General features: G+C 71.5%; 156 protein-coding genes, 5 tRNA genes and 1 riboswitch. Of the genes, 112 read left to right on the plus strand and 49 right to left on the minus strand.

The features are described 5' to 3' along the window. The first annotated feature begins 107 nt into the window (after positions 1-107). The 5 genes from ACFVGW_RS29475 (at position 108) to ACFVGW_RS29495 (ending at position 6,580) form a co-directional block, all read left to right on the plus strand. Entirely contained in the window at positions 108-1,133 is a 1,026-nt protein-coding gene (locus ACFVGW_RS29475) for an agmatine/peptidylarginine deiminase (RefSeq protein ID WP_385854091.1), read from the plus strand. 110 nt (positions 1,134-1,243) lie between these two features. Continuing rightward, positions 1,244-1,858, plus strand: coding sequence for a TetR/AcrR family transcriptional regulator (locus tag ACFVGW_RS29480; protein WP_385854170.1), 615 nt, complete (start codon positions 1,244-1,246; stop codon positions 1,856-1,858). A gap of 75 nt (positions 1,859-1,933) precedes the next feature. After that, positions 1,934-3,265, plus strand: a complete 1,332-nt coding sequence (locus ACFVGW_RS29485) for an MFS transporter (RefSeq protein ID WP_383290798.1) — start codon at positions 1,934-1,936, stop codon at positions 3,263-3,265. A gap of 282 nt (positions 3,266-3,547) precedes the next feature. Then, positions 3,548-5,164, plus strand: coding sequence for a citramalate synthase (gene cimA, locus ACFVGW_RS29490; protein ID WP_352191214.1), 1,617 nt, complete (start codon positions 3,548-3,550; stop codon positions 5,162-5,164). 69 nt (positions 5,165-5,233) lie between these two features. Then, positions 5,234-6,580, plus strand: coding sequence for a hypothetical protein (locus ACFVGW_RS29495; RefSeq protein ID WP_383226619.1), 1,347 nt, complete (start codon positions 5,234-5,236; stop codon positions 6,578-6,580). An 18-nt stretch (positions 6,581-6,598) separates the two neighbouring features. On the opposite strand, the gene dnaN is transcribed toward ACFVGW_RS29495, so the two are convergent. Then, entirely contained in the window at positions 6,599-7,711 is a 1,113-nt protein-coding gene (gene dnaN / locus ACFVGW_RS29500; RefSeq protein WP_385854092.1) for a DNA polymerase III subunit beta, read from the minus strand. A 123-nt stretch (positions 7,712-7,834) separates the two neighbouring features. Continuing rightward, the gene (locus ACFVGW_RS29505; RefSeq protein ID WP_385854093.1) at positions 7,835-8,443 is read right to left on the minus strand and encodes a YceI family protein; all 609 of its coding nucleotides are present in this window, start codon (positions 8,441-8,443) and stop codon (positions 7,835-7,837) included. A 221-nt stretch (positions 8,444-8,664) separates the two neighbouring features. Between ACFVGW_RS29505 and ACFVGW_RS29510 the strand changes: the two genes are divergently transcribed. The 3 genes from ACFVGW_RS29510 to ACFVGW_RS29520 all read left to right on the plus strand — a co-directional run bounded on the left by ACFVGW_RS29510 (position 8,665) and on the right by ACFVGW_RS29520 (position 14,627). After that, entirely contained in the window at positions 8,665-12,504 is a 3,840-nt protein-coding gene (locus ACFVGW_RS29510) for an endo-alpha-N-acetylgalactosaminidase family protein (RefSeq protein WP_385854094.1), read from the plus strand. Positions 12,505-12,816: 312 nt separating this feature from the next. Continuing rightward, positions 12,817-14,400 carry an acyl-CoA carboxylase subunit beta gene (locus tag ACFVGW_RS29515; RefSeq protein WP_383309820.1) on the plus strand — a complete coding sequence of 528 codons (1,584 nt, stop codon included), beginning with the start codon at positions 12,817-12,819 and terminating at the stop codon, positions 14,398-14,400. A gap of 14 nt (positions 14,401-14,414) precedes the next feature. Continuing rightward, complete coding sequence (locus ACFVGW_RS29520; protein WP_385854095.1) at positions 14,415-14,627, plus strand: acyl-CoA carboxylase subunit epsilon; 213 nt, start codon at positions 14,415-14,417, stop codon at positions 14,625-14,627. 257 nt (positions 14,628-14,884) lie between these two features. Here ACFVGW_RS29520 and ACFVGW_RS29525 read toward each other — a convergent pair whose 3' ends face one another. The 8 genes from ACFVGW_RS29525 to ACFVGW_RS29560 all read right to left on the minus strand — a co-directional run bounded on the left by ACFVGW_RS29525 (position 14,885) and on the right by ACFVGW_RS29560 (position 25,277). Beyond that, on the minus strand, positions 14,885-15,466 hold the full coding sequence (locus tag ACFVGW_RS29525) for an ATP/GTP-binding protein (RefSeq protein ID WP_050791473.1): 582 nt from the start codon (positions 15,464-15,466) through the stop codon (positions 14,885-14,887). After that, complete coding sequence (locus ACFVGW_RS29530) at positions 15,447-16,007, minus strand: DUF742 domain-containing protein (protein ID WP_383226626.1); 561 nt, start codon at positions 16,005-16,007, stop codon at positions 15,447-15,449. The genes ACFVGW_RS29525 and ACFVGW_RS29530 overlap by 20 nt, the downstream gene beginning before the upstream one ends. 93 nt (positions 16,008-16,100) lie before the next feature. Then, complete coding sequence (locus ACFVGW_RS29535; protein ID WP_005311461.1) at positions 16,101-16,514, minus strand: roadblock/LC7 domain-containing protein; 414 nt, start codon at positions 16,512-16,514, stop codon at positions 16,101-16,103. A gap of 7 nt (positions 16,515-16,521) precedes the next feature. Then, entirely contained in the window at positions 16,522-19,743 is a 3,222-nt protein-coding gene (locus ACFVGW_RS29540) for a nitrate- and nitrite sensing domain-containing protein (RefSeq protein ID WP_385854096.1), read from the minus strand. Positions 19,744-20,082: 339 nt separating this feature from the next. Then, the gene (locus ACFVGW_RS29545) at positions 20,083-20,676 is read right to left on the minus strand and encodes an ATP/GTP-binding protein (RefSeq protein WP_352190351.1); all 594 of its coding nucleotides are present in this window, start codon (positions 20,674-20,676) and stop codon (positions 20,083-20,085) included. Then, positions 20,657-21,064, minus strand: coding sequence for a DUF742 domain-containing protein (locus ACFVGW_RS29550; RefSeq protein WP_260227791.1), 408 nt, complete (start codon positions 21,062-21,064; stop codon positions 20,657-20,659). The genes ACFVGW_RS29545 and ACFVGW_RS29550 overlap by 20 nt, the downstream gene beginning before the upstream one ends. Before the next feature lie 142 nt (positions 21,065-21,206). After that, on the minus strand, positions 21,207-21,620 hold the full coding sequence (locus ACFVGW_RS29555; protein WP_352190359.1) for a roadblock/LC7 domain-containing protein: 414 nt from the start codon (positions 21,618-21,620) through the stop codon (positions 21,207-21,209). A gap of 9 nt (positions 21,621-21,629) precedes the next feature. Then, the gene (locus ACFVGW_RS29560; protein ID WP_385854097.1) at positions 21,630-25,277 is read right to left on the minus strand and encodes a nitrate- and nitrite sensing domain-containing protein; all 3,648 of its coding nucleotides are present in this window, start codon (positions 25,275-25,277) and stop codon (positions 21,630-21,632) included. 551 nt (positions 25,278-25,828) lie between these two features. On the opposite strand from ACFVGW_RS29560, the gene ACFVGW_RS29565 reads away from it, so the two are divergent. From ACFVGW_RS29565 to gltX, 3 genes are all read left to right on the plus strand, one after another. Then, positions 25,829-26,017: a hypothetical protein gene (locus tag ACFVGW_RS29565; RefSeq protein ID WP_385854171.1), complete on the plus strand. Its 189-nt coding sequence runs from the start codon at positions 25,829-25,831 to the stop codon at positions 26,015-26,017. 79 nt (positions 26,018-26,096) lie between these two features. Then, entirely contained in the window at positions 26,097-26,882 is a 786-nt protein-coding gene (locus ACFVGW_RS29570) for a fumarylacetoacetate hydrolase family protein (RefSeq protein ID WP_352190349.1), read from the plus strand. Continuing rightward, on the plus strand, positions 26,875-28,350 hold the full coding sequence (gene gltX, locus ACFVGW_RS29575; protein ID WP_352190348.1) for a glutamate--tRNA ligase: 1,476 nt from the start codon (positions 26,875-26,877) through the stop codon (positions 28,348-28,350). The genes ACFVGW_RS29570 and gltX overlap by 8 nt, the downstream gene beginning before the upstream one ends. A 91-nt stretch (positions 28,351-28,441) precedes the next feature. Here the strand turns inward: gltX and ACFVGW_RS29580 are convergent, their stop codons facing one another. Genes ACFVGW_RS29580 through ACFVGW_RS29590 form a run of 3 tightly spaced genes read right to left on the minus strand, consistent with a single transcriptional unit; the run spans position 28,442 to position 30,170 of the window. After that, the gene (locus tag ACFVGW_RS29580; RefSeq protein WP_385854098.1) at positions 28,442-28,771 is read right to left on the minus strand and encodes a helix-turn-helix transcriptional regulator; all 330 of its coding nucleotides are present in this window, start codon (positions 28,769-28,771) and stop codon (positions 28,442-28,444) included. A gap of 41 nt (positions 28,772-28,812) precedes the next feature. Continuing rightward, the gene (locus ACFVGW_RS29585) at positions 28,813-29,748 is read right to left on the minus strand and encodes a hypothetical protein (RefSeq protein WP_385854099.1); all 936 of its coding nucleotides are present in this window, start codon (positions 29,746-29,748) and stop codon (positions 28,813-28,815) included. 14 nt (positions 29,749-29,762) lie between these two features. Then, positions 29,763-30,170: a hypothetical protein gene (locus ACFVGW_RS29590; protein WP_385854100.1), complete on the minus strand. Its 408-nt coding sequence runs from the start codon at positions 30,168-30,170 to the stop codon at positions 29,763-29,765. Between the two features lie 172 nt (positions 30,171-30,342). On the opposite strand from ACFVGW_RS29590, the gene ACFVGW_RS29595 reads away from it, so the two are divergent. From ACFVGW_RS29595 to ACFVGW_RS29640, 10 genes are all read left to right on the plus strand, one after another. Continuing rightward, positions 30,343-30,813, plus strand: coding sequence for a hypothetical protein (locus ACFVGW_RS29595; protein ID WP_385854101.1), 471 nt, complete (start codon positions 30,343-30,345; stop codon positions 30,811-30,813). Positions 30,814-30,846: 33 nt separating this feature from the next. Then, complete coding sequence (locus ACFVGW_RS29600) at positions 30,847-32,334, plus strand: peptidoglycan-binding protein (protein WP_385854102.1); 1,488 nt, start codon at positions 30,847-30,849, stop codon at positions 32,332-32,334. Continuing rightward, on the plus strand, positions 32,331-33,059 hold the full coding sequence (locus ACFVGW_RS29605; protein ID WP_385854103.1) for an ABC transporter ATP-binding protein: 729 nt from the start codon (positions 32,331-32,333) through the stop codon (positions 33,057-33,059). Before ACFVGW_RS29600 ends, ACFVGW_RS29605 begins: the two co-directional genes overlap by 4 nt. After that, positions 33,056-34,294 carry an ABC transporter permease gene (locus tag ACFVGW_RS29610; protein ID WP_385854104.1) on the plus strand — a complete coding sequence of 413 codons (1,239 nt, stop codon included), beginning with the start codon at positions 33,056-33,058 and terminating at the stop codon, positions 34,292-34,294. The genes ACFVGW_RS29605 and ACFVGW_RS29610 overlap by 4 nt, the downstream gene beginning before the upstream one ends. A gap of 51 nt (positions 34,295-34,345) precedes the next feature. Further along, positions 34,346-35,068: an HAD family hydrolase gene (locus tag ACFVGW_RS29615; protein WP_385854105.1), complete on the plus strand. Its 723-nt coding sequence runs from the start codon at positions 34,346-34,348 to the stop codon at positions 35,066-35,068. A 93-nt stretch (positions 35,069-35,161) separates the two neighbouring features. Then, a tRNA-Gln gene (locus ACFVGW_RS29620) sits at positions 35,162-35,233 on the plus strand. A 42-nt stretch (positions 35,234-35,275) separates the two neighbouring features. Next, a tRNA-Glu gene (locus tag ACFVGW_RS29625) sits at positions 35,276-35,348 on the plus strand. A 61-nt stretch (positions 35,349-35,409) separates the two neighbouring features. Next, positions 35,410-35,482, plus strand: a tRNA-Glu gene (locus tag ACFVGW_RS29630). A gap of 16 nt (positions 35,483-35,498) precedes the next feature. Then, positions 35,499-35,570 (plus strand) — tRNA-Gln (locus ACFVGW_RS29635). A 40-nt stretch (positions 35,571-35,610) separates the two neighbouring features. Next, a tRNA-Glu gene (locus ACFVGW_RS29640) sits at positions 35,611-35,683 on the plus strand. Between the two features lie 128 nt (positions 35,684-35,811). Here ACFVGW_RS29640 and ndgR read toward each other — a convergent pair. Then, positions 35,812-36,528 (minus strand): IclR family transcriptional regulator NdgR, encoded by a 717-nt coding sequence (ndgR, locus tag ACFVGW_RS29645; protein WP_005311436.1) that lies wholly within the window; start codon positions 36,526-36,528, stop codon positions 35,812-35,814. Positions 36,529-36,668: 140 nt separating this feature from the next. On the opposite strand from ndgR, the gene leuC reads away from it, so the two are divergent. The 4 genes from leuC to ACFVGW_RS29665 all read left to right on the plus strand — a co-directional run bounded on the left by leuC (position 36,669) and on the right by ACFVGW_RS29665 (position 39,846). After that, the gene (leuC, locus tag ACFVGW_RS29650; RefSeq protein WP_383226640.1) at positions 36,669-38,093 is read left to right on the plus strand and encodes a 3-isopropylmalate dehydratase large subunit; all 1,425 of its coding nucleotides are present in this window, start codon (positions 36,669-36,671) and stop codon (positions 38,091-38,093) included. A gap of 6 nt (positions 38,094-38,099) precedes the next feature. Next, complete coding sequence (leuD, locus tag ACFVGW_RS29655; protein WP_352190338.1) at positions 38,100-38,693, plus strand: 3-isopropylmalate dehydratase small subunit; 594 nt, start codon at positions 38,100-38,102, stop codon at positions 38,691-38,693. A gap of 104 nt (positions 38,694-38,797) precedes the next feature. Then, positions 38,798-39,025: a hypothetical protein gene (locus tag ACFVGW_RS29660; RefSeq protein ID WP_031013922.1), complete on the plus strand. Its 228-nt coding sequence runs from the start codon at positions 38,798-38,800 to the stop codon at positions 39,023-39,025. Between the two features lie 143 nt (positions 39,026-39,168). Continuing rightward, positions 39,169-39,846, plus strand: coding sequence for an HU family DNA-binding protein (locus ACFVGW_RS29665; protein ID WP_383226643.1), 678 nt, complete (start codon positions 39,169-39,171; stop codon positions 39,844-39,846). A 127-nt stretch (positions 39,847-39,973) separates the two neighbouring features. Here ACFVGW_RS29665 and ACFVGW_RS29670 read toward each other — a convergent pair whose 3' ends face one another. Further along, positions 39,974-40,183 carry a hypothetical protein gene (locus ACFVGW_RS29670; protein WP_352190336.1) on the minus strand — a complete coding sequence of 70 codons (210 nt, stop codon included), beginning with the start codon at positions 40,181-40,183 and terminating at the stop codon, positions 39,974-39,976. A gap of 10 nt (positions 40,184-40,193) precedes the next feature. Then, positions 40,194-40,856, minus strand: a complete 663-nt coding sequence (cofC, locus tag ACFVGW_RS29675) for a 2-phospho-L-lactate guanylyltransferase (protein WP_385854106.1) — start codon at positions 40,854-40,856, stop codon at positions 40,194-40,196. A 162-nt stretch (positions 40,857-41,018) separates the two neighbouring features. On the opposite strand from cofC, the gene ACFVGW_RS29680 reads away from it, so the two are divergent. From ACFVGW_RS29680 to ACFVGW_RS29690, 3 genes are all read left to right on the plus strand, one after another. Continuing rightward, positions 41,019-41,771: a lysophospholipid acyltransferase family protein gene (locus ACFVGW_RS29680; protein WP_352190334.1), complete on the plus strand. Its 753-nt coding sequence runs from the start codon at positions 41,019-41,021 to the stop codon at positions 41,769-41,771. Continuing rightward, positions 41,768-42,769 carry an NAD(P)H-dependent glycerol-3-phosphate dehydrogenase gene (locus ACFVGW_RS29685; RefSeq protein ID WP_352190333.1) on the plus strand — a complete coding sequence of 334 codons (1,002 nt, stop codon included), beginning with the start codon at positions 41,768-41,770 and terminating at the stop codon, positions 42,767-42,769. The genes ACFVGW_RS29680 and ACFVGW_RS29685 overlap by 4 nt, the downstream gene beginning before the upstream one ends. Before the next feature lie 90 nt (positions 42,770-42,859). Next, the gene (locus ACFVGW_RS29690) at positions 42,860-43,999 is read left to right on the plus strand and encodes a D-alanine--D-alanine ligase family protein (protein ID WP_385854107.1); all 1,140 of its coding nucleotides are present in this window, start codon (positions 42,860-42,862) and stop codon (positions 43,997-43,999) included. Positions 44,000-44,008: 9 nt separating this feature from the next. Here ACFVGW_RS29690 and ACFVGW_RS29695 read toward each other — a convergent pair whose 3' ends face one another. Both ACFVGW_RS29695 and ACFVGW_RS29700 read right to left on the minus strand, forming a co-directional pair. After that, positions 44,009-44,503 (minus strand): DUF3515 domain-containing protein, encoded by a 495-nt coding sequence (locus tag ACFVGW_RS29695; protein WP_385854172.1) that lies wholly within the window; start codon positions 44,501-44,503, stop codon positions 44,009-44,011. A gap of 23 nt (positions 44,504-44,526) precedes the next feature. Beyond that, a complete protein-coding gene (locus tag ACFVGW_RS29700) occupies positions 44,527-44,760 on the minus strand; it encodes an Lrp/AsnC ligand binding domain-containing protein (protein ID WP_352190331.1) in 234 nt (77 codons plus the stop codon). 185 nt (positions 44,761-44,945) lie between these two features. Between ACFVGW_RS29700 and ACFVGW_RS29705 the strand changes: the two genes are divergently transcribed. Then, positions 44,946-45,908, plus strand: a complete 963-nt coding sequence (locus tag ACFVGW_RS29705; protein WP_352190330.1) for a thiamine-phosphate kinase — start codon at positions 44,946-44,948, stop codon at positions 45,906-45,908. Further along, positions 45,905-46,696, plus strand: a complete 792-nt coding sequence (gene thiD, locus ACFVGW_RS29710; protein WP_385854108.1) for a bifunctional hydroxymethylpyrimidine kinase/phosphomethylpyrimidine kinase — start codon at positions 45,905-45,907, stop codon at positions 46,694-46,696. The genes ACFVGW_RS29705 and thiD overlap by 4 nt, the downstream gene beginning before the upstream one ends. A gap of 91 nt (positions 46,697-46,787) precedes the next feature. Here thiD and rpmB read toward each other — a convergent pair whose 3' ends face one another. Continuing rightward, positions 46,788-46,973: a 50S ribosomal protein L28 gene (gene rpmB / locus ACFVGW_RS29715; RefSeq protein WP_003957616.1), complete on the minus strand. Its 186-nt coding sequence runs from the start codon at positions 46,971-46,973 to the stop codon at positions 46,788-46,790. Positions 46,974-47,213: 240 nt separating this feature from the next. Between rpmB and ACFVGW_RS29720 the strand changes: the two genes are divergently transcribed. Continuing rightward, a complete protein-coding gene (locus ACFVGW_RS29720; RefSeq protein WP_385854109.1) occupies positions 47,214-48,791 on the plus strand; it encodes a DAK2 domain-containing protein in 1,578 nt (525 codons plus the stop codon). A gap of 164 nt (positions 48,792-48,955) precedes the next feature. On the opposite strand, the gene ACFVGW_RS29725 is transcribed toward ACFVGW_RS29720, so the two are convergent. Together ACFVGW_RS29725 and ACFVGW_RS29730 are read right to left on the minus strand one after the other, a co-directional pair. Continuing rightward, entirely contained in the window at positions 48,956-51,775 is a 2,820-nt protein-coding gene (locus ACFVGW_RS29725) for a tetratricopeptide repeat protein (RefSeq protein WP_385854110.1), read from the minus strand. Continuing rightward, on the minus strand, positions 51,772-53,583 hold the full coding sequence (locus ACFVGW_RS29730) for an HSP90 family protein (protein ID WP_385854111.1): 1,812 nt from the start codon (positions 53,581-53,583) through the stop codon (positions 51,772-51,774). The genes ACFVGW_RS29725 and ACFVGW_RS29730 overlap by 4 nt, the downstream gene beginning before the upstream one ends. A 167-nt stretch (positions 53,584-53,750) precedes the next feature. Between ACFVGW_RS29730 and recG the strand changes: the two genes are divergently transcribed. From recG to mutM, 8 genes are all read left to right on the plus strand, one after another. Continuing rightward, entirely contained in the window at positions 53,751-55,964 is a 2,214-nt protein-coding gene (recG, locus tag ACFVGW_RS29735; protein ID WP_385854112.1) for an ATP-dependent DNA helicase RecG, read from the plus strand. A 70-nt stretch (positions 55,965-56,034) separates the two neighbouring features. Further along, positions 56,035-56,619, plus strand: a complete 585-nt coding sequence (gene rsmD, locus ACFVGW_RS29740) for a 16S rRNA (guanine(966)-N(2))-methyltransferase RsmD (RefSeq protein ID WP_383226662.1) — start codon at positions 56,035-56,037, stop codon at positions 56,617-56,619. Between the two features lie 26 nt (positions 56,620-56,645). Then, entirely contained in the window at positions 56,646-57,137 is a 492-nt protein-coding gene (coaD, locus tag ACFVGW_RS29745) for a pantetheine-phosphate adenylyltransferase (protein ID WP_352190356.1), read from the plus strand. A gap of 110 nt (positions 57,138-57,247) precedes the next feature. After that, complete coding sequence (locus tag ACFVGW_RS29750; protein ID WP_385854113.1) at positions 57,248-58,324, plus strand: ATP synthase F0 subunit B; 1,077 nt, start codon at positions 57,248-57,250, stop codon at positions 58,322-58,324. A gap of 184 nt (positions 58,325-58,508) precedes the next feature. After that, a complete protein-coding gene (locus ACFVGW_RS29755) occupies positions 58,509-59,114 on the plus strand; it encodes a YceD family protein (protein WP_383309841.1) in 606 nt (201 codons plus the stop codon). 2 nt (positions 59,115-59,116) lie between these two features. Next, positions 59,117-59,290, plus strand: a complete 174-nt coding sequence (rpmF, locus tag ACFVGW_RS29760) for a 50S ribosomal protein L32 (RefSeq protein ID WP_030496967.1) — start codon at positions 59,117-59,119, stop codon at positions 59,288-59,290. A gap of 19 nt (positions 59,291-59,309) precedes the next feature. After that, positions 59,310-60,137 carry a ribonuclease III gene (gene rnc, locus ACFVGW_RS29765; RefSeq protein WP_383570290.1) on the plus strand — a complete coding sequence of 276 codons (828 nt, stop codon included), beginning with the start codon at positions 59,310-59,312 and terminating at the stop codon, positions 60,135-60,137. Positions 60,138-60,306: 169 nt separating this feature from the next. Beyond that, a complete protein-coding gene (gene mutM, locus ACFVGW_RS29770; protein ID WP_352190321.1) occupies positions 60,307-61,167 on the plus strand; it encodes a bifunctional DNA-formamidopyrimidine glycosylase/DNA-(apurinic or apyrimidinic site) lyase in 861 nt (286 codons plus the stop codon). On the opposite strand, the gene ACFVGW_RS29775 is transcribed toward mutM, so the two are convergent. Continuing rightward, the gene (locus ACFVGW_RS29775) at positions 61,157-61,540 is read right to left on the minus strand and encodes a helix-turn-helix domain-containing protein (protein ID WP_352190320.1); all 384 of its coding nucleotides are present in this window, start codon (positions 61,538-61,540) and stop codon (positions 61,157-61,159) included. The genes mutM and ACFVGW_RS29775 overlap by 11 nt on opposite strands. Before the next feature lie 151 nt (positions 61,541-61,691). Then, entirely contained in the window at positions 61,692-62,528 is an 837-nt protein-coding gene (locus ACFVGW_RS29780; RefSeq protein WP_385854114.1) for a CAP domain-containing protein, read from the minus strand. A gap of 166 nt (positions 62,529-62,694) precedes the next feature. On the opposite strand from ACFVGW_RS29780, the gene ACFVGW_RS29785 reads away from it, so the two are divergent. The 4 genes from ACFVGW_RS29785 to ACFVGW_RS29800 all read left to right on the plus strand — a co-directional run bounded on the left by ACFVGW_RS29785 (position 62,695) and on the right by ACFVGW_RS29800 (position 68,994). Continuing rightward, entirely contained in the window at positions 62,695-62,976 is a 282-nt protein-coding gene (locus ACFVGW_RS29785; RefSeq protein ID WP_383226673.1) for an acylphosphatase, read from the plus strand. A gap of 393 nt (positions 62,977-63,369) precedes the next feature. After that, positions 63,370-63,585, plus strand: a complete 216-nt coding sequence (locus ACFVGW_RS29790) for a hypothetical protein (RefSeq protein ID WP_352190317.1) — start codon at positions 63,370-63,372, stop codon at positions 63,583-63,585. Positions 63,586-63,781: 196 nt separating this feature from the next. Further along, the gene (smc, locus tag ACFVGW_RS29795) at positions 63,782-67,357 is read left to right on the plus strand and encodes a chromosome segregation protein SMC (protein WP_385854115.1); all 3,576 of its coding nucleotides are present in this window, start codon (positions 63,782-63,784) and stop codon (positions 67,355-67,357) included. Between the two features lie 203 nt (positions 67,358-67,560). Next, positions 67,561-68,994 carry a sugar porter family MFS transporter gene (locus ACFVGW_RS29800; RefSeq protein ID WP_385854116.1) on the plus strand — a complete coding sequence of 478 codons (1,434 nt, stop codon included), beginning with the start codon at positions 67,561-67,563 and terminating at the stop codon, positions 68,992-68,994. A 48-nt stretch (positions 68,995-69,042) separates the two neighbouring features. Here ACFVGW_RS29800 and ACFVGW_RS29805 read toward each other — a convergent pair whose 3' ends face one another. Together ACFVGW_RS29805 and ACFVGW_RS29810 are read right to left on the minus strand one after the other, a co-directional pair. Then, the gene (locus tag ACFVGW_RS29805) at positions 69,043-70,020 is read right to left on the minus strand and encodes an LLM class flavin-dependent oxidoreductase (protein WP_383226681.1); all 978 of its coding nucleotides are present in this window, start codon (positions 70,018-70,020) and stop codon (positions 69,043-69,045) included. A gap of 58 nt (positions 70,021-70,078) precedes the next feature. Next, a complete protein-coding gene (locus ACFVGW_RS29810) occupies positions 70,079-71,563 on the minus strand; it encodes a cytosine permease (protein ID WP_385854117.1) in 1,485 nt (494 codons plus the stop codon). Between the two features lie 85 nt (positions 71,564-71,648). Here ACFVGW_RS29810 and ftsY point away from each other — a divergent pair, with 85 nt between their 5' ends. Continuing rightward, a complete protein-coding gene (ftsY, locus tag ACFVGW_RS29815) occupies positions 71,649-72,875 on the plus strand; it encodes a signal recognition particle-docking protein FtsY (RefSeq protein WP_385854118.1) in 1,227 nt (408 codons plus the stop codon). Between the two features lie 94 nt (positions 72,876-72,969). Here the strand turns inward: ftsY and ACFVGW_RS29820 are convergent, their stop codons facing one another. After that, positions 72,970-73,623 (minus strand): bifunctional DNA primase/polymerase, encoded by a 654-nt coding sequence (locus ACFVGW_RS29820; RefSeq protein WP_385854119.1) that lies wholly within the window; start codon positions 73,621-73,623, stop codon positions 72,970-72,972. 419 nt (positions 73,624-74,042) lie between these two features. On the opposite strand from ACFVGW_RS29820, the gene ACFVGW_RS29825 reads away from it, so the two are divergent. From ACFVGW_RS29825 to ftsH, 6 genes are all read left to right on the plus strand, one after another. After that, positions 74,043-75,518 (plus strand): hypothetical protein, encoded by a 1,476-nt coding sequence (locus tag ACFVGW_RS29825; protein ID WP_383226754.1) that lies wholly within the window; start codon positions 74,043-74,045, stop codon positions 75,516-75,518. A 404-nt stretch (positions 75,519-75,922) separates the two neighbouring features. After that, positions 75,923-77,269, plus strand: coding sequence for an ammonium transporter (locus ACFVGW_RS29830; RefSeq protein ID WP_352190310.1), 1,347 nt, complete (start codon positions 75,923-75,925; stop codon positions 77,267-77,269). Beyond that, positions 77,266-77,604 (plus strand): P-II family nitrogen regulator, encoded by a 339-nt coding sequence (locus ACFVGW_RS29835; protein WP_101390346.1) that lies wholly within the window; start codon positions 77,266-77,268, stop codon positions 77,602-77,604. The genes ACFVGW_RS29830 and ACFVGW_RS29835 overlap by 4 nt, the downstream gene beginning before the upstream one ends. A 26-nt stretch (positions 77,605-77,630) precedes the next feature. Next, positions 77,631-80,081: a [protein-PII] uridylyltransferase gene (locus tag ACFVGW_RS29840; RefSeq protein ID WP_352190309.1), complete on the plus strand. Its 2,451-nt coding sequence runs from the start codon at positions 77,631-77,633 to the stop codon at positions 80,079-80,081. A 437-nt stretch (positions 80,082-80,518) separates the two neighbouring features. After that, positions 80,519-82,072 carry a signal recognition particle protein gene (ffh, locus tag ACFVGW_RS29845; RefSeq protein WP_352190308.1) on the plus strand — a complete coding sequence of 518 codons (1,554 nt, stop codon included), beginning with the start codon at positions 80,519-80,521 and terminating at the stop codon, positions 82,070-82,072. A gap of 139 nt (positions 82,073-82,211) precedes the next feature. Then, a complete protein-coding gene (ftsH, locus tag ACFVGW_RS29850; protein ID WP_385854120.1) occupies positions 82,212-84,143 on the plus strand; it encodes an ATP-dependent zinc metalloprotease FtsH in 1,932 nt (643 codons plus the stop codon). A gap of 376 nt (positions 84,144-84,519) precedes the next feature. On the opposite strand, the gene ACFVGW_RS29855 is transcribed toward ftsH, so the two are convergent. Continuing rightward, positions 84,520-85,269: a class I SAM-dependent methyltransferase gene (locus ACFVGW_RS29855; RefSeq protein ID WP_385854121.1), complete on the minus strand. Its 750-nt coding sequence runs from the start codon at positions 85,267-85,269 to the stop codon at positions 84,520-84,522. 381 nt (positions 85,270-85,650) lie between these two features. Between ACFVGW_RS29855 and ACFVGW_RS29860 the strand changes: the two genes are divergently transcribed. From ACFVGW_RS29860 to ACFVGW_RS29945, 18 genes are all read left to right on the plus strand, one after another. Further along, positions 85,651-86,244 carry a hypothetical protein gene (locus ACFVGW_RS29860; protein WP_352190305.1) on the plus strand — a complete coding sequence of 198 codons (594 nt, stop codon included), beginning with the start codon at positions 85,651-85,653 and terminating at the stop codon, positions 86,242-86,244. 180 nt (positions 86,245-86,424) lie between these two features. After that, a complete protein-coding gene (gene rpsP, locus ACFVGW_RS29865) occupies positions 86,425-86,865 on the plus strand; it encodes a 30S ribosomal protein S16 (RefSeq protein ID WP_260227749.1) in 441 nt (146 codons plus the stop codon). A gap of 2 nt (positions 86,866-86,867) precedes the next feature. Further along, positions 86,868-87,107, plus strand: a complete 240-nt coding sequence (locus ACFVGW_RS29870) for an RNA-binding protein (RefSeq protein ID WP_005311361.1) — start codon at positions 86,868-86,870, stop codon at positions 87,105-87,107. Between the two features lie 85 nt (positions 87,108-87,192). Continuing rightward, positions 87,193-87,801, plus strand: a complete 609-nt coding sequence (rimM, locus tag ACFVGW_RS29875) for a ribosome maturation factor RimM (protein WP_385854122.1) — start codon at positions 87,193-87,195, stop codon at positions 87,799-87,801. Next, positions 87,801-88,622: a tRNA (guanosine(37)-N1)-methyltransferase TrmD gene (gene trmD / locus ACFVGW_RS29880; RefSeq protein ID WP_383290739.1), complete on the plus strand. Its 822-nt coding sequence runs from the start codon at positions 87,801-87,803 to the stop codon at positions 88,620-88,622. Before rimM ends, trmD begins: the two co-directional genes overlap by 1 nt. Positions 88,623-88,752: 130 nt before the next feature. Then, positions 88,753-89,103 (plus strand): 50S ribosomal protein L19, encoded by a 351-nt coding sequence (gene rplS / locus ACFVGW_RS29885; RefSeq protein ID WP_315893860.1) that lies wholly within the window; start codon positions 88,753-88,755, stop codon positions 89,101-89,103. Positions 89,104-89,174: 71 nt separating this feature from the next. Beyond that, a complete protein-coding gene (gene lepB / locus ACFVGW_RS29890) occupies positions 89,175-89,936 on the plus strand; it encodes a signal peptidase I (protein ID WP_385854123.1) in 762 nt (253 codons plus the stop codon). Further along, positions 89,929-90,987 (plus strand): signal peptidase I, encoded by a 1,059-nt coding sequence (gene lepB / locus ACFVGW_RS29895; protein ID WP_385854124.1) that lies wholly within the window; start codon positions 89,929-89,931, stop codon positions 90,985-90,987. Before lepB (ACFVGW_RS29890) ends, lepB (ACFVGW_RS29895) begins: the two co-directional genes overlap by 8 nt. Next, a complete protein-coding gene (gene lepB, locus ACFVGW_RS29900) occupies positions 90,902-91,855 on the plus strand; it encodes a signal peptidase I (RefSeq protein ID WP_385854173.1) in 954 nt (317 codons plus the stop codon). Before lepB (ACFVGW_RS29895) ends, lepB (ACFVGW_RS29900) begins: the two co-directional genes overlap by 86 nt. 63 nt (positions 91,856-91,918) lie before the next feature. Beyond that, on the plus strand, positions 91,919-92,680 hold the full coding sequence (gene lepB / locus ACFVGW_RS29905; protein WP_385854125.1) for a signal peptidase I: 762 nt from the start codon (positions 91,919-91,921) through the stop codon (positions 92,678-92,680). A 20-nt stretch (positions 92,681-92,700) separates the two neighbouring features. Next, positions 92,701-93,231 carry an NUDIX hydrolase gene (locus ACFVGW_RS29910; protein ID WP_383226706.1) on the plus strand — a complete coding sequence of 177 codons (531 nt, stop codon included), beginning with the start codon at positions 92,701-92,703 and terminating at the stop codon, positions 93,229-93,231. Between the two features lie 55 nt (positions 93,232-93,286). Further along, the gene (locus tag ACFVGW_RS29915) at positions 93,287-93,595 is read left to right on the plus strand and encodes a DUF2469 domain-containing protein (protein WP_005311352.1); all 309 of its coding nucleotides are present in this window, start codon (positions 93,287-93,289) and stop codon (positions 93,593-93,595) included. 121 nt (positions 93,596-93,716) lie between these two features. Further along, positions 93,717-94,148, plus strand: a complete 432-nt coding sequence (locus tag ACFVGW_RS29920; RefSeq protein WP_385854126.1) for a YraN family protein — start codon at positions 93,717-93,719, stop codon at positions 94,146-94,148. After that, the gene (locus tag ACFVGW_RS29925) at positions 94,148-95,761 is read left to right on the plus strand and encodes a YifB family Mg chelatase-like AAA ATPase (RefSeq protein ID WP_385854127.1); all 1,614 of its coding nucleotides are present in this window, start codon (positions 94,148-94,150) and stop codon (positions 95,759-95,761) included. Before ACFVGW_RS29920 ends, ACFVGW_RS29925 begins: the two co-directional genes overlap by 1 nt. After that, positions 95,758-96,921, plus strand: a complete 1,164-nt coding sequence (gene dprA, locus ACFVGW_RS29930) for a DNA-processing protein DprA (protein WP_385854128.1) — start codon at positions 95,758-95,760, stop codon at positions 96,919-96,921. The genes ACFVGW_RS29925 and dprA overlap by 4 nt, the downstream gene beginning before the upstream one ends. A gap of 239 nt (positions 96,922-97,160) precedes the next feature. Beyond that, the gene (gene whiG / locus ACFVGW_RS29935) at positions 97,161-97,997 is read left to right on the plus strand and encodes an RNA polymerase sigma factor WhiG (protein ID WP_352191877.1); all 837 of its coding nucleotides are present in this window, start codon (positions 97,161-97,163) and stop codon (positions 97,995-97,997) included. A 53-nt stretch (positions 97,998-98,050) separates the two neighbouring features. Then, a complete protein-coding gene (locus ACFVGW_RS29940; protein ID WP_385854174.1) occupies positions 98,051-98,608 on the plus strand; it encodes a TetR/AcrR family transcriptional regulator in 558 nt (185 codons plus the stop codon). Positions 98,609-98,615: 7 nt separating this feature from the next. Then, a complete protein-coding gene (locus ACFVGW_RS29945) occupies positions 98,616-98,921 on the plus strand; it encodes a hypothetical protein (protein WP_385854129.1) in 306 nt (101 codons plus the stop codon). Here the strand turns inward: ACFVGW_RS29945 and ACFVGW_RS29950 are convergent. Then, a complete protein-coding gene (locus ACFVGW_RS29950; protein ID WP_385854130.1) occupies positions 98,888-99,382 on the minus strand; it encodes a M23 family metallopeptidase in 495 nt (164 codons plus the stop codon). The genes ACFVGW_RS29945 and ACFVGW_RS29950 overlap by 34 nt on opposite strands. A gap of 255 nt (positions 99,383-99,637) precedes the next feature. Between ACFVGW_RS29950 and rpsB the strand changes: the two genes are divergently transcribed. The 12 genes from rpsB to ACFVGW_RS30010 all read left to right on the plus strand — a co-directional run bounded on the left by rpsB (position 99,638) and on the right by ACFVGW_RS30010 (position 112,565). Next, complete coding sequence (rpsB, locus tag ACFVGW_RS29955; RefSeq protein ID WP_385854131.1) at positions 99,638-100,546, plus strand: 30S ribosomal protein S2; 909 nt, start codon at positions 99,638-99,640, stop codon at positions 100,544-100,546. Positions 100,547-100,669: 123 nt separating this feature from the next. Next, on the plus strand, positions 100,670-101,506 hold the full coding sequence (tsf, locus tag ACFVGW_RS29960) for a translation elongation factor Ts (protein ID WP_383226719.1): 837 nt from the start codon (positions 100,670-100,672) through the stop codon (positions 101,504-101,506). Between the two features lie 158 nt (positions 101,507-101,664). Further along, positions 101,665-102,429 (plus strand): UMP kinase, encoded by a 765-nt coding sequence (gene pyrH / locus ACFVGW_RS29965; RefSeq protein WP_385854132.1) that lies wholly within the window; start codon positions 101,665-101,667, stop codon positions 102,427-102,429. Between the two features lie 101 nt (positions 102,430-102,530). Next, positions 102,531-103,088 (plus strand): ribosome recycling factor, encoded by a 558-nt coding sequence (frr, locus tag ACFVGW_RS29970; RefSeq protein ID WP_158990977.1) that lies wholly within the window; start codon positions 102,531-102,533, stop codon positions 103,086-103,088. Then, positions 103,088-104,173: a phosphatidate cytidylyltransferase gene (locus ACFVGW_RS29975; RefSeq protein ID WP_352191872.1), complete on the plus strand. Its 1,086-nt coding sequence runs from the start codon at positions 103,088-103,090 to the stop codon at positions 104,171-104,173. The genes frr and ACFVGW_RS29975 overlap by 1 nt, the downstream gene beginning before the upstream one ends. Before the next feature lie 142 nt (positions 104,174-104,315). Further along, complete coding sequence (locus ACFVGW_RS29980; protein WP_385854133.1) at positions 104,316-105,938, plus strand: MFS transporter; 1,623 nt, start codon at positions 104,316-104,318, stop codon at positions 105,936-105,938. A 69-nt stretch (positions 105,939-106,007) separates the two neighbouring features. Next, on the plus strand, positions 106,008-106,193 hold the full coding sequence (locus ACFVGW_RS29985; RefSeq protein WP_383226724.1) for a CsbD family protein: 186 nt from the start codon (positions 106,008-106,010) through the stop codon (positions 106,191-106,193). A 110-nt stretch (positions 106,194-106,303) separates the two neighbouring features. Then, the gene (gene rlmN, locus ACFVGW_RS29990; RefSeq protein WP_362003367.1) at positions 106,304-107,410 is read left to right on the plus strand and encodes a 23S rRNA (adenine(2503)-C(2))-methyltransferase RlmN; all 1,107 of its coding nucleotides are present in this window, start codon (positions 106,304-106,306) and stop codon (positions 107,408-107,410) included. A 29-nt stretch (positions 107,411-107,439) separates the two neighbouring features. Then, positions 107,440-107,547: riboswitch (TPP riboswitch) on the plus strand. Between the two features lie 87 nt (positions 107,548-107,634). Next, positions 107,635-108,714 (plus strand): thiamine ABC transporter substrate binding subunit, encoded by a 1,080-nt coding sequence (locus tag ACFVGW_RS29995; RefSeq protein ID WP_383297005.1) that lies wholly within the window; start codon positions 107,635-107,637, stop codon positions 108,712-108,714. A 47-nt stretch (positions 108,715-108,761) separates the two neighbouring features. Next, positions 108,762-110,378, plus strand: coding sequence for an ABC transporter permease (locus ACFVGW_RS30000; RefSeq protein ID WP_385854134.1), 1,617 nt, complete (start codon positions 108,762-108,764; stop codon positions 110,376-110,378). Then, on the plus strand, positions 110,378-111,406 hold the full coding sequence (locus ACFVGW_RS30005) for an ABC transporter ATP-binding protein (protein WP_385854135.1): 1,029 nt from the start codon (positions 110,378-110,380) through the stop codon (positions 111,404-111,406). Before ACFVGW_RS30000 ends, ACFVGW_RS30005 begins: the two co-directional genes overlap by 1 nt. A gap of 52 nt (positions 111,407-111,458) precedes the next feature. Then, entirely contained in the window at positions 111,459-112,565 is a 1,107-nt protein-coding gene (locus ACFVGW_RS30010) for a hypothetical protein (protein WP_385854136.1), read from the plus strand. A 37-nt stretch (positions 112,566-112,602) separates the two neighbouring features. On the opposite strand, the gene ACFVGW_RS30015 is transcribed toward ACFVGW_RS30010, so the two are convergent. The 5 genes from ACFVGW_RS30015 to ACFVGW_RS30035 form a co-directional block, all read right to left on the minus strand. Then, a complete protein-coding gene (locus tag ACFVGW_RS30015; protein WP_385854137.1) occupies positions 112,603-113,706 on the minus strand; it encodes an LOG family protein in 1,104 nt (367 codons plus the stop codon). A 174-nt stretch (positions 113,707-113,880) separates the two neighbouring features. Beyond that, a complete protein-coding gene (locus ACFVGW_RS30020; protein WP_385854138.1) occupies positions 113,881-115,026 on the minus strand; it encodes a hypothetical protein in 1,146 nt (381 codons plus the stop codon). Further along, positions 115,008-115,736, minus strand: a complete 729-nt coding sequence (locus ACFVGW_RS30025) for an ABC transporter ATP-binding protein (protein WP_385854139.1) — start codon at positions 115,734-115,736, stop codon at positions 115,008-115,010. The genes ACFVGW_RS30020 and ACFVGW_RS30025 overlap by 19 nt, the downstream gene beginning before the upstream one ends. A 230-nt stretch (positions 115,737-115,966) precedes the next feature. Further along, positions 115,967-117,346 carry an aspartate aminotransferase family protein gene (locus tag ACFVGW_RS30030; RefSeq protein ID WP_352191864.1) on the minus strand — a complete coding sequence of 460 codons (1,380 nt, stop codon included), beginning with the start codon at positions 117,344-117,346 and terminating at the stop codon, positions 115,967-115,969. Beyond that, the gene (locus ACFVGW_RS30035; protein WP_352191863.1) at positions 117,331-117,822 is read right to left on the minus strand and encodes an Lrp/AsnC family transcriptional regulator; all 492 of its coding nucleotides are present in this window, start codon (positions 117,820-117,822) and stop codon (positions 117,331-117,333) included. Before ACFVGW_RS30035 ends, ACFVGW_RS30030 begins: the two co-directional genes overlap by 16 nt. 206 nt (positions 117,823-118,028) lie before the next feature. Here ACFVGW_RS30035 and ACFVGW_RS30040 point away from each other — a divergent pair, with 206 nt between their 5' ends. Continuing rightward, a complete protein-coding gene (locus ACFVGW_RS30040; RefSeq protein ID WP_352191862.1) occupies positions 118,029-119,465 on the plus strand; it encodes a gamma-aminobutyraldehyde dehydrogenase in 1,437 nt (478 codons plus the stop codon). A gap of 50 nt (positions 119,466-119,515) precedes the next feature. Here the strand turns inward: ACFVGW_RS30040 and ACFVGW_RS30045 are convergent, their stop codons facing one another. Continuing rightward, positions 119,516-120,421, minus strand: a complete 906-nt coding sequence (locus ACFVGW_RS30045; RefSeq protein WP_385854140.1) for a DUF1963 domain-containing protein — start codon at positions 120,419-120,421, stop codon at positions 119,516-119,518. 199 nt (positions 120,422-120,620) lie between these two features. Here ACFVGW_RS30045 and ACFVGW_RS30050 point away from each other — a divergent pair, with 199 nt between their 5' ends. The 3 genes from ACFVGW_RS30050 (at position 120,621) to ACFVGW_RS30060 (ending at position 122,965) form a co-directional block, all read left to right on the plus strand. Further along, positions 120,621-121,784 (plus strand): PotD/PotF family extracellular solute-binding protein, encoded by a 1,164-nt coding sequence (locus tag ACFVGW_RS30050; protein WP_385854175.1) that lies wholly within the window; start codon positions 120,621-120,623, stop codon positions 121,782-121,784. Between the two features lie 83 nt (positions 121,785-121,867). Continuing rightward, a complete protein-coding gene (locus ACFVGW_RS30055) occupies positions 121,868-122,389 on the plus strand; it encodes an HXXEE domain-containing protein (RefSeq protein WP_385854176.1) in 522 nt (173 codons plus the stop codon). Between the two features lie 30 nt (positions 122,390-122,419). Further along, complete coding sequence (locus ACFVGW_RS30060) at positions 122,420-122,965, plus strand: hypothetical protein (RefSeq protein ID WP_385854141.1); 546 nt, start codon at positions 122,420-122,422, stop codon at positions 122,963-122,965. Here the strand turns inward: ACFVGW_RS30060 and ACFVGW_RS30065 are convergent. The 6 genes from ACFVGW_RS30065 to ACFVGW_RS30090 form a co-directional block, all read right to left on the minus strand. Next, a complete protein-coding gene (locus ACFVGW_RS30065) occupies positions 122,944-124,128 on the minus strand; it encodes a serine hydrolase domain-containing protein (protein WP_385854142.1) in 1,185 nt (394 codons plus the stop codon). The genes ACFVGW_RS30060 and ACFVGW_RS30065 overlap by 22 nt on opposite strands. 100 nt (positions 124,129-124,228) lie before the next feature. Next, on the minus strand, positions 124,229-124,900 hold the full coding sequence (locus ACFVGW_RS30070) for a response regulator (RefSeq protein WP_385854143.1): 672 nt from the start codon (positions 124,898-124,900) through the stop codon (positions 124,229-124,231). Next, positions 124,897-126,066, minus strand: a complete 1,170-nt coding sequence (locus tag ACFVGW_RS30075) for a sensor histidine kinase (RefSeq protein ID WP_385854144.1) — start codon at positions 126,064-126,066, stop codon at positions 124,897-124,899. The genes ACFVGW_RS30070 and ACFVGW_RS30075 overlap by 4 nt, the downstream gene beginning before the upstream one ends. Continuing rightward, positions 126,066-126,851 (minus strand): SAM-dependent methyltransferase, encoded by a 786-nt coding sequence (locus tag ACFVGW_RS30080; protein WP_385854145.1) that lies wholly within the window; start codon positions 126,849-126,851, stop codon positions 126,066-126,068. The genes ACFVGW_RS30075 and ACFVGW_RS30080 overlap by 1 nt, the downstream gene beginning before the upstream one ends. Next, positions 126,848-127,540 carry a glycerophosphodiester phosphodiesterase gene (locus ACFVGW_RS30085; protein ID WP_383228167.1) on the minus strand — a complete coding sequence of 231 codons (693 nt, stop codon included), beginning with the start codon at positions 127,538-127,540 and terminating at the stop codon, positions 126,848-126,850. Before ACFVGW_RS30085 ends, ACFVGW_RS30080 begins: the two co-directional genes overlap by 4 nt. Before the next feature lie 19 nt (positions 127,541-127,559). Further along, positions 127,560-128,585 carry an adenosine deaminase gene (locus ACFVGW_RS30090; RefSeq protein ID WP_385854146.1) on the minus strand — a complete coding sequence of 342 codons (1,026 nt, stop codon included), beginning with the start codon at positions 128,583-128,585 and terminating at the stop codon, positions 127,560-127,562. A gap of 75 nt (positions 128,586-128,660) precedes the next feature. Here ACFVGW_RS30090 and ACFVGW_RS30095 point away from each other — a divergent pair, with 75 nt between their 5' ends. Further along, positions 128,661-129,311, plus strand: coding sequence for a DUF4190 domain-containing protein (locus ACFVGW_RS30095; protein WP_383294645.1), 651 nt, complete (start codon positions 128,661-128,663; stop codon positions 129,309-129,311). 142 nt (positions 129,312-129,453) lie between these two features. Here the strand turns inward: ACFVGW_RS30095 and ACFVGW_RS30100 are convergent, their stop codons facing one another. Next, complete coding sequence (locus tag ACFVGW_RS30100) at positions 129,454-130,005, minus strand: NADAR family protein (protein WP_385854147.1); 552 nt, start codon at positions 130,003-130,005, stop codon at positions 129,454-129,456. A gap of 175 nt (positions 130,006-130,180) precedes the next feature. Between ACFVGW_RS30100 and ACFVGW_RS30105 the strand changes: the two genes are divergently transcribed. The 6 genes from ACFVGW_RS30105 to ACFVGW_RS30130 are packed head-to-tail and all read left to right on the plus strand — an operon-like array spanning position 130,181 to position 137,366. Continuing rightward, positions 130,181-131,695 (plus strand): gamma-aminobutyraldehyde dehydrogenase, encoded by a 1,515-nt coding sequence (locus tag ACFVGW_RS30105; RefSeq protein ID WP_385854148.1) that lies wholly within the window; start codon positions 130,181-130,183, stop codon positions 131,693-131,695. A gap of 30 nt (positions 131,696-131,725) precedes the next feature. After that, on the plus strand, positions 131,726-132,973 hold the full coding sequence (locus tag ACFVGW_RS30110) for a spermidine/putrescine ABC transporter substrate-binding protein (RefSeq protein WP_385854149.1): 1,248 nt from the start codon (positions 131,726-131,728) through the stop codon (positions 132,971-132,973). Between the two features lie 40 nt (positions 132,974-133,013). Then, the gene (locus ACFVGW_RS30115) at positions 133,014-134,186 is read left to right on the plus strand and encodes an ABC transporter ATP-binding protein (protein WP_385854150.1); all 1,173 of its coding nucleotides are present in this window, start codon (positions 133,014-133,016) and stop codon (positions 134,184-134,186) included. Beyond that, the gene (locus tag ACFVGW_RS30120) at positions 134,183-135,118 is read left to right on the plus strand and encodes an ABC transporter permease (protein WP_383228177.1); all 936 of its coding nucleotides are present in this window, start codon (positions 134,183-134,185) and stop codon (positions 135,116-135,118) included. The genes ACFVGW_RS30115 and ACFVGW_RS30120 overlap by 4 nt, the downstream gene beginning before the upstream one ends. Further along, complete coding sequence (locus ACFVGW_RS30125) at positions 135,118-135,912, plus strand: ABC transporter permease (protein WP_352191554.1); 795 nt, start codon at positions 135,118-135,120, stop codon at positions 135,910-135,912. The genes ACFVGW_RS30120 and ACFVGW_RS30125 overlap by 1 nt, the downstream gene beginning before the upstream one ends. A 35-nt stretch (positions 135,913-135,947) precedes the next feature. Further along, positions 135,948-137,366, plus strand: coding sequence for an NAD(P)/FAD-dependent oxidoreductase (locus ACFVGW_RS30130; RefSeq protein WP_385854151.1), 1,419 nt, complete (start codon positions 135,948-135,950; stop codon positions 137,364-137,366). A gap of 21 nt (positions 137,367-137,387) precedes the next feature. Here the strand turns inward: ACFVGW_RS30130 and ACFVGW_RS30135 are convergent, their stop codons facing one another. Then, complete coding sequence (locus ACFVGW_RS30135; RefSeq protein ID WP_385854152.1) at positions 137,388-139,706, minus strand: MMPL family transporter; 2,319 nt, start codon at positions 139,704-139,706, stop codon at positions 137,388-137,390. A 277-nt stretch (positions 139,707-139,983) separates the two neighbouring features. Here ACFVGW_RS30135 and ACFVGW_RS30140 point away from each other — a divergent pair, with 277 nt between their 5' ends. Both ACFVGW_RS30140 and ACFVGW_RS30145 read left to right on the plus strand, forming a co-directional pair. After that, a complete protein-coding gene (locus tag ACFVGW_RS30140) occupies positions 139,984-140,454 on the plus strand; it encodes a hypothetical protein (RefSeq protein ID WP_352191551.1) in 471 nt (156 codons plus the stop codon). Between the two features lie 68 nt (positions 140,455-140,522). Beyond that, positions 140,523-142,328 (plus strand): chitinase, encoded by a 1,806-nt coding sequence (locus ACFVGW_RS30145; protein ID WP_385854153.1) that lies wholly within the window; start codon positions 140,523-140,525, stop codon positions 142,326-142,328. Between the two features lie 99 nt (positions 142,329-142,427). On the opposite strand, the gene ACFVGW_RS30150 is transcribed toward ACFVGW_RS30145, so the two are convergent. From ACFVGW_RS30150 to gabT, 3 genes are all read right to left on the minus strand, one after another. Next, on the minus strand, positions 142,428-143,084 hold the full coding sequence (locus tag ACFVGW_RS30150) for a hypothetical protein (RefSeq protein ID WP_385854154.1): 657 nt from the start codon (positions 143,082-143,084) through the stop codon (positions 142,428-142,430). Positions 143,085-143,104: 20 nt separating this feature from the next. Then, the gene (locus ACFVGW_RS30155) at positions 143,105-143,608 is read right to left on the minus strand and encodes a phosphatase PAP2 family protein (protein ID WP_385854155.1); all 504 of its coding nucleotides are present in this window, start codon (positions 143,606-143,608) and stop codon (positions 143,105-143,107) included. Positions 143,609-143,972: 364 nt separating this feature from the next. Beyond that, positions 143,973-145,307 carry a 4-aminobutyrate--2-oxoglutarate transaminase gene (gabT, locus tag ACFVGW_RS30160; protein WP_383228186.1) on the minus strand — a complete coding sequence of 445 codons (1,335 nt, stop codon included), beginning with the start codon at positions 145,305-145,307 and terminating at the stop codon, positions 143,973-143,975. A 216-nt stretch (positions 145,308-145,523) separates the two neighbouring features. Between gabT and ACFVGW_RS30165 the strand changes: the two genes are divergently transcribed. From ACFVGW_RS30165 to ACFVGW_RS30220, 12 genes are all read left to right on the plus strand, one after another. Beyond that, a complete protein-coding gene (locus tag ACFVGW_RS30165) occupies positions 145,524-147,851 on the plus strand; it encodes an ATP/GTP-binding protein (protein ID WP_385854156.1) in 2,328 nt (775 codons plus the stop codon). A gap of 140 nt (positions 147,852-147,991) precedes the next feature. After that, positions 147,992-149,551, plus strand: a complete 1,560-nt coding sequence (locus tag ACFVGW_RS30170) for a PucR family transcriptional regulator (RefSeq protein WP_385854157.1) — start codon at positions 147,992-147,994, stop codon at positions 149,549-149,551. A 101-nt stretch (positions 149,552-149,652) separates the two neighbouring features. Next, positions 149,653-150,612 carry an EamA family transporter gene (locus tag ACFVGW_RS30175; protein ID WP_385854158.1) on the plus strand — a complete coding sequence of 320 codons (960 nt, stop codon included), beginning with the start codon at positions 149,653-149,655 and terminating at the stop codon, positions 150,610-150,612. A gap of 159 nt (positions 150,613-150,771) precedes the next feature. After that, the gene (locus ACFVGW_RS30180) at positions 150,772-152,217 is read left to right on the plus strand and encodes an aldehyde dehydrogenase family protein (protein WP_383294670.1); all 1,446 of its coding nucleotides are present in this window, start codon (positions 150,772-150,774) and stop codon (positions 152,215-152,217) included. A 167-nt stretch (positions 152,218-152,384) separates the two neighbouring features. Then, complete coding sequence (locus ACFVGW_RS30185) at positions 152,385-154,310, plus strand: acyl-CoA dehydrogenase family protein (RefSeq protein ID WP_385854159.1); 1,926 nt, start codon at positions 152,385-152,387, stop codon at positions 154,308-154,310. A 100-nt stretch (positions 154,311-154,410) separates the two neighbouring features. Further along, positions 154,411-155,646: a 3-phosphoshikimate 1-carboxyvinyltransferase gene (aroA, locus tag ACFVGW_RS30190; protein WP_385854160.1), complete on the plus strand. Its 1,236-nt coding sequence runs from the start codon at positions 154,411-154,413 to the stop codon at positions 155,644-155,646. 34 nt (positions 155,647-155,680) lie between these two features. After that, complete coding sequence (gene dxr / locus ACFVGW_RS30195) at positions 155,681-156,943, plus strand: 1-deoxy-D-xylulose-5-phosphate reductoisomerase (protein ID WP_385854161.1); 1,263 nt, start codon at positions 155,681-155,683, stop codon at positions 156,941-156,943. Beyond that, on the plus strand, positions 156,940-158,244 hold the full coding sequence (locus ACFVGW_RS30200) for a M50 family metallopeptidase (RefSeq protein WP_385854162.1): 1,305 nt from the start codon (positions 156,940-156,942) through the stop codon (positions 158,242-158,244). The genes dxr and ACFVGW_RS30200 overlap by 4 nt, the downstream gene beginning before the upstream one ends. A gap of 102 nt (positions 158,245-158,346) precedes the next feature. After that, the gene (gene ispG / locus ACFVGW_RS30205; RefSeq protein ID WP_352191538.1) at positions 158,347-159,504 is read left to right on the plus strand and encodes a flavodoxin-dependent (E)-4-hydroxy-3-methylbut-2-enyl-diphosphate synthase; all 1,158 of its coding nucleotides are present in this window, start codon (positions 158,347-158,349) and stop codon (positions 159,502-159,504) included. A gap of 175 nt (positions 159,505-159,679) precedes the next feature. Then, positions 159,680-160,525: a GNAT family N-acetyltransferase gene (locus ACFVGW_RS30210; protein WP_352191537.1), complete on the plus strand. Its 846-nt coding sequence runs from the start codon at positions 159,680-159,682 to the stop codon at positions 160,523-160,525. A 21-nt stretch (positions 160,526-160,546) separates the two neighbouring features. Continuing rightward, positions 160,547-161,092 carry a GNAT family N-acetyltransferase gene (locus tag ACFVGW_RS30215; protein ID WP_385854163.1) on the plus strand — a complete coding sequence of 182 codons (546 nt, stop codon included), beginning with the start codon at positions 160,547-160,549 and terminating at the stop codon, positions 161,090-161,092. Positions 161,093-161,334: 242 nt separating this feature from the next. Continuing rightward, the gene (locus tag ACFVGW_RS30220) at positions 161,335-163,035 is read left to right on the plus strand and encodes a proline--tRNA ligase (protein WP_385854164.1); all 1,701 of its coding nucleotides are present in this window, start codon (positions 161,335-161,337) and stop codon (positions 163,033-163,035) included. 58 nt (positions 163,036-163,093) lie between these two features. On the opposite strand, the gene ACFVGW_RS30225 is transcribed toward ACFVGW_RS30220, so the two are convergent. The 4 genes from ACFVGW_RS30225 to ACFVGW_RS30240 form a co-directional block, all read right to left on the minus strand. After that, on the minus strand, positions 163,094-164,092 hold the full coding sequence (locus tag ACFVGW_RS30225) for a slipin family protein (RefSeq protein WP_383228202.1): 999 nt from the start codon (positions 164,090-164,092) through the stop codon (positions 163,094-163,096). Positions 164,093-164,139: 47 nt separating this feature from the next. Further along, positions 164,140-165,039, minus strand: coding sequence for an aminoglycoside phosphotransferase family protein (locus tag ACFVGW_RS30230; RefSeq protein ID WP_385854165.1), 900 nt, complete (start codon positions 165,037-165,039; stop codon positions 164,140-164,142). 99 nt (positions 165,040-165,138) lie between these two features. After that, positions 165,139-165,555, minus strand: a complete 417-nt coding sequence (locus ACFVGW_RS30235; protein ID WP_385854166.1) for a ferritin-like domain-containing protein — start codon at positions 165,553-165,555, stop codon at positions 165,139-165,141. Further along, positions 165,552-166,160 carry a hypothetical protein gene (locus ACFVGW_RS30240; RefSeq protein ID WP_385854167.1) on the minus strand — a complete coding sequence of 203 codons (609 nt, stop codon included), beginning with the start codon at positions 166,158-166,160 and terminating at the stop codon, positions 165,552-165,554. Before ACFVGW_RS30240 ends, ACFVGW_RS30235 begins: the two co-directional genes overlap by 4 nt. Positions 166,161-166,312: 152 nt before the next feature. Between ACFVGW_RS30240 and rimP the strand changes: the two genes are divergently transcribed. The 7 genes from rimP to truB all read left to right on the plus strand — a co-directional run bounded on the left by rimP (position 166,313) and on the right by truB (position 173,274). Next, on the plus strand, positions 166,313-166,810 hold the full coding sequence (gene rimP, locus ACFVGW_RS30245) for a ribosome maturation factor RimP (protein WP_352191530.1): 498 nt from the start codon (positions 166,313-166,315) through the stop codon (positions 166,808-166,810). Between the two features lie 2 nt (positions 166,811-166,812). Beyond that, on the plus strand, positions 166,813-167,820 hold the full coding sequence (gene nusA, locus ACFVGW_RS30250; protein WP_352191529.1) for a transcription termination factor NusA: 1,008 nt from the start codon (positions 166,813-166,815) through the stop codon (positions 167,818-167,820). Positions 167,821-167,939: 119 nt separating this feature from the next. Beyond that, complete coding sequence (locus tag ACFVGW_RS30255) at positions 167,940-168,218, plus strand: YlxR family protein (RefSeq protein WP_352191528.1); 279 nt, start codon at positions 167,940-167,942, stop codon at positions 168,216-168,218. A gap of 147 nt (positions 168,219-168,365) precedes the next feature. Next, positions 168,366-171,458: a translation initiation factor IF-2 gene (gene infB, locus ACFVGW_RS30260; protein ID WP_385854168.1), complete on the plus strand. Its 3,093-nt coding sequence runs from the start codon at positions 168,366-168,368 to the stop codon at positions 171,456-171,458. Positions 171,459-171,599: 141 nt separating this feature from the next. Then, positions 171,600-171,893 (plus strand): DUF503 domain-containing protein, encoded by a 294-nt coding sequence (locus ACFVGW_RS30265; protein WP_019889861.1) that lies wholly within the window; start codon positions 171,600-171,602, stop codon positions 171,891-171,893. A 29-nt stretch (positions 171,894-171,922) separates the two neighbouring features. Beyond that, on the plus strand, positions 171,923-172,378 hold the full coding sequence (rbfA, locus tag ACFVGW_RS30270; protein ID WP_383228208.1) for a 30S ribosome-binding factor RbfA: 456 nt from the start codon (positions 171,923-171,925) through the stop codon (positions 172,376-172,378). Next, positions 172,378-173,274, plus strand: a complete 897-nt coding sequence (truB, locus tag ACFVGW_RS30275) for a tRNA pseudouridine(55) synthase TruB (protein ID WP_385854169.1) — start codon at positions 172,378-172,380, stop codon at positions 173,272-173,274. The genes rbfA and truB overlap by 1 nt, the downstream gene beginning before the upstream one ends. The last annotated feature ends 155 nt before the right edge of the window (positions 173,275-173,429 follow it).

The raw sequence follows: 173,429 nt of genomic DNA on the forward strand, positions 1-173,429 counted from the left end.
GGTCGACGGCCGGACGGGACTGGTGTCGCTGGACGGCGACCCGCTCCGCTCCGAACCGGCCGAATCCGTCTCCCTCAACCGCCTCTACTTCCTCTAGGACCTGACCCATGACCTCCGAGACCTTCCGCATGCCGCCCGAGTGGGCCCCGCACGAGCGCACCTGGATGGCCTGGCCCGGCCCCAACCCCACGTTCACCAACGACGAGGAGCTGGCCGAGGCCCGCACCGCGTGGGCCTCCGTGGCCCGTGCCGTGCGCCGCTTCGAGCCGGTCACCATGGTGGTCGGCCCCGGCCAGCTGGACTCCGCGCGCGCCCTGCTCGGCGACTCGGTCGACCTGGTGGAGCGCGAGCTCGACGACGCCTGGATGCGCGACATCGGCCCGACCTTCGTCACGAACGGCACCGAGCTGGCCGCCGTCGACTGGGTCTTCAACGGCTGGGGCGCGCAGGACTGGGCCCGCTGGGAGCACGACTCCAAGATCGCCCGCCATGTCGCCGATCTCGTCGACGTACCGGTGCTGACCAGTCCGCTCGTGAACGAGGGCGGCGCGATCCACGTCGACGGTGAGGGAACGGTCCTGCTGACCGACACGGTCCAGCTCGGCTCCGGCCGCAACCCCGAGTGGACCCGCGCGGAGGTCGAGGAGGAGATCCACGCGAAGCTCGGCACCACGAAGGCGATCTGGCTCCCGCACGGCCTCTCCGGCGACTACGGCATGTACGGCACGCAGGGCCACGTCGACATCGTCGCCGCGTTCGCCGGGCCGGGCGTCGTGGTCGTCCACAGCCAGCAGGACCCGGCCCACCCCGACCACGAGCGCTCGCGGATGTACGTCGACATCCTCAGCCGCTCGACGGACGCCCGTGGCCGCCTCCTGGAGGTCGTCGAGATCCCGGCCCCGACCGTCCTGAAGGACGAGGAGGGCGACTGGGTGGACTACTCGTACATCAACCACTACCTCTGCAACGGCGGTGTGGTCCTGTGCGGCTTCGACGACCCCAACGACGAGATCGCGGCGGGCATCTTCCGCCGGCTCTTCCCGGAGCGGATCGTCACGCTGGTCGACGCCCGCTCCATCTTCGCGGGCGGCGGCGGCATCCACTGCATCACGGAGCAGCAGCCGAAGGTCTGAGACCCGTGGGCGACGGCCGCGGGCGGCATGACGGCCCGCGGCCGTGCCCGCCCGTGGCCTTCGGCCGTAACGCCGACGGAGGCGTGAGGTAGAACAGACGAGTGACCCGCATCAGTCCCGCCGGACCCCGGCGACGCAACAACGCCGCGCCTCCGCGTGAGGAGCTTCTCGCCGCCGCCATGGACACCATCGCCGAGCGCGGTCTCGACGGGCTGACCATGGCCGGCCTCGGGCGCCAGGTCGGGATGAGCAGTGGGCACCTGCTCTACTACTTCCGCACCAAGGACGAGCTGCTGCTGCAGACCCTGGAGTGGAGCGAGGGGCGGCTCGGCGCCGAACGCAGCGCGCTGCTCTCGCGGCCCGGGACCGCCCGCGAGCGGCTCGACGGGTACATCGACGTCTACGTCCCCGACGGCCCCCGCGACCCCCACTGGACCCTCTGGCTGGAGGTCTGGAACCGCTCCCAGAACGCCGACGACGACGCGCGCGCCCGGCAGGCCGCCATCGAGGGCGCCTGGCACCGCGACCTGGTCGCCCTGATCGCCGAGGGCGTCTCGCGCGGGGAGTTCCGGCCTGTCGACCCCGACCGCTACGCGGCCCGGATGCGGGCCCTGCTCGACGGCTTCAGCGTCCATGTCGCGGTCGGCATCCCGGGCACGGGTCGCGACCAAGTCATCGCGCACGTAAGGGAGTTCGTCGCCGAAACCCTGATCCTGCGAACGTAACGAACGCAAGTACTCCCGATCGTTGCGGGCTGCACCCTTGTGACCCGGACGGCGGCTCCGGCACGGTTCCGGATCATGGGACGAGAGCACTGGAAGAAGATCTGGGTCGGCTCGGCCGGCAACATGGTCGAGTGGTTCGACTGGTTCGTGTACGCGAGTTTCGCGACGTACTTCGCGGGGGCGTTCTTCCCCGAGGGCAATGACACCGCCAAGCTCATGAACACCGCCGGCATCTTCGCCGTCGGCTTCTTCATGCGCCCGGTCGGCGGCTGGCTCCTCGGCCGGGTGGGCGACCGCAAGGGCCGCAAGGCGGCGCTCACGCTCACCGTGACGCTGATGTCCGCCTCGGCCCTCCTCATCGCGATCGCGCCCACGTACGCCGTCGCCGGCTACGGCGGCGCCGCGGTCCTGCTGATCGCCCGGCTCCTCCAGGGCCTCTCGGTCGGCGGCGAGTACGCGGCCAGCGCGACCTATCTGACGGAGGCATCGGCGCCGGAGCACCGCGGGTTCGCCTCCAGCTTCCAGTACGTCTCGATGACCGCGGGCCAGATCCTCGGCCTCGGTCTGCAGATCGTCCTCCAGCGCACCATGTCCGCCGAGGCGCTGCACAGCTGGGGCTGGCGCATCCCGTTCATCATCGGGGCCCTCGGCGCGGCCGTCGTCTTCTACCTGCGGCGGAACATGCTGGAGACGGAGGTGTACGAGGAGACGGCCGACGAGGGCGTGGCGAGCGGCGAGAAGGGCACGCTGAAGGCGCTGTGGGCGCACAAGCGGGAGGCGTTCCTGGTCGTCGCCCTCACCATGGGCGGGACGGTGGCCTACTACACGTACACCACCTACCTGACGAAGTACCTCTCGAACTCGGCGGGGCTGCCGAAGCAGACCGCGACCCTGGTCTCCTTCTGCGCACTGATCGTCTTCGCCTGTCTGCAGCCCCTCGCGGGACGGCTCTCCGACCGGATCGGACGGCGGCCGCTGCTGATCACCTTCGCGCTGGGGTCGACCTTCCTGACCGTGCCGATCATGACGCTGCTCCAGGACGCCGGCTCCTTCTGGCCCGCGCTCGGCCTCTCGCTGCTCGCGCTGGTCGTCATCACCGGCTACACCTCGATCAACGCGTGCGTGAAGGCGGAGCTCTTCCCGACCGGCATCCGCGCGCTGGGCGTCGCCCTCCCGTACGCCGTCGCCAACGCGCTCTTCGGCGGCACGGCCGAGTACGTGGCGCTGTGGTTCAAGGACGCGGGCGCGGAGTCCGGCTACTACTGGTACGTGGCGGGCTGCGCCGCCGTCTCCCTCGTCGTCTACCTGACGATGCGCGAGACCAGGGACATCGACCTCGGCAGGGTCGGTACCTCCGCGTCCGCGCGGGCCGAACGGACGGCGGCCGACCGGATGCCCACATCCTGAGACTCGCGTCCCGCGTACGACAGGGGTGTGGCAGACTGCGGGCGTGCTTGCTACCACCATGATTATCGGCAGCAGCGCGCCGGTCCGCAGTGGCCACTGAACCGCGACTCCACCCCCGCGGCAGTGGACACCGTGCCCCAGACCCGCGCGCAGACCTCTCGCACCCGCGAGAGGTTTTTTCGTTTTCCGGCCCCACCGCCGCCGGAAACGGACAGCGCGTGAGAATGGGGGCAAGTGGATCCAGACCTTCCGGAGCCACATCCGACAGGAGCCATCAGAGCCATGACCACGGAGACCGACGAGAGCTCGCGCCTCGACGACAGCTTCCATGTCTTCGACACGACGCTGCGCGACGGAGCGCAGCGTGAAGGCATCAACCTCACCGTCGCGGACAAGCTGACCATCGCGCGACACCTCGACGACTTCGGCGTCGGCTTCATCGAGGGCGGCTGGCCCGGGGCCAACCCCCGCGACACGGAGTTCTTCGCCCGGGCGAAGCAGGAGATCACGTTCAAGAACGCCCGGCTCGTCGCGTTCGGCGCGACCCGCAGGGCCGGCGGCAACGCCGCCGAAGACCCGCAGGTCAAGGCGCTCCTGGACTCCGGCGCCCCCGTGATCACCCTGGTCGCCAAGTCGCACGACCGGCACGTCGAGCTGGCCCTGCGCACCACCCTGGACGAGAACCTGGAGATGGTCCGCGACACCGTCTCCTACCTGCGCTCCCAGGGCCGCCGCGTCTTCGTCGACTGCGAGCACTTCTTCGACGGCTACAAGGCCAACCCGCAGTACGCCAAGGACGTCGTCCGCGCCGCCTCCGAGGCCGGCGCCGACGTCGTGATCCTCTGCGACACCAACGGCGGCATGCTCCCCGCCCAGGTCCAGGCCGTCGTCGCCACCGTCATCGCCGACACCGGCGCCCGTCTCGGCATCCACGCCCAGGACGACACCGGCTGCGCCGTGGCCAACACGCTCGCCGCCGTCGACGCGGGCGCCACGCACGTCCAGTGCACCGCCAACGGCTACGGCGAGCGGGTGGGCAACGCCAACCTCTTCCCCGTGGTCGCCGCCCTGGAACTCAAGTACGACAAGCGGGTGCTGCCCGAGGGCGCGCTCGCCGAGATGACCCGGATCTCGCACGCCATCGCGGAGGTCGTCAATCTGACGCCCTCCACCCATCAGCCCTACGTGGGGGTCTCGGCCTTCGCCCACAAGGCCGGGCTGCACGCCTCCGCGATCAAGGTCGATCCCGACCTGTACCAGCACATCGACCCCGAGCGCGTCGGCAACACCATGCGGATGCTCGTCTCCGACATGGCCGGCCGCGCCTCCATCGAGCTGAAGGGCAAGGAGCTCGGCGTCGACCTGGGCGGCGACCGCGCGCTGGTCGCCCGCGTCGTCGAGCGCGTCAAGGAGCGCGAGCTCTCCGGCTACACCTACGAGGCCGCCGACGCCTCCTTCGAGCTGCTGCTCCGCGAGGAGGTGGAGGGCCGCCCGCGCCGCTACTTCCGTACGGAGTCCTGGCGCGCGATCGTCGAGGACCGGCCCGACGGCACCCACGCCAACGAGGCGACCGTGAAGCTCTGGGCCAAGGGGGAGCGGATCGTCGCCACCGCCGAGGGCAACGGCCCCGTGAACGCGCTCGACCGGGCCATGCGGGTGGCGCTGGAGCGGATCTACCCGCAGCTCGCCAAGTTCGAGCTCGTGGACTACAAGGTCCGCATCCTGGAGGGCCGCCACGGCACGGAGTCCACGACCCGCGTCCTGATCACCACCAGCGACGGCAACGCGGAGTGGTCGACGGTCGGCGTGGGGGAGAACGTGATCGCCGCCTCCTGGCAGGCGCTGGAGGACGCGTTCACCTACGGACTGCTGCGCGTGGGGATCGACCCCGCCGAGTGACCCGCGGGACGGCCACAACCTTCGGTCCGCAATGTCTCGGAATCGCTCTTTAGGGGTAGTTTCGATGGTATGAGGACCAGGCCGTTCCACCTCCTGTCGGCCCTCGCGGGGCTGGCGATGCTGCTGCTTCTGGTCCTGGCCCCCTCCGCGGGGGCCGGGATCACCGGGATCCCCGACGCCGGAGCGGCCCTGAAGCAGGGCCCTGTGTACGTCGATCCGGGCGCCGCCGACCAGATCTCGACGGCCCAGGCGGATGCCCTCGCCCAGAAGATCGAGGACGCGGACAAGCCGCTCTTCGTCGCCGTGCTGCCCGCGGGCACCGAGTATCCACCCGAGAACCTGCTGCGCAATCTGCGCACCCAGACCGGGGTGACGGGGCTGTACGCCGTCCGGCTCGGTGACGGGTTCGATGCCGCCGCCGACCGTTCGGTGATGTCCGCGCAGGCCGTGGACAACCTGGTCACCTCCGTGCGCCAGCCCGGGGTGGACGCCGCCACCGAGCTGAACAACTTCGTCGACCAGGCCCTCCCGACCATGAACGGCACCGCCCCCTCCTCCTGGGGCTCGGTCGGCGCCGACGACGGTGTCCCGGTCGGCGGTCTGATCACCCTCGGCGCACTCGTCGCCGCCGGCGGCGCGGGCGCCTACGCGATCGTCCGCCGCAACCGGCTCCGCAAGCAGGCCGAGGAGCGCGAGGCGCTCGACAAGCTCCGCGTCGTCGTCGACGAGGACATCACGGCCTTCGGCGAGGAGCTCGAACGGCTGGACTTCCATCCCGCCGAGCCCGGCGCCGACGACGCGATGCGCGGCGACTACGAGCGCGCGCTCGACGCGTACGACAAGGCGAAGTCCCTGATGGGCTCCGCGACGCACCCGCACGACGTCAAGGCCGTGACCCAGGCGCTGGAGGACGGCCGCTTCTCGCTCGCCGCCCTGGCCGCCCGCCGCGAGTCCCGCCCGCTGCCCGAGCGCCGCCCGCCCTGCTTCTTCGACCCGCGCCACGGCCCCTCGGCCGAGGACCGGACCTGGACGCCGACGGGTGGCACCGCGCGCGAGGTCCCGGTGTGCGCCGCCGATGCCACCCGCCTCGACGAGGGGCAGGACCCCCTGGCCCGTACGGTCGAGACCGAGACCGGCCGCCGCCCGTACTGGGAGGCGGGACCGGCGTACGGCCCGTGGGCGGGCGGTTACTTCGGCGGCGGGCTGCTCCCCGGCCTCCTCGCCGGCACCCTGCTCGGCTCGATGCTCGCCACCCCCGCCTACGCGGGTGAGTACGGCGGAGGCGAGTTCGGGGGCGGAGACGTCTCCGGTGGCGACTTCAACTCCGGCGACTTCGGATCGGGCGACTTCGGCGGCGGTGGTGGCGGCGGATTCGGCGACTTCGGAGGCGGTGGGGACTTCGGCGGCGGCTTCTAGAGCGGCGGCGCGCAGGCGCTACAGCAGGGGCTTCACCGACATCAGCAGATGCTGGTGGATCCCGTCCGCCCGGTCCGTGATCAGGGCACGCTGCCCCGGCCCCAGCAGGTGGAAGCGGACCGAGTCGGTGTCGAAGGAGCCGAGCGCGTCCAGCAGGTACCCCGGGTTGAACGCGACCGTCATCGCCTCCGTCTGCGAGAGGACCGCCGGGAGCCGCTGGGAGGCGACGTCGTCCTCGTAGCCCGCTTGGAGGTGGACGGCGTCCCCGCCGAACGCGAGCTGCACCGGACTGTCGCCCTCCGCGACCACCGCGACCCGCTTCACGGCCTCGACCAGCGGAGCCCGCTCCGTCACGGCGACGGCGTGCTCGCCCAGGGAGAAGAGCTTGTCGTGCCGGGGGAGACGACCGTCGAGCAGCCGGGTCGTCGTCCGCGTCCCCTCGCTCTCGAAACCGACCGATCCCCCGTCGAGGGCGAGGCGGACGGGCCCCGCCGACGCGAGGGAGCGGGCGATCTCGGTCAGCCGGCGGGCCGGTACGACGACGTCCGCGCCGCCCTCGCCCCCCTGCGGCTCCTCGCCCTCCGGCTTCCACTCCAGCGTGCGGACCGCGTAGCGGTAGCGGTCGGTCGCGGCCAGCGTCATCGCCGTACCGTCCAGGGCGAGCCGTATCCCCGTCAGCACCGGCAGCGAGTCGTCCCGGCCGGCGGCCACCGCCACCTGCCCGACCGCCGCCGCGAACGCCCCGGCGTCCACGACGCCCCGGAACGCGGGCAGCTCGGGCGGCGCCGGATAGTCGTCCAGCGGCAGGAGGGAGAGCCCGAAGCGGGCGCCCCCGCCCGTCACCGAGAGCCGCGCCCCCTCGACCACGCACTCTACCGGGCCCCTGGGCAGCACCTTGCAGATGTCGAGCAGCCGCCGCCCGAGGACGAGCGCACGGCCGTCCCGCACGGTGTCGGCCTCGACCTCGATGCGCGCCGAGGCCTCGTGGTCGAGCCCGGAGACCCGCAGCCGGCCGTCGGCCGACTCCAGGAGCAGCCCGCCGAGCACCGGGACGGGGGACCGGGCCGGGAGCACGCGCGCGGCCCACGCCACGGCGTCGGTCAACTCGCTGCTGTCGATACGGAATTCCATGAGCACGACGCTAGCGGGCGCCACTGACAACGCCCCGGCCCCGCCGGAACGCCGAGCGCCCGCCCTCCGTCGTGACGGAGAGGCGGGCGCGCTCGTGGTGCCCTCGCGGGCGGGGTCCGGGGATCAGGCGGCGTTCTTGATCGCGGAGATGTCGAAGTTCAGCTTCACCTTGTCGCTGACCACCACACCGCCGGTCTCCAGCGCCGCGTTCCAGGTCAGGCCCCAGTCGGAGCGGAGGATCTCGGCCGAGCCCTCGAAGCCGACGCGCTCGTTGCCGTACGGGTCGGTGGCCGTGCCGTTGAACTCCAGGTCGATGGAGAGCGGCTTGGTGACGTCCTTGATCGTGAGGTCGCCGGTCATGCGGTACTTGTCGCCGCCCAGCTGCTCCGCCTCGGTCGAGCGGAAGGTCATCAGCGGGAACTGCTCGGCGTCGAAGAAGTCGCCGCTGCGCAGGTGGGTGTCGCGGTCGCCGATGCCGGTGTCGACGGAGGAGATCTTGATGTCGATCGAGGCGGCGGAGGCGCCCGGGTTCGAGCCGTCCAGCTGCAGGGTGCCCTCGTGGTCGCCGAAGGAGCCGCGCACGTTGGTGACCATGGCGTGACGGACGGTGAACCCGATGCTGCTGTGTGCCGGGTCGATCGTGTACTCGCCGGTCAGAGCGGCCAGTGCCGGGTCGACGGGGAGGGTGGCAACGGCGGTGGCGCTGTCGTTCCTGCGGTTGAAGATGCCCATGACGTGCTCCTTGGGGACGGTGCGCGGGGGTGGCGCGGAGGTTTGTACTGCGTTTCGTTGAACCTTCAACGAGAACGACCATAGCCCTATTCCGTTCAACTTTCAACATCCTGGTCCGATGTCCATCCGCTTGGACTAACCGACGGGGGTTCTTGGACTGGCGGGGCCGACGGGGCGCGATCTCGTTGACGGTGTCCGCCGAACGGGCCCAACTAGTCCCCATGCCCCTCCCCAAGTCGCCAAGAATCCGTGTGGCCTGCGCGCTCGCCGCCGCGTCATCCGCCGTGTTCGCCCTGTCGGGACCGGCCCTCGCCGAGTCGAGGGCGCCCGCCGTGGCCGACGCCGCCGAGGCCCGCATCGGCTCCGCCCAGCTCTCCGTCGCCGTCGCCGAGGACTTCCCGCGCGTCGTCTCGTACACGGACCGCGCCACCGGAGCCCGCCTCCTCGGCAGTACGGCACCGGTCACCCGGGTCGTCCTCAACGGCACCGCGTACGACGTCCGCGCCACCGGCGCGCCCGCCCTGACCGCCTCCTCCGCCGCGTACACACTGGCCTTCCCGGCCCTGCCCGGCGTCGAGATCGACGCCACGCTGAGCGTCACCGGCCGGGCGACCACCTTCAAGGTGACCGCCGTCCGCGACACCGCGGCCTTCCGGGTCGGCACGATCGACATACCCGGCCACGACCTGGTCTCCGTCGGCTCCTCGGACGCGGGCGCCGAGACCGCCTTCACCCGGCTCGACCCCGACTCCACCCGTACCGCCGACGTCTTCACCGACATCACGGACGCCACCCCGGCCGAGCCCACCCCCACCGGCGCGAGCTACGCCCTGGTCAACACCGGCTCCCTCGCCGCCGCCGTCGAGTCCAACTCCTCCTACGACAAGCCCTCCGGACCGAGCGCCCGCGACGGCGCCCGGTTCTGGCACCAGGCCCGCAGGAACGGCGACGAGACCCGCGTCGGAGTCTGGTCCGGCCAGTGGACCTACCGCGGCGAGGGCGCCCCCGCCCCCGAGAGCGGGAAGAACCTTCCCTGGGCCAAGGTCGTCGTCACCCCCGACGCCAACGGCGACGGGCGCACGGACTGGCAGGACGGCGCCCTCGCCTTCCCCGCCATCGGGATCAGGACCCCCGGCGGCGAGCAGACCCCGGACCGGGTCATCGCCCACATCCCGTTCAACTTCGCCTCCAACGCCACCCACCCCTTCCTGCGCACCCTCGACGACGTCAAGCGGATCTCCCTCGCCACCGACGGACTCGGCCAGTTCGCCCTGCTCAAGGGGTACGGCTCCGAGGGGCACGACTCCGCCCACCCGGACTACGGGGGCAACTACAACAAGCGCGCCGGCGGCCTCGCGGACCTCAACACCCTCCTCAAGGAGGGCGGGAAGTGGGGTGCGGGCTTCGGCGTCCACGTCAACGCCACCGAGTCGTACCCCGAGGCGAAGAACTTCAGCGAGACCCTCGTCGACAGGACCAAGCCCGGCTGGAACTGGCTCAACCAGAGCTACTACATCGACCAGCGCCGGGACATCAACAGCGGCGACCTCGCCCGCCGCTTCCAGCAGCTGCGCGACGAGACCGACCCGAACCTGTCGACGCTCTACATCGACGTCTACTACACGCACGGCTGGATCGCCGACAAGACGCTCCAGGCCGTCCAGTCCCAGGGCTGGAACGTCGCCACCGAGTGGTCCGAGAAGTTCGAGCGGGCCTCCCTCTGGTCCCACTGGGCCAACGACCTGAACTACGGCGGCGCCACCAACAAGGGCCTCAACTCCCAGATCGTCCGCTTCATCCGCAACGGCGAGAAGGACGTCTGGAACAACCACCCGGTCCTCGGCCAGACCGCCCTGGAGGACTTCGAGGGCTGGACCGGCGAGACCGACTGGAACCACTTCTACGCCAACATCTGGCAGAAGAACCTGCCCGCGAAGTACCTCCAGCAGCAGCGGATCACCCGCTGGAACGGCGACGACCTCACCTTCACCGGCGGCGTCCGCGGCACCGTCGAGAACGGCCGCCGCACCTTCTACGAGAACGGCCGCAAGGTCCTCGACGGCGAGAACTACCTGCTGCCCTGGGACGGCGGCAAGAAGCTCTACCACTACAACAAGACCGGCGGGAAGACGAGTTGGGCGGTGCCCGGCACCCGCTCGTACAGCGTCTACAAGCTCACCGACAACGGACGCGTCAGGACCGCGACGGTCCGGCCGAGCGGCGGAACGATCACCCTCGACGCCGTCGCGGGACAGCCGTACGTCCTCTATCCCGACCGCGCCCCCGAGCCCCGCGATCCGCGCTGGGGCCAGGGCACCCCGGTCCAGGACCCCGGCTTCAACGACGCCGGCCTCGACGCCTGGTCCACGACGGGCACGGTCGCCCGTGGCACCGACGGCCAGGGCCGCAACAGCGCCGAGCTGACCGGCGCCGCCCCCGCCTCCGTTCGCCAGCGGATCGCCGGACTCACCCCCGGCACGCGCTACACCGCCTCCGCCCTGATCGAGGTCGAGCCGGGCAGGAACCGCCCGGCCACCCTCTCCGCCGGCGGGCGGTCGGTCACCGTGGAGCGCTCGCCGATCGAGGACCGGGTCGCCGCGTCCGACTGGAACGGCACCCGTCTCCAGCGTGCCAAGGTCACCTTCACGGCCCCCGCGGGCGGCTCCACCACCCTCGGGATCCAGGCCGCGGGCGGCAGCACGGCCCGGGTCCGCGTCGACGACGTCCGCGTCGTCGCCAACGACCCGGCGACCAGGGCCGGAGCGCTCGCGTACGAGGACTTCGAGGCCGTCGACCAGGGCTGGGGCCCCTTCCTCAAGGGCGACTCCGGAGGCACGACCGACCCCCGCACCCACATCGCCCAGCTCCACGCCCCGTACACCCAGGCCGGCTGGAACGGAAAGCTCGTCGACGACGTCATCGGCGGCGCCGAGTCGCTGAAGTCCCACGACGAGAACAGCGGCCTGGTCTACCGGACCGCGCCCTGGACCGTGCCCATGAAGGACGGGCACGCCTACCGCGTCGCGTACGACCACCAGTCCAGCCACGCGGGCGCCTACGAGTGGATCACCGGCTACGACCGCACGGACGGGACCTCGGTGGAGACCCGTCGTACGCCCATCGGGCAGCAGCGGACCACCGGCCACTTCTCCGAGACCGTGACCGCCGGCTGCGGCGACACCTGGACCGGACTGCGCAAGCGGGCCGACGCCCCGGACGGCGCCGACTTCGTCCTCGACTCCTTCACCGTCACCGACCTGGGTCCCGCGCCCGAGAAGGCCGCCTGCGGCACGCTCGCGCTCGCCGCGCCGGAGACGCTGGAGCCGGGGCGGCCGAACCAGGTCACGGCCACCTTCGCCAACGACGAGTCCGCGGCCGTGGACGGTGCCACCGTGTCGCTGGAGCTTCCCGCGGGCTGGGCGGCCGAACCGGCCGCCCCCGTGGTGCTCGGGACGGTCGCCGCCGGTGCCGAGGCCACCGCCACCTGGCGCGTGACACCTCCGGTGGACGCGAAGTACCAGCCGTACGCGGTCCGTTCGTCGCTCGCCTACACCGTCGGGGGCGAGGCACGGAAGCTGGACGCCGCCGCCACCGTCCGTACGCTGCCCCCGCCGCCCATCACGGACAGCTGGGCGAGCGACCTGGACTGGACCTCGGCCGCGAACGGCTGGGGGCCGGTCGAGCGCGACGGCTCCAACGGCGAGACGGGGACCGGCGACGGCGGTCCGCTGCGCATCGGGGGAGTGACGTACGCGAAGGGCCTGGGCGCCCACGCCCCGTCGAAGGTGCGCTACTACCTGGGCGGGACGTGCACCTCCTTCACCGCCGAGGTCGGCGTGGACGACGTGCAGACCAGCCGGGGCTCGGTCCGGTTCAGCGTCGTCGCCGACGGCACGGAGAAGGTGAAGTCACCGGTCCTGAAGGCGGCCGACACGGCCTGGTCGCTCACCGCCGACGTCACCGGAGCCTCCTACGTGGAACTCGTGGCCGACGACGGCGGGGACGGCAACGGCAACGACCACGCGGACTGGGGAAGCGCGCGCTTCCACTGCGGCGGCTAGCCGGAGGTCCACCGGGCGGAGGTCTCGCCCTCGGGCCCGGCTCCGGCTTCTGCGCCGGAGCCGGGCCCCGCGCGTTCCGGCGCGGATCACGCCCGGTACTGTCGGAGTCACCCACCGTCGCAAGGATCGCTGTAGGCTCACTGGAGGGCTGCTGGAGCCGCTTCTGTGGGATCTCTACAAAGCGGAGGGGTGTCCGGCTGTCGACTCGGCCCGTGCCGGGCACGGTTCTGTCTTACTCCACCAGGATTCGACTCGGGAGACTGTACGGAGTCAACGGCAGGATTTCCTTGGTCGGCTTCGTAGGGTCGGTACATGACCGTTGTGGACCAGATCCCGAGCGAGCCGACCGACGCCCGAGGCCGCGTGGCCGAACTGCACGCCCTGCGCGAGGAAGCGCGGCGCGGGCCGAGCGACCGGGCGACCGAGGCGCAGCACGCCAAGGGCAAGCTGACCGCTCGTGAGCGCATCGAGCTGCTGGTCGACCCCGGTTCCTTCAACGAGGTCGAGCAGCTCCGCCGCCACCGCGCCACCGGCTTCGGCCTGGAGGCCAAGAAGCCCTACACCGACGGTGTCATCACCGGCTGGGGCACGGTCGAGGGCCGCACGGTCTTCGTCTACGCGCACGACTTCCGGATCTTCGGCGGCGCCCTGGGCGAGGCCCACGCCACCAAGATCCACAAGATCATGGACATGGCCATCGCGGCCGGTGCTCCGCTGGTCTCGCTGAACGACGGCGCCGGCGCCCGTATCCAGGAGGGCGTCTCCGCCCTCGCCGGCTACGGCGGCATCTTCCAGCGCAACACCCGGGCGTCCGGCGTCATCCCGCAGATCAGCGTGATGCTCGGCCCGTGCGCCGGCGGCGCGGCCTACAGCCCCGCCCTCACCGACTTCGTCTTCATGGTCCGTGAGACCTCGCAGATGTTCATCACCGGCCCGGACGTCGTCAAGGCGGTCACCGGTGAGGAGATCACCCAGAACGGCCTCGGCGGTGCGGACGTGCACGCGGAGACCAGCGGCGTGGCGCACTTCGCGTACGACGACGAGGAGACCTGCATCGCGGAGGTGCGCTACCTCCTGTCGATGCTGCCGCAGAACAACCGCGAGAACCCGCCGACCGCGTCCTCGGAGGACCCGGCGGACCGTCGCTCGGACGTCCTGCTCGACCTGGTGCCGGCGGACGGCAACCGTCCGTACGACATGCACAAGGTGATCGAGGAGCTCGTCGACGAGGGCGACTACCTGGAGATCCACGAGCGCTGGGCGCGCAACATCATCTGCGCGCTGGCCCGCCTGGACGGTCAGGTCGTGGGCATCGTCGCCAATCAGCCGCAGTCGCTGGCGGGCGTGCTGGACATCGAGGCCTCGGAGAAGGCCGCCCGGTTCGTCCAGATGTGCGATGCTTTCAATATTCCGATCATCACCCTTTTGGACGTGCCCGGCTTCCTCCCGGGCGTCGACCAGGAGCACGGTGGAATCATCCGCCACGGCGCGAAGCTGCTGTACGCGTACTGCAACGCGACCGTGCCCCGGATCAGCCTGATCCTGCGCAAGGCGTACGGCGGCGCGTACATCGTCATGGACTCCCAGTCCATCGGCGCCGACCTGACGTACGCCTGGCCCACCAACGAGATCGCGGTGATGGGCGCCGAAGGTGCCGCGAACGTCATCTTCCGCAAGCAGATCGCGGAGGCCGAGGACTCGGAGGCCATGCGGGCCCGCATGGTCAAGGAGTACAAGGCCGAGCTGATGCACCCGTACTACGCCGCGGAGCGGGGTCTGGTCGACGACGTGATCGACCCCGCGGAGACGCGGGAGGTCCTCATCAGGTCCCTCGCCATGCTCCGCACCAAGCACGCCGACCTGCCGTCCCGCAAGCACGGCAACCCGCCTCAGTAAGAGGAGCCACAGACGTGACCACGCCTGCCACAGCCAAGCTTCTCCGAGTCGAGAAGGGCCACGCCGACCCCGAGGAGCTGGCCGCCATCACCGCGGTCCTCCTGGCCCGCGCGGCGGCCCAGCCCGCCGACGACGCCTCCACGTCCCGCCACGGCCGCTCCACGGCCGGCTGGCGCCGCCTGGAGCGCCAGTCGGGCTTCCGCCCCTCCCACTCCTGGCAGGGCTGACCCCCGCCGCACCGAAGGCCCCGTCTCCGACCGGAGACGGGGCCTTCGCCGTGCCCGGAGCGGGAGGGGAACCGGTCCGAGCGCCGCCTGGCGGGCCTCAGAGGGCCGCGTACGCCCCGGAAGCCCCTCGCGGACCCGGAAGCCCTCCGTGGCCGTCAGGGAGCCCTCCGTGGCCGTCAGGAGCCCGCTGGGAGACGAAAAAGGCCTCGCGGCACCGGACCGGTGCCGCGAGGCCTTCTCGTACTGCCGGGGGACGGCTACCGCAGGCGGGCCATCAGGGCGTGCTCGACCAGGGTGATGAGCGCGCTCTTGGCGTCCGCGCGGTGGCGGGCGTCCGTCGTGATGATCGGCGTGTCCGGGCCGATCTGGAGGGCCTCGCGGACCTCCTCCGGGTTGTACGGCTGGTGACCGTCGAATCCGTTCAGGGCGATGACGAACGGCAGGCCGCTGTTCTCGAAGTAGTCGACCGCGGGGAAGCAGTCGGCGAGACGGCGGGTGTCGACGAGCACGACGGCGCCGATGGCGCCGCGGACCAGGTCGTCCCACATGAACCAGAAGCGGTCCTGACCGGGCGTACCGAAGAGGTACAGGATCAGGTCCTGGTCCAGGGTGATACGGCCGAAGTCCATCGCGACAGTCGTCGTCGTCTTGTCGCCGGTGTGCGTGAGGTCGTCGATGCCCGCGGACGCAGACGTCATCACGGCCTCGGTACGCAGCGGGTTGATCTCCGAGACGGCGCCGACGAACGTGGTCTTGCCCACGCCGAAGCCACCCGCCACCACGATCTTCGCGCTGGTGGTTGAACGGGCCGCGCCGCCGCTAGAGCTTGCGAAGTCCACTGAGCACCCTTTCGAGCAGTGTCACGTCTGGCTGACCGCCGGCGGCCTCGTCGCCGCCGGGCTGGTGGATGGCGACAAGTCCGGCCTCGGCCAGGTCGGCGACGAGGATCCGGGCAACGCCGAGGGGAATCGAGAGAAGTGCCGAGATCTCGGCCACCGACTTGATCTCGAAGCACAGCTGGCAGATCCGCTGGTGCTCGGGCAACTGCCCCTGCAGCCGAGACGGATCGGCCGTCGTACTGACCAGCGCCTCGATGGCGAGCTGGTAACGCGGCCGGGTCCGGCCGCCGGTCATGGCGTACGGGCGCACGAGCGGGTTGTTGCTCCCGCCCGGCCTGCCCGCCGCGCCACGCGAACCGCCTGCGTTCCGCTGGGCGGCGGGGCCGCCCACGGGCGCCGACGGGGCCTGCGGGGTCTGATAGGGCTGCTGCATGCCCTGTCTGCTCGGGGCAGAGGGGAAGTTGAACCGGTTCTGCGCGGTTTCTCCCTGTGCGTGCGCGTCAAAACCGTTGTACGGGTGTCCGCCCGGGGGTGTCCCCACGTCTCCTCCTCCGACTGCCTCGCGGTCCATGTCCCTGTGGAGCCGCGCCACCGCACCTTACGGTGCGGTGGCGTGAAACGCACTGTCTGTCTGTTAGTTGAGAAGACTTCCCTGAAGTTCCGCCCGGAGGTCAGGCGTCAGAACACTGCCCGCGCGGTCGACGAGCAGAGCCATCTCGTAGCCCACGAGACCGATGTCGGCCTCGGGGTGCGCGAGTACGGCCAGCGAGGAGCCGTCCGAGATCGACATGATGAAGAGGAAGCCGCGCTCCATCTCCACGACGGTCTGGTTGACCGCACCGCCCTCGAAGATGCGGGACGCGCCCGCGGTCAGCGAGGTCAGTCCGGAGGCGACGGCCGCCAGCTGGTCGGCTCGGTCCCGGGGGAAGCCCTCGGACATCGCCAGCAGGAGTCCGTCGGCGGAGACCACCACCGTGTGGGACACCCCGGGGGTGTTGTCCACGAAGTTGGTGATCAACCAGTTCAGATTCTGCGCCGCCTGGCTCATGCTCACACTAACGCTCCTGGTTGTAGGTACTGCCCGGGCCGAGGCCCGATCCGTTCGTGTCCGTTCCCGCGGTGCGACCCTGCTGCACACCACGGCGCAGGTTGCTCAACCTGCCCCGCACGTCCTCAGGAGCGCGGGAGACCTGAGGGCCGCCCTGCGGGGTCTGCTCCGCCGTGCCCTCGACCAGATTGGCCTTGGGGACCCGCTTCGGAAGACCGGAGGAGGTGACCCCGCCCGCCTTCGGGTCGCGGAGCTTCTCGGCCCGCTGCCAGCGCTCGTCGTTCGTCGAGCGCCACTCTTCGGTGCCTTCGGCTTGGTTCTGCTGCGCCGCCGCCGGTCGCTGGACCGACTGCTGGGCCGTCCGCGTCGGCAGGGGCTGCTGCGCGGGCTGGGAGCCCTGCGGAGCACTGCTGCCACGACGCGGCAGACCGGCGTCGGTCATCGCGTGGCCGGCGTCCGGGGTGGGGTTCGGAGTCGAACCCGGACGGTCGAAGCCTACGCGCTCGGGAGCCGCTTCGGGAGCGCCGGGGGCAGATTCCGATTGCGTTCCGTACGACTGTTCGTAGCCGCCCTGGTACGCACCCTGATCCTGCCACTCGCCCTGCTGTGCCTGGGACTCGTAGCCGTTGTCGTACGCGACCTGGCCATTGCCCTGACCCGGATAGCCGGATTCCGCATAGGACTGCTCGGGGTAGCCGGCAGCGGGCTGCGCATAGCCGTCGTAGCCCTGCTCCTGGTAGGCGTAGCCGTCGTGCTGGGCAGCCGGCTGCTGCCCGTACTCCGCGCCGTACTCCTGCCCGTAGCTCTGGTCCTGCGCGTACTCCTGCTCGCGCTCGTGCTGGACGTAGCCCTGCTGCGAGGCGTCGATCTCGTCGCGGAACAGCGGACGCTCGCCGCCCTGGGCCTGCGACTCCAGGGCCGCCCTGCGCTCCTCGCGCATCAGCGAACGGTTCACCGGGTCGAGCTGGCGGTCGTCCGCCTGCTGCTCGTAGCGGGAGTCGTCGAAGCCCAGCTCCGCCGCCGTCCGCATCTGCGGCTGCGCCGGCTCGAAGGCGTGCTGCTGCTGCTGCGGGATGATCTGCGAGACCGTGAAGTCGTTCTCGGGGAGGTGCTCGCCACCACCACCGTGGGTGATCACGTCGGGCAGCATGACGAGCGAGGTCGTACCGGCCTGCTCGCCCGAGGGGCGGAGCTGGACACGGATGCCGTGCCGGTCGGCCAGCCGGCCGACCACGAAGAGGCCCATGCGCTGCGAGACGGCGGCGTCCACGGTCGGCGGGTTGGCCAGCTTGTGGTTGATGTCCGCGAAGTCCTCGGCGGTGAGGCCGATGCCCTTGTCGTGGATCTCGACCATCACGCGGCCGTCGGGCAGCCGGGTCGCGGTGACGCGGACCTTGGTCTGCGGGGAGGAGAACGTGGTGGCGTTCTCCAGGAGCTCGGCGAGCAGGTGCACGAGGTCGGTCACGGCCTGGCCGTGGATCTCCGCCTCGGGGACACCGGCCAGCTCGATGCGCTCGTACTGCTCCACCTCGGAGGAGGCGGCGCGCATCACGTCGACCAGCGGAACCGGCTGGTCCCAGCGGCGGCCCGGCTCCTCGCCGGCGAGGACCAGAAGGTTCTCGCCGTTGCGGCGCATACGGGTGGCCAGGTGGTCCAGGCGGAAGAGGTTCTCCAGCTGGTCCGGGTCGGCCTCGTTGTTCTCCAGGTCGGTGATGAGGGTCAGCTGGCCCTCGATCAGCGACTGGTTGCGGCGCGAGAGGTTGGTGAAGATCGCGTTGACGTTGCCCCGCAGCATGGCCTGCTCGGCGGCGAGCCGGACGGCCTCGCGGTGGACCTGGTCGAAGGCGCGGGCGACCTCGCCGATCTCGTCCTGGGAGTCGATCGGGATGGGCTGGACACGGGTGTCCACACGGCCCGGCTCGGTCCGGGAGAGCTGGTCGACGAGCATCGGCAGGCGCTGCTCGGCGATGGCGAAGGCGGCGGTGCGCAGCTCGCGCATCGAGCGGCTCATCTGGCGGGCCATCATCCCGGCGAGGATGAAGGCGGCCAGGAGCGCGATGACGACGATGCCACCGGTGACGAACGCGTCGGTCTGGGCGTCGGAGGAGATGTCGGCGGCCTCGGTCACTGCCTTGTCGACGAGCTCCTTCTCGACCTCGGTGTAGCCGTCGAACTTGCCGGTGGCGACCGCCATCCAGGTCTCGGGCGTGATGCCCTTCTTCTGGAGGTCCTCGATCGCGTCGGCGTCCTTGGCGGAACCGATCTCCTTGGCCATACCGGTGAAGACGGAGCCGTCGGGGCCCTTGGGCAGCGTGATGCCCGCCGCCTCCATCTTCTTGGCGCCCTCGGCGGCCTTGCCGCCCATGACTTCCTTCAGGCGGTCGACGTCCGCCTGGGTACCACCGGAGTTGTACTCGCCGAGGGCGATCTGCTCCAGGTAGTTGTACGAGTTGAACGCCACCGACTGCTGGGCGAAGACGTCGCCCTTCTGGCTGGGGCGGACCAGGAGCTGGGTGCCGATCGAGCGCTGCAGCGACGCGGCGCCCTTGGCGAGCTGGACGGCGTAGAGCGTACGGCCGTAGGCCGTGACGTTGCCGGTGCCGAGCCCGAGCTCGTTGGAGAACTCCATCAGGTAGTGCTGGACGCCGGTGTACCCGAGCTGGGTGTTCACCGGGTCCAGGGCCCGCGTGTACGCGGCCTGGCGGAGCTTCTCCAGCTTGGGTATCTCGTCCTGGAACAGCTTCAGGCGGCGCTCGAGGCCCTCGCCCTCCGGCATGTCCTTGACGGCCTCGTCGAACTTGATCTTGGCGGCGTCGGTGGCGGCGTACGCCTGGGCCACCTCGTCGCTCTTGCGGTCCTCGGCGGACTTCGCGGTCAGCAGGGGAGCGGCGGTCAGGTCACGCTCGTTGAGCAGTGCCTGGCTGTACTCCGAGGCGGCGCGCACGATGAGCGCCGTCTTCTCGGCGTTCTGCGCCTCCTGCCAGGTGTTGATCGCCCCGTTCACCTGGAAGCCGCCCATGACGAGGCCGACCAGCACGGGTACGAGCAGGATCGCGTTCAGCCTGGTCGGCACGCGCCAGTTGCGGGGGGAGAGCTTGCTGGAGCTCCCCTTGCCGCTGGTGGCAGCGGGCGTCGCGGGCACCTCCGCGGGAGGCGCCACCGTACGCGCCGGCGGCGTGAAGTTGCCTCGCGCCTGCTGCTCCGCGGAGCTTTCCTTGCTTCGCCTCACTCGACCAACAACCTCTCGGCGTCGGCACCTACGTTGTGCCGGTGTTTCGTTCAGGGCCGTACTACTCGGGAGTTCATGAATTGCAGCACGTGAAGGGGGTCCCCTCCAAACGTCGCTGAGCTTCGGTTTTCGTCGCCTCAAGCCCCAGATAAAACGGGCATAAAGAACGAGCCCCGCCAAATGGCGGGGCTCATGTGAGCGCAGTGGTACCGATCGGATGCGTCGGGTGTCCGCCGCGGCACAATTCTCTGTCGAAACGTTATGAACGCGGAGGCGGACCGTGGCAAAGGACACAGACCGCCCCCCAAAAGGCGTACGACAACTTCCGTACGCGTTCTCCTACTTGAGTCGTGCCATCAATGCGTGCTCCACCAGCGTGATCAACGCGCTCTTCGCGTCGGCACGGTGGCGGGCGTCGGTGGTGATGATCGGGGTGCCGGGACCGATCTGGAGGGCCTCACGGACCTCCTCGGGCGTGTACGGCTGATGCCCCTCGAATCCGTTCAGCGCGACGACGAACGGCAGGCCGCTGTTCTCGAAGTAGTCGACCGCGGGGAAGCAGTCGGCGAGACGGCGGGTGTCGACGAGCACCACGGCGCCGATGGCGCCGCGGACCAGGTCGTCCCACATGAACCAGAAGCGGTCCTGACCGGGCGTACCGAAGAGGTACAGGATCAGGTCCTGGTCCAGGGTGATACGGCCGAAGTCCATCGCCACCGTGGTGGTGGTCTTGTCGCCGGTGTGCGTGAGGTCGTCGATGCCAGCCGAGGCCGAGGTCATCACGGCCTCGGTACGCAGCGGGTTGATCTCGGAGACGGCGCCGACGAACGTGGTCTTGCCCACGCCGAAGCCACCCGCCACCACGATCTTCGCACTGGTGGTCGACCGGGCCGCCTGAGGCGCGGAGCCGCCGCTAGATCTTCCGAAGTCCACTGAGCACCCTTTCGAGCAGTGTCACGTCCGGCGTACCGCCGGCCTCTCCGTTGCCCGGCTGGTGGATGGCCACCATGCCCGCCTCGGCCAGGTCGGCGACGAGGATCCGGGCCACACCGAGCGGCATCGACAGGAGCGCCGAGACCTCCGCCACGGACTTGACCTCGCGGCAGAGGTGGCAGATGCGCTGGTGCTCGGGGAGCAGGGTGGCGAGGTGCGCCGGGTCGGCCGTGGTGCTGACCAGGGCCTCTATGGCGAGTTGGTACCGCGGCCGGGTCCGGCCGCCGGTCATCGCATAGGGCCGGACCAGCGGCTGGTCGCCCTCATGTCCGTACGACTCGTCGAGCGAGCCACCGTACGGATCGTGAGAGGCGGGGGGCGGGGTCATGAATCCTCCGGGCGTGACGGCACGAGGTCATGCCGTTCGATGGGGCCGGTGGGGGGCCGGGTGGGGCGGCCGGACGGTTTCTTGATGCCCAGGGCGGCACGGAGGGGCGTGCCGCCCTGTCGATACATGTGGCGAAACGTGTCTAGTGCAGCAGGCTCCCCTGGAGCTCGGCACGGAGGTCCGGGGTGAGGACACTGCCGGCCCGGTCGACCAGAAGCGTCATCTCGTAGCCCACGAGGCCGATGTCGCACTCGGGGTGCGCCAGTACGGCCAGCGAGGAACCATCGGAGACGGACATCAGGAAGAGGAAGCCGCGCTCCATCTCCACGACCGTCTGGGAGACGGGGCCGCCCTCGAAGATCCGGGACGCGCCCGCGGTCAGCGAGGTCAGTCCCGAGGCGACCGCCGCAAGCTGGTCGGCGCGGTCGCGGGGGAAGCCTTCCGACATGGCAAGGAGCAGACCGTCGGCGGAGACCACCACCGTGTGGGACACCCCGGGGGTGTTGTCCACGAAGTTGGTGATCAACCAGTTCAGATTCTGCGCAGCCTGGCTCATCGCGCTCAACTAGTGCTCCTGCTGGGTGGTGGGGCCGACGTGGAAACTGCCGGTCGTGGAGTTGCCCGCCTGGCGGCCCTGCTGGATGCCGCGGCGCAGATTGGTGAGCCGGCCGCGGACGTCATCGGGTGCACGCGAGACCTGCGGGCCGGCCGTGTGGGCCTGCTCCTGCGCGGTCCCGGGTACGAGGTTGGCGCGCGGTACGCGCTTCGGCAGCCCCGAGGTGGTGATGCCACCGGCCGCGGGCTTGCGGACCCGCTCGGCCTGGCGCACCAGCTCGTCGTTGGGCGAGGTCCGCCAGGAGGCGGGACCGGCCTGCTGCTGACCGGCGTTGCCGCCGGCCGGAGCGGCGGGGCGCCGCTGAGCCGGGGGAGCGGACGGGCCCTGCGGGGCCTGCCGTCCGTCCGGGCCCATGCCGTTGGAACGCTGCTGGTCCTGGTTGCCCTGACCCTGGCCTGGGCCACCCTGCTGCTGGCCGCCCTGGCTCTGGTGGAACCAGTTCGTCTCCAGCGTGTCGTACAGCGGGGTACGAGCGTCGGCGGAGGGGCCGGCCGGAGGCAGGGCCTCGGGCTGGCGGGGCTGCTGGAGCTGGGGCTGCTGGGGCTGCTGGGGCAGGTTCCCGGCCGGGCGGGGCGCACCGTAGTCGCCGCCGCGCTGGCGCGGGGCGGGAGCCTGGGGAGCCTGCTGCTGGTAGCCCTGCGGGGCCTGCTGCTGGGGCGCCTGCTGCTGACCGAAGTCCGGACGCGGGAACTGGGCGGTGGACGCCGCGTCCTGCGGTCCGGCCTGGTAGCCCTGCGGGGCCTGCTGCTGACCGAAGTCCGGCCGGGGGAACTGGCCCGTGGAGCCCGGTCCCTGAGGCGCCGACGGACGGGCGTACTGGCCCGTGTTCTCCGGCTCCTCGTGACCGCGCGGCGCGTCCAGCGGCGACATGTCCTGCTGCGGGCGGCGGACCGGCTGCGCCTGGTCGTTGCCCCAGCTCGCGGACTGCGGACGCTGCTGCTGCGGGTTGCCCCCGGGCAGCTCGCCACGCGAGAAGCCGCCCTGGGGCTGGCCCTGCTGCGGCTGCTGCCCCTGGGCCTGCTGACCCTGGTTGCCCTGGCCCTGGTTGGGCTGTCCGCCCCAGACGTCCGTACGGGACGGGATGGCGCTCTGCGCCCCGCCGAAGCCACCGGTGCCGAGGCCCGGCCGCTGCGGCTCCGCGGGTACCTGCGGCATCTGCGCCGTCGGCTGGCCCTGCTGCTGCGGTGCCTGGCCCTGCGGGGCGTTCTGGCGCGGAGCGCCGTCGCGGCCCGGCAGCGCGGCCCGCGGACCGTTTCCGGCGCCGACCTGACCACGGGGGGCCGCACCGGCACCGATCCGGCCGGCGGACGACGCCGACGGCGGTCCGCCGAGACCCGGACGGGTACCCGCACCGGCGCCACCGGCAGCGCCGGGACCACCGGTCAGACGGCCACCGGGAGCGGACGGGCCCTGGGGCATCGCGCCCTGGCCGCCGGCACCCGGCTTGGGCGCCGGCTTCTTGCCGCCGTGGGCGACGTCGACGGGGAGCATGACGAGCGCGGTGGTGCCGCCGGAGTCCGACGGGCGGAGCTGGATGCGGATGCCGTGTCGCAGGGACAGGCGGCCGACCACGAACAGACCCATGCGGCGGGAGACGGAGACGTCCACGGTGGGCGGCGACGCGAGCCGCTCGTTGATCGCGGCGAGGTCCTCGGGGGAGAGGCCGATGCCGGTGTCGTGGATCTCGACGAGCACCCGGCCGTCGGGCAGCGCGTGACCGGTGACGCGGACCTTCGTCTGCGGCGAGGAGAACGAGGTGGCGTTCTCCAGCAGCTCGGCGAGGAGGTGCACGAGGTCGTTGACGACGCGGCCGGCGACCTCGGTCGCCGGGACGGCGGCCAGTTCGATGCGCTCGTACTGCTCCACCTCGGAGGCGGCGGCACGGAGCACGTCGACCAGCGGGACCGGACGGGTCCACCGGCGGCCCGGCTCCTCACCGGCGAGGACGAGGAGGTTCTCACCGTTCCGCCGCATGCGGGTGGCGAGGTGGTCGAGCTTGAAGAGCGAGGAGAGCTGGTCCGGGTCGGCCTCGCGGGACTCCAGCTCGGAGATGAGCGAGAGCTGACGCTGGATAAGACCCTGGGAGCGGCGCGAGAGGTTGGTGAACATCGCGTTGACGTTGCCCCGGAGGAGGGCCTGCTCGGCGGCGAGGCGGACCGCCTCGCGGTGCACGTCGTCGAAGGCCGCGGCCACCTGGCCGATCTCGTCCCGGGAGTGCACACCGACGGACTCCACCGAGGTGTCGACGTCCTGCGGGTCGGCCTCGGAGAGCTGCTTGACGAGCTCGGGCAGACGGTCCTGGGCGACCTTCGTGGCGGTGTCCTGCAGTCGCCGCAGCGACCGGATCATGGACCGGGCCACGACGAAGGCGCCGACGAGGGAGACGCCGAGGACGAGCAGGATCAGGGCACCGTTGATGATCGCTTCGCGCTGCGACTCCGCACGCAGCTCACGGGCCTTGGTCTCCATCTTGTCGAGGAGATCGGCCTCGATCTTGTTCATGGCCGTGATCTTGGTGCCGTACTCGTCCGTGAAGTTGAGGTAACCGCGCGGTGCGCGGCCGGCCAGCCCGGAGTCGTTGCTCAGCACCCGGTCCGCGTACTTGTCCGCGGCGTCGATGGACGGGTTGCCGGTGCTCAGCGAGCTGGTCAGCCCGTCGGCGTCGCCGCCGGCCGACTCGAAGATGGTCTGGAACTGCTTGAGTTCCACCTTCTCGCCCTGCTGGGCGGCGTAGCCGTAGAGACGGTCACCGGGCTCGAGCTTGCCGGTCCGGCTGTCGTTCGCGGGGAGCGCGGAGGCGATGATCGCCTGCTGGACGGAGGCGTACTCCTTGGCGGACGAGAAGGCCGCGAGGGCTCGGGTCCGCTTGATCATCTCGGGGTTGCTGGTCGCCTGCGCCATGTCCTGGGAGAGGCTGAGCAGCGAGCGGATGAGCCGGCTGTACGCCTCGACCGTCACCGAGCGCGCGACGCCGTCCTTGTACGCCTCCTGGCGGATGCCGCCGATCTGGACGACCTGGGACGCGATCTGGCTGACGTTCTGGCGGATGCTCTGCAGCGCCTCGTCGCCCTCGGTGGCCGGGATCTCCGAGGTGGCGTCCATGAACGCCTTCTGGGCCCGGTCGGTGTTCTTCCGCGGGTTGGCGACCTGGTAGTCGCCGGCCGACTTGCCGTTGGCCAGCGGGCCGGCGGACAGGTCACGCTCGGCCTGGAGGGCCTTGGCGAGGTCGGTCGCCTCTTCGGTCAGCTTCGTGAGCAGCTGCATGTGGTCGAGCTGCTCCATGTCCTGGAGCGACTCGCTGATACGGATGCCGCCGAGGCTGGTGGCCGCGACCACGGGGAGGGTCAGCAGGGCGACCAGACGCGTCGAGATGCGCCAGTTGCGGAGGGCTATTCGAGGTCCGACCTCGTTCTCGCCCCTGGGCTTCTTGGCGGCCGGGGAGGTGGACTCGGAGGCAGCCGCCGTCGAGCCGTCACCGCCTGACGCACCCTGACCGGAGTTCTGGGCGTGCTGGGCCGAGGAACCGCGGTCGGTCCCGGCGCGAGGCTCCTGCTCCGCGGCAGCGTTGCTGCCATCCCTCTTGAATCGTCCCTGCACTAGCGTCGCAACCTCTGGACCAGGCGTCCTTCCGCGTGAACGGATCGGACGGTGTCGGCGTCTCGGGACGCGAATGCGCCCCAGTGGTGGTCGTCGATGACCGGCGCAGTTCCCCCTTCCCCGCCGCTCACCCGGCGCTGCGTAGCGCCCCCTGCGCGCCGGCTTGAAGCCCGCGGCGGTGCGTGGAATTCCAGCACAGTGCCGGATCTCCAACAAGGGCCGCGTGTCAGCCACCGGACGGCATGACAACCCGTACGCATCATGTCACCCCACGTAGAAGATGATCATGGATGAATCGGATTTATTACCCCCAAAGGCTCATGGACTCCGTCTGTCCCAGTCGCCATGATCAGGAGCGGAATGAAGCATTCAGTGGCGAAATGTCCGGTTGCTTGACGTGGGAACACGGACCGTTATGTCGGGATCGTCCCGCTGGTGGTGAGCAAACTCACACGTAGATCGATGTCTCCCCCATGCATTCGGAGGGAATGGCCCGTTTAGCCTGACGCTTTACACGACCCCCCGTTCTGTAGAGGCCTTCCGCGATGACGATGAAGACGACGATGCTGCTCCGCTCCACGGCCAACCCCCGCCGCACCACGCTCGCCCACCTCGACGACGCCGAGCAGCTCGGGCGGGGCGCGCAGCTGGAGCACACGGTCGAGCTCCCCACCCAGACGGCCAACCCCCGCCGCACCGTCCTCATGAACGCCCCCGAGGCCGCGCTCCCCGCACAGTAATCCGCCGGAGGGCGTCCCTCGCCGCGTTAGCCTGGAGCGTCAGACTCCAGCCAGTACCAAGTGAGGGGCGACAGCACTCGTGCGCATCGCCAGATTCTCCATCGACGGCAATGTCGCCTTCGGCGCCGTCGAGGGTGAGGGAACCGTCGAGTCCGGCGGTCTCGTCCTCGACATCATCAAGGGCATCCCGTACACCGACTTCGAGCTGAGCGGCACGAAGGTCCCGCTCAGCAAGGTACGGCTCCTGCCGCCCGTGCTCCCCAACAAGGTCGTGGCCATCGGCCGCAACTACGCGGAGCACGCCGCCGAACTCGGCAACGAGGTTCCGGAGGTCCCCGTCGCCTTCTTCAAGCCGACCACCTCCGTGATCGGCCCCGGCGACGCCATCGAGTACCCCTCCTTCTCGAACGAACTGCACCACGAGGCCGAACTGGCCGTGGTCATCGGCCGCATGTGCCGCGAGGTTCCGCGCGAACGGGTCAAGGATGTCGTCTTCGGCTACACCTGCGCCAACGACGTCACCGCGCGCGACGCGCAGCAGCGCGAGAAGCAGTGGGCCCGGGCCAAGGGCTTCGACACCAGCTGCCCGCTGGGCCCCTGGGTCGAGACGGACCTCGACCCGAGCGACCTCACCATCCAGGCCACGGTCAACGGCGAGCAGCGCCAGCTCGGTCGTACGAGTGACATGGTCCGCTCCATCGAGGACCTGGTCGTCCACATCACCGAGGCCATGACGCTGCTCCCGGGCGACGTCATCCTCACCGGCACTCCGGCCGGGGTCGGCCCCCTCAACGTCGGCGACGAGGTCGCCGTCACCATCGAAGGCATCGGCACTCTCACCAACAAGGTGATCAAGCGTGGCTAACGCGAACATCCGCGTACGTTTCTGTCCCTCGCCGACCGGCAACCCCCACGTGGGTCTGGTCCGCACCGCCCTGTTCAACTGGGCCTTCGCCCGGCACAACGAGGGCACCATGGTCTTCCGCATCGAGGACACCGACGCGGCGCGCGACTCCGAGGAGTCGTACGCGCAGCTGCTCGACTCGATGCGCTGGCTCGGTCTCGACTGGGACGAGGGCCCGGAGATCGGCGGCCCCCACGAGCCGTACCGTCAGTCGCAGCGGATGGACATCTACAAGGACGTCGCCCAGCGTCTGCTCGACGCCGGACACGCGTACCACTGCTTCTGCACCGCAGTGGAGCTGGAGGCCCGCCGTGACGCCGCCCGCCTGGCCGGCAAGCCCTCGGGCTACGACGGCACCTGCCGCAACCTGAGCGCCGAGCGCATCGAGCGCTACCGCGCCGAGGGCCGCGAGTCGATCGTCCGCTTCAAGATGCCCGACGAGCCGATCACCTTCACCGACCTGGTCCGCGGCGAGCTCACCTTCACCCCGGACAACGTCCCGGACTACGGCATCGTGCGCGCCAACGGCGCCCCGCTGTACACCCTGGTCAACCCGGTCGACGACGCGCTGATGGAGATCACCCACGTCCTGCGCGGCGAGGACCTGCTCTCCTCCACCCCGCGCCAGATCGCGCTCTACAAGGCGCTGATCGAGCTGGGCGTCGCCAAGGAGATCCCCGCCTTCGGCCACCTGCCGTACGTGATGGGCGAGGGCAACAAGAAGCTCTCCAAGCGCGACCCGCAGGCCTCCCTCAACCTCTACCGGGAGCGCGGCTTCCTCCCCGAGGGCCTCCTGAACTACCTCTCGCTCCTGGGCTGGTCGTTCTCGGCGGACCAGGACATCTTCACGATCGAGCAGATGATCGAGAAGTTCGACGTCGCCGACGTGAACGCCAACCCGGCGCGCTTCGACCTGAAGAAGGCCGAGTCGATCAACGCGGACCACATCCGCATGCTCGACGTGAAGGCCTTCGCCACGGCCTGCGAGCCCTGGCTGACGGCGCCGCACGCCAACTGGGCGCCCGAGGACTTCGACCGCGCCGCCTGGGAGGCCATCGCCCCGCACGCCCAGACCCGCCTCACGGTCCTCTCCGACATCACGGCCAACGTGGACTTCCTCTTCCTGCCCGAGCCGGTCTTCGACCAGCCCTCGTGGGACAAGGCCATGAAGGGCGAGCCGGCAGCCCTGCTGACCACCGCCCGCGCCAAGCTGGAGACGGCCGACTGGAGCGACCCCGAGTCGCTCAAGAACGCCGTCCTGGCCGCCGGCGAGGAGCACGGCCTGAAGCTCGGCAAGGCACAGGCCCCGGTCCGCGTCGCGGTCACGGGCCGCACCGTGGGTCTGCCGCTCTTCGAGTCCCTGGAGATCCTGGGCAAGGAGAAGACCCTCACCCGCATCGACGCGGCGCTGGCCAAGCTCGCCGCGTAGGGGTCGCAGAGAGTCGCAGAGACACGAGAAGGGGCGCCGGCCATGTGGCCGGCGCCCCTTCGCCGTCGTGTCCTGCCGTCCTGACCGCCGCTCACGCCACGGGCAGGAGCACCGTCCGCGTGCCGTGCGCCGCACAGATCTCGGTACTGCGCGAGAGGTCCATCATGTCGAACACACCCGCCAGGCAGAGCTGGAACCGGCTCAGCCCGCCCAGCTTCCGGCGGAGGTTCGAGACATGGAACTTCACCGTGCGCACCGAGATCCCCAGCGCCCGCGAGACCTCCTCGGACTCCTGCGAGACGACGAGCTGGGCGAGGATCTGGTGTTCTCTGGCGGTGAGTGTGTGCAGGTGCGACAGGGCCGTCTCCATCGTGGAGCGCAGTGGCTCCGGAAGACGGCACAGTCTGCATGCGGTCGTCATCGATCTCCCCCGGGCGACCGGTCGTACGTGTGGTCAGTGCGTCAGTGCGTCAGTGAGGCGGCCAGCCGCAGCCGGCTGTCCACCTGCTCCTTGGCGAGCGCCAGCGTCTCCGCGTGCTGCTCGATCAGCTGCTGCTGATAGGCCTTGGTCACCGCGTACCGCACACCGACCAGGTTGACCTGCTGCTTGCACTGTACGTCGGCCTTGGCCGCGGTGATCGCCCGCGGACCCGAGAGCTCCGGCCCTTCGAAGCCCAGCTCCTTGGCCGCCTTCATCGGGTCGTTGATCGTGAACCCGGCCTTCGCCATGCACTGCGACCACTTCTTGTCGACCGCGCGCACCCGGGAGTCCTCCCGCGTCTTCGACTCGGCCCCGCTCTTCAGGTTGAACACGAAGAGGATGTCGACCTCGCCCGCCTTACGGGCGTAGAGCTCGAGGAAGGACTCGCGCGTGCAGCCGCCCACGGGCACCTTCTGCCCGTTGAACGTCACATCGCTTCCGCCGCCCTTCTTGGCATCCTCCAGGGTGGGAGGAAGGTCGGACGGCTTCAGGTCGTCCTCGCCGTTGAGAGCCAGCATCTCCGCCCGGGTCAGCGGCTTCGCCGGGGCGGGCCGGGCCTGCTCCGGTGCCTTCGCGGCCGCGGGGTTCATGTACCCGTACTGCGCGGCCGCGTCGGGATCCGCGAGACCGAAGACCCGGGCGTTCGCCCCGCTCGTCGGGAGCGGCGGCTGTGCCGGGGGACGGTAGGTGAAGCCGAGGCGGGCCATGCACGTGCCGACGAGCACGTTCTGCGCCCGGCTGAGCGTGTTCTGCTGCTCGGGCGTCGCTTCGTAGGCTTCCAGGGGGAAGCTGATTCCCGTGGTCCTGAGCATCGTGGGCATGGAGTCGATCGGCGGTTCGGCGCTGCCGCCGGCGCCGTCCGAGCCGCCGGCGGAGCAGCCCGCCAGGGCAAGGACGGCGACGGCGGCAGAGGCCACGTGGTAGCGGCTCACTACCGGCCGGTGATGCTGGTCGAGGAGATCTCGTTCTTGAAGTTGGAGGACGCGTCCCCGGAGTAGCCGGACGGCAGCGAGCCCTGGATGCCCTCCTTGTACCAGTCCGTGAAGACGTACTGGGTGAAGACGGAGCGGTTCCAGTACGACGCCGTGTTGTCGTTCGTGGTCTGGCCCTTGCCGTTGCAGGAGCCGCTCGGGGCCTTGAAGTAGTCGTTGGAGAAGTCGTTGTCCGCGGCCACGTCGAAGACACAGCCGACCAGGCCCGAGTTGTAGTAGAGGCCGAACTCGCCGGACTCCAGCTTGCCGTCCTTGTCGTACGCGGCCGAGGCCGTGCCCGCGGTGCCCAGCAGGAAGCCGCCCATGGCGACCGCCGCGACCGCGGCCCTCATCACGCGCTTGTTCATTTTCCGCCCCTGTCGATCGATCAAAAGGTGTAAAAGATCTTGCGACCGGGAAGTGGATCATGTCCGAAACTCGCCCGTCTACTGTCCCCGAGGACAGTAGACGGCTCTGACCTCGGGGTTTTACCTTTGCCGCCCGGGCCGGAGGCTCGGCCCCCCGTGCATCGGAGTCCCCATGTCTGTACGCCCTGGCGCATTCGCGTGCGCGGCGGCGGTCCTCGCCTCCCTGCTCGTCACCGGCTGCTCCGGAGGCGACCCGGCCGAGGCGACGGGGGAGCGGAGCTACTACGACTGCCTCGAAGAGAACGGCGTCGCCCTGGAGAAGCGCGACGACGGCGTGGTGCGCGTCGACAAGGGCCAGGACGCCGCATCCCAGACAGCCGCCGAGGCGACGTGCGCGAACCTCCTCACCCGCGCCACGCCGACCGCCGCCGGCTCACCGCCCCCGGCGGACTTCCTGAGGACGGCGCGGGAGTTCAGCTCCTGCGTGCGCCAGAACGGCTACCCCGCGTACCCGGATCCGGATCCGGCCACCGGTGAGGTCGTCCTGGCGCCCGAGGAGAGGGCGACGTACCAGACGCCCGAGTTCCGGTCCGTCGTCGCGACGTGTGCTCCGGACACCGGCAGCGGCATGGTCGGCGGCTGACCGCACACACCGGTGAAACGACGAAGGACGACGATGGCGCAGGACGAGAACACCACTCAGGTCGTGGAGCAACTGACCGGACCCGAGCCGACCGGGCCCGAACCCGGGCCGGGCGCCGCCGCCCGCCGCCGCCGGTGGGTGCTCGCCGTCGCCGTCGGCGCCGTCCTGGCCACCACCGGCGGCCTGGGCGCGGCGCTGCTGGTCAAGTCCCCCGCGCAGGCGGCCGCGGAGGCCGCGCCGCCCGCCCCGGACGTGCTGACCGCACCCGTCGAACACCGCGTGCTGACCTCCTCGGTCGTCACCCGCGGCGAGGTGGTGGCGGGCCAGACCGTCGACGTGATCCCGCGGGTGACCGCCGGGGAGGGCGCGGCCCGTTCGGTGATCACCAAGATCCAGGTGGCCCCCGGGGACGCCGTCCGGGCCGGACAGGTGCTCCTCGAGGTCTCCGGACGGCCCGTGTTCGCCCTGGAGGGCGCCCTCCCCGTCTACCGCGACCTGCGTCCGGGCAGCACCGGCGACGACGTACGGCAACTCCAGCGCGCACTGCGGAAGCTCGGCCACGGGACGGGCTCCGACACCGAGGGCCGCTTCGGTCCCGGCACGAAGGCCGCGCTCGGCGCCCTCTACCGCTCCCTGGGCTACGACCCGGTGTCCGCGACGCCGGAGGGCGAGGGGGACCCGGTCGAGGAGGCCCGCAGCCAGGTCACCGCCGCCCGGCGCGCCCTCGAGGACGCCACGGAGGCGCCGAAGCCCGACCCGAAGGCGTCCGCCTCCGCCGGCGCGGGAACGTCCGACGACGGCGGGGACCGGCGGAAGGCCGAGCGCCGGGCACGGGAGGACCTGGCCGCCGCGCAGAAGAAGCTCACCGCGGCCGAGGCCGCCGCGGGCCCGATGCTGCCCGCAGCCGAAGTGGTGTTCCTGCAGAGCTTCCCCGCCCGCGTGGACTCGGTGTCCGCGAAGGTCGGCGGCGAGGCGACCGGCACGGCGATGAAGCTGTCCGCCGGCCGGCTCGTCGTCCAGGCGCACGTCCCGGAGTACCAGAAGGACCTCATCCGTCCCGGGAGCGCGGCCGAGATCTACTCCGAGGTCACCGGCGCCTCCGCCGAGGGCCGGGTCGCGTCCGTCTCCGACGCCCCCGTCCAGGCGGGCGCCACGGGCGGCGAAGGCCAGGGGACGCAGAACGGTGCCGACACGGGCCAGGGAGTGACCGGCTGGCTCGTCGAGATCACCCCCGGCACGCGACTGGACGCCGACCTGACCGGCCAGGACGTGCGGGTCACCGTCGTCGCCGCCTCGACCGCGGGCAAGGCCCTGGTCGTGCCCGTCACGGCGATCAGCTCCGGCGCCGACGGACGGACCACCGTGACCGTGCTGGAGACCGACGGCGACCGCCGGCGGGTGGAGATCCGGACGGGCACCGCCGGGGACGGTTTCGTGGCCGTCGTACCTACGGAGGGCGGGGAACTCGCCCCGGACGAGCAGGTGATCACGGGCGTGTCCCGCGAGAGGACCTCTCCGTGACCGGAAGCCCCACCGCCGGACCGGCCTCCGAGCCGGTCATCGAGTTCCGCCGGGTCGGACTGACCTACCCCGGGCCGCCGCCGGTGGCGGCCCTCCGGCCCTGCGACCTCACGGTCCGGCGCGGCGAGTTCGTCGCCGTCGTCGGCCCTTCGGGCTCCGGCAAGTCCACCTTCCTGAACATCGCCGGTCTGCTGGACGCCCCCACCGACGGCATGTACCTGCTGGACGGCATCGACACCGGCACGCTCCGGGACGCGGACCGCACCGCGCTGCGCGGCCGCCGCATCGGCTTCGTCTTCCAGTCGTTCCACCTGCTGCCCCAGCGCAGCGCGTTGGAGAACGTGATGCTCGCCCTCGTCTACAACGGGACCCCCCGCCGGGAGCGGCCGGAGCGGGCCCGCCGGGCGCTGGAGCAGGTGGGCCTCGGCCACCGCGTCGACGCCCTGCCCACCCGTATGTCCGGAGGCGAGCGGCAGCGCGTCGCCGTCGCCCGGGCCCTGGTGACCCGGCCCTCCCTGCTGCTGTGCGACGAGCCGACGGGCAACCTGGACACGGAGAACGCGGACTCGGTGCTGGCCCTGCTGGAGCAACTGCACGGAGACGGCATGACCGTGCTGGTGATCACCCACGATCCGCTGGTCGCCGGCCGCGCCAAGCGCACGGTGACCATCCGGGACGGGGTGCTGAGTTCCTCCGAGCCGGCGACGCGCGAGGTGGCCCGGTGAGACGTCCGCGCCGTACGAGCCGTGTCCCGTCCTCCGTCTTCGGCTGGCGCGACGTGCTCTCCGAATCCCTCGCCGGCATGCTCCAGCGCCCCGGACGCTCCGCCCTGACCGCCCTGGGCACGGTCCTCGGCGTGGGGACCTTCGTCGCGATCCTCGGGCTGACCGCCACCACCTCGTCGCAGATCGACGCCCGGTTCAACGCCCTGAGCGCGACCGAGGTGACCGTCGAGGACATCGCCCGCCAGGAGGACGAGTTCGCCGGGCCCGCCTTTCCCGCCGACGCCGACGCGCGGATCGAGCGCCTGAACGGCGTCGAGCACGCCGGGGTGTACTGGCCGGTGCGCCTGGCACCGGACGAGTCCGTACGCTCCTCCGTCGTCGCCGGCGACGACGGCGCCCAGAACCCCGTCGACGTCGTCGCCGCCTCGCCCGGAGTGCTCGCCGCCGCGGGCGTCCGCCTCGCCGAGGGCAGGGTCTACGACGCCTATGCGTCGGAACGCGGGGAGCTGGTGGCCGTCATCGGCGAGGGAGTCGCCGACCGGCTCGGCATCACCACCCTGGAGACCCGTCCGGCCGTCTTCATCGGCGGCCGCCCCTTCACCGTCACCGGCATCGTCTCCGGCACGGACCGGAAGGCCGACCTGCTGCTGTCGGTCGTCGTGCCGCGCACCACGGCGGAACGCGTCTGGGGGCCGCCGGAGGACGGCGCGCAGATGCTGGTCTCCACCGAGCTGGGTGCCGCCGCGCAGATCGCCGAGGAGGCCGCCACGGCGCTGCGCCCGGACCATCCCGAGTACTTCAAGGTGGTCCCCCCGCCGGACCCCAAGGCGCTGCGGGGCAAGGTCGGTGACGATCTGAACCGGCTCTTCCTGCTGCTGGCGTCCATCTGTCTGGTGATCGGCGCGGTGGGCATCGCCAACACCACGCTGGTCGCCGTCCTGGAGCGCACGGGGGAGATCGGGCTGCGCCGGGCGCTCGGCGCGCGCGGCCGCCACATCACCGTGCAGTTCCTCGCGGAGTCCGGCGCGCTCGGCGCCCTCGGCGGCCTCGTCGGGACGTCCCTGGGCGTTCTGACGGTCGTGGTGGTCGCCGTGGTCCGTGACTGGACCCCGGTCATCCACCCCGTGACCGCCGCGGCGGCCCCGGTCATCGGCCTGGTGACGGGCGTCGTCGCGGGGCTCTACCCGGCGTGGCGCGCGGCCAGGATCCAGCCCGCGGAGGCGCTGCGCCGCTGACCCCGGGCGGAACGCCCCACGCCGCGGCCGGTGCTGGAGTACGTTCGGAGCATGGCCATCCGCGCGGTCCTCTGGGACGTCGACGACACGATCTTCGCCTACTCGCGCGCGGATCTGGCCGGCATGCGCGACCACCTCACGGCCGAGGGCCTGGTGGACGGATTCGACTCCGTCGACCAGGCCCTCCGCCGTTGGCAGGAGCTCACGGTCGTGCACTGGCGGCGCTTCGAGGCCGGTGGTGTGGACTTCCAGGAGCAGCGGCGCGAGCGGGTGCGGGCGTTCCTCGCGGTGCCCGGCCTGGTGGCAGCGGAGGCCGACGCCTGGTTCGAGCGGTATCTCGCGCACTACGAGGCGGCCTGGGAGCTCTTCCCCGACGCCGTCCCCGTGCTCGATCTGCTCGCGCGTGACTACCGTCACGCCGTCCTGTCGAACTCCTCGATCCACAACCAGGACCGCAAGCTGCGCGTGCTGGGCGTACGGGACCGCTTCGAGGCCGTCGTCTGCGCCGCGGAACTCGGGGTCGCCAAGCCGGCCGCCGAGGCCTTCCACGCCGCCTGCGCCGCCCTCCAGCTGGCCCCGGAGGAGGTGGCGTACGTCGGCGACCAGCCGGACATCGACGCCCTGGGGGCGGACGGGGCGGGCCTGCGGGGCATCTGGCTGGACCGGGCCGGGACCGGCGGACGGCCGGAGCTGACCCGGATCACCGACCTCCACCAGCTCCCCGGACTGCTGCGCGGGGATACCCGTTTTGGAGCGCCGGACACCTTCGGGTAATGTTCTTCCTGCGCCGAGGGGAGCAAGCCGAAAGGCAGAAACCCCCGAAGCGCAACCCGAACAAGATCCCCCACGGCGGGGATCGCGTTTTGGTGGCCTATGGTGTAATTGGCAGCACGACTGATTCTGGTTCAGTTAGTCTAGGTTCGAGTCCTGGTAGGCCAGCTCGCAGAGCTCATCTGCACGTACGCGGATCTCATCCGCAACGCCCCCGTTGTGTAGCGGCCTAGCACGCTGCCCTCTCACGGCAGTAGCGCCGGTTCGAATCCGGTCGGGGGTACAGATCCTTCCCGCGGGATCACCTGGGTCGCACCCGGTGAACCCGATGCAGGATCGCTAGGGCCCCCGTTGTGTAGCGGCCTAGCACGCCGCCCTCTCAAGGCGGTAGCGCCGGTTCGAATCCGGTCGGGGGTACTGGTCTAAACCACCATGGCCTATGGTGTAATTGGCAACACTACGGTTTCTGGTACCGTCATTCTAGGTTCGAGTCCTGGTAGGCCAGCTCGCAGAGCTCATCTGCACCCGCGGATCTGATCCGCAAGGCCCCCGTTGTGTAGCGGCCTAGCACGCCGCCCTCTCAAGGCGGTAGCGCCGGTTCGAATCCGGTCGGGGGTACAGAACGAAGAAGCCCTTCCCTTCGGGGGAGGGCTTCTTCGTCGTTCCGGTATGAGGACACAACTCCGGCCCACCGCTGCGGCGTTGAAGCGGTGGGCCGGTCGTACGGGCAGGAGGGGCGAGGTGCGTCAGCCGTTGCGGCGGAGCGCCTCGGAGAGGCGGGCGGCGGCGTCGATGACCGCCTGGGCGTGCATACGGCCCGGGTGGCGCGTCAGGCGCTCGATCGGCCCGGAGACCGACACTGCGGCCACCACGCGGTTCGAGGGGCCGCGTACGGGCGCGGAGACGGACGCGACGCCCGGCTCCCGCTCGCCGATCGACTGGGCCCACCCACGGCGCCGTACGCCCGAGAGGGCCGTCGCCGTGAAGCGGGCGCCCTGAAGGCCGCGGTGGAGCCGCTCGGGCTCCTCCCAGGCCATCAGGATCTGCGCCGAGGAGCCGGCCTTCATCGTCAGCGTGGAGCCGACCGGGACCGTGTCCCGAAGGCCGGACAGCCGCTCGGCGGCCGCCACGCAGATGCGCATGTCGCCCTGGCGCCGGTAGAGCTGGGCGCTCTCGCCGGTGACATCGCGCAGATGCGTCAGTACCGGGCCGGCCGTGGCGAGCAGGCGGTCCTCACCGGCCGCGGCGGCGAGCTCCGCCAGGCGCGGTCCGAGGATGAACCGGCCCTGCATGTCGCGCGCCACCATCCGGTGGTGTTCCAGTGCCACGGCGAGGCGATGTGCCGTGGGTCTTGCGAGTCCCGTCGCCGCGACCAGACCTGCGAGGGTGGCCGGACCGGACTCCAGGGCGCTCAGGACAAGGGCTGCCTTGTCGAGAACACCCACGCCGCTAGAGTTGTCCATGCAACGATATTCACGTCTCACTCTGTGAAACGCAAGTTCAATTTTCCGGGGATCTTGCGACCCTGGTGAGGCGGCCGCACAACGGCTCGCGAAACGGGTCTCTAGTTGTGCCGACGTAGACGTCGGCCGGAGGGAAAGCGATGGGTAGGACACTCGCGGAGAAGGTCTGGGACGACCACGTCGTCCGGCGCGCCGAGGGCGAGCCCGACCTCCTCTTCATCGATCTGCACCTGCTGCACGAGGTGACCAGCCCCCAGGCGTTCGACGGCCTGCGCCAGAACGGCCGGCAGGTGCGGCGCCTCGACCTCACCATCGCCACCGAGGACCACAACACCCCGACCCTCGACATCGACAAGCCCATCGCCGACCCGGTCTCGCGCGCCCAGTTGGAGACGCTGCGGAAGAACTGCGCCGAGTTCGGCGTACGGCTGCACCCGCTGGGCGACGTCGAGCAGGGCGTCGTCCACGTCGTGGGCCCGCAGCTGGGCCTGACCCAGCCCGGCACCACCGTGGTCTGCGGCGACTCCCACACCTCCACGCACGGCGCCTTCGGCGCGCTGGCGTTCGGTATCGGCACCAGCCAGGTCGAGCACGTGCTGGCCACCCAGACGCTGCCGCTGGCCCGTCCCAAGACCATGGCGATCACGGTCGACGGCGAGCTGCCCGAGGACGTCACGGCCAAGGACCTGATCCTGGCGATCATCGCCAAGATCGGCACCGGCGGAGGCCAGGGCTACGTCCTGGAGTACCGCGGCTCCGCCGTCGAGAAGCTCTCGATGGAAGCCCGGATGACCGTCTGCAACATGTCGATCGAGGCCGGCGCCCGCGCGGGCATGATCGCCCCGGACGAGACCACCTTCGCGTACCTGAAGGGCCGCGCCCACGCCCCCGAGGGCGAGGACTGGGACGCCGCCGTCGCGTACTGGAAGACCCTGAAGTCCGACGAGGACGCCGTCTTCGACGCCGAGGTCGTCATCGACGCCGCCTCCCTGGCTCCGTTCGTCACCTGGGGCACCAACCCCGGCCAGGGTGCGCCGCTTTCGGCGAACGTCCCCGACCCGGCTTCGTACGAAGACGCTTCGGAGCGCCTGGCCGCCGAAAAGGCCCTGGAGTACATGGGGTTGACCGCCGGGCAGCCGCTGCGGGACATCAAGGTCGACACCGTCTTCGTAGGCTCCTGCACCAACGGCCGCATCGAGGACCTGCGCAACGCCGCCGCCCTGCTGGAGGGCCGCAAGGTCGCCGACGGCGTCCGGATGCTGGTCGTCCCCGGCTCGGTGCGCGTCGCCCTGCAGGCCGTCGAGGAAGGCCTGGACAAGGTCTTCAAGGAGTCCGGCGCCGAATGGCGGCACGCGGGCTGCTCCATGTGCCTGGGCATGAACCCCGACCAACTGGCGCCCGGCGAGCGCTCCGCGTCCACCTCCAACCGCAACTTCGAGGGCCGGCAGGGCAAGGGCGGACGCACCCACCTGGTCTCGCCCCAGGTCGCCGCCGCCACCGCCGTACTGGGCCACCTGGCCTCCCCGGCCGATCTGTCCGACGTCGCTACGCCCGCGGGGGTCTGAGGAACCATGGAAGCTTTCACCACACACACCGGCCGAGCCGTCCCGCTGCGCCGCAGCAACGTCGACACCGACCAGATCATCCCCGCGCACTGGCTCAAGAAGGTCACCCGCGACGGCTTCGAGGACGGGCTGTTCGAGGCCTGGCGCAAGGACTCCGAGTTCGTGCTCAACCGCCCCGAGCGGCAGGGCGCCACGGTCCTGGTGGCCGGCCCCGACTTCGGCACCGGCTCCTCCCGTGAGCACGCCGTCTGGGCGCTGCAGAACTACGGCTTCAAGACCGTCATCTCCTCCCGCTTCGCCGACATCTTCCGCGGCAACTCGCTGAAGAACGGTCTGCTGACGGTCGTCCTCGACCAGCCCACCGTGGACGCCCTCTGGGAGTTGACGGAGGCCGACCCGACGGCCGAAATCACTGTTGACTTGGAGCGCCGCAAGGTGCTGGCGGCCGGGATCGACGCCGACTTCGAGCTCGACGAGAACGCCCGCTGGCGTCTCCTGAACGGTCTGGACGACATCAGCCTCACCCTTCAGAACGAAGCCGACATCGCCGCCTACGAGGCGTCCAGGCCGGCCTTCAAGCCCCGTACAATTACGGCCTGAGCAGCGCTTTTCCACGACTGCGCCCCCCACCCTCCGGTGGGGGGCGCAGTCGCTTGTTGAGACCCTGTCGGGCGACAACTCGCCCTAGATGGCACAATCGGTGCATGGAACGCGACAGCCAACTCGAGCTCTACGAGGCAGTCGCCGCCCGATTGAAGGAAGCGCACACAAGAGTGCGCGCACTGCAAGTCCCGGAGGGCGTAAGGATGGCGCTGTCCCGGAAGCTGCTGGTCGTCACGGCAGCGGCGAAGCACGATCTCGCGGACGCGGCAACGCGTCTCGACCGGTTGATGAAGGACCTCGACGAGGGCCGATTCCCTGAAGACGACTGACACCAGGAACTCCGCAACGGGACTTCTGCGTTGCGGCACTAGGGTGATTAGCCCGTTTCGTGTTTGATTTGCGGTATATACATGCCTAACGTGCGAAAAAGCTTGAACACTTTCGTTCTGGCAATGTCTCCGAAGGGGAAGACGTGAACAAGGCGCAGCTCGTAGAAGCGATTGCCGACAAGATGGGCGGTCGCCAGCAGGCGGCCGACGCCGTCGACCACGTGCTCGACGCCATCGTGCGTGCCGTGGTCTCCGGAGACCGGGTCTCGGTCACCGGCTTCGGCTCGTTCGAGAAGGTCGACCGTCCGGCCCGGTACGCCCGCAACCCGCAGACGGGTGAGCGCGTGCGGGTCAAGAAGACCTCGGTTCCGCGCTTCCGTGCGGGTCAGGGCTTCAAGGACCTGGTCAGCGGCTCGAAGAAGCTCCCCAAGGGCGGCGAGGTCGCGGTCAAGAAGGCGCCCAAGGGCAGCCTGATGGGCGGCGCCTCGGCGACGGTGAAGAAGGCGGCGGCCAAGAAGGCCACCACCGCCAAGAAGGCGGCCGCGAAGAAGGCCACCACCGCCAAGAAGGTGGCCGTCAAGAAGACCACCGCGGCGGCCAAGAAGACGACGGCCGCGGCCAAGAAGACCACCGCGGCGGCCAAGAAGACCACGGCGGCGGCCAAGAAGGCGACGCCGGCGAAGAAGACCACCACCGCGGCGGCCAAGAAGACCACCGCCAAGAAGACCGCGCCGGCGAAGAAGGCCACGGCGAAGAAGGCGCCCGCCAAGAAGACGACGGCGCGCAAGACCACCGCCAAGAAGACCGCCGCGAAGAAGTAGAAGTAAGCGGCACAAGGGTCGAGGGCCACTCACACGCCGGGCCGGGCTCCCCTCGGGGAGCCCGGCCCGCGGCGCGTCCGCACTGCGACTGCTGCCCTGTTCGGCCCAGCGGGGCCGTACCGGTTGCTCAGAGGGTCTGCAGCGTCACCAGCGTGATCCGCAGCCCCGCGCCGTCCGCGCCGGGCTCCGTCTCGATCCGCACCCGCTGCCCCGGACGCAGCAGCAGCAGCCCGCCCGCGTCGAAGGCCTCGGCCCCGAACTCCACCGGGGTGCCGTCGTCGAGCAGCACACTGCCGCTGCGGGTCTCGGGGTCGTACGTGTACGCGGTCGCCTGCATGGGCCGCAGCCTATCCGGCCGCGCGATCACCGGCCGCACGATCCCAGTGGGCGGCCGTCCGTGGACCGATCCCCAACGCCAGTGCGGCAGCCAGATCCTCGCCGGTGTCCACGTCCCGGCGTACGGAATCCACCCCGGCCAGTCTGATTTCCACCGCCCCCGACGACAAATGCCTGAGCCGCGAAGCGCCTCCGAATGCAGGTGCCAATTCCACCCCCGGACCCGCCGAGAGGAATGTCGTACCTATTTCGGCGGCATCCGCGAGAAATGCCCGGGGGAATTCACGGGCCGCTTCCAGGACCCGGGCGAGTTCCTCCGGCCGCAGCGCGGGCAGGTCCGCGTTGAGCGCCGCCACGCGCGCGTGGGGCCGGGCGTCCCGTACCGTCCGTGCCCCGTGCGCCAGCGCCGCGTTGAGTCCGGCGGCCGGGGAGTCGGGCACGATCCGCGCCCCGAGCGCCGCCAGCGCCACCGCGGCGGACTGATCGTCCGTGACGACCGCCACATCCCGCACCCGCCCGCACTCCAGCGCCGCGGCCACCGTGTCCTGCGCGAACGCCAGCGCGAGCCGCGGACGCAAGCCGTTCCCGGCGGTCGCGGCGAGCCTGCTCTTCGCCCGCGCAAGGGGCTTCAGGGGTACGACCAGGGACCAGCCGTCGTCCGGATCGATGTTCATCGCGGCCCATTGTGACCCGGCACCACGCCCCCGCGTCCGACGGGCCGGAGAGCCCGGCGCCCGGCGCCCGCGCGATCCCGGGGCGTACGGTGTTCTCGACAGACCAGGAGCATGGGGCGACACTTGGCCCCCTGCACGCCAGTCCCAGAGGAAGGTGCACGAGTGTCCCGCCGCAGAATCGGCTTCTGGTACCGCCTGGCGGCGGTCATCGCCAAACCCCCACTGGTGGTTCTGTTCAAGCGGGACTGGCGCGGAACGGAACACATTCCGGCCGACGGCGGATTCATCACCGCCGTCAATCACAACTCGTATCTGGACCCGCTGTCGTACGCGCATTTCCAGTACAACACCGGACGTGTCCCGCGCTTTCTCGCCAAGGCCGCCCTCTTCAAGGGCTCGTTCGTCGGCACCATGCTCCGCGGCACCGGACAGATCCCCGTCTACCGCGAGACGACCAACGCCCTGGACGCCTTCCGGGCCGCCGTCGACGCCATCGAGCGCGGCGAGTGCGTCGCCTTCTACCCCGAGGGCACCCTCACCCGCGACCCGGAGATGTGGCCCATGGCGGGCAAGACCGGCGCCGCCCGCGTCGCGCTCCTCACCAAGGCCCCGGTCATCCCGGTCGCCCAGTGGGGCGCCAACCTCGCCATGCCGCCGTACGCCAAGGAGAACAAGCTCAGCCTGTTCCCGCGCAAGACGCTGATCGTGCAGGCCGGTCCGCCCGTCGACCTCTCCCGCTTCCACGACCAGGAGCCCACGCCCGAGGTGCTGCGCGAGGCGACCGAGGTCATCATGGCGGCGATCACGTCGCTTCTGGAGGACGTCCGGGGCGAGAAGTCGCCGGGCGAGCCGTACGACCACCGCAAGGCGCGGCTGGAGCAGCGGCGCAAGGCCGCCGGGGAGGGCACGAAGTGACCAAGGCAGCCGTATTCGGAACCGGGTCCTGGGGTACCGCCTTCGGCATGGTGCTCGCCGACGCGGGATGCGACGTGACGCTCTGGGGCCGCCGCGCCGAGCTCGTCGAGGCCGTCAACACGACCCGCACCAACCCCGACTACCTCCCGGGTGTCGAACTCCCCGCGAACGTCAGGGCCACCACCGACCCGGCCGAGGCCGCCCACGACGCCGACTTCACCGTCCTCGTCGTCCCCTCGCAGACCCTTCGCGCCAACCTCGCCGAGTGGGCCCCCAAGCTGGCCCCCGACACCGTCCTCGTCTCCCTGATGAAGGGGGTCGAACTCGGCACCGCCGAGCGGATGAGCGAGGTCATCATGGAGGTCGCCGACGTGCCCGCCGAGCGCGTCGCCGTCCTGACCGGTCCCAACCTGGCCAAGGAGATCGCCGCCCGGCAGCCCGCCGGTGCCGTCGTCGCCTGCGCCGACGAATCCGTCGCGCAGCGGCTCCAGACCGCCTGCATGACCCCGTACTTCCGCCCGTACACCAGCACCGACGTCGTCGGCTGCGAGCTCGGCGGGGCCGTCAAGAACGTCATCGGGCTCGCCGTCGGCATCGCCAACGGCATGGGGCTCGGCGACAACTCCAAGGCCACCCTCATCACCCGCGGCCTCGCCGAGACCACCCGGCTCGGCCTCGCCATGGGCGCCGACCCGCTCACCTTCTCCGGCCTCGCCGGCCTCGGCGACCTGGTCGCCACCTGCTCCTCGCCGCTCTCCCGGAACAACACCTTCGGCACCAATCTGGGCCGCGGGATGACCCTGGAGGAGACCATCGCGGCGACCAAGCAGACCGCGGAGGGCGTCAAGTCCTGCGAGTCCGTGCTCGATCTGGCCCGCCGCCACGGCGTCGACATGCCGATCACCGAGACGGTCGTCTCGATCGTCCACGAGGGCAAGCCGCCGATCGTCGCCCTCAAGGAACTGATGTCGCGCAGCGCCAAGTCCGAGCGCCGCTGACGGCCGCGCCGGGACGGACGCTAGCCCGGACGCGCGCGGCGGGCCGGGGCTCTTAAGCGGATCGAACACGCAAGGTACGCTCAACGCGATATGAGCGAGAACACCCAGAGCCCCCGCAAGCCGCGCGTGGCCGTCGTCTTCGGCGGACGCAGCTCCGAGCACGCCATCTCGGTCGTCACGGCCGGCGCCGTCCTCAAGGCCATCGACCGGACCAAGTACGACGTGCTGCCCATCGGCATCACCACGGACGGGCGCTGGGCGCTGACCGCCGACGCCCCCGAGCGGATGGCGATCGCCGACCGCGCCCTGCCGAACGTCACGGACCTCGCCGAATCCGAGCAGGGCGGCGTGGTCCTCTCCGTCGACCCGGCCAACCGCGAGGTCGTGTACGCCGAGCCCGGCTCCGTGCCCAAGGCCCTCGGCGAGGTCGACGTCGTCTTCCCGATGCTGCACGGTCCGTACGGCGAGGACGGCACCCTCCAGGGCCTCCTGGAGCTCTCCGGCGTCCCCTACGTCGGCGCGGGCGTGCTCGCCTCCGCCGTCGGCCAGGACAAGGAGTACATGAAGCGGGTGTTCACCTCCTTCGGGCTGCCCGTCGGCCCGTACGAGGTCATCCGGCCGCGCGAGTGGGAGCAGAGCCCCGCGGCCGCCCGCAAGAAGATCGTCGAGTTCGCCGCCGACCACGGCTGGCCGCTCTTCGTGAAGCCGGCCCGGGGCGGCTCTTCCATGGGCATCACCAAGGTCGACGACCTCTCGGGCCTGGACGAGGCCATCGAGGAGGCCCGGCGCCACGACCCGAAGATCCTCGTCGAGTCGCTGCTGCGCGGCCGTGAGATCGAGTGCGGCGTCCTGGAGTTCGAGGACGGCCCGCGCGCGAGCGTGCCGGCGGAGATCCCGCCCGTCACCGACCACGACTTCTACGACTTCGAGGCCAAGTACATCGACTCGGCGTCCGGCATCGTCCCCGCGCCGATCGGCGACGAGGCCACCGCCGAGGTCCAGCGGCTCGCCGTCGCCGCGTACGAGGCCGTCTCCTGCGAGGGCCTGGTCCGCGCCGACTTCTTCCTCACCGAGGACGGCGAGTTCGTGATCAACGAGATCAACACCATGCCGGGCTTCACCCCCATCTCCATGTACCCGCGCATGTGGCAGGAGAGCGGTGTCGGCTACCCCGAGCTGGTGGACCGCCTGATCCAGGCGGCCCTCAACCGCTCCACGGGCCTGCGCTAGCGCAAGGCGCTAGTCGCACTCCGGTTCCAGGGCGCAGGGCACGGCCTTCTCTACGGGGGCGGCGAGATCGACGAGCGGTCCGATGTCATGGGCGAACCGCTCGTCGAGGCTCACCTCGATGTACGTCTCGCGATACACCGAGGTGAACCGGGGGCCGTCGCCCTCGCGCTGCTCCAGCATCCAGCGCACGCCGTCCACCGAGACACCCTGCGTCTGCGGATCGCTCATCTTCTCGGGCCGGGGGACCCCGCAGCGCAGTACGATCGCCGCATCCCCCCACCCGGCGGTCAGCTCGGAGTCCGGCTCAGGATCGTTCCGTTCCAGCCCCGCCACGGTGTCGGGAAGCTCCTTCGCCAGAGCCTGGCAGAGGGTCGCCTCCCCGGCCGGCGGGCTGGGAACCGGGATCGAAGCCTTCGCGTCCGTGAAGGAGCATCCCGCGGCGGTCAGCAACAGCAACGCGGCCGCGACGGCGGCGGGCAGGCCGAAAGGCCGGTGGGAAGACATCACCGGCCAAGGGTAGACGGGGGCTACAGATGCACGACCGGGCAGGTGAGGGTCCGCGTGATGCCTTCCACTTGCTGGACCTTGGCGACCACCATGCGGCCGAGTTCGTCGACCGTGTCGGCCTGGGCGCGGACGATGACGTCGTACGGTCCCGTCACGTCTTCCGCCTGGATCACTCCCGCGATCTTGGAGATGGTCTCGGCGACGGTCGACGCCTTGCCCACCTCGGTCTGGATGAGGATGTACGCCTGTACCACGGAACCTCCAGGGCGGCCACGAGGATCTTGTGGGAGAAAGAGACGCCACGGTACCGCGTCGCCGCGGGCCGCGGGGAGACCTGCGTGCCCCGAGGCGCCCACAGTGTGGCGTAGACAAGACAGCAGTTGACGGTCTAGACGGTTCCTCATTGACGGTACCGCACGACAACACGAGGTGAGACGCGGTGAAGGGCACAGTAGGAGAGTTGGGGGAGTTCGGGCTCATCAGAGAGCTCACCTCCCGGCTCACCTCCACCCCGGCGGTGCGGATCGGACCCGGCGACGACGCCGCGGTCGTCTCCGCACCCGACCGGCGCGTGGTGGCCAGTACGGACATCCTGCTCGAAGGGCGTCACTTCCGCCGCGACTGGTCGACGGCGTACGACGTCGGCCGCAAGGCCGCCGCGCAGAACCTCGCCGACATCGCCGCCATGGGCGCCGTCCCCACCGCTCTCCTCCTCGGCCTGGTCGTGCCGGCCGAACTCCCGGTCACCTGGCCCACCGAGCTGATGGACGGCCTGCGGGACGAGTGCCAGGTCGCGGGCGCGGCCGTCGTCGGCGGCGACGTCGTCCGCGGCGACACCATCACGGTGGCCATCACCGCCCTCGGCGACCTGCGCAACCACGACCCGGTGACGCGGGGCGGAGCCCAGCCGGGCGACGTCGTCGCGTACACGGGCTGGCTCGGCTGGTCCGCGGCCGGCTACGCGGTCCTCTCCCGCGGCTTCCGCTCCCCGCGCGCCTTCGTCGAGGCCCACCGGCGTCCCGAGCCGCCCTATCACGCGGGCCCCGCGGCCGCCGGGCTCGGCGCCACCGCCATGTGCGACGTCAGCGACGGGCTCATCGCCGACCTCGGCCACATCGCGGAGGCCAGCAAGGTCCGCATCGACCTGCGCTCCGGACTCATCGACATCCCCACCCAGATGAACGACATCGGCCAGGCCGTGGGTGTGGACCCGCTGCAGTGGGTGCTCACCGGGGGAGAGGACCACGCGATCGTGGCAACCTTCCCGCCGGACGTGAAGCTGCCGGCCCGCTGGAAGGTCATCGGCGAGGTCCTGAACCCCTCCGCGCTGCCGCAGGTCACCGTGGACGGTGCGCCCTGGCACAGCAAGGGCGGCTGGGACCACTTCGGGGGCCACGAGTGACGCCGCCGCCGCTCGTCCTGACCGTCGCCGGATCCGACTCCGGCGGCGGCGCGGGGATCCAGGCCGACCTGAAGACGATGCTCGCCCTCGGCGTCCACGGCATGAGCGTGATCACCGCTGTCACCGCGCAGAACTCGCAGGGCGTGCGAGGCGCCTGGGAACTGCCCGTGGAGGCCGTACGGGCCCAGTACCGCGCCGTCGTCGACGACATCGGCGTCCAGGCCGTGAAGACCGGCATGCTGGCCTCCGCCGCACTGGTGGAGACGGTCGCGGGGCTTCTCGCCGGGACGGACGCGCCCGTCGTCGTGGACCCCGTCGGCGTCTCCAAGCACGGCGACCCGCTGCTCGCGGCCTCGGCGCTGGACTCCGTACGGACGAAGCTGCTGCCGGTCGCCACCGTCGCCACGCCCAACCTGGACGAGGTGGCACAGCTCACGGGCGTACGGGTCGGCTCGGAGGCGGATCTCCGGGAGGCCGCGGCCGCGGTCCTCGCGTACGGGCCGCGCTGGGCGCTCATCAAGGGCGGGCATCTCGACGGGGACGCCGTGGACCTGCTCACCGACGGCGACGAGGAGCACTGGCTGCGCGCGCCGCGCCACGACAACCGGCACACCCACGGCACGGGCTGCACCCTCGCCTCGGCGGTCGCGTCGGGGCTCGCGAAGGGGCTCGCCGTACCGGAGGCGGTGCGGGAGGCGAAGGCGTACGTGACCGGGGCGATCGCGGCCGGGTTCGCGCTGGGCGCGGGGATCGGCCCGGTGGACCACGGCTGGCGGTTCCGGCCCTAGGGGGCGCCGGGCATGGCAAAAGGCCGGTTCACCTAGGTGAACCGGCCTTTCAAGGCAACCGCAGGGGCTGCGCTACGACGAAACGTCGGCGTTAGCGCGAGACCTTGCCGGCCTTGATGCACGAGGTGCAGACGTTGAGCCGCTTCGGCGTCCGACCGACCACGGCACGCACACGCTGGATGTTCGGGTTCCAGCGACGAGACGTACGGCGGTGCGAGTGCGAAATGTTGTTGCCGAAGCCCGGCCCCTTGCCGCAGACGTCGCAGTTGGCAGCCACGGGTCACTCCAAAGACTTCAGATTTACAGTGAAATCCGGCGCACCGGAATCAGAGTTCTGAAGTGGCTTGCCGGGGGAATGGCCCGACTCTCGCCGGGCAACCGAAGCAGCATACAACGGCTGCTCCCGTAGAACGAAACTACCACGGACATCGCGGCCCCCGCCCCCGCCCCAGGTCACGAGCCGGTCTACCCTGCGGTGAGCTCACCGCAGACGGCCGCCTAGCAGGAGGATCACCAGTTGCCGCAGACCGCGCAGACCCTGGACGCCGCAGCGGTCCGATCCTGGTGCGTACGGGCGCTGGACGCGCTCGGCCGGGAGCGCGAGGAGATCGACGCGATCAACGTCTATCCGATCGCCGACGGGGACACCGGGACCAACCTGTACCTGACGGTGGAGTCCGCGGCCCAGGCGGTCGAGGCGGTCTTCGCAGCGGACGATCCCGACGCGGGTGAGGCCGTACGCGCCATGGCGCACGGCGCCCTGATCGGGGCCCGGGGCAACTCCGGAACGATTCTCTCCCAACTGCTGCGCGGCATGGCGTCCGTGCTCGCCGACGGGCGCGACGGCGATCACCTCGCCCGTGCCCTGACGGCGGCGGCCCGCGCGGCCCGGGAGGCCGTGGCGCACCCCGTCGAGGGAACGATCCTGAGCGTGGCGACGGCGGCGGCGGACGCGTGCGGAGGCGGCGGAAGCCTGGTGGCGGTGGCCAGAGGGGCGTACGAGGGGGCCAGGGCGGCCCTGGAGGCGACCCCCGGACAGCTGGCCGTCCTGGAGCGCGCGGGGGTCGTGGACGCGGGCGGACGGGGTCTGGTGGCGGTCCTCGGGGCGCTGGTGGAGGCCGTGTCGGGCGAGGCGCAGCTGCGCCCGCCGACGCGCGCGGTGCCCGCGGCCTCGCCGGAGGACTGCGCCCCGGGCGGTCCGGCCTTCGAGGTGATCTACCTCCTGGAGGCCGAGGACGCGGCCGTGGACCGGCTGCGGGCCAGGCTGGACGGGCTCGGCGACTCCCTGGTCGTGGTGGGCGGGGACGGGCTGTGGAACGTGCACGTCCACGTCGACGACGCGGGGGCGGCCGTGGAGGCGGGCGTGGAGGCGGGCCGCCCGTACCGGATCCGTATCACGCACTTCGCCGGCGCCTCGGAGGCCAGGGAGCGGCTCCAGCGGGCCGTCGTGGCGGTCGTACCGGGCGAGGGGCTGGCGGGCCTGTGCGCGGAGGCGGGCGCGACGACGGTGCTGGCCGGGCCGGGGGCCCCGCCCGCGAGCGGGGACCTGGTCGACGCGATCCGGCGGGCCCACGCGCGCGAGGTGGTGCTGCTGCCCAACGACACCGACCTGCGCCACACGGCGGGCGCGGCGGCCGAGCAGGCCCGCGCGGAGGGCATCCGGGTCGCCCTGATCCCGACCCGGGCTGCCGTCCAGGGCATCGCGGCGCTGGCCGTCCACGAGCCGGACCGGCGCTTCGACGAGGACGTCGTGGCGATGACGGCGGCGGCGGGGGCGACCCGCTACGCGGAACTCGCCGTCGCCGAACGCCAGTCCTTCACCTCGGCGGGCGTCTGCCAGGCCGGCGACGTCCTCGGCCTCATCGAGGGCGACGTCGCGGTCATCGGCCAGGACCTCACGGAAACGGCCCGCACGGTCCTGGACCGCATGCTCTCGGCGGGCGGCGAACTGGTGACCCTGATCGTCTCGGACGAGACGCCGCCGTCCCTGTCGGACTCCCTGGAACGCCACGTCCGCGAGACGTACCTGGCAGTGGACACCGCCACGTACCACGCGGGCGCGGGAGCCCCGCCACTCCTGATCGGCGTGGAGTAGCCGACGGCGCGGCGAGCGCGCGGCCCCACGGAGGGCGCCGCGGGCGGCCGCGGCGCGCGCCGGGAGGCCACCGTGCCTGCGGCCGGGGCCGCGACGCCCCGCCCTCTACGCCGTGCGGAGCCGCCGCGCCCCGTCGGGGGTTCGGGGCGGAGCGCCCGTTCCCGTCAGGGGGTCGTCTCCGCCCGTTCCAGGATCGACTCCGCCTGCTCCCGGCGTTCCGGGGCCGGGGGGTCCTCCGTGGTGGCGTACTCCGCCAGTACCCCACGTGCCAGCGCCACCGCCCGCGACGGGTCGTCCAGGTCCAGGTGGAGCCAGGCCGACAGGAGCTCCGCGGCCGTGCGGCGGTCGCGGTGGGCGGGGCCCGCCTCGCCGAACGCCGAGACCGCCCGCGTCGCGTACGACAGCGCCGCCCCCGCGTCCGTCTCCCCGAGCAGCTCCGCCGCCTGGAGGTACGTGTCCCCCCGCGCCACCAGGTCCGCCCCGCACGCCTCGGCCGCCGCGTCCATCAGCGCCCTGCCCTCGCCGTCCGCGCCGGCGATCCAGGCCCGGACCCGCAGGGTCCGCACGTACGCCGCCGTGTCGCCCAGCGCGCTCCACAGCTCGCCCGCCCGCTCGTACGCCGCCGCGGCCTCCGGCCGCAGCTCCGCCGCGAGCAGCGCCTGCGCCGCCAGGTTCGCGAGCATCGCGTGGTCCCGCTGCTCCGGCCACGCCTTCGCCAGCTCCGCCGCCCGCAGCCACTGCTCCGCCGCCGCCCGGGGCTCGTTCAACTGCGAGAGGCAGTCGCCGAGCCACCACAGCGTCTGGACGACCGTCCCGTCGCCGTGCTCCTCCACCGTGAGGTCCGGCAACACCGCCTCCAGAATTGCCGCGGCCTCCTCGACCCGCGACTCCCGCAGCAGCCAACCGCCCAGCTGATGCCGGGCGTACGCGCCGATGCCCCGGCTCTCGCCCGCCTCGTCGGCCCAGTGCGCCGCCTCCAGGGCGTGCGACCCCGCCTCGCCGAACCGCCCCGCCTCGGCGAGGACTTCGGCGAGCTGGAGCCTGAGCCGGGTCTGCCCGGCCGCGTCGGCGTACTCGGCACCGTGGTCGAGGGCCGCCCGCGCCGCCCGCTCGGCCGTCTCCAGGTCGCCCGTGTGCAGGGCGATCCGCGAGAGCCGCACCTCCGGCTCCACCGCGTACCAGGACATCCCGACCCGGTGGTAGAGCTCCGCCGCGTACGTGTACCGCCGGGCCGCCGACTCCGCGTCCCCCTCGTGCGCGGCCAGATCGCCCCGTACGGCCTCGGCCTCGGCGACCCGGTCCACGACCAGCGGGTCGTCGGCGTACGGCGCGGCGAAGGCCAGCAGCTCGTCCACGGCCCGCGCCAGTTCTCCGACGCCGTCGTGACCGCCGTCGCCGTCCTCCGGGTGCAGCCCCAGCAACCCGATCCGTACCCGGCTCAGCAGCGCCCCCGCCGCCTGCCGGGGCGTTGCCGCACCCTCGGCGTGCAGCGCGAGCACCCGGCCGATCGCCTCGTCGACCCCCTGCGCCGCCTCCGCCCCCCGGCCGTCGAGGGCGAGCGCGTACGCCGCCCTGGCCCGGGCGGCCGCCGCCTCACCCGGGTCGCCGGCCGACTCGTAGCCGTCCGCCGCCCGGTGGAACAGTCCGACCGACTCCGCAGGACCGAGATCCATCGACATGGCCCGGTGGTCGTCCAGCTCGGCCCGCCCGAGCGCGTCCAGTTCGACCTCGGCGGTTTCCACCGCCGCCCACGCGGCGCGCGCGGCCGGATTCCGCTCCGACGACAGCCGGCGCGCCTCCGCGAGCAGGTCGACCGGCTCCACCGCCGCCTCAGGCACGCGCGCGTGCGCCGGCCTCGGCACCGGACCCGCCGCTCGTACCCCCAGCGGCAGCCGGTCCAGGAGCGGCTCCGCGTCCATCCGGGCCCGTACGAGCTCCCCGACGCGGCCCGTCCCGTTGCGCTCGTCGAAGCGACGGGCGATCGCCAGCGCCTCCACGCGCGCGTGGGCGGCCAGTTCGGCGGCGGTCCACGTCGCGTCCCCGGCCCGCGCGGGCCCCGGGACCGACTGCCCGCCGAGCCCCAGTGCCACCAGCCGGTCCAGGAGCAGCGCCGTCACGGCCAGGAAGTCCATGTGGCTGTCCGGGTCGCCGCCGTCCGTGAGGTACGCCGGCCGTTCCGCCAGGATCTCCAGGCCCCGCGCCTCGTTCCCCGTCAGCGCGCAGAACTCGATGTGCTCCGCCGCCGCACCGCGCATGCTCTCCATCGGACGCACCAGCCGGTAGCCCCGCAGATGGTGCGCGCGGGCCTCGTCGATCCGGCCGAGCCGCACCAGCGGCAGCAGCGAGGAGGCCAGGACGGCGTGCGGCTCGTGCGCACAGGTGTGCTCGCCCGCGAGGACCGGAGCCCAGGTCCGCAGCGCCTGCTCGTCGTCGCCGAGCTCCACCGACCACACGCCCTGCCCGTGCAGTTCGCAGGCGAGGCAGTCCGCCATCCGGTCCCGCTCGGCCGCCAGCCAGGCCGCGTACGCCCGCCCGGCCCGCTCCAGGTCGCCGATGTGCCGCGCCACCCGGAACTCACCCTGCCGGACGGCCCGTTCCGAGTGGCCCGCCAGCCGGTAGCGGTGCTCCATCTCGCCGAGCCACTTCTCGATCGACGCGAGCGGGATGTGCGGCTGGTCGAGCATGCCGCTGGAGACCCACTTGAAGACCCAGTGCAGGGAGTGCGTCTCGTACGCGTCGAAGTCCGCCGGGTTGTCGTCCCACATCCGCAGCAGCCGCGAGAAGGGCACGAACATCTTCGCCTTCTCGGAGCTGTAGTTGTACGCCTGGAGCTGATGGCCCAGCGCCTCGATGACGGCCAGCGGCTCGCCGATCAGCTCGGCCTCGGCGAGGAGCCGCTCGGCGCGCGCGTTGCGCGCGGGTCCCTCCGGCTGCTGGGCGTTGTCCCGCATCGCCTCGCGGAGGGCCTCGAAGGTCAGGGTCATGCGTTGTTCTCCCCGTGGTGTGCGGCCCAGGCGAGCAGCCCCGCGAACGCCCGGTTGAGCAGGGCCGAGTCCGCCGGACGCAGCGGCCGCTGCGCCATCAGCAGGGCCTGCCCGTACAGCGCCTCGACGGCCGTCCCCGCCAGCTCCGGGTCGTCGAGCGAACCGATCCGGCGGATCAGCGGATTCAGGTGGTTGAGGACCAGCCGGGCCCTCGGCGCGCTGCCGCGCAGCGAGCCGAGGATGCCGGCCCACAGGTCGTCCGCCCGCTCCTCGGCCTCCGCCCGGGCCTGCTCGTGGCGGGCCGCCCGGTCGTCCAGGTGCAGCGCGGGCACGGTGAGCGGGTGGAAGGAGCGCAGCGACACGTCGCAGCCCAGCGGGTCCAGGGCGGCGCGCGCCACCGCGAGGAACGACGAGAGGGCCAGCTCCTGCGCCGGGTCGACCGAGTCGAGATGCGCGGTCACCGTGTCGGCGTCGAGCTCCGCGACGACGGTGCCGGGGCGGACCTCGGGCAGGCGCTCGACCAACTCCGTGTCGTACGTGTAGCCGCCGTTGACGACGCCGATGCCCTGCGCGGTCGCGATCGCGGCGACCTGCCGGTACTCCTCGACGGTCCGGGTGTAGTGCACGACCGGGTGACGCCGGGCGAACTCCTCCAGCGAGAGCCGGCCGTCCGTCGTCTCGAACGGCAGCCACGGCAGCATCGTCCGCAGCATCTCGCCGTCGTGCCGGGCCAGCGACTTCACCCCGAGGTGGTGCACGGCCAGGAACTCCTCCAGCCGCTCCGGGGCGCCCGCGGCCAGCTCACCGAGCCAGTTCCGCACGGCGGCGCCCAGGGCGTCCCGTACGCCCGCCAGCGTCTCGTCCTCGTACAGCGCCTCGCGCGACGCGGTCGGCCGCAGACAGTCCGTGTCGAGGACGCAGCGCACGAAGAACGCCCAGTCGGGCAGCAGCCCGTCGGCCCGGTCGGTGAGCAGCATGCCCTTGAGGTGGACCCGGTGGCCGGCGCGCTGGGCGGGGCTGACCGCCGACGGAAGGACGTACGCCACCCCCCGGATCCCGGCCAGCGGAAGATCCAGGTCGATCGAGTCGAGCGGCGAGAAGCCGAAGACCTCCCGGCAGTGCCCGGCGAGCGCGACCCGCCGGGCCGCCGGGCTCGGGTACGAGCGGTCCCAGGGCGCGGGCAGATCGGTGACCGGCGCGTCCCCCACCCGTACTTCGTACGGGAGGAGCGAGCCGTACTCGCGGGCCAGCGCGAGGACCCGCTCCTCGGTCAGCCACTCGCCGGAACCGGGGCGCCCGGTGAGGTGCACGGTGGTACCCGGCTCGGTGCGCGCGCCGTCCGGGAGCGTGCGGACGGTGTACGAACCGTCGTCGCGGGCCGTCCACTCCACCGGAGGGGCGGCGGGCGTACGGGCGCTGCGGCTGACCACCCGGATCTCGGCGGCGACCACGAAGCAGGCCAGCAGCCCGATGCCGAACTGCCCCAGGAACTCGCTCCGGGCGCTCGCGATGCCGGCGGCGTCCGCCCGCTTCGAACTGCGGCCGATCGTGGCCAGCAGGCTGTGGACGTCCTGCTCGGTCAGCCCGATGCCGCTGTCCTCGACGCGCAGGCTGCCGCCGTCCGCGTACAGCCGGACCCGGGCCGGGGCGTCCGGCTCCTCGGCGCGGCGCGCGGTGATCGCGTCCACGGCGTTCTGCAGCAGTTCGCGCAGGTAGACCCGGGGGCTCGAATAGAGGTGGTGGGAGAGGAGATCCACGAGTCCGCGCAGATCGACCTGGAAGGTGTGCGGTGTCTGATCAGCAGTCATCGTCGCTGCGCCGGTGGGGGAGAGACGACGGCGCGGGTCGGGCGATCCCGGCGGGCGGTGATCGCGGGGCGGCACGGGGGGAGACGCGTCATCCTAGGGGGCACGGCGCCGACGTGACCAGGAGATATCCGCAGCCTGCGGGACGGGTGTCAGTCCGGTGGTGTGCAATGGAACGCGTGCCAGTGCTCGACGAACCTCTGAAGAACCTCCTCGGCGCCGCCACCGCGAAGGTGATGGCCGAGCACCTCGACCTGCGTACGGTCGGGGATCTCCTCCACCACTACCCCCGGCGGTACGCCGAGCGCGGTGAGCTCACCGCCCTCGCCGACCTGCCGCTGGACGAGCACGTCACGGTGGTCGCGCAGGTGGCCGACGCCCGCGTGCTGACCTTCAACAAGGGCGGCCGGGGCAAGGGCCAGCGCCTGGAGGTCACCCTCACCGACGGCAGCGGGCGGATGCAGCTCGTCTTCTTCGGCCGGGCCGTCCACTTCCACCAGAAGGAGCTGCTGCCGGGCCGGCGCGGGATGTTCGCGGGCAAGGTGGGGGTCTTCAACCGCAAGCTCCAGCTCACCCACCCCGAGTACAAGCTCCTGGACGCCGAGAGCAGCGACGAGACCGTCAAGGCTTTCGCGAACGAGCTGCTGCCGATCTACCCCGCCTGCAAGCAGCTGGAGTCCTGGACCATCGAGCAGTCCGTCTCCATCGCCCTGGACTCCCTGGCCGCCACCGGCTGGGCCGGGCTCGCCGACCCGCTGCCGCCGGCCCTGCGCGAGGACCGCGGCCTCGCCGAACTGCCCGAGGCGCTCCAGAAGGTGCACCGGCCCCGTACGAAGGCCGACATCGAGGACGCCCGGCAGCGGCTCAAGTGGGACGAGGCCTTCGTCCTCCAGGTCGCCCTCGCCCGCCGCCGGCACGCCGACACCCAGCTGCCGGCCGTCGCCCGCCGGACCACCCCCGGCGGAATCCTCGACGCCTTCGACGCCAAGCTGCCCTTCACCCTCACCGACGGCCAGAAGAAGGTCTCGAAGGAGATCTTCGACGACCTCGCCACCGAGCACCCCATGCACCGCCTCCTCCAGGGCGAGGTCGGCTCCGGCAAGACCATGGTCGCCCTGCGGGCCATGCTCGCCGTCGTCGACAGCGGGGGGCAGGCCGTGATGCTGGCCCCCACCGAGGTCCTCGCCCAGCAGCACCACCGCTCGATCACCGAGATGATGGGCGAGCTCGCCCAGGCCGGCATGCTCGGCGGGGCCGAGCAGGCCACCAAGGTCGTGCTGCTCACCGGCTCCATGGGCGCCGCCGCCCGCCGGCAGGCCCTCCTCGACCTGGTCACCGGCGAGGCCGGCATCGTCATCGGCACGCACGCGCTGATCGAGGACAAGGTCCAGTTCCACGACCTCGGTCTCGTCGTCGTCGACGAGCAGCACCGCTTCGGCGTGGAGCAGCGCGACGCCCTGCGCGGGAAGGGCAAGCAGCCGCCCCACCTGCTGGTCATGACGGCCACGCCCATCCCGCGCACGGTCGCCATGACCGTCTTCGGGGACCTGGAGACCTCCGTCCTGGACCAGCTGCCCGCCGGCCGCTCCCCGATCGCCAGCCATGTCGTCCCGGCCGCCGACAAACCGCACTTCCTCGCACGGGCGTGGGAGCGCGTGCGCGAGGAGGTGGAGAACGGCCACCAGGCGTACGTGGTCTGCCCGCGCATCGGCGACGACGAGGACGAGAAGCAGAAGCGGAAGGCGTCCCCCGAGGACGAGGCCGAGAAGCGGCCGCCGCTCGCCGTCCTCGAGGTCGCCGAGAAGCTTCGCGCGGGCCCCCTCGCCGGTCTCCGCGTCGAGGTCCTGCACGGCCGGATGCACCCCGACGACAAGGACGCCGTCATGCGCCGCTTCGCCGCGGGCGAGGCGGACGTCCTGGTCGCCACCACCGTCATCGAGGTCGGCGTCAACGTCCCCAACGCCACCGCCATGGTGATCATGGACGCGGACCGCTTCGGCGTCTCCCAGCTCCACCAGCTCCGCGGCCGTGTCGGCCGGGGCTCCGCACCCGGCCTCTGCCTCCTCGTCACCGAGATGCCCGAGGCGAGCCCGGCCCGCCAGCGCCTCGGCGCCGTCGCCTCCACCCTCGACGGCTTCGAGCTCTCCCGCATCGACCTCGAACAGCGCCGCGAGGGCGACGTCCTCGGCCAGGCCCAGTCCGGCGTCCGCTCCTCCCTGCGGATGCTCACCGTCCTCGACGACGAGGAGGTCATCGCCGCCGCCCGCGAGGAGGCCACCGCAGTGGTCCACGCCGACCCCGGCCTCGACGACCACCCCGAGCTGCGCACCGCCCTGGACGCGCTCCTGGACAAGGAGCGGGAGGAGTTCCTGGAGAAGGGGTGACGGCACACCCCGCCCACCGGCCATATCGTGGAGGCACAGGAGCCCGGAAGCACAAGGACAAGGACCTCAGATGACCCGCGTGATCGCCGGTACCGCCGGCGGACGCCGACTGGCCGTGCCGCCCGGCAACGGCACCCGCCCGACCTCCGACCGGGCGCGCGAGGGCCTCTTCTCCACCTGGGAGTCGCTCCTCGGCACCCTCCACGGGACCCGTGTCGCCGATCTGTACGCGGGTTCGGGCGCCGTAGGTCTGGAGGCTCTCTCCCGGGGCGCGGTGCACGCCCTCCTCGTCGAGGCCGATGCCCGCGCCGCCCGGACCGTCCGCGAGAACATCCGGTCGCTCGGACTTCCCGGCGCCGAACTCCGGACCGGCAAAGCGGAACAGATCGTGACAGGAGCGGCGCCCGCCGCCCCGTACGACCTGGTCTTCCTCGACCCGCCCTACGCCGTCTCGGACGACGATCTTCGCGAGATCCTCCTCACACTCCGCTCCGGGGGCTGGATCGCCGACGATGCCGTCGTCACCGTGGAGCGCAGCACCCGAGGCGGCGAGTTCGCCTGGCCGGCCGGTTTCACATCACTCCGGGCCCGTCGCTACGGCGAGGGAACGTTTTGGTACGGTCGCGCCGCCTCTACGTGCGAAGACGCACGATGACCGGACCGGAGAGCGAGGGACCCAAGTTGCGCCGCGCCGTCTGTCCGGGGTCATTCGACCCCATCACCAACGGACACCTCGACATCATCGCCCGCGCCTCCAAGCTGTACGACGTCGTGCACGTCGCGGTGATGATCAATCAGTCCAAGCGAGGACTGTTCACGGTCGACGAGCGGATCGAGCTGATCCGCGAAGTCACCGCCGACTTCGGAAACGTCGAGGTCGAGGCCTTCCACGGCCTGCTCGTCGACTTCTGCAAGCAGCGCGACATCCCCGCGATCGTCAAGGGTCTGCGCGCGGTCAGCGACTTCGACTACGAGCTGCAGATGGCACAGATGAACAACGGGCTCTCGGGCGTCGAGACCCTGTTCGTCCCCACCAACCCGACGTACAGCTTCCTGTCGTCCTCCCTGGTCAAGGAGGTCGCGGCCTGGGGCGGCGACGTCTCCCACCTGGTCCCGCAGGCCGTCCTCCCCAGGCTCACCGAGCGGCTCGCCGAGCGGCGCGCCGAGCAGTGACCCGCTGCGACCGTCCCTGACGGTCCGTCACCTGGTGTCGTACGGGGGGCGACTGCCCTTACAGTCGTCCCGTCCGTCTCCATCCAGCTGTAGAGAGTGGCGAGCACCCGGTGGACGTGCAGAAGAAGCTCGACGAGATCGTTTCGGCGGTCGCCAACGCCCGCTCCATGCCCATGTCGGCGTCCTGCGTGGTCAACCGCGCCGAGCTGCTCGCCATGCTCGAAGAGGTACGGGAGGCCCTGCCGGGCTCCCTGGCCCAGGCCCAGGAGCTCCTCGGCGGCCGGGAGCAGATGGTGGAGCACGCCCGCCAGGAGGCGGAGCGGATCATCGAGGCCGCCCACGCCGAGCGCGGCTCGCTGATCTCGGACACCCAGGTCGCCCGACAGTCCCAGGACGAGGCGGACCGGATCCTCTCCGAGGCCCGCCGGGAGGCCGAGGAGATCCGCGCCGAGGCCGACGACTACGTCGACTCCAAGCTCGCCAACTTCGAGGTCGTCCTCAACAAGACCATCGGGTCCGTCGACCGCGGCCGCGAGAAGCTGCTCGGCCGCGGCCCCGGCCTGGACGAGCAGGGCTACGCCGACGAGGACGCCCCGGAGTACAGCGCGGACCCGCAGACCCTGATCCACCGGGCCGACGAGTACGTCGACGCCAAGCTCGGCGCCTTCGAGGCCGTGCTCTCCAAGACCCTGGAGGCCGTCGGCCGCGGCCGGCAGAAACTGCACGGGCGGATCGCCACCGACGACCTCGGCGCGCACATGGCCGCCCAGGACGCGGCCGGCAACTCCGTGCACACCAGCGACGCGGACTACCTGGCAGGGCTCGCGGAGCTGGCCGACCCGGAGCCGGTGCAGCAGCCCGTCATGCAGCAGGCCCCGCAGATCCCGGCGCAGCAGCCGGACCCGTACGGGTACCAGCAGCAGCCGCAGGACGCCTACGCCTATCAGCAGGCCGACCCCTACGCGTACCAGCAGCAGCCGGATCCGTACGCGGTCGCGGGCAACGGCGCCGGAGCCTATGCCGCGCCCTCCTACGAGCAGCAGTACGGCTACGAGCAGCAGCAGCCGCAGGTCCCGCAGCCGCAGGCCGCCGCGCTCGACGAGACCAGCTTCTTCGATACGAGCATGATCGATCTGGAGCAGCTGCGCCGGTACGAGCAGGGTCACGGCCACGGCCAGGGGCACTGAGCGATCCGCTCCACGGGCCCGGATTGGGCCCTGAGCGAAGCGTCCAGTATCCTGGCTCTTCGGTCGCGCGTATGCCCGCGATCCATGCTGCCCGCTTCGTCTCTCGATTCGAACGCGGCAGCCCCCTCACGATCCGAAAGCAGGAAGAGCCCTGAGCACGCGCCTCGACCACCGCAACCCCCTCGTGTTCGACACACACGAGCTGGGGCGGCGTCCTGGTGCCCTCCAGAGGATCTCCCGCTCGGTCGAAGCCCCCAAGAACTTCGGTGTCGAAGGGGTCATCGGTGTGCCGGAAGGCGCGCCGGTGGAGATCGACCTCCGTCTCGAGTCGGTCATGGAAGGGGTGCTTGTCACAGGCACCGCCCGTGCATCGGCCGAGGGGGAGTGCGTAAGGTGTCTGGAGCCCGTCGAGCTCGAGCTCGACGTGGACTTCCAGGAGATGTTCTCGTACCCCGACTCCGACGACCGGGGCCGCTCCAAGGTGGCCGCGGACGACGAAGCCGAGGCTGACGAGGACATGATCCCCCTCGAGGACGGCATGTTCGACCTCGAACCCGTGCTGCGCGATGCGGTGGTGCTCGCACTGCCGATGCAGCCGGTGTGCCGGGAGGACTGTGCGGGTCTGTGTTCCGAGTGTGGAACCAACCTGAACGACAACCCGGACCACCACCACGATGCCGTCGACATGCGTTGGGCGGCACTGCAGGGACTCGCCGGTTCGCTGGGAACCGATGAGAAGGACAACATGAGCGGCGCCGAAGCTGGCGTCGACGAGAAGCAGGAGAAGTAGCCGTGGCTGTTCCGAAGCGGAAGATGTCGCGCAGCAACACGCGCCACCGCCGGTCGCAGTGGAAGGCTGCGGTCCCCACCCTGGTTTCGTGTGAGCGTTGCCAGGAGCCGAAGCAGCAGCACATCGCGTGCCCGAGCTGCGGCACCTACAACAAGCGCCAGGTCCTCTCGGTCTGAGTGGCTGGTGAGAGGCGCAATGTCTGAGTCCAACAAGACGGACAATGCCTCGTCCCACACGCTTCTGGAAGGGCGGCTCGGGTATCAGCTCGAGTCCGCCCTTCTGGTGCGTGCGCTGACGCACCGCTCGTACGCGTACGAGAACGGCGGTCTGCCCACCAACGAGCGTCTGGAGTTCCTCGGGGACTCCGTGCTCGGCCTGGTGGTCACGGACACGCTGTACCGCACCCACCCCGACCTGCCCGAGGGCCAGCTGGCCAAGCTGCGGGCCGCGGTGGTCAACTCGCGTGCGCTGGCGGAGGTCGGTCGCGGCCTCGAACTCGGCTCCTTCATCCGGCTCGGCCGGGGCGAAGAGGGCACGGGCGGCCGGGACAAGGCATCCATCCTCGCCGACACCCTTGAAGCGGTGATCGGTGCGGTCTATCTCGACCAGGGCCTCGACGCGGCCTCGGAGCTGGTGCACCGGCTCTTCGACCCGCTGATCGAGAAGTCCTCGAACCTCGGTGCAGGACTGGACTGGAAGACCAGCCTCCAGGAGCTCACCGCGGCCGAGGGCCTGGGTGTTCCGGAGTACCTCGTCACGGAGACGGGTCCGGACCACGAGAAGACCTTCACTGCTGCCGCCCGCGTCGGTGGTGTCTCGTACGGCACCGGCACCGGCCGCAGCAAGAAGGAAGCGGAACAGCAGGCGGCGGAGTCCGCATGGCGCGCGATCCGCGCGGCGGCGGACGAGCGTCTCGCGGCCGCGAAGGCCGCGGCGGAGGCGGGCGAGACCGACCCGACCGGCGCCGGCGAGCAGCCGACGAGCGGCGGGGCGCCGACGCCCGCCGGCCTTCCGACGGACTGACCGCTCCTTCGAGCAGGAACCACCCGCCCGCCCTCCGGCTCCGGAGGGCGGGCGGACCTCTTTCCGCAGGCGGCTCCGGCCCGGCGCCCGCCCCGGCACCCGGCCCGGGGCGAAGGGCGCCCCGGCGGTAGGCTGCGGCCATCGTCCACCCCACTTCCCGGAGGAGCCCGTGCCCGAGTTGCCCGAGGTCGAGGTCGTACGGCGCGGACTGGAGCGCTGGGTCGGCGGGCGGACCGTGGGCGAGGTCGAGGTGCTGCACCCGCGTGCGGTACGCAGGCACCCGGCCGGCGGCGCGGACTTCGCCGCCCGCCTCAAGGGCCACACCTTCGGCATCGCACGCCGGCGCGGCAAGTACCTCTGGATCCCGCTGGCGGACACCGGCGCCTCGGTCCTCGGCCACCTCGGGATGAGCGGGCAGCTGCTCGTGCAGCCCGAGACCACCCCGGACGAGAAGCATCTGCGCATCCGGGTCCGGTTCGAGGACGGCCTCGGTACCGAGCTGCGCTTCGTCGACCAGCGCACCTTCGGCGGACTCTCGCTCCACGACAACACCCCCGACGGGCTGCCCGACGTCATCGCGCACATCGCCCGCGACCCGCTGGACCCGGAGTTCGACGACGCCGCCTTCCAGGCGGCCCTGCGCCTGCGCCGTACGACGATCAAGCGGGCGCTGCTCGACCAGACGCTGATCAGCGGGGTCGGCAACATCTACGCGGACGAGGCGCTCTGGCGCGCCCGGCTGCACTACGACCGGCCGACCGCCACGCTCACCCGGCCCCGCTCGGCAGAACTCCTCGGCCACGTACGGGACGTGATGAACGCGGCCCTCGCCGTCGGCGGGACCAGCTTCGACAGCCTGTACGTCAACGTCAACGGCGAGTCGGGCTACTTCGACAGGTCGCTCGACGCGTACGGGCGTGAGGACGAGCCGTGCCACCGCTGCGGCACTCCGATGCGCCGCCGTCCCTGGATGAACCGGTCGAGCTACTTCTGCCCGCGCTGCCAGCGCCCGCCGCGCGCTACGGCGTGACGGCCGCCCGGCCCGTGTCGTACCGCTCGCGCGCCGACAGGACCTCCGGCATCCGGCCCTCCACCAGCTCGATCAGACCGACGAGCCGCCCGGCGACCTCGCGTCCCAGCGGTGTGAGCGTGTAGTCCACGCGCGGCGGGTTCGTCGGCTGCGCCTCGCGGTGCACGAGCCCGTCCCGCTCCAGGGCGTGCAGGGTCTGCGACAGCATCTTCTCGCTCACGCCGTCGACCCGGCGCCGCAGCTCGTTGAAGCGGAAGGTCCCCTCGTACAGGGCGCCGAGAGTGAGACTGCCCCATCGCCCGGTCACATGCTCCAGGGTGACGCGCGACTGGCAGGCCCGGGCGAACACGTCGAAGGCGAGGTCGTCACTCATGTCCTCACCGTACTGCGGCACAGCGCTCACCGCCGGGTTGCGCTCACCACAGGGACGCGCCCACCACAGGGACGCGCTCACCACAGGCTTGCGCTCACCACAGGGACGTGTGATGCGGGGGTCGGTCGGCCCCGGCTCGGAAAACGTCGGCTCAGAAGCCGAAGTCCTGCGTCCACCAGGGGCCGCCGTCGGCGAAGTGCACACCGACGCCGAGCGTCTTGTAGTCGCAGTTCAGGATGTTCGCGCGGTGGCCGTCGCTGTTCATCCAGGAGTCCATCACCGCCGCCGCGTCCACCTGGCCGCGGGCGATGTTCTCGCCGCCCATGCCGGAGACGCCCGCCTGCGACGCCCGGTCCCACGGCGTGTCGCCGTCCGGGTCCGTGTGGTCGAAGAAGCCGCGCGCGGCCATGTCGGTGCTGAAGGCGCCCGCCAGCGCCGCGAGGGCGGAGTCCGAGCGCACCGGGGTGCAGCCCACCTTGGCCCGCTCCTGGTTGACCAGCCGGACGACCTCGGCCTCGGCGGCGGCGGCGCGGCTCAGGGTCGGCGCGGCCGGCGGCGTCGTGCGGGTCGGCACGGGCTTCGCGGTCGTCGGAGCCGGCTTCGGCTTCGCCGTCCTCGTCGGGACGGCCGTCTTCGTCGGGGTCGCCGTCTTCGAGGGCTTGGCGGCCGGCTTCGACGGGGTGGGGGAGGCGGTCGTCTTCGACGGCTTCGGCGAGGGGGTCGCGGAGGGGGAGGTCTTGCCCGTACCCGTCCCGGTACCGGCCGACGCGGACGACGGCGTCGCGGACGAGCCGCCCTGCGTCGTCAGCTCCGGAGCCTGCCGGGACTCGCTCTGCTCCGTGCCGGAGCCGGCGCTGCCCACGGTGTGCGTCTCCCCGCCGGGCAGCAGGCCCGAGGCGACGGCGATCGCGCCGACCGCCACCGCGGCGGAGGCGCCGAGCAGTCCGGTGCGCACGGGCGCGCTGCGCCTCCTGCGATGGCGTCCCATCCCTGTGCCTCCCTGATCCGGTGCTGCCGGCTTTGCTGATCTTTGCTACTGCGGGCTTGTCGAACGCGACGCGCCCGAACGGGTGAGCCGCATTCCGTCGGGACTGTACGCCATGACGCGTGGGGGTGGTGTGCTCTGTGTCTAATTGGCCCGCTAGCGTTCAGCCATGAACGAAGACGTACGGCTGACCGCCTGGGTGCGCGGCCGAGTACAGGGAGTGGGCTTCCGTTGGTTCACCAGGGCAAACGCACTGGAGATCGGCGGCCTCGTGGGCTTCGCCCTCAACCTCGACGACGGCCGGGTGCAGGTCGTGGCCGAGGGGCCGAGTGAGAATTGCCACCGTCTGCTGGAGTGGCTGCGCTCCGCCGACACTCCCGGGCGTGTGGACGGAGTCACTGAGATCTGGGACACCCCGCGCGGCGGCTACGACAGCTTCGCGATCCGCTGAGGATCACCCTTACGGCTCTCCGCCCGATGGCCCGCTCGGCCTTCGGGCGGACGTTCGGCAAAGGGTCGCCGACGGGGAAATGGCCTGATGGTTGCCGAGAAGGGCTTGCGATGCCGGGCCGCGCGAGGAAGGATGATCGCTACGCCCCCTGCGGTGCCGAGTTGCGAGGTCCCGCCGCCTGTTGTGCGGCCGTAGACCCCCGGCGCCCCTTGATACCGGGCGTGATCGTGTTGACCGTCAAACTTTTTGGTGAGACTCTGGAAGCCCCGCGCACCTTAGCTGTTTGGCAGTAAGAACCGGCACGACGTGAAGCACTGCCGAGCACCGCGGGTGCGAAATCCCTCACGACCCACACCGCTTCGGTCGGTCACTCAGTGTGGAGGACCATCCATCATGGCAAAGGCGCTTCTCGGTTACGTCGGCGGCTCCGACCCGCGACTCCTCGCCGAGATGCGACGGCTTCAGCAGCGCGTCCAGGACCTCGAGTCCGAGCTTGTACGGATTCAGTCCGAGAACGACGCGCTCAACGCTGCCGCCGCACAGCATGGCGAGTCGCTGCTCGACAGCATCGACCTCGACGTTCCCAAGGCGGAGCCTGCGCTCACCTGACCGTCACCATCCCCGTGACTGTCGGCCCCGTGCCGGGGCAGGGTGAGAAACACTCTCGCTGGCAGAGATAGATGTGCAAGGGACGCTCAGGCGTCCCTTCTTTCTTGAGTCCCCCACGTCCCACCCCCTCCTCACCCGAGGGTGTGCCCTGCACCTTCATGGGTGAAACGCGCAACCACAGGTAGAGTCCGGGGGCGTGCATCTCAAGGCCCTGACTCTCCGCGGTTTCAAATCGTTCGCATCCGCCACCACGCTGCGGTTCGAACCGGGAATCACGTGTGTCGTCGGGCCCAACGGCTCGGGCAAGTCCAATGTCGTGGACGCGCTCTCCTGGGTCATGGGCGAGCAGGGCGCCAAGTCGCTGCGCGGTGGCAAGATGGAGGACGTCATCTTCGCCGGCACGACCGGGCGGCCGCCGCTCGGACGCGCCGAGGTCTCGCTGACCATCGACAACTCCGACGGCGCGCTCCCCATCGACTACGCCGAGGTCACGATCACCCGGATCATGTTCCGGGGCGGCAGCAGCGAGTACCAGATCAACGGCGACACCTGCCGGCTGCTGGACATCCAGGACCTGCTCTCCGACTCCGGCATCGGCCGCGAGATGCACGTCATCGTCGGCCAGGGACAGCTCGACTCCGTCCTGCACGCCGACCCGATGGGCCGCCGCGCCTTCATCGAGGAGGCGGCCGGGGTCCTCAAGCACCGCAAGCGCAAGGAGAAGGCGCTGCGGAAGCTCGACGCGATGCAGGCCAACCTCGCGCGCGTGCAGGACCTGACCGACGAACTGCGCCGCCAGCTCAAGCCGCTCGGCCGCCAGGCGGCGGTCGCCCGCCGGGCCGCCGTCATCCAGGCCGACCTGCGCGACGCCCGGCTGCGGCTGCTCTCCGACGACCTCGTCCGCCTCCAGGAGGCCCTGAAGACCGAGGTCGCCGACGAGGCCGCGCTCAAGGAGCGCAAGGAGGGCGCCGAGAGCGAGCTGCGGGCCGCCCTCGCGAAGGAGGCCGAGCTCGAGGACGAGGTCCGCCGGCTCGCACCGCGCCTCCAGCGCGCCCAGCAGACCTGGTACGAACTCTCCCAGCTCGCCGAGCGCGTGCGGGGCACGGTCTCGCTCGCCGACGCCCGCGTGAAGAGCGCCACCGCCCAGCCGCCCGAGGAGCGCCGGGGCCGGGACCCGGAGGACATGGAGCGCGAGGCCGCCCGCATCCGGGAGCAGGAGGCCGAGTTGGACGCCGCCCTGGAGGCGGCCGAGCGGGCTCTCGAGGACACCGTCGCCCACCGCGCCGACCTCGAACGCGAACTCGCCGTCGAGGAGCGCCGGCTCAAGGACGTGGCGCGCGCGATCGCCGACCGGCGCGAGGGCCTGGCCCGGCTGCACGGCCAGGTCAACGCCGCCCGCTCGCGGGCCGCGTCCGCGCAGGCCGAGATCGACCGCCTGGCCGCCGCCCGGGACGAGGCACAGGAGCGGGCCGTCGCCGCGCAGGAGGAGTACGAGCAGCTCAAGGCAGAGGTCGACGGCCTCGACGCGGACGACAGTGAACGGGGGGAGCGGTACGAGGCCGCCCGCCGCGACCTCGCCGAGGCGGAGGCCGTCCTGACGGCCGCCCGCGAGGCCGCCACCGCCGCCGACCGCCGCCGCGCCGCGACCCGGGCCCGCCACGAGGCGCTCTCGCTCGGGCTGCGCCGCAAGGACGGGACCGGGGCGCTGCTGGGGTCCCGCGACAGCCTGACCGGGCTGCTCGGTCCGGCCGCCGAACTGCTCACCGTCACACCCGGCTACGAGATCCCGCTCGCCGCCGCCCTCGGCGCTGCGGCGGACGCCGTCGCCGTCTCGGGCCCCACCGCCGCGGTCGAGGCCCTGCGCCTCCTGCGCAAGCAGGACGCGGGCCGGGCCGCGCTGCTGCTCACCGGCGCGCCGGAGCCGGCCGGGGCCGCGGCCGACGCCCCAGGCCGGGCAGCCCGGCCCGGTCTGCCTCCCCGCGCCGCCGATTTCGTCCGGGGGCCCGAGGAACTCATGGGCGCGGTGCGACGGTTGCTCGACGGGATCGTGGTGGTCGGCACCCTGGAGGAGGCCGAGGACCTCGTCCACGCGCACCCCTCGCTCACCGCCGTGACCGGCGAGGGCGACCTGCTCGGGGCGCACTTCGCCCACGGCGGCTCCGCCGGGGCGCCCAGCCTCCTCGAAGTACAGGCGTCCGTCGACGAGGCGGCCGCCGAGCTGGAGGAGCTGGAGTCCCGCTGCGAGGAGCTGGCCGAAGCCCAGCGGACGGCGACCGAGGCACGGCGCACCACCGCCGCGCTCGTCGAGGAGCTGGCCGAGAGCCGCCGTGCCGCGGACCGCGAGAAGTCCCAGGTGGCCCAGCAGCTCGGCCGGCTCGCCGGACAGGCCAGGGGAGCCGCGGGCGAGGCCGAGCGGACCGCGGCCGCCGCCGCCCGCGCGGACGAGGCGCTGGAGAAGGCGCTCCACGAGGCCGAGGAGCTCGCCGAGAGGCTGCTCGTCGCCGAGGAGGCGCCGGGCGAGGAGGAGCCCGACACCTCCGTGCGCGACCGGCTCGCCGCCGACGGCGCCAACGCCCGCCAGACCGAGATGGAGGCCCGGCTTCAGCTCCGTACGCACGAGGAGCGGGTCAAGGGACTCGCCGGACGGGCCGACTCCCTCGACCGGGGCGCCCGAGCCGAACGCGAGGCACGCGCGCGTGCGGAACAGCGGCGCGCCCGGCTGCGCCACGAGGCGGAGGTCGCGACCGCCGTCGCTTCCGGCGCCCGGCAGCTGCTGGCCCATGTCGAGGTCTCCCTCGTCCGGGCCGAGCAGGAGCGGGCCCTCGCCGACGCCGCCAAGGGCGCCCGCGAGCAGGGACTCTCCGCCGCCCGCGCCCGGGGCCGGGACCTCAAGGCCGAGCTGGACAAGCTGACCGACTCCGTCCACCGCGGTGAGGTACTCGGTGCCGAGAAGCGGATGCGGATCGAGCAGCTGGAGACCAGGGCGCTGGAGGAGCTGGGCGTCGAGCCGGCCGGCCTGGTCTCGGAGTACGGTCCCCATCAGCTCGTACCGCCGTCGCCGCCGGCCGAGGGCGAGGAGCTGCCGGAGGACCCGGAGCACCCGCGCAACCAGCCCCGCCCGTTCGTCCGTTCGGAGCAGGAGAAGCGGCTCAAGGCCGCCGAGCGGGCGTACCAGCAGCTCGGCAAGGTGAACCCGCTGGCCCTCGAAGAGTTCGCGGCGCTGGAGGAACGGCACAAGTTCCTCTCCGAGCAGCTGGAGGACCTGAAGAAGACCCGGGCCGACCTCCTTCAGGTCGTGAAGGAGGTCGACATCCGCGTCGAGCAGGTCTTCAGCGAGGCGTACCGGGACACCGCCCGCGAGTTCGAGGGCGTCTTCTCCCGGCTCTTCCCGGGTGGCGAGGGCCGGCTGATCCTGACCGACCCCGACAACATGCTCACCACCGGCGTCGACGTGGAGGCCCGCCCGCCGGGCAAGAAGGTCAAGCGGCTGTCGCTGCTCTCCGGCGGCGAACGGTCGCTGACCGCCGTGGCCATGCTGGTCTCCATCTTCAAGGCCCGGCCCAGCCCGTTCTACGTGATGGACGAGGTGGAGGCGGCGCTCGACGACACCAACCTCCAGCGGCTGATCCGGATCATGCAGGAGCTCCAGGAGTCCTCGCAGCTGATCGTCATCACGCACCAGAAGCGGACGATGGAGGTCGCGGACGCGCTGTACGGCGTTTCCATGCAGGGGGACGGGGTATCCAAGGTCATCAGCCAGCGCCTGCGGTGATGATCAACTTCAAGTCTTGAACGAAAGACCGTCAGAAGTCAGTTTTAAGTCATACGACATGACCTCTTGACTTCGAAACTTGAAGGCATAGTCTCTGCAACGTTGCTTTTACCTTCACGTGGTGGGCGGCGCGATGTTGTGCGCCACTTGAAGGGCTCGCCCCCCACGCACCGGCGACGCTGCCGGAGCCCCCAGGAGTCCATGTGACCAGCCCCGCGCAGGCGTCCACGCCGCCGCCCTCCGAAGGCCGGGCCGCCCACCCGGACCATCTCGGCCACGTCATCTTCATCACGGCGTCCGCCGCGATGGGAGGCTTCCTCTTCGGATACGACAGCTCCGTCATCAACGGCGCCGTCGAGGCCATCCGGGACCGCTACGACATCGGCTCCGGCACCCTGGCCCAGGTCATCGCCATCGCCCTGATCGGCTGCGCGATCGGCGCCGCGACCGCCGGCCGCATGGCCGACAGGATCGGCCGCATCCGCTGCATGCAGATCGCCGCCGTGCTGTTCACGGTCAGTGCCGTCGGCTCGGCCCTGCCCTTCGCCCTCTGGGACCTCGCCTTCTGGCGGATCATCGGCGGCTTCGCCATCGGCATGGCCTCGGTGATCGGCCCGGCCTACATCGCCGAGGTCGCCCCCGCCGCCTACCGGGGCCGGCTCGGCTCCTTCCAGCAGGCGGCCATCGTCATCGGCATCGCCGTCTCCCAGCTCGTCAACTACGGCATCCTGCAGCTCGCGGACGGCGACCAGCGCGGCGAGATCGGCGGCCTCGAGGCCTGGCAGTGGATGCTCGGCGTGATGGTCGTCCCCGCCGTCCTCTACGGCCTGCTCTCCTTCGCCATCCCGGAGTCCCCCCGCTTCCTCATCTCCGTCGGCAACACCGACAAGGCCAAGGAGGTCCTCTCCGAGGTCGAGGGCCACGGCGTCGACCTGGACCACCGCGTCGCCGAGATCGAGCAGGCCATGCGCCGTGAGCACAAGTCCACCTTCAAGGACCTGCTCGTGGCCGGCACCCGCTTCAAGCTGCTCCCCATCGTCTGGGTCGGCATCGGACTCTCGGTCTTCCAGCAGCTCGTCGGCATCAACGTCGCCTTCTACTACTCCTCGACGCTCTGGCAGTCGGTCGGCATCGACCCCGCCGGCTCGTTCTTCTACTCGTTCACCACGTCGATCATCAACATCATCGGCACGGTCATCGCGATGGTCCTGGTCGACCGGGTGGGCCGTAAGCCCCTCGCCCTCGTCGGCTCCGTCGGCATGGCGATCGCCCTCGCCTTCGAGGCCTGGGCCTTCTCCGCCGATCTCGTCGACGGCAAGCTGCCGACCACCCAGGGCGTCGTCGCGCTCGTCGCCGCCCACGTCTTCGTGCTCTTCTTCGCCCTCTCGTGGGGCGTGGTGGTCTGGGTCTTCCTCGGAGAGATGTTCCCCAACCGGATCCGCGCCGCCGCCCTCGGCGTCGCCGCCTCCGCGCAGTGGATCGCCAACTGGGCCATCACCGCCAGCTTCCCGTCCCTGGCGGACTGGAACCTCTCCGGCACCTACATCATCTACACGGTCTTCGCCGTGCTCTCCATCCCCTTCGTGCTCAGGTACGTGAAGGAGACCAAGGGCAAGGCGTTGGAGGAGATGGGCTAATCCCCGCTGCCCCTCTCCTCGCGCTCGGAACTGCCCCGGCCCACGGTCCTATGCCGTGAGCCGGGGCAGCACCGTCCCGCCCAGCAGCCGCAGGGAACGCCACCCCTCCTCGACCGGCATCCCGCCGCAGAGCGGATGCAGCACCAGGCTCTCCAGCTCCCGCCCCAGCGCCACGCACTCGTCCGGCGTCACGATCCGGTAGACCCCCTCGGCCCGCAGCTCCGCCACGGTCGTCGCCGCCGAGCGCACCGCCGAGCGGATGTCCTTCGACTGCCAGGAGGCGTACGTCCGCGCCTCGTGCAGGAAGTGCTCCCCGTACAGCTCCCAGGTCCGCTCCGGATCCTCCGAGACGTGCAGCAGCGGGGTCTTCTCGGCCGGCATCATCGTCCAGCCCTCGGTGCCGTACTCCACGCACTGCTGCTTGTAGTACGCCTCCAGCTCCGGCAGATGGGCGCTCGGGAAGAGCGGCAGCCCGAGCCGCGCCGCCCGCCGCGCCGCCGCCTTCGACGAACCGCCGACGAGCAGGAGCGGATGCGGCGTGCTGAGGGGGCGCGGCGTGACCCGTACCGTGCGGCCCTCGTACGTGAAGGGCTCACCGGACCAGGCCTTCAGGAGGGTCTCCAGGAGCAGGTCCTGGAGCTTGCCGCGGCGGCCCCAGTCGACCCCGCGCTCCTCGTACTCCTCCGGCCGGTAGCCGATCCCCGCGACCGTCACCAGGCGGCCGCCGCTCAGCAGGTCGAGGACGGCGATCTCCTCCGCGAGGCGCAGCGGGTCGTGCAGCGGGCCGATGATCGCCGAGACCGTGACCGCGATCCTCTTCGTGGCGCCGAACACCGCGCCTGCGAAGGCGAACGGAGAGGGCAGCCAGTTGTTGGCGGCGCCGTGGTGCTCCTCGGTCTGGACGGTGTCGACGCCGCGCTCGTCGGCGTAGGCGGCCATGGCGAGGGCCGCGCGATAGCGCTCCGAGAGGGACTCGGGGGTCGCGTGCGGATCGACGAGGTTGAACCGTACGACTGTGAAGGGCATGGGAAGTCCCCCTCCGCGCGTGGGAAGCCGGCGAAGGGGGACAGTATCTGACGTCGCGTCAGATGCAAACAGTCTCGGAGCCGCTCTCGCGGACTCCGGCCGGATCCACGGCCTCCGACGAGCCTGCCGCCTCCGACGGGCCCGCGGCCCGGGGCAGTACCGCGTACAGCACACCCGCGATCACGATCGTCGCCGCCCAGCCGAGCCCGTTCTCGCCGATCCAGGAGGAGGCGAGCGGACCGGAGAACCAGTCGACGCCGGTGAACAGCAGGCCGGTCGCCAGCGCCACCGCCCACGCCGTCATGGCCTGCCAGGCGAAACCGCCCCGGTACCAGTACGCGCTGGTCCGCGTGGTGTCCATCAGCGCCTCGCCGTCGTAGGACCGCCGCCGCAGCATGTCGACGCCGAAGACGCCGATCCATGCCGAGAAGGCCACCGCGAGCAGCGTCAGGAAGGAGATGAACGAGCCGATGAAGCTGGTCGCCACCACCATCAGCAGGAAGCCGAAGACCAGGCTGATCACGGCGTTCACGCTCACCGCCGCCGCCCGGGAGACCTTGATCCCGAGCGTCTGCGCGGTGAACCCGGCCGAGTACATCGACATCGAGTTGATCAGCAGCATCCCGATGAGCGCGATGATCAGGTACGGCACGGCGATCCAGGCCGGCAGCAGCTCGCCGATGAACGACACCGGGTCCTGGGCCGAGGCGAGCCCGGGGGTGGCCACCGCCATCACCGCGCCCATCAGGACCATCGGCAGCACGACGATCCCGGCGCCGCCGACCGTGGAGCCGACCATCGCCTTCGAGGAGGCCGTCCGCGGCAGATAGCGGGTGAAGTCCGGGCCGGACGGGACCCAGCTGATACCGCCGGCGGCGATCGTGCCGATGCCCGCGATCATCATCGCCGTCGAACCGGCCGGCTTGTCGAAGACCGCGGACCAGTCGGTGCCGGCGACGAGGTAGACCAGCACCAGCACCGAGAACGCGCCGAAGAGATACGTCGACCACGTGCTGCACACCCGCAGGGCATTGATGCCGAGCCCGGACACGAGGAACGTGCAGGCGACGAAGAGCAGCAGCGTGACGACGACCAGCACGGTGTTCGACGTGATCCCGAAGAGCAGGTCGAGCACGGTCAGGACGGCATAGGCACCGGTCACCGCGTTGATCGTCTCCCAGCCCCAGCGGGCCACCCAGATCAGCGAACCGGGAAGGAGATTGCCGCGCTGACCGAAGACGGCCCGCGACAGTGCCATGCCGGGGGAGCCGCCGCGCTTCCCGGCGATCGAGATCAGGCCGACGATCCCGTACGCCAGGACGGGAGCCGCCGTCGCGACGACGAGCACCTGCCAGAAGTTCAGGCCGTTGAAGACGACCAGGCCCGCGCCCATCGTGAGCAGGAGCACACTGATGTTGGCGGCGACCCAGGTCGGGAACAGCTCGCGGACGCGGCCGGTGCGCTCGGCGTCGGGGACGGGTTCGAGACCTCGGGTCTCGACCGCGCCTTCGCTCTCGACGACGGCTTCGGCGGCAGAGGGCATGGGGGTACTCCGTGCGGGGGGTGGGGGACCCACTCAGGGTACGTGCTCCTCCCGGGGGCCGGTCGTGGCCGATACTGGACCCGTTATGGAACTCATTCTTGCTGTAGTCATCGCCCTGGTCGTCGCCGTCGCCGTGACCAGCGGGCTCGTGATCAGCGGCCGCAGGAAGAAGCAGCTGCCGCCGCCCGAGGCGCCGTCCGCCACGCCGACCATCACCGCTCCGCCCGCCGAGCCGCACGTCGGCGAAGAGGCGGAGACACCGCGGGAAGAACCACGCCGCACCATCGAGGAGGTCGACCTCCCGACCGCGGAGGAGGCCGTCGAACGCCCCGCCGCCGTCGAGGACCCGGTCGTCGCCGAGGCGCTCGCGCCCGAGATCGAGGTGCCGGAGCCGACCGCGGGCCGTCTCGTACGGCTCCGTGCGCGTCTCGCCCGCTCGCAGAACTCCCTCGGCAAGGGGCTGCTCACGCTGCTGTCGCGTGACAACCTCGACGAGGACACCTGGGAGGAGATCGAGGAGACCCTGCTCACCGCCGACGTCGGCGTCGCCCCGACCCAGGAGCTGGTCGAGCGGCTCCGTGAGCGCGTCCGGGTCCTCGGCACGCGTACGCCGGAGGAGCTGCGCGGCCTGCTGCGCGAGGAGCTCATCGCCCTCCTCGGCCCCGACTTCGACCGCTCCGTGAAGACCGAGAGCGACCCGGGCACCCCGGGCGTCGTCATGGTCGTCGGCGTCAACGGCACCGGAAAGACCACGACCACGGGCAAGCTGGCCCGTGTCCTGGTCGCCGACGGCCGCTCGGTCGTCCTCGGCGCCGCGGACACCTTCCGCGCCGCCGCCGCGGACCAGCTCCAGACCTGGGGCGAGCGGGTCGGCGCGCGCACCGTGCGCGGGCCCGAGGGCGGCGACCCGGCGTCGATCGCCTTCGACGCGGTCAAGGAAGGCATCGCGGAGGGCGCGGACGTCGTCCTGATCGACACCGCCGGCCGCCTGCACACCAAGACCGGCCTCATGGACGAGCTGGGCAAGGTCAAGCGCGTCGTCGAGAAGCACGGCCCGCTGGACGAGGTCCTGCTGGTCCTCGACGCCACGACCGGCCAGAACGGCCTGGTCCAGGCGCGCGTCTTCGCCGAGGTCGTCGACATCACGGGCATCGTGCTCACCAAGCTCGACGGTACGGCCAAGGGCGGCATCGTCGTGGCCGTCCAGCGCGAGCTGGGGGTCCCGGTCAAGCTCATCGGCCTGGGCGAGGGCCCGGACGACCTGGCCCCCTTCGAGCCGGGCGCCTTCGTGGACGCGCTCATCGGGGACTGAGGCACCCGTACCGCACGAAGGCCCCGCCGGTCTCCCGGCGGGGCCTTCGCACGTCGCAAGCTTGTCGGAACACCTCAGTGGCGCGCCGGCACGTTCAGAAATGCGTCCGATGGCAGATGTACGCCAGGACGCCCAGCAGGAGCCGCGCCTCCGGCGGCGCCCCCGCGGTGTCCAGCGTCGGCGGCCGCAGCCAGCGGACCGGGCCCAGGCCCGCGAGGTCCGACGGCGGCGCCGTCACATGGTCGCCGGGTCCCAGGCCGCGCAGATCCAGGTCCGCGTCGTCCCAGCCCATCCGGTACAGCAGCTGAGGAAGGCCCGCCGCGGCGCCCGGCGCGACGAAGAACTGCGCCCGCCCCGTCGGCGTCGCGCAGACCGGCCCGAGCGGCAGGCCCATGCGCTCCAGGCGGACCAGTGCCCGCCGCCCCGCCGGCTCGGCGACCTCGATCACGTCGAAGGACCGGCCCACCGGCAGCAGCAGAGCGGCGCCGGGGTACCGGGACCACGCCTTCGTCGCCTCGTCCAGACCCGCGCCCGCGCGGACCGGCTCGGCGAACGAGAGCGGATGCGCCCCCGGAGCCGTACAGGAGGTGTCGCCGCAGGAGCACTGGCCGGAGACGGCACGCGCGCCGGCGACCACGTCCCAGCCCCAGAGTCCGGTGTACTCGGCCACCGCTGTGCACTCAGTGGTGCGGACGCGGCGACGTGAGCCGGAGCGGATCTCGCGGATGCCGCCGATCGTGAAGCCCATGCCCCCTCCAACGGGTCGGAAGCGCCGGTGGTTACGACCCGGATCCCCACGGTCACGCTCCGTCGCCCCGGGTGGCGCTCGGTCGCGGGCGCGGTGGTGCGCAACCGTGGCGCGCGCCTCTTCGCGCTACGGTCCGCCGACCATGGTTTCGTCGCATGTCAAGTGAATCGTGTTCGGCGGCAGGGGAGTTCATTCGAAGGGGTGGCGAATGGTGGCGTTTCTTGAATCCGCCTCGCGGGACGGGTGATCGTAGGATTACTTTCGGTGCTCGAACCCCGGAGTTGTGTGCGCGCGTGGGTATGCCGGAGGCAACCCGGTTTCCTGTTCGAAGGAGTGGAAGCTCCGGACGGGAGCCGCAAGACACGGCATTCTGTTAGGGGTTCGCGTAACAGAGTCTCGACGTGGATGGGGGCGTTCCTGTGGGCGGCAACGGCGCAGACGGTACGACTGCCGGCAAGCGCCCGAACGAGCAGCTCAGCTCGTGGTTCGTGCGGAGCGGCTGGTCGAAGGGCGAACTGGCGCGCCAAGTGAACCGCAGAGCACGCCAGATGGGCGCGCACCACATCTCCACGGACACCTCGCGCGTCCGCCGCTGGCTCGACGGCGAGCAGCCCCGCGAGCCCATCCCGCGGATCCTCTCGGAGCTGTTCTCCGAGCGGTTCGGCTCGGTCGTGGCCGTCGAGGACCTCGGGCTGCGCACGGCCCACCAGGCGCCGTCCGTCTCCGGAGTCGACCTGCCCTGGGCGGGCCCCCAGACCGTCGCCCTGCTCAGCGAGTTCTCCCGCAGCGACCTGATGCTCGCCCGGCGCGGCTTCCTCGGCACCTCCCTCGCGCTCGCCGCCGGACCCTCCCTCATCGAGCCCATGCAGCGCTGGCTCGTCCCCACCCCGCCCGGCGAGCCCCTCCCGGCCGAGCCGGCCACCGACGGCCACCGTCCGGTCAAGCTCTCCGCGATCGAGCTCGACCTGCTCGAATCCACCACGGCGATGTTCCGCCAGTGGGACGCCCAGTGCGGTGGCGGTCTGCGCCGCAAGGCCGTCGTCGGCCAGCTCCACGAGGTCACCGACCTGCTCCAGGAGCCCCAGCCCGCCGCCACCGCCCAGCGCCTCTTCACCTGCGCGGCCGAGCTCGCCGAGCTGGCCGGCTGGATGAGCTACGACGTCGGCCTGCAGCCCACCGCCCAGAAGTACTTCGTCCTCGCCCTGCACGCCGCCAAGGAGGCGGGGGACAAGCCGCTCGGCTCGTACATCCTCTCCTCCATGAGCCGCCAGATGATCCACCTCGGCCGGCCGGACGACGCCCTCGAACTCATCCACCTCGCCCAGTACGGCAGTCGCGACTGCGCCACCCCGCGCACCCAGGCCATGCTGTATGCGATGGAGGCCCGCGCCTACGCCAACATGGGCCAGCCCTCCAAGTGCAAGCGGGCCGTACGGATGGCCGAGGACACCTTCTCCGACGTCGGCCTCGACGGCGAGCCCGAGCCCGACTGGATCCGCTTCTTCTCCGAGGCGGAGCTCAACGGCGAGAACTCCCACTCCTACCGGGACCTCGCCTACGTCGCCGGGCGCTCCCCGACGTACGCCTCGCTCGCCGAGCCCGTCATGGAGCGGGCCGTCACCCTCTTCGAGAAGGACCCCGAGCACCAGCGTTCGTACGCACTCAACCTCATCGGCATGGCCACCGTGCACCTCCTCAAGCGCGAACCCGAGCAGTCCGCCGTGCTGGTCGAGAAGGCGCTCGGCGTCGCCAGGAGCGTCCGCTCCGAGCGGGTCAACACCCGGCTGCGCAAGACCGTCGACACCGCCGCCCGCGACTTCCGCGACGTCGCCGAGGTCGTCCAGCTCACCGACCGGCTCACCGCCCTGCTCCCCGAGACCGCCGAGGCGGTCTGAGCACCCGGCGCCTTTCAGACACCGGCCCTCCGGGCTCCAGCCCTTCCAGGCTCCGGCCCCTCCGGACTCCGGCCGCGACAGCGTTCCCGTACTGACCGACTCGGCTCCCCCGCCGCAGGACGACCGGGACGCCTGTCGCGGCCGGTCCCTTTTCCGCGCCCCGGACCGGCGCCGCTCCCGCGCGGGGCGACGGGTCCGGGACCGTATCTCCGTTACACGCCCGTGACCCGGGGGTTCACAGCGGCGTAACACGCCCCAACCCTTCGTCACTGCGGCGAAACATCGGGCGGCATCGACGGAAACCGCGCTGCGCGAATCTCTGGCTCATAACCGGCCACCCCTCACGGCCAAGCCGCTTCCGGCCCCGCCCCCGCACAGGCCGTACCGACGACGAGGAGACGCCGATGGCACCAGCCATCACGACCCTGGCCGCAGACGCCCCCGAGCTGTCTGCCGCCAACACCGGGTTCATGCTCATCTGCTCCGCCCTGGTCATGCTGATGACCCCGGCACTCGCCTTCTTCTACGGAGGCATGGTCCGCGTCAAGTCCACCCTGAACATGCTGATGATGAGCTTCATCAGCCTCGGGATCGTCACGATCCTCTGGGTGCTCTACGGCTTCAGCCTCGCCTTCGGCACCGACTCCGGATCGCTCATCGGCTGGTCCTCCGAATACGTCGGCCTCAGCGGCATCGGCGTCACCGAGCTGTGGGACGGCTACACCATCCCGGTGTACGTCTTCGCCGTCTTCCAGCTGATGTTCGCCATCCTCACCCCGGCCCTGATCAGCGGCGCCCTCGCCGACCGGGTGAAGTTCACCGCCTGGGCCCTCTTCATCGCCCTCTGGGTCACCGTCGTCTACTTCCCCGTCGCCCACTGGGTCTGGGGCGCCGGCGGCTGGCTCTTCGAGATGGGCGTCATCGACTTCGCCGGCGGTACGGCGGTCCACATCAACGCCGGTGCCGCGGCCCTCGGCGTGATCCTCGTCATCGGCAAGCGCGTCGGCTTCAAGAAGGACCCGATGCGCCCGCACAGCCTCCCGCTGGTGATGCTCGGCGCCGGTCTGCTCTGGTTCGGCTGGTTCGGCTTCAACGCGGGCTCGTGGCTCGGCAACGACGACGGCGTCGGCGCGGTGATGTTCGTCAACACCCAGGTCGCCACCGCCGCCGCCATGCTCGCCTGGCTGCTCTACGAGAAGATCCGCCACGGCTCCTTCACCACCCTCGGCGCCGCCTCCGGCGCGGTCGCCGGCCTCGTCGCCATCACCCCCTCGGGCGGCTCCTGCTCCCCGCTGGGCGCGATCGCCATCGGCGCCGTCGCCGGTCTGCTCTGCGCCATGGCCGTCGGCCTGAAGTACAAGTTCGGCTACGACGACTCCCTGGACGTCATCGGCGTCCACCTGGTCGGCGGTGTCATCGGCTCCCTGCTCGTCGGCTTCTTCGCCACCGGCGGCGTCCAGTCCGACGCCAAGGGCCTCTTCTACGGCGGCGGCCTGGAGCAGCTGGGCAAGCAGGCCATCGGCGTCGCCGCCGTCCTCGCCTACTCTCTGATCGCCTCCGCGATCCTCGCGCTGATCATCGACAAGACGATGGGCATGCGGGTCAGCGAGGACGACGAGGTCTCCGGCATCGACCAGGTCGAGCACGCCGAGACCGCGTACGACTTCAGCGGAGCCGGCGGCGGCGCCTCCTCGCGCTCCACCGCCGCGCCCGCCCCGGCAGCTACGGAGACCAAGAAGGTGGACGCATGAAGCTCATCACCGCAGTCGTGAAGCCGCACCGGCTGGACGAGATCAAGGAGGCCCTGCAGGCCTTCGGAGTCCAGGGCCTCACGGTCACCGAGGCCAGCGGGTACGGCCGCCAGCGCGGCCACACCGAGGTCTACCGCGGTGCCGAGTACACGGTCGACCTCGTTCCCAAGATCCGTATCGAGGTCCTCGTCGAGGACGACGACGCCGAACAGCTCATCGACGTCGTGGTCAAGGCGGCCCGGACCGGCAAGATCGGTGACGGCAAGGTGTGGAGCGTGCCGGTCGAGACCGCCGTACGGGTCCGCACCGGCGAACGCGGTCCGGACGCACTGTAAGCACGGAGCACGTAAGGAGCTGCTGGGTGACGAGCGTCGACACGAGCACACGAGCGGAAGACTCGGGACCCAGCGGCTACGCGGCGGCCCGGCTGCGCCTTCTCACCGAGAAGGGGCGGTCCGGGCCGCCGCGCCGTGCCGCCCTGGCCCGGCTCACGGACGACTGGCTGACCGGACTGTTCACCGCCGCCCGGCCGCCACGAGGGGTGGCGCTCGTCGCCGTCGGCGGCTACGGGCGGGGCGAACTCTCCCCGCGCAGCGACCTCGACCTGCTCCTGCTGCACGACGGCACCGCCGACGCGGGCGCGGTCGCCGGCCTCGCCGACCGGATCTGGTACCCGGTCTGGGACCTCGGCCTCGCCCTCGACCACTCCGTCCGCACCCCCGCCGAGGCCCGCAGGACCGCCGGGGACGACCTCAAGGTCCAGCTCGGCCTCCTCGACGCCCGGCCGGTCGCCGGCGACCTCGGCCTCGTCGCCGGACTGCGCACCGCCGTCCTCGCCGACTGGCGCAACCAGGCGCCGAAACGGCTCCCGGAGCTGGACGCGCTCTGCCGCGAGCGCGCCGAGCGCATGGGGGAGCTGCAGTTCCTCCTCGAACCCGACCTCAAGGAGGCCAGGGGAGGCCTCCGCGACGCCCAGGTCCTGCGCGCCGTCGCCGCCTCCTGGCTCGCCGACGCACCGCGCGAGGGCCTCGACGAGGCCCGCCGCCGCCTCCTCGACGCCCGCGACGCGCTCCACCTCGCCACCGGACGGGCCACCGACCGGCTCGCGCTCCAGGAACAGGACGCCGTCGCCGACGAGCTCGGCCTCCTCGACGCCGACACCCTGCTCCGCGAGGTGTACGAAGCGGCGCGGATCATCTCGTACGCCACCGACGTCACCTGGCGCGAGGTCAACCGGGTTCTGAAGGCCCGCTCCGCACGCCCCCGCTTCCGCGGCCTTCTGGGCGGCCGGCCGGGCGGCGGAAGGCCCCCCGTCGAACGCACCCCGCTCGCCGAAGGCGTCGTCGAGATGGACGGCGAGGCCGTCCTCGCCCTCAGCGCCAAGCCCGAACGCGACCCCGTGCTGCCGCTGCGCGCCGCGGCCGCCGCCGCCCAGTCCGGGCTTCCGCTCTCCCTGCACGCCGTACGCCGCCTGGCGGCCGCCGCCCGGCCGCTGCCGGTGCCGTGGCCCGCCGAGGCCCGCGAGGAGCTCGTCACCCTGCTCGGCGCGGGAGAGCCCACCGTGCCCGTCTGGGAGGCACTGGAGGCCGAAGGCCTCGTCACCCGGCTCCTGCCCGACTGGGAGCGCGTCCGCTGCCGCCCGCAGCGCAACCCCGTCCACACCTGGACCGTCGACCGGCACCTCGTCGAGACCGCCGTACGGGCCTCCTCGCTGACCCGCCGCGTCGGCCGGCCCGACCTGCTGCTCGTCGCCGCGCTCCTGCACGACATCGGCAAGGGCTGGCCGGGCGACCACTCCGTGGCCGGCGAGACCATCGCCCGCGACCTCGCGACCCGGATCGGCTTCGACCGCGCCGACGTGGCCGTCATCGCCACCGTCGTACGCCACCACCTGCTGCTCGTCGAGACCGCGACCCGGCGCGACCTGGACGACCCCGCCACCGTCGAGGCCGTCGCCTCCGCCGTCGGCACCGCCGGGGCCCTGGAACTGCTGCACGCCCTCACCGAGGCCGACGCGCTGGCCACCGGACCGGCCGCCTGGTCCACCTGGCGCGCCTCCCTCGTGGCGGACCTCGTCAAACGGGCCGGGGCCGTCCTCGCCGGAGAGCCCGCGGCGGAGCCCGAGCCCGCCGTGACCAGCGCCGAACAGGAACGCCTGGCCATCGAGGCGCTGCGGACCGGAGAGCCGGTCCTCGCCCTGCACACCCAGCCCGAGTCCGCCCCCGAGGACGGCGAACCGGAACCCGTGGGCGTCGAACTCCTCATCGCCCTGCCCGACCAGCCCGGCGTCCTGCCCGCCGCGGCCGGCGTCCTCGCGCTGCACCGGCTGACCGTACGGGCCGCGGACCTGCGCGCCGTCGAGCTCCCCACCGCGCTCGGCGCCGGCGCCGTCCTGGTCCTGAACTGGCGCGTGGCCGCCGAATACGGCTCCCTGCCGCAGGCCTCCCGGCTCCGCGCCGATCTCGTACGGGCCCTGGACGGCAGCCTCGACATCCCCGCCAGGCTCGCCGAACGCGACGCCGCCTATCCTCGGCGGCGCGGCCTCACCGCCCCGCCGCCCCGCGTCACCGTCGCCGCCGCCGACTCCCGGCTCGCCACCGTCATCGAGGTCCGCGCCCAGGACGCCCCCGGCCTGCTCCACCGCATCGGCCGGGCGCTGGAGGGCGCCGACGTGCGGGTCAGGAGCGCCCATGTCTCGACCCTGGGCGCGAACGCGGTGGACACGCTGTACGTGACCCGTCCCGACGGCTCCCTCCTGGCCGAGGAGGAGGCGGCGGACGTGGCGCAGGCACTGGAGAAGGCGCTGAGGTGACCCCGTGACACGCTGAGGTGACCCGTGGCCCGTGGCCCGTGGCCGGTGGCCGGTGGCCGGTGGCCGGTGGCCGGTGGCCGGTGGCCGGTGGCCGGTGGCCGGTGGCCGGTGGCCGGTGGCCGGTGGCCCGTGGCCCGTGGCCGGTGGCCGGTGGCCCGTGGCCGGTGACCCGTGACCCGCGACCCGTGACCCGTGACCCGCGACCCGCGACACGGCGGCACGCCGGTCGTCGGGCCGGGGCCGGTCCCCGCACGGGCGGGGGGTGACCCCGGGGTCAGGGACCGGGCCGCCGGTGCCGAAGTCCGCTCCCCGCACATGCGGGGTTCCCGTCCCCTCGCCCACCGGATTCGGCGGGCGGGGGCACGTCCTTCGAGCGGCCAGATACCCTTGAGGGCAATCTGTCCGCCTGCCCCCGACACCGAGGATCCGCGACCGCCGTGTTCGATACCCTCTCCGACCGCCTTGCAGCGACATTCAAGAACCTCCGGGGCAAGGGCCGCCTGTCCGAGGCGGACATCGACGCCACCGCGCGCGAGATCCGGATCGCCCTGCTCGAGGCCGACGTCGCGCTGCCCGTCGTCCGGGCCTTCATCAAGCAGGTCAAGGAGCGGGCCGCCGGCGCCGAGGTCTCCCAGGCGCTGAACCCCGCCCAGCAGGTCATCAAGATCGTCAACGAGGAGCTCATCGGCATCCTCGGTGGCGAGACCCGGCGCCTGCGGTTCGCCAAGACCGCGCCCACCGTGATCATGCTCGCCGGTCTCCAGGGTGCCGGTAAGACCACCCTCGCCGGAAAGCTCGGCCTCTGGCTCAAGAGCCAGGGCCACTCCCCGCTGCTCGTCGCCTGTGACCTCCAGCGCCCCAACGCCGTCACCCAGCTCGGTGTCGTCGCCGAGCGCGCGGGCGTGGCGTTCTACGGCCCGCAGCCGGGCAACGGCGTCGGTGACCCGGTCCAGGTCGCGAAGGACTCGATCGAGTACGCGCGGACCAAGATGTACGACGTCGTCATCGTCGACACCGCCGGCCGCCTCGGCATCGACCAGGAGCTGATGCAGCAGGCCGCGGACATCCGCGACGCCGTCAGCCCCGACGAGGTCCTCTTCGTCGTCGACGCCATGATCGGTCAGGACGCGGTCAACACCGCCGAGGCCTTCCGTGACGGCGTGGGCTTCGACGGTGTCGTGCTCTCCAAGCTCGACGGCGACGCCCGAGGCGGTGCCGCGCTCTCCATCGCGCACGTCACCGGCCGCCAGATCATGTTCGCCTCCAACGGCGAGAAGCTGGACGAGTTCGACGCGTTCCACCCGGACCGCATGGCGTCCCGCATCCTCGGCATGGGCGACATGCTCTCCCTGATCGAGAAGGCCGAGCAGACCTTCAGCCAGGAAGAGGCCGCCAAGATGGCCTCCAAGCTGGCGTCCAAGAAGGGTCAGGAGTTCACGCTCGACGACTTCCTGGCCCAGATGGAGCAGGTCCGCAAGATGGGCTCCATCTCCAAGCTGCTCGGGATGCTCCCCGGCATGGCGCAGATGAAGGAGCAGATCAACAACATCGACGAGCGGGACGTCGACCGCACGGCCGCGATCATCAAGTCGATGACGCCGGGCGAGCGCCAGGACCCGACCATCATCAACGGCTCGCGCCGCGCCCGGATCGCCAAGGGTTCCGGTGTCGAGGTCAGCGCGGTCAAGGGGCTCGTCGAGCGCTTCTTCGAGGCCCGCAAGATGATGTCCCGCATGGCCCAGGGCGGCGGCATGCCGGGCATGCCCGGCATCCCGGGCATGGGTGGCGGCCCCGGCCGGCAGAAGAAGCAGGTCAAGCAGGCCAAGGGCAAGCGCAAGAGCGGTAACCCGATGAAGCGCAAGGCCGAGGAGGAGGCCGCCCAGGCCCGCCGCGAGCAGGCGCAGCAGGGCGGGGCGTTCGGTCTCCCGGCGGCCGGGCAGAACCCGGGCGACTTCGAGCTGCCGGACGAGTTCAAGAAGTTCATGGGCTGAGCAGGTTCCCGAAGGGGCCCGGGGCGGTGTGAAACCGCCCCGGGCCCCTTTTCACTCCTTCACCCCGTCCGGCATGCCGGGATCGTCCGGACTTTCGATACTGAGGGCCGGGCCCGACCGTCGGTGTGAGGAGAGCAGCGTGCCCAACTCCGTACCTCCGCGCGACCGGACCGACCAGCCCTGGCGCTCGGAAGGGGCGCCGCCGCCGCAGCCGCCGAAACGGAAGATGCCCGGAGGGTGGGGAGGGCTCGTCCTCGCCGCCCTGGTCGTCTATCTCATCGCCAACCTCGTGCTGTCGTTCTTCAACCGGGGCGACGAGCCGACGATCTCGTACACCGAGTTCAGCAAGCAGGTGAACGCGGGCAACGTCACCAAGATCTACTCCAAGGGTGACGCCATCCAGGGCGAGCTGAAGAACAAGCAGCCGCTGCCCAACGGAGACAAGGGCGACTACTCCAAGTTCGTCACCCAGCGGCCCGCGTTCGCCGACGACGAGCTCTGGAACGAGCTGACTGCGAAGGGCGTCACGGTCACCGCCGAACCCGTCGTCCAGGAGCGCAGCTTCCTCGCCAACCTGCTGATCGCGCTCGCGCCGATGCTGCTGCTCGTCGCCCTGTGGATCTTCATCGCACGCCGGATGAGCGGGATGGGCGGGGCGGGCGGCATGCTCGGCCGCAAGGCCCCGCCCAAGCCGGTCGAGCTCGAACCGGGCGTCCGGCGCACCACCTTCGAGGACGTCGCCGGGATCGACGAGGTCGAGGGCGAACTCAACGACGTCGTCGACTTCCTGAAGAACCCCTCCGCCTACCGCGACATGGGCGCCAAGATGCCGCGCGGCGTGCTTCTCGCGGGACCGCCCGGCACCGGCAAGACCCTCCTGGCCAGGGCGGTCGCCGGCGAGGCCGGCGTGCCGTTCTTCTCCGCCTCCGCGTCGGAGTTCATCGAGATGATCGTCGGCGTCGGGGCCTCGCGGGTCCGGGAGCTCTTCGCCGAGGCCCGCAAGGTGGCCCCGGCGATCGTCTTCATCGACGAGATCGACACCATCGGCCGCGCGCGGGGCGGCGGCTCCGGCATGGGCGGCCACGACGAGCGCGAACAGACCCTCAACCAGATCCTGACCGAGATGGACGGCTTCACCGGCTCCGAGGGCGTCATCGTCCTCGCCGCGACCAACCGCGCCGACGTGCTCGACCCGGCGCTCACCCGGCCCGGCCGCTTCGACCGGATCGTGCACGTGAACCCGCCCGACCGCGGGGGCCGCGAGGCCATCCTGAGGATCCACACCCGGGACATCCCGCTCGCCCAGGACGTCGACCTGGTCCAGGTCGCCCGGACGACTCCGGGGATGACGGGCGCGGAACTCGCCAACCTCGCCAACCTCGCCAACGAGGCCGCCCTCCTGGCCGTCAAGCGGCAGCAGAAGGCGGTCACCGCGTCCGACCTGTCCGACGCCCTGGAGAAGGTCCAGCTCGGCGCCGAGCGGCCGCTGGTGATGCCGGAGGAGGAGCGGCGCCGCACGGCGTACCACGAGAGCGGCCACGCCCTGCTCGGGATGCTCCAGCCCGGCGCGGACCCGGTCCGCAAGATCACGATCGTGCCGCGCGGGCGCGCCCTCGGCGTCACGCTCTCCACGCCGGACGCCGACAAGTACGCGTACACCGAGGAGTACCTGCGGGGCCGGATCATCGGCGCGCTCGGCGGGATGGCCGCCGAGCAGGTCGTCTTCGGGGTCGTCACCACGGGCGCCGAGAGCGACCTGGAGCAGGTCACCAGCATCGCCCGCGGCATGGCCGGCCGCTGGGGCATGAGCGAGCGCGTGGGCCGCCTCACGGCCATCCCCGGCGACGCGCAGCAGGCGTACGGCCTCTCGGCGGCCCCCGCGACCCTCGACATGGTGGCCGAGGAGATGCGCCGGATCGTCGACGAGTGCTACGAGAGCGCCGTCCGCCAGCTCCGCGAGAACCGCGACAGACTCGACGCCCTGGCGACCGCCCTCCTGGCGAACGAGACCCTGGAAGAGGCCGCGGCCTACCGCGCCGCGGGCATCACACGCCTGAACAAGGACCCCTGAAGCGCGCCCCACGCCGCCCGCGGGCTCCCGTCGCCCGTCGTCGGCAGGGGCCCGGGCCCGGAACCGATCAGGGCCCAGGCCCCGGCACCGAGCAGGGGCCCGGCATCGAGCACCGGCCCGGCCCGGAACCGAGCAGGGGCCCAGGGCCGGCACCGGGCTGCGGGCCCGGCCCCTGCTCGGCCCGGCACCGGGCCGCGGGGCCGGCCCGTGCTCCGGGCCGCGTCCGCGCACGAGCCCCGTGCTCCGGCCCGGGGTCCGGGTACGAGCTCCGGCCCCGTACGGAGTCCCGCCGCGTGGTTCGTACGGTCAGGACCCGCTTCCGGCACGGCGGCCGGCCCAGGGGGCCCGCGTTCGGCTCCGGCCCGCCCCCGGGGGCTTACCGCACTCGGGCGACCAGGTAGCGGAAGACGTTCGGCATCCAGACCGTGCCGTCGTGGCGGACGTACGGTTGCAGCGCCTCCGTGATCTCCTTCTCGACCTGGTCCGGGTCCGTCGCGCGGATCGCCGCGTCGAAGTCGCCCGTCGAGACGAGGCCCCGTACCGCGCTGTCCGCGTCCGCGTAGCCGAACGGGCAGGACACCCGGCCCGAGCCGTCCGGCTTCAGGCCGGCCCGCGCCACCACGTCCTCCAGGTCGTCGCGGAACGCCGGCCGCCAGCCCGTCAGCCGCGCCGCGACCTTCAGCACCGACGACGTCGCGCACCGCTCGGGCGGCCCCCAGCCCGCCAGTACGACCGCCGCGCCCGGTTGGGCCAGATGAGTGACGCCCGCGAGATCGCGCCCCAGCTCCGCCGAGGCGTGGAAGGCCGTGATCACGTCGAACGGCTCGTGGGACGCGGAACCGACGTCCGCCGGGCCGCCCTCGACGACCGTGTGCCCCGTCTCCTCCGGAATCCGCTCCCTCGCCAGCTCCACGCGCGCGTGGTCCCGGTCCACGCCGGTGACCCGCGCGCCGCGCGAGGCCGCGATCAGCAGCGCGAGGCCCGATCCGCAGCCGAGCCCCAGGACCCGTGAGCCGGGGCCCACCTCCAGCCGGTCGTACACCGCCTCGTAGAGCGGTACGAGCATGCGTTCCTGGATCTCGGCCCAGTCGCGCGCGGGGTGGTGCGGGACGAGCGTAGGTGTCATGGAAAGAGCCCCAATCAGTGCCTGGTCGACAGCCCCCGTGAAGCAGGTGCCCGCATCCCCCCGTATGTCAGGGAACTGCCGATCCGTGCCCGCGTCCAGTGCTCGCGCCGCACCACTTCCCCTTCGGGGAGGGGGCGGTGCGCCGACTTGACGCCCGAACCGGTACTGTCCCCGCATCGGCCCCCGGAGCGCGTACACCACCTCTACGCGCCGGGGCGTATGCGCCGCTACGCACCAGCTTGACGCGAGCTGCGCCACTTCTCCGCAGATCGGCGCACTGACCCTCGTCCGGACACATCAAGGGCAACTGACGGGTACGTGCAAAATATTTGGGATGCCCCGGAATGGAACCCGGGAGCGCGTCGGCTCGTTGTACGCGACGTGAGCACGACACCACCTGTTCTCGCCGCAGAGCTGGCACAGGCGTGGGCCGACATTCAGCGGCACCACCCCGAACTGCCCGATCTTGCCGCGCCCGAGTCCCTGATCGGAGAGTCGTCGTCCGCCTGCGGCGCCGAGCTCTCCTTCGAACGGCTGCTCCACGAGGCAGTCCACGGCATCGCCGCCGCCCGAGGTGTCCGCGACACCTCACGCGCCGGCCGCTACCACAACCGCAGATTCCTGGCGATCGCCGAGGAGATGGGCCTGGACCACCCCGAGGAGCCGCACGCCAGCAGCGGCTTCTCCCTGGTCACGCTCAACCCCGAGGCGAAGCGGCGGTACAGGCCCACGATGGAGCGGCTGCAGCGCGCCCTGAAGGCCCACACCGTCGCGACGGCCGCGGACACCAAGCGCTCCTTCCGCGGCCCCGCCGCCCGCCACGGCTCCTCCGGCGGCGGAGTGCGCGTCAAGGCCGTCTGCGACTGCGGCCGCAACGTGCGCGTGGTCCCCTCGGTGCTCGCCCAGGCCCCGATCGTCTGCGGCGGCTGCGGCAAGCCCTTCCGTATCCCGGAATCGGTGGGCGCGGCCGGCTGACCCCTGACCCGGCCCGGGTCAGGGGCGCCACGGTCGTGTGGCACAATGGCTAGCTGTACTCGACAGTCGCACAGGACCCCTCTCTCCTCCGGCTGACGCGTCCATCGGGCACCCGAGTACCGCAACCCCACGTGGCATCTCATGTGCCCAACCACGTCAAGACCAGGAGACACCACTCCAGTGGCAGTCAAGATCAAGCTCAAGCGCCTCGGCAAGATTCGCCAGCCGCACTACCGCATCGTCGTCGCCGACTCCCGCACCCGCCGGGACGGTCGTGCGATCGAGGAGATCGGTCTGTACCACCCGACGTACAACCCGTCGAAGATCGAGGTCGACTCGGACCGCGCGCAGTACTGGCTGTCCGTCGGCGCCCAGCCGACCGAGCCGGTCCTCGCCATCCTGAAGCTCACCGGCGACTGGCAGAAGCACAAGGGCCTGCCGGCCCCGGCGCCGCTGCTGCAGCCGGCGACGAAGGAGGACAAGCGCGCCTCCTTCGACGCGTTCGCCAAGACCCTCGAGGGCGACGACGCCAAGGGTGAGGCCATCACCCCGAAGGCGAAGAAGGCCGACAAGAAGGCGGACGAGGCCGAGGCCGCGTCCACCGAGTCGACCGAGGCCTGAGCATGCTCGAGGAGGCTCTCGAGCACCTCGTGAAGGGCATCGTCGACAACCCCGACGATGTGCAGGTCGCCTCGCGCAACCTGCGCCGTGGCCGCGTGCTGGAGGTCCGGGTCCACCCCGACGACCTCGGCAAGGTGATCGGCCGCAACGGCCGCACCGCGCGTGCGCTGCGCACCGTCGTGGGCGCCATCGGCGGCCGTGGCATCCGTGTCGACCTCGTCGACGTGGACCAGGTCCGCTGAAGCAAGTTGGACACACCGGCACGGGCCGGGGAGGGCCTTCGGGTCCGCCCCGGCCCGTCGTCGTCGGACAGGAGAGAATGCAGTCGTGCAGCTGGTAGTCGCGCGGGTCGGCCGCGCCCACGGCATCAAGGGCGAGGTCACCGTCGAGGTACGGACGGACGAGCCCGAACTGAGGCTCAGCCCCGGAGCGGTCCTGCTCACCGATCCCGCCTCGGCGGGACCCCTGACCATCGAGACCGGTCGCGTCCACAGCGGTCGCCTGCTCGTCCGCTTCGAGGGCGTACGCGACCGGAACGGCGCCGAAGCCCTGCGCAACACCCTGCTCATCGCCGACGTCGACCCCGACGAGCGGCCGGAGGAGGACGACGAGTACTACGACCACCAGCTCATGGACCTGGACGTCGTGCTCGCCGACGGCACCGAGATCGGCCGGATCACCGAGATCTCCCACCTGCCGTCCCAGGACCTCTTCATCGTCGAGCGGCCCGACGGCACCGAGCTGATGATCCCCTTCGTCGAGGAGATCGTCACCGAGATCGACCTGGAGCGGCAGCGGGCCGTCATCGATCCCCCGCCCGGGCTGATCGACGACCGTGCCGAGATCGCCTCCTCCCGCGATTCCGCCGAGACCGACGGCTCCGACGGCTCCGCCGAGTCCGACGAGTCCGCCGAGTCCCGCGAGGAAGAGTCCTGATGCGGCTCGACGTCGTCACGATCTTCCCCGAGTACCTGGAGCCGCTGAACGTCTCCCTGGTCGGCAAGGCACGCGCGCGTGGACAGCTCGACGTCCACGTACACGACCTGCGGGAGTGGACCTACGACCGCCACAACACGGTCGACGACACCCCGTACGGCGGCGGCCCGGGCATGGTCATGAAGACCGATCCCTGGGGCGACGCCCTGGACCAGACGCTCGCCGACGGCTTCGAGGCGGGCGCCCACGGACCCGTCCTGGTCGTCCCCACGCCCAGCGGGCGCCCCTTCACCCAGGAGCTCGCCGTCGAGCTCTCCGAGCGCCCCTGGCTCATCTTCACGCCGGCCCGCTACGAGGGCATCGACCGGCGGGTCATGGACGAGTACGCGACCCGGATGCCGGTCTACGAGGTCTCCATCGGCGACTACGTCCTGGCCGGCGGGGAGGCCGCCGTCCTGGTCGTCACCGAGGCCGTGGCGCGGCTGCTGCCCGGCGTCCTCGGCAACGCCGAGTCCCACCGTGACGACTCCTTCGCCCCCGGCGCCATGGCCAACCTCCTCGAAGGCCCCGTCTACACCAAGCCCCCCGAGTGGCGGGGCCGCGCCATCCCCGACGTACTCCTCAGCGGGCACCACGGGAAGATCGCGCGCTGGCGCCGCGACGAGGCGTTCCGGCGTACGGCGGCGAACCGGCCGGACCTGATCGAGCGCTGCGACCCGTCCGTCTTCGACAAGAAGGACCGGGAGATGCTCTCCCTGCTCGGCTGGGCCCCGGAGCCCGGTGGCCGATTTTGGCGCAGGGCCGACGCCGTGGAAGAATAGGCCGCTGCTGTGTGTCCGACGAGCGCCCCTGCCACAGGGGGACGACGCCCGCCCGGTACGCACGGCGCTTCATCGTCTTCTTCGAACGTTCCGCTGATGACCTGTGGCATCAGCGAGGAAAGAGACCACCATGGCCTCCCTGCTCGACTCGGTCAACGCGGCTTCGCTCCGCTCCGACCTCCCCGCCTTCCGTCCCGGCGACACCGTGAACGTCCACGTGCGCGTCATCGAGGGCAACCGCTCCCGTATCCAGCAGTTCAAGGGTGTCGTCATCCGCCGCCAGGGCTCGGGCGTCAGCGAGACCTTCACGGTCCGCAAGGTCTCGTTCTCCGTCGGCGTCGAGCGCACCTTCCCGGTGAACAGCCCGATCTTCGAGAAGATCGAGCTCGTCAGCCGCGGTGACGTCCGTCGCGCCAAGCTCTACTACCTGCGTGAGCTGCGCGGTAAGGCTGCCAAGATCAAGGAGAAGCGCGACAACTGAGCTTCGGCTCACCGTTCGCGCGGGGCTTCGGAGCACTGACTCACAGGGCGGCCGGATAGGCTCTGCCCTCGATGGACACCGAAGCACAGCACACGGAGCGCGACCGCTCCTCCGAGACGGAGGAGCGGTCGCGCTCCGCGCGTATATCCGGGCCCGGGTGGTCCGGATGGTCCTGGCGCCGTACGGGGGTCCTCGGCGGCGCCTGTGTTCTCTTCCTGCTGCTCCTCAGCCACTTCGTGCTGCAGCCCTTCCTGATCCCCAGCCGCTCGATGGAGCCGACGCTCCAGGTCGGGGACCGGATCCTGGTGAACAAGCTGGCGTACCGGTTCGGCGACCAGCCCCGCCGCGGGGACGTCGTCGTCTTCGACGGCACCGGATCCTTCCTCCAGGAGGTGCCCGAGGAGAACCCGGTCACCGGGCTCCTGCACGGCACCGCCGCGGCCCTCGGCCTCGCCGAGCCCGCCGAGACCGACTTCGTGAAGCGCGTCGTGGGCGTCGGCGGCGACCGTGTCGTCTGCTGCGACGCGAACGGCCGGCTCACCGTCAACGGCACGCCCGTCGAGGAGTGGTACGTCCAACTGGGCGACGCGCCGTCGAAGGTTCCCTTCGACATCGTCGTACCGCAGGGCACCCTGTGGGTGATGGGCGACCACCGCAGTCAGTCGAGCGACTCCCGGGACCACCTCGGTCAGCCGGGCGGCGGCATGGTGCCCGTCGAGCAGGTGATCGGCCGCGCCGACTGGATCGGCTGGCCCTTCGGCCGCTGGTCCGGTGTGCCGGCGACCGGCGCCTTCGACGGCGTACCCGCTCCCGCGGCGGGTGGCCATGGGTAACCGCGGCAGGGCGGCCGGGCACCGCGCCGACACACCGCTGCCCACCGGCACGCGGCCCACGGAGAGCGGCCGGCCGATGCCCGGGCGGGCGGAGCGGCGCAAGCTCGCCCGCAAGGTCAAGCGCCGGCGGCAGCGCTCGGCCGTCAAGGAGATCCCGCTCCTCGTCATGGTCGCGGTGCTGATCGCGCTCGTCCTGAAGACCTTCCTGGTCCAGGCGTTCGTCATCCCGTCCGGCTCGATGGAACAGACGATCCGGATCGACGACCGGGTCGTGGTCGACAAACTCACCCCCTGGTTCGGTTCCACTCCGCAGCGCGGTGACGTCGTGGTCTTCAAGGACCCCGGCAACTGGCTCCAGGACGCCGGGCCGCCCGCCGACGACCCGGTCGGCGTCAAGCAGGTCAAGCAGGCCCTGACCTTCATCGGACTGCTGCCGTCGGCCGACGAACAGGACCTGATCAAGCGCGTGGTGGCCGTCGGCGGCGACACCGTCGCCTGCTGCGACAAGGACGGGCGGGTCACGGTCAACGGCGTACCGCTCGACGAGCCCTACCTGCACCCCGGGAACGAACCCTCGAAGATCAAGTTCAAGGTGACGGTGCCCCAGGGCCGGATCTTCGTGCTGGGCGACCACCGCTCGGACTCCGCCGACTCGCGCTTCCATCTCGAGGAGAAGGACCAGGGGACGATCTCCGTGGACGACGTCGTCGGCCGCGCGGTGGGCATCGTCTGGCCGGTGAGCCACTGGCGGCGCCTGGAGGAGCCGGACACGTTTGCGGCCGTACCGGACGGTCGTTCGGGAGCTGTGTCCGCACACGGTGTGTCGCATAGTGTGTCTTCGCGGAATCTGAACGGATTGCCCTGGCTCCCGACCCCTGCGGAACTCCCGCTCGTTATGGGAGTGATGGGCCTGTCCCTGTTCTGGGGCAGGCATATGCACGGACTGAGGAGTGGATGTGGGGGATGTGGCCGTCGGCGCACGATCCGGACACGACGATCCCGAGGAGAGGCCCGAGCGCCTCACCGAGTCGTCGGTGGCCATGAGGGATGACTCCGGCGACCGGTCGGACGCCGACCCCGCGGACGGCGCGGCCGACGCCGGCGGCACCGGACAGGGCGGCGAGGCCGGGGAGGACGGCGAGGCCGACGATGCCCCCAGGAAGCCGCGTTCCTTCTGGAAGGAACTGCCGCTGCTGATCGGTATCGCCCTGCTGCTCGCGCTGCTGATCAAGACGTTCCTGGTGCAGGCGTTCTCGATCCCCTCGGACTCGATGATGAACACGCTGCAGCGTGGCGACCGGGTCCTGGTGGACAAGCTGACCCCGTGGTTCGGCTCCGAGCCGGAGCGCGGCGAGGTCGTCGTCTTCCACGACCCGGGCGGCTGGCTGGAGGGCGAGCCCACTCCCGACCCCAACGTGCTCCAGGAGTTCCTCTCCTTCATCGGCCTGATGCCGTCCGCCGAGGAGAAGGATCTGATCAAGCGCGTCATCGCGGTGGGCGGCGACACGGTCTCCTGCAAGGAGGGCGGCAAGGTCATCCTCAACGGCAAGGCGCTGGACGAGACCGCGTACATCTACCCCGGCTCCTCGCCCTGCGGTGACAAGCCCTTCGGGCCGATCACCATCCCCAAGGACAGCATCTGGGTGATGGGCGACAACCGGCAGAACTCGCTGGACTCCCGCTACCACCAGAACCTCGCCGGCGGCGGCACCGTCCCGAACGACCAGGTCGTCGGCCGCGCCGTCTTCGTGGCCTGGCCGGTCACCCGCTGGTCGACGCTGCCCGTGCCGGAGACCTTCGACCAGCCGGGGCTCAGCCAGGCGCTGGCCGTCGCCCCGGGCGCCGCCGGTCTGGCCGGTGCGCTGCCGCTGGTGCTGTGGCGCAGGAAGAGGCTCACCGCTCGGCATACCGCCGAGTAGGGGCGCCCGGGTAGGGTGCCGTCCCAGATCGTCGAACCGACCTTCGAGGTGGGGAGCGCTGGGATGAGCGGAACCATACGTACGGAAGGCGGCCGCGGCCGCCTCGGCAGCGTGCTGTCGGGGCTGGTCGTGGCCGTCGGCTGTGTGCTCTTCCTCGGCGGCTTCGCCTGGGGAGCCGTGGTCTACCAGCCGTACAGCGTGCCCAGTGACTCGATGACGCCGGCCCTGGCCGTCGGATCGAAGGTCCTCGCGCAGCGGATCGACGGCGACGAGGTGCGGCGCGGCGACATCGTCATCTTCAACGACCCGCTCTGGGGCGACGTGCCCATGGTGAAGCGCGTCGTCGGCGTCGGTGGCGACACCGTCGCCTGCTGCGACAAGGACGGACGGCTCACGATCGACGGCAGGGCGATCGAGGAGCCGTACACCCGGCCCGGCGCCCCGGTATCGGGGCAGAAGTTCTCGGCGGCCGTGCCGGAGGGAAAGCTCTTCCTGCTCGGCGACGAGCGGCACAACTCCCTGGACTCCAGGACCCACCTGGAGGAGGCCGGTCACGGCTCCGTACCGAGCTCCGCGGTCACCGCCCGGGTCGACGCCGTCGCCTGGCCCGGGACGGAGCTGGTGGAGCGCCCCACCGCCTTCGCGGCGCTGCCCGGCGGGGTCTCGGAGCGCGGCCCGGTCGAGCCGCTCTTCTACGCGATCGTCGGCGGGTGTGTACTGATCCTTGCCGGGGCCGCGTACGGCCCGGTGGCGCGGCTGGTGGGCGGACGGTCCGCGGGCCGCTCGGGAGACCGGTCGTCGGGCAGGGAGACGGTGGACGCGTGACGGGTGGAGACGGTGGCCGCATGACGGGTACGGAGGCTTCGGCCGGGGGGCCGCACCGCTTCGGCGGGCGGGAGCTTCGGCGGGTGGCGCGGGTCGTCCTGCTCGACCCCGACGACCGCATCCTCCTCATGCACGGGTACGAGCCCGAGGACCCGGCCCAGACCTGGTGGTTCACGCCCGGTGGCGGCCTGGAGGGCGACGAGACCCGGGAGGAGGCGGTGCTGCGCGAGCTCGCCGAGGAGACCGGGATCACCGACGTCGAACTGGGACCGGTCCTCTGGCAGCGGCTCTGCTCCTTCCCGTTCGACGGGCGGCGCTGGGACCAGGACGAGTGGTACTACCTGGCGCGAACCCGGCAGACGGTGACGGCCCCGGGCGGCCTCACCGAGCTGGAGCAGCGCAGTGTCTCCGGGCTGAGGTGGTGGACCTCCGCCGAACTGTCGGCGGCGCGTGAGACGGTGTACCCGACCAGACTCGCCGAGCTGCTGCACAGGCTGCTCGACGAGGGACCGCCGAGTTCACCGGTGGTGCTCGCCCCGGAAATCGCTTAACGGTGCGAGCGGCTGGCGCACAATAGGTGGACGCACGGCTGAAGGGGAACATGCCATGAGCGCCGAGGACCTCGAGAAGTACGAGACCGAGATGGAGCTGAAGCTCTACCGGGAGTACCGCGATGTCGTCGGGCTGTTCAAATATGTGATCGAGACCGAGCGTCGCTTCTACCTCACCAACGACTACGAGATGCAGGTGCACTCGGTCCAGGGCGAGGTGTTCTTCGAGGTGTCCATGGCCGACGCCTGGGTCTGGGACATGTACCGGCCGGCCAGGTTCGTCAAGCAGGTCCGCGTCCTCACGTTCAAGGACGTGAACATCGAGGAGCTCAACAAGAGCGACCTGGAGCTTCCCGGCAGCTGATGCCGCGGCCCGGTGTGAATCACTCGGACGAGTGACGAGGTTTTCCACAGACGCTCGGCCGTCCACCGGTCCGCACACGGAACGTGGCGAGGCGTCACAGTCGGTGCCGGAGGTGGTACCGATGAACGCACCGAGCGCATCGAGCACGACGCACACGACGAGTGGGCCGGGCACGTCGGCGAGCCGGACGAACCCGAGGAACGCCCTCGGGCGGTACGGAGAACAGCTCGCGGTCCGCAGGCTGACCGAGGCCGGGATGAGCATCCTCGCCCGGAACTGGCGCTGCGGACGCACCGGAGAGATCGACATCGTCGCCCGGGACGGGGACACCGTCGTCGTCTGCGAGGTCAAGACCCGGCGTGACGGCGCCTTCGAGCACCCCATGGCCGCCGTCACCCCCGCCAAGGCCGACCGGCTCAAACGCCTCGCGGCCTGCTGGCTCGACCGCCACGGCGGACCACCGCCCGACGGGGGCGTCCGCATCGACCTCGTCGGCGTGGTCCTGCCCCGTCGGGGCGCCCCGGTCGTCACCCACGCCCAGGGGGTGGCGTGATGGGATTCGCCCGCACCTGTTCCGTCGCCCTCGTCGGCGTCGAAGGCGTCGTCGTCGAGGTCCAGGCCGATCTGGAAGCCGGAGTCGCCGCCTTCACCCTCGTCGGACTGCCCGACAAGAGCCTCACCGAGAGCCGCGACCGTGTCAGGGCCGCCATCGTCAACTCCGACGCCGAATGGCCGCAGAAGAAGCTCACCGTCGGACTCAGCCCCGCCTCCGTCCCGAAAGGCGGATCCGGATTCGACCTCGCCGTCGCCGCCGCCGTCCTCGGCGCCGCCGAGCGGATCGACCCCCGGGGCATCGCCGACCTGGTCCTCATCGGCGAACTCGGACTCGACGGCCGCGTCCGGCCCGTGCGGGGCGTCCTGCCCGCCGTCCTCGCCGCCGCCGAAGCCGGCTACCGGCAGGTCGTCGTCCCCGAGCAGACGGCCGGCGAAGCCGCGCTCGTCCCCGGGGTCTCCGTCCTCGGCGTCCGCAGCCTGCGCCAGCTCATCGCCGTCCTCTCCGACGAACCCGTCCCCGCAGAGGAACCCGCCGAGGAGGGGCGCCCCGACGCCATGCTCGCCGGACTCCTCGTCCCCGGCGCCGGAGTCGGCACCGGCCTCTCCGCCGATCCCCTCGACGGACCCGACCTCGCCGACGTCGCCGGCCAGCACGGCGCCCGCCGCGCCCTGGAAGTCGCCGCCGCGGGCAGCCACCACCTGCTGCTCTCCGGACCGCCCGGAGCCGGCAAGACCATGCTCGCCGAACGCCTCCCCGGCATCCTGCCGCCCCTCACCCGCCAAGAGTCCCTCGAAGTCACCGCCGTCCACTCCGTCGCCGGCATCCTCCCGCCCGGCGAACCGCTCGTCCGGCGTGCGCCCTACTGCGCGCCCCACCACTCCGCGACCATGCAGTCCCTCGTCGGCGGCGGCAACGGACTCCCACGCCCCGGCGCCGTCTCCCTCGCCCATCGCGGCGTGCTCTTTCTCGACGAGGCGCCGGAGTTCTCCGGGAAGGCGCTCGACGCCCTGCGGCAGCCCCTCGAATCCGGGCACGTCGTCGTCGCCCGCGCCGCTGGGGTGGTCCGGCTCCCCGCCCGCTTCCTGCTCGCCCTCGCCGCCAACCCCTGCCCCTGCGGACGGCACACCCTGCGCGGCGCCGGCTGCGAGTGCCCCGCCTCCCTGATCCGCCGCTACCAGGCCCGGCTCTCCGGCCCGCTCCTCGACCGCATCGACCTCCGGGTCGAAGCCGAACCCGTCACCCGCTCGGACCTCCTCGGCCAGGGCGGACGCGGCGAAGCCACCGCCACCGTCGCCGACCGGGTCCGCGAGGCGCGCGCCCGCACCGCCGCCCGGCTCGCCGGCACGCCCTGGACCGTCAACAGCGAGGTGCCCGGCCACGAACTGCGCACCCGCTTCCTCGTCGGCCCCGGAGCCCTCGCCGCGGCGGAGCGGGACATCGAGCGGGGGATGCTCACCGCCCGCGGACTCGACCGGGTCCTGCGCGTCGCCTGGACCGTCGCGGACCTCGCGGGCCACGACCGGCCCGACGCCCAGGACGTCGACCTCGCCCTCGAACTGCGTACCGGCATCGCCCGGGGCGTACCGGTGGGAGCGGGGGACCGCGCATGACCTCCGACGACGAACGCCTCGCCCGCGCTGCCCTCACCCGTGTCGTCGAACCCGGTGACACCCACGCCGGCCGGTGGCTGCGGGCGTACGGGCCCCCGGGGTTCCTGGAGCGGCTCCGAGACCCGGCAGACGCCCGGGAGGGCACCCCCTTCCCCGGCACCGGGGCGAAACGGGTCGACGGGTGGCGCCGCCGCGCCGCGGCCGTGGAACCGCGGCGGGACCTGGACGCCGCCGAGCGGCACGGCGGCCGGCTCGTCGTCCCCGGCGACGCGGAGTGGCCCCGCCAGCTCGACGACCTCGGCGACGCCCGGCCCGTCGGGCTCTGGATCCGGGGCCCTGCCGACCTGCGGACCTGGGCCCTGCGCTCCGTCGCCGTCGTCGGTGCCCGTGCCTGCACCCCCTACGGCGCCCACATGGCCACCACGCTCGCCTCAGGGCTCGCCGAAGAGGGGTGGGTGGTCGTCTCCGGCGCCGCCTTCGGCGTCGACGGCGCCGCCCACAGAGGAGCCCTCGCCGCCCAGGGCGCCACCGTCGCCGTCCTCGCCTGCGGCGTCGACACCCCCTACCCCCGCGGCCATGCCGGACTCATCGGACGCATCGCCGAACAGGGACTCGTCATCGGCGAGTTACCACCCGGCAGTCACCCCACACCCAGCAGATTCATCCTCCGCAACCGGGTCATCGCCGCCCTGACCCGCGGCACCGTCGTCGTCGAGGCCGAGTACCGCAGCGGCTCCCTCGTCACCGCGCGCGCCGCCGCACGGCTCGGCCGCCACACCATGGGGGTGCCCGGCGCCGTCACCAGCGGCCTCTCCGCAGGCGTCCACGAACTCCTGCGCGGCGAGGCCACCCTCGTCACCGACGCGGCCGAAGTGATCGAACTCGTCGGGGACATGGGTCAACTCGCCCCGGTGAGGCGCGGACCCGTCCTGCCCAGGGACCTCCTCGGCCCCGACGCCACCCGCGTCCTCGAAGCGATGCCCGCGGGCCGCCCCGCGCCCGTGAGGACGATCGGCGACCGGGCCGGCTCGTCCACCGACGACACCCTCGCCCGACTCTACGAACTGCACTCCCTGGGGTTCGTCGAACGGCAAGGAGACGACTGGCAGTTGACGAACACCCCCACGGAAGGGGCGAATGTGCGGCGAGGCGGTACTTGACCTGGAGCATTCGGGTGAAATGGTGATGGTGATGAACCAGCCAGTTCTCCAGGTCGCACCCCGGCGGCCGAAGCGTGCCCTCGCCCGGGTTCGAAAGCGTGGCCGAGGCCGGCCACCCGGAGCGGTGCGATCCGCAGAGGTTCGCACACCGCGACGGTCCAGTCACGCTACGCTCACCAGCATTCCCTGCCGGACCCCCAGACCGACCCATCCGCCAGCAGAACGGCTCAAGGCGACGCATGCCCCAGCACACCTCCGGGTCTGACCGCGCTGCGGTGCCCCCAGCAGCCCGGGGCGCCGTGCGACCACCCGCACCGACATCGCTCGACGAGCTGTGGCGGTCGTACAAGGACACGGGCGACGAGCGGCTGCGGGAGCAGTTGATCCTGCACTACTCGCCGCTGGTCAAGTACGTCGCCGGCCGCGTCAGCGTGGGGCTGCCCTCCAACGTGGAACAGGCCGACTTCGTCTCCTCCGGAGTCTTCGGGCTGATCGACGCCATCGAGAAGTTCGACGTCGAGCGGTCGATCAAGTTCGAGACCTACGCGATCACCCGCATCCGGGGCGCGATGATCGACGAACTCCGCGCCCTGGACTGGATCCCGCGCTCCGTACGGCAGAAGGCGCGCAACGTCGAGCGCGCCTACGCCACCCTCGAGGCCAAGCTCCGGCGGACCCCGACCGAGAGCGAGGTCGCGGCCGAGATGGACATCGGGCTGGAGGAGCTGCACGCGGTTTTCAGCCAGTTGTCCCTCGCGAACGTCGTCGCCCTGGAGGAGCTGCTCCACGCGGGCGGCGAGGGCGGCGACCGGCTGTCGCTCATGGACACCCTGGAGGACACCGCCGCCGACAACCCGGTCGAGGTCGCCGAGGACCGCGAGCTGCGCAGGCTCCTCGCCCGCGCCATCAACACCCTCCCCGAGCGGGAGAAGACCGTCGTCACGCTCTACTACTACGAGGGCCTCACCCTCGCCGAGATCGGCCAGGTCCTCGGCGTCACCGAGAGCCGCGTCAGCCAGATCCACACCAAGTCCGTCCTGCAGCTGCGGGCCAAGCTGGCCGATGCAGGACGCTGACCGAGCGCGGCCGGTCGTATGGTGGAGCCGTGCCCAGGATTCGAGCGGCCTCCGTGGCCGAGCACCGGACGATGCAGCGCGGCGCCCTGCTGGACGCCGCGCGTTCCCTGCTGTCCGAGGGCGGTACGGAGGCGCTGACCTTCCCCGCCCTCGCCGAGCGCACGGGCCTCGCCCGCTCCTCGGTGTACGAGTACTTCCGCTCCCGCGCGGCCGTGGTCGAGGAGCTGTGCGCCGTCGACTTCCCCGTCTGGGCGGCCGAGGTCGAGACGGCGATGGCGGCGGCCGACACCGCCGAGGGCAAGGTCGAGGCGTACGTACGCACGCAGCTGGAGCTCGTGGGCGACCGGCGCCACCGCGCGGTCGTCGCGATCTCCGCCAGTGAGCTCGACGACGGTGCCCGCGAGAAGATCCGCGCGGCCCACGGCGGCCTCGTCGCCATGATCGTCGAAGCCCTCGCCGACCTGGGCCAGGCCCAGCCCCGCCTGGGCGCGATGCTCCTCCAGGGCGTCGTGGACGCGGCGGTGCGCCGTATCGAGCTGGGCGCGGCCGAGAACCCGGACACCATCGCCGAGGCCGCGGTCTCCATGGCCCTCCGCGGCGCCACCGGCTGACCGGGCCATGACGGACCGGACCACGGACCACGCCTCGATCACCTTCGTGCGCCACGTCGACGGCCTGCGCCATCTCTTCGCGAGGGACGGCGAGCAGCACGGCCGCCCCGCGTACCGGCGCACGGACGGCCAGGTGCGGTGCCTCTGGGCGCCCGGCCTCGGCTGGCACTGCGAGATCGCCGACGGCCTCGTCACCGCCCACCCCGTGAACGGCACCGGCGACGAGCCCGAACCCCCGGCCACCGTGTGGCGCAGCTTCAAGGGTGATCGCTCCTACCTCTACGACCTGGTGCCCTCCGGGAACGTCGGCTGATCCGTCACCGGGAGCAGTCTCGACGGGGCGCGGTTCAGGAGCAGCAGGGGGTTCAGATATGTGTCGCCCCGCAGCAGGCCCCAGTGCAGACAGGATTCCGGGCAGTGGGGGTTCCCGGGCGGCGGGGGAGCGAGCGTGGCGACAGGGTCGCCACGGGTGACCGCCGTGCCCGCCGTGACGCGCGGCTCCACCGGTTCGTACGTGGTGCGCAGGGGCGGCTCTCCGGTGCCCGGCACCGTGATCGTGAGAACCCCGCGGCCGGCCACGCGCCCCGCGAACGTGACCACGCCCGATGCCGCCGCGCGGACCGGGGCGCCCACCGGTGCGGCCAGGTCGACTCCGCGGTGACCGGCCGCGTACGGGCCGGCCGGTGGTTCCCAGCCACGGACGATCTCCGGGCGCGGCGGCCCCAGGGGCCACATCAGCGCCAGGGCGAGAAGCAGGTGCGTCATGAGGTGCATGGGGACACCGTCCCGCAGCCGCCCGATTCGCGTTGATCATGGTTGGTATCTGTGGAATACCGGCCGGTTGTGGACAGCGCCGTCACCCGGCACCCCCGGGGTCCCGTACACTTCCTATGGCGATCCGGGTCACCGGGTCGACTTCGCACGCCCCGCCACCCAACCTTCACCGGTCGTGGCAGCGCCTTTCGGTCCCTTGCGGCACGGCGCGTCGGGGTGTCAGGACATAACCGAGAAACACAAGGAGATACGGCCATGGCCGTCGTCACGATGCGGGAGCTGCTGGAGAGCGGCGTCCACTTCGGTCACCAGACCCGTCGCTGGAACCCGAAGATGAAGCGCTTCATCTTCACCGAGCGCAACGGCATCTACATCATCGACCTGCTCCAGTCGCTGTCGTACATCGACCGCGCCTACGAGTTCGTCAAGGAGACCGTCGCCCACGGCGGCTCCATCATGTTCGTCGGTACGAAGAAGCAGGCCCAGGAGGCCATCGCCGAGCAGGCGACGCGTGTCGGCATGCCGTACGTCAACCAGCGTTGGCTCGGTGGCATGCTCACCAACTTCTCCACCGTCTACAAGCGTCTGCAGCGCCTCAAGGAGCTCGAGCAGATCGACTTCGAGGATGTGGCCGCGTCCGGCCTCACCAAGAAGGAGCTCCTGGTCCTCTCCCGCGAGAAGGCCAAGCTGGAGAAGACCCTCGGTGGTATCCGCGAGATGCAGAAGGTGCCGAGCGCCGTCTGGATCGTCGACACCAAGAAGGAGCACATCGCCGTCGGTGAGGCGCGCAAGCTCCACATCCCGGTCGTCGCGATCCTCGACACCAACTGCGACCCCGACGAGGTCGACTACAAGATCCCGGGCAACGACGACGCGATCCGCTCCGTCACCCTGCTCACCCGCGTGATCGCCGACGCCGTCGCCGAGGGCCTCATCGCCCGCTCCGGCGCCGCGACCGGCGACTCGAAGCCGGGCGAGAAGGCCGCCGGCGAGCCGCTCGCCGAGTGGGAGCGCGACCTGCTCGAGGGTGAGAAGAAGGCTGACGAGGCCGAGGCTCCGGCCGCCGCCGAGGCCGAGAAGGCCGCCGACGCCCCGGCCGCCGAGGCTCCGGCCGCCGACGCCCCGGCTGCTGAGGCTCCGGCCGCCGAGGCCGAGCAGGCCTGACCCACGGCCCGACCTTCACGGGTCAGGTCCGGTTGGTTGTATCGGATGTCGACGGCGGGGGCCCACGAAGCCTCCGCCGTCCACCCGTAGATCTTTCAGACTTCGAGAGAGAAACTCAGACTCATGGCGAACTACACCGCCGCTGACGTCAAGAAGCTCCGTGAGCTCACCGGCGCCGGCATGATGGACTGCAAGAAGGCTCTGGACGAGGCCGACGGCAACGTCGACAAGGCCGTCGAGGCCCTGCGCATCAAGGGCCAGAAGGGCGTCGCCAAGCGCGAGGGCCGCTCTGCCGAGAACGGCGCCGTCGTCTCCCTCATCGCCGACGACAACACCTCCGGTGTCCTCGTCGAGCTGAAGTGCGAGACGGACTTCGTCGCCAAGGGTGACAAGTTCCAGGCCGTCGCCAACGCGCTCGCCGCCCACGTCGCCGCCACCTCCCCGGCCGACCTGGAGGCGCTGCTCGCCTCCGAGATCGAGCCCGGCAAGACGGTCCAGGCGTACGTCGACGAGGCCAACGCCAACCTGGGCGAGAAGATCGTTCTCGACCGCTTCGCGCAGTACGCCGACGGCTTCGTCTCGGCCTACATGCACCGCACCATGCCCGACCTGCCCCCGCAGATCGGTGTTCTCGTCGAGTTCGACAAGGAGAACGCCGAGGTCGCCAAGGGTGTCGCGCAGCACATCGCCGCCTTCGCGCCGAAGTACCTCACCCGTGAGGACGTCCCGGCCGAGGTCGTCGAGACCGAGCGTCGCGTCGCCGAGGAGACCACCCGCGCCGAGGGCAAGCCGGAGGCCGCGCTCCCGAAGATCGTCGAGGGTCGCGTCAACGGCTTCTTCAAGGACGCCACGCTGCTCGGCCAGCCGTACGCGCTGGACAACAAGAAGTCCGTCCAGCAGATCCTGGACGAGGCCGGTGTCACCCTGAAGCGCTTCTCGCGCATCAAGGTCGGCATCTGAGTCCGTACGCGACGGACACCGGGCCCGGGTAGGGTCTGAAGCAGTCGCCCGCGCTCGCGTAGGACGACCGCAGTTCTGACGAGGAGGCCATTGCCGCAGGGGAAACCGCAAGGACCCACCGGCAATGGCCTTCGTCGTATGTGCACGAGGAGATCTCCATGAACCAGAGCGCCGTACAGGGCGACGACAACCACGGCAAAAAGGCCGGCCGCTTCATGCTGAAGCTGTCCGGTGAGGCATTCGCCGGAGGCGGCGGTCTCGGCGTCGACCCCGACGTCGTGCACAAGATCGCCCGCGAGATCGCCGCAGTCGTACGCGACGGGGCGGAGATCGCGGTCGTGATCGGCGGCGGCAACTTCTTCCGCGGCGCCGAGCTGCAGGTACGCGGCATGGACCGGGCCCGCTCCGACTACATGGGCATGCTCGGCACCGTCATGAACTGCCTCGCCCTCCAGGACTTCCTGGAGAAGGAGGGCATCGACTCCCGCGTCCAGACCGCCATCACCATGGGCCAGGTCGCGGAGCCGTACATCCCGCTGCGGGCCGTGCGCCACCTGGAGAAGGGCCGCGTGGTCATCTTCGGCGCCGGTATGGGCATGCCGTACTTCTCCACCGACACCACGGCCGCCCAGCGTGCCCTGGAGATCGACGCCGAGGCCCTGCTCATGGGCAAGAACGGCGTCGACGGGGTCTACGACTCCGACCCGAAGGAGAACCCGGACGCGGTGAAGTACGACGCGCTGGAGTACGGAGAGGTCATCTCCCGCGACCTCAAGGTCGCCGACGCCACCGCCATCACGCTGTGCCGCGACAACAAGCTGCCGATCCTCGTCTTCGAACTGCTCGCCGAGGGCAATATCGCGCGCGCGGTGAAGGGTGAGAAGATCGGCACGCTCGTGAACGACCAGGGCACCCGGGCCTGAGCCTCGGCTCGAATCCGGGTACCTCCCCGCGAGGGGATGGACAGAGCCCTGCCGGTCGTACACCGTGCAGGACAAGACGCGACGACACGCAGGAGCAAGTGGTGATCGAAGAGACCCTCCTCGAGGCCGAGGAGAAGATGGAGAAGGCCGTCGTGGTCGCCAAGGAGGACTTCGCCGCGATCCGCACCGGGCGTGCGCACCCGGCGATGTTCAACAAGATCGTGGCGGACTACTACGGTGCGATCACGCCGATCAATCAGCTGGCGTCGTTCTCGGTTCCCGAGCCGCGCATGGCGGTCGTGACCCCGTTCGACAAGAGCGCGCTGCGCAACATCGAGCAGGCGATCCGTGACTCGGACCTCGGCGTCAACCCGAGCAACGACGGCAACATCATCCGTGTGGTGTTCCCGGAGCTGACCGAGGAGCGCCGCCGCGAGTACATCAAGGTCGCCAAGGGCAAGGCCGAGGACTCCAAGATCTCCATCCGCTCCGTCCGCCGCAAGGCGAAGGAGACCATCGACAAGCTGGTCAAGGACGGCGAGGTCGGCGAGGACGAGGGTCGCCGCGGCGAGAAGGAGCTCGACGACACCACCGCGAAGTACGTCGCGCAGGTGGACGAGCTGCTCAAGCACAAGGAAGCCGAGCTGCTCGAGGTCTGATGAACGACTCTTCCTGGGGGGCCCCGGCCGGTTCCGGCTACTGGGGGCCCGACCAGGGGCCTGCCCCGGCGGGTCCCGCATACGATGGGCTGCAGGCGGCGCAGACTCGGCCCATGCCCATCGTGCCCGACGTCCCCGCCGGCGATCACCAGGACGACCACGACCGGGGGGCCGCTCAGCCGAGCGGTCCCCTGTTCCGTGACGAGACGCCGAACGAGCACCCGCAGGAGCCCATGTCCAGCCCGTCCCAGCCCGCTGCCCCGCAGAAGAAGAGCGCGGGGCGCGATCTGGGCGCCGCCATAGGGGTCGGTGTCGGTCTGGGCGCCGTCATCGTCGCGTCCCTGTTCATCTGGAAGGCCGCGTTCATCGGCGTCATAGCGGTCGCCGTCGTGGTCGGTCTGTGGGAGCTCACCTCCCGTCTCCAGGAGCGCAAGGGCATCAAGGCTCCGCTGGTCCCGCTGGCGGTCGGCGGCGCGGCGATGGTCGTGGCCGGTTACGTCCGCGGCGCCGAGGGGGCCTGGGTCGCCATGGCCTTGACGGCGCTCGCGGTGCTCGTGTGGCGGATGACGGAACGGCCCGAGGGCTATCTGAAGGACGTCACGGCGGGCGTCTTCGCCGCGTTCTACGTACCGTTCCTGGCGACGTTCGTGGCGCTGATGCTCACGGCCGACGACGGTGCGGAACGGGTGCTCACGTTCCTGCTGCTCACGGTCGTCAGCGACACCGGCGCGTACGCGATCGGCTGGCGCTTCGGCAAGCACAAGCTGGCCCCGCGGATCAGCCCCGGCAAGACCCGCGAGGGCCTCGTCGGAGCAGTGACGTTCGCGATGGCGGCGGGTGCGCTGTGCATGGAGTTCCTCGTCGACGGCGGCTCGTGGTGGCAGGGCCTGCTGCTCGGCCTGGCGGTGGCGGCGAGCGCGACGCTCGGCGACCTCGGCGAGTCGATGATCAAGAGGGACCTCGGCATCAAGGACATGGGCACCTTGCTTCCGGGCCACGGCGGCATCATGGATCGCCTGGACTCGCTGCTGCCGACGGCGCCGGTGGTCTGGCTGCTGCTGGTGCTGTTCGTCGGTACGACCTGATCTCCACCGCTCCCTCACGAGGGGCCCGTCGCTCAAGAGCGGCGGGCCCCTCGTGCGTTGTGTGAGGCGCCGGTACGGCCATGCGGTGGACGGCTGCGGCGGGTCTCGGACGCCGCGGCGTCGGCGTTGGCACGATGCGCGCATGGCATCCAGGGGAGGAAGTCCGACAGCTCCGGCGGGGGCGCGTCTCGTCCTGCTGACGCTCGCGTCCGGTCAGTTCCTGATGGCGCTGGACAGCTCCGTCATGAACGTGTCGATCGCGACGGTCGCCGACGACGTGGGCACCACGGTGACCGGGATCCAGGGCGCCATCACCGCCTACACGCTCGTGATGGCGATGTTCATGATCCCCGGGGGCAAGGTCGGGGCGCTGATCGGCCGTAAGCGCGCCTTCATGATCGGCTGCGTGATCTACGGCTGCGGCTCCCTCACCACGGCGCTGGCACCGAACCTTCCCGTGCTGCTGGTGGGCTGGTCGTTCCTCGAAGGGATCGGGGCGGCGCTCATCATGCCCGCGATCGTGGCCCTGGTGGCCGGCAACTTCGCCACCGAGCGCCGCCCGACCGCGTACGGGATCGTGGCGGCCGCCGGAGCGGTGGCCATCGCTCTCGGGCCGCTCATCGGGGGCGTCGCCACGACGTACTTCTCCTGGCGCTGGGTCTTCGCCGGCGAGGTCCTCGTCGTGCTCGTCATCCTGGTGTTCGCCCGCCGCATCGCCGACGCCGTGGCCGAGCAGGGCGCGCGGATCGACCTCGTCGGAGCCGTACTGTCCTCGCTCGGGCTCGGGATCTTCGTCTACGGCGTGCTCCGCTCGGACGAATGGGGCTGGTTCCGTCCCAAGCCGGACGCACCCTCCTGGCTCGGCGTCTCGATGGTCGTGTGGTCGATGCTGGCGGGCCTGCTCCTGGTCTGGCTCTTCCTCCGCTGGGAGGCGCGCCTCGCCGCTCGCGGCGGGGAGCCTCTCGTCGACCCGGGAATGCTGCGGAACAAGCAGCTCACCGGCGGTCTGACGATGTTCTTCTTCCAGTACCTCGTCCAGATGGGCGTGTTCTTCGTCGTCCCCCTCTACCTCTCCGTCGCCCTGGGGCTGTCCGCGCTCGCGACCGGGGCGCGGATCCTGCCGCTCTCGCTGACACTGCTGGCGGCGGCCGTCCTGATTCCCCGGTTCCTTCCGGACGTCTCGCCGCGGCGGGTGGTACGGCTCGGGGTGTTCGCGCTGCTCGCGGGGGCCGTCGCGCTGATGGCGGCGCTCGACGCCGACGCCGGAGCGGAGATCGTCACCGTCCCCCTGCTGCTGATCGGGCTCGGCATGGGCGCGCTGGCCTCGCAGCTCGGTTCGGTGACCGTGTCCGCCGTCCCCGACAGCCGGAGCGCGGAGGTCGGAGGCGTGCAGAACGCCGTCACCAACCTCGGTGCCTCGATCGGTACGGCGCTCGCAGGGTCGCTCCTGATCGCCGCGCTCACGGCGTCGTTCCTCACGAGCGTCGAGGAGAACCCGGCGATCCCGTCCGACGTCAAGAGCCGGGCCGCCGTGGAACTCCAGAGCGGTGTCCCCTTCCTCTCGGACGCGCAGCTCCAAGAGGCGCTCGACGAGGCGGGCACCTCCGACGAGGTCACCGCGGCGGCCCTGGACGCGAACGCGGCCGCCCGTCTCGACGGCCTCCGCGCAGCCCTGGCGATCCTCGCGCTCTGCTCCCTCCTCGCCCTGTTCTTCACCCCCCGCATCCCCTCCACCCAGCCGGGCTCGCCACGCACCGGCGGCTGAGCGGGGGCGCCGGGAGCCGTCCGGATCTAGCGTGGACGTAAGCCGACGGGCCACCGAAGGGATCAGGCGATGAGCAACGCCATGGACAAGGCCAAGGGCAGGCTCAAAGAGGTCACAGGAAAGATCACCGGCAACGAACGGCTGGAGACCGAGGGCAGGACGGACCAGGCGAAGACCAGGATCCGCGAGACGATGAAGAGCGTCCGCGAGCGGGCGGAGGGCATCAAGGACTCCCTGAAGCGCGACCACTCCTGAACCGCTCCGACCCCGGCCGCGCCCTCCCCACCGCGGCGCCCGAGCCCGGACCCGGGCCCGAGCGCCGCCGCCCCAGGGGGGCGACTTTTGTCTGCGACACTGGTACCACCATGCCCAAGCCCGGAGAACTCACTTTCGTCGCCCCCCGCGGAGCCAAGAAGCCGCCGCGGCACCTTGCCGACCTCACGCCCGCCGAGCGCAAGGAGGCCGTCGCCGCGATCGGCGAGAAGCCGTTCCGCGCCAAGCAGCTGTCCACGCACTACTTCGCGCGGTACGCCCACGACCCCGCCGAGTGGACCGACATCCCCGCAGGCTCCCGCGAGAAGCTGCAGGGGGAGCTGCTGCCCGACCTGATGTCCGTGGTCCGGCACATCTCGTGTGACGACGACACCACCCGTAAGACCCTGTGGAAGCTGCACGACGGCACGCTCGTCGAGTCCGTGCTCATGCGCTATCCCGACCGGGTCACCATGTGCATCTCCTCACAGGCCGGCTGCGGGATGAACTGCCCGTTCTGCGCCACCGGGCAGGCCGGGCTCGACCGGAACCTGTCGACCGCGGAGATCGTGCACCAGATCGTCGACGGGATGCGCGCCCTGCGCGACGGCGAGGTGCCCGGGGGGCCGGCGCGGCTCAGCAACATCGTCTTCATGGGCATGGGCGAGCCGCTCGCCAACTACAAGCGGGTCGTCGGCGCGATCCGCCGGCTCACCGACCCCGAGCCGGACGGCCTCGGCCTCTCGCAGCGCGGCATCACCGTCTCCACCGTCGGCCTCGTGCCCGCGATGCTGCGCTTCGCCGACGAGGGCTTCAAGTGCCGGCTCGCCGTCTCGCTCCACGCGCCCGACGACGAGCTGCGCGACACCCTCGTGCCCGTCAACACGCGCTGGAAGGTCCGCGAGGTCCTCGACGCCGCCTGGGAGTACGCGGAGAAGTCCGGCCGCCGGATCTCCATCGAGTACGCCCTGATCCGGGACATCAACGACCAGGCCTGGCGGGGCGACCTCCTCGGTCGGCTGCTCAAGGGCAAGCGGGTCCATGTGAACCTGATTCCGCTGAACCCGACGCCCGGATCGAAGTGGACCGCGTCCCGGCCCGAGGACGAGAAGGCCTTCGTCGAGGCCATCGCCGCCCACGGTGTCCCCGTCACCGTCCGTGACACCCGCGGGCAGGAGATCGACGGCGCCTGTGGACAGCTCGCGGCGTCGGAGCGCTGACCTTGTAGTCTGTGCTCGAACACATCTCCATATTCCGACAGGGGAGCGCCACAGCGCTGAGAGTGCGGTCACCGGACCGCAGACCCTCTGAACCTTGCCCAGGTCATTCTGGGTAGGAAGTTCGGTCGCAACTCGAGCTGTTGCGCCCTGCCCACCCTCGGGTGGGCAGGGCCGCGTCTCTTCCTGGTCACACCCAGGAGGAAATTTCAGTGAGCACCAAGAAGATGGCCGCCGCGGCCATCGCCGCCGCGCTGGGCGTCACCACCCTCGCCGCCTGTGGCACCGACGACGTCAGAGGCGCGGCGGGCAAGAGCGGTGAGCCCGCGCCGAAGACCGTGACCCTCGTGAGCCACGACTCCTTCAACGCCTCCAAGGAGGTCCTGGCGGAGTTCACCAAGCAGACCGGCTTCACCGTCAAGGTCCTCAAGAGCGGCGACGCCGGCGTGGCCGTCAACAAGGAGATCCTGACCAAGGGCTCCCCGCAGGGCGACGTCTTCTTCGGCGTCGACAACACCCTGCTCTCCCGCGCCCTCGACAACGGCATCTTCGTGCCGTACGAGGCCAAGGGCCTGGACGCCGTCGCCGCCGAGGCGCAGCTCGACAAGGAGCACCGGGTCACCCCGATCGACACCGGCGACATCTGCGTCAACTACGACAAGAAGTACTTCGCCGACAAGAAGCTCGCCCCTCCGCAGACCTTCGACGACCTGGCCAAGCCGGAGTACAAGGACCTGCTCGTGGTCGAGAACCCGGAGAAGTCCTCTCCCGGCCTCGGCTTCCTCCTCGGCACGGCCGCCCAGTACGGCGACGACGGCTGGCAGGACTACTGGAAGAAGCTCAAGGCCAACGGCGTGAAGACCGTCGACAGCTGGGAGCTCGCCTACAACCAGGAGTTCTCCGGCTCGGCCGGCGGCCAGAAGGCGAAGGGAGACCGGCCCCTGGTCGTCTCGTACGCCTCCAGCCCGCCGGTCGAGGTCCTCTACTCCGAGCCGCAGCCGAAGGACGCGCCGACCGGCGTCTCCACCGGCACCTGCTTCCGCCAGATCGAGTTCGCCGGACTGCTGAACGGTGCGAAGAACCCCGAGGGCGGCAAGGCGCTGATCGACTTCCTGATCTCGAAGAAGTTCCAGGAGGACATGCCGCTGCAGATGTTCGTCAACCCGGTCACCGAGGGCGCCCAGCTGCCCGAGCTGTTCACCAAGCACGGTGTGGTCGTCGACAAGCCGCAGACCATGGCGCCCGAGAAGATCGCCGAGAAGCGCGACCAGTGGATCCAGTCGTGGTCCTCGCTCGTCCTGAAGTAGCCCGTAAGCGGTCCGACCGCCGGGGAAGCGCGGCGCGGCTCGGCCTCATGGCCGTGCCCGTCGCCTTCTTCGCGCTCTTCTTCGCCTGGCCCGTCGTCTCGATCGTCGAGCGCGGGCTGCGGACCGACGGCGCCTGGCGGTTCGACCGGTTCGGCGAGACGCTCAGCCGGCCGGAGATCCTCGACGTCCTCTGGTTCACGCTCTGGCAGGCGCTCGCCTCCACCGCGCTGACGCTGCTGATCGCGCTGCCCGGCGCGTACGTCTTCGCGCGCTTCGACTTCCCCGGCAAGGGGCTGCTGCGCGCGGTCGTCACCGTGCCCTTCGTGATGCCGACCGTCATGGTCGGTACGGCCTTCCTGGCGCTCGTCGGGCGCGGCGGGCTCCTGGACGAGCTGTGGGGCGTGCGCCTGGACACCACCGTCTGGGCGATCCTCCTCGCGCACGTCTTCTTCAACTACGCCGTCGTCGTCAGGACCGTCGGCGGCCTGTGGGCGCAGCTCGACCCGCGCCAGGAGGAGGCCGCCCGCGTCCTCGGCGCCTCCCGGTTCACCGCCTGGCGGACCGTGACCCTGCCCGCGCTCGCCCCGGCCGTCGCCGCGGCATCGCTGATGGTGTTCCTGTTCACCGCGGGATCCTTCGCCATCGTCCAGATCCTCGGGGGACCGGCGTACTCCACCCTGGAGACGGAGATCTACCGGCAGACGGTCGACCGCTTCGACCTGACGACGGCCGCCGTCCTCACCCTCGTCCAGTTCGTGGCCGTCGGCGTCGTCCTCGCCGTGCACGCCCGGACGGTACGGCGCCGGGAGACGGCCCTGAAACTCGTGGCACCGGAGCAGACCGCGCGGCGGCCCAGGGGCTTCGGCCAGTGGGCGCTCTTCGGCGGCGTCCTGGTCTCCATCGTCCTGCTGCTGGTGCTGCCCCTGGCCGTGCTCGTCGAGCGGTCCTTCGACACCCCGGGCGGGTACGGCCTCGACTACTACCGGGCCCTGCAGTCCGTCGACCCGTCCGGCACCTTCCTCGTGCCCATGGTCGACACGATCGGGAACTCCCTCCGGTACGCCCTGGTGGCCACGGCCTTCGCCCTCGTCATCGGGGGACTCGCGGCGGCCGCCCTGACCCGGCGGGCCGGCCGGCTGGTGCGCGGATTCGACGCGCTGCTGATGCTGCCGCTCGGGGTCTCCGCCGTCACCGTCGGCTTCGGCTTCCTGATCACGCTCGACGAGCCGCCGTTCGACCTGCGGGCGAGCTGGATCCTCGTGCCGCTCGCTCAGGCGCTGGTCGGTGTCCCCTTCGTCGTACGGACGATGCTGCCGGTCCTGCGGGCCGTCGACGAACGGCTGCGGGAGGCGGCCGCCGTGCTCGGCGCCTCGCCGCTGCGAGCCTGGCGCGAGGTCGATCTGCCGCTGGTGCGGCGGGCGGTGCTCATCGCGGCCGGGTTCGCCTTCGCGGTCTCCCTGGGCGAGTTCGGCGCGACCGTCTTCATCGCCCGGCCCGACAATCCGACGCTTCCCGTCGCCGTGGCCCGGCTCCTCGGCCGGCCCGGCGAGCTCAACTACGGTCAGGCCATGGCCCTTTCGACGATTCTGATGGTGGTGTGCGCGGTGTCCCTGCTGCTGCTCGAACGGCTCCGCGCGGGCCGGACCGCCTCCGGGGAGTTCTGATGCTGCACATCGAGGGCGCGACCGTTCGGTTCGGGGAGCGGGCCGCGCTCGACTCCGTGGACCTGGAGGTGGCCGACCACGAGATCGTGTGCGTGCTCGGGCCGAGCGGCAGCGGCAAGTCCACGCTGCTGCGGGCCGTCGCCGGACTCCAGGCGCTCGACGGCGGGCGTGTGCTGCTCGACGGCACCGACCTGACCGGGGTGCCCGCGCACCGGCGCGGCGTCGGGCTGATGTTCCAGGACCACCAGCTCTTCCCCCAGCGGGACGTGGGCGGCAACGTCGCCTTCGGGCTGCGGATGCACGGGGTGGAGCGGGCCGAACGGGACGCGCGGGTACGTGAACTGCTGGAGCTCGTCGGACTGCCCGGGGCCTCGGGGCGGGCCGTCGCCGCGCTCTCCGGCGGCGAGCAGCAGCGCGTGGCGCTCGCCCGGGCGCTCGCCCCCCGCCCCCGGCTGCTGATGCTGGACGAGCCGCTGGGCCAGCTCGACCGCGGCCTGCGGGAACGGCTCGTCGTCGAACTGCGCGGCCTCTTCGGCCGGTTGGGTACGACCGTGCTCGCCGTCACTCACGACCAGGGGGAGGCGTTCGCGCTCGCCGACCGGGTCGTGGTGATGAAGGACGGCAGGATCGCCCAGTCCGGCACACCGCTGGAGGTCTGGCAGCGGCCTTCCTCCGCGTTCGTGGCGCGGTTCCTCGGCTTCGACAACGTCGTGCCCGGAACGGTGAGCGGGGCCGCCGCCGACACGGTGTGGGGCAAGATCCCGGTGCCGGACGGTTCGCCCGAGGGCGCGCGGCAGATCCTCGTACGCCCGGGCGGTGTCCGGCTCGTGCCCCCGGCCGACGGTCTGGCGTGCACGGTCGAGGCCCGCACGTTCCGCGGCACGCACGTCGCGGTCCGCCTCCGTCCGGCCGAAGGGCCGCCCCTGGAGGCGGAGTGCACGCTCCACGGCGCGCCCGAGGAGGGCACGGAGGTGGGCGTGACCTTCGCCCCGGACGAGGTCGTGGTCCTCGCCGCCGACGGTGGTTGACACATCGCCCATCGGGTCACTCGGAATGATCAACTGATCTACGCTGCTTCGAATGAGCGGAATAGATCTGGGCAACGGAGTGGTCGGCGCGATTCTGGGAGTCGTCTTCGCCACCCTGTTCCAGCAGTGGACACAGGACATCTGGTTCAGGGTCAGACGCCGATCGGCGGGGATGCTCCGCAGCCTCACCTACCGGGAGCAGCAAGGGCCTGCCTGGTCCACGTTCTCTCTCGGCCCGCTGCACACCTCCGCGCTCGTTGTGGAGGGCGACGGCGACCGCGCCATCGCTCCCGAGTCGGTCCATGTCCAGGTCCTCACCGAGGACGTCGAGCTGCCCGCCGAGATGGCGGGCTGGCGGGCGGAGATCGAGGCGGAGGAGCGGCGTGCCGAGGCGGCAGGCGAGCGCAGGCCGGTGTGGAACGGGCAGCGGTACGCCGTCGAGAGCCTGGAGGTGACCCGTACGGCGCTCGACGAGCAGCCCGAGGTCCACCTGCGGCTGCGGCCCACGGACTACTACACCTTCCTCGCCGCCCAGCAGCTGGATCGCAGGATGACGGACGGGTCCACGCCCCGCACCCGCTACCTCGACGCCGAACAGCCCCTGGCCGCACCCGCGTTCCTCCAGTGCAGCTTCGCCGTCAACATCGCCGTGGTCACCTCCGACCACCTGCTCGCAGTGAGCCGGCGCAGCAGCCGGGTGCGGCTGGCTCCCGGCATGTGGAACTCCTCCGTCAACGAGGGCCTGGCCCGGCACATCGACTCCTCCGGCCGCAACGCCCCCGACGTACACGCCGTCGCCCGCCGGGGGATGCGCGAGGAGATGTCGCTGGAACCGCACGAATACACGCTCGATCTGCTGGCCTTCGTCCTCGACGTCGACAAACGGCACTGGAGCGCACACTTCTACGCGCGGCTGACGGACATGACGGGCGATCACCTCCGGTCACGCATGAGCCGGGGCGTGGCGGACCGCTGGGAGCACGAGACGATGGAGTACGTTCCCTTCCGGTCGGCGGACGTGACGCGGTACCTCCTGCGGCCCGACCGGATCCACCTCTGGGCGCCGCTGGCGCCCTCCCTGTTCCATCTGGCGCTGGTGCACGTGCACGGCAGGGCGTCGGTGGAGCGCGCAGAAGCCCAGGCGGTACGCAGGCTCTAGCCGACCCGGCCGCCCGTATCGTCCCCGTTCCCGGCCGTCAGCGTCCGGGGCTCAGGCGGCGGAGGGCTTCCGGGGCCTCGTCGATCGAGTCGACCAGGGCGATGCGTGCCGCCATCGGGCGGTCGGCGGCCAGGGACTGGAGCAGCGGCCAGGCGGGCAGCCGCTCCGTCCAGTGCGCCGTGTTCACCAGGACCATGGGGGTGGGCCCGCCCCGCGACTCGTAGTAGTTCGGAGTCGTGTTGTCGAAGATCTCCTGCACCGTGCCGGCCGCGCCCGGCAGGAAGATCACCCCGGCGTCGCACCGGGCGAGCAGACCGTCCTCCCGGGTGGCGTTGGCGAAGTACTTGGCGATGTGACCGGCGAACGGGTTCGGCGGCTCGTGGCCGTAGAACCAGGTGGGGATGCCGACCGAGTCGCCGCCCTCCGGCCAGCGGGACCGGACGTCGAACGCGGCGCGCGCCCACTCGGTGACGGAGGGGGTGAACGAGGGGGCCTTGGCGAGGAGTTCGAGCGCCTCCTCGAGGACGTCGTCGTCGAGCGGCGCGGTGTACGCCCCCAGGTTCGCGGCCTCCATCGCGCCGGGTCCGCCGCCGGTCGCCACGGTGAGTCCGGTACGGGCCAGGGACCGGCCGAGCCGGGCCGCTCCGGCGTAGGCGTCGCCGCCACGGCCCATCGCGTGCCCACCCATGACGCCGACGACACGGGCGCCGTCGAGCAGCTCGTCCAGGGCGTCGGAGATCGCGTCGTCGTGGACGGAGCGGAGCATCGACGCGAAGACGTCGCCGTCGGCCTTCGTCCGCCGGAACCAGTCGTACGAGCGGAAGTCGGGGGTCGCCTCGTACCCCTCGTCCTCGACGCCGTCGAACAGTTCGCCGGGGGAGTAGAGCCGGGCACGGTACGGATCGAACGGGAGATCCGGCACGGGCGGGAAGACGAGCGCCCCGTCGGCGCGGACCTTCGCCGCGGCCTCGGGCTGCAGGGCGCACCCGAGGAAGACGGCGTCGGCGGTGGGGGTGGAGAGCAGGGCGAAGGTCCGGTCGGTCAGGTCGACCGACTGGACCCGGTATCCGAGGAGGGACCCGCGGGCGATCACCGCGTCGAACTCGGCGGGGGTGTGGATCTCGCGTTCGTGGCGGGTCATGGGGCCAGCGTAGGGCCCCGTGGGGCGAGCCCGGACGCGGGCGCCGCTCCGGTCGACGCTGCCCGCCGCGGGTGCCGGGTGCACCGCCGTGCCCGCCCGGAAGGCGTCAACCGGACGCCCCGCCCTGCCGCCCCCCGCCGGTCCGGGCGCGGCGCAGGTGCCCGGCCCCGCCGCTCACGCCCCCAGCGGGACCGCCGCCAGTCGGCCCACCAGGATCGTCAGGGGGAGGAAGACCGCCAGCAGCGCACCCGCGCGCATCAGTGCCGCCGTGCGCAGGACCGTGGGCGGGGCGCCCAGGCGGACCAGGGCCTCGGCCGTATGGGCGCGGCACTGCCTGGACTCCAGGGCCGCCGTCAGCAGCGTCGCCGTGGTGCACGTCATCACCAGCACCGCGCCCAGTCCGGTCAGCGGCCCGAAGCCGCCCTTCCCCGTGTCGTACAGCGAGGCCGCCGCGACCGCGCCCGAGGCCACCGCGCACACCACGCCCAGCGGGCGCCCGATGCGGCGGGACTCGTCCATCAGGACACGGCCCGCGAGGAGCCGGGTCGCGCCCGGCCGGACCGTCTGGAGCAGCCGGCCGCACCAGTGGGTGATGCCGGGGCCCGCCATCGCGAGGCCGATCGCGGTGAGGATCCAGCCCGCGAGGACCCCCGCCGGGTTGCCGTCGAGGCGCCCCGGGAGCGGCAGTCCGCCGCCGTCGGCGCCCTGCCCCGCGTACGTCTCGACGGCGAGGCCGACCGCGAGCAGGGCCACGCCCCAGGGCAGTCCCGAGGGCGCCGTCCGCTCGACGCCGTCGGGGGCCGTGGGGCTCTTCCCCGGCCGCAGGGCGAGGCCGGCGGCCGTGGAGGCGGCCACCGGGAGGACGGCGAGGAGGGTGAGCGCCGCGGCGAGCGGGATCGGGCGGCCCGCGGCGAGCAGCTCGGCGGCCGCGCCGTCGAACGGCAGCCCGGTGATGTCGCCGCGCAGGTGCAGGTAGAACAGGAGCGCGACCGTCGAGCCGAGCGTGCAGGAGACGGCCGTCGAGGCCGCGGCGATCGCCGTGAGCCGGGCCGGGCCGAGTCCGATCGCCGAGAGCCCGGGGCGCGGCCGGGTGCTGGGATCCGTACGGGCGACGGCGACCGCGAACTGCACGGTCGCGGCCATCGGGACCACGCACCACAGCAGCCGCAGGGTCGCGGCGGCCGACCGGTCCGGGTGACCCACGGCGTACCCGAGCGTGCAGAGCAGCAGAAAGCCGACCCCCGCGGCCGCCGCGGCGACCAGGAGGCGCCGCAGCAGCACGAGGGGGTGGGTGCCGCGGACTAGACGGAGAGCGAGCACGCGGCGACGCCCTCCGCCCCGTTGGCCGGTGACGTGGAGCCCACCCGGCGGCCGTCGAGCAGGGCGACCGAGCGGTCGGCGAGGGCGGCGACCTCCGGGTCGTGGGTGGCGAGGAGCACGGTGATCCCGTGCGAGCGGGCCGCGGCCGTGAGCGTGCGGAGCACCTGGGCTCCGTCGGCGCGGTGCAGGGAGGCGGTCGGCTCGTCGGCGAAGAGCACGGACGGCGTGGTGACCAGCGCCCGGGCGATGGCGATCCGCTGCCGCTGCGACTGGGTCAGCGCGTGCGGACGGCTCCGGGCGCAGGCGCCGATGTCGAGCCGCTCCAGCCACTCCATGGCGGAGGCCTTCGCGGTCCGGTGCGAGACCCCGCGGAGCAGGAGCGCCAGGGCCGCGTTCTCCCAGGCGGTGAGCTCCGGTACGAGTCCGGGCTCGGGGTCGATCCAGCTGAACCGGTCGCGGCGCAGCCGCTCGCGCTGGACCGGGGTCATGGTGTGCACCGGGCTGCTGTTGAACCAGACCTCGCCCTGCTGGGCGACGGTCTGCCCCGACAGACAGCGCATGAGGGTGGTCTTGCCGCTGCCGCGCGGGCCGACCAGGGCGAGGATCTCGGCCTCGCGCACCCCCAGGGAGACGCCGGTCAGGACGTCCGAGCCCTCCAGGGTGCAGTGCAGGGAACGCGCCCAGAGCACGTCGTTGTCCGGTGGGGCCATCGCGTACACCTCGATGTCGGATCCGATTCTTGCGTTCCCCCGTCCGAGGGAACGAAGGGACGGGCCTGTCGGTCACTGGGCACCGTAAGGATTCAGATCCGTTTGTACGGACAGCACACGGCCCGGGTTGCCGCCATCCACTCGGATGGCGGCAACCCGGGCCGGTGGTCACGCCGTGAGGGCGGCGTGAGGTCCACGGTCCCCGCGCGGGGCGGGGGCGGCGGGGAGGGTCAGAGCTTGGTCCACGCCTCGGTCAGCACCGAGCGGAGGATGCCTTCGATCTCGTCGAAGGTGCCCTGGTCGGCGATGAGCGGCGGGGCCAGCTGGATGACCGGGTCGCCACGGTCGTCGGCGCGGCAGTAGAGGCCGTTCTCGAAGAGCGCCTTGGAGAGGAAGCCGTAGAGCACGCGCTCGGTCTCCTCGTCCGTGAAGGACTCCTTGGTGACCTTGTCCTTCACGAGCTCGATGCCGTAGAAGTAGCCGTTGCCGCGGACGTCGCCGACGATCGGCAGGTCGTGCAGCTTCTGCAGCGTCGAGAAGAAGGCACCCTCGTTGTCCAGCACGTGCTGGTTGAGGCCTTCCTTGTCGAAGATGTCGAGGTTGGCGATCGCGACCGCCGACGACACCGGGTGGCCACCGAAGGTGTAGCCGTGCAGGAAGGTGTTGTCACCCTTGTAGAACGGCTCCGCGATGCGGTCCGAGACGATACAGGCACCGATCGGGGAGTAGCCCGAGGTCATGCCCTTGGCGCAGGTGATCATGTCCGGCACGTAGCCGAACTTGTCACAGGCGAACATCGTGCCGAGGCGGCCGAAGGCGCAGATCGTCTCGTCGGAGACGAGGAGCACGTCGTACTGGTCGCAGATCTCGCGGACCCGCTGGAAGTACCCGGGCGGCGGCGGGAAGCAGCCGCCGGCGTTCTGCACCGGCTCCAGGAAGACGGCCGCGACGGTCTCGGGGCCCTCGAAGAGGATCTGCTGCTCGATCTGGTCGGCGGCCCAGCGGCCGAAGGCCTCGGGGTCGTCGCCGTGGATCGGGGCGCGGTAGATGTTCGTGTTCGGCACCTTGTGCGCGCCGGGGACCAGCGGCTCGAAGGGGGCCTTGAGGGCCGGGAGGCCGGTGATCGACAGGGCGCCCTGCGGGGTGCCGTGGTAGGCGACCGCACGCGAGATGACCTTGTACTTGGTGTGCTTGCCCTGCAGCTTGAAGTACTGCTTGGCGAGCTTCCACGCGGTCTCGACGGCCTCGCCGCCACCGGTGGTGAAGAAGACCTTGTTCAGGTCGCCCGGGGCGTAGTCGGCCAGGCGCTCGGCCAGCTCGACGGCCTTGGGGTGCGCGTACGACCACACGGGGAAGAACGCGAGCTCCTGGGCCTGCTTGTAGGCGACCTCGGCCAGCTCCTTGCGGCCGTGGCCGGCGTTGACCACGAAGAGACCCGCGAGTCCGTCGAGGTACCGCTTGCCCTTGTCGTCGAAGATGTAGGTGCCCTCGCCACGCACGATGGTGGGCACGGGAGAGTTCTCGTACGACGACATGCGCGTGAAGTGCATCCACAGGTGGTCGTACGCGGTCTTGGACAGGTCCTGGGTCACGATTATCGAGTTCCCCACATGTAGGTCTGCTTCTTGAGCTTGAGGTAGACGAAGCTCTCCGTGGAGCGCACGCCGGGGAGGGTTCGGATGCGCTTGTTGATCACATCCAGCAGATGGTCGTCATCCTCACAGACGACCTCCACCATCAGGTCGAACGAGCCCGCGGTCATGACCACGTACTCACATTCCGACATGGCAGTCAGTGCTTCCGCGACCGGATCAAGGTCGCCCTCGACGTTGATGCCGACCATCGCCTGGCGCCGGAGACCCACCGTGAGCGGGTCGGTGACGGCGACGATCTGCATGACGCCCTGGTCGAGCAGCTTCTGGACCCGCTGCCGGACGGCCGCCTCGGAGAGGCCCACGGCCTTGCCGATCGCGGCGTACGGACGGCGACCGTCCTCCTGGAGCTGTTCGATGATCGCCAGAGAGACGGCATCGATCGTCGGGGACGAACCGGAACCGGTTCTGGAGTTCGTGCTTTGACTGGCCACGTCCTCACTCTGCACCGAGACTCGTCGGTCTGGCAAGCCCGAAGCGATGAAATTCGTTGTTTGAGGGCGCGGATCGCACTGAATCCGAAGTTGGCGGATGTCGGGCCTGTCGAAAGCGTCAGGGAAGCGATTAGGCTGGGGTGTCTCAGCAAACGGGACGCCGCACGACGAAGTGCGACCAAGAACGTGACAGGAGGGGTGGCAAAGTGACCACCGAGCTGCGCCGGCTGCGTAACTACATCAACGGGGAGTTCCGGGACGCCGCCGACGGACGGACCATCGATGTGGTCAACCCGGCCACGGGCGAGGTCTTCGCCACGTCTCCGCTCTCCGGACAGGCGGACGTCGACGCCGCCATGGACGCGGCCGCGGCCGCGTTCCCGGCCTGGCGCGACACCACGCCCGCCGAGCGCCAGAAGGTCCTGCTGAAGATCGCGGACGCCTTCGAGGAGCGCGCCGCCGACCTGATCGCCGCCGAGGTGGAGAACACCGGCAAGCCGGTCGCCCTCACCGCGAGCGAAGAGATTCCGCCGATGGTGGACCAGATCCGCTTCTTCGCGGGTGCCGCCCGGCTGCTCGAAGGCCGCTCGGCCGGCGAGTACATGGAGGGCATGACCTCCATCGTCCGCCGCGAGCCCGTGGGTGTCTGCGCGCAGGTCGCGCCGTGGAACTACCCGATGATGATGGCCGTGTGGAAGTTCGCCCCGGCGCTCGCCGCGGGCAACACCGTCGTCCTCAAGCCCTCGGACACGACCCCCGCGTCGACCGTCCTGATCGCCGAGATCATCGGCCAGATCGTCCCCAAGGGTGTCTTCAACGTCATCTGCGGCGACCGCGAGACCGGCCGTGCGATGGTCGAGCACCCGACCCCGGCGATGGCCTCCATCACCGGTTCGGTACGCGCCGGCATGCAGGTCGCCGAGTCGGCGGCCAAGGACGTCAAGCGCGTCCACCTGGAGCTGGGCGGCAAGGCGCCGGTCGTCGTCTTCGAGGACACCGACATCGCCAAGGCCGTCGAGGACATCTCGGTGGCGGGCTTCTTCAACGCGGGCCAGGACTGTACGGCCGCGACCCGTGTCCTCGTGCACGAGTCCATCCACGACGAGTTCGTGGCGCAGCTCGCCAAGGCCGCCACGGACACGAAGACCGGCCAGCCGGACGACGAGGACGTGCTCTACGGCCCGCTGAACAACGCCAACCAGCTGAAGCAGGTCTCCGGCTTCATCGACCGCCTCCCGGCCCACGCCAAGGTCGAGGCCGGTGGCCACCAGGTCGGCGAGAAGGGCTACTTCTACGCCCCGACCGTCGTCTCCGGCCTCAAGCAGGACGACGAGATCGTCCAGAACGAGGTCTTCGGCCCGGTCATCACGGTGCAGTCGTTCCGTGACGAGGAGCAGGCCCTGGAGTACGCCAACGGCGTCGAGTTCGCCCTCGCGTCCTCGGTCTGGACGAAGGACCACGCCCGCGCCATGCGGATGTCGCGCTCGCTCGACTTCGGCTGCGTGTGGATCAACACCCACATCCCGCTGGTCGCGGAGATGCCGCACGGCGGCTACAAGAAGTCCGGCTACGGCAAGGACCTCTCGGCGTACGGCTTCGAGGACTACACGCGCATCAAGCACGTGATGACGTCCCTGGGCTGATCGCCTGACGGACAGCGCGGGCGGCCGGGGTTCTCCCCGGCCGCCCGTTCTCATGAGCAGTCGTGGCGGTACGCGAACGGCAGGTCGGGGCAGGTCGCGCAGACGAACACGTACAGCCCGCCCATGTCGCCCAGCATCAGGCCCGGCGCCCCCTGGAGCGCGCTCCGCTCCTCGTACGGCAGGTCGAAGACCGTCCCCGTCGCCGGCACGTCCTCCTCCGGCACCCAGGAACGCCACGACTCCCCGTCGAACTCCCTGCTGGGCACACTCAGCAGATGCTCCATCTGCCGTCCGCAGCCCTCGCAGCCCGGCCAGGCCGGGTCCTGCGTCCAGGTGGGGAAGCCGCCCACCTTGACGCCCGGGGCGACCGACAGATGCGACCAGTACGACCAGCCGGTCTCCTCGTCCACCTCGTCGAAGCGGTCCTCCAGGGCGTCGAAGACCGTGTCGGGAAGATCCCAGGCGGCGAACTCGTCCACCCGTTCAGGGTGGAGCACACACGGGTCCGGCACATAGTCCGCGCGGGCGCCCTCCGGACGGGGCGGGTTCGTCAGCGGCTCGACGTCGGCGCCGCTGTCCCGCCAGTACAGCTCGGGGCGAGGTGAGTAGAACGGCTCGTGGTCGAACGGGCACCACAGCATCTGCAGCAGATCCGTGCCCTCGGGGAAGGGCAGTTCGGGCACGTCCGGCGCGTACAGCTGGAGCACCGGCACGAGCGGCAGCGGGCCCGCGTCCTTCGGCGGGGCGAAGGCCGTGCGCGGATGCTCCTCGGAGCAGTGCGGCCACGCCTCGGACTCCGGCCAGAGCAGCGGTCCGCCCATCGAGCTGTCGAGCACCCCGGGCCGCCCGGTGCGCGGATGCAACCGGACGGTCCGCGCCCGGTACGGGACCAGTTCGGGGAACAGCGCCGCCACGTCGAGCGGGCGCGGCGGGGTCGTTCGCGTGTTGTCGGCCATGACGGCAACGTACGGCAGCGGTCTGACACTCCGGTCCGACGGGCGACGGGCGACGGGCGACGGGCCGCCGACGAACGGCGGAGGTCTGCCATGATCGACAGGGTGTCGGGACCGCGGTCGTTCCGTCGACGGAGCGTCCATTGTCCCCGCGTGGCACGCCCGCGATGCTGCTCGGATGAGAGCGACAGCGAGGAAGACCATGTCCCGCCGGTCCGTGCTGCGTGGCATGGGGGGCGTCGGGACCGCAGCCCTGCTCGCCGGGTGCGGGGTGCCGGCCGCCTACGTCGAGCCGGGGGAGCGGGCCGGCCGTGACCTGTCCGCGCGGGACCGCACGCTCGACTTCGCCAACTGGCCGCTCTACATCGACACCGATGACGACGACACGTCGAAGCGGCCCACGCTGGACGCGTTCTCCGAGCGCACCGGGATCTCCGTGCGCTACACCGAGGAGATCAACGACAACGACGAGTTCTTCGGCAAGATCAGTCCCGCGCTGATGAACCACCAGGAGACCGGCCGGGACCTCGTCGTCGTCAGCGACTGGATGGCCGCCCGGTTCGTGCGGCTCGGCTGGGTGCAGGAGATGGACCGGGCCGCGCAGCCGAACATCGGCCGGTACCTGGACCCGCAGCTGCGCTCGCCCGCCTTCGACGAGGGCCGTCGGCACACCGTCCCCTGGCAGTCGGGGATCACCGGCATCGCGTACAACCGCAGGAAGCTCGGCCGGGAGATCCGGTCGGTCAAGGAGCTGTGGGACGACGAGCTGCGCGGGAAGGTCACGCTGCTGTCCGGGCTCGACGAGTCCTTCGCGCTGCTCATGCAGGGCAACGGCGTGGACGTGACACGGTGGACGGCCGACGACTTCCACACGGTGTGCGAGCAGGTCGAGAGGCTCGTCGCCGAGCGGCACGTCCGGCGCTTCACCGGCAACGACTACATCAAGGACCTGTCGACCGGCGACGTGCTGGCCTGCCAGGCGTACTCGGGCGACGTCATCCAGCTCCAGGCCGACAACCCCGACATCGAGTTCGTCGTCCCGGAGGAGGGCGCCGAGCTCTGGGCGGAGTCGCTGATGATCCCCAACCTGGCGCAGCACAAGGCCAACGCCGAGAAGCTGGTCGACTACTACTACGACCCCGTGGTCGCCGCCGAACTCGCCGCCTGGGTCAACTACGTCTGCCCGGTGCCCGCCGCCCGTGACGTGCTCGCCGACTCGGACGACGAGGAGCTGGCGGCCCTCGCCGAGGACCCGCTGATCTTCCCCGACGACGCGATGCGGGGACGCCTCGCGATAGCCCGGGACATCACCTCGCAGGAGCGGACCGAGTTCGCGAAGAGGTGGAACTCGATCGTCGGGCTGTGAGTTCTCGGGGGGTGAAACCGGACGAGAACCCGAACCCGAACCCGAACCCGAACCCGAACCCGAACCCGAACCCGAACCCGAACCTGAACAGGGCTGTGACGTATGGCCTGTTGGCCGCCTGGGCCCTGCACGACGCAGAGGAGCTGCTCGCCGGACCCCGCTGGCTCCGGGAGCGCCTGCCGGAGCTGCGCGAGCGCTTCCCCGAGGTGCCCGAAGCGGTGTGGAAGGCAGCCGAGAGCGTCGACGAGCGGGAGTTCGCCGTGGCCGTGGCGGGGGTGGGTGCCTTCGTGGCCGCCGCGGCCGTCGCCGGCCGGCGTTCCGGCGGCCGGTCGGCCTTCTACCAGGCCGCGCTGAACGGCTTCGGCCTCCACGGCCTCGTCCATCTGGCGCAGGCCGCCGCCGTCCGCGGGTACACGCCCGGCTCGGCGACCTCGCCGCTGGTCGTCGTGCCCTTCGCCCTCTGGGCGCGGGGGCGGCTGCGGCGGGCCGGTGTGCTGCGGCCGACGCGGGCGAGGGACGTGGTGACCGGGCTCGCGGTGGCCGCCGGGGTGACCGTCGCCGCGCACGGACTCGCCCGGAAGGTGACCGGGCACCCCCATTTTTGAACGCGTTCATGACGGGCGTAGGGTGCTGTCATGAACGAGACGAAGGGGCCGAGGGCCCTTCTCAGGCGTATCCGTGTGTGGCTGGTCGTCTTCATCGTCTGTCTGGTGCTGAGCGGGCTCACCGCCTTCCCGCTCGTCACCGAGATCCGCTTCGTCGAGGACGCGTTGACGTCCTGGGCGGCCCCCGTGGCGGAGACCTTCCCCAGTCTTCTGGAGTGGATCCAGTGGGTGCGGCAGGGGACGGACACCGCCGACTCCCTGTATCCCTTCCTGCTCTACGGCACCGACTGGCTGGCCTTCGCGCACCTCGTCATCGCCGTCGCGTTCTACGGGCCCTACCGCGACCCCGTCCGGAACATCTGGGTGATCGAGTTCGGGATGATCGCCTGTGCGGGCATCATCCCGCTCGCCCTGATCTGCGGCCCGATCCGGGGCATCCCCTTCTGGTGGTCGGTCATCGACATGTCGTTCGGCGTCTTCGGGGTGATCCCGCTGCTCGTCGTACGCCGGATGATCAAGCGCCTCGAAGCGGTGCAGGCGGTGGCCGGAGCGCCTCAGCCGGTCGGCGCGCCGTAGGCCGCCACCATCAGGGCCAGGGCGACCCGGTTCATGTCCTGGCCCTTCGCGTCCGTCGAGTTGACGCTGTAAACCAGGGTGCGTTCGCCGTTCCGGGTCGAGGCGATCGCCGCGTTGTAGCCCCACCGGCCGCCCGTCTTGCCCCACACCTCCCGCCCGCCGAGCTTCTTCATCGAGAGCCCGACGGAGTACGCGCCGGGGGCGCCGCTCCTGAAGTCCGGCACCTCCGGCAGCGTGAACATCTCCTCCAGGAGCGGTCCGCGCACCACCCGCCCCTGGAACAGCGCCCGCGTGAAGCGCTCAAGATCCGCCGTCGTGGAGACGAGGTCGCCCGCCGCCCAGCCGTCGGTGGTGCTCCAGACCGACACGTCGCGCAGTCCGGTCGAGCCGTCCGCGAGCTTCATCGTCTGGTAGCCGTGGTTGTGCGGGCCGCGGATCCGCGGGTCGGCCCCGGGGAGGTACGTGTCACGCAGCCCGAGCGGCAGGAGGACACGCGCCGCGACCTGACGCTCGTACGTGTCGCCCGTGACCCGCTCGATGAGCAGACCCGCGATCGTGTAGCCGATGTTGAGGTAGTGCTGCTTCTCGCCCGGGGCGAACTCGGGCTGCTTCGCCGTCGCCGAGCGGACCATCGCGCGCGGGTCGTGTGTCTCGAAGCGGCTCGCGTACCACTCCTCGACCGTCGAACCGGCGAAGTCGGGCGCCGGGATCCCGTGGGTGTGGTTCAGGAGCTGGCGGACCGTCACCTTCCCGTACCGGGCGGGGATCAGCTCCGGCAGGTACGAGCGGGCCGGACGGTCCAGGTCGAGCCGCCCCTCGGCGGCCAGCTGCAGGGCGACCGCCGCCGTGAAGACCTTGGTCACCGAACCGGTGCGGAACCGGGCGTCCGGATCGGCGGGCCGCATCGACGTCAGGTCGTGCACTCCCGACGTGCCGCGCCACACGCCTTCGCGGCCCCCGACCCGTACCAGTGCGGCCGTCGCGTCCTGTGCGGGCAGTCCGGCGATCGCCGCCTCGAGCGCCGTGTCCCCGGTCCGTGACGAGCCGGCGGCGACGGCGAGGGGCGTCGCGGGTGACGCCGCGGCGGCCGGGAGGACCGCCGGGCCCGCCGCGAACCCCAGGACGAGGGCGGCGGCCAGCAGGGTGCGCGTGCTGCTCTTCATGGTCAACTCCGTGGGTGTGGGCCGTTGTTCTCGATCTCCCATCCTGTTGACCTGCGGCGGTCCACGGATCGCCGGAGCGGGGGATCTTCGCCCGGCCCGCTCATCCCCCGGCCGGGGGAGACCCCGCCGTGACCAGACCGCTCTCGTACGCGCAGATCACCGCCTGGATCCGGTCCCGCAGCCCCAGCTTGGCGAGCACGTTCCCCACGTGCGTCTTCACCGTGTGGTCGCTGACGACCAGTTCCGCCGCGATCTCCGCGTTCGACAGGCCCCGCGCGAGCAGCAGCAGCGTCTCCCGCTCGCGGGCCGTCAGCGCGTCGAGGCGCGGATCGGGGCGGGGCGGACGGCGGGCCGGGCGGGTGTACTCCTCGACCAGGCGCCGCGCCACCGACGGGGCGAGCAGCGAGTCGCCCCGCGCCACGACCCGTACGGCGTGGACCAGATCGTCCCGGCGTACGTCCTTCAGGAGGAACCCGCTCGCGCCCGCGTGCAGTGCCTCGTACACATACGCGTCGGAGTCGAAGGTCGTCAGCATCACCGTCCGGCAGGCCGACTCGGCGCCGATGGTCCGACAGGCCTCGATGCCGTCCATGCGCGGCATCCGGATGTCGAGCAGCGCCACATCGGGGGAGTGGCGGCGCACCGCCTCCACCGCCGCCGCTCCGTCGCCGGCCTCCGCAACGACCTCGATGTCCGGCTGCACGTCGAGAATCATCGCGAAGCCGCTGCGGACCAGCTCCTGGTCGTCGGCCACCACCACACGGATCGTCACCGCGCCACCTCCCGGACGGCGGCCACGGGGAGCGTGACCCGCACCTCGAAGCCCCGGCCCTCCGGCCCGGGGCCGCACTCCGCCGTCCCGCCGTGCGCGGCCGCCCGCTCACGGATGCCGACCAGCCCGTGCCCGCCGCCCGCCGGCCGCGCGCCCCGCCGGGGCCCGCGCCCGTCGTCCGTCACGACCACCTCCAGCACACCCTCTCCGTACGCCAGCCGTACGGCGGCCGTGCGGGCCGCCGCGTGCTTCACCACGTTCGTCAGCGCCTCCTGGACGATCCGGTAGACCGTCGCCCCGGTGGCCGTGGGCAGGGAACGGACCCCGCCCACCGTCCCGTACGAGACCTCCAGGCCGCCCGCCCGGACACCCTCCAGCAGGCCGGGGAGCCCGCCGAGGTCCGGCTGCGGCTCCAGGGGTTCGGGGTCCTCGGTCCCCTCCCGCAGCACGCCCAGCATCCGGCGCAGCTGCGCCATCGCGTCCCGCCCCGTCGCGGAGATCGCGTCGAACGCGGCCTCCGCCTTCTCCGGGGCCGCCCGCACCGCCACCGGACCGGCCTCCGCCTGCACGATCATCAGGCTCACCGCGTGCGAGAGGATGTCGTGCATCTCCCGTGCGATCCGGGCCCGTTCGCGCGCCGCCGCCCGTTCGGTCTCCACCCGGGCGGCCCGCTGCCGGGCGTCGGTGAGCCGTCCGAAGACGTACGCCGCCGCGAACACGAAGAGGGAGAACGTCAGTTCACGCGCCGACCGGGTGTTCAGCCACACCGACACCGGCACCGCGACCACCAGCAGCAGAGCGGCCGCCAGCCGTTGCGGCGGCGGCGAGAGCGCGGCGATCGTGTAGACGATGACGAGCCCGGTGTACGGAAGGGGCTGACCGGGGCCCTCCACGGCCAGCCGGTACAGCGCACTGGTCGCGGCGATCGCGAGGAGCACGGCGAACGGCGCGCGCCGGCGCCAGATCAACGGGACGACGGTGAGCGTCGTCAGACCGTACGCGGGCCAGGTCGCCGGCTCCAGCTCCGGCGGGCGGGGCACCACGAACGGCATCGTCATGGCCGCCTGGACGAGCAGCGCGATCCCGACGTCCACGGCCTGGGGACGGGAGGCCCCGAACTCCCGCGCCCGCTCCCACCACCCCCGGACGTCCCCCCGTACGCCCACTACGGCTTCCGGCCCACCGCGCCGAACTGCGCCACCTCGCTCGCCGGGGCGAACCGCCAGCTCGCGCAGGACACGACACCCGGCTCCAGGACGTCGAGACCGTCCAGGAAGGAGGTGAACTCGGCGCGGGTGCGGGCCGTGATCGGCGGGGTGGCGTTCTCGTTCCAGAACGCCATGGCCGCCGCGTTCCCCTCGCCCCCGAGCTCCGGCTCCAGCGTCGGGTGGGTCAGCGCGAGGTACGAGCCGGAGGGGACCGCGTCCATCAGCGTACGGACGACGGACCGGGCCTCGGCGGTGTCGAGGACGAAGTTGAGGATGCCGAGCAGTATGACCGCGACCGGCCGGGACAGGTCCAGCGTCCGCCCCGCCTCCTCCAGGATCCGCTCGGGGTCCCGCGCGTCCGCGTCGACGTAGTCGGTGACGCCCTCCGGGCTGCTGGTCAGCAGCGCGCGGGCATGGGTCAGCACGATGGGGTCGTTGTCGACGTAGACGACCCGGGCCTCGGGAGCGAGGTGCTGCGCGACCTCGTGGGTGTTGTCGGCCGTCGGCAGGCCCGTACCGATGTCCAGGAACTGGCGCACCCCCGACTCGGCCGTCAGATGCGTCACCACCCGCCCGAGGAACGCCCGGTCCGCGCGAGCCACTTCGCCGATGCTCGGGTAGAAGCCGGTGACCTGGTCGCCGACCTCCCGGTCCACCGGATAGTTGTCCTTGCCGCCCAGCCAGTAGTTCCACACCCGCGCGTTGTGCGCGATGTCGGTACGGATCCTGTCGTCCCCGGTCACCTCGGCGTACCCCTTCGCAGTTCGGCGGCGAGCGCGTCCACACGGTTGGTGGTGATCGCATCCACCCCGTGGGACAGGAGCTTACGCATGGTGCGGCGGGTGTCCGCGGTCCAGGCGGAGACGAGGTAGCCGTCCCGGTGCACCCGTTCCACCAGCTCCCGACTCACCAGGCCGAAGCGGTAGTTGAGCCAGCGCGGCCGCACGGCGTCCAGGAGCGCGGCCCGGGGCGGGGCGAGCGAGGTCCAGGTCAGCGCGATCTCGGCGGACGGGTCGGCGGCCCGCACCTGGAGCATGGCGACCCCGCCCGCGCAGTAGTAGACGCGCTCGGCGGCACCGCACTCGCGGACCGTGCCGACGATACGGCGGACCGAGTCCTCGTTCCCGCCGGGCAGATCGAGCATCAGCCGGTACGGCCCCGCCGCGATCAGTGCCTCGCGCAGCGTGGGCACGCCGTCGTAGGTCAGCTCGCCGAGCTCCGCGAGGGAGACCGCGGAAAGGGGCCGGTCATGGCCCCACAGCCGTTTGAGCGTGTCGTCGTGGAGCAGGACGGGAACGCCGTCCGCGGTGAGCCGTACATCGACCTCGACGGCGTCCGCGCCCGCCTCGATCGCCGAGACGATCGAGGCGAGCGTGTTCTCGCGGACGCGGTACGGGTCCCCGCGGTGGCCTACGACAGTGACGTGGTCCATGGGGCCATTGTCGCGAGTGTCAGCGAGCCAGCCACTTCTCGGTGTAGCTGTCGATCTCCGCGGAGATCCGGGCCTTGCCGGCCGCGTCGAGGAAGGACGCCTCGACCGCGTTCTTGGCGAGGGCCGCGAGACCGCGCTCGTCCAGCTCCAGGAGCCGGGCGGCGACGGCGTACTCGTTGTTCAGGTCCGAGCCGAACATCGGCGGGTCGTCGCTGTTGATCGTCACCAGGACGCCGGCCGCCACCATCTCCTTGACGGGGTGCTGGTCCAGGTCGGCGACGGCACGGGTCGCGATGTTCGAGGTCGGGCAGACCTCCAGGGCGATCCGGTGCTCGGCGAGGTACGCGAGCAGTTCCGGGTCCTGGACGGCGCTGGTGCCGTGGCCGATGCGCTCGGCGCCCAGCTCCCTCAGCGCGTCCCAGATCGTCTCCGGGCCCGTCGTCTCGCCCGCGTGCGGGACGGAGCGCAGCCCCGCCGCGATGGCGCGGTCGAAGTAGGGCTTGAACTGCGGACGCGGCACACCGATCTCCGGGCCGCCGAGCCCGAACGAGACGAGGCCCTCCGGGTGCAGGTCGACCGCGAGCCGGGCGGTCTCCTCCGCGGCTTCGAGGCCGGCCTCGCCCGGGATGTCGAAGCACCAGCGCAGGACGATGCCGAACTCGGTCTCCGCGGCCTTGCGGGCGTCCTCGATCGCGGCCATGAAGGCGTGCTCGTCGATCCCGCGGCGGGTCGAGCTGTAGGGGGTGATGGTCAGCTCGGCGTACCGGATGTTCTGGCGGGCCATGTCCCGGGCGACCTCGTAGGTCAGCAGCCGGACGTCCTCCGGGGTGCGGACCAGGTCCACGACGGAGAGGTAGACCTCGATGAAGTGGGCGAAGTCGGTGAAGGTGAAGTAGTCGACGAGCGCCTCCGGGTCCGTGGGGACCTTGGAGTCCGGGTGCCGTGCGGCCAGCTCGGCGACGATCCGGGGGGAGGCGGAGCCGACGTGGTGGACGTGCAGCTCGGCTTTCGGCAGCCCCGCGATGAAGGAGTGCAGATCGTTCATCCGATCATCGTAGGCCGGGCGGGTCCCGTGTCGGAGTGAGGTCGTAGCATGGCGTGACCACGATGGGGGAGGCCCATGTCTGACAACAGCGACCAGCCGCGGGGCGGATACGACCCGACGGACCCGTGGGCTCCGCCGAACCGCGACGGGGTGGAACTGAGCAAGGCGGCGACGCCCGAGCCCATGCCGCGGGACCGTCCGCCGGTGCACGACCAGCCGACGATGACGGCCATGCCGTCCGCCGGGGACGTACCGCCGCCGCCGGTCGCCCCCGGCGGCCCGGCGACGGGTTCGTACGGCTACCCGACGCCGCCGCCGGTCACGGCGCCCGCGCCGTCGGGATACGGGTATCCCGGGTACCCGGGATACCCGGGCGGGGCCGTCGGCTACGGCCAGCCGGGATGGCAGCAGACCCCGTCCAACGGGATGGGGATCGCGGCGATGGTCCTCGGCATCATCGCCGTGGCCGGCTTCTGCATGTACGGGCTCGGCGTCATCCTCGGCATCCTGGCCCTGGTCTTCGGCATCATCGGCCGCAAGAAGGTCCAGCGGGGCGAGGCGAACAACGGCGGGATGGCGACGGCCGGCATCGTCCTCGGCTCGATCGGCATCCTGGTCAGCGCCGTGTTCCTGACCTTCGTGATCTGGGCCATCGTCGAGAGCGAGAACAGCGACAGCAGCTCGGACGACCCGTTCGCGACGAGCCTGGTGGTCGAGAACCGCTAGTCCGCGGCCGTCGTCGAGAAAGGGGCCCCGCGCCGAAGCGCCGGGCCCCTTCTCGTACGCCGGAGGCTCATGAGCCCGAGGCTCATGAGCCCGAGGCTCATGAGCCCGAGGCTCATGAGCCCGAGGCTCATAAGCCCGAGGCTCATGAGCCCGAGCGGAGCCGCTCCCGCGCCTCCATGAGCGCGAATCCCAGCAGGTTCAGGCCCCGCCACCGGGCGGGATCCTTCGCGCGCGGGTCGTCGGCGCCGAGCCCGATGCCCCACACCCGGTCCAGCGGGCTCGCCTCCACCAGGACCCGCCCCCCGGTGCCCAGCAGGTACGCGCGCAGCGCCTCTTCCGAGGCGAACTTGTGCACGCTGCCCTCGACGACGATCCCGAAGCGCTCCCGCTCCCACACCGCCTCGTCGAAGCCCCGCACCAGCCGTCCCGCCTTCTTCGCCTCCGCGGGCGTACCGGACGACAGCGCCGCCCGCTCCGCCTCGGGGTCCTGGAAGAGCCGGGCCTTCGCCGCCATCATCCAGTGCTCGGCGGTCGCGTACCGCACCCCCTCGACCTCGAACGGTGACTCCCACCACTGGCTCAGACAGCTCGCCGAAAGCTGCCCGTCCGGCCTCGGCCGGTGGCCCCAGAAGTGCAGCCACTTGACCTTTTCACCCCTGCTGACCTGCTCCGTCAGCGTGTCGATCGTCCGCATGCACGGGATTCTGACAGCCGCCACGGACACTCCGTACTGTCATTTCCCCGAGCCCTCGACACATGGTCGACCGATTCCGTCGCGTAACCAAAAGGCAACGACGGAATCACTTGTTGGACCGATCGGCCTCTGTCAGGATCGGCACTCAATTCGAACTGGAACAACGGAGAGCGTCATGGGCAACCGCTTCCAGCTGACGGACCGCTTCGCGGACGGCGCACAGTACATCGGCGGGCGGCTGCGTCCCGGAACCTCAGGGGACGAGCACAGCGTCGTCGATCCGGCCACCGGCGAGAGCGTGTACACCTACACCCTCGCGTCCACCTCCGACGTGGACGACGCCGTCGCCGCCGCGAAGGAGGCGTTCCCCGCCTGGGCGGGCGCGACCCCCGGTGAGCGATCCGACGCCCTCCACCGGTTCGCGGGCGTGCTCGCCGAGCGTGCCGAGGACATCGCCCGCGTCGAGTCCCTCCAGTGCGGCAAGCCGATCAAGCTCTCCACCGAGTTCGACGTACCCGGCACGGTCGACAACACCGCCTTCTTCGCCGGCGCCGCCCGCCACCTCCAGGGCCAGTCCGCCGGCGAGTACAGCGGCGACCACACCTCGTACGTACGGCGTGAGCCCATCGGTGTCGTCGGCTCCATCGCGCCCTGGAACTATCCGCTCCAGATGGCGGCCTGGAAGATCCTCCCGGCGATCGCCGCCGGCAACACGGTCGTCCTGAAGCCGGCCGAACTCACCCCGCTCACCTCGCTGATGTTCGCCCAGGCCGCTACCGAGGCCGGCATCCCCGACGGCGTCGTCAACATCGTCACCGGCGCGGGCCGTACCGCGGGCGAGCACCTCGTCGGCCACCCCGACGTCGCCATGACCTCCTTCACCGGATCCACCCCGGTCGGCAAGCGCGTCGCCGAGATCGCCACCTCCACCGTGAAGCGCCTCCACCTCGAACTGGGAGGCAAGGCGCCCTTCGTCGTCTTCGACGACGCCGACGTGGAGGCCGCGGCCCACGGCGCCGTCGCCGCCTCCCTCATCAACACCGGCCAGGACTGCACCGCCGCCACCCGCGCGTACGTCCAGCGTCCGCTCTTCGACGCGTTCGTGGCCCGCGTCGCCGAGCTCATGGAGACGGTCCGCCTGGGCGACCCCTTCGACCCCTCCACCGACCTCGGCCCGCTGATCAGCCACGCCCAGCGCGACCGTGTCGCCGGCTTCGTCGACCGCGCCCGCGGCTACGCCACCGTCGTCACCGGCGGCGAGGCCCCCGGCGGCGAGCTGAAGAACGGCGCGTACTACCGGCCGACCCTGATCACCGGCGCTGCGCAGGACAGCGAGGTCGTGCAGTCGGAGATCTTCGGGCCGGTCCTGGTGGTCCTGCCCTTCGACGGCGACGACGACGGTCTCCGGCTCGCCAACGACACCCCGTACGGTCTCGCCGCCTCCGCCTGGACCCGTGACGTCTTCCGTGCGAACCGCGCCACCCGCGAGATCAAGGCGGGTTGCGTCTGGATCAACGACCACATCCCGATCATCAGCGAGATGCCGCACGGCGGCTACAAGGCGTCGGGGTTCGGAAAGGACATGTCGGCGTATTCCTTCGAGGAGTACACGCAGGTCAAGCACGTGATGTACGAAAACACCGCGGTGGTCCGGAAGGACTGGCACCGCACGATCTTCGGAGACCGGTAGTCCCTCCCCAACCCCCGAGAGGCACAGCGCATGGAGCAGTACGAGCCCGACAGCCTGTCCGCCGCACAACTCGCGGCGATGCGACGCAGTCTGACGAGTGGCCGGGGCGCCCTCACCCGCCGTTCGATGCTGCGCGCCGGCGGTGTCGGCGCGCTCACGGTCGGCGGCCTCGCGTCCCTGAGCGCGTGTGGCATCCCGCCGGCCAAGCGGGAGGACCAGGGCCCGGCGTCGACGGACTTCTCGGCCAAGGAGAAGGAGCTCGCCTTCTCCAACTGGACCGAGTACATGGACGTCAGCGAGGACGAGAAGTCCCGCCCCACCCTGGAGGCGTTCACCAAGCGCACCGGGATCAAGATCAAGTACACCGAGGACATCAACGACAACGTCGAGTTCTTCGGCAAGATCAAGCCGCAGCTCGCGGCCGGCCAGGACACCGGTCGCGACCTGATCTGCGTCACCGACTGGCTCGCGGCCCGCATGATCCGGCTCGGCTGGGCGCAGAAGCTGGACGCGGCCAACCTCCCCAACGCCTACGCGAACCTGTCCGCGCAGTTCCGCCGCCCCGACTGGGACCCGGGCCGTGCCTACTCGTACCCCTGGACCGGTATATCCACCGTGATCGCCTACAACTCCAAGGCGACCGGCGGGAAGAAGGTCGACTCGGTCACCCAGCTCCTGGACGACCCCTCCCTCAAGGGCCGCGTCGGCTTCCTCACCGAGATGCGCGACTCGGTCGGCATGACCCTGCTCGACATGGGCAAGGACCCCGGGAAGTTCACCGACGCCGACTACGACGCGGCGATCGGCCGGCTCCAGAAGGGCGTCGACAAGAAGCAGATCCGGCGCTTCACCGGCAACGACTACACCTCCGACCTGGACAAGGGCGACCTGGCGGCCTGTCTCGCCTGGGCCGGTGACATCATCCAGCTCCAGGCCGACAACCCGGACATCAAGTTCGCCATCCCGTCCGCCGGCTACATCACCTCCAGCGACAACCTGCTGGTCCCGGCCAAGGCCCGGCACAAGGCCAACGCCGAGAAGCTCATCGACTACTACTACGAGCTTCCGGTCGCCGCCCAGCTCGCCGCGTACATCAACTACGTCTGTCCGGTCGACGGCGTGAAGGACGAACTCGCCAAGATCGACCCCGAGCTGGCGAGCAACACGCTGATCCTGCCGGACAAGGCCATGGCCGCGAAGTCGCGTGCCTTCCGCTCGCTCACCAGCGAGGAAGAGACGGCGTACGAGGAGAAGTTCGCCAAGCTCATCGGTGCCTGAGAACCGTCGTCCACCTCTTACGAACCTGGGATCGCAACCCATGACTGACAAGACTGCTTTCACTGGAAAGAACACGGGCGGCGGCGACGTCCGTCTCACCGGCATCAGCAAGACGTACGGCTCCTTCACCGCCGTCCACCCGCTCGACCTGACCATCCCGCAGGGCTCCTTCTTCGCCCTCCTCGGAGCGTCCGGCTGCGGCAAGACCACCACGCTGCGCATGATCGCCGGCCTGGAGGACCCCACCGGCGGCACCGTGTTCCTCGGCGACAAGGACGTCACCGACCTTCCGCCGTACAAGCGGCCGGTCAACACCGTCTTCCAGTCCTACGCGCTCTTCCCGCACATGGACATCTACGAGAACATCGCCTTCGGCCTGCGCCGGCGGGGCATCAAGTCGGTGAAGAAGCAGGTCGACGACATGCTGGAGCTCGTCCAGCTCGGCGACAAGGCCCGGCACAAGCCGCACCAGCTCTCCGGCGGCCAGCAGCAGCGCGTCGCCGTGGCCCGCGCGCTCATCAACCACCCGCAGGTCCTCCTCCTCGACGAGCCGCTCGGCGCCCTCGACCTCAAGCTGCGCCGCCAGATGCAGCTGGAGCTCAAGCGCATCCAGACCGAGGTCGGCATCACCTTCGTCCACGTCACCCACGACCAGGAGGAGGCCATGACCATGGCCGACCAGGTCGCGGTGATGAACGGCGGCCGGGTCGAGCAGCTCGGCGCCCCCGCAGACCTGTACGAGAACCCGCGGACCACGTTCGTGGCCAACTTCCTCGGCACCTCCAACCTCATCGAGGCCGAGGTCGTCGAGACTGGCGCCTCCGACCTGGTCGTCACGGCCGGCGGCGGCAAGCTCCGGGTGCCCGCGGACCGCTGTACGGCGACCGTACGCACCGGAGGCAAGGTCCTGGTGGGCGTCCGCCCCGAGAAGATCTCGCTCGCGCACGCCGACGACGCGGGCAAGATAGCCGACGGCCGCAACAAGGTCACCGGCCGCATAGCCGACTCCTCCTTCATCGGCGTCTCCACGCAGTACGTGGTGAACAGCCCGGCGGGGGCGGAGCTCCAGGTCTACGAGCAGAACATCGAGCGGGACACGCGCCTGGTCCCCGGCGCCGAGGTCGTCCTGCACTGGAACCCGGCGCACACCTTCGGGCTCGACGCCGATCAGGACATCGACGCGGGCGTGGAGACGGTGGAGGACGCCTCGTGAGCGCACCCACCCTGACGAAGGAGGAAGCGGCGCCGCCCGCGCCGGAACTCCCGGTCCGCAAGCCCTCCACCCGCAAGCGGCTCGTCCCCTACTGGCTGCTGCTGCCCGGCATCGTCTGGCTGCTCGTCTTCTTCGCGCTGCCGATGGTCTACCAGGCCTCGACCTCCGTGCAGACCGGCTCCCTGGAGAAGGGCTTCGAGGTCACCTGGCACTTCCAGACCTACTGGGACGCCTTCCAGGAGTACTGGCCGCAGTTCGTCCGCTCCCTGCTGTACGCCGGCACCGCCACGCTGCTCTGCCTGCTCCTCGGCTACCCGCTGGCCTATCTGATCGCCTTCAAGGCCGGCCGCTGGCGCAACCTGCTGCTCGTTCTCGTCATCGCGCCCTTCTTCACCAGCTTCCTCATCCGGACGCTGGCCTGGAAGACGATCCTGGCCGACGACAGCGTGGTCGTCGACGCGCTGAACGCGCTGCACGTCCTGGACGTGACCAGCTGGCTCGGCTGGACCGAGGGCGACCGCGTGCTCGCCACGCCGATGGCGGTGGTCTGCGGTCTGACGTACAACTTCCTGCCGTTCATGATCCTTCCGCTCTACACCTCGCTGGAGCGGATCGACGGCCGGCTGCACGAGGCCGCGCAGGACCTGTACGCCTCCCCGGCCACCACCTTCCGCAAGGTGACCTTCCCGCTCTCCATGCCGGGCGTCGTCTCGGGCACGCTGCTCACCTTCATCCCGGCGAGCGGCGACTACGTCAACGCGGAACTCCTCGGCTCCACCGACACCAAGATGGTCGGCAACGTCATCCAGTCGCAGTTCCTGCGCGTCCTCGACTACCCGACGGCCGCCGCCCTGTCCTTCATCCTCATGGCGATCGTGCTCCTCATGGTCACCGTCTACATCCGCCGCGCGGGAACGGAGGACCTGGTCTGATGCGTTGGATCCGTCGGAACCTTGTCGCCATCGCGGGCCTGCTGACGCTCGCGTACATGATCCTGCCGAACATCGTCGTGATGGTGTTCTCGTTCAACAAGCCGAACGGGCGCTTCAACTATGCCTGGCAGCGCTTCTCGCTGGACGCCTGGAAGGACCCCTGCGGCGTCGCCGACATGTGCGAGTCGCTGTCGCTCTCGCTCCAGCTCGCCGCCTGGGCGACGGTCGGCGCGGTGGTCCTCGGCACGATGATCGCCTTCGCGCTGGTCCGCTACCGCTTCCGGGCGCGCGGCGCGATCAACTCGCTGATCTTCCTGCCGATGGCGATGCCCGAGGTCGTCATGGCCGCCTCGCTGCTCACCCTCTTCCTGAACATGGGCATCGAGCTGGGCTTCTGGACCGTCCTGATCGCCCACATCATGTTCTGCCTGTCGTTCGTGGTGACGGCCGTCAAGGCGCGGGTGATGTCGATGGACCCGCGTCTGGAGGAGGCCGCGCGCGACCTCTACGCGGGCCCGGTGCAGACGTTCGTACGGGTCACGCTGCCGATCGCCGCCCCCGGCATCGCCGCCGGCGCGCTGCTCGCCTTCGCGCTCTCGTTCGACGACTTCATCATCACCAACTTCAACGCGGGCTCGACCGTCACCTTCCCCATGTTCGTCTGGGGTTCGGCGCAGCGCGGCACGCCGGTCCAGATCAACGTCATCGGCACGGCGATGTTCATCATTGCCGTACTGGTGGTGGTAGCCGGACAGATCGTCACCAACCGGCGCAAGAAATCAGCGACAAGCTGAGTACGTCCTAGCAACACCTGAAGGAGTTGGAAACCATGGCCCCAGTCGCCATGCGTCTCGCTGCACAATCTCTCTCCGACGCCCAGCCCGTCCCCTTCTGGCTGGAAGATCCCGGCAAGCCCGGAGCCCTGCCCGCCCTCACCCACACCGAGAAGTGCGATCTTCTCGTCGTCGGCGGCGGCTACAGCGGCCTGTGGACCGCGCTCCTCGCCAAGGAGCGCGACCCCTCCCGGGATGTCGTCCTGATCGAGGGGCGCGAGGTGGGCTGGGCCGCCTCGGGCCGCAACGGAGGCTTCTGCGCCGCCTCCCTCACGCACGGCTTCGGCAACGGGCTCGCCCGCTGGCCGGGCGAGCTGCCGAAGCTGGAGGAGCTCGGCGAGCGCAACCTCGACTCCATCGAGGCGGCGGTCGACCGGTACGGCCTGGACTGCGACTTCGAGCGGACCGGCGAGATCGACGTCGCCACCGAGCCGTACCAGGTCGAGGAACTGCACGAGGCGTACGCCGAGATCGAGCGGCTCGGGCTCGCGGACGGGCTCGAACTCCTCGACGGCGACGCGGTCCGCGCCCAGGTCGCCTCCCCGACCTTCCTCGGCGGCCTCTGGGACCGCCGGGGGGTCGCCATGCTCAACCCCGCCAAGCTGGCCTGGGGCCTGAAGCAGGCCTGCCAGGACCTGGGCGTGCGGATCTACGAGAACACACCCGGTCTCGACCTCGTCTCCGTCGGCGCGGGCATGGGCGTGCGCACCCCGTACGGCAGGGTCCTCGCCCGCCGGGTCGCGCTCGGCACCAACGTCTTCCCCTCGCTGGTCAAGCGGGTCAGGCACTACACGGTCCCGGTCTACGACTACGCCCTGATGACCGAGCCGCTCTCGCCCGAGCAGCTCGCCGCCGTCGGCTGGAAGAACCGGCAGGGGCTCGGCGACAGCGCCAACCAGTTCCACTACTTCCGGATCACCGCCGACAACCGGATCCTGTGGGGCGGCTACGACGCGGTCTACCGCTTCGGCGGCCGGGTCAGCGCCGAGATGGACCACCGCCCGGAGACGTACCTGAAGCTCGCCGAGCACTTCTTCCACTGCTTCCCGCAGTTGGAGGGGCTCCGCTTCAGCCACGCCTGGGGCGGCGCGATCGACACCTGCTCGCGCTTCTCGGCCTTCTTCGGTACGGCGTACCAGGGCAAGGTCGCGTACGCCGCGGGCTTCACCGGCCTCGGTGTGGGCGCCACCCGCTTCGGCGGCGACGTGATGCTCGACCTGCTCGCGGGCGAGCGCACCGAGCGGACCGAGCTGGAGATGGTCCGCTCCAAGCCGCTGCCCTTCCCGCCGGAGCCGATCGCCTGGGCCGGCATCGGCATCACCAAGTGGTCGATGGCGCGCGCCGACGAGAACGGCGGCCGCCGCAACCTGTGGCTGAAGGCGATGGACCGACTGGGCCTGGGCTTCGACAGCTGAGGCCACGGCGGTCCGGCGGGGTCACGGAGTCTTCCGCGGCCCCGCCGCGCCGTTCCCGTTCCCGGTCGCGTTCCCGGTCGCGGCGGCGAGCTCACCCTCGCCCTCGGTGTCCAGGTGCGGCAGGATGCGGTCCAGCCAGCGCGGTGTCCACCAGGCCTTCGGCCCCAGCAGCGTCATCACGGCGGGCACCAGCAGCAGACGGGCGATCGTCGCGTCGATCAGCACGCTCGCCGCCAGGCCGAGACCCAGCATCTTCACCACGATGTTGTCGCTGACGATGAAGGCCGCGAAGACGCTGACCATGATGAGCGCCGCGCAGGTGATGACACGGGCCGTGATCTCCAGGGCGTGCGCGACGCTCGCCTTGGCGTCGCCGGTGCGCAGCCACGCCTCGTGGACCCGGGACAGCAGGAAGATCTCGTAGTCCATGCTCAGGCCGAAGACGATGGCGAACATCATCATCGGCACGTAGCTCTCGATCGGCACGTCACCGGAGACCCCGAGCGAGGGTCCGCCCCAGCCCCACTGGAAGACGGCGACCACCACTCCGTACGAGGCGCCGATCGAGAGCAGGTTGAGGATGGCGGCCTTTGCGGCGACGAGCGGGCCCCGGAAGACGACCAGGATGACGAGGAACGCCAGGGCGACGACCACGGCGATGATGAGCGGCAGCCGGCTGGAGACGATGTCGAGGAAGTCGACCTGGGCGGCGGTGGTGCCGGTGACGTACGTGGTCGCGTCCGTACCGGCGACGGCGTTCGGCAGGGTGGTGCCGGTCAGGTTGTTGACCAGCTGCGTCGTCTTCTCGTCCTGGGGCGCGGCGACCGAGTAGGCGGTGCCGATGAGGACGTCCCCGTCCGACGTCGCCGTCAGCGGGGTGATCAGGGCGGCGTTCGGCACCCCGGTCAGGGCCTTCGCGGCCTGCGAGGCGAGGGCGGACCGGTCGGCTTCGGGCACCGAGGTCTGGTCGATGACCAGCGTCAGCGGCCCGTTGGAGCCCGGCCCGAAGGCCGAGGACATCAGGTCGAAGGCCCGGCGGTCGGTGAAGGACTTCGGGTCCGCGCCGTCGCCGATGTGCCCGAGCTGCATGAAGAACATCGGAATGGCGAGGATGACGAGCAGGACGACACCCGCGCTCAGGAACCACCAGGGGCGGCGCTCCACCCGCAGGGCGTAGCGGTGCCAGGTGCCGGTCTCCACGCCCTCCTCGATGTTCGTCTCGGCGACCGGGGTGCGCACCCGCAGCTTGTCGATCCGCCGCCCGATCAGACCGAGCATCGCCGGTACGAGCGTCAGCGCGCCGATGACGGCGGTGACGACGGTGGAGGTCGCGGCGAGTCCGAGCAGGCCGATGAAGGTCAGTCCGGAGACCCACAGGCCGGACAGGGCGATGATGACGGTGCATCCGGAGACGAGGACGGCCCGGCCGCTCGTGGCCGTGGCGGTCCCGGCCGCCGCCACCGGATCCATGCCGTTCATCAGCAGCTGGCGGTGGCGGGTGATCAGGAAGAGCGCGTAGTCGATGCCGACGCCGATGCCGATCATGGTGGCCAGCGTCGGTGAGACGGTCGCGAAGGTCCACACGGCGGCGAGCAGTCCGAGGATCGCGATGCCGCAGAGGGCCGCGAACAGAGCGGTGACCAGCGGCAGAACGGCCGCGACCACGCTGCCGAAGCCGATCAGGAGCACGACGATCGCGACCCCGAAGCCGATCGCCTCGCTGAGCTTGTCGTTCGGCTCCGGCCGGGCGAGCTCGCCCAGCGTGCCGCCGTACTCGACCTCGACGCCGGCGGCGCGCAGCGGCGCCACGGCGCTGTCCACGCCGTCCAGGTAGTCGGCGTCGAGGGTCGAGGGCTGCACGCTGAAGCGCATCGTGATGTAGGCGGTCTTGCCGTCCGTCGAGAGCGGGCCGGGGTTCATCGTGCCCGGCGGGACGCTCGGCGGCGTGGTGCCGGGCGCGGGCAGCGGGTTCTGCGCGCTGAGGACTTCCGGCAGTTTCCCGAGGGCGGTGACCGTGGAGGAGACCTGGTCGCTCAGCTCGGTGAGCGGCTTGGCGGAGTCGTACAGCACCACCTGGGCGCTGTAGCCGCCGGCCGCCGGCTCGTGCTCCCTGAGCACGTCGAGTCCCTCCTGGGACTGGGTGCCGGGCAGCGCGTAGTTGTCGGAGTACTCGCCGCCGTACGCGTGCTCCAGGGTGAGCAGGGCTGCCAGCGCGACGATCCACGCGGCGATCACGATGACGAAATGGCGCGCCGACCACGCACCGAGCCGCCAGAGCACCCCCTTCTTGCCGGAGCTTCGGCTGCCGGGTGCGGTGCCCGATGGCTGCGGGAACGGCATGGGTGACTCCCGTGGTGAGCGCGGCGCGGAGGGCCATACGACCACGTGGGGGCGGTCGGTCGGCGGAAGCCGCCGACCCGGCCCGCCGCCGTCCACCCGATCGGATGCGCCCGCCGGGAGTCACTGCGCCGGGCGCACGCCCTGGGCGCACACCACTTGCTCGCGATGTGACCCAGTTCACTACCAACTCGTTGACCGAACCCGCGTAATGATCGTCACCCACTCGGCTCTCTGCCTGTGGACGACGTGTCCGCACACGGAAGGGAGGCCGTTGGCCATGAGTGGTTCGGGGGCGGCCAGGTCCGCGGTGGAGTGGTTGGCGTCGGTGGCGCCGGATCCCGGCGCCTGCCGGTGGGAGTGGGAGCGCAACCCGCTCGGCGTCGCCCTGCTGCCCGCCGGGAAGCGCTGGGACGTGCTCATCCTGCCGGGGGAGCTCGGGTATCCCACGCTCGATGTGCTGACCCGCCTCGTGGACCGGCCGGGGCCGGTCCTCGCCGACTTCGGGGAGGCGCGGATGGGCTTCTTCGTGCCACCGGGCACGGCCTCGCGCTGGCTCGGTACGGGGGTGCGCAGCGCCGGTCGCGGCACGTGGATCGTCGTCCCCTACCCGGGCCGCGCGGCGGGCGGGGTGCGCTGGCTGGTGACGCCGGACGGCAGCGGCACCCTCAACGACGCCTCGCTGCTGGAGCTGGCGATGCACGAGGCGGCGGGCCGGCTGGCGCGGGGCGAAGGAGGGCAGAGGTCTTGACCACTTGATTGGTCTGGACCATGCTGTGGCGCGCTCCCACCTCGATTCCCCCTTCCCCGGAGGCAGTTGTGGACCGCACCAGACCTCTCACGCTTCTGCTGGCGGGCGTGCTCGCCGCCGGCGGACTCGTCTCCCTCACCCCCGCGGCCCAGGCCGCGGACTCCGAACTGGCACGCAACGGCGGCTTCGAATCCGGTCTCGACGGCTGGACCTGTACGGCGGGCAGCGGTGCCGTCGTCTCCTCACCCGTGCACGGCGGGACGAAGGCGCTCCAGGCGACCCCGGTCGGCAACGACCAGGCCCGCTGCTCCCAGACCGTCACCGTGAAGCCGAACTCCGCCTACACGCTCAGCGGTTGGGTGCGTGGCAGCTACGTCTACCTCGGCGCCTCCGGCACCGGCACGAGCGACGTCTCCACCTGGACCCAGTCCGCCCCCGACTGGCAGAAGCTCACCACCGGCTTCACCACCGGCGCCTCGACGACCTCCGTCACCCTCTACACCCACGGCTGGTACGGCACCGGCGCCTATCTCGCCGACGACCTCTCCCTGCTCGGCCCCGGCGGCGACCCCGTCCGGACCCCGGCCACCCCCACCGGCCTCGCCGCGGGCTCCCCGGCCTCCACATCCATACCGCTGACCTGGCCCGCGGTCTCCGGCGCGACCTCCTACAAGGTCTACCGCGGGGGAGCGGCGGCGGTGACGGTCACCGGCACCTCCTACACCGCGACCGGCCTCGCGCCCTCCACCTCGTACACCTTCCAGGTCTCGGCGGTGAACAGCGCGGGCGAGTCGGCGAAGTCCACGGCCGTCACCGCGACCACGACGTCCGGCGGGGGCGGCAACCCCGGCGGCGGTCTCCCGGCCCACGCGCTCGTCGGCTACCTCCACGCCAGCTTCGCCAACGGCTCGGGCTACACCCGGATGGCCGACGTCCCCGACTCCTGGGACGTCATCAACCTCGCCTTCGGCGAGCCGACCTCGGTGACCTCCGGTGACATCCGCTTCTCCCTCTGCCCGGCCACCGAGTGCCCGAACGTGGAGTCCGTGGCGGACTTCAAGGCGGCGATCAAGGCCAAGCAGGCGGCGGGCAAGAAGGTCCTGATCTCCATCGGCGGCCAGAACGGCCAGGTCCAGCTCTCCACCACGGCCGCCCGCGACGCCTTCGTCTCCTCCGTCTCGAAGATCATCGACGAGTACGGGCTCGACGGCCTGGACATCGACTTCGAGGGGCACTCCCTCTCGCTGCAGACCGGCGACACCGACTTCCGCAACCCCACCAGCCCCGTGATCGTCAACCTGATCTCGGCGGTCAAGTCGCTGAAGGCCAAGTACGGTTCCGGCTTCGTCCTGACGATGGCCCCGGAGACCTTCTTCGTCCAGCTCGGCTACCAGTTCTACGGCTCGGGCCAGTGGGGCGGCCAGGACCCGCGCGCCGGCGCCTACCTCCCGGTCATCCACGCCCTGCGCGACGACCTCACCCTGCTCCACGTCCAGGACTACAACTCGGGCCCGATCATGGGCCTCGACAACCAGTACCACTCCATGGGCGGCGCGGACTTCCACATCGCCATGACCGACATGCTCCTGACCGGCTTCCCGGTCGCGGGCAACACCGACCGCGTCTTCCCTGCCCTCCGCCCCGACCAGGTCGCCATCGGCCTCCCCGCCTCCACCCAGGCGGGCAACGGCCACACGACCCCGTCCGAGGTGAACAAGGCGCTGGACTGCCTGACGAAGAAGACGAACTGCGGCACGTACCAGACCCATGGCACCTGGCCCGCGCTGCGCGGCCTGATGACCTGGTCGATCAACTGGGACCGCTTCAACGGCGGTGAGTTCAGCCGGAACTTCGACGCCTACAACTGGAGCTGACGCCCTCGACCGGCGCGGGCACGGGCGCGGGTCGCCCGGCGCTTCAGGTGTGGAGAGGGCCGGCCGCGCGGATGTCCGCGCGGCCGGCCCGCCGTGCGGTCAGCCGACCGTCGCCGCCCGGGCCGAGAGCCCGGCCCGGTGCAGGGCCCGGGTCATGGCCGGGAGGTCCGGGGCGGTTCCGTCGGCGGGGGCCGCGAGCGACTCCAGGAGTTCCGGCGTGAGCCGGTATCCCTCCGCGTGCTCCATGAGGGTCCTGGCGGGCCCGCCTCCGTCGTACCGGACATGGTCGGCCAGCAGGCGCAGGGCGTCGTCCCGGTCGACGAAGCGGCTCATCCCGCAGTCGAGGCCGTCGTCCTTCAGGTCCCCGGGGTACGGCGCGCGCGCCCAGGCGCCGTTCTCGTACCAGTAGACGCACCCCAGTTCGTTCCCGTCGAGCCGGTCCCGCAGCTCCTCGTACGGGAGCCAGTCGGGGCCGCCCGCCAGCATGTCGACCGGCGTCCCGTGCCACTTCACGTCGCTCGACTCGTCCTCGCCGAAGAGCACGAACCGGCCCTCGCCCACGCGCGAGAACGTCCACCACGTGCAGCCGCAGTCGTCGAGATGGAGCCCCTCCTCGTCGATCCACGTACCGGTGCGGTACCGCGTGCTCTCCTCCGCCTCGGTGGTCGCCTCCAGCACGGCCACCAGCGCCCACCGCGCCCACAGCAGCTCCGGGGACGGCAGGTCCCCCGGCAGTCCAGGTCGTCGAATCGTCATCTCTGCTCCCCGTCGGTCGGTCACGGACGTGAAGCGCGACCGTACCGTTCGGCGACGACGGGCCAGCGGAGCAGGGGGACGCAGAGGGCCACCGAGGCCAGGACGTCCAGGGGCCAGTGGAAGCCGCGGAGGACCAGACCGAGGGCCGTCAGGGTCGTCAGCACGGCGGCCAGCGGGAGCAGACGGCGCGAGACGAGGAAGGCCGCGCCGACGTACGCCACCATCGCCGTCGCCGTGTGGCCCGACGGGTAGTAGCCCGCCGCCCACGGTTCCAGCGGGCCGGGGCGGGCCGTCCACTCCTTCAGGGGGACGATCAGCAGAGGGACGAGAGTCATGGTGAGGCCCGCGGCGAGAGCCTGGGCGCGCCGGCCGCGCCAGAGCGCGTACGCCATCGCACAGCCGAGGACCGGGAGGGCGACCGTCATGTTGCCGAGGTCGGCGCCGAGTTCGGAGAACCAGCGGGGGACACGGTCGACCAGGGAGCGGGAGAGCTGCTCGTCGAGGCGGGCGAGCGGACCCGCCACGACGACCTGCCAGGTGATGACAGCGAACAGCGCGGCCGCCGAGAAGACAGCCGGACGCCCCGGAACAGGGGGGGTGGTTCCGGGGCGTCCGAGGTGATCGGGCTGCCGCGCGCCCCGGGGGGTGTGGGGCGGGCGGCCATCCGATCGGTGAGGAGTTCCGGAGCACGAGGCTCCAGTGGTGTGCGCCAGGGCGCGGGCAGGGCGGGGCTGGGGAGGCTCCGCCCTGTTGTCGCTCGCGGTCTCCTGCGAGCGGGGTGTTTCTCTCATCTGCAGAAACCGTACGGCAGAGAGAAGGGGACCGACAGCCGGATCCCCATCCCGCCATCGGCCCCCCACACTCTCTTCACACGCCGGGGCGAAGGGGTCAGATCTGCCCGAACGCGTTCTCGATGATGTCGAGACCCTCGTTCAGGAGATCGTCACCGATCACCAGCGGCGGCAGGAAACGGAGCACGTTGCCGTAGGTGCCACAGGTCAGGACCAGCACGCCCTCCGCGTGGCAGGCCTTCGCCAGCGCGCCCGCGGCCTCCGGGTTCGGCTCCTTGGTGTCGCGGTCCTTGACCAGCTCGATGGCGATCATGGCGCCGCGGCCGCGGATGTCGCCGATGGCGTCGAACTTCTCCGCCATCGCCGTCAGGCGGGTCTTCATGACGGACTCGATGTGCTTCGCCCTGGCGTTGAGGTCGAGCTCCTTCATGGTCTCGATGGAGCCGAGCGCACCGGCGCAGGCCACCGGGTTGCCGCCGTAGGTGCCGCCCAGGCCGCCGCCGTGCACGGAGTCCATGATCTCGGCGCGGCCGGTGACGGCGGCGAGCGGCAGACCGCCCGCGATGCCCTTGGCGGTCGTGATCAGGTCGGGCACGATGCCCTCGTCCTCGCACGCGAACCACTGGCCGGTGCGGCAGAAGCCGGACTGGATCTCGTCGGCGACGAAGACGATGCCGTTGTCGTTGGCGAACTTCACGATCGCCGGCAGGAAGCCCTTGGCCGGCTCGATGAAGCCGCCCTCGCCGAGGACCGGCTCGATGATGATCGCGGCGACGTTCTCGGCGCCGATCTGCTTGGTGATGTTGTCGATCGCCTGGGCGGCGGCCTCGGGGCCGCAGTTCTCGGCGCCGGTGGGCCAGCGGTAGCCGTAGGCGACCGGGACGCGGTAGACCTCGGGGGCGAACGGGCCGAAGCCCTGCTTGTACGGCATGTTCTTCGCGGTCAGCGCCATCGTCAGGTTCGTACGGCCGTGGTAGCCGTGGTCGAAGACGACGACGGCCTGGCGCTTGGTGTACGAACGGGCGATCTTGACCGCGTTCTCGACGGCCTCGGCGCCGGAGTTGAACAGCGCGGACTTCTTGGCGTGGTCGCCCGGGGTCAGCTCGGAGAGCGCCTCACAGACCTCGACGTAGCCCTCGTACGGCGTGACCATGAAACAGGTGTGCGTGAAGTCGGCGAGCTGCGCGGCGGCGCGGCGCACGACGGCCTCGGCGGAGGCGCCGACGGAGGTCACGGCGATGCCGGAGCCGAAGTCGATCAGGCGGTTGCCGTCGACGTCCTCGATGATGCCGCCGCCGGCCTTCGCGGTGAAGACGGGCAGCACGGAGCCCACGCCGCCGGCCACGGCGTCGAGGCGGCGGGCCTGCAGCTCCTGCGACTTCGGACCGGGGATGGCGGTGACGACGCGCCGCTCCTGCGGGACAGCGTTCATGCGGGGCTCCTGGGGTGTTCTGGACGCTCTTGTGGGTTTCTTCCGCAGGCTAGGTGCGGGGGAGGGGCGCGGGCATGCGCCGATCGGGAGTGTTGGGGGGTGTGTCGTTGTCCGGTGTGGACATGGCGGCAGGGAAACGGCTCCGGACCGGGCCCCGCCCACTAGATTGACGGTGGCACAGATGCGGCGACCTGGCTGGTCAGGGGGCAGGGGTTCATGGAGACCGAAGGCACGTACGAGTCACGCGACACCCGCGCGGGCGCGGTCCCGCGCCCCGCGGGCCCACCCGTGCCACCGGGCCCCCCGTCCCACGCCCCCGCGACACCCCCGCCCCCCACCCACGCGCCCACCCGTATCGGCGTCGCCGAGTGGCTCCGGATCCCCCGGCCCGCGGCGGCGCCCGGCGTCTGGCGGCTCGGGCACCGCGAGCGGCCCGAGCAGGAGCCGGACCTGGTGCCCGGCCGTCAGCTGATCACCGGCGCGTTCGTCGCGTACCTCTGCGGCTGGCTGCTCTGGTCCCTGCTCTGGAACGGCTATCTGGAGGGGTGGTGGATCTTCGTCGACGACTGGTGGCTGCTCCCGATGCTGTGGCTCGTGCCCGCGGACTGGCGGACCCCCGCGAGCCCCGACTTCGAGGTGTACGTCGGCGCGACCTACCTCTGGTACGCCGTCCTGCTCGGCCTCTTCGCCGTCGGCTTCGGCCGTGTCGGGAACTGGCGCGAGATCTGGCACCGGTACGGCGTGCCCGTCTGGCCCCTGTTCGTGCTCCTGCCGGGTGTCTGGCGCGAGATGCCCCGCACGGAGACCTGGATCACCTGGGTCTCCAACCTCTACTACGTGCTCCTGATCGCCGCACTCGTCGCCGCCGTCGGCCGGGCCGGCACCTGGCCCCCGGTACGGCGACGGCTGGGAACCGGCGGCCCCTCGGCCGCCGCCCCGCCGCCCCCGCCCGCCGCGGCCGCGGACCCCGCCGCATGGCCCGAGCTGCGGGAAGCCGGACTGGCCGACGCCGCCGGCCGGCTCGCCGAGGCCACCCGGCAGGGGACCCTGGGCGACGTGGACTACGCCCGGATCCGCCGGGCCTGGCAGGGCGTACGGGCCCGGCCCGAGCGCCTCGCCGCCTTCACCGACGCCGTGCGCACCCGGGGTGCCGCCGCCTGCGGCCACCCCTCCGGCCGGCGCGACCTGCCCGTCCGCACCGCCACCCACGACCTCGCCACCGACCAGGTCCTCATCGGCACCGCCGCCGACCACCCGCGCAACCCGTACGCCCGGCGCACCACCGGCGTCGCCCTGGAGCCGGCGGTGCTCGGCACCTCCCTCGTCGCCGTCGGGCCCGCGGGGGCCGGGAAGACCGTGCGGCTCGTGCGGCCCGTCGTCGAGGCGCTCTGTCTGCAGGCCCTCGCCAACCGTGCCGCCGTCGTCGCCGTCACCGCGCACGGGGCCGCCCTCGGGACCGACGAGGCCTTCGACGTCGTGGTGTCCGTCGGGCGGCCCGAGTCCACCCACGACCTCGACCTGTACGGCGGCGCCGACGACCCCGACGAGGCCGCCCGGATCCTCGCCGAGGCGCTCGTCGGGGACCTGGCCGCGGACAGCCGCCGCGCCGCCACCGCGCTCGCCCAGCTCATCGGCCCGTTCCTGGCCGCGTACGGCCGCTTCCCCGGCGTGCCCGAACTGCGTGAGCTGCTCGGCGGGACGCCCGCGGCGCTCGCCGCGCTGCGCGAGGCCGTGGCGGGCGACCCCGCCCAGCTCCGCGAGCTCGACGCCCGCCAGCGCCAGGCCGACCGCGGCGACGAGGTCGGCGTCCTGCTCGCCGAGCGCGTCGCCTTCCTCGACCGGCCCGCCTTCTCCCGCTTCTTCCGCACCGAGGGCTCCGAGGGTTCCGACGGCTCCGACGTCACGAAGCCCCAGTTCTCGCTCCGCGCCGTCGAACACCCCCTCCGCGTCCGCGTCGACCTCCCCGAGCGCGGCCACGCCGAAGCCTCCCGGATCGTCTCCCGGCTGCTTCTCGCCCAGTTCGCCGAGGCCGCCCTCGCCCGCCGCGACCGCTCCCTCTTCGCCTGCCTGGTCCTCGACGACGCCACGTACACCGTCACCGGCGAGTCCGTCCGCGCCGTCCAGCGGCTCCGCTCCGCCAACGCGGGCGTCGTCCTGGCCCTGCGCAGCCTGGAGGACGTGCCCGAGGCGCTGCGCGGCCCGCTGCTCGGGGCCGTCGGCTGCAGGATGGCGTTCGCCGGGATCGCGCCCTGGGACGGCGGACGGTTCGCCGAGACCTGGGGCACCGAATGGGTGCAGACCCGCGACGTCACCAACCGCCAGATCATCTCCGACGAGCCCCTCACCAAGGCCCTGCACTTCATGCGGCGCCTCGTGACCGGCAAGGCCACGACGGCGGAGGCCGTGACCGTACGGGAGGTGGAGCGGCCGCGCTGGTCGGCCTCCGACCTCGCCCACGCCGTCCCCGCCGGGCACGCCGTGCTCTCCCTCACCGACGTGCGCGGCGAGCACACGCCACCCCTGCTGGTGGATCTGCGGAGCTGATGCGCGGGGCCTCGGCCACGTCGGGGCCGAGGTCAGGCCGAGCCGGCGCCGAGCCGGAGCGGGCACCGGCGGGCCCTGGCACAATCGGGGGCGCCGCTCGGCTGAGCGGCGCCCCCTCCCCAAAGGTCCGACGGTCGCCAATGCCGCCCACCCTCGCCTCACTCGCCCAGCACTCGGCGCTCAAGCTCACCGTCCGCGCGGGTGAGGACCGCCTCGACACCCCCGTGCGCTGGGCCCACGTCAGCGAGCTCGCCGACCCCGTCCCGTACATGGAGGGCGGCGAGCTGCTGCTCACCACCGCGCTCACCCTGGACGCCGAGGACCCCGAGGCGATGCGCCGCTACGTGCGGCGACTGCTCGCCGCGGGCGTGGTCGGTCTCGGCTTCGCCGTCGGCGTCAACTACGAGGACATTCCCTCCGCCCTCGTCGACGCCGCGGGCGCCGAGGGGCTGCCCCTCCTCGCGGTACCGCGGCGCACGCCGTTCCTGGCCATCAGCAAGGCGGTCTCCGCGGCCATCGCGGCCGACCAGTACCGGGCGGTCACGGCCGGCTTCGAGGCCCAGCGGGAGCTGACCCGCGCCGCGCTCGCCGAGGGCCCCGACGCCGTGGTGGCGCGGCTCGCGGCCCACGTGGACGGCTGGGCGGCGCTGTACGACACCTCCGGCACCGTGCTCGCCGCGTCCCCCGAGTGGGCGGCGCGCCGGGCCGCCCGGCTGACGCCCGACGTCGAGCGGCTCCGGGAGCGGCCCGCACCCGCGAGCGCCGTGGTCGGCGGCACGGACGACCGGGTCGAGCTCCAGTCCCTGGGCACGGGCCGGCGCGTCAGGGGCGCCCTCGCGGTCGGCACCGGAGCGCCGCTCGGGACGGCCGAACGGTACGCGGTGCACTCCGCCATCGCCCTGCTCACGCTCACCACCGAACGCTCGCGTTCGCTCCAGGAGGCCGAGGGGCGGCTCGGCGCGGCGGTGCTCCGGATGATGCTGTCCGGCCAGCCCGACCACGCCCGGGCGGTGGCGGGTGACCTGTACGGCGGGCTCCTCGACGCCCCCTTCCGGCTGATGATCGCCGAGACGGCGTCGGGGGAGCGGGAGGGCGAGCCGCCGCTCCCGGTGCTGGCGGAGGAGCTGGAGTCGGCGGCCGCCCGCGCGGGCGAGACGGTCCTGACCGTGCCCGAGGGCGAGGACAGGGTCCTGGTCCTGGCCGGTGACGGCGGCGCGGTCGTCACCGCCTGCGAGGCGTACGCCGAACGCGAGGCCGAGGAGGCCGGTGTCGTCGTCGGGCTCTCCGCCCCGGCGGGGCCGATCGCGGCGGCGGCCGCCTACAAGCAGGCCGAGCAGGCCCTGTCGGTGGCGCGTCGGCGCGGCCGTGCGCTGGTCGAGCACGAGGACCTGGCGGCGGGCTCCGTGCTGCCGCTGCTGGCCGACGACGCCGTCCGCGCCTTCGCGGACGGCATGCTGCGGGCGCTGTACGAGCACGACGCGACGGGCCGCGGTGACCTGGTCGCCTCGCTGCGCGCCTGGCTCTCCCGCCACGGCCAGTGGGACGCGGCGGCGGCGGACCTGGGCGTCCACCGCCACACCCTGCGCTACCGGATGCGCCGCGTGGAGGAGATCCTGGGCCGCTCGCTGGACGACCCGGACGTCCGGATGGAGCTGTGGCTGGCGCTCAAGGCGACGGGAGCGGACACGGAGGAGCGGTAGGCGCGGCACACGGCCCGAACTCGGCGCTCCACGGCTCCATTTCTGCCCGATACCGGGCAAATCATTGGTCATCGGCCAGGGAAATCCCTACTCTCCTGAGCATGACAACCCCTGCGGCCGATCCCGCCTCCGAGGAACGCACCTCCGCCGCCGCCCCCGGACTCCGCCCCGGCCGCCGCATCCCCGGCGCCGTCTGGCTGGCGCTCGGGATCGTGTACGTCGTCTGGGGCTCCACCTACCTCGGCATCCGGATCGTCGTCGAGACGATGCCGCCGTTCCTCTCCGCGGGGATCCGGTACGTCATCGCCGGCGTGCTCCTCGCCGTGCTCATCGCCGTACGGCAGGGGCCCGCCGCGCTGAAGATCGGCCCGCGTCGACTCGGCTCGGCCGCCCTGGTCGGCATCCTGCTCCTCGTCGGCGGGAACGCGCTCGTCGTCCTGGCCGAGACCTCCATCCCCTCCGGCCTCGCCGCGCTGCTCGTGGCGAGCGTCCCCGCCTGGGTCGTCGTCCTGCGCGCCGCCTCCGGTGAGCGCCCCGGCCGCGGCGCCTTCGCCGGCGTGGCCCTCGGCCTCGTCGGCCTGGGCGTCCTCACCCTCCCCGGCCTCAACGGCGAGGTCCGGATCGGCGGCGTCGTCCTCGTCGTGCTCGCCGCGCTGCTGTGGTCCGTCGGCTCGTTCTCCTCGGGCCGGCTCCCGATGCCCGCCAACCCCTTCACCGCCAGCGCGTACGAGATGCTCGCCGGCGGCCTCGGCGGCCTGGCCGTCGCCCTGATCCGCGGCGAGCACCGGGGCTTCGACCTCGCCGACGTGTCCGTTCGCTCCTGGACCGCCCTGGCCTATCTGATCGTCTTCGGCTCGCTGATCGCCTTCACGGCGTACGCCTGGCTCCTCCAGACCGCCCCGCTCTCGCTCGTCGCCACGTACGCGTACGTCAACCCGGTCGTCGCGGTGCTGCTCGGCGCGCTGGTCCTCGGCGAGGCCCTGACCTGGCCCATCGCGCTCGGCGGCGCGATCGTCGTCGGCGGGGTCTGCCTCATCGTCTCGACGGAACGCCGAGGCTGACGGCCCCGCGCCGCCGACGGACGGGGGCTCCTTCTTCCAAAGCGGACAGGTGGTCTCGGCCACCACTCCATCGCGGACAAGCCTCACGCCGCCCGCTTCGCCCTACCGTGGCACGAGAGCGATCGCTCGCACCCCCGATACGGAAAGGGCCGGGACGCAATGACGACCACCCACGCCTTCTGGCTCGCTGGCCGCGAGGCCACCGGCGAGGCCACCTTCGACGTCACGAACTCCTTCGACGGACGTCTCGTCGGCAAGGTGAGCGTTCCCACCGAGGCCCAGGTCGAGGAGGCGGTCGCCGCCGCGCACGCCGTCGTCGACGAGTTCGCCGCGACCCCGGCGCACGTCCGCGCCGCCGCCCTCGACCACGTATCGAAGCGTCTCGCCGAGCGCACCGAGGAGATCGCCCAGGTGATCTCCGCCGAGAACGGCAAGCCGATCAAGTGGGCCCGCGGCGAGGTCGGCCGTGCCGTCTCCGTCTTCCGTTTCGCCGCCGAGGAAGCCCGCCGCTTCAACGGTGGAGAGGCCCAGCGCCTGGACACCGAGGCCGGCGGTGTCGGCCGCCTGGCGATCACCCGCCGCATCCCCAAGGGCGTCGTCCTCGGCATCGCGCCGTTCAACTTCCCGCTGAACCTCAGCGCCCACAAGGTCGCCCCGGCCATCGCCGTCGGTGCCCCGATCATCCTCAAGCCGGCCCCGTCCACCCCCATCTCGTCCCTGATCCTGGGCGAGCTGCTGGCCGAGACCGACCTGCCGGCCGGCTCCTGGTCCGTCCTGACCGTGCCGAACGACCGCATGCCGGCCCTCGTCCAGGACGAGCGCCTCCCGGTCATCTCCTTCACCGGCTCCGACAAGGTCGGCTTCGCCATCCAGGAGTCCGTGCCGCACAAGCACTGCACCCTGGAGCTCGGCGGCAACGCCGCCGCCGTCGTCCTCGGCGACTGGGCGTCCGAGCAGGACCTGGACTGGGCGGCGACCCGTATCGCCACCTTCTCCAACTACCAGGGCGGCCAGTCCTGCATCTCCGTGCAGCGCGTCATCGCCGACGCCTCGGTCTACGACCGCCTGGTGCCGAAGATCGTCGCCGCCGTCGAGGCCCAGGTCACCGGTGACCCGGCGGACGACGCCACCGACGTCGGCCCGCTCGTCGACGAGAACGCCGCCAAGCGTGTCGAGGCCTGGGTCGACGAGGCCGTCGCGGCCGGTGCGAAGCTGCTCGCGGGCGGCAAGCGCGAGGGCGCGACCTACGCCCCGACCGTTCTGACCGACCTCCCGGCCGACGTCACCCTGGCGCGCGCCGAGGTCTTCGGCCCGGTCCTGACGATCGCCAGGGCCGACGGCGAGGCCGAGGCCTTCGCCGCGGTCAACGACTCGGACTTCGGCCTCCAGGCCGGCGTCTTCACCCACGACCTGCAGACCGCCTTCCGCGCCCACCGCGCGCTGGAGGTCGGCGGCGTGATCATCGGTGACGTCCCGTCCTACCGCGCCGACCAGATGCCGTACGGCGGCGCCAAGAAGTCCGGCGTCGGCCGCGAGGGCGTCAAGTACGCCATGGACGACTACACCTACGAGCGCGTCCTCGTCCTCACGGGCCTCGCCCTGTAACCCGTACGTACGTACGCGTACGAATTCACGAGACCGACGGCCGGAGCCCACTGTGCGGGGGCTCCGGCCGTCCTCGTGCGCTCCCGCCGTCTTTCGGGGTGCCGTGAAATCGGGTACTACGGACGAGTAGCCACAAGGCACCCGACGAGCGGCGAGGTGAGCTCCTCATGTCCGCACCCACCCAGCGGCCCAAGGTCACGGAACGCGAGGCCCGGCAGGTCGCCGAGGCAGCGCGCGAGCAGGACTGGCGCAAACCCAGCTTCGCCAAGGAACTGTTCCTCGGCCGCTTCCGGCTGGACCTCATCCACCCCCACCCGATGCCCTCCGAGGAGGACGTGCGGCGCGGTGAGGCCTTCCTCGCCAAGCTGCGCGTCTTCTGCGAGACGCGGATCGACGGCCGGCTGATCGAACGCGAGGCGCGCATCCCCGACGAGGTCGTCACCGGCCTCAAGGAGATCGGCGCGTTCGGGATGAAGATCGACCCGAAGTACGGCGGGCTCGGCCTCACCCAGGTGTACTACAACCGTGCGCTCGCCCTCGTCGGCTCCGCGAGCCCCGCGATCGGCGCGCTGCTCTCGGCGCACCAGTCGATCGGCGTACCGCAGCCCCTGAAGATCTTCGGTACGCAGGAACAGCGCGACGCCTACCTCCCGCGCCTCGCCCGCACCGACATCTCCGCCTTCCTCCTCACCGAGCCGGACGTCGGCTCCGACCCGGCGCGGCTCGCCACCACCGCCGTACCGGACGGCGACGACACCTACGTCATCGACGGGGTGAAGCTCTGGACGACCAACGGGGTCGTCGCCGACCTGCTCGTCGTCATGGCGCGCGTGCCGAAGTCCGAGGGCCACCGCGGCGGCATCACCGCGTTCGTGGTCGAGGCGGACTCGCCCGGCATCACCGTCGAGCACCGCAACGCCTTCATGGGCCTGCGCGGCCTGGAGAACGGCCTCACCCGCTTCCACGGTGTCCGGGTCCCGGCCGCCAACCGCATCGGCCCCGAGGGCGCCGGTCTCAAGATCGCCCTCACCACCCTGAACACCGGACGCCTCTCGCTCCCCGCGATGTGCGTCGGCGCGGGCAAGTGGGCGCTGAAGATCGCCCGCGAGTGGGCGGCCGTACGGGAACAGTGGGGCAAGCCGGTCGCCAAGCACGAGGCCGTGGGCACGAAGATCTCCTTCATCGCGGCGACCACGTTCGCCCTGGAGGCGGTCGTCGACCTCTCCTCCCAGATGGCCGACGAGGACCGCAACGACATCCGTATCGAGGCGGCCCTCGCCAAGCTCTACGGCTCCGAGATGGGCTGCCTCATCGCCGACGAACTGGTCCAGATCCGGGGCGGGCGCGGCTACGAGACGGCGGACTCGCTCGCGGCGCGCGGCGAGCGGGCGGTCCCGGCGGAACAGCTCCTGCGCGACCTGCGGATCAACCGGATCTTCGAGGGCTCGACCGAGATCATGCACCTGCTCATCGCGCGCGAGGCGGTCGACGCGCACCTCGCGGTCGCGGGCGACATCATCGACCCCGACAAGTCGCTGGGCGACAAGGCGCGGGCGGGCGCGCGGGCGGGCGGCTTCTACGCCCGCTGGCTGCCGAAACTCGTCACCGGCCCCGGCCAGCTGCCCGGCTCGTACGCGGAGTTCGACGCCCTCGCGACGCATCTGCGGTACGTGGAGCGGACGTCGAGGAAGCTCGCCCGGTCGACGTTCTACGCGATGTCGCGGTGGCAGGGCCGGATGGAGCTCAAGCAGGCGTTCCTCGGGCGGATCGTGGACATCGGCGCCGAGCTGTTCGCGATGAGCGCGGCGTGCGTACGGGCGGAACAGATGCGGGCCGCGGGCGACCACGGCCGCGAGGCGCACGCCCTGGCGGACGCGTTCTGCCGGCAGGCACGGCTGCGGGTGGAGGAGCTGTTCGGCCGCCTCTGGGCCAACACGGACGACCTGGACCGCCGGGTGGTGGACGGCGTGCTGGCGGGTCGCTTCGAGTGGCTGGAGGAGGGGGTCGTGGACCCGAGCGACGACGGTCCGTGGATCGCCGACGCCACCCCGGGCCCGTCCCAGCACCCGAACGCCCACCGCAAGATCCCCTGACCCCTGCCCGGGGGTGGGCGGGGGCGTGCCCCCGCCCACCCCCGCGTCCAGTGGGCGGACGGCGGGCGCCGGGCGCGCGAGCCCACGGCACCATGGCCCCGTGACCGTCATCGACATCCCCGGCTCCAAGTCCGTCACCGCCCGCGCGCTCTTCCTCGCCGCCGCCGCCCGGGGGACCACCACCCTCCTGCGCCCCCTCCTCTCCGACGACACCGAGGGCTTCGCCGAAGGGCTCGAGGCCCTCGGTCACGAGGTCGTACGGGAGCCGGACGCCTGGCACATCGAGGGCCGGCCGGCCGGGCCCGCCGTCGACGCCGCCGATGTCTACTGCCGCGACGGCGCCACCACCGCCCGCTTCCTCCCCACCCTCGCCGCCGCGGGCCACGGCACCTTCCGCTTCGACGCCTCCCCCCAGATGCGCCGCCGCCCCCTCGGCCCCCTCACCACCGCCCTGCGCAGCCTCGGCGCCGACCTCCGCCACGAGGAGAACGAGGGCCACCACCCCCTGACCGTCCACGCCGCCGGCATCAAGGGCGGCGCGCTCACCCTCGACGCCGGCCAGTCATCCCAGTACCTGACCGCGCTCCTCATGCTCGGCCCGCTCACCGCCGAGGGCCTCGCCGTCACCGTCACCGACCTGGTCTCGGAGCCGTACGTCGAGATCACCCTCGCGATGATGCGGGCCTTCGGGGCGGAGGTCACCCGGGAGGGCCGTACGTACACCGTCGCCCCGACCGGCTACACGGCCGCGCACTACCCCGTCGAGCCCGACGCCTCCACGTCCTCGTACTTCTTCGCCGCCGCCGCGCTCGAAGCGGGCCGCACCGTCACCGTCCCCGGCCTCGGCACCGGCGCCCTCCAGGGCGATCTCGGCTTCGTCGACGTGCTGCGCCGGATGGGCGCGGACGTCGAGATCACCGGCACGCAGACCACCGTCCGCGGCACCGGAACCCTCCGCGGCCTCACCGTCAACATGCGTGACATCTCCGATACCATGCCGACCCTCGCCGCCCTCGCGCCCTTCGCCGACGGACCGGTCCGCATCGAGGACGTCGCCAACACCCGCGTCAAGGAGTGCGACCGCCTCGACGCCTGCGCCGAGAACCTCCGCCGCCTCGGCATCACCGTCACCACCGGCCACGACTGGATCGAGATCCTGCCCGGCACGCCCGCCGGACCCGTCGAGATCGCCACCCACGGCGACCACCGGATCGTCATGTCCTTCGCCGTCACCGCCCTGCGCACCCCCGGCATCACCTTCGACGACCCCGGCTGCGTACGGAAGACGTTCCCCGACTTCCACCACGTGTTCGGAGCGTTCACCCGCACCCAGTGAAGGGCGCGCGGTCTTTGCGGCAAGAATGGGGGGCATGAGCGACCGCCCCTCTCCTCTCGCCGACCCGCATCTCGTCTTCGATCCGAGCGAAGGCCGCCGGGACATCGTCGTCCTCGGCTCCACCGGGTCCATCGGCACCCAGGCCATCGACCTGGTCCTGCGCAACCCCGACCGCTTCCGGGTCACCGCCCTCGCCGCGTCCGGCGGCCGGGTGGAACTGCTCGCCGAGCAGGCCCACCGGCTCGGGGTCGACGCGGTCGCCGTCGCCCGCGAGGACAAGGCCCCCGCGCTGCGGGAGGCGCTGACCGGGCTGTACGGCCCCGGTGCCACCCTCCCCGAGATCCTCGCCGGGCCCGACGCCGCCACCGCGCTGGCCGCCTCGCCCTGCCACACGGTCCTCAACGGCATCACCGGCTCCATCGGTCTGGCGCCCACGCTCGCCGCCCTCGAAGCCGGCCGCACCCTCGCCCTCGCCAACAAGGAGTCGCTGATCGTCGGCGGCCCGCTGGTCAAGGCCCTGGCCAAGCCCGGCCAGATCATCCCCGTCGACTCCGAGCACGCCGCCCTCTTCCAGGCCCTGGCCGCCGGCACCCGCGCCGACGTGCGCAAGCTGGTCGTCACCGCCTCGGGCGGCCCCTTCCGCGGCCGTACGAGGGAGGAGCTGGCCCACGTCACCCGCGAGGAGGCGCTCGCCCACCCGACCTGGGCCATGGGACCGGTCATCACCGTGAACAGCGCCACCCTGGTCAACAAGGGCCTGGAGGTCATCGAGGCGCACCTCCTCTACGACATCCCCTTCGACCGCATCGAGGTCGTCGTCCACCCCCAGTCGTACGTGCACTCGATGGTCGAGTTCACGGACGGCTCCACGCTCGCCCAGGCCACCCCGCCGGACATGCGCGGCCCGATCGCCCTCGGCATCGGCTGGCCCCAGCGCGTCCCGGACGCGGCCCCCGCCTTCGACTGGACCAAGGCCTCCAGCTGGGAGTTCTTCCCGCTCGACACCGAGGCCTTCCCCTCCGTCGGCCTCGCCCGCCACGTCGGCGAACTGGGCGGCACCGCGCCCGCCGTCTTCAACGCGGCGAACGAGGAGTGCGTCGAGGCGTTTCTCGCCGGAAAGCTGCCGTTCAACGGAATCATGAATACCGTCACGGCAGTCGTCACCGAACACGGCACCCCCGCACGGGGAACCTCACTGACGGTGTCGGACGTCCTGGAAGCGGAGACCTGGGCCCGGGCCCGGGCCCGGGAACTGGCAGCACTCGCTGCGAAGGCAACCGCGGAGGCGCGCGCATGACCGTTCTTCTGACGCTCCTCGGCATCGCGCTGTTCGCGTTCGGGCTGCTCGTCTCCATCGCCTGGCACGAGCTCGGCCACCTCTCCACGGCCAAGCTCTTCGGCATCCGCGTGCCGCAGTACATGGTCGGCTTCGGCCCGACCATCTGGTCGAGGAAGAAGGGCGAGACCGAGTACGGCATCAAGGCCGTCCCGGCCGGCGGCTACATCCGGATGATCGGCATGTTCCCGCCCGGCAAGGACGGACGGATCGAGTCCCGCTCCACCTCGCCCTGGCGCGCCATGATCGAGGACGCCCGGGAGGCCTCCTTCGAGGAGCTCCAGCCCGGAGACGAGAAGCGGCTCTTCTACACGCGCAAGCCGTGGAAGCGCGTCATCGTGATGTTCGCCGGCCCGTTCATGAACCTGATCCTCGCCGTCGTGCTCTTCTTCGGCAGCGCCATGGCCGTCGGCTTCGAGGCCCAGACCACCAAGGTCGCCGGCGTCACCAACTGCGTCATCGACCAGAGCGAGAAGCGCGACACCTGCCAGGCCGGCGACCGCCCGTCGCCCGCCAAGGCCGCCGGACTCCTCAAGGGCGACCGGATCGTCGCCTTCAACGGCGAACGCGTCACCGACTGGAACACCCTCTCCGACCGCATCCGCGCCACCACCGGCCCCGCCACCGTCACGGTCCAGCGCGACGGCAAGGAGCTCGAGCTCCGGGCGACGCTGCTGGAGAACAAGGTCCTCAAGAAGGACGCGGACGGAAACGTCGTCCAGCCCCTGCAGTACGTCTCCGCCGGCTACCTGGGCTTCGAGTCCGGCCGCGAGGTCGTCCCGCTCACCTTCGGCGAGTCCGCCTCCCGGATGAGCGACCAGCTCCAGGCCGGCTTCGAGTCCGTCCTCGCCCTGCCCGGCAAGATCCCGGACCTCTGGGACGCCACCTTCGGCGACGGCGAGCGCAAGCAGGACTCGCCCGTGGGCGTCGTCGGCGCGGCCCGGATCAGCGGCGAGCTGATGAGCATCGAGGCACCGGCCGAGACCCGGCTGGTCTTCTTCCTCCAGCTGCTCGTCATGTTCAACGTGTCGCTGTTCCTCTTCAACATGCTGCCGCTGCTTCCGCTCGACGGCGGCCACATCGCGGGCGCCCTGTGGGAGTCCGTACGCCGTCACACCGCGCGGATCTTCCGGCGCCCCGACCCGGGCCCGTTCGACGTGGCCAAGCTGATGCCGGCCGCCTACGTGGTGGCGGGCGTGTTCGTCTGCTTCACGCTGCTCGTCCTCGCCGCGGACATCGTCAACCCGGTGAAGCTGACGTGACCGATCGGTGGCCGGGCCCCCTGGGTGTCCGGCCACCCGCGCACGGGGCGGTAATCTCGAAGACCTGAGCCCGATGAACCACACCTTGGGGTTGTACAGCTGATGACCGCGATTTCTCTCGGTATCCCGTCCGTTCCGACCCGGCTCGCCGAGCGGCGCAAGAGCCGCCAGATCCAGGTCGGGTCGGTCGCGGTGGGCGGGGACGCGCCCGTCTCGGTGCAGTCGATGACGACGACCCGTACGTCCGACATCGGCGCCACGCTCCAGCAGATCGCCGAGCTGACCGCCTCCGGCTGTCAGATCGTCCGGGTCGCCTGCCCCACGCAGGACGACGCCGACGCGCTCGCCACGATCGCGAAGAAGTCGCAGATCCCCGTGATCGCCGACATCCACTTCCAGCCGAAGTACGTCTTCGCCGCCATCGAGGCCGGCTGCGCGGCCGTCCGCGTCAACCCGGGCAACATCAAGCAGTTCGACGACAAGGTCAAGGAGATCGCCCACGCCGCCAAGGACGCGGGCACCCCGATCCGGATCGGCGTCAACGCCGGCTCCCTCGACGCCCGGCTGCTGAAGAAGTACGGCAAGGCCACCCCCGAGGCGCTCGTCGAGTCCGCGCTGTGGGAGGCCTCCCTCTTCGAGGAGCACGGCTTCGGCGACATCAAGATCTCGGTCAAGCACAACGACCCGGTCGTCATGGTCAACGCCTACCGCCAGCTGGCCGCCCAGTGCGACTACCCGCTGCACCTCGGCGTCACCGAGGCCGGCCCCGCCTTCCAGGGCACGATCAAGTCCGCCGTCGCCTTCGGCGCGCTGCTGTCCGAGGGCATCGGCGACACCATCCGCGTCTCCCTCTCGGCCCCGCCGGTCGAGGAGGTCAAGGTCGGCAACCAGATCCTCGAGTCGCTGAACCTCAAGCCGCGCCGCCTGGAGATCGTCTCCTGCCCGTCCTGCGGCCGCGCCCAGGTGGACGTGTACAAGCTGGCCGAGGAGGTCACGGCGGGCCTGGAGGGCATGGAGGTCCCGCTGCGCGTCGCCGTCATGGGCTGCGTCGTCAACGGCCCCGGCGAGGCCCGCGAGGCCGACCTGGGCGTCGCCTCCGGCAACGGCAAGGGCCAGATCTTCGTCAAGGGCGAGGTCATCAAGACCGTCCCCGAGTCGAAGATCGTCGAGACCCTCATCGAGGAGGCGCTGAAGATCGCCGAGCAGATGGAGAAGGACGGCGTCATGTCGGGCGAGCCGACGGTCGCCATCGGCGTCTGACCCCACCCGCACGCGTACGACGAGGCCCCGGGCTCCCGCCCGGGGCCTCGCCGCGTTGCGCGACCGGGGCCCGCCCCACCCGGCCGCACGGGGTGCCTCGCGCACTCGTCCGCCGCCTCCCCGACGCGCCAGGTACAGTGCGGAGAATCAGCAGACCGCATGGTGAGGCCCCCTCGTGTTGACGCAGACCACCACCCGGGTCCTCGAACCCGCCGACCTCGGAGCCGCGCTCGCCGTCCTCGAGAGCGCCCCCGTGGAGAACGCCTTCGTGACCGCCCGCGTCCAGGCCGCCGGGCTCGACCCCTGGCGCCTCGGCGGCGAGATGTGGGGCTGGTACGCCGACGGGCGGCTGCGCTCCCTGTGCTACTCCGGCGCCAACCTCGTCCCCATCTGCGCCACCCCCGAGGCCGTCCGGGCCTTCGCCGACCGCGCCCGCAGGACCGGCCGCCGCTGCTCCTCGATCGTCGGCCCGGCCGAGCCCACCACCCAGCTCTGGAGCCTCCTGGAGCCCAGCTGGGGCCCCGCCAGGGACGTCCGGGGCCACCAGCCGCTGATGGTCACCGAAGGGCCCTCCGCCACCGTCGAGCCCGACCCGCACGTCCGCCGCATCCGCAAGGACGAGATGGAACTGATCATGCCCGCGTGCGTGGCCATGTTCACCGAGGAGGTCGGCATCTCGCCGATGGCCGGCGACGGCGGACTGCTCTACCAGGCCCGCGTCGCCGAACTCGTCGGCACCGGCCGCTCCTTCGCCCGGATCGAGGACGGCAAGGTCGTCTTCAAGGCGGAGATCGGCGCCGCGACCCGCCAGGCCTGCCAGATCCAGGGCGTCTGGGTCGCCCCCGAGTACCGCGGCCGAGGACTCTCCGAGACCGGCATGGCCGCCGTGCTGCGCTTCGCCCTCGCCGATGTCGCCCCCGTCGTCAGCCTCTACGTCAACGACTACAACACCCCCGCCAGGGCCGCGTACCGCCGTGTCGGATTCCGCGAGGTCGGCGCCTTCATGAGCGTGCTCTTCTGAGGCACTTGTAAGGTGCGGCGCATGGATGACGCTGACGTCACGATCGGACCTGTCGACCTCGCCGCACGCGTCGACGACGCCCTCGCCGTACAGGCCGTGGCCTTCGGACTGAGCGAGGACGAGATCGTCGTACGCCGCCACATCGTGCTGCGCCATCTGCTCAACCCGGGCGCCCGCGCGTACGGAGCGACCACCGCGTCGGGGCGGCTGGTCGGTTTCGTGTACGGCATGCCCAATGACCGGACCCACTGGTGGTCCGGGGTCGTGGAGCCGTACCTGCGCGCCAACGGCACCGTCGACTGGCTCGACGACTCCTTCGTGATCACCGAACTCCACGTCCACCCCGCCCATCAGGGCCGGGGCGTGGGCCGGGAGCTGATCACGACCATCACCGACCAGTCGAAGCTGACCCGCTCGATCCTCTCCGCGATCGACACCGAGAGCCCGGCCCGCGGCCTGTACCGCTCCCTCGGCTACGTCGACCTGGCCCGCATGGTCCACTTCCCCAGCGCCCCCCGCCCGTACGCCGTGATGGGCGCCCCGCTCCCGCTCCCGCGCACGCGGTGACTTACTGATTTCCGCCCGCGACGCCCGCCCGGCTAACCTCCTAGGGGGTGTCCGGCGGACCATGGCCGGGGCCACGACGTCTGGCACGGCACCTCGCCGCGTTGCCGAAACGCCTGAATAGCTCCGCTATTGAGGCGCTCCGGCGCCTTGCGATGTACCGCACCGGACGCCGCGTCCTGTCCGGCCCTGGTCCGCCGGACACCCCCTAGCCACCACCCTTACCCGGCAGGAGTACGAGAACCATGGCCAACGCACCGGTCCAGCGCATGTCCCAGTTGATGGCGAAGACGCTGCGCGACGACCCGGCGGACGCCGAGGTCCTCAGCCACAAGCTCCTCGTCCGGGCCGGCTACGTGCGCCGCACCGCCGCCGGCATCTGGAGCTGGCTGCCCCTGGGCAAGAAGGTCTTCTCCAACGTCGAGCGCATCGTGCGCGAGGAGATGGACGCCATCGGCGCCCAGGAGGTGCTGCTCCCCGCCCTGCTGCCGCGTGAGCCCTACGAGGCGACCGGCCGCTGGGACGAGTACGGAGCCGAGCTCTTCCGCCTCAACGACCGCAAGGGTGGCGACTACCTCCTCGGCCCGACCCACGAGGAGATCTTCACCCTCCTGGTCAAGGACCAGTGCTCGTCCTACAAGGACCTGCCGGTCATCCTGTACCAGATCCAGACGAAGTTCCGCGACGAGGCCCGCCCGCGCGCCGGCATCCTGCGCGGCCGCGAGTTCCAGATGAAGGACTCGTACTCCTTCGACACGGAGGACGAGGGCCTCGCCCGGTCCTACGCCCTGCACCGCGAGGCCTACAAGCGCGTCTTCGAGCGCCTCGGCCTCGACTACCGCATCGTCGCCGCCACCGCCGGCGCCATGGGCGGCTCGAAGTCCGAGGAGTTCCTCGCCCCGGCCGAGGCCGGCGAGGACACCTTCGCCGACTGCCCGAACTGCGACTTCGCCGCCAACACCGAGGCGATCAACTACGAGCTCCAGCCGGTCGACGGCTCCGCCGTCCCCGCCGCCGAGGAGATCCCCACCCCCGACACCCCGACCATCGAGACCCTCGCCGCCTCCCTCGGCGTCCCGGCCTCCGCCACCCTCAAGAACCTCCTGGTGAAGGTCGACGGCGAGATCATCGCCGTGGGCGTGCCCGGCGACCGCGAGGTCGACCTGGGCAAGGTCGAGGAGCACTTCGCCCCCGCCTCCGTCGAGATGGTCACCGAGGCCGACTTCGCCGAGCGCGCCGACCTCGTACGCGGCTACGTCGGCCCGCAGGGCCTGGAGAAGGTCACGTACATCGCCGACCCGCGCGTGGCCCCCGGCACGGCGTGGATCACGGGCGCCAACAAGGAGGGCATGCACGCGAAGAACGTCGTCGCGGGCCGTGACTTCGAGGTCGACCGGTACGTCGACGTGGTCGTCGTCCAGGAGGGCGACCCGTGCCCCAAGTGCGGCACCGGCCTGAAGCTGGACCGCGCCATCGAGATCGGCCACATCTTCCAGCTCGGCCGCAAGTACGCCGACGCCCTCAAGCTCGACGTCCTCGGCCAGAACGGCAAGCCGGTCCGCGTCACCATGGGCTCCTACGGCATCGGCGTCTCGCGCGCCGTGGCGGCGCTGGCCGAGCAGAGCGCCGACGACAAGGGCCTGTGCTGGCCGGCCGAGGTCGCCCCGGCCGACGTCCACGTCGTCGCGGCGGGCAAGGCCGTCCAGACCGAGCTGGCCCTCGAGGTCTCCGAGCAGCTCAGGGCCGCGGGCCTGCGGGTCCTGGTCGACGACCGCGCGGGCGTGTCCCCGGGCGTCAAGTTCACCGATGCGGAGCTGATCGGCGTCCCGAAGATCCTGGTCGCCGGCCGTCGCTCGGCGGAGGGCGTCCTGGAGCTGAAGGACCGCCGCACGGGCGAGCGCGAGGAACTCCCGGTGGCGGAGGCCATCGCCCGCCTGAGCGCGTAGCACGCCGCTCGCGGCCCCGGTGCCCGCCCCGTGCGGCGGGCACCGGGGCCGCGTCGTGTCAGGCCGCTTCGTTCCGGGGGGCCGGGTCCGCCGGCGGGCCCGCCACCGTGCCGTCGGGCAGCGGAGGGAGATCCGCCAGGTCCGGGAGGTCCGTCGTGACCCGGGGGTCGGGCCGCGGCCCCTCCAGGGCCTCCGCCTCCTCCTCCGGGAGCACCGGCAGCGGGTCCTGGAACGTCTCCGGCGGAGCCACCGGCACCGGCGGCGTGGCCGCCTCGGACGGCGCCGCGCCGCCCTGCGGCGCCCCCGCCCGCTCCAGGAACCGCAGCAGCTCCACCGGGATCGGCAGCACCAGCGTCGAGTTCTTCTCCGCCGAGACCGCCATCACCGTCTGCAACAGCCTCAGCTGCAGCGCCGCCGGCTGCTCCGACATCACCGCCGCCGCCTCCGACAGCTTCTTCGAGGCCTGCAGCTCCGCGTCCGCGTTGATCACCCGCGCGCGGCGCTCCCGGTCCGCCTCCGCCTGGCGCGCCATCGAGCGCTTCATCGTCTCCGGCAGCGAGACGTCCTTGATCTCGACACGGTCGATCGCGACACCCCAGCCCATCGCGGGACTGTCGAGCATCAGCTCCAGACCCTGGTTGAGCTTCTCGCGGTTCGACAGCAGGTCGTCCAGATCGCTCTTGCCGATGATCGACCGCAGCGACGTCTGCGCCATCTGCGAGACCGCGAACCGGTAGTCCTCCACCCGCACCAGCGCGTCCGCCGCGTCGACCACCTTGAAGTACACGACCGCGTCCACCCGCACCGTGACGTTGTCCCGGGTGATGCCCTCCTGGGCCGGCACGGGCAGCGTCACGATCTGCAGGTTCACCTTGTGCAGCCGGTCGATCACCGGCACGATCATCGTGAATCCCGGCTGCCGGACCTGGCTCACCAGCCGCCCGAAGCGGAAGACGACACCACGTTCGTACTGCTTCACCACGCGTGCGGCCGCGCCGACGTACACCACGACCGCGACACCGGTCGCCGCCGCCGCTGCCAACAGCTCCTCGACCATGACGGCCCCCTGAGCTCCGAGCCGAGCGTTACAGAAAGGGTATTCCCCTACAGCCAGCCCGCGAACTCCAGCAACAGCTCCGCATCCTGCCGCCGCCCCGCCGTGAGCGCCCGCGTGCCCGACTCGACCGCGCGGAACAGGGTCCAGCCGCGCAGCCGCTCCCGGTCCACCTCCAGGGAGTCCGCCAGCTTGTTGACCCGCCGACGGGCCGCCGACGCCCCGGCCGAGGCCGCCACCAGGTCCTCGACCCGGTCCCGTACCAGCCGCGCCAGGTCGTAGGCGCGCTCGCCGACCAGCGGCTCGGGTCCGACGGCCAGCCACGGGGCGCGGTCACCGGCGAGCACCTTGCCCTGGCGGAAGTTGCCGTGCAGCAGCAGCGTCTCGGGGGAGTCGGCGACCAGCGCCGCGCGCGCCTCCAGGGCGGCGGCGGTCAGCGCACCGGTCTCGGCGTCCGCCCGGTAGGACTCCATCGCCGTCGCCTGCCTGTCGGTGCGCTCGGCCACCGACTCGAAGCCGTGCGCCGCCGGCGGATCCACCCAGAGCTTCCGTACCGTGCCCGCCGCCTCCAGCAGCGCCTTGGCCTCCGGCAGGGAGCGCACCGACACCTCCGGGTGCAGCCGCTCCAGGACCAGCGAACCGTTCTCGGGCGCGTCGAGCAGCCGCACGGCGCCCCAGCCGTTCCAGTGCGCCAGCGCGTCCCGTTCCAGGTCGGGCCGGGCCGCCTCCGGGGCGATCTTCAGCGCGGCGGGGGATCCGTCGGCCCGCCGTACGAGCACCACCAGGCTGCTGCGGCCACCGGGCGCCATCACCCGCTCGACGTCAAGGGAGGCCTGCTCCACGGTGCTCCTCGTGAGCTCGGGCAGCTTCCCGAGCCACTCGGCCGCGACCGCGTCCCCGTACGTCTCGCCGAGCGTCCGCACCAGTCGCTGCGGCGGTTCGAAACCCATGCGTGCGTTGTTCCTTCTGCAGTACGGAGCTGGTCGGGGGCCGTCGGGGCCGTAGAGGTGCCGGGCTCACACCCGCACCGGATCACACCCGGGCGGGGCTCACACCCGCTCGGCGAGCCCAGGAAAGGTTACGTCGGTGCCGCGCCAGCGGACGGCCCGTACCGCCGCCTCCCGCAGCGCGGCGGCCGCGTCCCGCCGCAGCGGCCCCTCCGCCGCCCGTACGAGATCGGAGTACACCCCGGCCACCCGCTCCTCCAGGACGGCGGCCAGACGTACCGCCGCGGCCGTGTCCGGCACCGGGAACGGCAGCTCGTAGCCGGCCGCGGCGGCGACCGGTTCGCCGCCCAGGTCCCGCACGGCCCTGCGCAGAGTGTCGCGCCGGGCGCGGTGCGCCTCGTACGCCGTCGTGGCCTCCGCGCGCCGCTCGGCGCCGATCCGGCCGCCGACGACGCCGTACCCGTACACCGCCGCGTGCTCGGCGGCGAGCGCGGCGCGCGCCGCGTCGAGGGCGCTCATCCCCGGCCTCCTTCGGTCAGCAGGTAGGCGTGGACCGCTCCGGCCGCCGCCACGGAGGCGAGCAGCCGGGCGTACTCGGGCGGCGCGTCGAGCAGCGTCGCCGTGTGGACGTCGGCGGTCGACCGGGCGGCCGCCGCCAGCTCCTCGAGGGCGACCGCCGGATCGGTGGCCACCGTGGGCGGCACCGGGGCCCCGGAGCCCGAGGGGGCCGGGCTCGCCGTGCCGCTTCCCGTGCCCGTGCCGCTCGTCGCCCGCCCGGCTCCGGCGCCCCCCGGCCGGGTGTCCGCCGGCCGGGTGTCAGCCGAAGGGGCGTCCTTCGCCGCGCCCTCGCCCAGCGCCGCGACGTGCGCCGCCACCGCCGCCCGCAGCGGGGCGAGGCGCGCCGCCAGCGGGGGATGGGCGGCGAGCACCGCGTCGTAACGTTCCAGCAGGGTCCGGCTCGTCGACGCCGACCTGCGGCGGAGCGCCGCCTCGGCGATCGCCGCCCGCTCGGCCGCGGAGGGCTTCCTCGGCCGCCCGCCGCCGCTCTCGGAGGTGCAGCCGGCCAGCGTCACCGCCCCGGCGGCCAGGAGCGCGCGCCTGCCTACGGTCCCCGTGCGCCCCACATTCACTCCTTCGGCCCGGATCGAAGATCACCGCAGGCGAGCGTACCCGCGCCCCCCGGCCCCGTGGACGGCAACACCCCCCGCGACCGGATACCCTTTGGTCTGACACGCGACGAACCCACAACAGCACACGCGGCCGAGGAGTCACCCGGATGAGCACCACCCAGAGCGACAGGCTGCGAGCACTCCTTGAGCCGCTCATCGCCTCGCAGGGACTCGAACTCGAAGAGCTCGAGGTGGCCTCCGTGGGACGCAAGCGGGTGCTGCGTGTGGTGGTCGACTCCGACGAAGGCGCCGACCTGGACCAGGTCGCCGATGTGAGCCGCGCGCTCTCGGCGAAGCTGGACGAGACCGATGTGATGGGCGAGGGGGAGTACGACCTCGAGGTCGGTACCCCGGGCGCGGAGCGCCCGCTCAAGGAGCACCGCCACTACGTGCGAGCCACGGGCCGCCTGGTCAAGCTGCAGCTCAACGACGGCGGCGAGCTCGTCGCGCGGATTCTCACCGTGGACGACGACGGCCTCGACCTCGAAGTGCCGGGCGTGAAGGGGCGCAAGCCCACCGCCCGTCGGGTGGAGTTCGCGGACGTCGCCAAGGCGCGTGTCCAGATCGAGTTCAACCGCAAGGACAAGAAGGAAGAGGAGGCGTAGCCGTGGACATCGACGTGAAGCTCCTGAAGGGCTTGGCACAAGAGAAGGAGATCTCCTTCGAGATGCTGGTCGAGGCGATTGAGTCGGCCCTCCTCATCGCGTACCACCGCACCCCCTCGGCCCGGCGCCACGCGCGCGTGGAGCTGAACCGGCAGACCGGTCACGTGACGGTGTGGGCGAAGGAAGACCCCTCCGAGCTGGAGGAGGGCCAGGAGCCCAAGGACTTCGACGACACCCCGTCGGACTTCGGCCGGATCGCCGCGAGCACCGCCCGCCAGGTCATCCAGCAGCGGCTGCGCGACGCCGAGAACGACGTCACCTTCGGCGAGTACGCCCGCCGTGAGGGCGACATCGTGGCCGGCATGGTGCAGCAGGGCAAGGACCCGAAGAACGTCCTCGTCAAGCTGGACGACAAGCTGGAAGCCATCCTTCCGGTGCAGGAGCAGGTGCCGGGCGAGGAGTACACCCACGGTCTGCGGCTGCGTACGTACGTGGTCCGGGTGGCCAAGGGCGTCCGCGGTCCGTCCGTCACCCTTTCGCGCACGCACCCCAATCTGGTGAAGAAGCTCTTCGCGCTCGAGGTTCCCGAGATCGCCGACGGCTCCGTCGAGATCGCGGCGATCGCGCGCGAGGCCGGTCACCGCACCAAGATCGCCGTTCGGTCCACCCGTTCGGGCCTGAACGCCAAGGGTGCCTGCATCGGCCCGATGGGCAGCCGGGTGCGCAACGTCATGGCCGAGCTCCTCGGTGAGAAGATCGACATCGTCGACTGGTCGGACGACCCGGCCGAGATGGTGGCGAGCGCGCTCTCCCCGGCGCGTGTCTCCAAGGTCGAGATCGTCGACCTGGCGGCCCGCTCCGCCCGGGTGACCGTGCCGGACTACCAGCTGTCGCTGGCGATCGGCAAGGAGGGGCAGAACGCCCGTCTGGCCGCCCGTCTCACCGGCTGGCGCATCGACATCCGTCCGGACACCGAGCACGCGTCCGACGAGCAGCGCGATCGGGACTGAACGCGCCGCAAGGAAGAGATCCCGCCCTCGTCACCCGGTGTGAGGGCGAGATCACGACAAACGACCGTTCGATTTTTGCCCCAAACGGGTGAGGTCGGTACGGGGAGGTAGACTTAGACGTGTCTGGCCGGACGCATGCCCGCGCGTGCCCTGAGCGAACCTGTGTGGGATGCCGGGAGCGAGCGGCCAAGAGCGATCTGCTGCGCATCGTGGCGGTCGAGGGCGCATGCGTCCCCGATCATCGCGGTACGCTGCCCGGCCGGGGTGCGTATCTGCACCCCGCCTCGGTCTGTCTCGACCTGGCGGTCCGCCGCCGGGCGTTCCCGAGGGCCTTCAAGGTCCAGGGGCCGCTCGAACTGGCGGAAATCAGGTGTCGGCTGGAGCAGCTCACCCAGTAAGAAGAAGTACGGCACGGATCACCGTGCGGTCAGGTACCTCGCGAGTTGGAAGTAGGTCGAGATTGCGATGAGCACTCGATGAGTACGCGATGAGTACGCCCATGAAGTAGCGACGGTCCGGCGGTAACCGGACCTAAAAGGAGCGAAGTGGCTAAGGTCCGGGTATACGAACTCGCCAAGGAGTTCGGTGTGGAGAGCAAGGTCGTCATGGCCAAGCTCCAAGAACTCGGTGAATTCGTCCGTTCGGCGTCCTCGACGATCGAGGCGCCGGTCGTGCGCAAGTTGACTGATGCGTTGCAGGGTCCCGGCGGTGGCGCCGGCAAGACCGCTGCGAAGCCTGGCGCGCCTCGCAAGGCCGCCCCCTCGAAGCCCGCGGCGCCGTCTCCGGCCGCCGCGGCACGTCCCGCTGCCCCGAAGCCCGGCGCCCCGGCCCCCAAGCCGGCCCCCGCCGCGCCTGCGGCCCCGGTCACCCCGGCGGCCCCGGCGAGCAGCACCCCCTCTACGGCTCCGGCCGCCTCGGGCCCCCGCCCGGGCCCGAAGCCCGCGCCCAAGCCGGTCACGCCGGCTCCGGCCGCGCCCGAGTTCACCGCGCCTCCGTCGGCTCCGGCCGCCGGTCCGCGTCCCGGTGGCGCGACCCCGGGACCCCGTCCCACCGGCGAGCGTCCCGCCCGTCCGGGTCAGGGCGCGCCGCGTCCGCAGGGCCAGGGTGCCCCGCGTCCGCAGGGCCAGGGCGCTCCGCGTCCGGGCGGTGCCCGTCCGGCCGGTCCGCGTCCGGGCAACAACCCCTTCACCTCGGGTGGCTCCACCGGAATGGCGCGCCCGCAGGCGCCCCGTCCGGGTGGCGGTGCCCCCCGTCCCGGCGGCGGTGCCGTTCCGGGTGCCCCGCGTCCGCAGGGCGGCCCCGGTGGCGCCCCGCGTCCCCAGGGCCAGGGCGGCGCGCGTCCCACCCCCGGTGGTATGCCGCGTCCGCAGGCTCCCCGTCCGGGCGGCGCGCCCGGCGGTAACCGTCCGAACCCCGGCATGATGCCGCAGCGTCCCGCTGCCGGCCCGCGTCCCGGTGGTGGCCCCGGCGGTCGTGGCCCCGGTGGCCCCGGCGGTCGTCCGGGTGGCGGCGGCGGTCGTCCGGGTGGCGGCGGCGGCTTCGCCGGCCGTCCGGCCGGTCCCGGCGGTGGCGGCGGCGGCTTCGCCGGCCGTCCCGGTGGTCCCGGTGGCGGCGGCGGTCGTCCGGGTGGTCCCGGTGGCGGTGGCGGCGGCTTCGGCGGTCGTCCCGGCGGCTTCGGTGGCCGTCCCGGTGGCCCCGGTGGCCGTGGTGGCACGCAGGGCGCCTTCGGTCGTCCCGGCGGTCCCGCGCGTCGTGGTCGCAAGTCGAAGCGTCAGAGGCGCCAGGAGTACGAGGCCATGCAGGCCCCGTCGGTCGGCGGCGTGATGCTGCCCCGCGGCGGCGGCGAGACCATTCGCCTGTCGCGCGGTGCGTCCCTCACCGACTTCGCCGAGAAGATCGGCGCCAACCCGGCGTCGCTCGTCGCGGTGATGATGAACCTCGGTGAGATGGTCACGGCCACGCAGTCCGTCTCCGACGACACGCTGACGATGCTCGGCGAGGAGATGAACTACACCGTTCAGATCGTCTCGCCGGAGGAAGAGGACCGCGAGCTCCTCGAGTCCTTCGACATCGAGTTCGGCGAGGACGAGGGCGGCGAAGAGGCTCTGGTCTCCCGTCCGCCGGTCGTCACCGTCATGGGTCACGTCGACCACGGTAAGACCCGGCTTCTCGACGCGATCCGCAAGACGAACGTCGTCGCGGGCGAGGCCGGCGGCATCACCCAGCACATCGGTGCCTACCAGGTGGGCACCGAGGTCAACGGTGAAGAGCGCAAGATCACCTTCATTGACACCCCGGGTCACGAGGCGTTCACCGCCATGCGTGCCCGTGGTGCGAAGTCGACCGACATCGCGATCCTCGTGGTGGCGGCCAACGACGGTGTGATGCCGCAGACGATCGAGGCGCTGAACCACGCCAAGGCGGCCGACGTGCCGATCGTGGTCGCGGTCAACAAGATCGACGTCGAGGGCGCGGACCCGACCAAGGTCCGTGGTCAGCTGACCGAGTTCGGTCTGGTGGCCGAGGAGTACGGCGGCGACACGATGTTCGTCGACATCTCCGCCAAGCAGGGTCTGAACATCGACTCGCTGCTGGAGGCCGTGGTCCTCACCGCCGACGCCTCGCTCGACCTGCGGGCCAACCCGGAGCAGGACGCGCAGGGTATTGCGATCGAGTCCCACCTCGACCGCGGTCGCGGTGCCGTCTCGACCGTCCTGGTCCAGCGCGGAACGCTGCGCATCGGCGACACCGTGGTGGTCGGCGACGCGTACGGCCGCGTCCGGGCGATGCTCGACGACAAGGGCAACAACGTCGAGGAGGCGGCTCCGTCGACTCCCGTCCTGGTGCTCGGTCTCACCAACGTGCCGGGTGCCGGCGACAACCTCCTGGTCGTCGACGAGGACCGTACGGCCCGTCAGATCGCCGAGAAGCGTGCTGCGCGTGAGCGCAACGCCGCCTTCGCCAAGCGCGTCCGCCGGGTGTCCCTCGAGGACCTCGACAAGGTGCTCAAGGCCGGTCTGGTCCAGGAACTCAACCTCATCATCAAGGGCGACGCGTCCGGTGCGGTCGAGGCTCTCGAGTCCTCGCTGCTCCAGCTCGACGTCGGCGAAGAGGTCGACATCCGTGTCCTGCACCGCGGTGTGGGTGCGGTCACCGAGTCCGACATCGACCTGGCCATGGGCTCCGACGCCATCGTCATCGGCTACAACGTCCGCGCTGCCGGCCGTGCCGCGCAGATGGCGGAGCGCGAAGGCGTCGACGTCCGGTACTACTCGGTGATCTACCAGGCCATCGAGGAGATCGAGGCGGCCCTCAAGGGTCTCCTCAAGCCGGAGTACGAAGAGGTCGAGCTCGGTACGGCGGAGATCCGCGAGGTCTTCCGCTCGTCCAAGCTGGGCAACATCGCCGGTGTCCTCATCCGCTCCGGCGAGGTCAAGCGCAACACCAAGGCGCGCCTCGTCCGCGACGGCAAGGTCATCGCCGAGGACCTCACGATCCACGGTCTGCGCCGCTTCAAGGACGACGTCACCGAGATCCGCGAAGGCTTCGAGGGCGGTATCAACCTCGGAAACTTCAACGACATCAAGATCGACGACGTCATCGCGACGTACGAGATGCGCGAGAAGCCGCGCGCCTGAGTGCGGCGGTAGGTTCGGGGCCGGTCGGCGGAAAGTATTCCGTCGATCGGCCCCGGCCGTTGCGTGTACGGTTCTGGTGTTCCTGCCAAGCGACGGCGTGGCAGGCCACCGAACCCGAACCGGCGGGACATCCGGCACCGCATGTACGTGGGGACTCTGTCCTTCGATCTGCTCCTCGGCGACGTTCATTCGTTGAAGGAGAAACGCTCCGTCGTCCGGCCCATCGTCGCCGAGCTCCAGCGCAAGTTCTCCGTGAGCGCGGCCGAGGTGGGCGACCAGGACCTCCATCGCAGGGCCCGGCTGGGCGTCGCGCTGGTGTCCGGGGACCCGGGGTTCGTATCGGACGTGCTCGACCGCTGTGAGCGGCTGGTCGCGGCCCGGCCCGAGGTGGAGCTGCTGTCGGTGCGACGCAGGCTCCACACTGATGAAGACTGAATGAGCAAGGCAAAGAAGGAGAAGGACCAGTGGCCGACAACGCGCGGGCGAAGAAGCTGGCGGACCTCATCCGGGAGGTGGTCGCCGAGAAGCTGCAGCGCGGCATCAAGGACCCGCGCCTGGGTACGCACGTGACCATCACGGACACCCGCGTCACCGGTGACCTGCGGGAGGCCACGGTCTTCTACACGGTCTACGGCGACGACGAGGAGCGGGCCAGCGCGGCCGCCGGACTGGAGAGCGCCAAGGGCATCCTGCGCTCCGCCGTCGGTGCCGCCGCCGGGACGAAGTTCACGCCGACGCTGACCTTCGTCGCGGACGCCCTCCCGGAGACCGCGAAGACGATCGAGGACCTCCTCGACAAGGCGCGGGCCTCCGACGCCAAGGTGCGGGAGGCGTCCTCGGGAGCGAAGTACGCCGGCGAGGCCGACCCGTACCGCAAGCCCGAGGACGAGGACGAGGACGAAGAGGGCACCACCGCCTGATGAGCACCGCAAAGACGCCCGACGGCCTTGTCATCGTCGACAAGCCGTCGGGCTTCACTTCGCACGACGTCGTGGCCAAGATGCGCGGGATCGCCAAGACCCGTCGCGTCGGCCACGCGGGCACGCTCGACCCCATGGCGACGGGCGTCCTCGTCCTCGGCGTGGAGCGGGCGACGAAGCTTCTCGGTCACCTCGCGCTGACCGAGAAGGAGTACCTCGGCACGATCCGCCTGGGCCAGACGACCATCACCGACGACGCCGAGGGCGAGATCACGGCGTCCGTGGACGCTTCGAAGGTCACCCGCGAGCAGATCGACGCGGGCGTGGCCGAGCTGACCGGCGCCATCATGCAGGTGCCGTCGAAGGTCTCCGCCATCAAGATCGACGGCAAGCGGTCGTACGCGCGGGTGCGCGGCGGCGAGGAGTTCGAGATCCCGGCCCGGCCGGTCACCGTCTCGTCCTTCCGGGTGTACGACGTCCGGGAGGCCGAGGCCGAGGACGGCACGCCCGTCGTGGACCTCGTCGTCTCCGTGGTCTGCTCCTCCGGCACGTACATCCGGGCGCTCGCCCGCGACCTGGGTGCCGGGCTCGGCGTGGGCGGCCATCTGACCGCGCTGCGGCGGACCCGGGTCGGTCCGTACAAGATCGACGCGGCGCGGACGCTCGACCAGCTCCAGGCCGAGCTGACGGTCATGCCGGTCGCCGAGGCGGCGGCCGCGGCGTTCCCCCGCTGGGACGTCGACGAGAAGCGGGGCCGGCTGCTGCTGAACGGCGTCCGCCTGGAGATGCCGTCCTACCCGGCCGGGCCCGTCGCGGTCTTCGGCCCCGGGGACCGGCTGCTCGCCCTGGTGGAGGAGCAGAAGGGCAAGGCCAAGAGCCTCGCCGTCTTCGGCTGACCGGCGGACCGATCATGGTGGAGCGGGGCCCCCCCCGGGGCCCCGCCACACACCCCCCCCGGGATACCCCCCAACCCCCCCGCGCGGTTGAAAAAAAACCCGGCCCCCGGTTAAACCAGTATAATTAAAAAAAAAAAAAGCCCCACAGACCAGTT

The sequence above is a fragment of the Streptomyces sp. NPDC127129 genome, from assembly GCF_042671585.1.
GTDB lineage: Bacteria > Actinomycetota > Actinomycetes > Streptomycetales > Streptomycetaceae > Streptomyces.

Coding starts and splice junctions, on each gene's coding strand:
- ACFVGW_RS29475 (WP_385854091.1), top strand. CDS start 108: ATGACCTCCGAGACCTTCCGCATGCCGCCCGAGTGGGCCCCGCACGAG.
- ACFVGW_RS29485 (WP_383290798.1), top strand. CDS start 1,934: ATGGGACGAGAGCACTGGAAGAAGATCTGGGTCGGCTCGGCCGGCAAC.
- cimA (WP_352191214.1), top strand. CDS start 3,548: ATGACCACGGAGACCGACGAGAGCTCGCGCCTCGACGACAGCTTCCAT.
- ACFVGW_RS29495 (WP_383226619.1), top strand. CDS start 5,234: ATGAGGACCAGGCCGTTCCACCTCCTGTCGGCCCTCGCGGGGCTGGCG.
- dnaN (WP_385854092.1), bottom strand. CDS start 7,711: ATGGAATTCCGTATCGACAGCAGCGAGTTGACCGACGCCGTGGCGTGG.
- ACFVGW_RS29505 (WP_385854093.1), bottom strand. CDS start 8,443: ATGGGCATCTTCAACCGCAGGAACGACAGCGCCACCGCCGTTGCCACC.
- ACFVGW_RS29510 (WP_385854094.1), top strand. CDS start 8,665: ATGCCCCTCCCCAAGTCGCCAAGAATCCGTGTGGCCTGCGCGCTCGCC.
- ACFVGW_RS29515 (WP_383309820.1), top strand. CDS start 12,817: ATGACCGTTGTGGACCAGATCCCGAGCGAGCCGACCGACGCCCGAGGC.
- ACFVGW_RS29535 (WP_005311461.1), bottom strand. CDS start 16,514: ATGAGCCAGGCGGCGCAGAATCTGAACTGGTTGATCACCAACTTCGTG.
- ACFVGW_RS29550 (WP_260227791.1), bottom strand. CDS start 21,064: ATGACCCCGCCCCCCGCCTCTCACGATCCGTACGGTGGCTCGCTCGAC.
- ACFVGW_RS29555 (WP_352190359.1), bottom strand. CDS start 21,620: ATGAGCCAGGCTGCGCAGAATCTGAACTGGTTGATCACCAACTTCGTG.
- ACFVGW_RS29565 (WP_385854171.1), top strand. CDS start 25,829: ATGAAGACGACGATGCTGCTCCGCTCCACGGCCAACCCCCGCCGCACC.
- ACFVGW_RS29580 (WP_385854098.1), bottom strand. CDS start 28,771: ATGACGACCGCATGCAGACTGTGCCGTCTTCCGGAGCCACTGCGCTCC.
- ACFVGW_RS29590 (WP_385854100.1), bottom strand. CDS start 30,170: ATGAACAAGCGCGTGATGAGGGCCGCGGTCGCGGCGGTCGCCATGGGC.
- ACFVGW_RS29595 (WP_385854101.1), top strand. CDS start 30,343: ATGTCTGTACGCCCTGGCGCATTCGCGTGCGCGGCGGCGGTCCTCGCC.
- ACFVGW_RS29600 (WP_385854102.1), top strand. CDS start 30,847: ATGGCGCAGGACGAGAACACCACTCAGGTCGTGGAGCAACTGACCGGA.
- ACFVGW_RS29615 (WP_385854105.1), top strand. CDS start 34,346: ATGGCCATCCGCGCGGTCCTCTGGGACGTCGACGACACGATCTTCGCC.
- ndgR (WP_005311436.1), bottom strand. CDS start 36,528: ATGGACAACTCTAGCGGCGTGGGTGTTCTCGACAAGGCAGCCCTTGTC.
- leuC (WP_383226640.1), top strand. CDS start 36,669: ATGGGTAGGACACTCGCGGAGAAGGTCTGGGACGACCACGTCGTCCGG.
- leuD (WP_352190338.1), top strand. CDS start 38,100: ATGGAAGCTTTCACCACACACACCGGCCGAGCCGTCCCGCTGCGCCGC.
- ACFVGW_RS29660 (WP_031013922.1), top strand. CDS start 38,798: ATGGAACGCGACAGCCAACTCGAGCTCTACGAGGCAGTCGCCGCCCGA.
- ACFVGW_RS29670 (WP_352190336.1), bottom strand. CDS start 40,183: ATGCAGGCGACCGCGTACACGTACGACCCCGAGACCCGCAGCGGCAGT.
- cofC (WP_385854106.1), bottom strand. CDS start 40,856: ATGAACATCGATCCGGACGACGGCTGGTCCCTGGTCGTACCCCTGAAG.
- ACFVGW_RS29690 (WP_385854107.1), top strand. CDS start 42,860: ATGAGCGAGAACACCCAGAGCCCCCGCAAGCCGCGCGTGGCCGTCGTC.
- ACFVGW_RS29695 (WP_385854172.1), bottom strand. CDS start 44,503: ATGTCTTCCCACCGGCCTTTCGGCCTGCCCGCCGCCGTCGCGGCCGCG.
- ACFVGW_RS29725 (WP_385854110.1), bottom strand. CDS start 51,775: ATGACCCTGACCTTCGAGGCCCTCCGCGAGGCGATGCGGGACAACGCC.
- ACFVGW_RS29730 (WP_385854111.1), bottom strand. CDS start 53,583: ATGACTGCTGATCAGACACCGCACACCTTCCAGGTCGATCTGCGCGGA.
- recG (WP_385854112.1), top strand. CDS start 53,751: ATGGAACGCGTGCCAGTGCTCGACGAACCTCTGAAGAACCTCCTCGGC.
- rsmD (WP_383226662.1), top strand. CDS start 56,035: ATGACCCGCGTGATCGCCGGTACCGCCGGCGGACGCCGACTGGCCGTG.
- rnc (WP_383570290.1), top strand. CDS start 59,310: ATGTCTGAGTCCAACAAGACGGACAATGCCTCGTCCCACACGCTTCTG.
- ACFVGW_RS29775 (WP_352190320.1), bottom strand. CDS start 61,540: ATGAGTGACGACCTCGCCTTCGACGTGTTCGCCCGGGCCTGCCAGTCG.
- ACFVGW_RS29780 (WP_385854114.1), bottom strand. CDS start 62,528: ATGGGACGCCATCGCAGGAGGCGCAGCGCGCCCGTGCGCACCGGACTG.
- ACFVGW_RS29785 (WP_383226673.1), top strand. CDS start 62,695: ATGAACGAAGACGTACGGCTGACCGCCTGGGTGCGCGGCCGAGTACAG.
- ACFVGW_RS29790 (WP_352190317.1), top strand. CDS start 63,370: ATGGCAAAGGCGCTTCTCGGTTACGTCGGCGGCTCCGACCCGCGACTC.
- ACFVGW_RS29805 (WP_383226681.1), bottom strand. CDS start 70,020: ATGCCCTTCACAGTCGTACGGTTCAACCTCGTCGATCCGCACGCGACC.
- ACFVGW_RS29810 (WP_385854117.1), bottom strand. CDS start 71,563: ATGCCCTCTGCCGCCGAAGCCGTCGTCGAGAGCGAAGGCGCGGTCGAG.
- ftsY (WP_385854118.1), top strand. CDS start 71,649: ATGGAACTCATTCTTGCTGTAGTCATCGCCCTGGTCGTCGCCGTCGCC.
- ACFVGW_RS29820 (WP_385854119.1), bottom strand. CDS start 73,623: ATGGGCTTCACGATCGGCGGCATCCGCGAGATCCGCTCCGGCTCACGT.
- ACFVGW_RS29830 (WP_352190310.1), top strand. CDS start 75,923: ATGGCACCAGCCATCACGACCCTGGCCGCAGACGCCCCCGAGCTGTCT.
- ACFVGW_RS29835 (WP_101390346.1), top strand. CDS start 77,266: ATGAAGCTCATCACCGCAGTCGTGAAGCCGCACCGGCTGGACGAGATC.
- ACFVGW_RS29855 (WP_385854121.1), bottom strand. CDS start 85,269: ATGACACCTACGCTCGTCCCGCACCACCCCGCGCGCGACTGGGCCGAG.
- ACFVGW_RS29870 (WP_005311361.1), top strand. CDS start 86,868: ATGCTCGAGGAGGCTCTCGAGCACCTCGTGAAGGGCATCGTCGACAAC.
- trmD (WP_383290739.1), top strand. CDS start 87,801: ATGCGGCTCGACGTCGTCACGATCTTCCCCGAGTACCTGGAGCCGCTG.
- rplS (WP_315893860.1), top strand. CDS start 88,753: ATGGCCTCCCTGCTCGACTCGGTCAACGCGGCTTCGCTCCGCTCCGAC.
- lepB (WP_385854123.1), top strand. CDS start 89,175: ATGGACACCGAAGCACAGCACACGGAGCGCGACCGCTCCTCCGAGACG.
- lepB (WP_385854124.1), top strand. CDS start 89,929: ATGGGTAACCGCGGCAGGGCGGCCGGGCACCGCGCCGACACACCGCTG.
- lepB (WP_385854125.1), top strand. CDS start 91,919: ATGAGCGGAACCATACGTACGGAAGGCGGCCGCGGCCGCCTCGGCAGC.
- ACFVGW_RS29910 (WP_383226706.1), top strand. CDS start 92,701: ATGACGGGTACGGAGGCTTCGGCCGGGGGGCCGCACCGCTTCGGCGGG.
- ACFVGW_RS29915 (WP_005311352.1), top strand. CDS start 93,287: ATGAGCGCCGAGGACCTCGAGAAGTACGAGACCGAGATGGAGCTGAAG.
- ACFVGW_RS29920 (WP_385854126.1), top strand. CDS start 93,717: ATGAACGCACCGAGCGCATCGAGCACGACGCACACGACGAGTGGGCCG.
- ACFVGW_RS29925 (WP_385854127.1), top strand. CDS start 94,148: ATGGGATTCGCCCGCACCTGTTCCGTCGCCCTCGTCGGCGTCGAAGGC.
- dprA (WP_385854128.1), top strand. CDS start 95,758: ATGACCTCCGACGACGAACGCCTCGCCCGCGCTGCCCTCACCCGTGTC.
- whiG (WP_352191877.1), top strand. CDS start 97,161: ATGCCCCAGCACACCTCCGGGTCTGACCGCGCTGCGGTGCCCCCAGCA.
- ACFVGW_RS29945 (WP_385854129.1), top strand. CDS start 98,616: ATGACGGACCGGACCACGGACCACGCCTCGATCACCTTCGTGCGCCAC.
- ACFVGW_RS29950 (WP_385854130.1), bottom strand. CDS start 99,382: ATGCACCTCATGACGCACCTGCTTCTCGCCCTGGCGCTGATGTGGCCC.
- rpsB (WP_385854131.1), top strand. CDS start 99,638: ATGGCCGTCGTCACGATGCGGGAGCTGCTGGAGAGCGGCGTCCACTTC.
- tsf (WP_383226719.1), top strand. CDS start 100,670: ATGGCGAACTACACCGCCGCTGACGTCAAGAAGCTCCGTGAGCTCACC.
- pyrH (WP_385854132.1), top strand. CDS start 101,665: ATGAACCAGAGCGCCGTACAGGGCGACGACAACCACGGCAAAAAGGCC.
- ACFVGW_RS29975 (WP_352191872.1), top strand. CDS start 103,088: ATGAACGACTCTTCCTGGGGGGCCCCGGCCGGTTCCGGCTACTGGGGG.
- ACFVGW_RS29980 (WP_385854133.1), top strand. CDS start 104,316: ATGGCATCCAGGGGAGGAAGTCCGACAGCTCCGGCGGGGGCGCGTCTC.
- ACFVGW_RS29985 (WP_383226724.1), top strand. CDS start 106,008: ATGAGCAACGCCATGGACAAGGCCAAGGGCAGGCTCAAAGAGGTCACA.
- rlmN (WP_362003367.1), top strand. CDS start 106,304: ATGCCCAAGCCCGGAGAACTCACTTTCGTCGCCCCCCGCGGAGCCAAG.
- ACFVGW_RS29995 (WP_383297005.1), top strand. CDS start 107,635: ATGGCCGCCGCGGCCATCGCCGCCGCGCTGGGCGTCACCACCCTCGCC.
- ACFVGW_RS30000 (WP_385854134.1), top strand. CDS start 108,762: ATGGCCGTGCCCGTCGCCTTCTTCGCGCTCTTCTTCGCCTGGCCCGTC.
- ACFVGW_RS30005 (WP_385854135.1), top strand. CDS start 110,378: ATGCTGCACATCGAGGGCGCGACCGTTCGGTTCGGGGAGCGGGCCGCG.
- ACFVGW_RS30010 (WP_385854136.1), top strand. CDS start 111,459: ATGAGCGGAATAGATCTGGGCAACGGAGTGGTCGGCGCGATTCTGGGA.
- ACFVGW_RS30015 (WP_385854137.1), bottom strand. CDS start 113,706: ATGACCCGCCACGAACGCGAGATCCACACCCCCGCCGAGTTCGACGCG.
- ACFVGW_RS30025 (WP_385854139.1), bottom strand. CDS start 115,736: ATGGCCCCACCGGACAACGACGTGCTCTGGGCGCGTTCCCTGCACTGC.
- ACFVGW_RS30045 (WP_385854140.1), bottom strand. CDS start 120,421: ATGGCCGACAACACGCGAACGACCCCGCCGCGCCCGCTCGACGTGGCG.
- ACFVGW_RS30050 (WP_385854175.1), top strand. CDS start 120,621: ATGTCCCGCCGGTCCGTGCTGCGTGGCATGGGGGGCGTCGGGACCGCA.
- ACFVGW_RS30060 (WP_385854141.1), top strand. CDS start 122,420: ATGAACGAGACGAAGGGGCCGAGGGCCCTTCTCAGGCGTATCCGTGTG.
- ACFVGW_RS30065 (WP_385854142.1), bottom strand. CDS start 124,128: ATGAAGAGCAGCACGCGCACCCTGCTGGCCGCCGCCCTCGTCCTGGGG.
- ACFVGW_RS30085 (WP_383228167.1), bottom strand. CDS start 127,540: ATGGACCACGTCACTGTCGTAGGCCACCGCGGGGACCCGTACCGCGTC.
- ACFVGW_RS30090 (WP_385854146.1), bottom strand. CDS start 128,585: ATGAACGATCTGCACTCCTTCATCGCGGGGCTGCCGAAAGCCGAGCTG.
- ACFVGW_RS30095 (WP_383294645.1), top strand. CDS start 128,661: ATGTCTGACAACAGCGACCAGCCGCGGGGCGGATACGACCCGACGGAC.
- ACFVGW_RS30100 (WP_385854147.1), bottom strand. CDS start 130,005: ATGCGGACGATCGACACGCTGACGGAGCAGGTCAGCAGGGGTGAAAAG.
- ACFVGW_RS30105 (WP_385854148.1), top strand. CDS start 130,181: ATGGGCAACCGCTTCCAGCTGACGGACCGCTTCGCGGACGGCGCACAG.
- ACFVGW_RS30110 (WP_385854149.1), top strand. CDS start 131,726: ATGGAGCAGTACGAGCCCGACAGCCTGTCCGCCGCACAACTCGCGGCG.
- ACFVGW_RS30115 (WP_385854150.1), top strand. CDS start 133,014: ATGACTGACAAGACTGCTTTCACTGGAAAGAACACGGGCGGCGGCGAC.
- ACFVGW_RS30125 (WP_352191554.1), top strand. CDS start 135,118: ATGCGTTGGATCCGTCGGAACCTTGTCGCCATCGCGGGCCTGCTGACG.
- ACFVGW_RS30130 (WP_385854151.1), top strand. CDS start 135,948: ATGGCCCCAGTCGCCATGCGTCTCGCTGCACAATCTCTCTCCGACGCC.
- ACFVGW_RS30135 (WP_385854152.1), bottom strand. CDS start 139,706: ATGCCGTTCCCGCAGCCATCGGGCACCGCACCCGGCAGCCGAAGCTCC.
- ACFVGW_RS30140 (WP_352191551.1), top strand. CDS start 139,984: ATGAGTGGTTCGGGGGCGGCCAGGTCCGCGGTGGAGTGGTTGGCGTCG.
- ACFVGW_RS30150 (WP_385854154.1), bottom strand. CDS start 143,084: ATGACGATTCGACGACCTGGACTGCCGGGGGACCTGCCGTCCCCGGAG.
- gabT (WP_383228186.1), bottom strand. CDS start 145,307: ATGAACGCTGTCCCGCAGGAGCGGCGCGTCGTCACCGCCATCCCCGGT.
- ACFVGW_RS30165 (WP_385854156.1), top strand. CDS start 145,524: ATGGAGACCGAAGGCACGTACGAGTCACGCGACACCCGCGCGGGCGCG.
- ACFVGW_RS30170 (WP_385854157.1), top strand. CDS start 147,992: ATGCCGCCCACCCTCGCCTCACTCGCCCAGCACTCGGCGCTCAAGCTC.
- ACFVGW_RS30175 (WP_385854158.1), top strand. CDS start 149,653: ATGACAACCCCTGCGGCCGATCCCGCCTCCGAGGAACGCACCTCCGCC.
- ACFVGW_RS30180 (WP_383294670.1), top strand. CDS start 150,772: ATGACGACCACCCACGCCTTCTGGCTCGCTGGCCGCGAGGCCACCGGC.
- ACFVGW_RS30185 (WP_385854159.1), top strand. CDS start 152,385: ATGTCCGCACCCACCCAGCGGCCCAAGGTCACGGAACGCGAGGCCCGG.
- dxr (WP_385854161.1), top strand. CDS start 155,681: ATGAGCGACCGCCCCTCTCCTCTCGCCGACCCGCATCTCGTCTTCGAT.
- ACFVGW_RS30200 (WP_385854162.1), top strand. CDS start 156,940: ATGACCGTTCTTCTGACGCTCCTCGGCATCGCGCTGTTCGCGTTCGGG.
- ispG (WP_352191538.1), top strand. CDS start 158,347: ATGACCGCGATTTCTCTCGGTATCCCGTCCGTTCCGACCCGGCTCGCC.
- ACFVGW_RS30215 (WP_385854163.1), top strand. CDS start 160,547: ATGGATGACGCTGACGTCACGATCGGACCTGTCGACCTCGCCGCACGC.
- ACFVGW_RS30220 (WP_385854164.1), top strand. CDS start 161,335: ATGGCCAACGCACCGGTCCAGCGCATGTCCCAGTTGATGGCGAAGACG.
- ACFVGW_RS30225 (WP_383228202.1), bottom strand. CDS start 164,092: ATGGTCGAGGAGCTGTTGGCAGCGGCGGCGGCGACCGGTGTCGCGGTC.
- ACFVGW_RS30230 (WP_385854165.1), bottom strand. CDS start 165,039: ATGGGTTTCGAACCGCCGCAGCGACTGGTGCGGACGCTCGGCGAGACG.
- ACFVGW_RS30235 (WP_385854166.1), bottom strand. CDS start 165,555: ATGAGCGCCCTCGACGCGGCGCGCGCCGCGCTCGCCGCCGAGCACGCG.
- rimP (WP_352191530.1), top strand. CDS start 166,313: ATGAGCACCACCCAGAGCGACAGGCTGCGAGCACTCCTTGAGCCGCTC.
- ACFVGW_RS30265 (WP_019889861.1), top strand. CDS start 171,600: ATGTACGTGGGGACTCTGTCCTTCGATCTGCTCCTCGGCGACGTTCAT.
- truB (WP_385854169.1), top strand. CDS start 172,378: ATGAGCACCGCAAAGACGCCCGACGGCCTTGTCATCGTCGACAAGCCG.